This is a genomic window from Psychrobacter sp. NPDC064578, assembly GCF_044901245.1.
Lineage (GTDB): Bacteria > Pseudomonadota > Gammaproteobacteria > Pseudomonadales > Moraxellaceae > Psychrobacter > Psychrobacter cibarius_C.
The window spans coordinates 230,687-409,404 of record NZ_JBJDPI010000003.1; the positions used below are offsets into that span (position 1 = coordinate 230,687).

Here is a 178,718-nt window from a genome sequence, read left to right on the forward strand (position 1 = left end):
CTAGACTGAGCGTGGCAATGTTAGACCAATCTAACAGCGTCACAAACTCTAAAGCCGCATCATCAATATTTTTTTCATATAATTATTGATATTAAACATGGCTTTTATAGATTTTAAGATATGGTAATTTTTCATTTTATTATCATAAGCGGGTCAGGATAATACGACCAAAGATACTTATGAAACGCTCAAATGACAGCTAACGATATTAGTAGAATACCCAATCTGAATACAAAGGTTGAGTACCGAGTTCGCTATATGTGCTATTTACAAGCTTTCTAACATTGCTAAATTAATAAAGGTTTTAGAAGGCATTGCGTGTGTCTTTGTTATTAAACCGTTAATTAAGTAGTGTATTTGAAAGCTTGGAGTCTACAATTCGCTAACTATACGTACGAGCTACAACCAAAATATAATTAAATGCAAAGTTTATTAGTAGCTATGTACGGGTTATGTATCAAAGTACAGTTAAACGAGGTTAACGCAATTATTTGTAAAAAACAAGGATTAAAATCTATCAGTACCAATTGGCAACGAAGTGTTTTAATGAGAGGAGATATGAGGATATTTTTAATTATTTCAATTAAATCAATGGCTTGTATTTATTATTAAAAGTAGATAGGAGGATTTTTATGGCAAGTTATAGGACTTGCCATAAAATGATGAAACAATAAAATTTGTTAGAAACCCTTAATTTGTTATTGATTTATATTTATTTCCAACCATTTTGCATGTAACAACATTCTAAATGAAGGCTTTAATTGGCTGATTTATTCGCCTTACAACTTTTATATAACGCGTATTTTTTGATTTTTAACATGAATAGCATTAAGGTAAAGTTTGAATGTTCATTAGAGAATCACTGGTAACTGTGCATCAACTGGGCTTGTGAGTGTGAATGGACATAAGTAGTCCAAATCCTGCCATCAAAGTGACGATCGCAGTACCGCCATAGCTAATGAATGGCAGAGGAACGCCAACGACGGGTAAAATACCACCAACCATACCCACATTAACGAACACATAAACAAAGAAAGACATGGCAATTGCACCCGCTAGTAATCTACTGTATACATCAGGATGGGTAAAAGCGATGTATAAGGCGCGCAGGAGTAAACAGGAATAAATGAACATTAATAAAATCACGCCCAACAAGCCAAACTCTTCTGAAAAAGCCGCGATAATAAAATCAGTATGACCTTCTGGTAAAAAATGTAAATGCGACTGCGTGCCTTCTAAATAGCCCTTACCAGTGAGCCCACCCGCACCGATAGCGGTTTTTGACTGAATGATATTCCACCCAGCACCTTGTACATCGGCTTCAGGATTGAGCAGTGTTAAGACACGGGTACGCTGATAATCATGTAATAGAAAGTTCCAAGCAATCGCAATAAGCGGTATCGCTAATATGGCGGCAGCTGAAATCAATCGCCAAGACAACCCTGCCAGAAAAAGCACAAAAATACCACTGGCTGCCACCAATAGCGACGTCCCAAGATCAGGCTCTTTTGCAATTAATAATACAGGGACGATGATTAAGGCTAAGGTAATGACGATGCTAGATAGAGAGGGCGGTAGATCACGCTTGGATAAAAACCAAGCACACATCATTGGCATCCCAAGTTTCATAAATTCTGAAGGTTGCACACTGCCAAACCCTGGTAAATTAATCCAGCGCTGAGCACCCATACGTACTTCACCGATGATATCGACCAATACCAATAAAATTAATCCCATTACATAAAAGATAGGTGTAAAAGTGCGATAAAGGCTAGGCGGTATCTGTGCCATGATAAACATAACCGTAAAGGCCACACCATAGCTGACCATTTGACGTAATACCATACCGACATCTTGACCGGCAGCACTATATAAAATTGTCAAACCAATGCAGCAAACCGTCAATAAGAGAAGGGTCAACCATGGATCGATATGTATACGCTGCCATAACGATGGTGCATGGCCTTGGCCTAAATGATGGCTCTGACGTGAAAAACGGTATTGCGGATTAGAAGACATAGGCAAAGTGTGTCTGGCAATTGGGGTAAGAGGGAATTTTCAAATCAGATCAACATTTAAAGGTAATCGCACCGTATCTATATCTATGCAAGTAAAATATCGTAGATAAAGTAACACATAAGAAATAAAGTCACATAATTATAAAAATTATAAGGATAAGTGTTAATTACTAATAACACGCCTCTGATTAGAGGCGATAGTTTAGCTTGCTTGCTGAAAATTTGATAGTATCGATAAAACGTTTTTAGCGGTAGCTTGTTGCAATGAACAATACAAAAAAATATCCTTATAGGCAGATTCACAAGCCTATGCTTGCACTACTCATGTGTGCCAGTAGCATCTCTGTTCATGCCGCTATTATCAGCGACAATAGTGAACGCCGTATCCAAGTACGTCAGGGTAGTAGCAGTAATGCTCACATCAGACCTTCGACGAATACTACAAGCTATAATTCTGGCGTTACCATGCTGAGTGGCGATAGCATGCAAGGATTGATTGCTCAAAAGCAGCGTGATTTTGATTTCGATGACAGTCTGTCTATTGAAGAAAATAAGCGCATGAATGTCAATCGGCGCGCGCCTGCTTATAATACAACTTACAGTAGTAACAGCTACAGCACTGCGAACAATACTTACAATAGTACTTATACTGATTCTATGAGTATGGATTTTAACGCGTGGTTGAATAGCAATAGCTACCGTGCTAGGCAAGTAGCAGATTTTCAACGCTATCTAAATTCGCGGGTAGGCGCACACAATGTACCGCCTATGTCGCAGTTGCTCACAACAGCGCGAAGCTGGAGCAAATGTGGTTATGAGCCTTATCAGTTGCCACCGCAAGAGTTATGGGCAAATATCGTCCCGACATTACGTTTATATGGCGAATTGAAGCATCAAGGAATTCTACCCATCAGTAGTGAAATACGCTCAGTATATCGCAGTCCTGGCCTTAATGGCTGTGCAGGTGGCGCCGATAGTAGCAAGCATATGAATGCCAGTGCTATCGACATCTGGGTACCAGAGTATGAAGATAACTTATGGCGGCTCAGTACGATGCAAGATGGCTTATGCCAGTTTTGGCAATATCAGGGGCAATCTCATAATTTCGGTTTAGGCCTATATGCTACGGGTGCGATACATCTAGACACGGATGGTTATCGTAAATGGGGCTTTAATCATGCCAGCAGCTCATCTTCATGCCGCTATTAAGTCATTTATGATCTATCAAAAAATCAAATAAATATAAGCCAGAGGTAATTAAGTTAGAGTAAAAGCGCTATAATAATACTGATGAAAGGCAGCGCTAAATGATAAATAGTTTAGCATTAAAAAACTATGGTTAATGATCATTTAGTTTATGAAATCACATAGCGTCTATTGTAAGTAGGATTTATGAAGAAGCGGTATTCAATGATGGTGAAAACACATAAGTCTGATAAGCCAAAAAAAGCGTTTTTGCAATCAAATAACACATATATGGCTTTGTTTGGTTCAATCTTGCTATCTCTTTTATTGATCAGTGCTTGTAGCCCAGAAACGTTTTCTGAACAAGGCTCTCTAACGGCAGAAGATTCCGCTACTGATCCTGACAGAAACTTACAGGACGTTGAAGATATTGAAGATAATATTAAGAACTCTTATGCTCGGCTGGCTTCAAAGCGCTCAGATATCTGTCCAAAACTTATACAAGAAGAGATAGGTAGTCAGGTCGTTGAGCGTACTGCAGAAGTGATGGTGAATAATCATTGTGATTATTTCTTATACCCACGCAGTGGTCAGCAGATCTCGGTTAGCATTAACGACAGTCAAATTGAAGCGCTACTGATAGTGCCAGCCCTGCATGACTTCGCCAATGGTGATTATAAAGTAGACTCTTATGACAAGCACGTGATTCGATTGACCTATAATGGTGCAACTTATAAGCCTGAAAATTTCATGTATGACGTGGCAGTGACTATTTCTGGTTAAGAGCATTATTTTTTGTATGGACAACCCACTATCTACTTTTATTACCACTCATAAACAGTGCTACTCATAATTTATTACCACTCATAAAGAGTGCCAATCTATAAAGAAATGCTGGGCAATACTAAATAGTGTTGCCCAGCATTTCTTTGTACGGCTATTTATTGGTCTTTTTATCTTTCCAAGGATCCTCTTGTCCAACGGTGACAATCAGGAAATCATCAGGCTTAAGGGTATCTTGCATGGTTTGATTGACTTCTGATAGCTTTACTTGATCCACACGTTTGACATAATCAGTCAGATAGCTGTTTGGTAATTGATAAAAATTCATCATCCCAAGTAAGCCATTAATTCCCGCATTGCTCGCAAAACCCATCGGAAAGCTGTTTTTAAGATTGTCCGTCGTTAAGCGCATCTCAGTGCTGGTGATACCTTTTTCTAAAGTGTCATTGATAACGGCTAAGCTGGTATCAATGGCCGCGCGCGCCTTGTCATTACGCGTTGAAAAACCGATTTGGTACGGTCCTCGTGCCAGCATGGGATTCATAGAGCCTGATATGCCATAAGTGTAGCCCAAGTTTTGTCTAATCTCAGTCATGAGTCGCGCATTAAAATCACCGCCCGCAAGTACTTCATTACCAACCGCAAAGTTGGTTTGCTTCTGCTGAGACTGGGGATCGGTGGCGCGCTTATCTCCCAATTGTCCCATAAGTACGGTGGTTTGAGTACTTGGAAAAGGGATATGAATGTGCTTGGCTTGGCTCAGTGGTTTTGGTTCAGGCAGCTCAGTTGCAGGCTGACCCTTCGGTAATTTGCTAGTGATATCTTCCGCAAGTTTTTTTGCTTGCTCTAAGGTTAGATTACCAGTGATGGCAACAGAGGCATTTGCTGCGACTAAGTAGCGGTTTTTGAAATCTATTAGCTGTTGCTTTTCGATAGTAGGAACGCTTTCAAGCGTACCCGCTGATGGATGGGCGTAAGGATGCTCGCCATACAATGCTTCGCTAAATGCGATGCTAGCAAGGCTGTTGGGATCTTGTTTTTGCTGCTGTAAGCCAACCAATAATCGTGCTTTATTACGTGCTAGGATGCTGTCGTCAAAAGCGGGTTCGCTGAGCATCTGAGTCATTAAATCAACGGCTGGAAGTAGATGCTTATCATCAGATAAGCTACGTAGCGAGACAATAAACATGTCTTTATAAGCACTACTGTTTAGATTGATGCCCAAGGTTTCGACAGCGCGAGTAAATTCATTTTCGTCTAAGCGTTTAGAGCCTTGCGTCAACATAGTGGCAGTCATATTAGCAATACCAAAACCTGTGTTACTAATACTGCCATCACGGGCGCTACCAGCGTTAAAACGCAAGTCGATATCGACAATCGGTAAGGCTGTTGTTTGTACAAAACGTACGGGAACGCCTGCCTTGGTTTTGAACTGCTGAATCGTTGGGATGGTAACGGTTAACGGTTTATCATCGTCAAGGCTAGTTAGCTTTGATAGTGCGGCAATCGGTGCGCTGGTATCCACTGCCGAAGAGCCACGATATTCTTCAGCACCTGTTGTGTTTGCTTGTGCTGTCATCGTCAACGTTGTTAGACCTAGCAAGATGCCAACACTAAGATGCGACAGTTTTTGCATGGTGGCGGTTGCTGATGGTATTGAGCTGCACGCTTTTTTTCTATTTTGCAACAAATCACTATTTTGAGTCATGGTTTTCTTCTTATAAATAAGGTCTTTATGATTGGCGCTTGTATCGAATAAAGAGCTAACACGGCGCGATTATTTCTCTGTGGCTGTTTGGTTTTTAGGTGGGATGACATGCATCACTGTTAAATTCTCCTTTACCAAATACTTTTTGCTAGCAGCTTGTATGTCAGCAATCGTCACGCTATCGAGTTTGGTGGGCAATTTGGCAAGCAGCGTATCGTCAAGACCGATAGACTGTAACGAGCCAATCATCTGCGCCTGACCTTCCATACTGTCTTGCGCATAGACGAGCCCTGTGACCGTATTGGTTTTGGCACGCTCGATTTCATCGGCGGCGATGGGATCGGTTTTGAGCTTTTCTATTTCAGCCATAATGGCTTGTTGTGCTTGCTCTAAGCTGACACCTTCACGTGGAGTCGCTTGTATCAAAAACAGTCCATCGCCACGATCTAGCAAGTCATATGAAGTGCCCACTGTGGTAAGTAGACCTTGCTCGCGTATCAATCGACTTTCAAGGCGGGCAGAGAGACCACCGTCTAATACATCTTGAGCCAGTGAGAGCGCATAAGCTTGTTTTTCATTAGCTGCACCAGCAGTGACGAGACTGGGTACGTTATAACCCATTAATAATACTGGCACTTGTACGGCTTGCTCGGAGTCGACTTTCTGATAGCCACGGAAGCCTTTTTGACTGACGGCAGGACGTTTAGGTAGATCGCTTGGTGTTAGCTCACCAAAGTAACGTTTGACTTGAGCCAACACCTCTTGCGGTTTAACGTCGCCAACGATGACTAACGTTGCATTGTTTGGTGCGTACCATGTTTTATACCAGTCTTTTAAATCTGTAAGGGTAATGGATTCAAGCTCATCCATCGGACCAATCACGGATTCGCCTTTTGGACTATTCGGGAGCGCCAATAAGCGAAATGACTCATAAGCCTTGGCAAGTGGATTATCATCAGTGCGTTGGCGGCGCTCCTCCATGACCACTTGGTGCTCTTTGGTAAATTCCTGCTCATTAAACAGTAGGTTTTTCATACGATCCGCTTCTAGCTCTAGTGCTAAAGGAAAGCGGTTGGCAGGGAATAGCTCGTAATAGCCCGTATAGTCGTAGCTGGTAAACGCATTATTGACGCCGCCAAATTTAGCAATCAAGCGCTCATAGTCATCGCTCGAAACGTTAGTAGTGCCTTTAAACATCATATGCTCAAGCAAATGCGAGATGCCCCCTTTATCCAGTGGCTCATCTGCTGACCCAACTCGATACCAGATTTGAGTCATTACCACAGGTGCGCGATGGTCTTCTTTTACCACTACCTTTAGACCGTTTTCTAATTGATATTCGTGTCGACCTGACATATCCATGGTCAATGCTGATGAGGGCTGAAAGTCTTGACCTGATTTAGCGGTATTTAGCTCATCTTTACCCAAGGTATTTTGAATGACTGGCTTCTGAGCAGTCGACAATGTGTTGGCGCTGATAGTACTGGTTTGGCAAGCAGCAAGAGTCGTTGCTATTGCTAAGACACAGGCAAGACGTAGAGAGGCGGTAGGTAAGGGCGACGGTGATAAAGGCAGTGGCATGGTATATTCTACTTATATAAAATGGCAACTTGTAAATTGATCAGTGGTTAGATCACTCTCAATACTAGCGATAGATAGCAGGTTTTATAAAGATTTATGTGCCCCAACCATCACACTGGCTGTTGGCTTAAATTCTTGGGTGGTATTACAGCCTGTCGCAGATAGTACAAGTGTCGCTACTAATAAAGCTGCGCTGATGCTGATTGCTTTTTTACCGTACGTTTTGTCAGTATTAGATAGTGATGGCATAGATAATTCCTAAAAATGAGGGTTGAGTGAGCGATAGTGAAGTAATTGGTAAGTTTTGGAATAAGGCTTGTTCTACAATAAACTCTGGTAGAGTAGGCGAAGTTTAGCATGTGTAAGGTCAGATTTTTGTTGCCAAATCTTAAGCGAAACCTTCTAAAGGGATGGTATGACTTGCCAGATTTGCAAAAATTGACGATAGGCTATGATGGTAAGGTCTGAGCACAACTCGAATTATGATAAACTAGGCTAAAAATTGACTGTCGTGGGTCATGATCCATGACAAAAACATGACGATATACCAACCCATTTAAAATAATCAAATAACTGACCGTGATAACTTTTAGGGCAAGCTTATGAATAACTCCAATAATAGCAGTCGTGTAATCATTAATCTCGATGGCAATCTTGATGACCTAGATGACGATGATATTACCTTACCCAGTCTGCCTTCGCAATCTGTGCCCATTATCGATGAGAAAGAAGATGCAGGCTCTATCCAAGCGCCCAATGATCAAAGCATCGAAGATCAGCAAAAAGACAGCACGATAAACAAAGATGTCTCAAGTGCTGATGCGGCACAAAACATTGCTTTGGGTGCGCCAATTGTGAGGACAGAAGAGCAAAGCACGTCTAAAAACGCCTCTGAGAGCTTTATAAGCGCTTCCTCAACTGATAACGATAATAATAAAAATATTAATACTAAGCTTAGCACTATTTCTACTGCCCCAACCATGCCATTACAAGAGCAACTTGGGGATAGCCCAAATGTCAGTCCTGCGAGTAGTGCGGTACAAGCGACCACTCAAGCAGAAATCGAATCTACAGAGCTGCAAGAAAACAAGAAAAAAGGCAGCTGGTTTAACCGCATGAAAACGGGGCTAAGTAAGTCGCGTAAAAATCTTGCCGAAGGTATGGTCAGTATTTTGATCGGTGGCAAAGAGATTGATGATGAGCTATTAGAAGAAGTCGAAGATCAGTTATTGGTCGCCGATATCGGTGTCAACGCGACCAATCGTATTATCAAAAGTCTGACCGAGCAGACAGACCGTGGTGATTTGATTTATGCGCATTCATTATATAAAGCGTTGCAAACTGAATTGGTTGATATTTTAACGCCAAAAGTCGCACCACTCATTATTGATACCAGCAAAAAACCTTTTGTGATTTTAGTCGTGGGTGTTAACGGTGTGGGTAAAACCACGACGATTGGTAAACTTGCCAAGCGCTTACAAGGCGAAGGCAAATCCGTCATGTTGGCGGCTGGTGATACGTTCCGCGCTGCCGCGACTGAACAGCTACAAATTTGGGGTGAGCGTAATAACATTCCAGTCGTCGCCCAAGGTCATGGCTCTGACAGCGCCTCTGTTATCTTTGATGCCATGCAGTCTGCCAAAGCAAAAAATATCGATGTATTAATCGCTGATACTGCTGGACGCTTGCAGAATAAAACCCACCTGATGGCAGAGCTTGAAAAAGTGGTACGCGTCATGCGTAAAGCTGATCCAAGCGCACCGCACGAAGGTATGATTGTGCTTGATGCCGGCACCGGTCAAAATGCGATTAATCAAGTAGAACTCTTTAACAAAGTTGTACCATTAACCGGTATTACCATTACCAAATTAGACGGTACGGCGAAGGGTGGTGTGGTGTTCAATATTGCCGAAACGACGGATGTTCCTATTCGTTATATTGGTGTCGGTGAGTCGATTGATGATTTACGTGCCTTTAGTCCAAAACAATTTGTCGCCGCATTATTTGAGACCGATGATAAAGAGTAGCGCTCGATAGGTTGTCTTAGTCGATGAACGATTTTTGAAAATATTATCATTTGAAAGGAAGTATCATGATAGTCACCACAGCCGCTTTTGGGGCACACCAGCTAACGTTAGTTGCGAGTGTCAATGAGCATAGTCGTCCTAAGCTTGTAGAAGTCAATTGGCTGATAGCAGGTGACTCTTGGCATAGCTCAAAATCTATTCCCAAACTTAAGAAGCACTATGGGCTTGTCGATCAGAGCTTTACGTTTATCAATGAGGATAGCCTAAGCGAAAATGAGCCTGCCCAAGCGCTACTCATAGAGACTATAGCGCAATTAAAATCGTATTTTAAAGGTGATCGTCAGGCATTCGATTTGCCATTAGATATCAGCTTAGGAACCAAGTTTCAGCAACGAGTTTGGCAAGCGTTACAAGATATTGGCTATGGCGAAACTATAAGCTATGCGACACTGGCACAAAATGTCGCTAGTCCCAAAGGGTTTCGCGCGGTTGCTAATGCTAACAGTAAAAACCCTTTTAGCATTATCGTTCCGTGTCATCGTGTCATTGCTAGCGATGGTAAGCTGGGAGGGTATACAGGCGGGCTAGATAAAAAAGAGTACCTGCTAGCGCTCGAAGGTGTCACTTGCAAAACCTAGTAGGAGCGAAGCGTTCGTCAGATATTACTAAACAAAAAAAGCCAAACATTTAAAACGTTTGGCTTTTTGATGTGTGAGACATAAAGGGTTGCTGGATAAAACTATTGCTCAAGTTGGGTCATTACGTCAGCAGAAAAGTTCACATTACTATAAACCTCTTGCACATCATCGATATCTTCTAACATATCAATCATTTTCATGACTTTTAGCGCATCATCGACATTGTCTATTTCAGCACTGGTAGACGGTGCCATGGTCACTTCAGCATTGTCGGAGACCAAACCTGCAGCATTAAGCGCATCTTTAACATGACCGAAATTTTCCCATTCAGTGATGACGAGCAAGCTTTCACCATCATTCTCGATATCAAGCGCGCCTGCATCTAATGCCACTAGCATGACTTCATCTTCTAGGCTTGTGTCATTAAAGATGATTTCACCGCGCTTATTAAATAGGTAAGCCACCGAGCCAGTAGTACCCAGATTGCCTTCATTTTTGGTAAAGGCGTGGCGTACTTCACTGACTGTTCGGTTAAGATTGTCAGTCAAAGTTTCGACAAGTACTGCGACGCCGCCGATGCCATAGCCTTCATAGCTTACTTCGTCCATATTGTCATTGTCATCACCGCCTGTACCACGAGCTACTGCACGGTTGATGGTGTCTCGCGTCATGTTGACAGATAGGGCTTTTTCAATGACAGCACGTAGGCGCGGATTCTTGTTAGGGTCAGGATCACCTTGCTTGGCAGCAGAGACAATTTCACGAATAATTTTAGTGAATACTTTACCTTTTACCGCATCCTGACGGGCTTTACGGTGTTTAATATTTGCCCATTTTGAATGGCCTGCCATATAACATCCTTAAGTTTTGCGTATTATTTATTGTGCTTAAAACAGGTTTTAATAACAATCTTTTACTATGAGTGTGTCATGAATGAGCGTATTTATACATTTTAAGATTTTTCAATCTGCATGATGACACACATCAGATCACCTGTTTCTATGATATAGCTTACGCTATCTCTTTGAAGTAACAGAGCTACCGACACGTTAACGATTTGTATTTTGTTGAGAGTGCTTTTTTGCTACACTGTGGCAACTTAGTGATTGTATTCACACGTGACCTGTGAGCAATATTATAAACCAATTTTATCTATTTTGACTAACTTGGCCTTATCCAGCGTATTTTAAATCATTGGTTGCCATCAAGCCATTAATTTTATATCGCTACTGACTCGATACTACTGACTATATGAAGCAACCGACGGCTGAAGCCATTACCCACCTGCGTAATCGCATTCATATTATTATTGAAGGCACAGATACCCGTTTGGGTAAACTTTTTGATATTGTATTATTGATTGCGATTTTGACCAGTGTGGCTGTGGTCATGCTGGACAGTGTGCTATACATGCGCCTGCAATATGGCACTATATTCTTCTATGCTGAATGGTTTTTTACCATTTTATTCACGATAGAGTATGCGCTCAGGTTGTTTTCAGCACCCAACCGCGTGCGTTACGTCTTTAGTTTTTTTGGGGTAGTCGATTTATTGTCTGTGCTGCCAAGTTACCTAAGCCTCATGTTTGTAGGGGTACAGTATCTATTAGTGATACGGGTTTTGCGTATTTTACGTGTGTTTCGCGTACTCAAGCTCAAAGCTTATATGCAGCAAGCGGGATTTTTGGCCTCGGCGCTTAAAACCAGTCAGCAAAAAATCACGGTATTCTTTTTGTCGCTGGTATTATTGGTCACGATTTTCGGCTCGATTATTTACGTGGTAGAAGGCCCTGAAAATGGCTTTACCAGTATTCCGCTGTCTATCTACTGGGCAGTCGTCACCATGACCACGGTCGGTTACGGTGATATGTCACCTAAAACGCCGTTAGGTCAGGCGATTGCGAGCATGGTCATGATTACGGGTTATTCGATCATTGCAGTGCCAACGGGGATTTTTACTTCTGAGCTGGCACGTAATATGCGTCCGCAACTCAATCCCGTCACCTGTCCTAATTGTGGCAAATTCGGTCATGCCATTGCAGCAGAATTCTGTGATCGTTGTGGACACGCTTTGCATATTTAGTAGTGTTTGTGCGTTGTCTGCTTTCTTAACACTCTATATTTTATATCGTTATACATCAATGTATTCACTAACGAGTGGTGATAAGTCAATATCAACACCGAGGTTGACCAAGTTCCAGTATTGTCCTGACACTGTGCGATCTAGCATCATGGTGGTTGCAGAAGGTTGGAATTGACCAAAGTACTTCAATGACGTCCGCATTTGAGCAATGACTTCGTGGTGAACCTGACTTTGAGCAAAATCAAAATCGCCTTGTTGATAAGGTTGAATAGACAGAGGCTTTAGCCCAATGGATAGCCATTTCTCATAAAACTCTCCGGGGATATTTTTATCGTCATCACGGCGAATATCAAGAGCGATGAGGTCCTGCTCAAGGGCAGTCACATCTCCTTTAATGGCATGCTTAGCAAAACGGCGGAACAATTGAACTTCGCTGTCACTATAGCTACGAATGCCGCCAAAATCATAAGCCACCACACTGCCGTCTTTGCGAAAGGCAAAGTTGCCGGGATGTGGGTCACAGTGCATACGGTATAAGCCAAATAGTTGTCCTGCGGTAAAGTGGAACAGGCGCTTGGCTATGTGTTGTTTGATGTCATTGTCCCAAGTCGCCGCGATGGTTAGGGTTTCTCCCATCTCTTCTGTTAGGGTTAAAACCCGTTTAGAAGAGTGGCTGCTAATGACTTTAGGAATAATAAGACCTTTGTCTTCTGCATGAAATGCGCCAAACACTCGTAAGTTATGCGCTTCTTTAATATAGTCCAATTCATCATGTAAACTTTGGCGAATCTCGTTGAATAGTTGCTCTTGCAATTGTTTGCTCATATTGAGCACACCCGCGATTTTCAGTGCCATGCGTACTTGTTTGAGGTCACTGTCACAGTTTTCATCGACATCAGGATATTGAACTTTAACCACCACTTTTTGACCAGATGGCAAAACGGCTTTATGCACTTGACCGATGGAAGCCGCCGCAAACGGTGTTTCTTCAAATTCGCTAAATAATTCTGCCACAGGCGCTTTAAGCTCGCGCTCGATTTGTGCACGTATCTGCGCATACGGCATGGGCGGCGCATCTTTTTGCAGCTTTTCTAACGCTGTCGCAACTTCTGGTGGGAACACGTCTTTATATTGCGAGGCAATTTGCCCGACTTTCATCACCGCGCCTTTCATTTCACCCAACGTTTCGGCTATCTGAATGCCCACATCTTGCATCAGCTCTGAGCGTGCTTGCAAACGTTTTTCTTCGTCACTTGAGAGGTGCTTAAATGAGTTTTTAGCTGCTTTGCCGGCAATGCTTGCTGTCATGCCAGCCAATTTCATAAAGCGCTTTCCAGACGATTTTGCCATTCATATCACCATATAGTGGGTTGTTTGCTCAGCCATAATTTTAGTATTTTAGTCAAACAATTGCTGTTTAACTCGTGTGCTATTGATAAAGTATAGTTATACAATTCATGATTTTTGGTTATCAAAATTGAGCATTAATCGCTGATTGTGACAGAGTAGAGGCTATCAAGCCAGTAGGACAATGCCATTTGATAACCCAGATGCCCCAAACCACAAATAACACCGACGGCGACATCGCTTAGATAAGAATGATGGCGAAAAGGCTCGCGCGCATGCACATTGGATAAGTGTACCTCTATAAACGGTTTTTGTGTGGCCAAGAGCGCATCACGTAACGCAACCGAGGTATGAGTAAAGGCGGCGGGGTTAATGATAATGGCATCTACTTGCAGGGCGGTATCCGCTAAAAGTCCATGATATTGGATGTCATCTATCAGTTTACCTTCATGATTGGATTGTATACATATCAATTCAATACCGTGCTGAGCTGCACGTGCGATCAGAGGTTCCTCGATATCTGCTAGTGTCGTATGACCATAAATCTCAGGTTCGCGCTTACCCAGTAAATTCAAATTGACCCCATTAACGAGCAATAACTTATGAGTGAGTGTTTTATCGGCATTTTGCTTCGAAGGCGTGACGGTTGGTATAGACTGAGAAGGAGAGGTCATAATGGTCTCTATAACGATGAAACGAGGTTGAGGATTTATTATTTGTTATAAGATTTAGATACTGTATAAGCATGAAATGGCATAAGCGTAAAATTGCACAGTTTAATCAAACCTTTCTCTTTATGATAACAGCTTGATGACGAGGTTATAAAAAAATTACATGAAAAATAAAGCTAAAGCCAAAAAATCATGTTAAAAGTCTTTATGTTGCTAAAAACCCGTGCTATGATATTTTTTATGCAATAATTATTGCAAGTTTGTTGCTACTGCCGAAGTAGAGCAATCAGTAAGACGGTCGTTATGTTTGTAAATACTCACTATGTTGCCACATACCGTTATTTGCTATAGATGCGATATGTAGATAACAGAAGTGAGGATAGTACTCTTAAGTTTTTGATTTCATCATCTTAGATCCCGTTTATATGCAATGTTGCAAAGGAATTTGGGGCTAAGCGGACTTTTTTAGGAAGCAATATTATGTCAGCTCGTGAGCAAGGTATCGTTAAGTGGTTTAATGACTCAAAAGGCTTTGGCTTCATTCAACGTGACAGCGGAGAAGATATTTTTGTCCATTTCCGCGCGATTCAAGGTGATGGCTATCGTTCTCTAAAAGATGGCGAAAAGGTCGAATTCAGTGTGGTAGAAGGTGATAAAGGTCTTCAAGCTGAAGAAGTCAGAAAAGTAGAAGAGTAATCTATCCAGTCATTAGAGCGGTTTAGCTATAATGTCTGTAGACACTACTGATATACTACTGAGTCAAGCCCGTTTTATCTTACCCATGTTGAGTCAAAATTAGCATGTTTGGTGGGATTAGGCGTTAGGCTTGGCTTTTTTTATGCCCGTATCTCAGTCAGATATATATATATTTCATATTGTTGTTGCTGCTTAATTTAGATAGCAATATAACGGGTTATCATGAGCCTACTTATTATTAGTAATGAACAAGTGATTAATTTAAAAGGATATTTTTTTGAGTAATTTTACCACGTTTACTGATTTGCCACTTTCAGCACCGACCTTACGTGCCGTAAGCGATCTAGGTTTTACTTCATTGACGCCCATTCAAGCACAAATATTACCGCATACGTTGGCAAATCAAGATGCTATTGGACAGGCGCAGACGGGTACTGGCAAGACGGCAACCTTTCTATTGACCATTATGGAAGCCTTGCTTAAACGTCCTTTTACCAATGATGAAGAGCGTTATTTGGGTGAGCCACGTGCCGTTGTTATGGCGCCCACTCGCGAGCTTGCTCAGCAAATATTTGATGATTGTATCGCTTTGACCAAATATACTTCGCTACACAGTGTTTGTATCATGGGCGGCACCAATTATGAGACTCAGCAGCATGAGCTTGAGCGTCAATATGTCGATATTTTAGTAGCGACACCTGGTCGTCTAATTGATCTTGCCAATAAAGGCATGGTCTATTTAGATCGAGTGGAAGTACTGGTGTTAGATGAAGCAGATCGCATGCTAGATATGGGTTTTATCCCTGACATCAAGCGTTTGGTCGGTCGGATGCCAGCCAATACAGACCGTCAAAGCTTACTGTTTTCTGCCACCTTTAATCAGGATGTGATGAATCTAGCCTATCGCTGGTTGCATGAGCCGCAGTTTGTTGAAATCGAGCCAGAACATAAAACCAGTGAGTTGGTCGATCAGCACTTTTACTTACTGACAGAAGATCAAAAATTAGAAGCGTTGCAGCGTATCATCAGTGATACGGGAGTGGATAAAGTGATTGTCTTTGCCAATCGTAAAGACCAAGTCAAGCGTCTCTATCATAAGCTGCGTCAAGCGCATAAAATTGTGATGTTGTCAGGCGATGTCATTCAACAAAAACGCGAAAAGTATTTACAGCGTTTTAAAGATGGTCATGCTTCTATCTTGGTGGCAACTGATGTCGCAGGACGCGGTATCCATGTCGATGATGTTAGCCACGTGGTTAATTATACCTTACCTGATCAGCCAGATGATTACGTGCATCGTATTGGCCGTACGGGTCGTGCTGGACAAACAGGCATCAGCATTAGTTTTGTGAGTGAAGATGATGCTTTTAATATACCAGCGCTAGAGAAGCATCTAGATACTAAGTTTACCCTTGAGCAGTGGCAAGAGTAGTGATTTATAAGCCGTCAGTTCTACTATAGTGTACAGCTGTCGGAATCATAAAAGCCCTCAACGTCATGATTGATGTTAAGGGCTTTTTTATATGGCAGATTTCGATGTTAAATGATTTTATATTTTAACAATATCTATTATCGATGATTCTATTGAGCTTGTTCCATCATTTCAGAATGTTCATCGTGGTTCGTGTTGATCGCGCCGTCACTCATATCATGCATACTATGATCCATAACTTGGGGAGTTGTGCTGTTATCAGTTGGCATCATATGATGGCTGCTGTGATCCATATTTGTATCCACCGGCATATCCATCATTTCTGAATCGCTCATTTGCATATGATCGCCTTGCATATTGGACATATCATGCCCACCATGCATGCTAGACATTGCTATAGGGACAAACACAACGGCTAAGCCAGATAATACCATGACAGCGCCATTAAGCTGTCTCAAGCGAAAACGTCCAATCTTGTCACGTAACCAACCAACGGTTTCGTGCGTGGCGACTAGCATCGGTACGGTTCCTAAGCCAAACACAAACATGAGTGCAGCACCGCTTAGTGGATTGTGAGCGACCACTGCAAGTAATAATGCACCATAAACTAATCCGCAAGGCAAAAATCCCCAAAGCAGTCCAGCCGTTAATGCTCGCGGAAAGGTATTGAGTGGAAATACTTTTTGACGAAGTGGGCTGAGATATTGCCAAAATCGCATACCAAAACGCTCAAGATTTTTTAAAAATGGTGCGCCAAGCATGGTCACGCCAACGAATACTAACACCAAGCCTAGCAAGATACGTGGCGTACTGTTACCTTTCATTAAGGGCTCTAGTACAGTGGTGCCAATCAATCCTGCTATCAAACCCAAAAATGCGTAACTGGTCAAACGACCTAAATGGTAAGTTGCCACAAGAGCACGGCGTTTGGTAGGGCTGACGTCTTTCATCGATAGCCCAAATGCTGTCACCAGACCGCCACACATGCCTAAGCAATGCGGTGAACCAAAAAATCCCATCAGTAGTGCCGCAACAAGTAAAGCGGTGGTCATGGAGCGATTCTCCTAAAACATGAAAAGCAAACCTACGCATACAATCGGCATTTAACCAACACTTAACAGTAGGTTGCGCAGATAGTACAAGCCTTGATAAGTGGTTATGGCGTCCACCTCGTTCAATGTACTAAGTCGTACTATTTGCGCTCGGTTGCCATATATTCACACTTTCAATAGCTTCTACTATAGATAAGGTGGCTCAATGCTAGATTTTTGGATGTTTATCAAGGTCAGCATGATCAATTGACTCTATATCAGGATGGCTCACCTTATCATCAGCGATTATGTTAGTCGCTGTGGTATCGTCATTTTGCGAAATAGGCGCTGAGTAATCATGAGCCTGTATGGTTTGCCGTCGCTCTTGGCGATCATCCAATATGATGCGCTGTGATGCATTGTCCAAATCTTCAAACTGGTTTGATTTGACAGCATAGCGTACTGCCCAAATGGCAACCACAAACAGCATGAGACTTAATGGAATTAACAAAAATATACTGAGCATGGTAACTCTCTTAAATAGCATTTTCTTTTATTATTATACACTCATCACAAGTATAGTGGATGATCGGTAGTGATTAGGATGAGTTATCAAAAGATATTGAACTGGCTACCTGCTTGTATTGAACTTTATTCGTCAGGGTTTTTTGCTGCGTTACCTCTAGGGGTTAACAGCTGCTGTGAGGTCACGTCGTTGGCATGACGACAATTCATTTGAGGACGTATCACATCGCGTAAATAAGCGGCAACTTCATAAACAGCGCGTCGAGAATGACTTAAGTTTTGCGCAGGTTTCATCCAGTCACGACTCACTGGTAAAGGGGCACTAAGTGGTGTGCTATTGATACCGTTTAAGGCAAACTGTCTACGAGCACGTGCCATATGGTAGCTGTCAGTAATGAGATACACATGACGCAGTGGAATACGTTTGGCGGTAAAACGCGCATTTTCGCAGGTATTCATACTGGCATTTTCACTTATCAGCCCATCAATACCATGCTCAATGAGCCATTGACCGAGCCACGGCGCTTCAGCACCGCTTAGTACAATAGGTAGGGGTAAGTCGTGATAAGCGCTGGCAGCGGTACGGGCACGGTTGAGGCTGTAGCTATTAAGAATAATCTGATTGTCATGATCATTGGTTAGTCCGCCGCCTAAAACCACATAAGCGGTAGGCGGTGAACTCAAGGCAGCAGAGGATAGGCTAGGCAATGGCAAAAGCGTAAATAGATAAACAATCGCTTGGGAGAACAGCGGCGTGAATAGGCTGATGAGTACTAAAATAACAGTCGTTGAACCAAGTAAAAAGGTAATATTAATAATACGAAATAGCTTTATCATACGCTCAGCTGAACGCAGGTAATAACGCCATAGTCGCTTAGATAATAGCCGCTTAGACCACATGCTCATCATACCCAATAGAGCCGTCAGTATTTACCCAAACTGGCTCACGCGCTAACTGAATCGCAAATTTTTCATAAACCGTATCGACGATATGTCGTTGGGCATCTGCTACATCATCTTGAGTGGCGTGATAAGGGGCATGATTGGTCAGCACCAAGGCTTGCTGCTGATGGGTGACAATCGGTGCAATACCACCACCTTTCAAGCCTGTCTGTTCAATCAACCAGCCTGCCGCAACCTTTACCATGGCATCAGGCATAGCGTAGCCGACGATAGTAGGGTAGGTCGATTGTAAAGCAATAAAGTGCGATTGAGGAATAATGGGGTTTTGAAAAAAGCTACCACAATTTGGTAGTTGCTTGGGATTAGGGAGTTTCTGTTGGCGAATATCAATAATTGCTTGCATGATATCCGCAGGCACTGGCTGCGTACGATCGTCTTGCTCGGCATAGCGTTGTGCAACGGTTTGCACATCACCATAGCTGGCTAGGATTTTGGTTGCATCGGTATGTAATCTGAATCCAACACAGCTGATTAACCAAGTATTAGGCGCACGTTTAAAAATGCTGTCACGATAGCCAAACTCGCAGTCGGCGGCTGTGAGATGATGCCAAGTTTGAGTGGGTAAGTGATAGGCTCGTACATACTGTAAGCAGTCTTCTAGTTGGACGCCATAGGCACCGATATTTTGTACGGGTGCAGCGCCAGTTAGCCCTGGGATTAGTGCCAGATTTTCTAGCCCATACCACCCTTGACTGACCGTATATACCACCAAGTCATGCCAGTTTTCACCTGCCATTACTGCGATATCGACGTGGCTATCTGTCTGAGCGGTTAGGCTGATACCGCGCATTTGGGGCTGCAATACGATAGCATTCAGATGCGCTGGCAATAACACATTACTACCGCCAGACAACACAAATAATGGCTTGTTTTGTGCTATGTCTTTTGTATAATTTGCCATAAAATCGTCAAGCTGTGCTTCAGCCGTCAGTGTCACGACAGTATCCGCAACACAGGCTAAGGCCATGGTATTACCATGTGACAAATCGACTAATTCACGGGTCAATAAGCTCGCTGGCAAATCAGTGGTCATGGCAAATTGAGTGCTAGAATCCAAGCGTGAAACTGAGGTCATAACATAGCCCATGTGGCAGATAGATAATGAATTACACAGTGTTTATTATAAAGGATGAAAGACACAAAGGTGGCAGAAAATTAGCTTTATCGTTAGCAAGCTTTCCAGCTTTCAATCCACGCTTGTGCGCTTGACTCAATACGCTCAATTACCTCTTCAAAGACGTCACCATCGCCTTTATAAGGATCTGGCACATCGTCGCCGCCATAAGTAGGATCTTCCTCACTAAATAAAGCCAATTTGGCCAAATTGTCTTCTGTCTCTATCAAGCTGTCTTTGATGGCTTGTAAATCAGCTAAATTCTGTGTATCCATCGCTAGAATTAAATCAAAATTACGAAAGTCATCGGCACTGACTTGGCGGGCGACCAGTTTATTGATTTTATAACCATGCGCTTTTGCATGGCGTTGCGAGCGAGTGTCGGGCGCATGACCAATATGCGAGTCACTCGTTCCTGCTGAATCTACTTTGATTGACAATCCAGCAATCGCTGCTTGCTGACGAAAGACTTCTTCAGCCGTTGGCGATCGGCAAATATTTCCCAAACAAACCAATAATACAGAAGACGGAGTACAGGTTTTCATCAGCATAATATGACCTTGTATAACAAAAAAACATGCTATAAGAGACCGGCATGTTAGTGCGGCTTTTATTAGCATGCAATTAATTAAGTAAATCGGCTGTCAGCGTAACGGTTAATGCCTTGAATGGCAAGAGTAGAAGCTAAACAATACGGTCATCTGTTCACGAATTTTCAATGATATTATTTATGATCTAAGGTCGTACTTTGACCAGCTTACTCTTGTTTGTGCTTAAAGCGTTGAAGGTCACGGCGCTCTTTTTTGTTGGGTTTATTATCAGGCCGTGCAAGATTGGCAAGTTTGCGCTGCTCAGCATGATAAGCGCGGCGCTCTTCGCTTTCTTCAGTCTCTGAATACAAGACTTCAGCGGCGAGCGCATTACCACGTTGCGCCGTTAGTGCTTCAACGACGACGGTCTTTTCAGTCATGGCAGTGGCTGAGCCTTGACGAATCTGTAGTTCATCGCCAATCATAATCTCTTTACTGGTCTTTACGCGGCTACCCGCATAATGTACCCGTCCGCTTTCGATGGCTTCTTTGGCGAGATTACGTGTCCGATAAAATCGTGCTGCCCACAACCACTTATCGAGGCGCATACGCACGACATCAGGTTTGCTATGGCTAGGCTGATTGTGGTTTTTGTTGTGTTTACTCATCAAAACCTCATCGATATCCATAAAGTAAGATAATATTAATGGTGCTTTTTTTGCAAATTGAAAGAGCCCTGCGCTATCAAAATGTTTAAAAATAGATTTTTATGGTAAAGAGAGAAAGTCTCGTCTTAGCCATTATTCTGATTGGCAACTTTCATCGCCATTTCTGCCGCATCATTTGTCTTTAACTGCGCTAAACCATTAATCACACCTGTGATATTTTCTACGGTTTTATTTTGGCTTAATTTAAATTGGGCTTGTATAGAATCGATGGGCAGCTTAAAGCCAATAATCCCTCGGCACATAGCATCGATATAAGTAGCAGGTGCCTCATCTAATGACCAAGGATGGTCGGATAGCACCTCTTGCCGTGCAGTCATGGTTGCTAATATCCATTTCAACGTATCGGCGTCTTCAAGCAACTCAATTTTGGATTGAATATGGACGCTTTGATAGTTCCAAGTGGGCACTTCTTTATGGGTTTTCGCTTTGCTAGGATACCAGTTGGGGCTGATATAATGTCCAGAATCTTGAAAAATAATTAACCACGAAGTATCTGGTAAGGTGTTCTGATAAATAGGGTTTTTACGACCGAAATGACCGTAAAGATAGCCGTGCTGAGCACTAGAGTTAATATCAGAACCAACACCAACACTAGAATCAGACATAAAGTTATCGTTATGCCAGAAGAGCGGTATATGGCAGGCTTCGATGCCATCTTTGGTTTGAGCAACCAAGGTCGCTAAGGGATTGGCTGCGATAAATCCAATGATATTTTCTAGGTTTTCTTCGGCAAAAATAGCAGGAGTATGCATGCTGTTCTCAGTTTATATTTGATATAAAATCAGCGACACCACTGCTGCTCACATGGGATACCATCATTATTACCATCCATTTTGGTATTCGGGCAGTGTTGTACAAAGTAAGTGGCTTCCGCGCATGACGTCATCTGAGAGCAATGCTTTCTGCCATCACAGGTAAAGCTTGATGCTGATGCTGACGACGTGAGTACTGGTTTTACTGCCGAGACTGATGTTGACGTTGCATCTGAGTCGACGTACGTTGGCGGTACATCATCCAGATCAGTTGAGGTAAAAGCAGCGTCAACTGGAGTATCAGTCGCAACGTTAGCAATAGGGTTACTGGTCGTGTTGTCAGGTTGCAGCATCTTATAACCTAAAAGTGCTAAAACCAGTAATAATACAAAGATCAATATCTTTTGAGTCATGGTTTACCACCTCATCATGGTCGCTATGAATTAATGAAAGCTACCAATGCATAATCACTGTTCATTCATCAATGGCGGCTTTTTGGTGATTAACAAACAGCCATTGATGGATTGATAGTCTATTTTTATTTCAAAAATAATTGATAACCGATATTGTCATTGAGCATGGTGCAGTCATAGCCGATATCGAGTAACGCGTCTTGTAATTGACGAGAATTACCTTCAGACGCTTGCAAACCGACCAATACGCGACCTTCGGCGGCACCATGATTGCGATAATGAAACAAAGTGATATTAAAGTCATCACCCAGTTTTTCTAGAAACTTCAGCAATGCCCCTGGACGTTCAGGGAAAACCACACTTAATAATTGCTCGTTTGCAACATGTGCATGACCACCAATCAAATGGCGGATATGCGATTTGGCAATATCATCATCGGTCAGATCATGAGCCGTGTAGCCATCAGCTGCCAATTGGGTGCGAATGGTTTTGCGCTCTTTGTCGCCTTCTTTTAGTGCGATACCGACAAATATTGATGCAGGTTCCATAGAGTCAGGTGATTTTTTACTATCGGCGCGATAATTAAACTCAGTGATATTGCGTCCATGTAAGCTACGACAGAAATTTAAGAAAGCGCCTGTCTGCTCAGGAATCGTCACACCAAAGATGGCTTCTTTTTTCTCACCAATCTCAGTACGCTCAGCGATATAGCGTAGGCGGTCAAAGTTCATATTGGCACCGCAAATAATACCGACGCAGTTTTTACCTTGTAGATTATGGGCTTCGATATATTTTTTCATACCAGCAACGGGTAACGCGCCCGCAGGCTCAACGATACTGCGATTTTCTTCAAAAATGTCTTTAACCGCCGCGCATACTTCATCATTGGTACAAGTCACCACTTCAGGCTCGACTAAAGGACCTGATTTATCACTCTTTTGCATGCGGACAATTTCAAATGGCAATTCGCCGATTTGAGCAACTGCCACGCCGTCGACGAACAGTCCAACTTGCTCAAGCTTAACGCGCTCATTGGCTTCAAGCGCCGCTTTAAGAGAAGCTGATTGCTCTGCTTCTACCGCAATCACTTTGACATGCGGGGCAACTTCACCCAAAAATGCGGCGACACCTGAGATGAGACCACCACCGCCAACCGCGACAAACACATAATCCATATTGCGCCATTGCTGGGTGAGCTCAAGACCAATGGTACCTTGTCCGGCAATCACCAATTCATCATCGTAAGGTGGGATAAAAGTCAGACCTTCTGTTTCAGCGCGATTGATTGCATAACGGTTGGCTTCATCGAAGCTATCACCATACAAATCGACGTTGCCGCCCAGTGCTTTAACGGCATCTACTTTAATGTCAGGTGTAGTGGTCGGCATCACGATGATATTGTTTAGGGCAAGTTTACGGGCAGAATAAGCAACCCCTTGGGCATGATTACCTGCTGAGGCGCAAATGACGCCGCGTACTTTTTGCTCATCACTTAATTGACTAATTCGATTATAGGCACCACGCAATTTAAAGGATTTGACCGGTTGCAAGTCTTCACGTTTAAAACGAATGTCATTAGCAAAACGTTGGGTCAGCTTGGGCGCCGCTTCAAGTGGTGTTTGAATTGCCACGTCATAGACGGTGGCTTGCAAGATGGCTCGTACCCAATGTGACAGCATAATGTTCCCTAATAAAAAGTATGGATGAATAGAAAAATTAAATAGATTAGCCTATGCTGATTTTAACGGTCTTGCAAGACCCTATTGCAGTTTTTGCAGCGATTTTAAGTTTTGATGAAAGATAGGGTTGGTTTTATCTCAATATTATTTTAAATAAAATATTGAATTATTTCCATATGTCTGTATTATTGGACATATGGAAATAACTAATGCTATCGCAAGCTTTGCTGCGCTCTCTCAAGATACTCGTCTAAAGGCTTTTAGGTTGCTTGTCAGCCAAGAGCCCGTTGGTCTGCCAGCAGGTGAAATTGCTCGTCAACTGTCTGTGCCACATAACACGATGTCAGCACATTTATCGGTGCTGGCTCGTGCAGGGTGGGTGGTGTCTCAACGGCACAGTCGGCAGATAATTTATCGCGCCTCACTGTCACATATGGAGGAGGTTATTCAGTTTCTATTGCAAGATTGTTGTGCAGGACATCCAGAATTGTGTGCGTCTCTTATGGACAGTCTGAGCGGATGTGAGCGGTGAGCGTGCTAAACCTGCTGATGCAGACAGTCTTTCAAACCATCAGTAAGCCCATAACTGATTTAACAAACCTCTTTATTACTAGGGCGTGTCCTCATTTTTAGCTCATTTAGTCAATTTTTTTAAAATTGAGGACATACCCTAAGCATATTCATAAATATAGGTAAAATTACTATGACATCACTAATTTTTCACAATCCAAAATGCGGTACGTCTCGCAATACATTGGCCATCATGAAAGCATCAGGCGAAAATCCAGAAGTAATTGAATATCTTAAGACCCCACCAAGCCGTGATTATTTAGTTGAGCTATTGGCAAAAATGCAAATTTCACCAAGAGAGCTGTTACGAAGCAAAGAGCCTGTCAATGATGAGTTAGGATTAGACAATCCTGAACTGTCTGACGATCAAATCATTGATGCGATGATTGCCCATCCCATTTTAATCAATCGCCCTATCGTGGTCACCAATAAAGGCGCAGCATTATGCCGACCGTCTGAGCGCGTATTTGAGTTGTTAGAGAATCCCGTGAGCAGCTTTACTAAAGAAGATGGGGAAGTGATTTATCATGGCAAATAAAACAGCAGATTTAGATGTGATCGATTTGTGTGATTTGCCCAATATTGATGCAGACAGTATACAGCCTATCGATATTGAGTCTTTAATTGGTACACATGACCCGCGCCATGCGCCTAAAATATTGGTGCTATATGGCTCTCTACGCCAGCGCTCATTCTCTAAACTGGCCAGTGAAGAAGCGAGCCGTCTATTGCGTTGGTATGGTTGTGAGGTTCGAACCTTTGATCCGACGGGTTTACCATTGCCTGATGCTGTTGATGCCGATCATCCAAAAGTACAAGAGCTACGAGAGTTGGCGCAGTGGTCAGAAGGTATGCTGTGGGTGAGCCCAGAGCGTCATGGAAGTATGACCAGTATTATGAAAGCACAAATTGACTGGATTCCATTATCATTAGGTGGTGTACGTCCAACCCAAGGCAAAACTTTGGCAGTGATGCAAGTCAGCGGTGGCAGCCAAAGCTTCAATACGGTCAACCAATTGCGCATTCTAGGGCGTTGGATGCGGATGATTACCATACCCAATCAGTCCTCTATTCCTAAAGCTTTTTTAGAATTTAACGACGATAATCGTATGGATAAGTCTCCTTTATATTTGCGTCTCGTGGATGTTTGTGAGGAGTTGGTGAAATTCACTTGGCTGACTCGTGGACGCTCAGCCTATCTGACTGATCGTTACTCTGAACGAGTAGAAAGCGCAGAGGAGCTGTCGCAGCGCGTCAATCAAAAATCACTCTAATGTATCCTCTCATCATTCATTTTCTAATACTTGCTCTTACATAATTGTTCTTATAATAATTAAGCCTAAAAAGGTTACTCAATGATCGCATTGATTATATTTATCGTGACTTTGGTTTTGGTGGTATGGCAGCCCAAAGGGCTGGGTATTGGCTGGAGTGCAATGGGCGGTGCATTGGTCGCCTTGGCTTTTGGCGTGGTAAAGCTCTCCGATATTGGTATTGTGTGGGACATCGTTTGGGATGCAACTTTTACCTTTGTGGCGCTTATCATTATCTCGCTTATCTTAGATAAAGCAGGATTTTTTGGGTGGGCAGCACTGCATGTGGCTAGGCTTGGCAATGGGCAAGGACGTTTGCTATTTCCTATGATTGTGATTTTAGGCGCGTTTATCTCGGCATTGTTTGCCAATGATGGAGCAGCATTGCTACTGACACCGATTGTCATCGCTATCTTACTACGTCTTAAATTCTTACCACCATCCGCTTTGGCATTTATCATTGCGACTGGCTTCATTGCTGATACGGCAAGCCTGCCGTTAGTCACTTCTAATCTGGTCAATATTGTTAGTGCCAATTATTTTGACATTGGATTTGGTCGTTATGCTGCGGTTATGGTACCGGTCAATATTGTTTCTGTATTGGCGACGCTCGCCGTATTATGGGTGGTCTATGCGCGGCACATTCCAAAACACTACTCCATTGCTGATTTGAGTGCACCAAAGTCTGCGATTGAAGATCCGCTGGTCTTTAAAGCGGCCTTTCCACTGCTTGCGTTGCTACTTATTGCCTACTTTACGACTGAGTCATTGGGCATTGCTATCTCCTTGGTGACAGGAGTGGCGGCGTTACTGTTAATGGCAATTGCAGGTCGCTGGTGGCAAGGGGGTCGTGATGCCGTTGTTTCTGTATCCGATGTTTTGAAAAAAGCGCCTTGGCAAATAGTATTATTTTCCATCGGTATGTACTTGGTGGTTTATGGCTTGGGCAATGCAGGATTGACTGCCTATGGTGCTCAAGTATTGAATTGGTTGGGGCAGCAGGGTACGGTCATCGCAACAGTAGGAACTGGATTCCTCTCTGCTATTGTAGCCTCTGTCATGAATAATATGCCGTCTACTTTAGTAGGTGCACTGGCGATTGATAGTGCGCAAGTACCTGCTGCTACTCGTGAGCTTATGATTTATGCCAACGTGATTGGTAATGATTTGGGGCCGAAATTCACACCTATCGGTAGTTTGGCGACTTTATTATGGCTCCATGTATTGGCAGAAAAAGACTATAAAATCAGTTGGGGGCAGTATATGAAAATTGGACTGCTTATTACCCCGCCCGTACTATTGGTCACGCTACTGGCTTTGGTTGTTTGGTTGCCTTATCTGTCTACATTTTAAAATTTGAGTGAATGTCTTGCGATTAGCGTGGCTATTACGCTGACATCCATTAAGCTCATCGGGTATAATGGCGGCGCATTTTACCTTTTTACCCTTTACTTTTTTTAAAGCGATACGTTTATTTTTCCAAGGATTTATGATGAGTGATCAGCAAGCACAAAAGCAAGCCGCAGCCAAAGCGGCTCTAAGTTATATCGAAGATGACATGATACTTGGAGTAGGTACAGGCAGTACGGTCAACTGTTTGATTGAATTATTGCCAACTGTAAAGCTTGCTGGCGCGGTGGCTAGCTCACAGGTCACTGAAGACAAACTTCGTGCCCTTGGTATTGAAATCGTTGATTTGAATTTTGCTGGTACGCTTGATATTTATATCGATGGGGCAGATGAGGTCAATGAGCATTTGCAATTGATAAAAGGCGGCGGCGGCGCGCTCACTCGTGAAAAAATCGTGGCAGCGGCTTCTAACAAATTTATATGTATGGTTGATGAGAGCAAAAGCGTTGAGGTGCTAGGTCGCGAGTTTCCTGTTCCGATTGAGGTACTGCCGCAAGCACGTTCTTATGTTGCACGGCAATTAGCCCGTATGGGCGGTGAGCCAGTTTACCGCGAAGATTTTGTGACTGATTATGGTAATGTTATCTTAGATACTTATGATTTGGATGTGAGTAATCCAATAGAGCTTGAAAAAGAGCTGAATAATATCGTGGGTGTGGTGTGTAATGGTATATTTGCAGCCAATCAAGCTGATGTATTGCTTAAAGCAGGTAGTAATGGTGTGACGACACTTATTCGTTAAAAAATACTTACTCGTTAAAAATCGGTTAAGCAATGGCTTGTTATTAATCAGAAACGAAAAAGGCAGACCACATTTAGTGTGGTCTGCCTTTTTCGTACTTACTCTTCCATAAATAGGTTATGGCTATATTGTTTAAAGTTTGATTTTGTCTTTTAACAAAAATTCCATCAAGGCTTTTTGCGCATGTAAGCGGTTCTCTGCTTCATCCCATACCACTGAGCGTGGGTCGTCAAGCATATCATGAGAGATCTCCTCACCACGATGCGCGGGCAGACAGTGCATAAATATCACTTCAGGATCGGCTTTGTCCAATAGCGATGGCGTTACTTGATAAGCGGCAAAACGGCGCGCACGAGTGTTTTGTTCAGACTCTTGTCCCATGCTTGCCCATACATCGGTGACAATTAAGTTTGAATCTTTCGCGGCTTCTTGTACGTTTTCGACAATACTGACGCAATGCGAGAAGCGTTTCATCAGCTCAGGGTCAGGCTCAAACCCATAAGGCGCAGCAACGCGTAGCTCAAAGCCAAACTGATGGGCTGCTTGCATATACGATGCACACATATTATTGCCATCACCAACCCAAGTAACGATTTTATTTTCGATACTTCCACGGTGCTCATAATAGGTTTGCATATCAGCCAGTAGCTGGCAAGGATGAAATTCGTCAGTTAAAGCATTGATAATGGGCACACTTGAGTATTCAGCAAAGGTCTCAACTTTTTCGTGACCAAAGGTACGAATCATGATGATATCGACCATGCTCGATATGACACGAGCGGAGTCTTCTAGCGGCTCACCACGCCCAAGCTGGGTATCATTTGGCGACAAAAAGATAGCACTACCACCAAACTGACCCATACCCGTCTCAAATGAGATGCGTGTACGGGTTGAGGATTTTTCAAATATCATGCCAAGCGTACGACCAACAAACGGCTGATATATCTCGCCTGCGTGTTGCATCTTGCGCAATTCGCTAGCGCGTTTTATAAGGTTTTCTAGTTCTTGTTTGGTTAAATCAGATAAGGTCAAAAAATGGCGCAAACTCATAGTAATCCTAGCAGTCGATCGCAGTCAGTGAAACGTCATCAGTCTTTAATAGCATCGCGTCAGTGCGTATACTGGGGTGACAACAAACTTTTAGTATAGCGCAATTAGGCTTAATGTAAATGTCCAATTTGCCGTGATTTATAAGTCTGGCAAACAGACATTACATGAACAGTGACGAGGTCAGCATAATTATACTTGTATGCGATTTGGGCGAATGCTTAGGCGGCATAGTAGCTCATAGCTAATCGTACCTGCATGTGCGGCGACTTCATCGACGTGCGGGGCATCGCCCCACAGTATTACTTTGCTGTCTAACGCAATGTCTTTTGGCGCGGTACTGACATCAATGACAATCATATCCATTGCCACGCGTCCAATGACTGCGCATCGGTAGCTTTGATCGTTGGCAGTATCTATAACAGTGACATAGGCTTCATCGCTGATGACACGAGGGTAACCATCACCGTAGCCGACACTCACCAGCGCTGTTCTAGTGTCTTTCTGCGCTGTCCAACGACTGCCATAGCCAATAGCATTGTCTGCCTGAACTGTTTGCAGAGCGATAATTTGTGCGCTGAAATCCATCGCTGGCTGTAAGTCTAACTCATGCGCGCTTTTATCAATGACAGGGGCGCTACCATATAAAATAATGCCGGGACGTACCCAATCATAATGATGCTCTGGAAAATTGACGATACCGGATGAATTGCATAATGAGCCTTTGATATCGTTGCTAACAGTCTCTTGCAAAGTGCTTAATACATCTGAAAAACGTTGAATTTGCATTGAGTTTAATGGATGAGTGTTGTCATCGGCATTAGCAAAATGCGTGGTTAGTATCAGCTGATATCCCGCTTCATGCAGACGCTTAGCCGCTGCCATAACACCTTCAGCGTTGAAGCCTAGACGGTTCATACCAGTATTATATTTAAGCCAAACCACTCTGGTCGCACTATTAGCTGGTGGAATATTGTCGAGTGCCCACTGCAATTGCGGCGCATGGTGAATCACGCAGCTAATATCATGCTCAATGGCTTGCTGCCACTCATTATCGGTAAATGCCCCTTCAATCAAACCAATCGTTTTGTCCCAGCCTAACTGCCGAGCTTCTAACGCCTCAGTCAAGGTCGCAACACCAACACCGTCTGCTTGTTGCAATGCAGGCAATACCGCTGCCACGCCATGACCATAAGCATTGGACTTGACCATGGCCAGGACTTTAGAGTTTGGTGCCATTTTCTTAACTTGGTTTAAGTTGTGAGTAATGGCTTGTGGTTTGATTGTGATAGTACGCATAATTGGCTTCTTTATAAGTAGAATTATGAAATTATAAAGCCAGTACTGCATCAATTGGGCTAATGCAGCACTGGCTATTTTATTAAAAACTATTTGTTCGCTTATGATTAAGCTTTAGTCTTTATCAGGCTCAGCTTTATTAGGCTAAAATTTTATAAGATTGATTACTCGTCGTTCTCGAAACTAACGTTTTGATAGTATTCTGGTGTTAGGTTAATAAAGCGGGTAAATTGCCCTTCAAAGCCCAAACGTATGGTGCCGATAGGGCCGTTACGCTGCTTACCAATAATGATTTCAGCCACGCCTTTGTGGTCTGTATTCTCATTATAAACCTCATCACGATAGATGAACATAATCAAATCGGCATCCTGCTCAATCGCACCCGATTCCCGCAAATCCGACATGATAGGACGCTTGTTAGGGCGGTTTTCTAGACTACGGTTAAGCTGCGACAAAGCGATAACAGGGCATTCAAGCTCACGTGCTAAGGCTTTTAAACTACGAGAAATCTCAGAGATTTCCCCAACACGGTTGCCATCTAGGTTTGGTACTTTCATCAACTGCAGATAATCGACGACGATAGCGCCAAGCTTGCCATCATGATTTTTAGCGATACGGCGGCAGCGTGAACGCATCTCAGATGGTGGCAAAGCAGTACTATCATCAATATAGAGATGTTTAGATTGTAAGTGCTGAATGGCGTTCATCATTTTTGCCCATTCATCTTCATTCATTTGCCCAGAACGCAGATGCGTCTGATTAATCGCGCCCCATGAGGACAGCAAACGCATGACGATAGACTCAGCAGGCATCTCCATCGAAAACACCACAACAGGCAGATCTTCGTTAAATAAAATCCCTTCTGCCAAGTTCATGGCAAAGGTGGTTTTACCCATAGAAGGACGGGCAGCCACGATGATTAAGTCACCTGCCTGCAATCCTTGGGTTTTATTATTCAACTCAGCAAACGGCGTCTGTAAACCAATCATGCCATCGGGATTGGATTTTAGCTCTTGAATCTTATCAATAACGTTGGTCAAAACAGCCGTAATGCCCACAGGTCCACGCTGTTCAGCGCGTTTGTTGTGCTGCTCATTGATGCTAAATATCTTACCCTCAACACTGTCTAAAATATCACTGACGGTCTGGTCTTTAGGATTATAGGCGAGCGTAAGCATCTCATTACCAGTCGTAATCAATTGGCGTAGAGTAGATAGTTCACGGACGCGCTGAGCATAGGCGGTCAGGTTAAACAAGGTCGCAGGGCTTTGGCTCAAAATATCTGCCAAGTAGCTATCGCCGCCTGCACTTTTAAGGAGTTTTTGTGCTTCTAGCCAGTCGTGTACCATGACCGTATCATAGGGTTCATTGACTGCCGCTAAATGAGCAATAGCATCAAAAATATACTGATGTCGCCCTGCATAAAAATCATCTTTGGTAACGATATCAGCAATCTTGTCGTACGCCTCTTCGATACTCATTAAGGACGCGAGCAATGCCTTTTCAATATCGATATTGTGCGGCGGTGTCTGATTGAGTAAGTCGTCGGTTTTTTCGTTGTCTGCCATGATTGCCTAATGTGTCAAAAGTCGATATAAAAGAGGGTATAAATGGGTATGTGATATCAGGGTTTCATTGGGTGCTGATACAGCAAATAAAACGCCACGTGCCACTATAATTGAAGTACCAAAACCTGATCTCGGTGTTGACTGGTAAATGCTATAATGAAAAGCGAAAGTTTAACACATAATAGGCTTTTTTCGGCACCGATAGACAACTATCTATTCTAGATGACGGTTGTAATAAGTAAAAAATCATCTATACAATATAAGTGTCAGTACTTATTTTTACCATAAAAAATACAATAAAATTCACGACTCAATATAAATATAAAGGCGTAGTTATGATGCAAGATATACAAAAAAAATTGCCATTATTAATCACAACTGGTGAGCCTGCTGGTATTGGGATGGATATCGTGCTGCTATTAGCGGCTGAGGGTAAATTGCAAGATTTTGAACGCCCAATTTGGGTCACCGCCGATAGCACCGCTATGACAAAGCGTGCAGATGAGTTGGTTACAGCTGATGTATTGAAAAATCCTCCCATCTGGCAAACTATTGATATCGATGCCGATGACTTTAGTTTTAACGTTGTAGAGCAGATGTCGCAGCCAGATACTGACGTGGATAGTTCTTTTATTCTGCTTAATATATCTTGTGCTGAGCCAGTTGTCTGCGGACAAATTAACACGCACAATTCGGCAATGGTTGCTAAGCAGTTAGACGTTGCCCATCAGTTGGCAACCAATAAAACAGTGGCCGCTATCATCACTGGACCATTGCAAAAGTCTGCACTGATAGAAGCCGATATTAAACTATTAGATGGCACGATGTTTAGTGGTCATACAGAGTTTTTTATGCAGCAAAGTGGCTGTGATAAAGTCGTGATGATGCTCGCCAATCAAGCCATGAAAGTCGCGCTTGTCACCACTCATTTAGCGTTGAAAGATATCCCTGCTGCAATCACGTCTGACAATGTACGCCAAACCGTACAAATTGTCATCGATGAGATGAAAGCAAAATTTGGCTTAACGCAACCACGTATCTTAGTTTGTGGGCTTAATCCACATGCAGGCGAGGGTGGTCATTTAGGTGTTGAGGAGATTGAGATTATCAATCCAGTGCTACAAGAATTTATCGAGGCAGGCGTCGATATATCAGAGGCGATGCCAGCGGATACCTTATTTACACCCAGACATCTAGCCAACTGTGATGCGGTGATTGCTATGTATCATGATCAGGGGTTGCCGGTGCTTAAATCACATGGTTTTGGTGATACCGTCAATCTTACTTTAGGACTGCCGTATATCCGTACCTCGGTTGATCATGGGACTGCGCTTGATTTAGCGGGGCGCGGCAATGCTAGTGCCACTAGCTTGTATCAAGCATTAAAAATGGCAAACGAGATGGCAGATAAATCGCTTATTAAATAGACCTCTTGCATAAGCCGGCACCTTAGCGACATTTATCACGCAGTATTGGGTAACTTTAGTGTGAGTAATGGCTATTTATGAATTATCAAACAGGGTTTAATATAATTGGTGCCACCATAGCAGTCTGTTATAAGTGGTCTATTAATAGATTTAGAGGGCTGAAATAGCTGGTTCTGCTAGGGTACATCCTAAAAGATCCATTCTATGATACTAAATCGCTAAGATTGTCGGGGATTCAGCATTCTGAGATAATGTAAGATGGCATATCTGAACTGAAAGCAAAGCGCTATTTGCATGCTCACTAAATTATCAGTACATCTATCAGAATAAATGAGAAGCCCTAGAATGAAACAATCTTTTCAGACCCTGTTAAATCAAGTGGGACTTACCGCTTTAGTGACAGCATCATTACTATCTGGAACAGTACAAGCAGCAGATAACAATGACCATCTAAAGAGCACCGTTGATCAACAAGCCAAATTACTAATGAATGAGCATGATATTTCAGGGATGTCTTTTGGCGTCATCATCGATGGCAAATCACATTTTTATCATTATGGTTTGGCTGATAAGAAAGCCAAAATACCTGTCTCAGAAAACACTATTTTTGAGCTAGGCTCAATCAGTAAGACGTTTGCTGCTACCTTAGCCAGTTATTCAGAATTAAATGGCACACTTACATTAGAAGATACTGCTGATAAATATATTCCCTACCTAAAAAACAGCACCATTGGCAACACCAAGCTTATAAACTTAGTTACCTATTCAGCTGGTGGTCTGCCGTTACAAGTACCTGATGAAGTCAAAAACAATAAAGAGTTGCTTAGTTATTATAAATCTTGGCAGCCAGTCTTTTCTGTCAACTCAAAGCGTTTATATTCCAATGCCAGCATAGGATTGTTTGGTTATATATCGGCATTGAGCATGGATGCTGATTACACACAATTGATGGAAGAAAAAATACTGCCGTCACTCAATATGCCCAACACCTTTATCAATGTGCCTAATGACAAAATGGCGGATTATGCGTTTGGTTATAATGCTGTTGGCGGTGCTATCCGAGTCAATCCTGGCATGTTAGACGCTGAAGCCTATGGCATTAAATCCACCATTAAAGATATGACGCAGTTTATGGCGGCGAATATGGGGCTGGTGCCGCTGGATAAAGATATTCAGCAAGCGTTAGACAATAATAGAAAGGGTTACTATCAGGCGAGTACTTTTACCCAAGGGTTAGGATGGGAGATGTACTCTTATCCTACTCAGCTAAATACCTTACTCGAAGGTAACTCAATGGATGTGGTGCTAAAGCCTCAAGCCATTAAAATAGACAATCATCCAACGTCTATTTTAAACAACGTCTGGGTCAATAAAACAGGCGCTACTAATGGGTTTGGTGGCTATATCGCTTATATTCCTGCCGAAAAATCAGGCATTGTCATTCTGGCAAATAAAAACTATCCCAATGCAGATAGGGTCAAAGCAGCGTATACGATTTTAGAGAGTGTGATAACTCATTGATTAAGCATGAGTCACAAAGCAACCTTATAAAAACGACCTTCCACTAATAACCCAGCTAGATGCTGGGTTTTTTACGTTCAACTTTTAAGAGCAACCTTCCACCAAATAAATCGCTTCTGGTATACCAATATCTATGCTTTCTACCTCACCTTTTAATAGGTTTTTATGCTCTGCTGTCCACTCAGTCGCCTTAATCATAGAATCACTCAGCTTTTGACCACCCTTGACATGATATTCAATTTGTAGGGGTAACTTATCCTGTTTATTATTAAGCTCGATATTGTCATCTTTTAAGAATTCTCCAAGTGGGCTTTCTTTTATTACCTTGAAATTGACATTAGCAATCAGGTTATAGTAGTCACCATCAACCGCATATTTATCGATCTCGTAGCTAAGCTCGTCATTATGTGCTTTCATAACGTCTGTAGCGGAATTGCCAACGTTGATGTCTTTATAAAACGGGATACTTGGATCCTGAATATTAATCAGGGCAACCTTGTTGTCTATGATTTGATACAGCACAGAAGCACGTTTACCGTACTTTTTATCGATATAGCTCAGCTCTGGATTACTGACGTAATAGCATTTTTCGTTATCGCTCTTGGCTTTGGTCATTCCTAGGCTGCTTAGTAGTTCAGGAGTAATAACCTGACCAAAGCTTAGTTTCTGATACCCTGACGGGCTGACGATTTGTTCATCAGCTATATCTGTCGCTTTGTTAGTTTGGGCTTCATCTATAGCACTTGTATCTGTAGGTGCTGGATTGACAGGCATCTCATCATTCTCGATCATATCTTTGTCTATATTATTCGTTTGTGTAGTGTCATCGTTATTTGTAGATGAGGGCTGTAAGTCACAGCCTGTCATCAGTTGTACAGCAGCGATTAATAAAGTAGAAGCCATTGCCGTTCTAATTATCGGCAATGATGATTTTGAATGAAAAGTTAACATGGCTCAATTCCTGAATTCAGATCATTGATATTAATATATACCTCAATGAACCTTGTATAAACTGTTTTTCTTATGCTCAATTTCATTTAAGATAACGTCTAATCGGTGCGTCTATAGCGCACTAAAGACGAATAGAATATGTATGGTAAGCACACCATAAAGTACACCGTGAGTATTTCAGTGAGTTAAAACATTGATATCACTAGCCTACAGCAAAAGCTTCAAGTCCTCACTAGGGAACCATGCTTACTCTCATAATAGTCTTATAATAAACGATTTTAGAACAAAATAAGGCACTGTGTCGATTGCGCTAAGGTATGAGCGGTTTATCAATAAAATGTCTCAAAAATACAGCAAATTTACGAGCTGTGGTATAATTCGTATTACAAAACGAGCCAATAAAAGCGCATATAAAACCAGCACATTGCTGCCATAGCGCTATAGCCCATTTATCTTTTACCCATTAAGACTTTTTTATGTCCAAAATTTCGTTTGATGCTCAGTCTATTACCAACAGCCTACGCGCTGCCAAACACCAACCGCGTAAGCGCTTTGGTCAAAATTTCTTGCATGATGGCAGCGTCATTCGCGAAATCGTTGAAAGTATTCGTCTCGAGCGCGATGACAATCTAATTGAGATTGGGCCGGGAATGGGTGCGTTGACTGAACCACTATTGGCAGAAGTTGATGCTATGACAGTCGTAGAGCTGGATCGTGATTTGGCAGACAGCTTGCGTATTCGTATTGGTGCCAACAGTCATCCGAATTTTGAGATTATCAAAGACAACGCGATGCATGTGGATTATCGCGAGCTGTATAGTCCTGAGCGCGGCAAGCTACGTGTGGTCGGTAACCTGCCATATAACATCTCTACCCCGATACTTTTTCATCTACTCAGCTATGCCGATGTGATTCAAGACATGCATTTTATGTTGCAAAAAGAAGTGGTCGAGCGTATCACTGCTGATGTTGGTAGCAAAACTTATGGTCGCTTATCAGTTATTATGCAATATCACTGTGGTACAGATTATCTATTGACCGTACCACGTGGCGCTTTTAATCCGCCACCAAAAGTAACCAGTGCTGTATTTCGTTTGACTCCGCATATTACTAAACCAGTCGTGGCAGAAGACGAAGAGTATTTCGCGCTTGTGGTACGTGAAACCTTTAACCATCGTCGTAAGACGCTACGTGCCATCTTTAAAAAATCAACGTTGCTACCGACATTGAGCGAAGAAGATTTTGCAGCGTGTAGCATCGATCCACAAGCACGTCCTGAAGTCTTAAGTGTGAAGGATTTTGTGAATTTGAGTAATCAAGCGCGTAAAGTAGAGGTTTGAATCGAGTTACTGCTGATTCGTCGTCAAAGACATTTATATGGAAATGACGATATAAAATTTTCACATAAAACTATCACGTAAAAACACTGAGGATTTATGAGCTTTCGCCATCAGTATGTCATCGGTGACCTGCAAGGTTGCTATGCGGCGTACCTTCATTTACTTGAAATATTGGATTTTGATCCTGCACAAGATAAGCTATGGTTTGCAGGGGACTTGGTGGCACGTGGTGAAGACTCGTTAAATACCTTGCGTCATGTCAAAGCACTTTGCGAGCAAGGGGCTGCCGCGACAGTACTCGGCAATCATGATATCAATTTGATCGCTGTCTGGCGCGGTGCGGCAAAGGTGAAAAAAAAGGATCAGACAGCGCCTATTTTTGCTGCCGATGATTGTGATGAACTGCTTGAATGGTTACGTCATCAGCCAGTATTGGCTTTTCCTGATGAGCAGACGGTATTAGTTCATGCTGGCATTCCACCGCATTGGACGATTGAGGCGGCAGCAAATTACGCGCAGCATTTAGAGTCACAATTGCAAAGTAGTTTAAAACAGCTGGATCGTCTATTGCCGAATTTATATAGCAAGACTGCTGATGACTGGCATTCAGATATTAATGGCTTTACCAAAATGCGTGCAATTGCCAATTATTTCACTCGTATGCGGCTGTGCAAACCAGATGGCACGTTAGAATTTAGCTTTGCAGCAGGGTTAGAAGCGTCTATGCCAGAGGGGTTTTTGCCTTGGTTTGAATGGCAAGTACCGCGGACTCGCAAGGTATTATTTGGGCATTGGGCAGCGCTGAAAGGTGAGGTAGACTTACCGTATGCGCGTGCACTTGACGGCGGCTGCGTTTGGGGTAATGATCTATTGGCTTATCGCTTGAGTGATGAAAAAATCATCAGGTCAAGTGCGCACTGCTTACAGACAGGAATATAATATTAGGGTATGGACTCATTTCTATCTCCGTTTTAAAATGAGGTCACGCCCCAACTATTTTACTTATCCAAACGATTTATTAAACCACCAAAACCTTCCCATTAGCTGGGTAGGTTTGGTGGTTTTTTGGGTTTAGGTAGTGAGGTTTTAGCATCGCCCGTGGCCTTGTTTTCAGGGTTGCTGTTATCGCTTTCAGGATGGGCAGTCGTTTCATTACCCTCAGTAAAGGCATTATGCGCTTTATCATATTGAATATCACTACTATAAGGAACGCTATTGAGCTCCTCATCTATCAGCCCATCATCGAGTTCAATGGTTTTTTTGGTACTGATATGATTGGTGGTGCTGTGTGTTTCTCGGCTTTTTAGCGCAGCGTCAGTGTCAGCATTTGAGATGTTATTATCGTAATCTATGTCTGTGATAGCCTGTTCATTTTGCATGCTTTTTTGCTTGGATTTAGGTAGGATTTTTACGTCAGACAAACGGCGCACTACATAATTATTGGGAATAGTTTGTCCCCCTTTATGAGCGCTGGTATCGTCAAAAATCATATGTCCTTGGCTGTCGATACGAGCATATTTCATTGGCTTATCACGTGGCCAGAAAAAGTCTGAAGGATGGGTAAGCATATGGCTGAAAAGCTGCTTGGTTAAACGACTCCACTCCATGAATTTGACTTCTTTAGAGCGCAGTGCCACAAATAAGGCGAGCGAAAAGCTGACCATGAGGTTCACCATGCCGATAAGGGCAACGCCTAAAATAGAAATAAACACAATCTGCCAATCCCACTGGTTGGCAGATATATTAAACAGTCCATGCGCCAAATTCGCCGAGGCAAACGCAATGTGGCGAATATCAATCGGTAAGCCAAATAAATAGCCAATTGTTGCAGTGCTACCTAAGAACACCCCGAACAAGAAATTGCCCATAATGGCGCCGAGGTTGGCTTCTATAAAACCGCCTAAACGCTGTAACCAAGTTTTTGGTAGTAGGTATTGAAGTAGTTTGTGGCGCTGAATACGGGCACCGATTTGGTTGTAGACCGCCAAGTTATCGTAGTAACCAGCAATAAGACCCGATAAAAATAAATAGACGCCAGCAATGGCCGCGTGGGGTAATGCCAGTGAGTGAAAGGGGTCAAGATCATGCAGTAAGTGTGCAGCCTTGTCGGTATTGATCATCGGCGCACCAGTATATTGTAGCCATGCAAAAGAGATAATCAGAGCGACTGGTATCGCTAGCATAATATTACCCATAATCGCCACAAACTGGGTACGTAAAATATCGACCACCAATTCTGATAGCTTATTTAACTGGTGTGACTTTTTGCCAGAACCGTCCGATATAGTAGAGGCAATTGCCGCCGCCGTCATAGCAGGCTGTTTGGTAGCAACCGTACCATGAACGATATGGATAAAAACAAAACCCAATCCATAAATCATACTATTTACAAAGGCGCGTCCCATCGGTGCGAGGGCTAGGTTATAGGCTAATATCTTAAGCGTTGCCATAAAGGCAATAATAAAACCACCGATAGAGGCTTTCTTGAACATTTTTTGGTAGCCCGATTTATCGGTACTAATATAATGTTCACCCACGCGGCTGGCGTTTTCAGTGACTTTGCGTGACAGCAGCTTGGTATTATTATCAATTAAGTATCCAATACTATAACGGCGGCTCGCAGTGGTAATCAGTGCTTGAATCAACTCAATGAGCGCCTGATCACGCTTATCATAATTATCTGCTACCAGTTCAGTTAAGATGCGCATACGCTGCAAGCTTTGATCTAAACGCAGCATCATGTTGGTCAGGCGAATAGAGATTCCCGTTTTATAGATGCGCTTGCGTATGGTGGCAACGATATCTTCGCATTGTTCAATCATGACCAATAACGGCGCAGGATCTACTGCTTTTTCGGGCGTAATATCCGTTAAAGTATCAAGCTCATGCGCTTCTCTGTACTGATTGACGTATAAGACCGCCTCTTGATTTTGTGCCACAAATGACGCTGAATAATTCAGCATTTGCGGATAAAATTCCATCAAATCTGGATGCAAGCCAATACCGCTGATACGGTATGACAAAATGATAATCGCGTTCAAAATGCTGTTTTTTGCTGTCGCAACTAAGTTTAAATGCTGCTCCTCGACTTTGAGTAGCTCAACCAGTTCATCCCATTTGTCTTTTTTAATATTGGCAAGCCAGCGCTCGTCAGAGCGTTTATCAAATAAATAACCGACCAATTCTACGACAGAATCTTCTTGTGGCAGTAGCGGTAAAAAACGGTGTCCGATAAGGCGACGTAGACTATTAAAAAAGCCCTGATCCGACATGATGCCGGTATCGGTATATAAAGCAATTTGGCGATATTCAATAATCAGTTTTAAGACGAAACTTGACAGTCCATCTGCATATTCTGGATGTTGACGTAAAATATCAATCAGCTCTTGAATGTTTTGATTGGCTAACGTGGGCTCTTTATCACTCACTCGTAGCTCATCGATTAAGCGCTTGAGTACCGCAGGATCTGGCACATCACTTAAGGCTGTAATCTGTTGTAAAATGTGTTTTATTTCTGACACATTGCATCCCTTGTGGTGGTTATTTCAGTCATTGTTATTATTGAGTATGAGCAAAGATATAAGTGTTTTGAATGGCTATATTGGCTATCAATGTCGCGATATCTAGCACTATTGATGATTAGGTTTCTAATTTACAGCTCACTAATTTGGAAGTTATTGGTTCAGAGCTTATTGGTTTAGGCGTTAAAGATATTTGTACCAATCTTAATGTTGTGACTTTGCGTTATTTTAATCGTAACAATGCCTGAGCGGTTAATTATTTTGTTAGCAGTTATTTTGTGGCGCTCATTATATCGATTGTGGAAACCATCGCTGTGATGATATTTTTGGCAAAAAAAGGGACAGTAGCGTGAGTGTGTTTTTTGATAATGCCTGATATAACCTGATAACTATAAAGCCTTTATTCTGCATGGCTTTGGTGCTAATATGTCATTTGTGATAACGTTAGAACTAATGTGAAAACGGCTACCAAATGGCTACCAAAACACAGGTAATAAAACGATGGCTAAAATAGACTTAACAACCGACACGCAAATCAAGAAAGCAATCAAAGACACTATCAAGATAGCTAAAACGATTAGCTACCCTATAGCTGGCTACAAAGGCTTAGAGATACGTATTAGACCACAAAAAGATAGCCAAGACGTTACAGCCGACTTTAGACACCGTTATACACACCCTGTCACTGGCAAACGTCCCTATATGACGTTAGGACAATATCCAGCGTTAAGCCTTGCCGAAGCCCGTCAATACCACAGCGACAATATGCAACTGTTAGCTAAAGATATAGACCCAATAGAGCATAGGGACAGCTTAAAGCAAAAAGACATAACAGACCGTCAAAATACTTTAAATTACTTTATTAATGAATGGCTGGAAATACAAAACAGCAAGAGCTTATCGCAATCGACTATCAAGAGCAATAAAATAATTATTAAGGTTATTCAGCAAAAGTTAGGACATATGAAAGTTACGGACATTAGCCCTAGCATTGTTATTAAGTTTATTAAGGACATACAGAAAAAACACCCGTACAAAGGCTTAACGGTAAAAACCATATTAAAGAGCATTCTACAAATTGCTAAAGCTCATATGGTCATTGAGTACAATCCAGCCAGCGACTTAGGCGGAACGCTCATTAAGCATAAAGTAAAGCACCGCCCATCATTAACACAGCCTAAAGAGTTTGCCGAACTGCTAAAAGATATTGACCAGCTAGACGATACAAGCCAACTTTATAACAAAAGTATATTACAGCTACTAGCACTTACGTTTGTTCGCATTGGTGACGTTTGCGCTATGAGATGGGCAGATATTGACCTAAACGCCAGACAATGGATATTAGAGCCACAGAAAGGGCAGGGACGGGGCGATATGGTGGACAGTGTAGTGATACCACTAGCACCGCAAGCCATAGCCATATTAGAGAAAATAAAGCCATTAACGGGCGATTATGATTATGTATTCTATAACTCTAGACGTAAAAAAGCCCAGTATCATCATGTCCAAGAAATTAACAAGCTACTGAACAGTCCAGTTATGAATAACGGCAAAGGCTACAAAGACATTCACAGCCCCCACGGTTTTAGAGCAAGTGCAAAAACTATGCTGATGGAACGACTGGGCTATGATGAGCTGATAACCGAAATACAGTTAGGTCATGCAATGCTTAACAAGTACGGCAAAGCATATAGCCGTTTTGATTTTTCGGATAATAGAACTCACATGATGAACGACTGGGCGAACTACCTAGACAATATCAAGGCTGGCAAGTTTGATAATGTTATTCATGCTGATTTTAAGAATAAAAAAGAACAACAAGCCTAAAACAGCACTGCCATAACTGACAAAACCCCCATATTAGACAGTTTTTAACCAGTTTTGACGGCTCAAGGGCTGTCATACCACTTGTGAGGCTAGGTAGTCATGAACCGAACGACAGCGATTTACACCCTTATGCTGTCAGCGCCTCACTCCTACTTTTTTTAAGGGTGTAGGGTGTAAACATGAGTGATTTAATTAAAGAGTTAGAGGCTAGAAAGGACGATTATTTTCTAGTGGCAGACGTTATAAATGCAATGGCAAATGCGACCAATAGCGCACCTGATGAGGTGGTCAAATATCTAATGGGTTTTGATATTGACGAACACCTAACAATTTTTTATATGGACGAATATTATTCTTTTGAGCCTTACTGCAGTTGGCTAGAACAGGTAGGCAATGACGCAAATATAACTTACTTTAAAAAAGCTGATGTAATGGCGTTTGAACCAATCACCAAGCACGGTATCTTTAAAGATGACAGTCTTTACTACATCAACCCCTTGCAAAAAAACCTTGATGATGACTACCTAACAATGGATGAGGTAGTAACTACCTTAAATAGTAAAGTCGATATGTCTTGTGATTATGACAAGATAAGGGACTTGGCAAGAAAGAGAAAGATAACGCCATGCTTTTATTTTAGTGGCTATGTTTGCCCGTTATTAAAAGACGCACAGGGCGAACTATTTATTAGTAGCAGCACCAGCTCAAACTCACAGTTTAAAATGATGACAGGCTATTTCACTTATAGGTTACTGGTTGAGAAAATTAGCAGCTATGGCGAATATATAACTTTGCCTGATTGCGAAGTTGGCAACGAGATATTAATTTATAGGTTGCTTGAGAGGCAGGATGATACAAATATAAGTTATAGCAATGGCTTGGCTTTGTTTGAGAGCAAACCCCATCCTTTTGTTAGTGATAACAATAGAGATAAATTTAGCTGCATTGGCTTTGATGAAATCAGGTTTTCAAAGCGAGAACTGGACGGCTATATAGCCTCAACTCAAACTACTAGCGACAATCATTTTATTGAGCATGTAAAATTAGTTGAAGGCGACAAGGCTAAACAATTAGAAAGCTTAAAAACTGAAAATGACAAACTTAACGCTAGATTGAACAAAGCCAGTGAAATTTACAGGCAGAACCAAAGCGAGATAAAAGAACTCAAGGCACAGCTTGAGAAAGCAGCCGCTGATATTACAGAACTCAAAGAGCAGCTAAGCAATAAGATAGACGCGCCTGATAGTATTGATGAATTAAAGGGAATTGCTAAGCTAAATATTGAAAAACCTATTTTCATAAGTAGCGCCAAAGCAATAGCTCGTTATCTTTGGTCATTGGATAAAAGCGAGGCTATTAGAACGGGCGACATGGTGCAGCAAGTCAAAGCAATTATGATTAAGGTTAATTATGACTTACTACCTAGTGAGGACGAAACTATAAGAACGTGGCTAGCAGAAGTTGCGCCGCCTCATGCTAAAAAATCAGGTAGAACCCCAAAGAATGCACCCAGCGAAATCACCCTAACCATGAAAAAATAATACCCTTAAACACTGCCAGACCCCGTTAACCCCCGTAACCACTAGGTTTAGGGGGTTTTTGTTATCTAAAAATAAATCTAATCTGTTAACTCCAGACCACGCCAATCAATGGCAGACAATAGGAGTTACAGCGTGACCCAAGCGACAAACAACCCCCAAGCCCCAGCAATCCACCCAGACGGGCAAATGCGTATTAAGCAAGCCGCCGCCTTAATTGGTGTAAGTCCACTTACTTTGCGTAGATGGTGGCAAGCCGAACCGCCCAAGTTTATCAAGCCGTCAAACGTCAATGGCATTTTGCTATTCAAGAACAGCGACATTCTGGCATTTATCGACAGCCAACACGCAAACAGTGAGGTATAACCGATGACCACTACAGCAACCGCGCCCGTTAATAACGAGCAAGCACCAAAGACCCAAATCGACACAGTAAGAGCGCACTTAATGACAGGCTCATCAATAACCACTTGGGACGCTTACAGGCTTTATCGCATTACCTCACTTGCCCAGCGCATACATGAGCTTAGAAAATCGGGGCTAGTCATTCAAAGCGAAATGGTAACGCACAATGACAAGCGTTTTAGCCTGTATTGGCTCGATGAGGCAGCCTTGTTAGAGATTGAGCACAACCACAGCAACGACAGCAAAGGAGCAGCACATGCCCCAGTCTAATGACGTATTAGAACCGCGCCTAGTGCCAGTTGATAGTTATTACTTGTCTGTCATTGATGACCGCATACAAGACCTATCAAACGATAGCGAGCACCTAGCAATGGCACTTCATGCTATCCATACCGATGATGACGCAAGCCGCGGCGTTATTGTGGCTGTAAGGTCTGCCTTACTTGCTAATAGTGAGCTGGCAAGTATCGTTAGCGAGATGTTGAGTGGGCTTATCCTACTACCTGAAATCAAGGTGAATAATGATGAGTAATAGCGACTTAGTAAACGAAGTTATAGACAGGTTAAAAGATGAAGGTTTTTTGATGATAACTGATGACTTTATCGACCAGTTAATCATTACCTTACACGCCAATGTGAGCGCCATTAATAGCCTGATAGAGATAGTAGAAGTAGAAAATCAATTACTAGCTATACGCCGTGAGTTACCGACAGGTAGTAGGCAAGTAAATTCACTTAAAGAGCTATCCACACGCATAGCAGAAATCGCTTTTAACGTTGAGGGGGTAAGAGATGAGCAAAGATAACAAAACCAATCTAAAAGCCGACCACGGGCAGCACAGTGGCAACCAGCCACCTAAACAAAGTAAGCATAGCTTTATCGGTTTTATGTCAATCATGGCTTGCTTGTTAATGCTGCTACTAATCGCCTCATGCCAGCCCGTCAACGTCCAAACACTCACAAAAATAAAGGTAACTAATTATGCATAACTTAAACAATACCGCCCACGCCAGCCAAGTTAAAACAATCAACATGACCACCGCCGATGATGACGAAGTGATTTTAATGCCGTCTATCATGCTGTCCGATATTGCATGTGACATTAGCGGCGCTATTACCGTCCTAAATGATGTTGGCGCACTCTTAAGCCTTATCTATAAACAAGGCATTACACCCAGCCAAGCGGCAAGTATGGCACGCCTAACACACGATGCCGCCGATACATGGGCAAACCTACTTTGCAGCTCGCTAAACACCCTCAACGAACCATTAGCCCAAAGTGATTTTGGCGAGGTGGTAGCTTATGACGACTGATAAGGACAACCCTAAAACCTTTATGGACGCTCAACTTGCCTTTGCTAAATCAAAGCAGGGCAAGGAGCAAAAAAGAAAGGACACGCAAGGCAGCCGCTATTATCAAATCATGCAAGCAGCCAAACGTGCACAGGCTCAAGACGACATCGACAAGGAGGGCGAACAATGAGGCATTACCCACAGCCCAAACAAAGCCGCAAGTATGCAAAGCGCAAAAGCTACTACAAGAAGTATCGAGCCACACGCCAGCCGAAACAGACGCAAGCAAGGGGTAAAAGATGACCACTACACAGCAAAAAACCCATGCGACCAACACGGGCTTAACCACTGTTTTGGGCGACCACAGCCCAGCGACAGAACAGACATTACAAGGTGACAAACTGCTAACAGATATTTATCACCTGTTAGAACCCAATAGTTTGTTAGACATTCAACATGAAATCGCACCGACCATAGGCGAACATGCAGGGGTAAGGCAGCAAACTACAGGCACAGTAGGAGCAATATTACATAATAGAGTTATAGAGGCAATAAGTATTGTTTGCTTTACACCCAATGATAGCGGCTTGCCCTTTGTCACTGACACAAGCCAATCATGTGCGCTATTGCTTGGCACACCTCAAAGCGATTATGAGCTTGTCATAGTCGATAATTACAAAGACGGGGTAACGCTCGCTAAACACTTTGCACATGAGAAAATCATAGTAGCAGTGAGTCCAACGCCCTACCTGTTCCTTGATACGGTAAAGCATTTTGCACACGATACCCAAGTAACGATATTGCCCAGCATTGAGCACAAGGACAAGGTTAAAAAGCAGTTTGCAGGGTGTAACGTCAAAGTAGTTATCGCCCCATTGGGTGTGATGACTCATCTTGAATGTGGCAAAAGTTATACTGAAATCCTATCTTTTGATGATACCCAGATAATAGATTTACAGTTAGCAGACTGGGCAACGCCAAAAGCAATCAATCACACCTTGCCGCCCGTGACCAGCATAACCAAAAACATGCTACCAGAACCGCTTTACAACTACTCAATGAACAGCGCCGAACGGCTTAACGTACCGCTTGAATTTGTAGCAGTGCCTTTGCTTGTGGCATTGGGCAGCGTCATAGGTACAAAGGTGGCTATCATGCCTAAGCGCCTTGATGACTGGGACATAGTGCCAAATCTGTGGGGTGCAATCATTGGGCAGCCCTCAAGTAAGAAAAGCCCGTCAATAGCCGCCGCAATGAAACCGATTGATAACCTTGCGAGCCAAGCAAGGGCAGCTCATGAACTCGCTAAACAAGAACATGAAACGCAAAAGCTCATCAATGACAGCAAGGCAAAGGCAGACGATGACGCACTCAAGAAAATGGCTAAGCAGCTCGCTACCCAGACCGATGACACGGACGATCCTATAACCAGTGAGGACTTGCACAAAAAGGCAGCCGCCATAGCTGAAAGCAAGGCTCAAGATAACAACGTGCCTATTCCACGCCGGCACATGGTAGGTAATATTACTATGGAGAAACTAGGCGAAATTGAGAACCAAAACAATAACGGCGTTCTACAGTTTCGTGATGAGCTGTCAGGCTTTTTAGCCAGTCTTGATAAGGACAGCGAACAAGAACAAAGGGCGTTTTATCTGTCAGGCTTTAACGGTACGGGCAGCGAAATGGTGGACAGAATAGGGCGCGGCTCGCTATTCATTGAAAATCATTGTTTGTCTGTCATGGGTGGCTTGCAGCCTGATAAGTTAGAGATGTACTTAGAAAAGACCATGAAAGGGTTAGGCAATGACGGACTGATGCAACGTTTTCAAATGATGGTTTACCCAGACCCAATAGCACGGGTTAAGCGAAACGATATAGCAGTCGATAAGGACAGCCGTAACGCCGTTTATGCCTTGTTTGAGGCAATGGACAACCTTTACACCGACAGCCTAGTCAGTTACGGGGCACATGAGCCAAACGAGTATTACAAGCGCCCTTATTTTCGTTTTGATAGTAATGCCTATCCTGTTTTTATGGACTGGGACGACAATTTACAGAACAAAGCTGATGAGGCAGAACATGACGTAATAACTCAGCACTTACTTAAGTATGGCAGACTTGTCCCAGCGTTAGCCCTCATCTTTCATCTGGTGGACTGTGTAGAGATAGGCAGACGGTTAGGAGGGGTTAGCCTTGACGCACTACAAGCGGCGATTGCATGGGGCGATATGTTAGAAACTCACATGCTTAGGGTGTATAGCTGCATTACTGATAATTCACACCTCAAAGCGTCTTTGCTGTCCAAGAAAATATTAGAAATGCTTAAGAAACCAAGTGACAAAACCGACAAAACTAACTGGGTAAGTCATGGCTTTACAGCTCGAAGTCTTAAGCGCAAAAGCTGGAAAGGCTTAACTGATGATGAGGCAGTGCAGACCGCGCTTGATGTGCTGATAGAATATGACTGGCTCAACTACAAGCAAGTGGAAAGCACGGGGCAAGGTGGCAGACCGACAGAGCGTTACTTTATCAATCCAAACCTCAAAGCCTTTATATAGTTTCGTCAGTTTTGGCAGTGCAATATCTGGGCGTTATTAATAAATAGCGTCCTTTTTTGTGCCTGTTTGGGGGTTATGTCAGTTTTGACAGTGCAAAGTTGGAGGCAATAGCAATAATTTAATGATTAATTGAGGCATGAGCGTCTTTTTATAATGTAAAGATACCTAAGGAAACCCTAAGGTTTTAGATGAGCAGACACCGCGCCGCATGTTGTCATTTGTTTACATTAGTAGCACTCACAACATGAGGAAACCCCTAGTTTTTAGATAAGCCCAGTTTTGCGCCTATCTCATGCAAAGGGTAGTTTCTTAACAAGTACGAGCATGAGAACAACGGTAAGGTTACGGTTAGTTTTCGGACACGTTAGAACCTAGCAAAACCCAACATTCAAAACCTGATAAAACCTTACATTCAAAATCAATTTACACCGCCGCGCATGTTGTGAAATGTTGTTATTGGCAGCACTCACTACCCCAAGATAACCACAAGGTTAGAACCTGATAAAACATGAGGTTTTAGCACCGCCGCCGACTTAACAAAACTTGACATTCAAACGTGAATTAATCAATGCCAGAACATGACAAAACATGACATTTAGACGCTCAACAGCTCATGACTGCCATTATTGCAAAGCTATACAGCATAAGGGGTTAGCTAGTTTCTGTACAAGTATCGCGCGCGCACGCGAGGCAAGCACCAATTACAGGGGTTTTTGAGGAATATAAAAAAGGAGTTTTCGGAGTCCATAAAGGGGTAGTTTTTCGGACTGTTTTAAAAAGGACTTGGGCAGGTTTTTGGACATCGTGCAGGGTAGTTTTTGGAGTCCATAAAAAGGGTTGGTTTTCGGACATCTTAAGGGTAGTTTATGGAACAGTACGCGCACAGGGTAGGTTTTGCTCATGCTGGATATTTTCAAGACAAGTAACATGAGGCAGCATAAGGGACTTTTGCGACAAGCAACGAGGCAGACAAGTGGACATTGAGTTACTAACCAATGATATGAGCCTTAACACGTTATCTGTACCGCCTCATTTAGCCGCTACAGCGTTTTAGCCTCGATATGGTACAAAGTTAGCTAAGCTAAGTTAGAGCCTATGAGCTTGTTATCAATTGTTATGGTTTTAACTTGCTGGCATGTTGAGGAATGTTGAAACTTAAACGACTATTTTTAAGGCTTAGCCTGTTAAGTATTGTTAAGGTTATAACTACCAATAGCCAAAAAATAAAGCTAATGGCTACCAAATATGCAAAGGTTTATATAATTGCTTTTAAAAACAATATGTTATACGTAAAAAAGGGACAGTAGCGTGACTGTCCCCTTATCGTAGTGCGGTATGGCTTACTTTATTATAAAAGTAAGAAATTAGCTAGCAGGTACATCAAAGTAACTAAGATCAAAGTTCATCATTGGATCACTACCAGCTTGAACCATTTGTGCATGAGCATCAATGCGTGGCAAAATACGACCGACGAAATAATCGGCAAGCTTGGCTTTATTGGTATAAAACTCACCTTCTTTACCGTTAGCGGCTTCTACCATCAACGCAAACATATACGAATAAGCGAGGTAACCAAAGGCATGCATGTAGTCAACGGCACAGCCATTGACTTCGTTTTTACGCTCGCTAATGTTACTAAGAACGGTGTTGGTCAATGCTTCAATCGTGTCGGCAGCATCTAGCGTTGCTTGCTTGATACCATGATCTGCTTGCATGTTATTGACGAAATCACGAATTTCACCTAAGAAGTGGGTGACGTATTTGCCGTTATTTTTTGCCACTTTACGACCTAGTAAGTCAAGTGCTTGAATACCGTTGGTGCCTTCATAAATCTGTGCAATACGGGTATCACGGACGATTTGCTCCATACCCCATTCGCGGATATAGCCGTGACCGCCAAATACTTGCTGGCAATCAATGGTCGCTTCTAATGCTTTGTCGGTCAAGAAAGCTTTGGCAACTGGCGTTAGTAGCGCAACGCGTGCTGCTGCTGCTTGAGCGGCTTCAGGGTCGGTGCTAAATTTCTCTTCATCAAGATTTTTAGCCACGTACATCGCAAAGCAACGTGAGGCTTCGGTATTGGCTTTGGCATTTAATAGCATACGGCGCACATCGGCATGATGAATGATGGCATCCGCTGGTTTTTCTGGACTTTGCAGTTGGGTATCGCTACGACCTTGACCACGGTCATTGGCATATAGCGCTGCGTTTTGGTAAGCAAGCTCAGAACCACCAAGGCCTTGCAGACCCATGGTGACACGCTCATAGTTCATCATGATAAACATTGATGACAGACCCGTGTTTTCGGCACCAACCATCCAGCCTTTAGCGCTGTCAAAGTTCATGACACAAGTGGCTGAGGCTTTTATGCCCATTTTATGCTCGATAGAGCCGACTGCTAGGGTATTACGCTCGCCTAAGCTGCCATCTGCATTGACCAAGAATTTCGGTACGACAAATAGCGAAATACCTTTTGAGCCTTCTGGCGCGTTAGGAGTTTTTGCGAGTACCAAATGAATGATATTTTCGGTTAAGTCATGCTCACCGCCAGTGATAAAGATTTTGGTACCAGAGATATCATAGCTACCGTCATCATTAGGAACGGCTTTGGTCTTAATAATACCTAAGTCAGTACCAGCATGCGGCTCTGTCAAGCACATGGTGCCCGCCCACTCGCCGTTGTACATTTTTTCTAAGTAAGTTTGCTTTTGTTCTTCAGAAGCCGCTGCGTTTAGGCACAGTGTTGCACCAACGGTTAGGTTAGGGTAGAGGGCAAATGATTGGTTGGCAGTGAATACCATCTCTTCAGTCAGCATGGTCACCATTTTTGGGAAACCTTGACCACCGTATTCAGCGTTACCGCTTAAGCCAACCCAGCCTGATTCAGCATACTGTTTATACGCTTCTTTAAATCCAGTAGGAGTCGTGACGACGCCATTACCTTCAAAGGTTGCGCCTTCTTCATCGCCGCTGCGGTTGATTGGCAAAAGAATGTTTTTTGACAGTTTTGCCATTTCTTCCAAAATCATATCGACGGTTTCCATATCGACATGAGCTAAGTTTTCGTTATTTTGCCAAAATTTAGGCGCGTTAAATACATCATTTAAGATAAAGCGCATGTCATTCAGAGGGGCATTATAAACAGCCATAAACATTCCTTTGGTTCAAATAAATAAAATTAAAGTTGTTAAAGATATCAATTGTTCTTTTGGTCTAACCTTAGCGGTTAATAATCAAAGTTTAGCAAATAAGCTTGCGCACGGGTGTGTTTCTTCGTGAATTGTGCGTACACCAAAAGTATTGATAAAGGATAGCCTTTATAAAAATAGGGATAGATTTTTACAAAAGGTTAGGTTTTTTGAAAGTGTTAACTCTACTCGTTATTAATTTTAATAGCGCTAAGAAAATCGGCAACACACCTGAGTATGTTGCCGATAAAAATACAGTATTAGCAGTATTTAACGTCTAATTAAAAAGCGAACTGATCAACGTCCATGCTCATGTATGGTTCAACACCAGTGCTGATACGCTGTACGTGAGTGGTGGTACGTGGCAATAGCTTAGCAAAGTAGAACTGCGCGGTTTTTACTTTCGCGTCGTAGAAGGCTTGTTCGCTAGTACCGTTAACAAGTTCAGTTTGTGCCACTAATGCCATGCGTGCCCATAAATAGGCTAGCGTCACATAACCGCTGAAATACATATAATCAACCGCAGCGCCGCCAACTGCATCTGGGTTTTCAGTGGCTTGCATGCCGATGCGTGCAGTCAAATCACCCCATTCTTTAAGGTGTTTGGCAAGTGGGCGAATAAACTGACCCATCTCATCGTTTTCTTTGTTTTCTTCACAGAATGTCTGGATGATTTTTACAAAGTTTGCAAGCAGTTTGCCTTGTGAGCCCAATACTTTACGACCTAGTAGATCGAGTGCCTGGATTTCAGTAGTACCTTCGTATAAGCAAGCAATACGCGTATCACGCACGTTTTGCTCCATGCCCCATTCGCTGATAAAGCCATGACCACCATAAACCTGTACGCCATGGTTAGCCGCTTCTAGACCCGTTTCAGTCAAGAACGCTTTAGCAATCGGTGTCAATAGTGACAGCATTTGATCAGCAAATTTAAGCGCATCGCCTTCGCCTTTTGCAACAGTATCGGCAAAATGTGAGAGGTAATAGACTAAAGCACGACCACCTTCAGCAAAGGCTTTTTCAGTCAACAGCATGTTACGAACCGCTGGATGAACGATGATAGGGTCAGCTGCTTTTTCAGGGGCTTTAACACCAGATAATGAACGCATTGCTAAGCGATCTTTGGCATAAGTCAATGAGCCTTGGAACGCATATTCTGCTGCTGTTAAACCTTGCACTGCGGTACCAATACGCGCCACGTTCATAAAGGTAAACATGCACTGTAGACCACGGTTTTCTGGGCCAATCAAATAACCGGTCGCGCCATCGAAGTTCATCACACAAGTGGCTGAGGCTTTGATACCCATTTTGTGTTCGATAGAGCCACAAAAAACCTTGTTGTTTTCGCCTAGGCTGTTGTCTTCATTAACCATGACTTTAGGTACGATAAATAATGAGATGCCTTTTGTACCAGCAGGCGCGCCTGGTAGACGAGCCAATACAATGTGAATGATATTGTCAGTTAAGTCATGTTCACCCGCTGAGATAAAGATTTTTTGACCAGTGATGCTATAACTGCCGTCATCATTAGGTTCAGCTTTAGTGCGGATGATACCCAAATCAGAGCCCGCATGTGCTTCTGTCAAACACATGGTACCTGACCATTCGCCGGTGACCATTTTTTCTAAATAAGTTTGTTTTTGCTCATTTGTACCATGATGCTCGATAGTTTGGATAGCGCCATGCGATAGTCCAGGATACATAGAGAATGACCAGTTCGCAGTGCCCATCATCTCATTGATGACTGTCGATAATGAGAACGGCATGTTTTGACCACCAAAGGCTTCTTCCGCAGACAAGGCTGGGAAGCCAAGCTCACAATACGCTTTGTATGCTTCTTTAAAGCCTTTTGGCGTGGTCACTTGACCATTATCAAATTTACAGCCTTCAGCGTCACCACTTTGATTCAATGGTGATAGCTCATTTTCAGCAAAGCTTGCCGCCATCTCAAACAGGCTGTCCATTAGCTCGCGATCGGCTTCTTGGAATGCTGGCAGGGTTTTATAATGGCTTTCGCTGTCGAGTAACTCATGCATCACGAATTGAATGTCACGTAAGGGCGCTTTGTATTGCATAACTTCCTGTCCTTTTGAGAATATAACCAATCATCATCAAGGGTAGGCACATGACTGCACTGTTATTTAATGCACAAGTCCAGCCCATATTAATCTAACGAGCCCAAATAAATGCTAGGCAATAATGCAGATTGACGATGTTGTCGGCTATATAAAATAGTATTGAAAAGAATGGCGATGGTCAGAGTAAGCTTGAAACTTAATAAGCTCTAACAAATTCACTATAAAAGATAGGCTTTCAGAGGGGATTATACAAGTTTGGTGACAGCACTGATAAGTCATGAACCTATCTTGCATCGGTTATACAATCGACGTTAGGCGTTAAGAGGAAACGCGAATAACCATATGAAAATACTCATGATACTGGATGAATAAACATTCGTTAAAGGGGGTTTATTTGGCGGCGTACTGCTGAATCAACATCTCAGTCGCAGCCTCTGCTGGCACTGGTTTGCCAAACCAATAGCCTTGTCCCTGTTGACAGCCCATTTTTAGCAACACATCTCGCTGTTGTTCAGTTTCGATACCTTCGGCGACTACCTGCATATCAAGTGCCATTGCCAAGTCTAAAATAGCTTTTACAATGGCATGTTGGGTACGATCGGTGTCGATGTTGGATATAAAACTTTTGTCAATTTTAATAAAATCAAACGGATATTCTTGTAAGTAACTCAAAGAAGCATAACCGGTGCCAAAGTCATCCAACGCCAGACAAATTCCCAGCTCTTTGAGCAGAGTAAGCTGTTTTTTGACATTTGCATGACGCTGAATTAACGATGATTCAGTGACTTCAATATGTAGCTGATGCGCAGAAATACGGTGTTGCACCAGTAAATTGCTCACCATCTCAGAAAACTCAGGGTGGCTAAATTCGGCGGCATCTGCATTGATACAGATATGCTGACAAAATCCTTGCTGTTGCCAAGTCGATAACTGCTTAGCTATTTGAACCGCCATGTGCGAGAACAGCTCAAACGACAGTTTATGAGTGATAATGGCATTGATAAAATGTATCGGCTTTAGCAGTCCGCGAGTCGGGTGTTGCCAACGTACCAGCGCTTCAAAACCAATAATGATGCCAGTAGCCAACTCAAACTTTGGTTGATAATAAGGAACAAACTGATTTTCAGTGGTGGCGGCTCTAAGTTCCGCCTCTAACTGCAAGCTACCCGCAGTGGCTTCGTCAATGGCCGTATCATACCAGCAAATGTCATCACCGCCTTGCTGCTTGACATAATGCAGGGCTTTTTCAGCCTTGGTCAATAATCCTGTCACTTCGTCGTCGTTAGTGGGAAAGTAACTGACCCCGACGGAAATATGACAATAAATCTTGGCATCTGTCGCAGTATTTTCATCTAAGGAGAAGGGGCGTTCACACATTTGCATCAAGCTATCTAGCTGATGACGTACCATGTTAGCGTCATTGGATTCGAATAATAACGCAAAATCATCGCCGCCAAAATGGGAAAAACACTGTAAATTATCGAGCTTGAGGTTCTTCAGGCGTGTGACAAAGTTTTTTACCAAAGTGTTGATGCCATCAGGGCCAAGTAAGCTTGCTAGATTGCGATAACGGTCAATATTAAAGCGCACAATCACGACTTCTTGATAGCTGTCCAACAATAGGTCGCTGGTCTGACTCAAGAAAACCTTACGGTTTGGTAACCCAGTCAATTGATCATAATTGAGCAAATGCGCCACTTGCTTTTGATCCTTGACGACCGAGGACATATCACGCACCATACCGATATAGTAAGTCTTATGATTGACACAGATTTTGCGATAAGTCATGTGACAGTCAAGTATTTGTCCATAACGGTTCGGCATCGAAAAGTCGTTTTCATAAAAACCATTGCAGTCTAGATGGTTAGTAATATCTGCTAAAACGGCTCTTTCTTCATCTGATAAAAACTCTGCCGCATAAACACCAAGTGGTCTGCCAAGCAAAAATGACTCACTGTAGCCAATGATAATCTCATAACTGGCATTGACCGATAGATAGCGTAAATGGACATCCAAGATGAATATTGCATCATCAAGCTGCTCACATAACTCGGCCAGCAGTTGCTGTTTGTCTGCGATGGAAATAGGGGGGAAAGCAGTCATAGTTGGACTCATCACGTCGAAATGGAACAGCAATTAGGATTACGCATATGGTATTTACTCATAATAGCTCAAAGCATGCAGAGTCGCCAACGCCACCACGGGTGCGGTCTCGGTGCGTAAGACTCTTGAGCCAATTTGCCAAGGTTCAAAACCAGCCTTCGCTGCTTGCTGGCATTCATCAACACTCAGACCGCCTTCAGGGCCTATTAGCAGCTCAATATAAGGAGACTGTTGCGTTAAGACTGTTGGTAGCGACCTAGGCATTGCTGGTTGTCCTGCAGCTGGTACGCTCAGTTGCAGACGCAAATCTGCTGGTTGTTGTAATATTTGATAATAAGGGTCTTGGCTAAGGGTTGTGACAATAGTACTGGTAGTAGGAGGGCGAACATCCATTTGTGAATCGGCAGAGTGAGTCACTGACTTTTGTAACCAGTCATTTATGGACACAGGCGCAATAATAAGAGGTGGACGGTTAAGACCGCATTGTTCACACGCGGCAATGGCAACTTGCTGCCAATGTGCCAGTTTTTTTTCTACTTGGGCAGGCTTTAGATTGACCTCGCCATGATGGCTACTTAGCAATTGAATGGCAGTGACACCAAGCTCGGTGGATTTTTGAATCGCATAGTCCATGCGTTCACCGCGGCTCATCACTAGACCGATTTTAGTGAAGACAGCGGCACTTCGGTCAGTATCTACATGTGCTAATAATGTCACAGTGGCGTGTTTTTTACTGATGACCTGTAGCTGCACCTGATACTCGCCGCCAAAGCCATCGAATAATATGCCTTGATCGCCAATATTGGCACGTAATACACGGCACCAATGATGGACGATACTCTCTGTTAATTCGGCACTATCCCCAATAGCCAAGGTGCTAAGTTGAGGATGGAGTGAGCTTCTTTCATCACTGATGTCATTGCTGGTGTCATAAAAAAAACGTCGCACAGTTGCTTAGTCCTATTGTTTGAATAATATATTTCAAATATCTTAGCAGAATATCGTTTGAGAGGGTAAAGGGATTATCTTTAGTAGAATTTGCATTAGTGCAATTCTTATACCAAAAAGACTGGCGCTCCTAGGAACGCCAGTCTTTAAAAAATACATTCGATAAATATGATGAGTAATTAAGCTAAGCCGAGTGCTTCAACCAAGCGCTTGTTTGGCTCAACCTTATTCATGCTATAAAAATGCATGGCAGGTACGCCCTCAGCAATTAAGCGCTCGCATAAACGATAGACGACATCAAAACCAAATTCACGAATGGCTTTGCGGTCATCGCCAAAGTCAGACAACTGCTTACGTACATAACGCGGAATATCAGCGCCACAGCTATCGGCAAAGCGTACCAAATTACTTGAGTTAGTAATTGGCATGATACCAGCGATTAAAGGCTGAGCAACCGTATCGATACCACGCTTCTCTAAGGTATCTCGCAAATATAAGTAACTATCAGCGTTATAGAAAAACTGGGTAATCGATGCATTAGCACCCGCTTGGTATTTATTGACCAAGCTGTCAATATCAAACGCAAAGCTACGCGCTTGTGGATGCATTTCAGGATACGCTGCGACCTCGATATGGAAATGATCGCCTGAATGTTCACGGATAAACTTAACCAAGTCTAACGCAAATGGTAGCTCGCCCATACCAACCTGACCTGATGGTAAATCACCACGCAACGCGACTAAGCGCTTGATGCCCAAACCTTTATACAGATCGAGCAATTCAGCGATTTCCGCCTTATCATCACCGATACAAGATATATGCGGCGCAATGTCAGTCTCACCGCGTGCGCACAGGGCTTGAACGATATCTAAAGTGCGATTTCGGGTTGAACCACCAGCACCGTAGGTCACCGAAAAATACGCAGGTGATAGCTTATTCAGCTCATCATAAGTACTGAGTAGTTTTTCATGACCTAGCTCGGTTTTAGCAGGAAAAAACTCAAAGGAGAAAGCAGGCTTAGTCACAGTCTGGCTCCTTTTAGTATTTGTAAGCGTCAGGCTTAAATGGACCTTCGACAGGCACACCCAAATACTCTGCTTGTTTTTCAGTCAGCTTAGTCAACGTACCGTTAAAGCCAGAAACCATCGCCGCAGCGACTTCTTCGTCGAGCTTCTTAGGCAGTACTTTTACATATAAATTGTCAGTACGTGCGTCGGCTGGCAAGTCAGCAAACTTTTCTTCGAACAGATACATTTGTGCCAATACTTGGTTGGCAAATGAGCCGTCCATCACGCGCGATGGGTGACCAGTGGCATTACCAAGGTTAACCAAACGACCTTCAGCAAGCAAAATCAAATAATCATTTTCGTCGTCCGAGCGGAAAATTTGATGCACTTGTGGCTTAATCTCAACCCAGCGCCAGTTATCACGCATGAATTGGGTGTCGATCTCAGTATCAAAGTGACCGATGTTACAAACAACCGCACCAGGCTTAAGGGCTGCTAGCATATGTCTGTCACAAACATGGTAGTTACCAGTAGTAGTAACAATCATGTCAGTGTCTTCAAGCAGACGGGTGTTGATGTTTTCTGCGCCGCCAGTGTTATCACCATTGATGTAAGGTGACAATACTTCAAAACCGTCCATACATGCCTGCATGGCACAGATAGGATCAACTTCTGAGACACGTACGATCATGCCTTCTTGACGTAAGCTTTGTGTAGAGCCTTTACCCACATCGCCATAACCGATGACCAAAGCGCGACGACCAGCAAGGAACATGTCAGTTGCACGTTTGATAGCATCATTTAAACTATGACGGCAGCCGTATTTGTTGTCGTTTTTAGACTTAGTAACCGCATCGTTAACGTTGATAGCGGGAACTTTAAGTGTGCCTTTATTTAGCATTTCGACTAAGCGATGGACGCCAGTAGTGGTTTCTTCTGAGATACCATGGATGCTGTCAAGAAGCTCGGCATAATCATTATGAATCAATGCAGTTAAATCACCGCCATCATCTAAGATTAAGTTGGCATCCCAAAGCTGACCTGACTCTTCGCCGCCAACGTGGATTTGTTGACGTAAGCACCATTCGTACTCTTCTTCAGTTTCGCCTTTCCAAGCATAAACAGAGATGCCAGCAGCAGCAATAGCCGCAGCAGCATGGTCTTGGGTTGAGAAGATATTACATGAGGTCCAACGTACTTCAGCACCTAGCGCGACTAGTGTCTCGATAAGGACGGCAGTCTGAATCGTCATGTGGATACAGCCAGCGATTTTTGCGCCTTTAAGCGGCTGATCGGCTTCGTAGCGACGACGCAAACCCATTAGGGCAGGCATTTCAGCTTCGGCAAGGGTAATTTCACGGCGACCGTAGTCAGCAAGGCTGATGTCGGCGACTTTATAGTCAGTGAAAGAGGGGTCGATCGTATGGGCAGATGGGGTGTTAGACACTGCGTCCATAATATGCTCCTATCAGTGGTTAAGGTATGATAAAAAGAATAAAAACGCAGGTGCCGTTGTTTGCGCTGTGAGCGACCAAAATAGGGCGATCGACAGTTAACCGAGCCTAACATAATGATTGATTAACATGGCTTTGAAGCCTAGATGCAATAATCAATTATTATGGCGCAACACCTCTCGGAGGGTGTCATTGTAATAGATGACAGATAAAATGTCACCCATAAAAAAAGACCATCAATAGATGGTCTCTTTTAATAACAGAACGAATAACTCTAGTACCAGTTATAAGTTAATGAGGTGAAGAAGTTAGTGCCGTCAGTATTATAACTAGGGGCTGTTACATATTTTTCATTGAACACGTTATTTAAACGTGCAGTCATAGATAGGTTGTCAGTCAGTTTGTAATTACTACTAATATTTACTAAATTATAACTCTCAACTTTCGTATCATTAGTAGCGTCATAATAATAATCATCCACGTACTGGTATTCAGCACGGATATCTAGATCTGATAATTGATAGCCGACATAGACCAAGCCTTTATGTTCAGGACGAATAGCTAGTAAGTTACCATCATTACCAAGTCCACTATCATTTTCGGCTTTCTGGTAATCATAGCTTAAGCCAAATAAGTAATTATCAATATTCCAGTCAGTGCTTAAAGTAGCACCTCTTATTTTTGCTGATTCAATATTTTCATTTTGTGAACCAGACCAAGAGATAAGGTCATCAACTGTATTATGATAGCCTGTCAAGCGCGTAGATTGAAGCAAAGTATCATACTCAATAAAAGCTTCATAGTTGTCACTGGTTTCAGGCTTTAAGTTTGGATTACTTCCCCAACTAGCTGGACCAAATAATTGGGTAAAAGATGGTACGCGATAACCTTTAGCATAATTCGCTCCGACACGTAATTCAGGAGTGAAGTGATAAGCGGCGCCTAAGTTATAGGTGGTTTCACTATCAAAATCAGAATAATCATCATGTCTAACATTAGCCTGAGCGTCTATATTATCTTTAGATAGAATATATCCTAGATAACCACCAGTAACTTTACGGTCATCAGCTTCATAAACACTAGAGTCTAACTCTTGTTTTAGGTGCTCAATACCATAAACAGCAGTACCAATAGGTAACTTATAATCACCTGTTAAGGTGATCTGCTGTTGAGTGGTATCATATTTATCTGGATTGCCCACTTTGGATTCATATTCATAGGTAGAAGAGTCGGCAACACTGTATCCATAAGCTAGCTTAGCTGTTTTTTCAGCATCTTTGTACTGGATATAGGCGCTAGCAACCCCGTTTTTTTGATTGACATAAGCGTCATGTAGAGCTGTTTCTAGCTTTTCATAGGGAGATTCCCAGTTATACTGATCTGCTGAATCAATATCTGTGGTTGAGTCAGTATATAAGCCACTAATACCTACCGTGACCGCTTCATTCACCTTTTGGTTAAGATTCAAACTATAGTTATTGCTCTTAAATCCATCATCGTCTTTATTATAACCATAGCCATCGGGAGCAACGGCGCTAAAACCCTTGGTTTCATTACGGCTAGCAGAGAGACTTAGGCTCGTACCTTGATCGTTTCTGAACTGTGCAGTAGCACCATATAGGTAATGGTCGTGAGAGCCTGCTCCTGCAGTTACAGAAAATTGATTTTTTTCAATATTAGAGCCTTTTGTGAATATTTGAATCACGCCACCCATGGCATCAGCACCATACATACTTGAGCCTGAAGCACCGTATAATATTTCGATACGTTCAATTTGCTCAGCAGGCAATAAACTTAATGCTGCACCGCCATCATCAACAGAGCTATAACGTATCCCATCAACTAAAACTAAAATCTGTCTTTTGTCATAACCACGAATGTAGAAGTTGCCAGTAGTTCCCATGCCACCGTTAGAAAAGTTACTAAAACCTGGTTGCCGAGAGATTATATCTTGCACGGTTTGACCTTGATAACGCTGTAATTCTTCGCTATCAATAACCCTTGTTTGGGCAATGGTATTGCTGATTTTGGTAGGGGTGCGGGTAGCTGTTACAACGATTTCATCGAGTTCAACTTGTGGTAGCTCGCTATCGCTAATAGTAGCAACGTCAGGTGTCACTGCCATTGCTGTGTTAACCGCAAGTAAACCTAGTGCGCTTAAGATACTCAAACGAAGGTAGGTACGTGAAGATGAACGTGATAAAGACATAGTCAATTCCAAAATAATCATATTAAAAAATGCAGCGAAAAAGCAACCATATTGACGTTAATATGGCTAAAAATTACAAAAAACAGTGGACAAGCAAAACTGCGTTCATTATCTACAAAACAGACCGCTTTATAAACCACTTTAACCTAATGTTTATTCACGATAAGCTGAGGAGTTTTCATGATAGATTGCGGTTTACTCATTTAACGATTATCACTCTCATTCATAGTAGGCATTGAGAAGGAGTATCGTGAAAGGTGATAAAAAATCAGAAGCCATAAGCAAAGGTGAGAGCAGATAACTCACATAGATGACCATAAAAACGTGTAATCAAAAGCACTGCTGTTATAAATAATTGCTATTATGGGGAAGTGCTCATTTGTTCTTCGTTGTACCATTCATAATGCTAAGAGGTTTGTTTTGTCTATTAAGTATCGCCTGATTCCTATGATTACCAGTCCCGAGTTGTCTTCACCATACTCAATCATCAAAATGCCACTAATGGCAATTTTGTTTTTGCTTGTGATGCTGTTGAGTGCGTTGTTACCAAATAATGCATTTGCTGCTGAAGCTAGCGCACTGGGGATGGGTGGCAGTACCAGTGAGGAGTCGGCGAGTACGCCGATACCAGATTCATTCGGACGCGATACACCGCGCCATACCGTACAGGGCTTCATCAGTGCGTTAGGTGAAAATGACTATCTGCTGGCGAGTAATTATTTAAACTTATCAAAGTCTGACAATCCAACCACAATCGTTCGTCAATTCAAGCAAGCGCTGGATGCAGGCGGGCGTTTTCAGCCTGATTTGCAGATTAATAATACGTCTGAGGGCAATCTAACTGATCAGCTACCGCCAAGCCAAGAAAACGTCGGTGCGATTAATGTGGGTGAAAAAAGTGTGCCACTGATACTTGAAAGAGTGGTGTCTAAGCAAGGAGAGCAGTACTGGCAGTTTTCTACGGATACGCTTAGCTCAGTACCAGAAGTCATAGAAAATACCGAACCAACGTTAGTGTCTCGCTATACTTTTGATTCATTAGAAGGCAAAAAGCTGTTTGGCTATCAAGTGGCGGATTTAGCCGCAGCGTTAATGATGACTGTCGGCAGCTTTGTATTTACTTATATCATGGTATGGCTGCTGTACCATCTATTACGAATCGTCTATCCTCGTGTACGCGGCGTACCATTGCCATTACCTGATAAGGTCGTATTGCCGCTGGCTGTGGTCATTATGGCGCTGATATTGTCAGAAGTGATGGTATATGCGGGCGTGTCAGTGACGCTGCGAGAACCGGTCAATCGCTTTACTGAGATTGCATCTTGGCTTGCATTAACTTGGTTGCTGCTACGAGTCATCGATGCCATATTCACTCGTGCGGTAAATTTAAGTTATAAGAAAAACTATACTGAACGGGTCTCTATCTTGGGGCTGCTACGCAAAGTCGTCAAAGCGTTGCTGCTGATTTTTGCTGTGATTGTTATCTTCGGTAATTTGGGTTTTGATTTGACCACGGGTATTGCCGCCTTGGGTGTGGGTGGTTTGGCATTAGCACTGGGTGCGCAAAAAACCATCGAAAACCTTGTTGGTAGTGTCGTGGTCGTGGCGGATTCGCCCGTACGTATTGGTGATTATTGTAAGTTTGGCACTTATGAAGGCACAGTCATTGATATTGGTATTCGCTCATCACGTGTGCGCACCTTGACGCGCACTGTTGTGACTGTACCAAATGGTGATTTCTCATCGATGCAGATTGAAAACTTTACGTCCCGCGATATGTTTCGCTTCTTCCATCAGTTATATATTAAACGCACTGCTGATATTGATGTAGTCTTTAAGATGGTCAAGGACTTGGATGAGTTTATAGATGAGCATTATTTGACCAACCAAGAATGGAATCAGGTCAATATTTTAGAGCTACGTCAAGACTGCTACATCATTCAATTACAGGCGTATGTTAATGCTAATGGCGTGACTGAGTTCTATGACAAACAGAACGTTTTGTTTGTTGATTTATTGAACCAAGTGGCGAAATATGATGTCGAGCATGCCTTGCCAACACAGCAGCTTATTGTCAATCAAACTGAGCTTGAGCATCACATAGAAAACGAAATTGAAGATAACAATAAGGAAGGTAACGTCGCCGAAACGACAAAAGACATGTCAAACGATGGCCATGCTGATGATGCTGCTGATGATGCTGCTGATGACGATGCTAGCGACAATAAGGATAACAGCAACGATGATAAGCATGCCGTGGACTTGAGTAAAGATAATGTCAAGGTAGATGAAAAAGGCAGTCAGCGAACCTCTAAATCAGTCGAGAGTAAAAAAGACAATGCGTTTAAGGCATTGAGAAATAAAAGCCGTATGATAAAGAAAATCAAGTTCAAGTACGCAAAAAGAAAATCTGGCTTTTCTATATGGAATCAGCCATAAAATTATGGATTAAAAACGTTATAAGATAAGCACTTGAGGCAAGTATCAAGCGTTTATCTTATACCATCCACAAAAATTAGAGCAGCAAAGAAAACGAGTGCTAGACTAAGCTTAAGCTAAGCGAGTTTGACATAGTGAATCGTACTTTGATGTTTGGCCTTATAAAGGGACAGCGGTTTGATTACGTAATAAGCCGTAGTATGACCATAGCAACAGACTGGCAGCGCTGCGATGTGGTGACCAATCTTGAGTTAGATTCTTTAACTGTTTCGGCGTTGGGCGTTCCGTTAAGCCTAATAACGCCATCGCCGCTACTTTAATTGCTAGATCATCGACCGCAAGTACGTCTGCACGTTTCAGAGAGAATAATAAATACATCTCAGCCGTCCAGCGACCAATACCAGTAACGGCTGTCAGCACTTCTATTGCTTCTTCATCAGGCATAATTTCTAACGCAGCAAAGTCTATATCATGATCGACTAATGAGCGAATATAACGGGTTTTTTGTTTAGATAACCCTTGCGCTCTTAAGTCTTCATCTGTTGCTTTGATAATCGCCTGTGGATTCGTTAAGGCGGCATCAAGTAGTCTTTGCCAAATACTGGCTGCTGCTGTCACAGACAGCTGTTGACCAACCATTGCTCGCATCAACTGCTCAAACCCACCGATATTATGCCGTAGACTGGGCATACCAACTTGCTCATAAACAAGAGCGAATCTTGGTTCGATGGCAATCAAGGCGATGATATGCTCTTCTAGTGCTTCAGTGTTTTCAATAGTCTGTAGGCTCATAAATGTCTTATCCTAAGTGAGTACCCTGCCGCTGAAGTTGGACGCTGCAAATGATGTATAGTCAAAACACCCTAGAAACGCTACGGCACTATTGATGTCAATTTTTTGTAGCCTCTGTCTGCACAGGCACAGCAAGCAAGAAAAATTGATATCAATAGTGCATGATGTATCGATATTACTTTTCACTGACTATAAACAGTTTTTTTTGATAATGAACATAACAAAAAGGACTGCCAATAAGCAGTCCTTTTTATGTTTAACGATGCAGCTTATTCGCCATCAGTTTTAGGCTTTTTAAGCAGTACTAGTACCGCGCCGTTTCCACCATCTTTTGGCGGTGCAGAGCAAAATGCCAGTACTTCTGGCAATTGACGCAGCCAACCGTTGACGCAGGTTTTTAAAATGGCCTCAGAGCCTTTACCATGAACGATTTTTACCATAGTCTCGTTTTTCTGTTTTGCTTGACTTAGGAGTTGAGTCATTGCCACGCGCGCTTCTTCGATGGTACAACCATGAATATCTACGGCGTCATACCAACGTAGCTTGCCTTTTTTAAGCTGATCAAAGATTTTATTCTGCAAAGTCGGCTGTTTGTAAGATAAATAGGCTTCAGCAGCGACAGGGTTGAGTAGTGCTTGCATATCTGACAAGCCAGCTCCCAAATCACTCGCTTCACTACCTTGCGCGGCAGCACGTTTAGACAAGGTGGTCGCATCAGGTTTGCCCGCTTTGCTAGCATTGGCAGGTGAGCGTACGTTTTTGTCTTCAAGCTGATTGACGCCATGCATTGCTTGCATAAACAGCACTTTATCATCGTCAATATGCTCGCTAGCCATTTGCTTGACAGTCTTGTTTACTTGCTTTTGCGTAGGCAATGATACAGGCTCAGTAGGCTTTTGGTTTTCATCTTCAGGCGAATTGGTATCGCGACCTTTGCTAAGTTGGCCTTTTAGCTCTTTGAGCTGGTCTTGCATTTCTTTTGAAAATAGAGAGTTTGACATAGAATTTAACGTATCGTTGGTTGATGAATGATGGATTGATTTAAACTGTTTAGTAGACTTAAGCCACTTTACCCGTCTGCTGCGACGCCCGCAAGTAAGGATTGTAACGCTTGTCCAGGATGATTAGTCTTCATGAACTGTTCACCGATTAAAAAATGCTGAATGTCATTATCTAACATCAAACGAATATCAGCGCTATTATGAATGCCACTTTCGGTGACGATAAGCGGTTTAAGCGTGCTATCCACATCAGCTGCCAGTGCGTCGATTAAAATATTTTTTAGATCTAGCGTGGTTTGCAAGTCGACATCGAAAGTATTCAAATCACGATTATTAATACCGTAAATATTATGCGCTGAGCGCGGTAGCTGTAGCGCACGTTCAAGTTCGAATTGGGTATGGACTTCTATCAATACATCCATACCCAATTCGATACTTAGCGTATGCAGCTCTTGTACTTGGGTGTCGTCAAGGCAGGCCATAATGAGTAAAACACAGTCAGCGCCCATCAGATAAGATTGATAGATCTGGTACACATCTATCATAAAATCTTTGCGCAGTATCGGCAGGCTTGAGGTATTAGTTGCTTGAATAAGGTAGCTATCATCGCCCTGAAAATAATCGCGATCAGTTAGTACTGACAAACAACTGGCACCAGCTTGCTCGTACTGCTGAGCAAATAGCGCGGGTGCGAAGTTATGATTGATAACGCCTTTAGAGGGAGAGGCTTTTTTAATTTCAGCAATGATACCGATACCGCTCTCTTCAGTACTGATAGCTCGCAATGCCTGAGCAAAACCTCGACGCGGTTTATTATCAGCTGCGACCTTGGCTTGTAAATTTTCAAGAGATAGTACCTCTTGAGCCTTTTTTACTTCTTCTATTTTAGTGGCGACAATGCGTTGCAGTACGGAAGGAATATCTGTCTTAATTTCTGTATGAGTCATGCGGGTATCCGAATATCGTTGAATGTAAATAGACAAAATAGCTAGAGTGCACAGTAATGGTGCTTAGCCGTTAAGCATGAGTCACCAGTTGCTGCGTGTATGTGGCGAGAGACTCGAGCTTGAGTAGGGCATCACCATTCTGAATGACTTTTTGTGCCCGACTAACACCATTAGCATAGTTGCTGGCAAGCCCTGCGGTATATATGGCTGCACCTGCATTTAGTGCAATCATATCACGTGCTTTAAGTACAGCACGGTCTTGAGAGTTTTCTCCTGATAGAGCCGCGCGAATCAGCTCAAGACTTTGCGCTGGGGAATTTACATCGAGACCGATAAGGGTTTGTGACTCAATACCTGCATCTTCTGGCATCATCTCATAAACGGATATCTCACCGTTTTTTAATTCAGCGACAGTGGTAGAAGTGGCAAGGCTAATTTCATCTAAGCCATCTTTTGCACCAACCACCATGACATGACGTGCGCCTAGGTTTTTCATGACCTTGGCGATAGGCTCGCACAGCTGAGCGGTAAAGACACCGATTACCAAATTGGGTGTGCCAGCAGGGTTGGTTAATGGTCCTAAAATATTAAAGATGGTGCGCGCTTTGAGCTCGCGGCGTACTGGATTGGCATAACGCATCGCACTGTGATGATTGGGCGCAAACAAAAAGCCGATACCTTGGTTTTCGATACATTCTTTAGATTGCTCAGGGGTAAGTGCCAGACTGATACCTGCTTGCTCAAGCAAATCTGAGCTACCAGAGTTGGTAGAGACGCCGCGGTTACCATGTTTGGCCACTTGCGCACCAGCAGCGGCAGCAACCAAGGCTGATGCAGTAGAAACGTTGAATAAATTGGCACCATCACCGCCAGTTCCGACGATATCGACTAAGTAATCACAGCCCCGTGGTTCGATATTGGCTGCTAACGCACGCATTGCACTGGCAGAGGCAGTAATCTCATCGATGGACTCACCTTTCATACGTAGACCAGTCAAAATAGCACCCATCATGGCGTCGCTGCATCTGCCTTGCATGATAATCAGCATCACCTGATACATCTCATCAAAGGTTAAATCAATGTGCTGAAAAATTCGCCCCAAAGCTGTCGTCAGTAGCGTATGTGTCTCTTCATCAGACAGTTGAGCAATATTAGTTGGAGTAGGGCTTTCATTTGTTTTTGTCGTACTCATTGTGATCTCTCTTAATATTTTTATCCGTTAATCTTAAATTATCAATAGAATAGTTTTGATTTTAATTTTGTTATTAACGCCTTTTTTAGAACATACTTTAATAAACTATTAGCCGACTTGTGGTAGTTCATCTGAGGTTAGGACTGACAAATGATGCGTTTGCAAAAAATTGTTGAGCAGCTGATAGCCTGCTTCGCTTAAGATAGACTCAGGATGGAATTGTACCCCTTCTATCGCAAACGTTTTATGACGGATACCCATGATTTCTTCAATACTGCCATCACTGTTTTGTGTCCATGCGGTCAGCTCAAGACAGTCGGGCAGGCTGGTTTTATCAATGACAAGCGAATGATAGCGCGTGACTTGTACGGGATTAGGCAAGCCTTCAAAGACACCTTGGTCAGTATGATAAACGGCGGATAAGCGACCGTGCATGACTTCGCCAGCCTTGACGACTTGTCCACCAAATGCCTGTCCAATGGCCTGATGTCCTAGACAAATACCTAGTATCGGTATCACGCCCTGAAAAGTCTTGATAGCTTCTAGAGAGATACCAGCCTGATCAGGATCGCAGGGACCGGGGCCAATGACGATCGCATCTGGCGCAAGGGTTCTAATATTTTCAATCGTGGTTTGATCGTTACGCCAGACGGTGATGTCCTGCTGTAATTCACCGAAGTACTGTACAATATTGTACGTAAAGCTGTCGTAATTATCGATCATCAGAATCATTAGCGTTCTACTTATTGAGTTCTACTTATGGAGATGGTTATATAACGCCGTTATCTTACCACTATTTTGTAGACTATCAAATGTAGGGTGCAGGCGACCCAAATAAGTGGTGAATAACAATCTATTTTTCTTATTGGATGACATTCGTTAACATCTCAAACGCACTAAAAAAGTACACAATTTTTATTTATATATTCAATATGCACTAATTTAGTGCAGTCATGCGTTATTAATGACTTTGGATAAATAATTTGTATGACACCACTGACGATAAATCTACGGCTGAAATAGTTTCAAAGATATTATAAGTTGCTGTAATTATTATTAATAACTATCCTTTTATCCTCTATATTTTCATCGTTATAAAAAACTGGCATAGCCTTTGCAGTATTACTGTTATGATTATCTTTGGTGATAAAGTGGTTCAATAATTATTATTAACGAGTGCCTGAAGAGTTCAGCATAATGAGTGATATGTTGTTAGAATAATATCGAACCAAAACACTGGCGGGTCTTATTAAGCGCATAACTCAGGTGACTATCTTGACTAATAATATTGACAGTGCTGAGAATAAGCATAATATTAAACAGGATATTTAGCTCTAAACGCAGCGCTGACTGTTATCAAACCAGAGATTTTTAACCAACAGATTGTACCTATAATTTTAAATCGCAATAACCTAATCAACACAACGGAGACTATTTATGTCGAACAAACTACTAGATCTTATCCAATCCTCTAATGCTAAATGGGTTGATTTTCGCTTCACTGATACACGCGGTAAAGAGCAACATATCAGCTTTCCAGCGCATAGCGTTGACGAAGAAGTGATGGAAGATGGCAAGATGTTTGATGGCTCATCTATTGCTGGTTGGAAAGGTATCGAAGCGTCAGATATGATCTTGCGTCCTGATCCAGAGACGGCTTTTCTTGACCCGTTCTTTGATTCACTTACCGTAGTTGTTACTTGCGATATCATCGAGCCATCAACGCTACAAGGTTATGATCGTGACCCACGTTCTATTGCGCGCCGCGCCGAAGAGTACTTGAAGTCAACAGGCATTGGTGATACTGCTTATTTTGGTCCTGAGCCTGAGTTTTTTATATTTGATGATGTGAAATGGTCAATTGATATGTCTGGCGTTAGTCACAAGATCACAGCCGAAGAAGCGGCATGGTCGACTAACAATGACTATGAGTGGGGCAACATGGGACATCGTCCACGTGTTAAAGGCGCTTACTTCCCAGTACCACCAATCGATAGCTCGCAAGACATGCGCTCTGTTATGTGTGAGCGTTTAGAAGAAATCATCGGCGAAGGCTGTGTCGAAGTTCATCACCATGAAGTTGCGCCTTGCCAGTCAGAAATTGGTGTCGCTTTCAATACGCTAGTCAAAAAAGCCGATGAAGTACAGCAATTAAAATACGTTGTGCATAATGTTGCGCATCAGTTTGGTAAAACGGCTACCTTTATGCCAAAACCAATCGTTGGTGACAACGGTTCAGGCATGCACGTGCATATGTCAATCTCTAAAGATGGTGTCAATACTTTCTCAGGTGATGAATACGCTGGTTTGTCTGAATCTGCACTGTATTTCATCGGTGGTATTATCAAGCATGCGCGTGCGTTGAATGCGATTACCAACCCATCGACTAATAGCTATAAGCGCCTAGTACCGCATTATGAAGCGCCTATCAAACTTGCGTACTCAGCGTCTAACCGCTCAGCATCTATCCGTATTCCACATGTTAGCAGCCCAAAAGCGGTACGTGTTGAAGCACGTTTCCCTGATCCAGCGGCCAACCCATACTTAACGTTTGCAGCGTTACTAATGGCAGGTCTTGATGGTATTCAAAATAAAATACATCCGGGTGAAGCTGCTGACAAAAACTTGTATGACTTACCACCAGAAGAAGAAGCACTCATCCCAACCGTTGCGGAGAGCTTAGAAGTTGCATTACAAGCCCTGCGTGATGATCATGAGTTCTTGTTAAAAGGTGATGTATTCACTGAAGACATGCTAGAGGCATTCATTGCCTTGAAAGAAGAAGAAGTGCAACGTGTCAATGTAACCGTACATCCAGTTGAGTTTGACTTATACTACAGCTGCTAATTTATAGCTAAAACACTCAGTTATTTTAAGTCATAAAAACCAGCTAAGTTAATCTTAGCTGGTTTTTTTACGTCTCAATAATAATTTGCTAAATCAACGGATCTGTCCTCTTTGAAATTATTACTGATTTAACGCCCAAAGTATCGCATAATAGATATTCATAATATTAGGTACTCATTAGGTTGACTGACTATGACTTCATTATCAAAACCGGTTTTTTCAAACAGTAAGTTAGGGTTGGCACTGATTGCTGCTACGATGATTGGTATGGCAACTCTCTATGTCCCTTTAGCAAATGCTGCGCCTATTTATAAAGTTATTGACGAAAAAACAGGTCAAGTCACCTTTACCGATCGCCCGCAAAATTATGAGCAGCAAGCAGGTAAACAAATCAGCCAAACGGGTGTCACGACGAAAGAAAGTCGCGTCAGCTCAAGTAACAGTGATAACACGACTAGTCAACCTCCTTCTAGTAATGTTAATACGACTACGCAAAATACGGCTGCTAAAAATAGCCCTGTCGCCAAACCAGCCGTCAATTACCAGCTTGCTATTGCTGAACCAAACGCAGAGCGTGCATATCGTCGTCCAGCACAAAATATCGTTGTAAATGTGCAAGTGACGCCGGACTTACAAGCAGGTGATAGTGTTAGTATTTATTTGGATGGTAATGAAGTCGCGCAAGGTCTCAGTGCATCGATTGCAACGGTAGATGTTTTGCCAGGATCGCACAAGATAAAAGCCGTGTTAAAAAATGAGAAAGGTCAAACACTCAAACAATTAGAGCGTACGGTTTATGTGATTCAAAACAATACAACATTGCAGAATAATAAGAAAATCGCGCAACAGCTTTTAGCTTATCAAAATCTACCTTGGTATCAAAAAGTGCTGTTAAAAATGCGTCAAGAGGGCAAACAACCGAATATGCAATCATTTACTAAGCCTATAGTGGATAAACCCATGACGCTTGAGCAACCAGTGACAAATTAACTTGTAGGCAATGTGTCAATCATGGATAAGTATAAGAGTTCATACAAAGTAGAGTAACTTTATAAGTTAATTTCTTCTATACAAACATAAAGGCAAGCGCTGATTGCAGCGCTTGCCTTTATGTTTATCAGGATATTTATTAATTCTATGTATTTATAGCTTATTTAGTCAATTCAATCGTACCATTAGCGGTCACAGAGATAGTACTATTGCCAGATTCAAAACTTTGGCTAGGTACTGATTCGTCTGCTGCGCCTGCTTTCATATTCATAGCACTATACATCGGACGTGGGTAGTTGCTACCTGTATTTAAATTCACATTGACCACACGATAGCCACGAGCATCCCAAGCGCGTGTTAGGTTTTTAGCTTGTTGCTGAAAGGCACGAGACGCATTGGTCATCAGCTTTTGCTCAAGCGCATCCTTTTTGGTATCTGAGACACCAAAGTTCAGATTGTCCATCACCAACGTTTCTTGTAGGTCAGCGATGAGTTGGCTGGTTGCTGCAAAGTCGGTGCTCTTTAAATCGATGTTTGCTTGTCCTGTCCAGCCAATGATTTTGTCATTTTTATCATAGCGAGGGTAGGTGCGCTGTTGTCCAGTGCTCACGGTAACCGTTGGATAACGCTTAGCAATTTTCATGGCATTATTAATTGAGGTGTTGAGCGTTGCCGCTAGAGTTTTAGAATCCGTTGCCTGCGCTTTTTTATATAAGCTGGCTCGTACTTCATCATTCTGGATTTCTTCTTTTACTTCTGTCTGAAAAGTAAGCTGATCGTAGCCTGTTGGTTCTGCATGTGCGCTACCCATCATGGCTGTGAGTAGAAATGCAGTACCAGTCGTTAGAGCGGCTTTATTAAGTAAAGTGGTTTTCACAATGATCTCCTGAGTGAGTTATATCAATAGTATTTAGGTGAGCCATACCATAGGTAAGACTCGCCTTTATATGAGAAGCTGTCCATTTTAGTTATTAGTTGATACCGAGTATGCTCAGCTCCCTCAACTAAAATAGCAAAATTTAACAGGCTTGCTGTGAGAATTTTGTCACCTAAGTTACAGGGCGTTTTGAGGTCATAGAAAGAGTTTTACGATAGGGGTTGTAATATTTAAAAATTCTTGTATAATTTGCAACTGGTGGCTCCATTGGTAGCCTCGCAACATTGTTCTATGAACCCCGCCAGGACCGGAAGGTAGCAACGGTAATAGTCACAGTGTGTGCCGAGGATTTGCTTTTGGAGTCGCTTTTTTTTGCCTAAAATTTGATACCTGTTTTGATATTTAATCAGAAATGCTCGTTTGATCTATTAAGCCCTTCATTGTAAAGGGCTTTTTTTCGACCTTTTTTTGTCCGATTTTGACCTTTGATTGATTAAGATGGGTTAAAATACAATGTATTAACTTTTATTAACATTCTGGACACTTTAGGGTTTTCTTATGAAGATGTTTGTTTGGTTGTTCATTGCCTTCGTGCTACTAGTGGTTGTGTTTGGCGTATCTATATTTAATAAATTGGTACGCGCTCGCAACCAAGCGAAAAATGGTTTTGCTCAAATCGATGTGCAACTGAAGCGCCGTCATGATTTGATTCCAAATTTAGTTGAAACCGCTAAACGTTATCTAACGCATGAAGAAGAGACGCTGACCCGTGTGATTAGTGCACGTAATCATGCCCAGAGCTTGCAAGACTCCAATACACATCAGCCAGACTCGCTTGAGCATATGGCGCTATTTGCCAAAGCTGAGAGTATGCTGTCTAAAGCGTTAGGGCAGTTTTCAGCGGTTGTGGAAGCTTACCCTGAGCTAAAGGCGGACAGCATGATCAAAGAGTTGATGGATGAGCTGACCAATACTGAGAACCGCATTGGCTTCGCCCGTCAGCACTATAATGACAGCGTGATGTTCTACAACAATGACCGCGAGGTATTTCCCAACAATCTTATTAGCACGACTTTTGGCTTTCGCCCGTTAAGCCCGCTAGTTTTTGAAGACAGAAAGATGATCGCTCAAGCACCTGTCGTCAATATGGGCTGATATTGAATTATATTCATATGTTCAGATGCGTTTAGCTATTTTTAAGTCAGGCAACTAGATGGATTTTTTTGGTGAACAGCGCACCCGTACCCAGCGCAGTCTGTTGCTCTATGGGCTATTTTTTCTCATTGTCTTTGCCCATCTGGCAGTAGCGCTGGGTATCATGGCGCTGCTACTAACGATATTTACTGGTGGCATTTATCATTGGGTGTTGATACTGGTTGCTATCTGGACAATCGGTAGCTTTGTGATCGGTAGTTTTTTAGAGTACAGACGTTTAGAAGCGGGTGGTCGCGCTATTGCTCAGCGTGTGGGCGGGGTTCGGCTGTTTATCGACCACAGCCAAGATGCGTGGGAGCATAGTCAAGGGGTTGCCCATCAGCATGAGCCTATACCAAAGGTTCGTTTCAGCGCCCACCATATCGCCGTACGTGATGAGCGAGATTTCCCGCCTGTCTACCGTCGTTACTATGAGATTGCCCAGCAGCTAGCCATTGCTTCGGGTGTACGTATGCCGATTTTGTATGTACTGCCTGATGAGCAAGGTATTAACGGCTTCGTTGCGGGTCGTCATAGTCAAGATATGGTATTGGTCGTCACTCAAGGCGCGCTTGATAAGCTGTCCGATGAGGGGCTGTATGGGCTAATAGGGCATGAATATGGTCATATATTGCATGGTGATGCCACTTTTAACTTACAGCTCATGGTCGTGCTGGCAGGCTTGCAATTACTCTATGACTGGAGTGATTCTATTAATAATTTTGGCGCTGGTAATCAACGCAATCATCAGAATAGCCATCACAATTATTTTGATGATGCGGTCAATCGACGCAATCTCTTGTCACAAAGAGCCGTCGATAGCCATGCGCGTAGCACTGAATCTCAAACAGCAAGCTTTACCACCCATAGTGAATGGGTAAGCTATTGGCAAAGTCAATCACAAAGCCAGCAGTCGTCAGCTAGGAGCCAGTCACGATGGCTACAAAATAATAATAAGTTCGATAGTCAAGCACCGCGCAATATTTGGACGTTGTTGATACATGGATTGAGTTTTTCGAGTATGGCCAGTGCGCAACTGATTAAACACAGCTTTAATCGCCAGCGTGAATTGCTTGCTGATGCCACCAGTGTGCAGCTGACACGCTCGCCGGCCATTATGGCAACACTGAAAGCCATTCATCAAGATTCGCTTGGTTCGCGCTTAACCAGTATCGCCGATATCAATGGCCTTAGTCACTTCTTCTTTGCCAGTAGTGGTGCTGATTTGGGTGACGTCTCTTGGTTTGCCACCCATCCTAGCTTGGCTGAGCGAATGAGTGCCATTAATGCCAACGCTTATCACGATTTTGCGGTAAAAGTGGCTAAAGAAAAGCGCATAAATCAACAGAAAATAAAAGAGATATATGAGCAGCGGCGATTAGGGGATTGGGGCGTCATAAAAGCAAATAGCCTAAGCAAAAATAAACAAGAAAAAAATACTCAATCATCGTTAAATAACAATGAAAGCGATAACGATAAAAGCCTTACTAATAACAGCAATGATGTTATAGACAAAGAAATTACTGCTTTTCCTGCAAATGAAATAAAGAATGAGTTGGACGAAGATAAGGGGCTAGAGTTTGTTATCGAGAAAGATGTCGTTGTTGAAGGACGTTTACAGGTTCAAGCGCAAAATACCGGTATTCATCAGTTGCTCAAGCCATGGCAAGCAAAACCTGATAGCGATTTGCCATCGGATACATTAATTGGTATCGATGATAGACAAAAAGTTTCACTGCCGCAGTATATACTCAATCACAGTTATCACTCGCTTGGGGCGCAAGCTTTGATTGAAGCAGTTATGTTGTGCCATCAAGGTCGTATATTAGCAACGACTGAGAGTTATGACTTGAGTGATATCTGGCTTGGACTTGCTAACGATAAAACGTCTGCTGCTGAAATCGATAATAATGCTAGCGCTAATATTAGCAGCCACCCCCAATTTTTAGCGCATACGATAGATCATAAATTATTAGCGGCAGTGGCACATCTTGATAGGCGTTTAGACAACGCATTAATTGCATTGGCAATAAAGCAACTGAGTCAGCATGACCTGTCAGAAACTGCTATCAATGAATTACACTTCAGATATGAAGCGAGTCATAGCAATCAAGATCATCAACATTATGTGCAGCAAAAAAAGTGTCGTACAATGCTGATGCGCTATCAACAGGGTATCATTGAGCTATTTGAACACTACCTAACGGCGGATTTAAGTCAAAATATCGCCGATAATATAGATAATGATGATTCTATTGATAAGCCTCAATTATTATCAAATCCTTTAGAAAATACCAACTCTCGGTTGCCATCGATTTTATCATTATGGCAAGCGCTACAGTTGCAGCAATTATTACCTATATTGTCTACTGTATTGAACGAGAAATACGTGCATGCTCAGCCTCAGCTATTATGGTTATGGCAGCAAACATTGCAAGCGGGTAGAGATGATATTTATGACCAGCTTGACCCTTCAGGACAGGTATTTGATGGTCTCGATGTTGCCGCGAAAGCAATGCTTATTTTATTGGCTTATCGCCTATCAAAAGATGTCAAGGGTCAGGTCGTATCAGCACTAGATAACTCAGTACACGTTTCAGCACCTATTTTAGCACTCGGCTATAATAATGACAGTGTTGCTCACTATATCGTGGATTTGCGGCGTCATGCACGTTTGATTGATATTGACTTAGCCGCCGTTAGTGACGCAAATTTGCAATGGCTACTATTGACTGTGCAAAATATAAATAGTATCCAATTATTGGCAGTGATAGAAACGGTGCCTATTTTTATCGCGCCTGCCAGTCAGTCGCCTGCATCAGAAGCCAAACGTAATGATAATTATAGACAGAGGCAACAGGGCGGCGATCAAATAGATTATAATGTGATTAATAATAAGCCTTATGATTACAATGATTACCGGCAATGGCTGAGCACATTGCATACGGTGATGTTACACGATACGATAGTCAGTCAAGATGAATATGATTGCTTGTCCATGTTAGCCAATCATTGGTTAGGCGTTCGGCAGATTTTTTGAGCCATGTCATTGAAGTCATCTGAGTAAGTATTTTGCTAGGAAGGAACTTTATATTGAAGGAAATGTATTTTCTTAATCCTTTTTTAATATGTTTATTTTTCTTGCCATTAAAAGTCAGTAAATCCATTTTAGATAAGTAGGATAGTAAATAAGCATGAGTGATATCCAAGAGCCGCTAGTTGTATTACAGCATCGTATGCAGCAGCGCCAGATTTTAGCGATGATGGGTATCACTCAGTGGGTGCAGCCGAGCTCTGAAACCCTGAGTATCGCAGATATTTCCGCGCCTACTCTGTCTACCACTAACTCGACTATCGTTAATACCAGCACCACCTCTATTCCTGCTGCTGCGACCCTTGAACAGCCAAGTGTTAGGTCTCTCAATGGTGATGATATAAGCGTTGGGATGTCGCATTCAGCATCTGCTGATTCGCTATCAGGTATAGTGGGTGATGAGTCTATTAATCATTATTATGATGATGCTAATGAGATAGCTTTACACCATTCTGACCAGCAAAGCCCTGTTACTTATAGTTTTGACTCGACTGCTCCTAATGCCCTTAATATGTCTAAGCCAGCCGTTACCTCCTTTGTAGATACTGTTGTACAGCAAACTTCTATTGCTGATATAAATGACGCTTCGAGCTTTGAAGATGGTAGTTTTAAAGAAGAGGGCTTTCAAGAGGAAAGTTTTACAAAGGTAGCACCCTTTGATTTGCAAGGTGGTCGCTATGGCGATTGGGTGATTTTGGTGGACATCCAAGCCCTTAATCATGACAGCCAAAAACTGTGGCAAAATATCACGCAAGCCTTATCCATCAGTTGTGAGACGACATCGTTCCCTATTTGTGAAGGTATGGATACGGCTGAGCTTGCCAATGCCAGTCTTGCTGGATATGTCTTTAAAATCGGCCGTAGCGAAGAGATAAAAATTGCCGCATTGACAGTGTTGCCTGACGGTCTTGAGCATCCTAGCGTAACTACTGTGCCCACACTCGATGAAATGCTTACTGATAGTAGCCTTAAACGTCAGCTTTGGGAGCAGTTATCGAGTCAGAGTTAAAGGCTTATCACTTACTATGACAGAGATTAAAAAATAACGATAAAATTCACCTTCAACCTTTAATAACCACGATGACTTCATCATATTTAGGATATTGATTATGACCAATAAAGCCGCTCCTAACCGCGTACCCAATTTTTCAGCGGGACCTGCTACTATACCGACGGCCGTATTATCACGCGCTCAAGAAGAGTTGCTTGATTGGCAGGGACGCGGTATGTCGGTCATGGAAGTGAGTCACCGTAGTAAAGAATACATCGCCATTACCGAAAAAGCCGAAGCCAAATTGCGCTCATTGATGGACATTCCAGATAACTATAAAGTGCTGTTTTTACAAGGTGGTGCTAGCTTACAGTTTTCAGCGATTCCATTAAACTTGCTAAATGGTGGGCGCGCAGACTATCTAACGACGGGTGCATGGTCTGGTAAAGCGGTCAAAGAAGCACAGCGCTATGCCAAACTAGGTCTTGGTGAAGTGAATCAGGTCGCAACGGGTAAAGACAGTAGCTTTACTGATGTACCAGCCGAGAGCGAGTGGACTATTAGCAAAGATGCCGCCTATTTTCATTACTGTGCCAACGAAACCATTCATGGTTTGCAAATATTTGAGCCGCCACAAGTCGATGCGCCAATTGTCGCCGATATGTCTTCTTGCATTTTGTCACAGCCAATCGACGTCTCTAAATTTGGCGTGATTTACGCGGGTGCGCAAAAAAATATCGGGCCAGCAGGTCTGATTATCGTCATTATCCGTGAAGATTTATTGGGCAAAGCGAGTGAATGGTGTCCACTGCTGATGAACTATGAGCACCAAGCTGAAAAAGAATCCATGTCAAACACACCAGCGACGTATTCTTGGTATTTGGCAGGGCTGGTGTTTGATTGGCTAGAGGAGCAGGGCGGCGTCGCTGCTATCGGCAAAATCAACCAACAAAAAGCCGATTTACTCTATAAAACAATTGATGATAGCAGCTTTTATAGCAATCCAGTTGATCCCAAATATCGCTCTATCATGAATGTGCCTTTTACCTTAGCCGACAGCAGCCTTGATAAAGTATTCTTAGAAGAGTCGGAAGCGGCAGGCCTCATGAATCTAAAAGGTCACCGCGATGTGGGCGGTATGCGTGCCAGCATTTACAATGCAGTGTCATTAGATTGGGTGCAGCAGTTGGTTGACTTTATGATTGCGTTTGAGAAAAAACACGCATAAATTATGCATAGACTTTAAAATAAAAGACGCAGCTTATAAAAGTTGCGTCTTTTTTTATACGCGTTAGTATTCTTTTAAGATAAATGATGCATCATGTAGCAACTCTAACGCTGCAAATCATTAGGTTAAAAAACCTAAGTTTGTTATGATAAAATTCTGCAGCACTCACTCTTTTCAATTATGTGGTATCACTTAAGTAAAATTTCATCATATTCATTGGGTTAGCACAAGGGTTTGTTATAACTTTATTATGATAAAAAACACCATGCTAAAAACCGTCTTGTTAGCTGCGGGATTAGGGGCAGCAATCGGCTGGATACCTGTTAGTATCGCAGCGCCAATCACCACGACTGCGCTTGGGCATAATAGTACCACTGAGTATATTGACGTGCCCTTTATGCCTTATGCCAATCCAAAGGCACCGACAGGCGGTACATTATCACTTGAGGCGCGTGGTACTTTTAACGCGGCCAATAAATGGATGACCACAGGTGTGGCGATGGTTGGCACCGATTATCTCTATGACACCTTGATGACAGGCTCATTAAATGAAGCCTTTACCATGTATCCGCAGCTGGCAACCAAAGTAACTTATGATCCCGACGATACTAGTTGGATTATTTACCATATTAATCCTGCTGCGCGCTTTTGGGATGGCACGCCGGTCACCAGCAGTGATGTCAAAGCGACTTATGATGCACTGTTAAATAAAGGTCCGATGTATATTCGCAGCTATTTGGGTGATATTAAAGACATTCAGATTATTAATGACCAACAAGTGAAGTTTATCTTTGCTTCTGATGACAATAAAGAAATCTTATTAACTGTCGGACAGTTTCCTATTTTTGCTAAGTCTTCTATCGATACTAATTTTGAAAAAATAACCTTGACGCCATTGATGGGTAGTGGGCCTTATAAGTTAGGGCGTGTTGATGCAGGGCGCTCGGTCAGCTATCTACGTGATCCCAATTATTGGGGTCGTGATTTGATGGTCAATCGCGGTCGTTATAATTTTGATATGATTAAGTTTGTTTATTATCAAAGCGATGAGATTGCCTTCGAAGGTTTTAAGTCTGGTCAATATCGTTTTCGCCCTGAGAATAAAGCCTCGAACTGGGCAACGGGTTATAACTTCCCTGCAGTCAAGGCAGGGATGATTAATAAAGAAACGATTAGCAGCGAAAACCCAGTACCGATGCAAGGTCTGGTCATGAATATGCGACGTCCCATCTTTCAAGATATTCGCGTTCGCCAAGCACTGAGCAAGGCTTACGACTTTGAGTGGATGAATAAGACCTTGTTTCATGGGCAGTATGAACGCTTACAGAGTTTCTTTCATGGCTCTGAGCTTGCCGCAACAGGGATGCCGTCTGCTGAAGAGATGCAGGTGCTTACGCCTTTATTACCTAAGCTTGAACCGCTGCAACGTCAAGCCGTATTAATGGAGTGGCAATTGCCGACCAGTGACGGTAGTGGCTTTAACCGTAAAGAGTTACTAGAAGCACGGCAGCTGTTGCTAGATGCTGGATTTTATTATAACGATATGAAGCTATATCAGCCCAATGGACAACTTGCTCAGATTGAGGTTTTAATGATGGGCGATACTATGGGTCGGGTGCTGCTGCCATATATTCGAAATCTAAAGCGCTTGGGATTTGATGCCACGTTACGTCAAGTCGACGGACCACAATATTATGAGCGGGTACGCCGTTTTGACTACGACATGATAGTTGATAAATTTGCTCAGAGTTTATCCCCTGGTGCAGAACAAGTTGGCTTTTGGGGTAGCTCAGCGGCTGACCAAGCGGGTAATAGAAATACTATCGGCATCAAAAACCCAGAGATTGACGCGGTGATAGAGCAGCTTGGTAATGCTAAAACTCGCGACGATACTATATTATATACTCAGGTGCTCGATCGCCTACTACGTGCTGGTCATTATTTAGTGCCTTTATACGGCAAATCAGCGACCAATGTCGCCTATTGGGATCAATATCGTCATACTGAAAAACTGCCCTCTAATGCCATCGGTATTGACTACTGGTGGACGGACAAAGAAGCAGAAGCACGTGTTAACCAATACTTGAAGCAATGATTTAGAACAATAAAGGAAATAACGCTGCATCTTAAAATTTTATTTCGTTTAAAAAAATCAATAAAAGACATCAGCAATAAAGATAACTACTGGTAAGGATTTAATATGACCATCCGCATTCACCCAATCAAAGCGTTCAATGATAATTATATTTGGACATTGATTAATGAAAATAATAAACAGGCGATCGTTATTGATCCTGGTCAAGCTGAGCCTGTCATGAGTTATTTGGAAGAAAATAAATTAGAGCTGACGTCTATCTGGACGACTCATCATCATCATGACCATATCGGCGGTGTCGCAGAACTGCAAGAGTCTTATCCGATGACGCATCTGGTTGCGCATACTGAGCATAATGTCGATGAAGATCAAACCATCAAAGATGGCAGTACCGTCAGTGCTTGGGGCTGTGCAGCGCAAGTATGGGATGTGTCCGGTCATACCGCAAGCCATGTAGCTTATATTTTGGATATTGACGGGCTTAAACATTGCTTTTGTGGCGATACTTTATTTAGTGCTGGATGCGGACGGGTCTTTACCGGCACGATTGAGCAATTACACAACAGCTTTAAGCGTTTAAATGGTTTGCCAGCTGACACGCTGCTATATCCTGCGCATGAATACACTGCCAGTAATCTGCGCTTTGGACTATCTATTGAACCTACTAATGAAGCAATGCAGCAAGCACTGATTCAAGCAGAAGAAAAAACCACCCAAGGTATTCCGACGTTGCCAGTCACTCTAGAACATGAGCGCGCAGTCAATGTGTTTTTACGGACGCAAGAGCCGAGTGTGATAGCAGGGGTGAAGTCTAAAGCAACTATCGATGATGATAAATCTTTGGCTGTATTTGCTGCGTTACGTGAGCTTAAAAATAACTTTTAAACCATGACGGGCGCTTCGACTGACGTTTTTATAGTTATTAGCTGCGTATTCTTTCTGTCGTCATATTTATTATCTTAGGAAGCCGTCGTTATGGGTCGTTATATCTTGAAAAGGTTACTGCTGATATTACCGACGCTTTTTTTGATATTGTTGGCGAATTTTGTCATTGTACAAGCAGCGCCTGGTGGTCCTGTCGAGCAGCAGCTGGCGCTTATCGAGCAAGGGGCAAAAGACAATGCGCTTGGCGGTAATATTGGCGCAGGTAGTGCGGGAAATAACAGTACCTATCAAGGTACGCGTGGCTTATCTGAGGAAATGGTTGCAGCGATTAATGCCCAATACGGCTTTGATAAATCGGCACCTGAGCGCTTTTGGCTCATGTTAAAGAATTACGCTCAGCTAGATTTTGGCGAGTCTTTTTTTAAAGGGCAGTCGGTAACAGATTTGATTATCGAGAAATTACCCGTTTCTATCTCGCTTGGGCTCTGGAGCACGCTGCTGATTTATATGATAGCGATTCCACTAGGTATCTATAAAGCCATGCATCATGGCTCGGGGATTGATAAAGTTACTGCTATGCTGCTTGCTATCGGGCATGCAATACCTGTTTTCGTATTTGCCGTTATATTACTGGTATTTTTTGCTGGTGGTAGCTACTGGAATATTTTTCCACTGCAAGGCTTGACCTCTGAGAACTTCGATCAATTAAGCACGCTGGGCAAAATCAAAGATTACTTTTGGCATTTGGCGCTACCACTGCTAGCAAGTACGGTTGGTGGTTTCGCTGGCTTGACTTATTTGACCAAGTTTAGCTTTTTGGAAGAGCTCGGCAAGCAATATGTGCTTACTGCTCGTGCTAAAGGTTTGGCTGAGCGTCAAGTGCTATACGAACATGTGTTTCGTAATGCCATGCTGATTATTATTGCAGGTATTCCAGCGGCTATCGTTGGCATTTTCTTTGCCGGAAACTTCTTAATCGAGATTATTTTTAAGCTTGATGGTTTGGGGTTGTTAGGTTTTGAAGCCATTCAGCAGCGCGATTATCCGGTGATATTTGGTACATTGTTTATTTTTACCTTGGTCGGGCTATTATTACAGTTAATCAGTGATTTAAGTTATCACTTAATTGATCCCCGTATTGATTTTGAGGGGCGCTAATGTCAAGTCATCCATTATCTTCAGTGCCCTCAAGCACATCTTCTATTGCCCTAGAAAAAAAACGCCGCCTAAATCCTATCTGGCAGGCGCGTCTAAACCGTTTTCGTCATAATCGCCTTGGTATCATATCGCTATTTATATTTACGCTGATATTCGTCATTTGTATGGCAGCCAATGTGATTGCCAATGACAAGCCGCTACTGGTGAAGTATCAAGGCGATTATTACTTTCCTGTCCTAAAAGCCTATCCTGAAACGGCTTTTGGTGGGGTGTTTGAGACTGAAGCCAATTATAAAGACCCTGCGGTGCAAACGCTGATTAATGAGCAGGGTTTTTACATTATGCCGCCGATTCCATTTGCCGATCAGACACCAAACGTTGAGCTGGGTATTCCATATCCAGCAGCGCCCAATAGCCAGAATTGGCTTGGTACTGATGACTTAGGCCGTGATGTGTTGGCACGGATACTTTATGGCATGCGCGTGTCATTATTGTTTGGTTTAGCATTAACACTTGCTGGGGCAGTGATTGGCATCATCGTCGGTGCGATACAAGGCTATTACGGTGGTTGGGTAGATTTAGCAGGACAGCGCTTCATGGAAGTATGGGGCGGTATGCCGCAGCTGTTTATGATTATTATTTTGGTCAGCTTATTCAGCCCTAGTATCTTCATGCTATTTGCTATGATGTTATTATTTGGTTGGATGGGACTGGTTGGTTTGGTACGGGCAGAGTTTTTGCGCGCGCGTAACTTTGACTATGTGCGTGCGGCGCGTAATCTTGGCGTTTCGGACAGTCAAATCATGCTAAGGCATATCTTGCCCAATGCCCTAGCGTCAAGCTTGTCACAGCTGCCATTTATATTGACAGCTAATATTATCGCTTTAACCGCACTAGACTTTTTAGGTTATGGCTTGCCGCATGGGTCACCGTCTCTCGGCGAACTGATGGTACAAGGGAAAAATAACCTAGATGCCCCTTGGCTCGCGCTATCAGGGTTCTTTAGTTTAACCTTTATTTTATCACTGCTAATATTCGTTGGCGAAGCGCTGCGTGATGCGTTTGACCCGAGGCGCTCCTGATATGACAACTGATAATGTGATTACTGATAGTTTGACAACTACTAATATGACGATTGCTACTGAGCAAAATGCCCATTTACATGATAGTCATAGCAATAACCAAAATAAGCTGATGCTGACCGTGGATAAGCTGAGTATTGTTACCAATACTGGCGTAACGTTAGTTGATAATCTGTCTTATGCGCTGCGGCAAGGACGAACCCTTGCTATCGTTGGTGAATCAGGCTCTGGCAAATCTATTGCAAGTCTCGCGCTATTAGGATTATTGCCAAACAGTTTGACTGTTAGCGGTGAGGTGAAGCTGGCAGGGTCAGCAGGGTTGACTGTGCTACCTATAGCCAATGCCAATGTTAGTGTTAGTGCTAAGGCACGTAACGCTGCGCTGCGCTCTATTCGTGGGCAGCGCATCGGCATGGTGTTTCAAGAACCGATGACGGCGCTCAATCCACTACATACAGTTGCCAAACAAATTGCTGAATCACTACGTCTAGTTGATGTGCCCAAGAAACAATGGCAAAGTCAAACAATCGATTTACTAAATGATGTCAATATTACCAATCCGATTGATAAGCTGAACCGCTATCCACATGAGCTATCAGGTGGTCAGCGTCAGCGCGTTATGATTGCCATGGCATTAGCACAGCAGCCTGATATTTTAATCGCTGATGAGCCGACCACCGCGCTTGATGTGACTCTCCAACATGAGATTCTCGCTCTATTAGATGATCTCAAACGTCAGCATAATATGGCGATGGTGCTTATTAGCCATGACCTCAATCTGGTCAGGCGCTACAGTGATGAAGTAATCGTCATGCACCAAGGTAAAACGATTGAGCAGGGGCAAACCATAAGTGTGTTCAATCAGCCTAAAGCCGAATATACCCGCTCGCTAATCAAACAAGACTTTGGCCAAGCACTGAACTTCTCTAATGATGATAAAATTCAGCAATCAAGCGTATTGCAAGTCAGCAATTTACAAGTACAGTTTCCCATTGAAAAAAGTCTGTTTGGTGGTACTAAGCGCTGGTTTGATGCGGTAAAAAATGTTGATATGACGCTACAGAAAGGGTGGGCGTTAGGCATTGTAGGTGAGTCAGGCTCTGGAAAAACCACGATAGCACTTGCGTTAAGTCAATTACTTAGTAATCAAGCGCGTGTGGGTGGCGAAATAATAGTCAATGGACAAGATATTTCAGTATTGTCCAAGGGTGAGCTACGTCAGTTTCGCTCGCAAATTCAAATGGTATTTCAAGACCCCTTTGCCAGTATCAATCCACGTATGACGGTGATGCAAATCATTGAAGAAGGATTGCTCGTACAAGGCGTTGATAAGGCAGCACGGCAGCAGGCGGTGATGGATAGCCTTACTACCGTGCATCTGCCAGCTGAGTTTTCGCATCGCTATCCGCATGAGCTATCAGGTGGTCAACGTCAACGGGTAGCACTTGCTCGCGCACTCATTATGCAGCCGAGTCTATTGATATTAGATGAGCCGACGTCCGCGCTTGATAGTACCACGCAGGTCACTGTAGTTAGCTTGCTGCGTGAAATTCAGGAAAAATTGCAAATCAGTTATGTGTTTATTAGTCATGACTTAAAAGTGGTGCGCGCCTTATGTCAGCAAATTATGGTGCTTAAAGATGGCATATGTATTGAGTCTGGACGTACTGAAGATGTTTTTAATAGCCCACAGCATCCCTATGCGCAGCAGTTGCTGCAGGCGAGTATGATTTAGCTTAGCCAAAAAGAGTTAAGCAGATAGAGCCAAATAAGCAGAACATGGCAGTTCATACTAATTACGATATCCTAAAAATAGCAGTGATACAATAAGTTAAACAGACGTTCACTTTAGTTAGATGCTTAAATTTGTTTAATTTTTAGTTAAAGAGCCGTTTAAATCGCTGCTTTAAAGGATTGTTATCGCTATTATTACTATCATTAAAAAGGATTTTTACTTATGAAAAAGCAAAACAGTATTGCTAAATTAGCAAATAACAAGTTAGTAAATACCAATGGATTGCAGAATGTCGGTTATTTAGCCGTTGCTAAAACACGCGCTAAAGTCTTAAAAGCGTTCGCTTATGTTGTTCCAATTAGAAGACCAATGCTATTTGTTGGTGAGACCTCTTGTGAAGAGCTATGTGATATGGCCATCAACGAAGGCAGCACCAATGTATTTATCGTCACTGATGCCGTGCTTAATAAGCTTGGCATTCCAGCCAAAGTGACTGATTATCTAGATAGCAAAAATATCAGCTATACCGTTTATGACGGCATTACCCCAGATCCTACTTTTAAAGTTGTCGAAGAGGGACTGCGAAAATCTGTCGATGCTAAATGCGACTCGATTATTGCCATCGGTGGCGGCTCTGTGATTGATGCGGCTAAGATGATTGCGATGTCACAAGGCAATAGCTGCAAGCCGCAACAGCTTATCGGCATTCTTAAAGCCAGAAAGCCTTCTATGCCGCTTTATTGTATTCCTACCACAGCTGGCACAGGTTCAGAAGCAACCCTTGGTGCAGTAGTATCAGACGATAAAACGCATCAAAAAGCGCTGTCTATTGACCCAAGAATGGTGCCATTAGCAGCGGCTATTGACCCTGTTATTATGAAAGGCCTGCCGGCTCATATCACAGCGGATACAGGTATCGATGTTTTAACGCACGCGCTTGAAGCTTGGATGAGTGCTAATGCGAGCGTAGAGACCGATTATTATGCGGCTTCTGCGGTCAAATCTGTGATGCAAAACCTACCGCTGGTTTATAAAGACGGCGGCAATCTTAAAGCCAGAGAAGCAATGGGTATTGCCGCTCATTACGGTGGTATCGCCTTTAATAAAGCGGGTCTTGGTTACGTTCATGCTATCGCTCACCAGTTAGGCGCGCACTATAGTATTCCTCACGGTCGTGCCAATGCCATCGTGCTGCCGTATGTGCTTGATGTCAATCGTCAAGGAAGTAAAAAAAGATTGGCAGAGTTGGCTCGCAAGACCGGTATGGTAAAATCAGGACAAGCTGGCAAGAGTGATGCTGAGATTGCCGACCATCTCATCGCGCAAGTACGTGAACTGATTGCCGCCTTGAATATCGATCCAACGGTGAAAGGCATGCAAAGCAGTGATTTTGATAAAATTGCCAAAGCAGCAGCAAAGGAAGTCAGTGATACTTATGCCGTACCGACTTATCTATCAGCGTCTGAAATCAAGGCTATTTTAACCAAGATTCAGCGAGCCAGTGATGAGCGATCTACTGAAAAATAAAAGAGTAACTACGCTACATAAGTTGCCTAAGATATATTGATATAATATGAAAGAGCACACTACGCTATCCGTAATGTGCTCTTTTTTAATAATCATACTTTGTAGCAAACTTATCTTATTAAGAGATTGTGTATAATTCAGGATTATACTGTTTAATTATATTAAATAATATCTAATAACTATTAAATTTTTATAACAATATAGGTATAGTTTAGTGAGGTCAAAGAGTTACCATGGATATATTATATTACTTTTAGGAGGTATCGATGAATCATAAATTAAAGACGGGCGCTATTGCGATGGCTGTAGCAGCCATCAGTATGGTTTTCGTTGGCTGTGCTGCCACCGAAAATACGCCCGCTGTGAAAAATACTGCCATCGATAATCCTTATGCGCCAACGGATCCAAATCTCGCAGTCGCTACGGTCGCTGGCGGTTGTTTTTGGTGCGTGGAAGCGGGTTATGAAAAAATACCTGGAGTGGTAGAGGTGGTCTCCGGCTATACTGGCGGTCAATCGACCAATCCAACGTATAGTACGGTGTCAGCAGGTGGTACGGGACATACTGAAGCCGCACAAGTGTATTATGATCCAACGAAAATTACCTATAACGGTATTGTCCAAGCACTATGGCGAATTGCGGATCCTAGCGATGATAAAGGTCAGTTTGTAGACCGCGGTACTCAGTATCGTCCCGCTATTTTTTATAGTAATGCACAAGAAAAGCAGATAGCAGAAGCTGCTAAGCAATCACTGCAAGACTCTGGTATCTATAGCAAACCAGTTGTGATTGAAATTGTTGCTGCTAGCAAGTTTTACCCTGCTGAAGAGTATCATCAAGATTATTATAAGAAAAATCCAATCCGCTATAAGGCCTATACTTTTAATTCTGGGCGCTATCAGTTTATCGAAAGTGTCTATGGTAAAGACTATGAGCTGGATTTTAGCCAGTTTAAACCTACGGCGGCAGATAGCGTACAGGCAACATCAAACAATGCGTCAGCTATTAAAGCTAGTACAGGGTTCAATCCTGATACCTTTGTGAAGCCTGCACAGGATGAGCTAAAGCAGTCACTCAGTGACATTCAATATAAAGTCACTCAAAAAGACGGCACCGAACGCGCTTTTGATAATGAATATTGGGATAATAAAGCGCCTGGGCTGTATGTCGATGTGATATCGGGAGAGCCACTATATTCCTCTCGTGATCAATACAAATCTGGCACTGGCTGGCCAAGCTTTACCCGTCCATTGAGCACAGCTATGGTCGTTGAGAAGGAAGACCGAGGCATATTTGGCACCCGTACCGAAATTCGTAGCCGCTATGCAGACTCACACGTCGGTCATGTATTTGACGATGGTCCAGCACCGACAGGCAAGCGCTACTGTATGAATTCAGCGGCAATGCGTTTTATTCCACTGGCGCAGATGGAAGCAGAAGGTTATGGCAATTGGATTGATGACGTAAGCTAGGTTAGTTAAGCTTCCTTATATTGCAATCAAGGATTGATTGCTAATTATTAATGATAGCTATATTGAAAGGTACGCATTAAAAAAGGATACTTAAGTATCCTTTTTTTATTATCTATTATTACTTGAAGCGTTAGAATGCAGGCTGACGTCTAGGGATCGCACTCAAAAACTCATTGCGCGCTTGATTGTCATGTACGTACTCACCCAACATCGATGTTGTACGTGTGGTGGAGTGCTGCTTATTTACGCCGCGCATCATCATGCACATATGCGCTGCATCCATCACTACTGCTACGCCGCGACAGCCAGTGACATCCATGATAGTTTGTGCCACTTGCTCGCTTAAATTTTCTTGAACTTGTAAACGGCGGGCGAACATATCGACGATACGGGCAAATTTTGATAAGCCCAGTACTTGACCATTGGGTAAATAGCCTACATGAGCGATACCATGAAAAGGCAGCATATGATGTTCGCACAATGAATAAAATTCAATATTTTGTACCAATACCAGCTCGCGATTGCTCGATGGAAACAGGGCGTCGTTGACGACTTCATCCAAGCTTTGATGATAACCTTGGGTTAAATGTGCAAAAGCTTTCGCGGCACGCATCGGCGTTTCTTCAAGACCGGGACGCTGTAAGTCCTCGCCAGTTGAGAGAATCAGTTGACGATAAGACTCAACGCTTTCTTGGTAATTTGATGCTATTGTTGGGGTGTTACTCATAAGTTTGGCAGCCATCCAAAATGTGGGTGTAGCTTAACGCTAAATCCCTAATTACGAACAGTCACAAATAACTGTGGTAAAGGATTTTTATAAAAATTGTGCAAGCTGGGAAGGGCTGTGATTATACTTGAAATCTACTTAACTTCATACTGCTGTGGCGAGCAGTTGGGCGTTTAATCAATATTAGACGCCATTATAAGGGAATACAGTTTACGACTGTTTACTTAAATTAATTCGTGTATAATGACTTATTTTATAATTTATGCTTTTTACGCTGTGATATTCATCGTATCTAATCACTCTAAATAACCTAATATGATTAAATAATTTTGATCGACCCAAAAGGAAATATTATGCTACTACAAGGACAACGATTTGTCGTGACAGGCATTGCGAGCAAACTGTCTATCGCTTGGGCTATCGCTGAGGCACTGCACCGTGAGGGTGCCTCATTAATTCTCACTTATCCTAATGATAAGATCAAAAAGCGTGTCGATATGGCAGCGGAGAAATTCGAAGCAGATTTGGTACTTGAGTGTGATGTGGCGTCTGATGAGTCTATCGCTGCCTGCTTTGAGCAAATCACTGCCCATTGGGGTGATGGAATCGATGGTGTGGTACATGCGATTGGCTTTGCGCCGATGGATCAGCTTGATGGCGATTTTGTTAAGGCAACGACCCGTGAAGGTAGTCAAATTGCCCATGATATCTCAAGCTATAGTTTTGTGGCATTAGCCAAAGAAGCCCGTGCTTTATTGGCCATGCGTCACGGTTCGATGCTGACATTGACATATGAAGGTAGTATCTCGGTATTGCCAAACTACAACGTCATGGGTATGGCAAAGGCCAGCCTCGAAGCCAGTGTTCGCTATCTTGCTACCTCTATGGGCGGTGAAGGCATTCGTGTCAATGCGATCTCAGCAGGTCCTATTCGCACGCTTGCTGCCAGTGGCATCAAATCATTCCGTAAAATGCTCGATATCAGCGAAAAAATCGCGCCGCTACAACGTAATATCACACAAACCGAAGTCGGTAATGCGGCGCTTTTCTTGCTATCACCTTGGGCATCTGGTATTACCGGCGAGATCATGTTTGTTGACGCAGGTTTTAATACTGTGGCTATCAGTGAGCAACTAATGATGCTTGATGAGCCGAAATAATCCACTTCAATAGTCGGTTATAGGGTTCTATAGATCAGGAAGGCAGCCAATAGGTTGCCTTTTTTGGTTATAATAGATGCTTTTTGGTGATAAGCCATTAGGCGGCGAATATGATAACCAAATTACCAAAGTGGATATTGTGGGGCGGGGCAGTACTGGCATTCAGTGCTGGCTGTGTTAACACTGCTGCGTTAATGGGGTTTACCAATCTATCGGTTTCTCACGTCACTGGCAACGTAAGCTTATTTGCAGCGGCTATTGCTTACTTGGATGTGCGTAGTATCTTGTATATCGGTGCGCTGCTATTGTCTTTTTTGGCAGGTGCGATACTGAGCGGTTATGTGATTGGGCAGACATCATTAAAGTTAGGTAGGCGCTATGGTAGTGCACTATATATCGAGGCGGCACTGTTAATGGTCAGCTACTGGTTGTATCAGCAGCATGATTATTTAGGACAGTTGGCAGCGGCAATGGCATGCGGATTACAGAATGCCATGGTAGCGACTTATAGCGGTGCGGTTATTCGTACCACCCATTTGACAGGTTTGACATCAGATATGGGCGCAGCGATTGGCAACTGGTTGGCGGGTCGATCGATTAGCAAACCGACATTAGGGTTTCAAGCCATTATTTGGTATTGCTTTTGTGGTGGCAGCGCCGTTGGAGCATTTTTATTCGCCAAGGTTGGCTATGAAGCGCTATTTGTACCCATTGCTATCGTCTTGACGGCAGCATTTATATATAACTATGTCTCAGATCGCCTGCCAGAAAAAAGAGAGCCAAAACACGAAAGGCGCTCATCATAATGATAAGCACCTTTCGTGTTTTGGCTTGGGTAATCATAAAACGTTGGTTTACTTCTCACCTTCATGGTCTTCATGTTCATGCATGCCCTGCATCATATCGAGTGCAGAGTCATCGGTACGCTGCTGATCTTTTTTAGCCAAACCGTCTTGATTGATATCTCTTGGTGCCATTTTAGTGGTTGAGTCAGTTTTATTTGCATCTGTCATAAAGTGCTCCTATTTATTGTTATTCATTTTCCGATATAAATACTAATAAAAAATAGTTGTTAAGCTATTACTGGTATTAGAAATTTATTTTGACTTATTTAGTATGAGATAGCACCATACGCTTGTACATACTAAGTGTACGCTTGTTTAGTGACGATGTGTAACTGCAACTCACAAGGCTTGCTGTTTAATGAGAAGTGATTACTTAGTTATAAGTTGCTCTCACTCACTCTCGGCATTCGGTTCAAAAATTAAAAACTCATGAGATAAATGTCATCTCTATAAAGTACCGTTTTAAAGTACCTTTCCTAAAACGCATTAAAGTAATTCTTTACCTGTGAAATAACCATATTTATTGCAAATTTTATAAGGGCTTTTTTATAAAGGCTTTGTTGCATCAGCTTTTTGTTATATATCTGTTATGATAACGGCGTATTTTTTGTGGTTGCTGGTTGAATAGCCGTCAATCGCTAACATGCGTTTTTATTTTAGCGTCTTTTTACACTGTCTTTGGGAAAATAAGGACATTTTATGTCAGAGCAAAAACTAGATAGCCATCTTCCTGATGATGGCAATGAGTATTTATTTACCGATACCTTTCCAAAGGGTACTGGTAAAGGGTTGATAGTGGTCACTATTGCGGCAGTTATCAGTATGATTATTTATAATGTATTGCCATTCGATATCAATGCCAATAAGGGTCTTGCCTTATTGTTCTTCATCGGCGTATTGTGGCTAACGGAAGCGTTGCACGTCACGATTACGGCACTATTGGTAGTCGTGGTTGGTGCCCTAGTGGGTATACCAGAATTCGATGCCGAAATAGGCTTACAAAGCTTTGCCAATCCGACCATTTATTTGTTTTTTGGTGGTTTTGCTTTAGCGGCAGCCTTGCATGTACAGCAATTGGATAAAAAAATTGCCCTGAAGATTTTATCGATGTCAGGTGGCAAATTAAGCACAGCGGTATTTTTGATATTTGGCGTGACCGCATTTTTGTCGATGTGGATATCGAATACTGCGACGGCGGCGATGATGTTGCCATTAGCGCTGGGTATTTTAACGCAAGTTGACCGTGAAAAAGACCGAGGCACTTTTGTATTTGTACTATTAGGTATCGCTTACTCAGCAAGCCTTGGTGGTTTAGGTACGATCGTTGGTTCGCCGCCAAATGCTATCGCTGCAAAGGCGCTCAATATTGCCTTTGTGGACTGGATGAAGTTTGGTGTGCCGATGATGCTGGTATTATTGCCGCTATTGTTAGGCGCGATGTATGTGTTTTTGAAGCCCAACCTGAATCGTAAAATTGTACTGGTTGAAGATGAGCCTATTGTATGGAATAAACCTCGCGTAGTGACGATTATCGTCTTTATTGTCACTGCATTGAGCTGGATTTTCTCCAAAAAGATCGGTGCCGCGCTTGATATTACGGATACTGATGCAGTTATTGCCTTATCAGCCGCTGCCGCTGTGGTGAGCTTAGGTTTGGTATCTTGGAAGCAAGTGTCTGATAATACGGATTGGGGTGTGCTCATGCTGTTCGGTGGCGGTATCGCCCTATCGACGATTTTGAAGGTATCAGGTGCGTCCTTGGTTCTAGGGGAGACGGTCGCTAATGCCTTGTCTTCTGCACCGCTTATCGTGGTGATGATTGCGGTATCAGCATTTATTATTTTCTTGACGGAGTTTGCTTCTAATACCGCCTCTGCCGCCCTGCTGGTTCCCGTATTTGCTGCCATTGCAGAGCAGATGGGTTTACCGCACGAAGTGTTGGTATTGGTCATCGGTATTGGTGCATCTTGTGCCTTTATGCTACCCGTTGCGACACCGCCAAATGCGATTGTCTTTGGTACGGGATTGATTAAACAGAGCGAAATGATCCGTACGGGTGTCATTCTTAATATCATTGCTACCTTTGTCGTCGGATTGTGGGCTTATTTCTTCTTAATATAGTTTAGCAATCACATTAATCATAATTTATGAAACCCGATGTCTCAATAATTACGAGCCATTGGGTTTTTTTGTTTCTCTTTTCTATTCCTTTTTACAATTAGTCGATGTATAACATAGTGATTTGTTAGGAAAATAAATAGGATGGTGCACTCTAACTCCAACTCTAATAACAAGCAATTAAATACTATCGCGGCTATTTCCGACATTCATAGTAATGTCTTCGCGCTTGAAGCCGTGCTGACTGATATTAAACAGCGCGATATTGATCAAATTGTTAATCTGGGCGATATTCTATACGGACCGATTGCCCCTAAAGATACCTATGCGCTCTTAATGGCACAGCAGAACCATATCATTACTATTCGAGGTAATCAGGATAGACAGATTTATGAAGCGACAACGGCGGAGATTGGCAACAACGCAACCATGGCTTTTATCATAGAGGACTTACCCAAAGCAGCGGTTAATTGGCTGCAGAATTTGCCGTTTGATTGTCATTTGAGTGAAGATGTTTATCTGTGCCATGGGTCACCAACCGATGACATGGTCTATTTGTTAGAAAATATCGAGACGGGTCAGCCGACCTTACGTGATAATCTAGACATTTTGGCACAGCTTAACGGTATTGGCAGTTCAGTGATCATATGTGGTCATACTCATATTCCACGTACAGTCACGCTATCGACAGGTCAGATAATCATCAATACAGGTAGCGTGGGTTACCCTGCTTATAAAGATGATTTGCCTATCGCTCATAAGATGCAAACCTATTCGCCCCATGCCAGTTACGCGATTATTAAATGTGTTGATACTGAACAGGGTAAATGCTGGCAAGTTGAGCATATCAAGGTGCCTTATGATTATGAAGCTGCGGCTAAACTGGCTTCAATGAACGGTCGCGAAGATTGGGCGTTTGCACTGAGAACAGGGCGAGTATTGCCTTGATGAGCAATTAAATATATAAGTATCAGGATTTTACCTATTTTTAGCATGATTTACTAAGTTGCAAGCTATTATATGCATCAATATCTCTATGACCACACCAAACCTCTTTCAATGCGGGTAGCGCTTGAATATCTATTTGCCTAGAAAAACCGTCTACATTAAGCTGTCGATAATTCGCTCCTCGCTCCATTAGTTGATTAGAAAATAAAGAAAAGCTTGCAACTGGCGTCTCAGAATGGCTATAGATATGAATACTAATAACATTAGCTCCCTCTTTGCCGCCTAGACCTTTACGCCAAAAACCATGGCTTTGGCTGTTTATCTCATCGACTATGGCTTGCATTTTTTCAGGCTGATGCTTTGCGTCGTAAGATAGTAGAATAGGGTTTGAATAAGGGTTTTCAATTTCAACTTTGCTGATGTCATGATAAGTAGCTCTTGATGTTGAGCTTGATTCTTTATTTGTACAGGAAGTTAAACACAACACTATCGGTAAAAATATAGTCGCTATAAACGTCAGCTTAATAGCTATCAAAATGCCCATATTGATCCTTTTTATATGATTCATCTAACATCACACATTTTACTCAGAAGTTATTAACGTACAAGGTAATTCTTTATGCCAACACTCTTTATGGTGCAGCTTGGTGGTCGCCCCAAAGGTCGTTTGATTGAGCAGCACGATATTTTCTTCGGTGTAGCCAATCAGGTAAGCGAGCTAATAGACGATATCAATAATCATTGGCCGGAAGTCAACAATAAATGGCATATTGATTCATACAGAGCGATTACCAAAGTGGGAAACCATACTGTTAAATTGATTGAGTCAGATAACCAAGCCGCGAATGATAACGGTTTAAAACTGTTCTTTATTAATTTAGGCGGCTATCAGCGGGGGAGTTTTGAAGAGTTTCATCATAAGCTACTTATCGTCGCTGCTACTCAAGCAGAGGCTATTAAACAAGCAAAGCAAAGTACATTTTATAAAGAATCTACTTTTAAAGATAAAGACACACCTTTTAATGCCGCATCGCACATTGATGATAAATTCGAGGTAGATATTGATGATATATACAACGTGAACGACCTTGTCTCAAACATACAGATTTTAATTGAGCCTAGGATTCATAATAGTCACGAACTTGCAAATGCTGATGAAGATAAAGAGTATGTTGGTTATCTGAGCATCAAGAATTTAAGGAAGTTACTCTAGGATTTTTTTCAATTGACGAAGCTAGGATTTAATAGACTAAAAGCAGTTACATCTCCGTCATTATTTGCAAGTTTTTAGACAATATATTTACATTTTCTGCTAAATCTCCTTTGACTGACAAGAATTTATTTCATTTTTAGTTTCATCATTTAATTAAGGACACACCCTAATATGGCTTTAAATATGTACTATAAAAATGGAATGATTCGCAAATCGCGTTGCCAACTCTCTGATGAGCTATTACCGACCCTTTATCAGATTCATGATAATGCTAAGTTTCCAAAACTCACTTGGTTGATTGATAATGTATATGAAAATCCGCAGATTCAACCTGATGTCGCACAAGCATTAGCTGATGAAATGGTAGCGTTTGAGAGGTTAATACTTTCGCTGCATCTGCCTTTTCCTAGGCTGCCATTGCAAAAGTTGCAGAATTTCTTTACGGGGGCTGCCATTCGTCAACAGATTATTTATACAAGTAGCGTTTGAGCTTACAAATAATTTATTCACAGAAATAAAATAGGGCTGGCAGGTTTGAAAAATTTTATAAGAGGATTTGTTCAGTGGGTTATCGCAGGTATTGGTCTTGGGATAGGACTTTTTATTGTCCTAGTGGCTATAACACTTTGGGATAAAAAGGATAAAAAAGACACATCGGACGACACTACAGCTGTACTGAGTGATGCCGCTGAAAAAGCTAAAAAAGAAAATAATGAGTCGTTAAACCTCCAGTTTACGGTCGAAGATCAAGACGTACCAGCAGGGTATAAGTTGACTGAGGATGGAAGCCTCATGTTGGATGCGCCTATTATGGGAATGGAGTGGGAGAGTATAGTGGACGAGAATGTCACTACTGAACCACGAATTTATGAACCTTTTATGATCTATCAATGCATCACAGAAGAGGGTGAGCATTTACGTTTGGATGTGATCAATAGCGATATTGGTTATATGCTCAAGTATTATTTCGCCACCCAAGGTAATCCTTTAAGGTTAGAGGCGCAGCAAGCTACTGAGAATACCTATTATACGACTCTTTCTAATGGTACTAATCTCGTTATGCGGGATCCGAATAATTACTATGAGCTGACACAGTTTGAAGATAGCGATACCTCTTTTTATATTATTAGTGCCATCACTGGTCAGGAGATGAATTATTTTTCTTGTGAGGATAACTCAATTGAAAAGGATCAGTATGCTTTGATTGCTCAAATGGAGCCAGAGCATTTTAAATTTAAGCCTATGACTAGGGCGTGTCTTCAATTCACTCGATAGTCCTCTAAATGGGCTAAAAATGGCTAAATCTTGCCAAACATCGTCAAATAGCTGGTTAATATCCCGATATTATCTGCGCTATTTTCCTTGTTTGACGGCAATTTATCTCATTTTTATCACCATTTTTGAAATGAAGACACGTCCTAATGAGCTTAGAAATATTTTGACTGAGCGTTTTGAAAATAGATAATAGTCTGCATAGTTGCCAAGCAAACACTATAACCACCTTGAATCACGCCCAAATTACCCTCATAATCTAACCACTTCCAAACAATAAATAGCCTAAGTAAATATGCCGAATACTTCTAAAAACACCTCAAATATGCCGACTGGAAACAATACCAATGGGCTTAAATCCGATGAATTAAGTAGATTAGCAAACCCAAGTGGCGATAATTTGAATATTACGGCAAACAGTAATGAAGCGTCTTCACAACCTGATATGGTTGTTGATTTACCAGTACTCGCTAAAGACAGTTATTATTTAAGCCGTCTCGAGCGTGAGCTGGCAAGGGCTGCTGTAGCTAAAAAGAAAAAAGATTCTGACGATAAAGCGGATGATCGGCTAGCTAAAAAACGTGCGCAGTATGAAAAAATCAAGACCCGCTCACAGCAAGCAGTGCAGGCACGTATGGATAGTATTCCAGAAAAACTGACAGAAAAACTGAATCTTGATTTGCCTGTCAGTCAACGTGCAGAAGATTTAGTACAGGCAATTATCGATCACCAAGTCATTATTGTTGCAGGGGAGACAGGTTCTGGTAAGACGACGCAATTGCCGAAGCTGGCAATGCTCGCAGGTCGCGGTATCACTGGGCAGATAGGGCATACCCAGCCTCGACGATTGGCCGCGCGCAGTGTGGCAAACCGTATCGCTGAAGAATTGGGCGAGCAGCTCGGTAATACTGTCAGCTTCAAGATTCGCTTTAATGAGCAGGGTACGGCGCAATCTGTTGTTAAGCTGATGACCGATGGTATCTTGCTGGCTGAATTGGGTCACGATAGATTCTTGAGTAAATACGATACCATCATTATTGATGAGGCGCATGAGCGTAGCTTAAACATTGATTTCATTATGGGTTATCTGAAAAAGCTACTGCCCAAACGTCCTGATTTAAAAGTGATTATTACCTCAGCAACACTTGATACCAAACGCTTTAGTGAATACTTTAGCTGCTATGATAATAAGCTAAAACGCAACGTACCTGCGCCTATTTTTAATGTCGAAGGTCGTAGTTTTCCAGTGGAAGTTCGTTACCGTCCCCTCACTGATGAGCCAGTGAACAGCTCGGATGATGATAGCTACGATGACTTTGAAGAAAATCTGCCACGTGCGGTCGTTGCCGCCGTCGAAGAATGCTTTGGCGATGCACAAAATAAAGGTCATGCTGACCAAGCAGACATCTTGATATTTGCCGCCACAGAAGCAGAAATTCGTGAGCTACAAGAGGTGCTTGAGCGTCATGGACCCAAGCACACCGAAGTGCTGCCACTATTTGCACGGCAGACTTATGAAGAGCAGCAGCGCATCTTCCAACCGTCAGGTCGTGGCAGGCGTATCGTTATCGCGACCAACGTTGCCGAGACTGCATTGACCGTACCGGGTATCCGCTATGTGATTGATTTGGGTTTTGCGCGGATTTCTCGTTATTCGTATCGCTCACGCGTACAGCGTCTACCCATTGAGGCGATCTCGCAAGCGGCTGCCAATCAGCGTAAAGGTCGTTGTGGTCGTGTCGCACCAGGGGTTTGTATTCGTCTGTATAGTGAAGAGGACTTTACCGGTCGTCCAGAATTTACCGAACCTGAGATTTTACGGACCAATCTTGCATCCGTTATTTTACAAATGGCCAATCTGCGTTTAGGTAGCGTTGATGATTTTGCCTTTATTGAGCCGCCTGACAGTCGCTTGGTTACTGATGGTCATAAATTACTCGATGAATTGGGTGCCATTACCTCGAAAAGCGAAGCAACTGCTGCTCATCAAACCAATAAGCCAAAACCAAAAAAAGGTCTCGATCACTTAAGCCTGACGCCCACTGGGCAAAAAATGGCGCGTATGCCAATCGATCCAAGGCTGGCACGTATGTTGGTTGCCGGCAGTGATTTTGATTGTATCCGTGAGATGCTGATTGTAGTAGCGGCTCTTGCTGTACAGGATCCACGCGAGCGTCCTGCCAATAAACGCCAGCAAGCCGACCAAAAGCATGCGGAATTTCGTCAAGATGATTCTGACTTTTTATTCTATCTGAGTCTGTGGAAAGCGCTATTTGAAAAAGATGAAGATGGCAATAAGCTGTCTGGCAATCAGCGTAAGAATTTTACCAAGAAAAACTATCTGAGCTTCCCGCGTGTACGTGAGTGGAATCAAACCCATCGTCAGTTAGTACAAATGGTCACAGACCTCAAGCTGACGGATGTTAAAGAGGCAAAAGCTTCCGATAAAGGAACCGATAAAAATGCTTCGTTAGAAAACATGACCAGCGACCCTACCGCGATAGAAGATGAAGAACTCAAAGCGGTTAAATATGCCAATTTACACCGCGCATTATTGACAGGTCTATTGTCTACAATTGCGCATAAAACCGAAAATCGCGGTGAATATCTAGCAGCGCGCCAGCAAAAAGCCAAAATCTTCCCCGCGAGTACGGTATTTAAACAAGTACCACCTTGGGTCATGGCTTTTGAAGTGGTCGAAACCTCGCAAGTCTTTATGCGCACTGTTGCCAAAATTGAACCAGAATGGATTATCTCAGCCGCAGGTGACTTATTAAAGTATCACTACTTTGAGCCGCATTGGTCGAAGAAGACTGGACGAGTGAAAGCTTACGCGCAGATTAGCTTATTTGGGCTGATTATTATTAGTAAACAGCTGACCAATTATGAGCAAGTGAACTTGGCTGAGTCACGAGAAATCTTCATTCGTGATGGTCTGGTGACTGGTAATTTGGGGCGTCAAGCGCCATTTTTACAGCATAATATGGATAAAATTGCTGATATTGAACGTATTGAAGATAAGTTACGCCGCCGTGATCTGTTGGTTGACGAAGAAGCACTGTATCAGTTTTATGATAAAAAAATACCTGAGCATATTGCCAGCCGCAAAGCCTTTGAAGATTGGCGTGCCGAGGTCGAAAAAACCGATGCCAAATATCTATTTTTTACCGATGATGACGTGCTTAATAGCCAAGCACCGACCACAGGCGATTTCCCAGAAGTGTGGAAATTGGGTGATCTAAAACTACCGCTACGTTATGTCTTTGATCCGTCCAGCGATGATGATGGCGTGACCATTCGTGTGCCACTTGCCGCGCTACCGCAGCTTGATGCGATCGAACTATTGTGGGGCGTACCCGGTTGGCGTTATGAGCTAGTATTGCAATTGCTTAAGTCACTACCAAAGGATATCCGCCGTCAAATTGTACCGATTCCTGATACAGCTGATAGCTTGTTTGATGAACTGCAACCTGCTGGTGGACAAGGATTGCTTAAGCAGCTTTGCCAAGCGCTCAATCGTCGCGGCGTTATGTCAGTGACGCCTGATAGCTTTAATCCCTCGAGCATTGATCGCTATTTACAGCCACAAATCTGTGTGGTCGATGACAAAAACCGAATTATCGAAAAGGGTCGCGACCTGCAAACCCTACAGATTCGTCATGCTCAAGAGACCCGCCAAGCGGTGAATGAGCAGCAAGGTACGCATACTGAATTCCCTGAGCATTTTGCCTTTAGCAAAAATCATCATAGTGCAGGGGTGGTGATGAAACAGTTTGCTGCGCTCGTAGCAGATGCGTCAGGTGAAGCGGTATCGATTCACCAATATACCGATGTCAATGCAGCGTTACAGGCACACCGTATCGGAGTTTTGACCTTGATAAAAGGTAAGCTTGGTGCGAAGAAAAAACAGCTGACCAGCCAAATTGATAAGATATTTAAATTGGCATTCGCGCCACTTGGTGATATGGAGAAGCTAAAAACCATCGTCATCGACGCGGCATTGGACGCGTCGCTTGAAGAGCATTATGTGTTATTTGATCACAGTGCTGATTTGCCTGAAAGTGCTGATGATACTGCCGTAGCGCTTGCTGAAGAATTGCCCTTTACACCAGAAGAGTACGAGAAAACCTTGGAAGTGGTGTCGGGTAACTTTCTATTGACGGGGCAAAACGTTATAAAAATCCTTAAAAATGTATATACTCGCTGGCAGCGTATTCGCCAAAGCTTACTCATGCTCGATCGAGAGGTATTTGGTGAGTCTATCGAAGATATCGAAGACCAGTTAGAAGATTTGCACTTGGCTGATTTTGTTTATCGTATGGATTATAGCCATTGGCAGCAGTATCCGCGCTATCTAGAGGCGCTTGAAATTCGTATCGAACGGCTTGAGCACAATCTCGAATCCGATCTCGAAGGGGTATACGCGCTTGATGTACATATGGAGCGGTTGGCAAATCGTGCCAATGATAAAGCCATTAGTGAGTACCGCTGGATGGTCGAGGAGTATCGTATTCAGCTATTCGCGCAACCGATGAAAACCCGCATGGCAGTGTCACCGAAGCGCCTAAGCAAGATGTGGGATAAAATGAGTTAGGATAGCGTTAGATTTTTAAAACTTGATAATTGACAAAATATGACAATTGTCTTGTATAGCTCTTTGATTTAGTCGATAATATTTGATTAAATGAAAGAGCTATTATTTTTTATACCAGAGTTTTTTGGTCGTTACTTAATATATTGATGTAGGTTTTTGAGCAGGATAAAAAATAATGATTAAAGGTAGATTGATAATATTAGGATTTGCATCAACTATATTTATGAGTACGGGCTGTGATCAAACACAAGCCAGTAATAATAAAAATTTGAAGGTATTTGCGCCAACAAGCGTAGAAAAAGAAGTGCAGTTACGCGGCAGTTTTAAAAGAAGCTTTGAGATTCATGAGTTCGTTTCTGATAACATTATTTACTATGTGTCAGACCCAAAGCAATTATTAATTAAAGATTCAAAAAGTCTCAATCAAAAAGGCTATTACAAATATTTCGAAACTTGCGTCATTGGTAACATTAGCCCCATCGGTCAATATGGGCCTCTAGGCAAATATCAAAATCAAATAACTATTCGTGAGATTTGCGCGTAGCTTTGATAGCGTAGGTTATCGAATGGATACCCTACTGATTTTAAGTAACCAACCTTCACTCACCATCGACAAAAAGGCTGGGTTAGCAATTGCTAACCCAGCCTTTTGTTTAAGTATCATTGTTTTTTTGCGACGGATAAATCTTTTATGAAGCAAAAAAGCAAAGGTAGCGTCATGGAACCTTTGCTCTAAAATTTAGCATCTGAGTAAAATTAGTGGCTGATCTTTTCTGTCAGCACACCCATACTATAAAGCACGAATGCTATAACGGTCAGTGCTACAATAAATGGCGTGAGTATCCAAATCACCACGTTGATCAATAATGAGGGCAATAATCCATTAAATAATACCGTGTTTGGTGTAAAAAAGTCCGTCATAACATCGACTGAACGCTTAGCTACGGGGAATAACAAGGTGCTTAGTGCCAGCATATAAATATACTTGCTAAAACCAGGGTCGCTCATGACCACCATAAAATAAAACACCAAAAAATAAGTGACACCCAATGCCCAGCATTTGAGAGTATAGCTTAAACGAATCATGTTAGTGCCTCCCGAAGTATTCTGACGATCACACGTAGAAAAATTATTATAATAGTTGCAAAATTATGAATATATTATATATGTTATAATATGAATATATAGATCAAGTCAACTGTTTTTTTTCTTGAGTAAGATATTTCGTCGTTTGTTCGGCTGGAAAGAGGGAGGGTGTAGGCATCTGCTAAACAGATAATTACATTGTGTACGCAGTTAATTATGAAGCTGTCAAGGCGCAGAGGAATTGCCCTAGTCAGAAACCATTATAGTAGGCGCCTCATTCTAGATATTTAACTCACTGCTTGGGCTTACTCCAAATAGCCGCTTATATTCACGGCTAAATTGGCTGGGACTTTCATAGCCTACTTGCATGGCGATTTGCGATACTTGTGCCTCGCCGAGTTGAATCAGCTGCCGCGCTTTCATCAATCGTAGGCTTTTTTGATATTGAAGCGGGCTTAGTTGAGTGATTTCTTTAAAATGTTGATGAAATCCCGACACACTCATACCGCATCGACTGGCCAAATCTTCTATGATGACGGGCTCTTCTAAATGCGCTTTTAGCCAATCGGTAGCTTGGGCAATACGGTGGGTGTGACTGCCGTTGACCACCAGTTGCCGAAGCTTATGACCTTGCTGTGCTGAGAGTAGCCGATAATAAATCTCTTGCTGAATTAAAGGTGATAAAAACTCTATGTCACTTGGATAATTAAGCAAGTCTATCAGCCGCTCGAATGCGGTTAATATGGTGTCTTCTAACGGCCATTTTATCCCTTGATGCTCATAATCGGCATTTTTCTGAGGTGGTATTTGTGCCATGACCTCACGAATGAGCGCCAGATTTAATTTCATAGACAATACGATGACAGGCTTCTCTACAGTGGCGTGTTTGATATGCATGCTTATAGGAATATTGACAGGGCAGAACATCAGACTACTGTCATCAAATTTCTGGCAATCTGTACCTAAGTAAATTTCACGCGTGCCTTGTAAGACGATACATATGCTAGGTTCTTGGATATAGCTGATAGTCTTTCTTGGTCTGTCGGCACAATAAAAAAACAAGCCTGAAATGTCTGATTCGATGGTTTGGTTTTTGGGTAATATACTAAGTAGCTGCTCTACCGTTTTTGTTTTCATGATTTATGCTTACTTTATAATTTGCCTAATGATATAAATATTTATAGTATTAGGCAAGAATTCTGGAGTAATGCTCTACCAGATTAGCCTGCTCACTTCTATAATGATGGCATCAAAACACAGCAAGATTGATTTGCAGCGTTTTGCACAATACCAATAACATGCCAATCCATAAGGAGTATATGATGAAGATTTTCTATAAAACGCGAGCAACGGCAACGGGTGGTCGTTCTGGTCATACAGGTCTTGACGATGGTTCGCTAGGTTTTGATCTGGTCTCTTTTCAAGAAACAGACAAGGAAGGTGTCAATCCAGAGCAGCTTTTTGCAATGGGTTATGCGGCTTGTTTTGATAGTGCTTTAAATCTGACCGCCCAGCAAATGAAACTGCCAATCACTGCCTCAAAAACCTCGACCCAAGTGGGTATTGGTATGAAAGCCGATAGTAGCTATAACCTAGATATAGATTTGTATGTTGAAATGTCGGGCATTGATGAGGCTCAAGCGCAAATACTGGTCGAAACAGCTCACCAAGTTTGCCCATACTCTAATGCTACTCGCGGTAATGTCGATGTACGTTTGCATGTGACCGTGGTTTAACGGTCAGCAGTAGTTAATACCTAACGACTGATTCAACAGCTGCTCTAATAACTATAAACAAATATAAAAACGATATGACTTTCAACTGCTTGGGTACATAAAGTATTCAGGCAGTTTTTTATTGAGTGATTCAACGTTGATCATTAAGATTAAATTATCAGGCATGAAAAGTTAAGCACAAAAAAGAGCCAGTAGTTTGACTACTGGCTCTTTCGTTTTCAATAGATTCGAATAAAAACATAGGTTTTATTCAAATAACCACCACGTATTATTTACGCTTGTTTCTAGGGTTATTATAGTTGGCAGTTCACTTGGTATTGTTGACCATTGTCTGATGTGATGGTCATGATGCCGTAATCCGCTTTGGTGTGCCAATCGTAAGTGGTTTTAGGGTTAACATTATTGACATAACGAGCGCCAGAACCTGATACCGCTTGCTCCATGGTGATTTTTGCATTGGTTAAGCCAACTTTAGGCAAGGTCACGTTTAGGTTAGCAGTCTGACCGTTAGCAGTGTAGGCAGCAGTGAGTTGACCGTTGTCTTCACAAGTGAATGATTGGACGACTGGCTGAGTATTGGTCTCTGGGGTCGTAGTAATTGGTGCATTAGTGGCGCAGGCAGACAATAATAGAGCAAAAGGTGCTACGGCTAATAATTTTTTCATAATATGCCTCAAAAGTATCGGTAAAAGTAGGTTGTTACTTCAAGCAACATGATACCGTAGAGAATGTAACTTCATGTTGTTTTTGAGAGCTATGGTAGTAATCTTATCTGTCTTTTTTATCACTAAGCCTCTATTAGCCTATTAGTTTTAAATAACGAATGAGGATATTTCACGTAGGGGCTTTTTCTCTATTTAAAATAAATACCAATACTGCACCCAAGATAACCGAGCTTGCTATAATGAATGGCATGGTCAATTGCTCAGATAAAAACACCACGCCTAATATCGCAGCGAGTATAGGGACACACAATTGTACAACTGCTGCTTGGGTGTTTTTTAACAAAGGCATGGCCATATACCAGATGCTATAGCCTATACCAGATGCGATCGCTCCTGATGCACAGGCCAAAAGTACTCCCTTGATAGTAATGTCACCTAAATTGATGTTTTCCAAGCCTATATTGTCTAGATAAGTCATGCTTATCATTAACAGTATGGGCGCTGCTATCAGACTCCGAATGAAATTAAAACCTGTGGCTCGCAGCGGCGACACGCATGATTTGCCGCGTATGCTATATATGCCCCAAGCGGCACCACTGATTGCCATAAGCACCGCCGCTAGTAACGAAGGCACCGCTGCTGACGGTAGCATCAAATAGACAAACCCTGCTACCGCTACGATAAATGCCAGCCATTGTAAGCCGCTCAATTGCTCTTTTTTATAGATGCCCCAACCAATCATCGTCAGCTGAACCGCTGAAAATAGAATCAGCGCTCCTGTACCAGTATCCAACTCTACATAAGCAATCGAAAAGCATAGCGCATAAATCACTAAGCTCACGCTACTTAACCAGCTACCTTTATCGTTTAAAATAGCAGCGTGAGCAATACTGTCAGACTCTCGCGCGTGCTGTCGTAACCGATAAGCATGAATGGTCATGATAATACCTAGGCAGACAGCAGCGCTCAGCAGGCGCAAAATGGTAAAGCTCCAAGCATCTATATGACCCTCTGCTAACGCCATCCGGCAAAAGAGAGAGTTTGCAGCAAAGGCGATTAATGCAATAACAGTGTACAAGGTGGCTTTCAAAAATAATTCCTACAATAAAGAAGCTGGTTTTTTAATAAAATAGGCAAATTCGACTTTTAGGGATGTTGTTAACACTGTTTTACCAGCAAAAATAATGGCAAAAGTGACAAAAATTAGTTGCTAGTTGGAAAGTGTCTTACAACAGAGCATATTTTATTGCACTCGCAGGCGAAAGTGTTTTTTAAATTGGACTGATGATAGTTGAATTAACAATAAAGGCCGACTACAAAAGTGGTGTGATGTGGATCAAGCGCATACTCAGAACGATTGCTGAAGTTAATCGTCATAAATCAAATAAAAACAATAGATAGGAAAAAGTAATATGGATTGGGCAAGTATTTTTATTCATGACACCACTTGGGCATTTGCGCTTGAGATATTGGTGCGTGTCAGCGTCATGTTTGTGCTGATTATCTCGTTTTTGCGTTTGACGGGCAAACGCGGCGTCCGTCAGCTGTCAATCTTTGAGTTGACCATTATTTTATCATTGGGCTCTATCGCAGGTGACCCTATGTTTAACGAGGATTTGCCGATTATTCAGGCAGTACTGGTCATGAGCATCGTTATCGTGCTTTATCGATTATGCACGTGGATCATGATGGAATTCCAACCTTTTGAAGATTTATTAGAAGGGAAGTCGCTCTATATTGTAGAAGATGGGATGCTGGTACTCGATAAGATTAAAAAGGGTAAAATGTCTCATGATGAGTTTTTTACTGAAATGCGCCAACAAGGGGTTGAGCATTTGGGTCAAGTGCGTACAGGCTTGCTAGAGACGGACGGTAATTTTAGTATATTGTTATATCCGCCTGAAAACACCGGCTATGGTATGCCGCTTTTCCCTAAGCAGTATCAACCTGTCGAAGAGATAGAGTCAGAAACATATTACGCATGTATGCATTGCGGCTATGTCGATCATATATCTGACCCAAATCAGCTCTGTGAACGCTGTGAGAATGGATGTCGAGACTGGGCAAAGGCCTTGAATAGTGAGATCATTAGATGATAATAAATGAGATGATAGCTATATGAATTATCTATGAGTAGATCGAGCGGTCTTATGTTGGCAGACTTAATAATAGCCAATTATACCAACGTAAGACAGCCCTAGACTAAACGTTTTTAACATACCTTAATTGAGTTAGGCAATTTTATACCAATCAATTTTACGGGTCATGACCATCACGCAAGCGAGCAGCACAAAACAGAAGACAGCACCAAGCAATAAATTCATATCTTCGGTGGTTAATATGCCGAAAAACGCCGCATAAAATCCTGCCAATGTGACAGTGAAAATCGCTGCTCGCTTGACGCCGCCCAGTACATAATAAGTATACCAACCAATGAGTCCAACACAGGCGCTGGCAGCAATGGCATACGCTTTCCAAAAGACAATTTGCTCAGCAAGTGGTAATAGTAAGACATAAAACACAAACAGCGCGCAACCGACCAACAGATATTGAATAGGGTGAATACGGCTGGATTTGATCACTTCAAATAAAAAGAAAGTGCCGAATGATACTAAGATTAATAATAAGGCATATTTCATCGTTCGTTCAGTTTGTAAATACACATCATTAGGCTCAGCAAAACTCACACCAAAGCTGTTCAGGCGCACGTTTCGATAGCTATCAGGTATGGTGGTAGCTTCTGCTGTAGCAGCACCTTCCATTGCTATAAGCGCATCACCAGAAGCCATTGACTGGCTGTTGTTATCAAGAGTGGCTTGACTGGTGACGACACATCGGTTGTTGGCGATGCTGACACATTGCGACAAATCTTGATTGTTGGCTATTGTTAAATACTGATTTTGCCAACTGGCTTCAAAACCTTTAGCGGTAAGTTTCTTGGCATTGGGGAGCGCCTTACCAATAAAGTTTGGCGCATGCCAATTACTGCGCATCGTTAAGTTAAAGTTTTGTCCCGTCGGTACAGTGTTTACATTGCTAATACCAGCTAACGGTAAATCAATGACGATTTCTGTACTGGTCAATGACTCGCTAGTACCGTTCGTAGCAAGGGCGTTATTGCCATTCTGTTGGCTCGTTATATTTTTTACTGAATGCTGTAATATATCTTGCGGAATAGCTACTTCTACATAGGTTAGATTTTTCAGCAGCGCTGTCTGAGGGTAGGTCGCTTTTATCGGATTTTTATCAATGGTCACCGTTGGTAGCGTCGCCACGCCGCGCAGATCTGATACTGGAATAATCAATTTTGCTGCATTCCAGTGGATGATGGTTTTTTCGGACTGGGTGTTATTTTTATTGGTGGGTGTACTGACAGAACCTTGTGCGTCACTAGCTGTGCTCGTAGTGTCATATAAGCTGCTGATGGCTTGATCAAATGTATAGCGTTGGTCAAATGTCAACGCACCATCATAACTGGTCGCATGATAGATGCCACGTTTATAGGTATCAGTGCTGACTTCAAGATCTTGTATGGCTTGGGTCTGACTGGCAAAGACAATTTCATTTTTTGAATAGGATGGTGCACATTTGCTGGTTGTTTCAGGTGCTGTAATCTGACATTCAGGCGTAATCGTGGTAGGGATGATGATAAATGGGGTGATGATTTCTTGCGGATTGACGTGCTGCTGGGCAATTTCTTTAACCACCGACGCGGCATAATTTTGTCGTTCGTAGATGACTGAGCCAATCATACCGAGACCGATGGCAAAAATAATACAAAGCCCGGCGATGATGGACAATTTCGTCAATAGTGTTTTTTGCATGAAAGCTCCTCATATGAATCTTTAGTCCAAAACTGTGCATATAACAGTCAGTAGGTTCAAAGAAGATCATAGAGGAGAGATGAAGAAAAAATATGTAAGAACGATGGAGAGTATGTGGAAAAATAAGCCTTAGTGTTTTCTGGCATCAGTGTTTTTTAGTATCACCAACCACTTTATCCATAATAGCAAATAATAAACCAGACAACACAAAAGTCATATGAATGATGACTTTCCACATGAGTTTGTCCGCTTCACCCTCACTCAATTCATTAGGAATATCCATAAATGATTTTAATAGATCAATGGCGGAAATAGCGACGATGGCACCGATGACTTTTAGTTTTAGACCAGAAAAATCTACTTTGCCCATCCAACTAGGTCGATCAACGTGATCACCAGTATCAATTTTTGAGACAAATATTTCATAACCACTAAATATGATGATTAATAATAAACTGGCTACTAAAGAGAGGTCGACCAACACTAATATATTAACAATGACATCTGATACAGAAGCACTAAATACAGTATTGAACATCATGACTGTTTTTTGAATGAATTTTATAAATAATAAAATAATCCCTAAGACCAGCCCTAAATAAAAAGGCGCTAATATCCAGCGGCTGTTAAAGATGGTTTTTTCTAGGTATCGTTCAATGTTTTTTAGCATGGACATCTCTTAATGCTCTTAAAGGTAAGGTTGTAGGTCATTTACTTATAACGTGGTATAGGATGGGTTTAAGAAAGCCATTCGAGCACTTGTTGTACCCGCTCATATCTATCACCACCTATGCGATGAAATGGCTTTTGGTGATGGGTCAGCTGACTTTCAAAATAAGCACTGATTTCATCACGCTGATGTGGGCTATCTCTTAGGTCATCGGCGACCCACGGGATATCAACTTCGGTTAATAAAATCAAGTCATAATGATGCGTTAACGCCGCATTGGTAAGTGCTTTAGGGCAATCACCATAATACCAATTAGAATAAACCATTAGCTCAAACAGACTGGTGTCACAAAATAAATAATGGTTGTGATCGCTTTGAGCCGCTTGTGCGGCGAGCTTATTTTCTAACTCAATTTGACCTTGTGCAATAGGGAGTAAATCCTCCCAAGTGCAAGTGAGGTGTTCCTTATCCCATTTCGCTTGTAGATAGGTGCGCATGTATTCTGGTACCCAAGGGCAGCCAAAATGTGCTGCCAAGTCGCGACATAGCGTGGTCTTTCCAGTGCTCTCTGCCCCTAGGATAGCGACATTGATGACCGATTTAGGCGTATGCTGCTTTAGGTTGCAAGCGGTAACGTCGTTGCCATTCATAGTAAGCCCAAATTGCGATAAGAGTGAAGACTACGTATTGTAGCGCAGTAAAAGTGAGACCTTTATAAAAGTATAGCGGGACTGAAATAGCATCGGCGATTATCCAGAGTATCCAATGCTCAATTTTGCGCCGCGCCATCAGCCACATCGCCATCAAAAACAGCGCGGTAGTCAACATATCGGTGTAATCGACCCACGTAAATAAATGCAATCCTAATACCGCGCCATCAAAACTAAAGTTATTATTGATGACTGGTCTGAAGTAATACACCAACGCGACAAAGGCAATAGTCGCCGAGGCTAGTAAGGCGAGTATTGGCAAATCTTTTTTATCGAGATGTTCTACTTGAATAGCGTTCTGGGCGTTAATGCTTGCTAACGACTCATTTTGCTGCTGACCAGTAGGGTTGATATAATCTTGCTGTTTTTTTATGGCTGTGTTTTTCTTACTCTGTGTCCAATTGATCCAGCCATATAGACTCATCACCGTATAGTAGGCATTGATAAACATATCGCCAAATAACTGCCATTTCCACAATAGATAGACAAATATAGCGGTGCTGACGAGACCTATCGGAAATACCAAAATATTGGTTCTGCTGGCGAGTAAGACACTTGCTACCCCAAATATGACAGCAATTAATTCGAGAGCAATAAAGACAGTGGGATAGTCAGCGTATTGTCCAAATAACCAGTTAAAAATTTCTACCATGAGTATTCCCAAATATGAGCGGGTTTTATGTCTCGCAGTTTTATGCGTTCGAACTGTGAACGTGTCGCTAGCAAAGTGCGCCAATTATAACGTAGCTGCTCCAAAATGAAGTCAGGACTTTGCTTATTTTTCGCAACAAACAGATTATTTGTAACAAAGTATTAGAAAAATAATTATATTCAGGCATAATAAAGGCTCTGATTTTAAGTTTACAGTTATTCACTGAAATCAAACGACTGTTATTTTTCCACTTTTATGCTTATCCCAAGCCCTATAGTAGTAGACAAGGAAGCTTATCATGACGACTTGTATCACAGGCACTGGCCTGTATATTCCGCCTTATAGCATCAGTAATGAAGAGCTAGTAGATTCATTTAATAAGTATGTTGAGAATTATAATGCAAAGCATGCTGACGAGATAGCAGCAGGAACTTTGACTGCCCTAGAGCCTTCTTCAGCGGCCTTTATCGAAAAAGTATCTGGTATCAAATCACGTTATGTGATGGAAAAGGATGGTATTTTAGATCCTGAAATCATGGCACCAGTGATTCCTTATCGTCATTTAGGTGAAGAGCTGTCTATTATGGCAGAAATGGGTACTGCAGCTTTGAAAGACGCGCTAGCAGATGCGGGACTTGAAGCCAATGACCTAGATGGTATCATTCTTGCCTGTTCAAACTTTCAGCGTACTTATCCTGCGGTCGCTATCGAGATTCAAAATGCAATCGGTATGATTGGCGGTTTTGCTTATGATATGAACGTCGCTTGTAGCGCCGCGACTTTTGGTCTATCGCAAGCACACGGCTCTATCGTTTCTGGTCTGGCTAAGCGCATCGCTGTGGTCAACGTTGAGATTACTTCAGCGCATCTGAACTGGCGTAACCGTGACAGCCACTTTATCTTTGGTGATGTCGCAACAGCATCTATCGTCGAAGAGCTAGACACGCCAAAAGGTTATGAGATTCTTAACTCTAAGCTATTTACCCAGTTTTCGACCAATATCAAAAACGAATACGGCTTTATGGATCGCTCAGAATTCTTAGCGGCACAGACTGAGATGTATCCAGACATCAAAGAGCCAGTCACCGACAAGCTATTCTTACAAAATGGTCGAAAAGTGTTCCGTGAAGTCTGTCCAAAGGTTTCAGAGGTCATCACTGAGCATTTGCAAGAGAACGATATTGCAACGTCTGATGTTAAAATGATGTGGCTGCACCAAGCCAACGCCAATATGTTGGATTTAATCCTACGTACTGTGATTGGTAAAGAAGCAGATAAAGCGATTGTGCCAAGTGTCATTGCTGAATTTGCTAACACCAGTTCAGCCAGTCCGATGATTGTTTTCCATCGCTATAAAGATGAGCTGGCATCAGGCGATTTGGGTGTGATTTGCTCATTTGGTGCGGGTTACTCTATCGGTTCAGTGTTGGTGCGTAAGGTTTAATTTTTAAAGTAAGACCTGTGACTAGAGGGTGTCCTCAATTTTATCAGCACTTTCAAAATGAGGACACGCCCTAATAAAAAATAGCTAAGAGCAACCTTAGCTATTTTTTTTGTCTGTTATTTTTGTTATGAGCATTTAATCACATTATTTAAGCAATATATTATTCAAGAATGAGGCGCTATTTGAGAATATAACGGGAAGAATGCTTAGAATATCGACAAGAATGCTTAGAGGTTTTAATTTACCCCGAAAAATTTGCTATAATCACGGTCTTATTCCTCTCATCCAATTAAAAGTCCTTTTATGAAAGAATCCTTACGCCTGCGTTTAGACCAGATGGTAGACCGTTATGAAGAGGTCACCGCCTTATTATCAGATCCTAGTATCATCAGCGATAATAATAAATTCCGTGAATTGTCTGTCGAGCACAGCGACTTGATGGATATCACCACTTTATGGCAGAACTATGTGCGTGCAGAAACGGATCAGGCTGATGCAGAGGCTATGCTGGCTGATGCATCAGATCCTGACATGAAAGAGATGATGATCGATGAGATTGATAACGCCCGCGAGACCATCGTAGAGATGGAAGAGGCGCTCAATGTCATGATGCTACCAAAAGATCCGAATGATAAAGTGCCTGCTTTCTTGGAAATTCGTGCGGGTACAGGTGGTGATGAAGCCGCGATTTTCTCTGGTGACTTGTTCCGTATGTACCAAAAATACGCGCAGACACAAGGCTGGACAGTGGAAGTATTGTCGGCAAGTGAAGGCGAGCATGGCGGTTATAAAGAAATTATCACTCGCGTATCAGGTAACAGCGTGTATGGGCGCTTAAAGTTTGAATCAGGCGTACACCGTGTGCAGCGTGTGCCTGAAACCGAAAGCCAAGGTCGCGTGCATACGTCAGCTTGTACCGTGGCGGTGATGCCTGAAGTTGAGATTGATGATACAGTAGATCTAAATCCAGCCGATATCCGCTTTGATACCTTCCGTTCAAGCGGTGCGGGTGGTCAGCATGTTAACACCACTGACTCAGCCGTACGTTTGACCCACATTCCAACGGGTACCGTGGTAGAGTGTCAGCAAGAGCGTAGCCAGCACAAAAACCGTGCGCAAGCGATGAAAATGCTGATTTCAAAGATTCAGCAAGTCAAAGTACAGGCGCAAGTTGATGCAGCAGATACCATACGCCGTGATTTGGTGGGTAGTGGCGATCGTTCAGAACGCATTCGCACTTATAATTTCCCACAAGGTCGCATGACCGATCACCGTATCAACCTGACGTTATACAAGCTTGATGCCATTATGGAAGGCGACTTGGATGAGATTCTTGATGCACTGTTGCGTGAGCATCAGGCTGATTTGATGGCCAGTATCGGCGGTGGTGATTAGTAACCATCAGGATATTAATGACTAGAGGCTCAATAGCTGGTCGTGAATCATTAATTCATAAAAGCGTGACACTGTTTAGATGACAGTGTCTGTTTGTTTATAGCTGTTTTTTTACGGCTATCGACCATGATAATAAGTATAGATTTAATTTTGCAGTTTTCGTTTATTTCATTTAATTACCTAACAATATTGAGAGTGTTATGTCAAAGCACAACAATCAGAATCAAGAGCAAGCCCCAGAAGACGCTAACGAGCTAATTGCTCAGCTGCAAGCTAAGCTAGACGATATCACTGCTTCAGGCAAACAGCCGTATCCAAATACATTTAAACGTACTGATTATGCGCAAGATTTGCAAACTGCCTTTGACGGCGTCTCAAAACAAGAAATTGAAGAAAAAGCGGCGAATGGCGAAAAAACACAGGTCAACGTGGCAGGTCGCGTCATGCTGAACCGTGGTGCCTTTATTGTTATTCAAGACATGACGGGTCGCATTCAGTTATATGTTGCACGCAAAGAGTTGGATCCAGAGACGTTAGCGACCATTAAATCATTAGATTTGGGTGATATTGTTGGCGTATCAGGCTATATCGGTCGCTCAGGCAAGGGCGATTTATATGTGCATATCGAAGAGTTTCAGTTATTGACTAAAGCGTTACGTCCAATGCCAAACAAGTTCCATGGTTTAGCTGATGTCGAAGCTCGCTATCGTAATCGTCATCTTGATTTGATGACCAATGAGACGACTCGTGATACCTTTATGATTCGCAGTCAAGTCATTAGCGGCATTCGCAAGTTTATGTTAAATGAGCGTTTTATGGAAGTTGAGACGCCGATGATGCATCCTATCCCAGGTGGTGCGGTGGCGCGTCCGTTTGTGACGCATCATAACGCTCTAGATATGCCTTTATATCTGCGTATCGCGCCTGAGCTTTACTTGAAGCGCTTAGTCGTTGGTGGTTTTGAAAGAGTGTTCGAGATTAACCGCAGCTTCCGTAACGAAGGTGTATCAACTCGCCATAATCCTGAATTTACCATGATTGAATTTTATCAAGCGTATGCTGATTATCATGACTTGATGGATTTGACCGAACGCTTATTTAATGAATTGGCGATGGATATTTTGGGCACGACTGAGATTACTTATCAAGAAGAAGCCATCAGTCTAAAAGCGCCATTTATACGTTTATCTATGTCTGATGCAATTGCAAAATATGCTGAAAACTTCGATATGGCACGTATCAATGACCGTGAATATCTGGCAGAGTACGCCTCGACAACGCTTAAACAGCAAGTGAAAGAGGTGTTTGGTGTGGGCAAACTACAGACCATTATCTTTGAAGAAACCGCTGAACATCAATTGCGTCAGCCAACGTTCATCACTGAATATCCAGCGGAAACGTCACCACTGGCACGCCGTAGTGATGACAATCCTGAAATCACCGATCGTTTTGAGCTATTCATTGGTGGTCGTGAACTGGCCAATGGCTTTAGCGAGCTTAATGATCCTGCTGATCAGGCAGAACGCTTCCGTGGACAAGTCGCTGAAAAAGACGCTGGTGATGATGAAGCGATGCATTTTGATGAAGAATACATCGAAGCGCTGTCTTATGGCTTACCACCAACCGCAGGCGAAGGTATCGGCATTGACCGTTTAGTGATGTTGTTTACCGATTCTGCCAGTATTCGTGATGTGATTTTATTTCCGCATATGCGTCGCAAATTAGAAAGCTAGAACTGGTCTACTTGCCATAAATCCATGCTGGGACTAAACTGAACATAAGAAAGCTCTTTTACTTTCAATGGAATGGTCCCAGATTCTTTATGAGACCTCATTTATAGGGATATCATGGATACTCAGCACGCGTCACCCTCACTTTGGCAACAAATGATTCAACAAAGTTTCTTATCTTTGTATGAGTTACCAGCAGATAAAACAACCAATCCTGAGCAGTTTCAAGGTTATGATTTCGTTTTTGAGTTTTCTGGCGCTATCATTTATTTGATCGTCAATGATGTGGTGATGCAAGCGAGTAGGCAAAAAGTAGACAGCGCTCAAGTTCGTGAGTGGAGAAAAGAAGTCGTCAACCAACTAATCAAGCGTCACGCTCAGCTTTATCTAAAAAACGATAAGTCGATGGCAGAAAGTAATACCTCGGCAGCTGGTAAGGATGTTTATTTCATTGGTTTGACGTCACTGTCTGTTACACATCAAGATGATAAACCACAAGCATCCTCGCATACGGTTGATTATGAATATGGTAGTCAGTTTTTTGCTGAAGACTGTGTTTTAGATCTGGATGATGAGCAGAGTGTTTTACAGGTATTTAGCCATCAAAACTTTGTCGATATCATCAGCCAATTGGTTACGCCAAGCGATTTATCCGCATTTTTAGACTTTCATCGCAGCCAGCTGACAGGGTTTGAGTCATTCCAAAACGAATCGACATTACTTACCCAGTTTTTACAGTCGCCTGACTTTCATCAAAGAGCGATTAGGGTGCAAGAGCAATTGATTGATAATCAGTTGATCGATCAGATTGAGCAACGCTTGCTCAAAGCTACAGAACCAGATCAGGCAGTCTTTGCCAAAGCACTCATGGCTGAGATTCAGAAAAATACTCGGATGTGGTACAAGCTGTTTAATAGTTTGATCAAAAATTATTATGAGGCAGGTCAACCACTACCAAAAGAGCCAGTCGATATTTTGGTCGATGAGTCAATGTATACTTACGCTTGTTTGGTTGAAAAAATCTTAGCTTACAAAACGATGGATCAAGACTCTCGCTGGAATGGTTATGTTTGTCATGAGCACTCTTATCACGTGTTTGGACGCCATTATCTAATGGTTTTCTATGCGCAAGATGATAATAGTTCGCTGAGTGCTGATAAGGTTCGCACGTCTCAACAAGACTTGTTATTGGAGCTCAATGCTCAAATGCAGGATCCAGTGATGGATGATTTGTTTTTGATTGGCGTAGAGTTTAGACCTTGTGATGATAGCGTCAATACAGAGGTGTACTTGGATGCCTTTTATCAAAAAGGTTCAGTGATTGACGCCAATACTCAGCGCTTATACGAACGTTTAGCACAACTTCAAGCGCAGTTATAATCTAAACCTAATACAGCCTACTGGTTTGACACCCCATCTATATTTGTATTATTCACATTGGCATTTATTATGACGCAGCAATATCAAGTTTTAGCGCGCAAATACCGTCCCAAAAACTTTCACGAGTTGATTGGGCAAACGCATGTTTCTCAAGCATTGATTAATGCGATTGATTATAACCGTTTGCATCATGCTTACCTCTTTACGGGCACACGCGGTGTGGGTAAGACCACGATTGCGCGTATCCTATCTAAATGTTTGAACTGCGATACGGGTATTACTAGTACGCCTTGCGGTGTGTGTGATAACTGCGTGGCCATCGATCAAGGGCGATTCATCGATCTTATCGAGATTGATGCGGCATCCCGTACCAAAGTAGAAGACACCCGCGAGTTGCTGGATAATGTGCCGTATGCGCCAAGTCAGGGGCGTTATAAAGTATACCTGATTGATGAAGTACATATGTTGTCCACACACAGTTTTAATGCGCTTCTTAAAACTTTGGAAGAACCCCCTGAGCATGTAAAATTCTTACTTGCCACGACTGATCCGCAAAAATTGCCGATTACCATTATTTCGCGCTGTTTGCAGTTTGTACTACGTCCGCTACCGCAAACGTTACTCAGCGAGCATTTGGCAAATGTTCTTACCCAAGAGCAGGTAGGTTATACGCAGCCTGCGCTCTGGCAATTGGCCAGCGCTGCGAAAGGCTCTGTACGTGATGCGTTGTCATTGACCGATCAGGCCATTGCTTTTGGTCAAGGTGCGCTCGACGATGTCACTGTAAACGCTATGCTTGGCTTAATTGATGCGGCTGATCTGGTCAGTTTAATTACCGATATCTATAACCATGACAAATCTGCTGTCGCGGCTCACATAGAACAAATGCGCGCGCAAATGGTTGATGCGACGAGTATGTTTGATGGTCTTACTGAATTACTGCATCAATTGGCGTTGACTCAGCTGTTGCCTGAAGTGGCATTAAATGTAAATGAGGCACAGGCGCAAGATATTAACACGCTTGCGCAGCATATGAGTCCAGACGTTCTGCAACTGTATTATGAGATTGTTGTGCAAGCACGTGAAGGTGTTAAGCTTGCGAGCACACCAATGCAAGCGCTGGAAATGTGCATTTTACGTCTGCTAGCATTTCGTCCGTTGCCAGTCGATGAGATATTAAATCATACTTATGCTGGCTCTGTATTACCTGAAGTACCAGCTATAGAAGATGGGACATCTACACCTTCTACACAGTCATCGAATAAGTCGTCAAATAGCCACTCGGCTTCTGCACCGCCATTACAGTCTTATGGCGTTGATTATCAAGCACGAGATAATGATCATTTGCAAGTCGAAACCTATGACAATATTGAATCAAGTTTGGCTCAAAATGATGAGAAAAATCATGATGTATTAGTTACTAACCCTGAACCCGTTGTTGAGTCTGAACCCGTTGTTGAGCCTGAACCCGTTGTTGAGCCTGAACCCGTTGTTGAGCCTGAACCCGTTGTTGAGCCTGAACCCGTTGTTGAGCCTGAACCCGTTGTTGAGCCTGATGCAAATAATTCTCAGTTAACAACGCAACTGGATGATCCTCGTACTTTGCTGCGTTGCTCACCGCAAGAACTGCTAGGCGAGTGGACACCAGAAAAATGGGATTATTGGCTACAAACGGCTCGTGAAGCGGAGATATTGGCTCAAGACGAATTGGCACTTGCGCGTCAAGGTATGATGACGGGCTTATGCGATGGCAAGGCAATGTTTATAACCAGTGTAGATAGTCGGCATTTACAAACCACTTTTCAGCAATTAGCGGCTAAACTGCAACAGCAGTTCACCCAAGCAGAAATTGACTTGCAAATCGATGGCAGCGTCATGCAAGCAGAGGATAAGACGCCTGAGCGTCGCCAACAAAAGCGCTTGGTGCAAGCCAAGACGGTTGCAGAAGCAAGACTGCTTGCTACGCCTGTGATGCAGTATTTGAATGAACGCGGTGAAGGAAAAATGGGTAAGGTTCAGTTGTATTAAACAGTCAGAAAAACTGTTGTTAAAATTATTTAAAAGTCTATATAGTTATTAAATACAACTTTCATATAAAATATCAAGGCGATGTTGTACTATCGCCTTGATATTTTTGTTTTTATTGCAGATTAAATGGGCTTTTTTAAACAAGAGAGAAATATTTAATAACGATAAGATAAATTAAGATTCGTTATAATGGTTAAGTTATATTAAAAACTGAAATGAAGTTTAGGTGAGAATATGTTGGATAATTTACGCGGTATGGCTGTGTTCGCCAGTGTGGTTGGACATGGCTCTTTTAGTGGCTCTGCTCGTGAGCTTGGCATTACAACCAGTGCAGTCAGTCAGCAAATCCGCTCATTAGAAAATGAGCTGGGCGTCGTGCTATTACACCGCTCAACTCGTAAGCTGAGCTTAACAGAAGCTGGCGAGAGCTTTTATGAAGCCGCAAAGGATGTGGTAAGTGCTGCTGAGCAAGGGCGGATTAAGGTCAATCAGTTGCGTGATGAGTTGGCAGGCAGCTTACGAGTGGCGACAACACCGGAGCTTGGCGTTAATCATATTTTGCCGGCACTTTCTACGTGGATGGCGGCACATGATGATCTTAGTATTACCTATCTGGCAGACAACCACTATATTGACATGATTGATGAGCGGATCGATATTGCGATTCGTATGAGTCCATCGATTAATGATTCGAGCCTCAGCAGTCATCCATTGACCGATGTGCGCCAAATGTTGGTTGCTTCACCGCAGTACCTACGCCAACATACCAAACTGCAAACACCTAAAGATTTGGCTGATCATCAGCTGATTTGTATTGAAATCATGAAAGATGCCAATCAAATTGATCTCATCCAGACAGAAACGGGTAAAAAGACGCGCACGAAAATGAATTCACGCATTTATACCAATAATGTCTTTATGGCGACCACCTTGGCAAAAGAAGGTCATGGTTTGGTTAGAATGATGGAAATGGACATCAAAAAAGAGCTTGAAAATGGTGACTTGGTCGAAGTGTTGACCGGTTATCAATTACCAAGTTTTGTACTATATGCCGTCACCCTAAATCGTGATCAACAGCCAGCCAAAATCACTCGCTGTTTAGAGGTGTTAAAAAAGTACTTCCATGCCAATTAGGTGACGTTTGAATAATGCACCGTAGAGAGTAGTTTAAAGCCTCCAAAAGCAAAAAGCCTATAGACATATTATCTATAGGCTTTTTTAGTATTAGCGTTTAATGTAACCAATCATTTAAAATGATGGTTTTAGCAAGTCAATCAGACGCTCAGCCACTTGTGTGCTCTCATCGCGGCTCATATTAAGCGGCGGTAGCAAGCGCACAACATGCCCACCAGTGACATTGATGATGAGCTTTTGTTCATCACGCGCACGATCAACCAACTGACTACAGTCCATGTCTTCAGGCAAAGCGATACCAATCATCATACCTGCACCACGACTGCTGACGCCATATTGTCCTAGTGTATCGACCAGCGTCTCTCGAATAAACAGCCCTTCGGTTACGGCATTGGTCATGATATCACTGTTAGCCAATACGTCATACACGCTATGTACCACACGACTGGCTAGCGGCGTGCCGCCATAAGTAGAACCATGGCTACCAGCACCAAACAGGCCATTAGCGCGGCCACGTACCATACACGCGCCTACTGGAAAACCGTTACCCAAGCCCTTAGCCGTCGTCAATACATCAGGACGCGCATTACTATGTTGATAAGCGAAGTATTTTCCCGTACGGCCATTACCTGTTTGCACTTCATCTAGCATAAATAACCAGTTATGGGCTTCACACTCTGCTTGTAGTTCTTCAAGATACGTAAATCCGTTGGCAGCAGTATTTAAACCCCCTTCACCTTGAATAGGCTCTACAAAGATGGCGCAAATTTCATCATGATCTTGCGCGGCTTGCTTAATCGCGGCAATATCGCCAAAGGGTACACGGATAAAGTCATCATCTAATGTGTAAAACCCTTCACGGGCTTTTGGGTTGGCGGTGGCTGACAATGATAATAAGGTACGACCATGGAATGACTGCTCCATAACGATGACTTTTGGGCGTTTAAAACCTTGCTGATAGGCATATAGACGCGCCAATTTAAGCGCCGCCTCGTTCGCTTCAGCACCACTATTGGCAAAGAACACACTGTCCATTTGGGCGGCTGTACATAGTACTTCACCCGCACGCTCTTGCCAGTCGATACCGAATAAATTACTGGTATGTACTAAAGTCGCTGCTTGCTGCTGAATGGCGTCAGTCACTTGCGGGTGGCAATGCCCTAAACCGCATACGGCAATACCAGTCAGCGCATCTAAATAAGGCGTGTCATCTTTGGTATATAGCCAGCTGCCTGAACCGCGTGTAAAGCTGATTGGCTGGCGGTTATAAGTGGGCATCAGATAAGTAGCAGACATATAAAACATCCTTAAGATGATAAATTAGTTAAAAGAGAAGGTGTTGATTATAGCTCGTTAGAAAAAGGCGTGGTTTCTGCAGGTAAGGTATAGTCTTCATTTGCCCATGCACCTAAGTCGATAAGTTTGCATTGCCTGCTACAAAAGGGCTTGTATTCATTGTCTTGCCATGCTGTTTTGGTACCACAACGTGGGCAAGGATAGGTTTTAGGGGAGGTTTGGGGGGTAGATTCAGTCATGATAAGGGTGGGAGTATCCTCGATTTATTTGTATGATGAACGTCATTAGCGAGCGGCAGTCGGTAATTGCATCTATTTTTATCTCGTATGCGCTTGATAGACTACGATAGCGCGTTACTCGCTGTCGCTATATTACTATTGAAGTAGATTGGCTATATAATAGCATGCGCCCGAATAATGGCAAAAGACAAATACTTTAAGGATAGTAGATGACCGACAATATTGAGCTTACACATCAGCAACAGCGAGCATTTCAACCAGAAAAGCTTTCAGCACCACGTAATTTTATTATGCCAAATATCATTCACGACAATAAAAGCACTGTCCCTTTAATATTAGAAATTGGTGCAGGGAAGGGTAAGCATGCGCTTGGTTTCGCCGCAAAAAATACCGATAAGTACCTGATTGCGATCGAACGTACGCGTAATAAATTTGACGCTTTTGCCAAACTGGCAGTGCTACAAGACTCGCCGAATTTAACTGCCATTCATGCTGATGCGATCGCATGGATTGTGCATGCCATTAAACCCAATAGTGTCAGTAAAATCTTCATACTGTACCCCAATCCTGAACAGCATAATCCCAACCAGCAATGGCTAAACATGCCTTTCTTCGAGTTTCTATTGTCACGCTTGCAAGTAGGTGGAGAGGTGGTACTAGTAACCAACATCGAAGCCTATATCAATAATGCAGAGCAGCAAGCAACGGAGATATGGTCGTTGCCTAATGAGCGCTATCAAGTCGCTGATGACAGTGAGCGCACGCATTTTGAAATAAAATATTTAGCCCGTGGAGAGGTATGCTGGGAGCTTAATATGTGTAAGCCGGAAGGTTATAAAACTAGGTTTGATGAGTGGAAGGCCGACACTGTGAATCAAGTTAAATAGCCTAAGTAATAAATCAAGACCAATATTGCCAATAATAAGTACTAATTTGTAATATGTGAAATAGCCTAAGCAAATAAAATATTGAAAAATAAAACCGCCACAAGAGGGCGGTTCAAAAATTACTTACTCTTCAATTAAGACTATAAATAAGGTTTTACTAAGGTATCAGAATCAGTATAAGCGTCAAGCACCGTCAAAAAGGTGTAAGCACCAATAAATTTTCGACTAATAAACATAAATTCTTTTGGTGGTAAGTTAAACTCAAAGGACTGCATCGCTTTTGTGGCTTGTGTTGAGAGGCGAGAGTGGAGTTTGCTGTTCGCCCAAATATAACGGTCGTCCTTATCTAAACAATCGCTAGGAATATCAGGATTGGTCGCTGAATCACTAAACGGTTCGGTTGCCAATAAAAATAGTGACGCCATATCAGAGCGTACTTTATCACTCATACTATCAAAGAAGTCATAACCCGTCATCGCAAGCATCATCGCCTGATGGTCATGGCGGTAACCAGCTTTTAGTAAGCCATGCGCAATGGTCAAAAGGTTGTTATCAAATTGACGAATAGCACCAAAATCTAACAATACTAATTTATCAATATCACCTTCATTTTCACTGACACGAACCAAATAATTACCAAAGTTGGGGTCTGTCTGCATTTCACCCCACACAAAAATCTCTTGCATCATGATTTCGATGGCTGCTTGACCAATAGCGTTACGACGCTCATGAGGTAATAATTGTAATGCCTCAGAAACTACGGTAATACCTGGCTCATAAGACATGCAGAGTAGGCGCTTTTTGGAATAAGTGCGATTAATCTTGGGAACTATGTAACGCGGATCATTACTCAAACGGTCATAAAACCGTTCTGTCGTCGCGGCTTCAGCTTCATAGTCCACTTCATGATGGAGTAGGTCACGTATCTCTTCGAACCAAGCATCGAGCGAACGGGTCTGCGGAACGATATTACTTACTCTTAATAGTTGCTTAAATAAAGCAAGATCCGAGTTGATCGCATCAGCAACACCCGGATACTGAATTTTTAATACAACTTGCTCGCCAGTTGCAATCACGGTGGCTCGATGAACTTGAGCGAGCGAGGCAGTACCTATAGGAACCGTATCGACATCTAATTCATGTAGTTTTTCACCCAATAATTGCTGCAGGGTTTGTTGCATGGTTGGCCATGATAACGTAGCGGTATCGTCATTGAGCGTTTGCAAGGCACGGGTGATTTCTGGTGGCAAAATATGTTCGCCATAAATCGCTAGCATTTGACCAATTTTGACGACCGAACCTTTTAGCTTACCTAGCTCTTCTGCGAGGTAGTTTGCTTGGGCTTCCATAAATACTTGGTTACGTGCTGTGCGAGCTTCTTTATTTAAGAACATGCCAGACACACTATTACCCGCCCAGCGGCGACCAATATTTAAGGAAGTTTTAGCAATCGACATTCTTCTATCAAACCCTGAGGTTTTTAAGTTGTCGATGGATTGCTTGGTGCTAGAAGGTTTAGACGTATCATTTGCCATAAATATAATCATTCATCCAGTTGGTATTGATTTGTGGGTTCAAAACCTACAATACAAGGGAGATGCGATGTACGGGTACAAAATTGTATCATATAAAGCACATTTGGTTGATGAGCCTAAGCTTGCCAATAGCAGTTACTTTGTAAGCCGCAGTATATATTTGCAGATTATAACTTCGTAAAAAATAATATCAAAAAATAAGACCTAGCATGATGCTAGGTCGAATCATAAAAGCTAAGAGTAATTTGGTGTATCAGACTAAAACTGCTAACAGTTCTCACCTGAGTAATATTGATTTTTAACTGTTTTCACGAGCAATGGCATGATGACCAATATCACGGCGATACTGTGCACCATCGAAACTAATCGCACCTGTTACCGCAAGTGCGGCTTGCTGAGCATCTGAAATACTATCTGCAAGAGCAGTCACGCATAATACACGTCCGCCATTCGTCACCACTTCTTTTTCACGGTCTATGGCATCGCTGTCAGAAAAAGCAGTGCCAGCATGAAAGACTTTGACAGCGTTGTCATTATTGTTATCTAGTTCCGGCAAGCCAGCAATTACATCACCTTTTGATGACGTTTCAGGATAGCCTTTTGAAGCAATGACGATACCGAGGGCAGGGCGGCTATCCCATTGAGCATCACTAGGCAACTGTCCTGCTAGACCTTGTGCCACCAAATCTACCATTGATGATTGTAAACGCATTAAGATAGGCTGAGTTTCTGGATCACCAAAACGGCAGTTAAATTCGATCACATAAGGGTCACCTGCCTCATCAATCATAAGACCTGCATATAAAAATCCCGTATAAGGGTGACCCGCATTATTCATTGCATCAACCACTGGCTGAATGACTTGGGTCATGACTTTTTCATGGACATCTTGAGTGACCACTGGCGCAGGAGAGTATGCTCCCATACCGCCTGTGTTCGGACCTGTATCGCCTTCAAAAGCCCGTTTATGGTCTTGGCTCGTTGCCATTGGCAAGATATTTTTACCATCAATCATGCAGATAAAGCTGGCTTCTTCACCTTGCAAAAATTGCTCAATCACCACGCGGCTGCCTGCATCACCAAACTTATTGTCCGCAAGCATATCATCGATGGCCTCATATGCCTGTTCGATAGTTTCTGCGACGATGACCCCTTTACCAGCGGCAAGGCCATCGGCTTTGATAACGATGGGTGCGCCTTGTTCATCGATATAAGCTTTGGCAGCTACCGCTTCGGTGAAGCCTTTATAGGCTGCAGTAGGGATATTGTTTTGTTCCATAAATTCTTTGGCGAAGGTTTTGGAGCCTTCTAACTGCGCACAGTATGCTGTTGGTCCCCACGCTTGAATCCCAGCATCGCGGCAAGCATCAACGATACCAGTGACCAAAGGCGCTTCTGGTCCAACAATGACCATATCAATGGCATTGTTTTGGCAAAAATCGATGATTGCACTATGCTCACTAGCGTTCTCGTCTGCCGATACTAGGACAACGTTTTGGCATTTAGGTTCAAGCGCTGTACCAGCATTACCAGGCGCGACGTAGACATTATTGACCTTATCGTCTTTTGCACATTGCCATGCTAGCGCGTGTTCGCGACCACCTGAACCAATCACCAAAATATTCATCATACGTCTTGCCCTTAGCATTAAAGTTAATTATGAGTTAGCCACACACTCTCAAATATACTGGCATATTCTAACAAAAAAGTCGTACCGATTGCCATGAGTATCCACTTGCCAGCAATTAATCATCAATAAACGTAAAAACCTGTCTCATGAGTAAATGTTATCGACATGTTGCTGATTCATGAAATGATGTTGTACGCTTTAGCTGGCGCGCTATGTACGTTACACTTCACTAAATTAATGGCATTAAATCCCAATTGCGACATATTCCTAAAAATAAGGGTGGAAAAAGGAGAGAAACTTAAAATATCAAGAAAAAACAGAATAAATTGCGTAAATGGATATACTGCTCCGCAGCACCAATAATGTTTCATATATTTATGCGCTGCCATTAGTTAGTACAAATTAATAAACTTAAATAAATGATAAATTAAATCTATAAAAAAGGATGAAGGACATGCCAAACTCCCTCAGTATCGCAAAAGAGCGCATCAGCCAGATAAGCGATATTGCTACCAGTTATGTACAAAAAGACAAATCATTATTTGATCATTTTATTCATAGCTATTATCAGCCATTGCACGCAGAGGCAGCTGAGACTATCAGTAACGCTGACCTAGCGGGCATGGCATTACATCATTTTACGTTGCTCCAAGCCTATGATGGTAGCAAGCCACAACTGAAGGTGCTGAACCCCAAAGCAGAAGAGCAGCATTTTCATAGCTCACATACGGTTATTCAAATTGTTGCCTATGACCGACCGTTTTTAGTCGATACGATTTTGATGAGTCTTGAGTCTGAAGGTATCGATGTTCATCGTACTTATAACATCATTGTCAGTGTTGCACGTGATGATAATGGTCATATTACTCATGTCGAAGGCGCACATGAAAGCGCGACTTCTCATTTGTCTTTGATTCATTGTGAAATTGCCTATCAAGATGATGAAGATCTGGCTGCATTACAGCAAATGTTATTGGCAAAAATTGATACGCTAGATACAGTCGTTGGCGATTGGAAGCAGATGCGTGCGCAGTTGACGGATATTAAAGCTGAGCTATCAAACAAACCACTGCCAGAAGTTTTTTACTCGCAGCAAGAAATACAAGCATTTTTAGATTGGATATTAGACGATCATTTTATATTCTTGGGTTATCGTGAATACCGTTTGGAAGGCGGGCAGGCTGTCGAAGTGAATGCTGAACCTGCTGATTTAGATTTATTCGCCATTGGTAATAGCGGTCTTGGTCTATTACGCGGTGCTGAAGAAGATAAACTGTCCGAAAGTTTTAGCCAATTGCCAAAAGTATTAAAGCAACTATTGACTGAACCACGAGTGTTGATGTTATCCAAATCAAGCCGTGTATCGCCTGTGCATCGTCCTGTATATATGGATTTTTTGGGTATTCATAAGTTTGATGATAGTGGTAAGCTGGTTGGTGAATATCGATTTATTGGTTTATTGACCTCACAAGCGTATCAACTAACGGTACAGCAAATTCCGCTATTACGTGACAAAGCCAATAAGATTATGGCGATGGCAGAACTGCCGCGTGACGGTCATGCACACCATAAAATGATGCATGTGATTAACACCTTACCGCGTGACGACCTCTTTCAAGCCAGCGTCGAAGAGCTATATCCTATCGTTTCTGGTATCAGCCAGTTGCAAGATAAAAAGAGCCTGCGCCTATTCAGCCGTGTGGATCATTATCAGCGTTTTGTCTCATGCTTGGTCTATATCCCGCGCGACAAGTTCAACACCGAGCTACGTATCAAAGTACAGAACGTCCTAAAAGAAGCCTACGGTGGCACATCATCAGGCTTTACCACAGAATTCAATGAATCAGCTCACGCACGTGTGCATGTCCATGTGCGTACGGTGCCAGGTCAAGTGAAAGACGTCGATACTGCTGCACTTGAAGCCAAACTATCTGCTTTAATGCAATCATGGAGCGACAGCTATCAAAAGATGCTGCTGGATAATGTGGGTGAGCAACAAGCCAATGCTTTAAACCGTCGCTTCTTAAATTATATCCCTGCCGCTTATCAAGAGCGTTTTGATGCCCGTACTGCGGTTGAAGACACCAAGCGTTTGGCTGTATTGACAGCAGAACAGCCGATGATTTGGCATTTATACCAGTCAACGGGCGATGCAAGCAATCAATTACACCTAAAACTGTATGGTCGTGAACAGCCTGTTATTTTGTCTAAGGTCCTGCCAATCCTTGAAAACTTTGGTGTGTCTGTCATTTCAGCGCAAACCTATGAGTTTGATTTGCCAGAGCAGCCCATTTGGATGCAAGAGTATGAACTGACACTAGAGCATGTCGATACTGTCAACATGCAAGTGGTTCGTGGTCAGTTTGAAGACAGTCTCAAACAGATTTGGGCGGGACATGTTGAGAGTGACTCCTTTAACGAATTGGTATTAACGACCAATTTAGACACTTATGATGTGGTGGTGCTACGAGCATTGTCACGCTATATGATGCAAGCAAAAGCACCATTCTCTAGTACGTATATTCAGCAAACGGTAGTAAAAAATAGCGACATTAGCGTGGCGCTCGGTAGTTTGTTTGATGCCCGTATGAACCCTAAATACAGTGAAGGTGAACGCACAGAAAAAACCGCGCAGATTCAACAGAAAATCACGGCGGCATTGGCAGGTGTGGATAGCTTGGATGAAGACCGTATCTTGCGTTGGTATTTAGATTTAATTAACGCCATGGTACGCACTAACTTCTATCAAACCGATAGCGATGGTCAGCGTAAAGATCGTTTATCGTTTAAGTTTTTGGCAGCAGATATTCCTAATCTACCAAAACCAAAACCGATGTTTGAGATATTCGTGTATTCGCCGCGTGTTGAAGCCGTGCATTTGCGCGGTGGTAAAGTGGCTCGTGGTGGTCTGCGTTGGTCAGATCGTATGGAAGATTTCCGCACCGAAGTGCTTGGTTTGGTCAAAGCACAGATGGTCAAAAACGCGGTGATTGTTCCTGTTGGTTCAAAAGGCGGTTTTATCGTCAAAACCAAAACCATGGCAGATGGTCGCGATGCATTCCAAGCCGAAGGCATTGCTTGTTATCAAGCATTCCTACGCGGCATGCTTGATGTGACGGATAATATCGTTGATGGAAAAATTGTCCCGCCAGCCAACACCGTGCGTCATGATGAAGATGATCCGTACTTAGTGGTCGCGGCTGATAAAGGAACCGCCAGCTTCTCTGATATTGCGAATGCCTTGTCTGCTGAATATGACTTCTGGCTCGACGATGCCTTTGCCTCAGGTGGCTCGGTTGGTTACGATCACAAAGCCATGGGTATCACTGCACGCGGTGGTTGGGAGTCGGTCAAACGTCACTTCCGTATGCGCGGCATGGACATTCAAAACCGTGATAACTTTACCGTGGTTGGTATTGGCGATATGAGTGGTGACGTATTCGGCAATGGCATGCTGCTATCAACCCATACCCAGCTGGTCGCTGCATTTAACCATCTACATATCTTTATTGATCCGAATCCAGACGCTGCTGCTTCACACGCAGAACGTGCCCGCTTATTTGACATGCCGCGTTCGACGTGGGATGACTATGAAAAGTCACTTATTAGCCAAGGAGGTGGCGTTTTCTCCCGCCAAGATAAGAGCATCACGCTCAGTGCTGAGATGAAACAGCGTTTTGATATCGCTGAAGACAGCATGGCACCCAATGAGTTAATCAGTGCGTTGTTAAAATCGCCTGTTGATCTTATTTGGAATGGCGGTATCGGTACTTATGTGAAAAGCGTGAATGAGAACCATGCTGATGTCGGCGACCGTGCCAATAACGCAGTACGGGTCAACGGCAATGAGCTACGTACGGCTATCGTTGGTGAAGGTGGTAACTTAGGCTTTACCCAGCAAGGGCGTATCGAATATGCACAAACAGGCGGTCGCATTTATACCGACGCTATCGATAACTCAGGCGGCGTAAACTGCTCAGATCATGAAGTGAATATCAAAATCTTACTTGGCAAAGTGGTCGAGCAAGGCGACATGACCTTAAAGCAGCGTAATGAATTGCTTGAGAGCATGACCGATAGCGTGGCAGAGCTGGTATTGCGTCAAAACTACCTTCAGCCACAAGCGATCGAGCTTAGCCACATTCGTGCGGCGGCTAACTTAAGCGATCATCAACGTTTTATTCAGATGTTAGAAGGTGAAGGGCGTCTTGATCGGGCGATTGAATATCTGCCATCAGATGAAGAAATTGCCAAACGTCAAAAAGCAGATACTGGCTTGACCAACCCTGAGCTGGCAGTTGTCATGGCTTATGGCAAAATGTGGGTGTATGACAACTTATTATCATCAGACTTGCCAGATGATGCGTATTTTATCAATGAGCTGCGCAAGTATTTCCCTGATGAGCTGGCGACGCGGTTCTTTGATGAGATGACTGAACATCGCTTACATCGTGAGATTATCAGCACCTATTTGACCAATAGTGTGGTCAATCGTTTGGGTATTGAAGCACTGTTCCGTCTTTATGAGGAAACAGACCAATCGCTGGCGACCATCGTGCGTGGTTATGCGATTAGCCGTGATGTCTTCAATGTGTCAAAAGCTTGGAACACGCTTGAAGCACTGGACAATCAAGTCGATGCTACATTACTGCTAACTCTTGAGCTGCGTCTACGTGACGCGCTTGAGCAAGGTGTTGTTTGGTTTATAAATGCCTTTGGTCAAGAATTGCAAGTCGCTGACATGATCAGTCGCTTTAGTGATAGTGTTGAGAAATTAACCAAATCAGGCGGCTTTATTGAGCAACAATTTGCAGAATACTTGCAAGAAGATACCACTAGCCTGATGCAGAATGATCTGTCTAATAATGATGCCGCGCTGTTTGCGATGCTGCCTTATCATGTTGATGCACTTGATGCCGCACTGCTCGCTGAGCAATATGAGCGTCCTGTTGATGAGATTGCAACGTTGTACTTTGATGCCTATCACGTCTTGCAGTTAGATTGGATGATGGACAACATCGCCACGTTACCACAGCAAGACTACTGGGATCGCCGCGCGCGCCATGCGTTGATGAACGAGCTGTCACGTAGTCTACGTCTACTGATGGATGCCATATTATCTAAACCAGATGCGAAGCAAGCATTTGGTGAATGGCGTTCACGTCACTTAGATCATTTGGAGTCAGTCACCACAGAGATGAGCAAGTTAGATAATCTGCATAGCAATGATGAAAATGGTCAAATTGGTCTTTCAACGTTGTCAGTATTGATGAGTGAGCTAAGCGGTTTAGTAACTAAGTAATTAGTTATTAAGTAATTACTATTAAGTACTAGTGACTAAGTAAAACGCCTAAATAAATCAATGGTCTTTGACATAAAACCCCACCGTTATAAGCTAACGGTGGGGTTTTTTATTGATTAATACTATCGATCGTATCTACAAAGTACCAAAATTAGATATTTACTCTACTGTTATCAGGGTATTTAAACGTACCAATTTTCCATTGTTCTCAAACCATACTTTATCCGCGTCATCGCGATAACTGTCAAATTTGGGTGTTAGTATCACGTCACCTTTATCGAGGAAAAAGTCAGCTTACCATTAGCAGCAACAATGTCGGCACTAATAATATACTCTTGGATATCTTCACTCATAGCAGTCGCTATGTCATCAGTAATCTCATGAGATAAGCTGCTGCGCAAAAATAGTAGTGGATTGGCGTTATTATTAAAGGACTCTATATGCTAATTGGCTGCAAATGGAATGATGACGTCATTATTTTGGTCAATCAGTGCGGTCTCACCTTGCAAACTTACTTGCAGATATAAAGGCTGACCCGTACAAGCGTTAAGCGGATTAATGGCTTCGTACTGCGGCATCACCGCCCAGTAGCCTTTATCATCAAGTAGTCCTGTCAGACTTTTATGATTGCTCGCTGCATTATCCGTTACTAAAAAATAATCTTGGTCATAATCAGGATCATAGTGCGCATGCTGGATATGAGCGTTTGCTAACGGATAAACCCACTCGCCATGACGATTGATAATACCTTGTTTGGTATTGCCCTCTGATGACTTAACGCTGACAATAAAGCTGGTCGTTATATCAGGTTCAGTTTGAATATCGTCATACTCAAAAGGCACAATTATCTTGCCAGCTGCGTTTACGACACCATATTTTCCGTTTTTCTGAGCCAATAAATACTTATCCATCAATATATAGCCGTCTGTCAATCCATCGAGAATAACGGTGCCATTTAAATCTTGTAGCTGCTGCGACCCATCTGTTAATTCGACTAACTTGCCAGCAAAGGGTACGTTAGTTTCAATACGCTCAAAATAGCTATTCGGTAAATAACCAGCGCAGCTGATGGTTGCCTGAGCGGTGCCAGTCGCGATAACCAAGACTCCAACTAAAACAACGGGCAGGGCGTTAGCAATCTTTGCGTTACCCACACTCTGTATAACTCTACTTAGCATCATAATAATATCATCATAGTCCTTTCATCTCTTTCACACTTTAAACAGCATCTTTAGTGGTGACTCTACTACAGCCTTGACCACTTATTTCACTATAACCACCTGAGAGCTTCTTCACGTGAATTTGGGTAAAAATGCGTGCTTTCAGCGCTTGCACATGAGAGATGATACCAATGATTTTACCTTCTTGTTGCAAGTTGGTTAAGGTGTCGAGGGCAATATCTAATGACTCCTCATCAAGCGTGCCAAAACCTTCATCCAAAAACAGTGAATCGACCCGCGTATTTTGGCTGGCCATTTGTGATAAGCCAAGCGCTAGAGCGAGACTGATAATAAAACCTTCGCCACCTGATAGGTTCTTGGTACTACGAATATCACCGCCTTGATAATTATCAATAACGTTGAGCTCTAGCGGATTATTAATATCGGGTGTTAGCAAATAGCGGTCACTCATTTTCTTCAATTGAATATTGGCATGGTCAATCATAATTTTAAAGGTTAAACCTTGTGCAAAATTGCGATATTTTTTACCATCTGCTGAACCGATAAGCTCATACAGCTGCTGCCACACTTGTAAGGCTTCTTTTTGAGCATTTATGGCAATATTTTGCGTTGTTTGCGCCACTTTTTGTTGTTCATTGTCTATTAGTCGCTGCTTAATTGCCCCAATTGCGCCCAATCGCTGCTCATTCTCTAACTTGAGTTCAGTATGCTTACTGGCAAGACTGTCTCGATTCTCATCTGTCAGCTCAGTTAATGCCAAAGATACCTTTTCATCGAATGCATGCTGCGTCTGTTTTAATTGCATGTTGGCATGATTTAAAGCCTGTTCAATAGAGGCGTATTGCTGTTGGAGCGTATCACGTGTCGCTTTCGGCAGACGAGCGTTAAAAAAATCAGTTTCAGTATCGAACTGCGATTGTATTAACACGCTTGAAAACTCACTTTCCTGTGTGCTAAGCGTGATAGAAATCTTACTAAGATCAGTTGATAGTTGTTGGGCACGATTCTGTAGTTGCAACAGCAACTGCTCGTTATTATCTCGTTGCCTTTGTGCTTCTACCTTTTTGGACTTCGCGTTATCAAGTGCTGTATGCAAACGATTGCTTTCTTCATCAGGATCTTTATCAGTGAATTTCTGTGTTCTATCGTCTTGTAATTGCTTAAGCGCTGTTGTTTGTTCTTCGATACTGTTGTTAAGCTTATTAAGCTCAGTATTTTCATTATCCAACTGTACTTGCTTGGCCTCAATTAGAGTGGTTAATTTACTACTTTCCGTTTGTAAGGTTTGGGCGCTGTCTTTTTGAGCATGAAAGTACTGTTTCAGCTGTTTTAAACCCAAACTTAGCTGGCGCAAATGACCAATATATGTATCACTATCCTGTTGATTAACAACTATTTTATCTTGAATGCTATTGTTTAATATTGATAAAGTATTTTTTATTGCAGTAGAATCTGTTATTACACTATGGGTTGAATCATTATCAGATATCTTGCTTAAATGATTTTGATATTGATCAGCCGGATAGGTTTCTACCACAGTCGCTACCGCAGCTATTACTGTGGTCAGCTCCACAAAACTTGCCTGTAGCACGCGATCTATGTCGTCTATTCGTTGAGTGTTGAGCCTAATATCAGTGGTTATCTTATGATTATCATTATGATAGTGCTGCTGTTGTTTTTGAGTATTATCAAGCGCTTCGGTCGTCTCAGACAGTGTTTGAGTGAAGCTGTCATATTGGTTAAGCGTACTTTTGATCCTTTCTTTTTCTTGGCTCAGTGCTGCTTTAACATCGTTGACGGTAGATAATAAATGGCTAAGCAACTGTGGGTCTGTGCTTATACTGTCGGCAGCATCGCCAGCTAAATACTGAGTAACTGACAGTATTTTATTATTCATATCACTTATAGGCTGAACAATAGTGTTGATAGCAGTGTCAGTGTCAGTGTCAGAATTGATATTATTTTCGATATAGCTATTGATATCGCTACAAAGCGTTTGCGCTTGCATGCGTAATGTGGCGAGTTGATTGCTTTCATTTTGCAGCTGGTTTTGTTTGCCAGCATATTGACTTTGACAATCTGATAATTCGTGCGTCATATTATCTATACGCATATCAATATTAATAATCTGTTGCCGTGTTTGTTCCGTTAATGAGGTCTCATGTTGGCTATTATGACTTTCTAATAGTGGGTGCTGCTGTCCGTAGGGGTGTTCAAGCGCTCCGCATAATGGACATGGCATGCCATCCTGTAACTCGATAATATAATTCTCAAGATTAGCAACTTTCTGTAGTGCTTCAAGATAGTCTTGCTTGTCTTGGCGTTGAGTTTTTTCGCCTTTAATAGCTGATTCATGATTAGTTATTATATCTCTAAGCGTATTCAATGCTTGTTGGATATCTGGCACAGCTGCGCTAACAATAGTTATTCTTTCTGAAACGTCAGCCAGTTGCTGGAGTCCAAGGCGTATTTGTTCACTGTGCTGAGTAAGCGTGTCTATATAATCAATATCAGCACGTAGCTCATTTGGTGACTTATCTTCTAATAATGCCGTTTGCTGCTGTTGTAATTCTTTAAGTACTTGTTGTTTTTGCTCAATAAGCTTGTTATCTGCTTCTTGTTGCTGATTGAGAGTCGAAAGTTGTTGTTGCAACTGGCTATTTGAGTGTTGATACGCCTGTTTATTGTCACTTGATTGAATATTGCTCTGTAGCAATGATTTCATACGAGTGCAATTATTATTAAAGGTAATAATATCGCTATCAATATTATTTAGCGCACTACGCTCGCCTAGATAGCTTGCGATACGAGTCAGCTCACTCTTAATATCTTGCTCTGCTGTTTGATGTATCATTATTTCTTGTGATAAGCGCTGGATACTCGATGATAAGATGTTTTTGCGCTGATTATCAGCGGCTAACGCATGTGTGTGCTGCTGTATTTTGGTATCGATTTTTCGCACGCTATCGATGATGGGCTGGGTATCGCGTAGCTCATTTTCCAGTTGGGATTCAGAGGTATTGGCAACGTTAAAAGTCGTGGTCGCTTGCTCTAATAATGTTGTTTGAGTAGGGATTTTATCAAGTAAATCCTGTTGTTCATTGCTGAGTTGTTTGCTTATATCACGACTGTGCGTCAGTGCTTGAAAAGCGCCTTCAATCTCAAGCGCCTTATTGGCCGCATTTAGACGCAAAGCATTGGGAACAAAGTCTTGCTCATCTTGTGTGGCGTTGGTCAGTGCGGTGAGATTTTGCGCTAAGCTTTGCTTTAATTTCGCAACGTCATCTAGCCAGCCCAGTTGCTTAGTGATGGTATCAAAGTCTTGCTGCTGCGTTGTTTGTAAGCTTTGCTGCGTTTGTAGTTCTGTTATCAGTTGTGCTTCGTTTTCAGCACTCAATAAGGGTAAGCTATCCACACCAGCTTGCAATTTAGCAAGCTCATGCTCCTTATCCCGTTTTTTCTCAAAGACATTTTTAGATATTTGCGCATAAATATCAGTGCCAGTTATTTTCTCTAAAATAGCGGCTCTTTCCCATGTATCTGATTTTAAAAAAGCAGCAAAACCACCTTGCGCCAACATAATTGAGCGCGTAAATTGGCTAAAATCCATGCCAATGAGTTCTTTGATAAACGGCGCTGTTTTAGACTTAGCATCCTCTAAGATATCACCTGTTTCAACGTCACTGATCTCATGGATAATAGAGGCAAGCTTGCCTTTGGGTTTTTTATGCGCGCGATGCTGATACCAAAAGCAGCGATAATGCTTACCGCCAATTTCTATAACCACTTCAGCTGAACACTCGCCAGTACCTTGGGTCATCATCTCATTAGATGCACCTGTGATATCACCCAGTCTCGGAGTCTGACTGTATAGCGCTAAGCAAATCGCATCCAAAATGGTAGTCTTGCCAGCGCCAGTATGTCCGGTAATGGCAAAAATACCTTCGCTAATAAAAGCGGGGTCGGTGAAGTCAATAAGCCACTCGCCTTTGAGCGAGTTTAGGTTTTTTAGGCGTAATTCTATTAGGCGCATGGCAGGGTCTTATAAAATTTGGTAGTAAAATTAGGGTGTTTTATTTTTTGTCATCATTATTAAGCAGGGATTCGCTTAAAAGGCTTGATAAAAAAACGGAAAATAAAATTACTTATAGATTTGAATATAGAGGGTTTGTAGTCATCCAAGATGACAATAAGGCTGGGTAACTGAATTAATTTTTGAAAGCTTTTAGGTAGCACTTTAATATTATTGTGTTCAAAATTAAGTACACTGAGGTTAGTTAGCTGGCCAATACTATCTGGAAACTCATTAAGTTGATTGTTGTCTAGTGTCAGTTGCTCTAACTCTATTAAATCACCAATGCTATCTGGAAGTTCAGTGAGTTGATTGTTGTCTAGTAAAAGAACTGCTAATTGATGGAGACAGCCTATATTACTAGGCAATGTGGTTATTTGATTGTTTTCGAGTGCTAGAACAGTCAACGTCGATATATTGCCAATACTGTCAGGTAATATGGATATTTTATTACCACTAAGTGTTAATAGACCTACTTGAATGTCATTTGGAAACTCAGTGATTTTATTATTATTCAACGACAATCCGTATAACTCAGAAAAATCCCTAAAACTATTGGGTAATCGCTCAATTTGGTTGTTATTTACGCTAAGCAGTGTTACTTGTGTGCATCTTGGAAGTTCAGTGAGCTGATTAAAATCCAGATTAAGCGTGTGTAATTGTGTCAAATTAGAGATATTAGATGTGATACTTGATATCTGATTATTAGGCAGATGAATATTTACTAGTGAAGGAACATTATACAAAGCTTCAGGAAATTGAGTAAGATTGTTATCGCTAGCATTAATGATAGATAGCTCGGTAAGCTTACTAATATCATTAGGTATGTGAGACAGGTTGTTTTCAGAGATTTCAAGATGCTCTAATAGATAAAGCTCAGTAATGATTTCAGGGAATTGACTGAAGCTGTTGTTACCAATACTCAGTAGTGAAAGCTGGGTTAATTTGTTCATACTATCTGGTAATTCTTTGAGTTTATTGTCAGATAGCATCAGCTCGTCCAGCGCGGTGAGATCACCAATGCTATCAGGCAGAGAGGAGAGGTTATTTTCATGTACACTTAGTGTTTTTAGTTGCTGTAGTGCACCAATCCAGCTTGGTAGTTCAAGTAATCCACAATCAGAAGCTTCAAGAACTTCTAGTTTAGTAAGGTTGTAAATACAACTGGGTAAGTGTGTTAACGTATTATTTGCAAAAGCTAACTGAGTTAGTTGTGTCAGGCTAGCTATACTATCAGGCAGATTCTTCAAACTATTAAAATTCAGGTTAAGCTTAGTGAGATTAATAAGGTTGCTAAAATTATCAGGTAAGGTCGTTAAGTTGTTAAGGCTCACATCAAGCGTAGTAAGGTTAATAAGATTGCCAAAACTATCGGGCAGATCATTTATTTGCTTGGACGCCATATTTATTTCTGTGACTTGATCCAATTGTCTGACGCTTCTTGGAATAATGTCTTCTGAAATATTATTTTTAATAGCCCAATCAATAATCGGTTTTAATTTTTCGTACTTTGTATCCCAATTTTGTTCGGTCATTATTCTGCTCTACTGTCTGTATGATGAATGGCATGCAGTATTTGCTCATAAGCGTCGCGTAGGCTCAGCTTCTGCGCGTCTGTTACCTCATTAAGCGTCAGACAGCGTTCAAATACTTCTAACTCATTTAAATCTTGTAAGGTTTCAGAGGCTGACTCTTGATTGAGCACCTTATCATAAGTGGAAAGGTTTTTGATTTTCAGTACCTCACATGGCAAGCCGTCTACTATAGCTTCTATTTGTTCACGCAGATTGGCAACAATGTCATCGCCAGTATAAATAACTTCAAGCCAAGTTGACTCTAACGATGAGCACGACTGCGTCAGCGTATGAATGGTTGTCTCAATGGTTTGCATATCACCTGAGACTTGCGCTAATGACTGAAAACAAGGAATGGGGACAGAGAGGACTTGCATGTCACGGTCAGTGTCGTGATGCAGCAATGTCGAATCTTTACTAGGGTTTTTATCTCTCGTAAGTTGAGGTAATAACTGGTGATTACTACTTAGAGGGTCGTTACTTTCTGATTCTGATAACGATATAACTTCCTCTTTAGAAGTATCTTCAAAGCCAAATAAGTCATCCATAAAGTCGTTATTGCTCTTAGTACTGCTCAAGGTTTTCTTATTTTCCGCAGGAGTAACTTCCGTTTGTAGGTCTGAGCTATTAATAACACTATCATTCATGAATTTTTCATTACCAAACCGTACCAATAATACCTGTTTTTGCTGGCGAGCTTCGCCAAAACCCATGGCAATAGGCGAGCCTGAATAGCGAATATGCTCACGTCCTCCAACGCGCTGCGGCACATGCAAGTGTCCAAGCGCCACATAATCAAAGCACTCATCAAACATATCGGCAGATATTTTACCTAAGTTACCGACATATAAGTCACGTACGCCATCATCTGCTGTTGTACTGCCACCAGCCGCAAATAAATGCCCTGTAGCAATAATAGGAACATTATGAACATGGTGCTCAATAGTCTCAGTAAGCTCATATTGCTTGGCTTTGGCAATGCTAGCCACTTCATCGTAATGAGCACGAATGCCTTTGATGACATTGGCATCTTTGCTATCAGCCGACTCGCCAGCACCACTACTTCTAACATCACGGTCACGTAAATAGGGGACGGCAGTCACGATACAATACGGAATATCGTGCTCGTCATTTAGAACCAACACTTCATCATTTAAGTCTTCACAAGCCATACCAATGACATGTACGTTTAAAAACTTTAATACTTGATTGGGCGCATCTAAAAATGTAGGTGAATCGTGGTTACCTGCCACAACAACGATATGTTGACAGCATGATTTTGAAACTTTTCCTAAAAATTCATAATATAGCGCTTGAGCTCTATTGCTTGGGGTCATGGTGTCAAAGATATCACCAGCAACAATTAATATATCCACTTTTTGCAGGCTAATGGTGTCTTGCAACCAATCTAAAAACGATTCAAATTCGTCATAACGCATTCGTCCATAAAGCCTGCGCCCCAAATGCCAGTCGGAAGTATGAAGGATAGTGAGAGGTTTGGTAGTAGATACAGGCATAATTGAGTTTCATGATGGATAAAAGACATCGATTATTCTAGCAAGAATTGGTGCGATTTGCTTTGCTATAAACTTACCAGTAAAGCAAAGTAGATAAGAATGAGTAGTGACATTTAGCCGTAAATGAAACGATGATTATTAAAAATAATGGCTATTTAAAAAAGCTGATTAACAAAGCGGATTTTTAATAGTATTAAGTAACAAATGAATGGTACTAGAAAAGGTCCATATTTAGTAACATCCAAGCCATTATTAATAAGGGTATGTTATGTCATTTATCAGATTATGCACATTGGCTTTAATTGCCACTTCCTCTTTGGCTGCTTGTAGCAGTTATGAGCAAGCAAATATGAATAATAAAACCAGTGTGAGTCAAATAAAAGATAGCACCGCGTTTGTCCATTCGATCAAACCGAGTCATTCTGACGCAATCATTGGTCAAGTGACTGAGGTCATCTCGCAAGACAGAGAGCAGCAAAAAGTCACTATCGTCGCTCAGGATGGACAGACGTATACCGCAGAAATCAGTAAAGCCAACTTTGCTCAGAAAAACGCCCATCAAATGCAGAAATTAACCATAGGCGATTATGTTGGAGTGATGGGAGAGCAATCGACATTACAATCAGAGATAGATAGTAAGCGCCACATTACTGTCCATGCGATGCCTTATGTTTTACGTAAAATCATCATCGCTGACCATCAAGTAGACTGTGTCGGTGTTGCGCCGCAATCATGTTTACTGACTAAGCCTGCTGAACAAGCTAACGCCGACTGGGAGTATCGATATAGTGGTATAGAAGGTTTTGATTTTGAACCTAATTATGAATACACTTTGCTCATCAAGAATACACCTATTAGCAATCCGCCTGCTGATGCATCATCAATTCATAGCACGCTAATAAAAGTCATTGAGAAACGAAAGACCAAATCTTAATTGTTAAAAACGAATAGCTCATAAAAGATCAATAGCGTTATACTCAAAAGCCCTGCTAATCTACTGGCAGGGCTTTTTGGAAATTTAAAATCATACTTCAACCAATCACTAACTGCTCCAAACCATCATCAGCCGTTGCCAAATTAGCCACCATAGATAATGCATGGGCTTGCTGGCTGGTATGATCTGCCTTTGGTGTAGCCGCTGTGCCACCACGTAGCCAGTTACTAGCTGTAGTGTCACTATTGTTGTTTTTCTGCTGATTTTGCAAATTATACCAAGCCAAATCATGATGGAGTGCGACCACGTCTCCCATAATGAGCAAGGCTGGCGTGGGTAGCTGATTTTTTTCTTGCAACTCAACGATGTCGGCAAGCGTTCCCGTTAATACCTGCTGATTGGGCATACTGGCATTGGAGACGATGGCGATTGGGGTGTCGCTACTGCGCCCTGCATCAATCAAGCCTGTCGTCAAACGCGCCAGCGAATGCAACCCCATATAAAAGACGACTGTTTCATCCGTATTCAAAAAGCTCTTAAAATTGCTATTGGGTGCGCCAGCCTTTAAAAATCCAGTGACAAAACGTACCGACTGCGAATGGTCACGGTGAGTCAATGGAATGCCAGCATAGCTTGCGGCGGCATTGGCAGCGGTAATACCAGGTACGACTTGATAAGGGATACTGTGCGCACGCAAACTCTCAATTTCTTCGCCGCCACGTCCAAAGATGAAGGGATCACCGCCTTTTAGGCGCACCACACGGCGACCCTCTTTTGCGCTATTGACCAACAACTCATTGATGCCCAATTGCGCCACAGCATGATTGCTACGTTTTTTGCCAACAAACACTTTATCAGCATCACGGCGGCATAGGTCTAATACTTGTGGTGAGACGAGCGCATCATAGTAGACGATATCCGCTTGTTGCATCAAACGCAGCGCTTTAAAAGTGAGCAGCTCTGGGTCACCTGGGCCTGCACCAACGATATAGACTTCGCCTATAGCGTTTTCTGTTTCTATTGGCGCATCTGATATCACGGGAGCAGAGGTTGAAGCGGATTCCGCAACAGTGCTAAGCGCATTATCATCTGCGGTATTTTTTGCAGTGATTGCCGCAGTGGTGCTATCTAGATCTAACTTTAATTGCGCAGCTGCTTCCTTTTCATTACCGGCAAACATCAGCTGACTGACTTGACCCTCAAAGGCACGCTCCCAAAACTGTCGACGTCCCGTCAATGTTGGAATTTTGGCTTTGACTTCACTTCGAAACTCGCCAGCCAGCTTTGCCAATTTACCATAACCTTGCGGAATCAAGGTTTCGAGGCGTGCTCGCAATAGACGTGCCAGCACTGGCGCTTTGCCGTTTGACGATATGCCAATCACGATTGGATTGCGATCAACAATCGCGGGGAAGATAAAATCGCACAAATGGGGCGTATCGACTACATTAACTGGAATGTTTAGCTCGGTGGCATCGGCATGAATTTGATGATTCAGCGCTTCGTCATCCGTGCCAGCGATAATGACGCGCGAGTCTGTCATATAGGTTTTATTATAGTTTTTATAAATCAATTCGTGCTTGCTATCACTTAACAAGGCTTGTATTTCGTGGCTAATGCTTGGTGCAAGGACAATAATACACGCGCCAGCACGGCTGAGCAAATCCGCTTTACGTAGCGCCACATCGCCGCCGCCGACGATAAGTACTTTGCGACCTTCTAATTTAAAAAATAATGGAAAGGTGTTCATAGGATTACCTGTAATTCATTCAATGTAAGGTATGTCGCTATTATGATGTATCACAGGCATACGCTCACGTAGCGAATTGGCATTAGCATATTCGTTTTTGTCATGTTGGTGAGGGTTTTTGGTGTAAAAGGGAATAGATTAGAATGTGCAATCTTAGTCAATATAAGACATAATTTCAGTCTTGAAATTTAAATAGTGAAGATAAGAACCATGATTCTGAACAATAATCGCAGAAAACCAATAACATATTCTTTTGCTATATTTGGATTATCCTTTGGTTTGATGCTAAATGGTCAAGCCGCAACCAATTTAGAGTCTAAATTAGAGAAAGACGATACAAAGGAAATGGTTTATGAGAGCGATAATGATTTTTATGAAGGGATGGCAAGAATAGAGCAAGATGATAAATATGGTTTTATTGATAAGAATAATAAGATAGTCATTCCAGTTAAGTATGACGATGCCAATGCTTTTTTTAAAGGATTATCGCGAGTCAGCCTGAATGGTAAGTGGGGCTTAATTAACAAAATGAATGAACAAATAATCCCCATAGAATATGATGAAGTGAGTCCCAGCTTTGAATTTAATCTAATAGCCGTCAGTAAAGGTGGGAAATGGGGTTACGTCAATAAAAAAAATAAAGTCGTTATTCCTATAATATATGATGAAGTAGGTGGGTTTTCAGAGGGATTGGTTAGCGTACAAAAGGATGATAAGTGGGGCTTTATGAATGATAAAGGCAAGCTAGTCATACCGATAGAATACGATAATGTAAATTATTTAATAGAAGGTTTGGTTGCTGTTGCTAAAGATGACAAGTGGGGTTTCTTTAACAATAAGGGTGAGCAAATTATTTCTTTACAATATGATTACGCCAGTAGCTTTCAAGAAGGTCTAGCGCCAGTCAAGCTTCACAAAAAATACGGATATATCAATAAACTAGGTGAAGGAATTATTGACTTTTCTTATGATTCCGCTGGTAAGTTTTCTGACGGCTTAGCATTGGTTAATAATGCTTATAAAACAACGTACGAGGTCGGTACAGTCGAAAGATATAAAATGGGATTTATTGATAAAAAAGGCAATATCGTCATTCCTTTAATTTATAATTTGAGTGACAAGTTCTCTGAAGGTCTGGTTGCAGTTCATAAAAATGGTAAAGGTGGTTATCTAAATAAAGCAGGACAGACAGTCATTCCCTTTGATTATGATCAAGTTGACTCCTTCCTTGACGGCAAAGCTTATGTTTATAAAGATGGCGAAGGCTACTATATCGATAAACGAGGACAGCGACTGCATTGATTTAGCTCTTATAACTATTTATTTACAGAAAAATTTGGAGCTAAGCTAAAGTCTGATCTTGTGATGAACTTGACCTATCACGTAAGGCATTTGATTTACGTGATAGGCGTAAGAATATCAAACATCTTTAACCGGATGCCAAAACCTATTCAAACTCACTCAGCATCTTAGTCATACGGGCATCTTTTTGTTGCCAGATATCCTCTAACCAGTCAAACATCATTTTTTTGGTGGTTTCATCACGGTCATAGCCGCCGTCCATGATGGCAGCAAATAATTCGTCTGGTATCTTTAAGCGAGTCACATCGACGCCCAAACGGCGAATATTGCCTTTCCATAAATCATCATAGTCAGGCGCGCCGTCTGGGTAGACAATGGTCACGTCTAAGATAGAATCCAACTCAGTGCCTAACGCATTAATTGCTAATGACAAACCGCCAGCCCGTGGTTTTAACAAATGCTGATAAGGGGATTTTTGTTGGTCATGTTTTTCTTTAGTAAAGCGCGTCCCTTCCAAATAGTTTAATAGCGCGAAAGGTTTGTCCTTTAATTGACGACAAGCACGCTTAGCCTCAAGCAGGTTTTGTTTTTTAAGCTCTGGATTCTTGGCCATCGCTTTGGCAGAAAAGCGCTTCATCATCGGAAAGTCTAAGAAATAAAAGGCTTGACCGATGACAGGAATATAAATCAGATTAAACTTGGTAAAAAACCGTGTCAGAGGCAGGGTGTCTTGGCTGATATATTGCACAATGCTGGTATCAACCCACGATTGATGGTTGCTTACCAATAGATACTGCTTGTCTTCGCTCAGATCGTCAGGCAAGTTAATGCGCCAGTCTTTGTGAGGTAGCGCATGATCAATGACGGCGTTGTTACTATTAATCCAGTATTTGGTAATCGCAATCAGCGCATCATCCGCAGCTTTTGCTCCTGTCAATACTTTTGCCGCTCCCAAAGTCCAGATGGGCAGACCCACCATCGCACTATTGACCGTGAGAACACTCGTACCAGTTAAAAAAGAGGCGGTCTTGCCTACCGCTGGTAGCTTATCGTGCAGTTTTTCATAGAGTGAATCGATTTTTTTTATAAAAGACATAATAAATATCCATATTGATGAGCGCGAGTGCCTATAAGGAAATAAAAAAGGATGAGTAACTTTGTCCATGATACGGCTTTATAGCGTCGGTTTAATGCCGAGCAGCCACTGAGGCAAGCCATAGAATACCGCAATGTTAGACAATAAAACGTTCAAGAAACGTTAATTATTCAAATGCTGACTTCTTTATACAGATAGAGATATTCAAAAACTATAGAAAATTGTCTATTAAGCGGACTATTTGCTATAGTTTGGCGGCCTCTAATGAATACTTTATATAATAAGCTATTGTGAGGAAGAGGAGGATGTATGTCATGGTTCACCATAGCGTATTAAGCGAGCTGTTAAAGCAATAAACGGTAGTCAATATGATTGTAGTGCTAATCTAAGGTGTTGAACATTATTCCGCGTGGCGCCGCGCTGAGTTTAGCGTCTGCTTTGTTTGGCATACTTTTATTATTGGCTTTTGTACTGACTCATCAAATAAGCTGGTCGGTTCTTGGCATCTATCGCTACGATCTCTTGTTGGGATACGCTTTAATTATTCAAGTCTTTTTGGTTTATTTCAAATTAGAAACGCCGCGTGAGGTATGGGTCATTGCTATTTTTCATATCATGGCCATGGCAATGGAGCTGTTTTTAACCCATCCCAAAATTGGTTCTTGGTACTATCCTGAACCATCCATTTTTAGAATTGCCACTGTGCCACTTTTTGCCGGTTTTATGTATTCGGCCGTAGGTAGTTTTTTAGCGCGTGGCTTAAGATTGTTTAATGCCTCTTTTACCGACTTGCCACGTTTACTATGGGTGAGTGTATTGGTTATTTTTTCTTATGCCAACTTCTTCACTAAGTTTTTTGTCCCTGATATTCGCAATATATTGTTCATCGCTTCGATAATTTTATTTTGGAAAACCAGAGTGTTTTTTCAAATCCATCACAAAAATAATCTTCAACTGCATGATACCAAGCAATATCAATGTCCATTTTTACCATTACTGTTGTTCCTCGCTTTTTTGGTTTGGTTGGCAGAAAATATTGCTACTTTTACCAATATTTGGCGTTATCCCTCACAAGCAAATGTATGGCATATGGTAGGTTGGGGTAAGCTGGGCTCTTGGTACTTATTACTTATGTTAAGTCTAGTGTTGGTTTTGGCAGTCATGGGCAAAAGGGATGAGAAAGGCGGCTGGCAGTTAGTTCGATAATTTTGATACTTGCGTGTGTCCTCATTATTTTGGCAGTAGCGCTTGAATGATATATTCAAATTTTGTGGGACTGAATATTGAATCGACTATGACAATAAAAAACACCTCTTATATCTAAGAAGTGTTTTTATCGTAAAACTACGAAATACCTAAAGCTGAGTATGCAAGCCACACTCACGGCTTTCTTCTACTTTCGTTGGATCAAAGTAGTCATGCTCGTTTGGCAAGTTGTGCTCATCTAAGTACACGTCTAGATCAGCATCTGTTTTTTCAAACAATGGCGCTACCTTTAGTACGCCGTCTTTTGATAAGCTAAGTACATCAAGCCCTTGACGGAATTCTGTTTGGTCTTTACGAATCGCGTTAAACCATACGTCAGGCTTTAGCTCAGCAAGGGCGCGGCGGAATGGCTCAAGTTTCACTTGTTCAGTGAACTCGCCATGTTGCGGGTTGTCAATGCCTGGGATGCCATTCATGGTGGCGTCACGATGGGCAGCGGTTTGTTTTGGAATATACGTCACGACGTTGAGATCAAGATCACGAATCAATTTGTTGGCAAACTGATAGGTCGCATCGGTGTTATAGCCTGAATCTACCCACAATACCGTGATGTCAGGGCGCTGCTTGGCAACCAAATGCAAGATCGCTGACTCATAAGGACGGAAGTTGGTGGTGATGATTGGGTTTTTGGCTTGCGTCAATGCCCACTCAACGATTTGCTCAGGTGATTTACCTTGCAAATCTTGGTTTGCTTGGTCGATATCTAGGTTTGGGTGTAATTGGCTCATAATACATTCCTTAATAATTGTTAATATAAAAATAGCGATTTGATAGTGAATAATAAAATCAGTTTTTTGAGAACATCGGTAATGCTGAAGCGTCTCGACCATCATAGCTACTGGCTAGGGCAGTGAAGGCTTGGCTAATATCAGATTTAGCATCATGCTCATTGAGTACAAAGCTGGTCGCACCAGCGCGCAGCAAATAAGCGATTTGATCACGACCAAACGCGCCTGCCATGCGAATATCACCTTCATAACCAAGCTGACGCAGGGTCTGTGCAAAACTAAAACCGCGACCGTCTACAAAACTTGGGACATGAATGACGATCAAGTCTTGCGTCAATAAAAATTCTTTTACATCAGGCAGATCATCAGCATCGGTGTTGGATGTGATCCACACACCCAATCGGCTGCTGTGCTGCTTGAGGATATCCAATACTTGCGCGAGCAAACCGTTTGCCAGTTTGCCATCAGCATTTAATAAATCTGCTAGTGGGACAAGTACATCAACTTTTTCTTGTTTGTGTAACAGCTCAAGTAAGGTCAGGTTTGATAACGCGATACCGTCAGGCAGCTGCGCTGTCGCTAGCGCTTGCCAAGTATCTTCGCCACTGATGTCTGCGCCATGGCTATCAAGCACATGATGATTAGCCATAGACCTTCTCCTTAAAGGGGGCGATACCAACGCGGTCAATCACGTCACCAAAACCCTCAACATCTTGTTCGTTAGTGCCGCGTATATCGAGATACACATCTAAAATGGTTTGTAGCGTGCTGGCCACATCATCCGCTGGCACCGCTTTTCCTAAGATTTTGCCCAATTTGGCGTCATTACTAGAGTTACCGCCAAGGCTAATCTGATACCAGTGCTCGCCTTTTTTATCCACACCCAAGATGCCGATATCACCTGTGTGATGATGGGCGCAAGCATTCATGCAGCCTGACATGTTTAGGCGAATATCACCAAGATCATACAAGTAATCTAAATCATCAAACTGCTTTTCGATTTGCTCAGCGATATTGTGCGTCGTTGCATTGGCCAGTGAGCAATAATCCCAACCTGGGCAGACAATCATGTCGGTTAAGGTGTTGATATTGGCGCGTGCTAAATGCAAATCTGATAGCTGCTGCCACAATTCATAAAGCTCATTGGTTTGCACATCAGCGAATACCAGATTTTGCTGATACGTACCGCGCAATTCACCAAAGCTATAACGATCAGACAAATCGGCAAGCGCATCCATTTGCGCATCACTCAAGTCACCTGATGGCACATAACGACCGTCCACCAGTCCGGCTTTTAAAGAGATCACTACCGCACGGTAACCGTCCACCTTATGTGCCACGGTGTTTTGCTTATACCAATCAGCGAAATCTTTATTGTCTGCCAATTGTGCTTGCAACTCTGATTGTACTGCGAGCGCATCAAATGACTGATAATCAGGCATGCTAAAGCTGCTAGCAGCGGTGTCAAAATTCTCTTCAGTCAAGGTAAGCGGGCCATCTTTAGTATGTGCTTCCCACTCAGCCTCCACCAATTTGCCAAACTGATTGCCACCTAAGCTATCAACCAAAATTTTAATACGGGCTTTGTACTTGTTATCACGGCGACCATGCAAGTTATAAACGCGCAAAACGGCATCCAGATAGCTGAGTAAATGCTCACGAGGTAAAAACTTGCGAATCGTTTTGCCGATAATAGGGGTACGCCCGAGGCCACCACCAACGATCACTTCAAAGCCAAGCTCGCCTGCGTCATTGGTAACGACATGCAGACCCACATCATGGACTTGCGTCGCAGCTCGATCCGCTTCGGTACCGATGACTGCAATTTTAAATTTACGTGGTAAAAAGGCAAACTCAGGGTGGAAGGTTGACCACTGACGGATAATCTCACAATAGGGACGTGGATCAGCGATTTCTTCTTTATGAATACCAGCATATGGATCGGTGGTTGTGTTACGAATACAGTTGCCCGAGGTTTGGATCGAGTGCATCTGTACTGATGCCAGCTCTGCCAAAATATCTGGCACGTCTTCTAGCTTTGGCCAATTCAGCTGAATATTGGTACGGGTAGTGAAGTGTCCATAACCTCTATCATATTTACGGGTAATCTCAGCCAATTTTCGCAATTGGTAGCTGGCAAGTAGCCCGTAAGGAATAGCGATACGCAACATCGGTGCATAACGCTGAATATAAAGGCCGTTTTGTAATCGCAGCGGCAAAAACTGCTCTTCTGGCAGCTCACCTGCCAAAAACCGCTCGGTTTGGTCGCGAAATTGGGCAACTCGTTCCTCTACCAAAGTCTGGTCAGCGTAATTATATTGATACATGACGTAATCTCAGTTTTGTTTTTAATCTTAAAATCAGCGACGAAAATGATTTGCGTGTGTAATAGGTTTTATTGCCGTTCGCAATGTAAATAATTCAGCTATACATCATATAAGCTTGTACCCAGAAACATAAATTCCTTTCAGACATATCCATATCCAAACACAGCATAAATTTTCATAACGAAAGTTAGGTAGCCTATGCGTATCAAATTTAATGCCCAGTCGCTAGTACGCTACTTATTATCTAGCGACGGCTTTCTTCTCAGTTTTGTACATTTAATCGCTTTTGCATTTTTGCCCATCTCTTCCAACCATTCTTTTTATAAGAGGTTTTAATAACTATATGTCTCAAACTCAAAGCCAAACCCAATCACAATTCAAATCAAAGCTGGTTCCACCACATGGTAGTGCAGAGCTTAAACCACTGTTGTTAGAAGGCGAAGCACGCGATCAAGCATTAGAGCTTGCCAGCACATTGCCGACCATCACCTTAAGCTCACGTGAGCGTGGCGATTTAATCATGTTCGGTATTGGTGGTTTCACTCCGTTAAATGGTTTTATGAATCAAGCGGACTGGCAGGGCGTGGTAGACAACATGCGTCTGCAAAGCGGTGAAAACGCAGGTTTGTTTTGGCCAATTCCTATCACTTTGTCTGCGCCAAAAGAGACTGCGGATAATTTGAGTCAAGGCGACAAAGTAGCCTTGGTCGCTCAAGATGGCGAAGTCATGGGTATCTTGACGGTAGAAGAGACTTATACCATCGATAAAGAGCATGAGTGTCAGCAAGTATTTACGACCACGGATTCAGAGCATCCAGGCGTACAACAAGTATTGAACCAAGAAGCCGTCAATATTGCCGGTAGTGTTGAAGTGCTGAGCGAAGGTGAGTTCCCAACGTTATATCCAGAAATCTACAAAACGCCAGCAGAAACGCGCGCAATTTTAGATGCTAAAGGCTGGAAAACAGTGGCTGCATTCCAAACGCGTAATCCAATGCACCGCTCACATGAGTATTTGGCCAAGATTGCGATTGAGATCTGTGATGGTGTGTTGATTCATTCATTATTAGGGGCATTGAAACCTGGCGACATCCCAGCAGAAGTTCGTCAAGAAGCCATCAAAACCTTGATCGACAACTACTTTAGACAAGATACCGTTATCCAAGCAGGCTATCCGTTGGATATGCGCTATGCTGGCCCACGTGAGGCATTATTACATGCGCTATTCCGTCAAAACTATGGCTGTAGCCATCTGATTGTCGGTCGTGACCATGCGGGTGTCGGCGATTACTACGGTGCGTTTGATGCGCAAACTATTTTTGAACACGTTGGTAAAGACGACCTTATCACCCAACCGCTCAAAATTGGCTGGACGTTCTGGTGTAACGCTTGTAACGCGATGGCATCAGACAAAACTTGCCCGCATGACGCCTCTGAGCACGTTAAAGTGTCAGGTACTAAGCTGCGTAAAGCGCTATCAGAAGACGAAGATGTACCAGATAACTTTAGCCGTCCAGAAATACTACAAATTTTGCGTGACTACTATGCCGGCATTGCAAAAGAAGAGCGTGCTGAAGTTAAATTAACGGGTGCATCTGCGGTATAAGGGCAGATCATCAGTATAAATAACCCGTACTAAGCCAGTCATAAAAAAGGTGTCAGACTTATTGTCTGGCACCTTTTTGTTTTTATCACTACTTTTGAAATGAAAAACACGTCCTAACACATGCTAGCGATGACTATTAAATCTCCAAACCTACTGCCAGCTTTTTATATTCTCCAGCAAGCGAGCCTCCACCTGAGCAAAAATAGTTCAGTGCATACTTGTCTGGGCTGTCGATGATGAGGGTGTCATCCTTAAATTGAAAAAAAGCCGTGCTGTCATTTACCTTTGACTGAAAAATCATACCATGAGCAGTATCTTGCCCCATGAATGTCGCTTTACCATCGAAGTGACAAGTAGGTTTTTTGATATCGCTGCGTGAGCGAACTCTAATGTCAATCTGTCGATCACCATCTGCTCGTACCATCACGCCAACCCAATCATAGCCTTGCGCGCGCTTTTCATAACCTTCATCAGCATAATCTCCAACGACTGCTTGCACAGCTGGCATGACATCGGTTATCGGTTGTTTTATAGCTTGGTGATTCACGCTAGGTGTCACGTTATTACAGCCACTTAAGGCAAACAGAGCCGCCGATGTGGTGAAAAATACTGAAAAAAAGCGTGAGTGACGAGGTGGAGACATGATCATTTAAGTACCTTTGATAAAGGAGTGATTAAGAGGAATGGTCGTTATCTAAACGCAACGCCTAACAGCATGGCTGTAAGGATATTAGTTGACCACTACAAGAGATAGTATCGTTTACATAAAGGCTCGTCTATATAGTAAGCAATACCATTACTTACTCAAAAGTGTCTGCTCATCACTATAGCGCAAAATACTTAGAAAAAATAAGCCTTGTGAAATAATTAATAAAATGACTTATGCCAAGTTAATCACTCGATAAGCGCATTTGTCACTAAGCATTTGACTCACATGCTGTTAGCATATTTCTCATTATCCATAGAACCGCATCCAAAGAATTATGCGCATTAATAAGATTGTTAATGCTGTGGAAAACGCTTCTATCAACATTATCGAGAGCACCCATGCAACCAGATAACAAAAGTATTCAGCAAATATCTCAAAAGCGTCATTTTGCTAACCTGCATATCCTTATTGAGGATAAAAAGACGCCAACGCCGCTCGCCAATATCAGTGTTAAATTTGGTAGCGTACTGGCGTTTGCCATGTTAATGACAGGCTGTAATCCTACCGAAGCCATTCAACAAGACGGCTCGAACGCAACGGGTGATGCAAAAAATATCAGTTTATTAAATGTCTCTTATGATGTATCACGCGATTTTTATAAAGATTATAACGCTTTATTTAGCGCAGATTATCAGCAAAAGCATTCAGACAGTCAGGTAAATATCAACCAATCACATGGTGGCTCAAGCAAACAAGCGCTGTCGGTTGCCAATGGTCTGCAAGCAGATGTAGTGACCTTAAACCAAGAAAGTGATATGAATCTGTTGGTTAAAAAAGGCTTGGTTGCCTCTGATTGGCAGCAAGCGTTCCCGAACAATGCGGTGCCTTATACCAGTACCATGGTGTTATTGGTGCGCGATGGTAACCCCAAAAACATCAAAGACTGGTCGGACTTGGCGCGTAACGATATCGACGTGGTGATACCAAACCCGAAAACCAGTGGTACTGCGCGTTATGCGTTTTTGGGTGCCTATGGTTACGGATTACATCAATTTAAAGAAACAGTGCAAAGTCCTGCCAAAACGGATGATTTTATCAAAAAACTGCTGGCAAATGTGGTCACTTATGACAATGGTGCGCGTGCAGCAACGACCAGCTTTACTCAGCGCGGGCTAGGGGATGTACTTATTACGACCGAAAATGAAGCACATTTAGCCGCCCAGCAATTTGCAAAGGGTAAAGTTGACATTGTCTACCCAAGCTACTCTATTGTGATTGCTAACCCAGTAGCGGTTGTAACGGTAGTGACTGACAAAGGTGGCAAGACGGAAGCGGCGAATGCTTATCTAAAAGGGTTATGGGACACCCCAGCACAAGAACTTATGGCACAGATGTATATGCGTCCAAGTAATCCACAAGTGCTGGCAGCTCACAAAGGAACCTTACCTGATATTGAGACTTTTGAGCCGGTAGCAGTATTTGGTTCTTGGGAGCAGATCATGAGCACTTTCTTTGTCGATGGTGGGCGTTTTGATCAGCTGGCAAGAGTGAAGTAGGGAGCCGTTTATCAAGAGATTGTCAATGGCCTGATACATACTCAAAGTGCTCAATTTGTATGAGCCAGAGCGGGTAGTTAGTAGTGTGTCAGCGTTATGTATTAACGATACTATTTAAGTGATTGATAACCTTGTATTTATCCCTTTGTTATTCCATTTTGGCAATAACATACGCATATTCATCATTAAACATAATAAGATGGCACTGTTAGCATACTTGCATTACTTAACAGATACCTTTGAGGGATTTATGACATACGCTTTGCACTATCAACAAAAAAGTAAAAAACGTAACGTCTTGAGCATTGCAGGCGTTGCATTAACCTTGGGGCTGGCTGGCTGTAGCAATAGCGAGACAGAGACGACTGCTAATGCAGATGGCACCGCTGCCACAGAAGGTCAAAATATTGAGCTACTGAACGTCTCATATGATGTGGCACGTGACTTTTATAAAGACTACAACCCATTATTCGTTGAGCATTATAAAGCGGAAAATCCAAACAGCAATATTCTAATCAAGCAGTCACATGGTGGCTCAAGCAAACAAGCGCTGTCGGTTGCCAATGGTCTGCAAGCAGATGTCGCTACCATGAACCAAGGCTCTGATATTGAGTTACTTGAGAAAAAGGGTTTGGTTGAGTCAGATTGGGAAAGTAAATTCCCAGACAATGCCGTTCCTTTTACCAGCACCATCGTATTCCTAGTCCGTAAAGACAATCCAAAAGGTATCAATGACTGGGAAGATTTGACCAAAGAAGGCGTTGAGATCGTCATGGCAAATCCAAAAGTGACCGGTAATGGTCGTTATGCGTTCTTGGGCGCTTATGGTTATGGCTTACATGCTTTTGATAAAAACGAGACCAATGCCAAAAACTACGTGAAAGACATGCTCAAAAACGTCAAAGTTTATGAAAATGGCGGGCGCGCCGCGACCACCACTTTCGTTCAACGTGGTATTGGTGATGTCCTAGTGACTTTTGAAAATGAAGCCAACCTTGCCGCCACTGATTTCGGTGCGGGTAAAGTAGATATCGTTTATCCTAAATACTCTATTAAATCAGAAAGCCCTGTTGCGATTGTCAAGTCAGTGACAGATAAAAAAGGCACAACGGATGCCGCAAAAGCTTATCTTGACTACTTATGGAGCGAGCCTGCCCAGCAGCTAGCAGCCAATCTATACTTGCGTCCTAGCGTCAAAAGCGTCCTTGATAAAAATGGTGATAAATTACCACCAATCGAAACCTTCCGTCCAAATGATGCCTTTGGCACGTGGGATGAAATCATGGGTACCTACTTCAGCGATGGCGGTGTATTCGACCAGCTCGCCATTAACGCACCGCAGTAATCACTTGCTAAGTGCATAAGAGAAGCTACTGCGCTAGCAAATGCAGTCAGTCACACCGTTAGTCATGCAGAACCTTATAAAGGACATGGTCATATACGCTATGTCCTTTATACCGTAAGCACACTAATAACTACCTGATAGCATGGTTTTATGGACGACATCATCGTTAAATGCTTTCTGTTAAGTGCTCTTTTTAAGTATCAATAGTGAAAACCCACGTGAAGCAATAACAATAAATAGTAATCATCGCTAAGTACGATTGGTTAGGCAATAGGACATCATTATGAGTGCAAAAACATCTCCTGCCAGCGAAGCCCCTGCAAAAAAAGGGTGGTTAACACGTTTGCGCCAACGCAATGTGCTGCCAGGGTTCGGCCTGAGCATGGGTATCACGGTCTTTAGCTTGTCGCTACTGGTGGTATTACCGTTTGCCATGATGGCCTACACCACGACTCAGATGGGTTGGACTGGATTCTGGGAGACGATTAGTCAGCCGCAAGTCACTGCTGCTATCAAGCTAAGCTTATGGATGTCATTTTTGGCGATGCTGACCAACATGGTGTTTGGCACATTGGTCGCTTGGGTACTCGTACGCTACGAGTTCTGGGGTAAGTCGTTGATTAATGCGCTAGTTGATTTACCATTTGCATTACCAACGGCGGTCACGGGCATTTCGCTTGCGACCCTTTATGCCCCTAATGGTTTGATTGGTCAGTGGTTTGATAAATTTGGCATTCAGGTCGCCTTTACACCTATAGGTATTTGGCTCGCCTTGGTTGTGGTCAGTTTCCCCTTTATTGTCCGTGCGGTACAGCCTGTACTCGCTGAGCTATCGGTCGAATTTGAAGAGGCAGCCGCGGTATTGGGCGCCAATCGTTTTACGACGTTTCGCAAAGTAATTTTGCCAGAGCTTTTGCCCGCTTTACTCATGGGTGCAGGCATGATGTTTGCTCGTGCCACTGGCGAGTACGGTTCGGTTATCTTTATCGCTGGCAATATTCCCATGCAATCAGAGATTTTACCGCTCATTATCATTAGTAAACTAGAGCAGTTTGATGTTCAAGGGGCTTCTGCAGTTGCATTATTTATGCTACTGATCTCATTTGTGATCTTATTGACCATTAACATTATGCAGTGGAAACTGTCGCGCCGTGTAGGAGCTCGCTAATGCAAATATCTAATAGCTACGACTACCAGAGCAACGCAGCGACTAAAGATACGCCATGGATACGTCTTACCTTTATCGTCATCGCAGTGCTATTTATGGTCATCATGTTGGTCATTCCTTTACTGGCTGTGTTCTATGAAGCCTTTAAAGGTGGCTGGCAGTTGTATATTGCCTCGCTGGTTGATCCAGAAGCCCTGCAAGCCATTAAACTGACGTTAATTACCGCGGCTATCGTCTTGCCGATTAATATGGTAATGGGTATCGCCATTGCATGGTTAGTGACGCGCTATCAGTTTAAAGGTAAGCAGCTGGTCACCACCTTGCTTGATCTGCCATTTTCAGTATCACCCGTCGTTGCAGGTTTGATGTTTGTTTTACTATTCGGACTCAATTCCACCATTGGCGGCTGGCTTGAAAGCATGGGTTTCCAAGTCATTTATGCGGTTCCAGGTATTGTATTGGCAACGCTGTTTGTTACTTTCCCTTTTGTAGCACGTGAGCTGATACCGCTGATGCAGACGCAAGGCGACTCTGAAGAGCAAGCGGCATTGACCTTGGGCGCAACTGGTTGGCAGACGTTTTGGCATGTGACATTACCCAATATCAAATGGGCACTACTTTATGGTTTGATTTTGACCAATGCGCGGGCAATGGGTGAGTTTGGGGCGGTGAGTGTGGTATCTGGTCATATTCGCGGCGAGACCAACACCATGCCACTACTGGTTGAGATTGCTTACAATGATTATAACTTTACCGCCGCTTTTGCCTTATCAAGTCTACTAGCTGCATTGGCATTGGTGACGTTGCTTATTCAACAAGTCATGACTAAGCTACAAGAGCGCAAATTTGCCAAGTCCGAACGGCTGGCAAGTGTGCCTGAGTTACTGGTAAGTGCCAACGCTACTAAGGCTACCAATACTACTGATGCAACAACCACTGAAATTTCAGATAAATGATAAGCAAAATTATCTACACTTGGTCTGCACAAGTGCTGGCATTTAATTTAATAATGTAAATGCGGTAACCAAAAAATCTGCCACGATACCAAAGATATAATAAGAGAACCCATTATGAGCATCGAGATTCGCAACGTTAATAAAAAATTCGGTCAGTTTACCGCCTTAGATAATATCAATATCACGGTGCCGACTGGCAAGCTGACCACTTTGCTGGGACCATCAGGCTGTGGCAAAACGACGTTGTTACGCATTATCGCCGGTTTAGAGTATGCTGACTCAGGGCAGATATTGTTTGATGAGATGGATGTGACCAATACGCCAGTACAAAAGCGCCATATTGGCTTTATGTTTCAGCATTACGCATTGTTTCGTCATAAAAATATCGCCGATAATGTTGCCTTTGGACTGACCTTGTTACCAAAGAATGAGCGACCCAGTAAAGCAGAGATCAATAAGCGCGTTGCCGAGCTATTAGACTTGGTGCAGCTGCCACAAGTGGCCAATGCTTATCCGCATCAATTATCAGGCGGTCAGCGTCAACGGATTGCGCTGGCACGCGCCTTAGCAGTGAAGCCAAAATTATTGTTGCTCGATGAGCCTTTTGGCGCACTCGATGCCAAGGTACGTAAAGAGCTGCGCACGTGGTTAAAGAACATTCACCATGAGCTTGGTATTACCAGTATCATGGTCACTCACGATCAAGAAGAGGCCCGCGCCGTCTCAGATGAGATCGTGGTCATGAATCAAGGGCGGGTAGAGCAGGTAGGCACATCGGAGGAGCTGATACACGAACCAGCCAATGCGTTTATCAGTGATTTTTTAGACTTAGCATAGTGAAATTTGGTGCAGTTTTTCTATTATAACCCATAAAAAAAGACCTATTTATTGTAGGTCTTTTTTTATGGGTTATATCTCAGCAGGCTTGGACATATCGAGGTCTTTGCTAGATATTTGCTTATAAGTAATATCCAAAATCTCTTGGCACCATTCTGGCAAGTCGTCAGCGACTTCATACCACATCCACGTACCGTCGCGAACACAGCTTAAAATACCGAGTTTCTTTAAATGGTTCAAATGACGCGATATCGTTGGCTGTGGTTGATCTAGTATTTCTACCAACTCACCAACACAGCGCGATTCTTTGTTAAATAGAATTTGAAATATTTTTAAGCGCGTCGGGTCAGATAAGACTTTAAATAACTCGATAGGTCGTATCGTAAAATTATTATCAGACATAGAACAATTCCAATTGGGCTTTGTTAATAGGGGTTCAATATAACAGCAGTTATCTACAAAATCGATTAAAAAATGGGCTAAATTACAGTTCGTCGTTAATTTACTACCTTTCATCATATTCGGTTACACGCACGCTTATATTCACTTACATCAATTAACTGCGTGCAATATAACTCTACTTTCATGACTGTACTTTTATACCAATAATATATCAAATGCTATTGCAAATGATAATAGTTATCGTTATTATACATCAAGCCATAACAATGACCGTGAATATCAAATCAAACACTGTATTCATCATTTTTATCATCAATGCACTAAATTTATGAGCAATAAAAGCAGTTACCGAATAGCGGTATTCAGAGGAGCCAGACCATGTACGTATGCATCTGTAATGACGTAAAAGAAAAGCAAATCAAAGCAGCCATTGCTTCAGGTATCGATACCCTTGACGGTCTAAAAGATACCCTCGATGTTGCTACTTGCTGTGGCTGCTGCGAACCGATGGTTAACGATTACCTAGATGAGCATCATGCTAGACTCGATGTCTTGGCTTACGCTGTTTAAACGTTATCAAACCAGAGATTTACTACCCAGCTGTTCATCACCTCATTACACCAATATAACTAGTACGCCTCGATACCACATACATTCAATATTCCGCACTTATCCTTTGGTCATTATACATAAAGGGTAAGTTGCGAGCGTCCGTATAACTTTACTCATACACCTACTACAATGATATTGAGCATCATTAGCAGCCATTGTTGCGATAAACCAGTGATTACTAAAGCTAGCTAATTATGATTCTCAATTAGCATCTTATTCTTAGTTCATAACATTACAAGCTGTATAGCGCCTATATGCTACTATATCTGTCTCACGTTGTAAGACGTTTTGTTGATTTTGATCTTTACTGATCAGTTTACCAATAGTACTATCCTTATATGGGTAATTATGAATGTATGGTGATCTGTAAAATATAAACAGGGGAGTATAGGTTATGATAGGTAGCCCAAAAGTCATTGATTATTTGAATTTTTTGTTAGGCGGTGAGCTTGCTGCCCGTGACCAGTATTTTATTCACTCAGAAATGTATGCTGAGTGGCATTATGGCAAATTGTACGACCGTATCCATCATGAGATGGCAGATGAGACGTTACATGCCCAAGCTATTATTCGCCGTATCCTAATGCTGAGTGGCACGCCGAAAATGACGGTCAATGCCATCAATATCGGTGCGACAGTTCCTGAAATGCTGCAACTTGACCTTGAGCTAGAGTATCAAGTACAACAGCACTTAAAAGACGGTATTGCTCTCTGTGAAGCAGAGCGCGATTATGTCACGCGTGAGATGTTGGTAGAACAGCTAAAAGACACTGAAGAAGATCATGCGCATTGGCTTGAGCAACAGTTGCGCTTAATTGATATGATTAGTCTGCCCAATTATCTGCAAAGCCAAATGGCTGAAGTCACTCCCAATCTTGTTTAATGTCACGAAGATATGAACAATAACCATAGTATTTAGTATAAATAACGACATGCAAGGGAGAGAGATAATGAAAGGGGATAAAGAGGTTATTCGCGCTTTAAATAAAGTGCTCGGACAGTCACTGATTGCCATCAACCAGTACTTTTTACATGCGCGCATTGCGCGCCATTGGGGATTAGAAGCCCTTAATGAAAGTTTCTACAAACAATCCATCGCTGAGATGAAATGGTCTGATGAGCTGATTGCTCGGATTTTATTGCTAGGCGGTTTACCAAATTTGCAAGATTATGGCAAGATGTTCATCGGTGAAGATGTGCCAGAAATTATCGAATGCAATTTGCGCCTAGAAAAACAAAAATTCGATATCATTACCGATGCCATTACTCTATGTGAAACAAAGTCTGACTATGTGTCGCGCCAGCTATTGGTGACGCTAAAAGATGGTAATGAAGAGTATCAAGACTGGTTAGAGACTCAAGAAGACTTGATCGAAAGCATTGGGGTTGAGCGCTATATCCAATCACAAATGGATGATGACGCGCCTTAATGGTTCATTATTGATGCAATGAATCGTACTATGCTCTAAAAATGCCAGCGCGTCGTGTGGTTTATAATCATTCACATGCTGGCATTTTTGTGTCTCATATTTGACAATGCGTGCTATCTGCACTGCTGACAAAATCAACGCTTAATCAATATTTTTTCAAACTCTTTATTCAAAATCTAAATATCAGCGGCTCAGTATAAGCCGCGCCCATCTTCGGGCTTGAGTCGTAAGAAGTACAGCCCCGAGAGAATGGTCAAGACCCCAAGTATCCAATAGGTGGTTTGAAACGCTGTCAGCGTATCCATTTGTAGGCGTTCACGTAACAGCGTCAGTACCGCTGCCCCAAAAGCAATACCGAAACTAATTGCTAACTGCTGATTGACCGCCATCAAGCTATTGCCGCTACTGGTTTGAGCACCTTCTAAATCACCGATAGTAATCGTATTCATCGCGCTGAATTGCATAGAATTACAAGCGCCCATTATGGTCAAAATAGGGATAAACCATAACCACTGTGAGGCATCGGTAAACTGTGCCAACACAATGATGAGCGTGCCCATCAAAAACGTGTTGAAGACCAGCACTTTGCGATAAGTATAACGCTGAATAATTTTACTGACCCAGGGTTTAATCCCGATAGCACCGACTGCGATGGGCGCAAGGAGCCAACCTGCCTGCGATGGTGAGTATTCAAACACCACTTGCAGCAACAGCGGCAGCAAAAACGGTACGGCGCTGATGCCTAATCTGGTAAATAAGTTACCAGTGATGCCAATACGAAAGGTGCGAATGTCAAACAAACTCAAGGGGAACAACGGTGCTTGACGACGCTTGGCGTGCCAGATATAAGCGCCTATCAATAAACTGGCCACCAAACTAAGCAACAACCCATAAAACCCTCGACCAGTCTGTGAGCCGAACTCTACAGCAAGCGTAAACCCACAAGCCGCTGCCGCAAACAATAAAAATCCTGTCCAATCAAGCCGCTTGGTATCCTCAAATAGTGCGGGAACCAGTTTTTTGCCCATGATAAAACCAAAAATGCCCATCGGTATATTGATCAAAAATATCCAATGCCAACTGGTATATTGTACGATATAGCCACCTAAGACCGGTCCTACTAGCGGTGCTACCAAAGCAGGGATTACCGCAAAGTTCATAACGGTCAGCAGCTTATTGCGTGGGTAGGATTTGACCAATATTAAGCGAGCCACAGGCGTCATCATCGCCCCGCCAATACCTTGTATAACCCGTGAACCAATCAAAAAATCCAACGTTGGTGACGCAGCACATAGTAGTGAGCCAATACAAAAGATAATAATCGCTGCCAAAAATACTCGGCGCGTGCCGTATTTATCCGCCAAAAAACCACTGATGGGAATAAATATGGCCAAAGTTAGCGCATAACTGATCACCGCCCACTGCATTTTTAATGGAGACTCACCCAGCGCCTGTGCCATTTGTGGCAATGAGGTATTTAATATAGTGGCATCCAAAATTTGCATAAATAGCGCCACCGCTAGCACATAGGGCAAGTATTTATCTTGTGTCGGGGTTAGCGTTACCATGTAAATCTCATTAGATATCCCATCATAAAATGAACAAAATAGTCTATTGACGACTAATTCGCTATACCAACCGAGTAGTATAAGAAAGACTCAATCATAATAAAAGGGAATCAAAGTAACGGCTGGCGGTTGAGGTTATAGAATTCTGTGTTTAGAGATAATAATATTAACACTGCTTACAAGAGAGGGCTTTAATATCAGGGTTGGTTATCGTTATAGTAAACCCTCGCTAACGACTTAAGCCAACAGATATGCAGTATAGTTAATTTCATCTCAATCATATGAGATTGGATTGACTACCGACGATATAAGTAGAAGCATCAACAATACGATAAAGATAAATTGAGGATATATTATGAGTCAGGAAAATAACAAAGCTTGCAATCATACCGATGGGCAAAACGATAAATATGTACCACCAAAGGTTTGGACGCAGGACAAAGAAAACGGTGGTAAGTTTGCTAGTATCAATCGCCCAACAGCGGGTGCGCGCTATGAGAAAGCGCTGCCAGTAGGCGCTGCGCCATTACAGCTGTACTCGTTGAATACGCCAAATGGCGTCAAGGTTAATATCCTGTTAGAAGAGCTTGCCGAGTTCGGTGTTAAAGGTGCTGAATATGATGCCTATAAAATTGATATCTCTCAAGGAGAGCAGTTTGGTTCTGGCTTTGTAGCCATAAACCCTAACTCAAAAATTCCAGCCTTGGTTGATCATTCTGCTGATATAGCGGGCGAGCCGATAGCACTTTTTGAGTCTGGTGCTATCATGATGTATCTGGCAGAAAAATTTGACCAATTTATGCCTTTATCACTTGGCAAAGCACGGGCAGAGTGTTTGTCTTGGGTCATGTGGCAGATGGGTAGTGCGCCTTTCTTAGGTGGCGGCTTCGGACATTTTTATGCTTATGCGCCTGAACCGCTAGAGTACCCGATCAACCGCTATACCATGGAAACCAAACGCCAGCTCGATGTGCTGGATAACCATCTAAAAGACAGCACATATATGTGTGGCGACAACGAAGCCGATTATAATATTGCGGATATGATTATTTGGGCATGGTATGGACAATTGGTGCTTGGAAAGCTCTATGATGCCGCCGAGTTCCTGCAAGTTAATGACTACAAGCATGTGAAGCGCTGGGCACAGGCAATTGCTGAACGTCCAGCCGTTAAGCGTGCCGTAGACCTGTCATTAAAGCCTATTGACTAAACCTATCGATAACAGACGCATTGATAAAAACAACAAGGCTGATAGGCTATTTGCTTATCAGCCTTGATTTTATCCGACATCTTGCTATTCTATATTCATATATGGTTATATTAAAATAGAGATATACTTACCTGTTTACACAATGATACATTAGTACAACAGATAGAAACCTTAGTACGTTAAGATAGCTTGAGTACCTCAAGCAGATAACACCTTAATAAGCGGGTATTTGTACTGCTTCTTTGATCGGTTTAATATTGTTGGGATACCAGCAAGGCAAATAGAGCCACTTATTATAGACTGAGTAAGTCACACAGAATATTTGATTGAAATAAGATTGACTATATTGATGGATAATGATTATGAAGGATGATAACCGTAAACGGATCAACTTCTCACGACAGATAGATGCTGATCGATACTCAATATTGCAATACAAAGCCAACTTAACCACCCATCCTAAAAAAATAAAAAAGATACTCTTATTGATGATAAAAAATAAAATACGATTACCTATGTTTGCTGCTATCAGCGCAGCTTTATTTAGTACAGCGACGATGGCCAGCAATGGCGTTGAATTTACCAATCAAGACTGGCAGGTAGTCTGCGACAATACCCGTACGTGCCGGCTGGCAGGCTATCAAGCAGAAAACAATAGCGAATTTCCTATATCGGTATTGCTCATACGCCGTGCAGGCGCAAATGCTGGTGTGGATGGCAAAGTAAAGTTGGGCGGTGCTAAAGAAAGCTCATCTAAAGCCTTGATGCAACTTGGCAATCGTCATCGTATATCATTGTTCATCAATGGTAGAGACTATGGCGAAACCAAGCCGTTTTCAACTGCAGCAGGTAATGCTGATCTGACCCCAACACAAGTTACAGCGCTACTAGAGGCACTGACTAAGTCAAGCAAAATTGAGCTAGTGCTACGTAACTCACGCTGGCAACTGTCTGATAAAGGGGCTAGCGCCGTTATGCTCAAAGCAGATGAAGCCCAAGGTCGAGTAGGGACGTCATCTGCCTTTATCAACACTGATGGTGCCGCCAAATCAAATAGCACTGTATTGCCACCTAAACCTGCACCAAAACTTCGCTTTGTGGCGCCCAATCCGAAAGCCGTCGCTAGCGACAATAAAAAGTTTGTGATGAAATCGTCGCAGCTAGCGGCGCTGATGAAAAGTACGATGAAAGATGCAGATAGTGACTGTCCCAATCTATCAGATAAATCACCATGGCGTGTGAGCCGACTGAATGGCTCACAGCTGTTGGCACAACACGATTGCTGGACAGGTGCTTATAATACTGGTGCAGGCATCTGGGTCATCAATGACAGTAAACCTTATAAGCCAACATTGGTAACCACCAACGCCACTGGTTATGATAAGGGTAAAATCACTTCCGTACAAAAAGGTCGCGGCATCGGTGATTGTTTAACCAAGACTGATTGGGTATGGACAGGTAAGGCATTTGAAAAAAGCCATGAAAGTACCACAGGGCTTTGCCGTATGATTGAGGCGGGCGGTGCGTGGCAGCTGCCGACGTATGTCACCGAAGTTAAAATGGTGCGATAGCCGCCAATAATACTGCTGATTGCCTTATTACTCAGCATATTGAACGCGTACATCTACAAGCAAATTTGCTTTATTTACCGAGAAATTTAATAAATAGCTACATATAATATTTTATTGTGCTATACTGCGTCGCCACGTTAGCTTAGGCTTTCGTGAATTATGAGATTGATAACATCGCCTGCGATTTTGGGTCTAGGATGACCATAAGTAATTGTTGCCGATGATTTTGTGTACTTGAATAACCTGTCATGAAAATAGCAGTTATTTTTGACTCATATCTTATCTACCGAACCATAAATGTGGTTTAAATTGGTTGTTATTCGCGATTATTTGCTTTGGACAAAGCATTAATAATACGCTTATATCAAACAAGGATGAGACACTCGGCACTACCACCAAAATACGTCAGACAGCACGAACGCATTTATTGTAGAAGCTCTAAGCTTTATTGGCTTGGCTTCTGATTATCGACACTTACATGTGGTCCGGTAATTCTTTAATAAAGGCAGCGTGGTGAACGGTTATCAGTGGTATGCATCAAGCTTGCTGAATTTACAGCAACTTATACTTACCAAGGATTCTCATGACTGATATTTTATCTGCAATCGCCGCTGAAAACGGCATCATCGAAAACACTGACACTCCAAATACTGATACTAATAATCAAACGGCTACTACTGACGCGACTGATGAAGATCAAATTACCTTTGCTGAACTAGACATTGCCAAGCCGATTTTGACCGCGCTTGATCGCAGTGGTTATACCAATCCAACACCTATTCAAGCACAAGCCATTCCTTTTGCACTAGCAGGTCGCGACTTACTATTGTCTGCGCAAACCGGTAGTGGTAAAACGGCGGCATTCGTTATCCCTGTACTTGACCGTTTAAGCCGTGCCACTAGCTTTGATAAACTAACTAAAGCTCTTATCTTAACGCCAACGCGTGAACTTGCTCAGCAAGTACATGATAGCGTACGTACTTATTCTAAAGATATGCGTGGTCTATTCTGCGTACCTTTAGTTGGCGGCGCACCATACAATGGTCAGATCACTGCGTTGAAAAAAGGCGTTCAAGTTATCGTTGCGACCCCAGGTCGTTTACTTGACCATATCAATGCCGGTCGTGTTGACTTATCAAGTCTAGAAATTTTGGTACTTGATGAAGCTGACCGTATGCTAGACATGGGCTTTGCTGATGACATCAGTGACATCCTTCGTGCTGCACCAATTGATCGTCAAACGATTATGTGTTCTGCAACTTGGGACGGCCCAGTAGGTAAAATCGCTGCCAGCTTCACTAAGAACCCTGAGCGTGTATCAATCAAAGTAGAATCTGCACACATCGAAGAAAAAGTGTACTACTGTGATGATTTCGATCACAAAAACCGCTTACTTGACAAAATCGTTTGCCAGCAAGATATGGAACAGATCATTATCTTTGCTGCTACCAAACGTAGCACTGAAAAACTGGCCAAACAGCTACAAGAAGCGGGTCATAAAGCCAGCTTCCTACATGGTGATTTGCCACAAAGCAAGCGTAACCGTATCGTTCAAGACTTGCGTAATGGTAAAGTCAAAATCCTAGTAGCGACTGACGTTGCTGCTCGTGGTCTAGATATCCCAGCTATCTCGCACGTTATTAACTATGACTTGCCACGCCAAACTGAAGATTACGTCCATCGTATCGGTCGTTGTGGTCGTGCTGGTCGTACTGGTATCGCTATCAGCTTATGTAGCATGGATGATCGTCCACAGCTAAACGCTATCAATCGTTACTTAGATCGCAAAATGGAAGTATGTATCATCGAAGGCATGGAGCCTAAGAAGACTTATGTACCTAGCGAAAATAAAGGTAATGGTCGTGGTCGCGGTCGTGGTCGTTCAAACGGCGGCGGTGGTAATGGTCAAGGCCGTGGTCGCGCGGGTGGTGGTTATCAAGGCAATCCTGCTAATGCTCGTGGTCGCTCAAGCGACAGCGCATCAACTGGTCAACGCGCTAGCAATGACAGCGGTTATCAAGGTAAGCCACGTGACGCGTCAGGCAAACCAAACGAGCGTTCAGGTGGCAAGCCGTATCAAGGCAAGCGCACTGGTGCTCCTAGCCGCGGCGATAGCACTGGCGTTCCACGTGGTGAGCGTGCTGCAACAGGTCGTGGTCGTCCAAGTGGCAGCCAAGGTCGCCCAGCAGGTCGTTCTGACAGCCGTGGTCAAGGTCGTCCAAACGGCGGCAACCGTGGTAACAACTCGTAATACTGTTATATTTGGTGATTAAAGTTATTAATTGCTTGATCGCCTAAAGATAGCACTAAAAAAGCCAGATACTTGTTATCTGGCTTTTTTGTGTTTATTCGATCGCTGCTTGCGCGTTTTTTTCACCTTGTCTATACTAACAAGCTTTTATTCATCGTGTGCTGCGGAGTTATTTGATGCCCGATATTTCTCATTTAACTATTGATAGCCTGCCATTGGCCTTTGGCATCATTATGGCTATTATCGGTTTGGTTTTTTATACCCAAGGATTACCCGGTAAATTCTGGCAGCGCTTTTATGCGGTATTGCCCGGTATCGTGCTGTGCTGCTTTATACCTGCAACGCTTAATAGTTTAGGCGTCTTCGCTGACGGTATCGGCTCACAGATTTATGGCTTTACTGCCATGTATCTGTTGCCAGCAAGTTTGCTGTTAATGACCTTGTCGATGGATGTGCCAAAGATATTGGGGCTAGGCTGGAAAGCCATCGCCATGTTTTTCGCCGCCAGTATCGCGATTATTATTAGTGGACCAATCAGCTTGGGTGTCGCTAAATGGATATCGCCTGAGATGTTTACTGATGACACGCTATGGCGTGGGTTTTCGGCGGTGGCGGGTAGTTGGATCGGTGGCGCGGCAAACCAAGCGGCGATGAAGGAGCTATTTGGCGTCAGTGATGATTTATTTGGGATGATGATTTTGGTCGATACCACCAATGCTTCATTATGGCTATTGGCTATCTTGGTATTGGCGAAGCATAGCGATAAGATAGATCGGCTATTGAGGGCAGACACCAGTAGTATTGATAAAGTGATTAAGGCGGTTGAGAATTATGAGCGTGACAATGCTCGCCCAGCAACTTTAAATGACTTGATGGTGATGTTTGGCTTATGCTTTGCTATGGTGGGTGTCGCACACTTTATCGGTGGTCAAATTGCAGGGTTTTTTGCGCCCTATAGCTGGGCAGTACAATATAGCTTTGCCAGCTCGTTCTTTTGGATGGTTGTGATTATAACCTTGATAGGGGTAATTTTTTCCTTTACCAAGATACGTCGCCTTGATCATGTGGGCGCTTCCAAAATTGGTACGGTATTTATCTTTATCTTGATTGCTGCTATTGGTATGCAAATCAATCTTGCGGGTATCGTCTCGCAGTGGCGACTGCTCCTTATTGGTTTATTATGGATGAGCATTCACGTTGTCATTATCTTTGCTGTGGCTAGGATAATTCGAGCACCATTTTTCTTTTTAGCAGTCGGCTCCAATGCCAATACTGGCGGTGCATCATCGGCACCCATTGTCGCAACGGCGTTTCATCCATCACTAGCGCCAGTTGGGGTGTTTTTGGGCATTCTGGGCTATGCGGTAGGTACTTTTGGTGGCTATATTAGTACCCAATTGATGCGCTTGGTAGTAGGGTGAGCGCGAATATAATACTCAGCATTGGTAACGGCAAGCACTTCTGTAATAACGCTAACTAGCCTGCGCTGTTAATCGCCATCATATTCATATTCATATGAGTCGGACTGGTTAGTATTGGTTGATAAACAACTATGTTGACCAATCATATATCTACAGAGAGAAAAACTTTCAATTTATACCAAGTTAATAACAAAAAGCCGACTTCACCGTCGGCTTTTTACTTGTAGTATCAATACATACCAAATTGAGCAAACACTCAAATTTGATATTAAATATTTTAACCTAAAACTATAAGGATAAAACAATGCAAGCAAACTACAACCCAAAAATCATTGCTGGTGCAACATTCCCCAATATCGAAGTACCCACTTATAATGGTGACATGACGCTATTAGGCAAGCCCGAAAATGGTCATGACTGGAAAATGGTGGTTGTTTACCGAGGTCAACACTGTCCCATTTGCACCAAATACCTCAATCAGTTAGAAACATTAAAATCAGCATTTAATGAAACGGGTGTCGACGTCATCGCTGTTTCAGGTGACAGCAAAGAGCAGGTAGCAAGTCATTTGGAAAAAACAAATGTAAGCTTTCCTATCGCCTATGATCTGACCGTTGAACAAATGAAAATGCTGGGTCTTTATATCTCCAACCCACGTTCAGAGAAAGAAACCGATCATCCATTTGCAGAGCCCGGCTTGTTTGTTATCAATACAGAAGGGGAGATTCAGATTGTAGATATCTCCAACGCTCCTTTTACTAGACCTGAGCTGGAAGCCTTGGCAAATGGTCTAGCCTTTATCAGAAATCCAGAAAACAACTATCCTATTCGTGGTACACACGATTATGCTTAAGACTGTATTATTGACGACGGCATTTTTTCTTGATGTCAGACATTTAATACGCTTAAGTGTGGCTGTAAACTTAAAACTAAACTAATAAATAGTCAAAGACGTAAATTCATAGGGCAGTGCATCATAACCGATGCATTGTCTTTTTTATTGCAAACGCTCTTTATTGTTAACATTCTCTCCAAAAGCTGAAATCACAAACCTTATTTATACAGGTGTGCACTCACAGTCAAAAACTCTGCACTGTCAGCCAATTAATTTACCAAAAACCTCGCTATAGTAAAAAAAGCTTCGTCATTAGGATGGATGACAGCCATATAAAGAATGAGTGTAATTGTTAAGTATTGACGGCCACATTGGGCGCTATATTTTACAGAGCCACTCATATCTTCTGATATAAATTTCTAGACAAGGAGTCTCACATGAGCAAAGCTCACACTTCAATTGATCCTATTACCTTGTCCGTCGTACGTGGTGCCTTAGAAACGGCGCAGCGCGAGATGACGACAACCTTAGAAAAAACCGCACGCTCTAGTGTCTTTAACTTAGCTCACGATTATAGTAATGCCTTATTTGATCATTTGCCTGAGATGATTTTGCAGGGTCAGGATATTCCTATTCATTTAGGCTCACTCATGCCAGCCATGAAAGCTGTTGCTGAATATTATGGTGATGATATTCATGAAGGAGACGTTATTTATCACAACGATCCCGTGATGATGGGCAGTCATATCCTAGATTGCTGTATGTATAAGCCAGTGTTTTATAAAGGCGAGTTGGTATTTTGGACGGTGTGCAAAGGTCACGTCACTGATATCGGTGGTCCAGTACCGGCAGGATATAATCCAGACGCTAAAGAGATATACGCCGAAGGGTTGCGCATTCCGCCTATCAAAATATGGGAAAAAGGCGTTAGACGTCGTGATGTCATTAATTTAATTCATAGTAATATGCGCTCTCGTCGTAACCAAGAAGGCGACCTTAATGCTCAGTATGGTGCTTGTGCGGTTGGTGAGCGCAACATGATTGCGTTGCTAGACAAGTATGGCGTAGAGACCGTCCGTGCGGCGATCGAAGAGCTAAAGAATATGGCTGATACCCATATGCGCTCATTAATTTCATCTATTCCAGATGGCCAGTATCATGGCGAAGCAGTATTAGAAGATTCAGGTCACGGTTTAGGTGATTTGACCATTAGCGCTGATATTGAGATTAAAGACAGTGATGTGCATATCAAGATTACCAGCCCGCCGCAAGTCCCTTACTTCATTAACTCCTATGCAGGCAACTCGATGTCTGGTGTACTACTTGGACTGATGATGTTTGCCCAAGTAGACCCACCGTACAACGAAGGTTTATACCGCTGTGTCACGGTAGACTTGGGCGAGCATGGCACGCTATGTAATGCCAAAGAACCTGCCCCTCATGTGAATTGTACTACCACACCGATGGAAACCTTAACAGATGCTGTGCGTATGGCTTTTGAAGATGCAGCGCCAGATCGTGTGATTGCCTCTTGGGGTCATGCTTCTGGTATCAACATCTCAGGTATTGACCCAAAAACGGGTGAGCAATACGTCACTATGATTTTGGCCTCGATTATCTCTGGTGCTGGCGCGACTCAGCAGATGGACGGCTGGCATGCTTGCGGTCCATTATGTTGCTTCGGCGCGCTAAGCTCTGGTGATATTGAATTGTTAGAGTATCAGTATCCTATCTTAATTCATAAGTATGGCTTGGCAGAAGACAGTGGCGGCGCTGGTGAGTATCGAGGCGGTTGCGGCACCGTATGGGAAGTTGAGCCGTTAGATCATGAGATGACGGTAGTGGCGTTTGGGGAAGGTCGTGAGCATCCAACGATGGGGGCTGCAGGAGCGGAGCAAATATCACCTGAGCTGAAATTAGGGCGCTTAGAGATTATCCATAAAGATGGCGTCACTGATTTGCACAAGCAAAATATAATGACTGAAATTCAACCGGGTGACCGTGCGCGTAATACCAATCCTGGCGGTGGCGGCTATGGCAGCTCGTTTGCACGGTCGGTACCCGCAGTATTAAAAGATGTAGAAGAAAGAATCATATCAGTGGCAGCGGCTAAGACTGAGTATGGTGTGGTTATTGACCCACAAACGCTGGCGGTCAATGAAGCAGAGACAAATGCTTTACGTCGTAAGCTGACGGCATAAAACCCAAAACTAACTAATGATATTAAATAATTTGAGTTAAGGATAACTTATGAAAAATGATTTCCGTATTGGAGTCGATGCTGGCGGGACGTTTACTGACTTTGTACTGGCAGAAAGAAGTGGCCATGTACATCTGTTTAAAGCACCTTCTACTCCCGAAGATGGCACCTTAGCTATTGCTAATGGTTTACAGCAAATCGCCACGCAGTTTAACCGTCCTATTGAAGAGATTATCCAAGCATGCGACCTATGTATTAATGGTACGACTGTTGCGCTAAACGCCCTTATTCAGATGACTGGTGTGAAAGTCGGGCTATTATGTACTAAGGGCCACGAGGACAGTATCGAGATACGCTTAGGGCATAAAGAAGAAGGGCATCGCTATGATGCTAGCTATCCGCCAGCACCGCAAATTGCTACCCGTGATCGTCGCTTCCCTATCCGTGGTCGTATCTTAGCTGATGGCACTGAACACAAGCCGCTAAATGAGCAAGATATCCTCGATGCGATTAAAGTGTTAAAGCAGCAAGACGTTCAGGCTGTTGCTATCTCCTTCGTCTGGTCTATTCGTAATACTCAGCATGAGCAGCGCGCCAAAGAGCTTGTTGAGCAGCATATGCCAGGGGTGTTCGTCTGCTGTGGTAGTGACGTATATCCACAGATTAAGGAATACACCCGTACCTCAACGACCCTAGTAAATGCTTATTTAAGCCCAGTTATGGCATCTTATGTCCATAAGATTGACGACTATTTTAAGGCGTTAGGCGCTGAGCAGCCCGTACGTTATTTCCAGTCTAATGGCGGGCTTGCAGTTGGTAGTATCATGCGAGAGCGTGCGGTAAATGCCATTAACTCGGGGCCAGCATCTGCACCACAAGCGGGTCTGTATATTGCCAGCCCTTTTGGAATTGACGATATTATCACGGTCGACATGGGCGGTACTTCTTTTGACATCACCATGGCGAAGGCAGGCAGAACCAGCCTCAACCGCGATATTGATTTCTTACGTAATCGTATTGGCGTGCCTATGATTCATGTAGAGACATTAGGGGCGGGCGGTGGCTCTATTGGGCATGTTAATACCTTTGGTATGCTAGAGGTTGGCCCTCAGAGTGCTGGCGCGACTCCTGGACCGGCATGTTATGGTAAAGGTGGTAACCTGCCAACCGTCACAGACGCAAACTTAGTACTTGGTTATTTACAGCCGAATGCGGTGTTAGGTGGTAGTGTGACTTTAGACAAAGACAAAGCGGTACAAGCGGTGCAAACACACATCGCTGATCCGCTAAACATCGAGTTAGATCATGCCGCATTTGGTATCAGTGCTATCGTTAACCAAAACATGTCTAATGCCATTCGTCGTATTACTATCGAAAAAGGCTATGACCCTCGGGACTTTGCGCTAGTCTGCGCAGGCGGCGCGGCTGGCATGCATATTATTGCTTTGGCTGAGGAGATGGGCATTGGGACGGTTTTAATACCAAAAATCGCATCCTGTCTCTGCGCCTTTGGTCAGATTATCTCTGATATTAAGTATAACTACTTGGCGACACAAATGATGATCCTTGCACCAGAGGCAGAGTTGCAAGCACTAAATGCCAAGCTACAAGAGCTTGAAGAACAGGGTGTACAAAAACTGCTAGAAGATGGCTTTACAGATGAAGATATCACCATCGAACGTACCATGGAGATGCGCTATGTTGGTCAGGTGCATGAATGTAACGTGCTGATACCGAATGGCAAGCTTGATGCTGAAAGTGTCAACACCATCTTAGAATTGTTCCATCATCGCCATCGTGAGCTTTATACTTATGATGAACGTGATAGTCACGTCGAGCTGGTCAATATTGAAGTATCGGTAATTGGTAAAATCAGTAAGCCAAAACTACCGAGTCTAGTAGCACAGCAAGGGGATATCATTAATGCTAAGACGGGTAGCCGCGATATGCTGTTTGATCAATCCTACAACTGGATTGATACACCTATCTATGACGGTGAGAAATTCGGTGCTGGTGCTGTTGTCACAGGTCCTGCGCTCATTCAAGAGCCAACCACTACCGTGGTTATTAAAAATGGCTGGCAAGCAGAGCTGCATGAGACGGGCACTTATAAGCTGACGCGAGCAGCATAAAGGCAGGTTTTTAAGCAAAGCCAACTAGAGGTTTTACTAACTAAAGGCTTCAGGCATTAAATACTTTTTAATGCCTGAAGCCTTTTTTATTTTATGATATAAAAGAGGATTATTGATCAATAACTGATAGGATATCAGTACAGTTGTATACCATATATTGAGTGTTCAAGGATGAATGCAAATCAAAAGACAAATCGTTATCAAAATAGCTCTAATCAAACTTTGCCAGCAGATCAGACAAAAGACATCACTGCACATGATTCACCAATTAATAAAAATCTTCTAAGCCCCTCAGGGTTAGAGATGCCAGCAACGGATCGCATGCAAACCTTAGGTGCCTTTGACTGGAAACATACCATCAATGAGACTTACTTTGATCTTGATGTCAGTTTCAGGCAACCGAATAAGTTTTCTGGTTTTTTGCAACATGCTAAGCTTCTAGAGATAGGTGTTTCGCACTATCATGCTAATACTGTGCACTATAATCGCGGCAGACAGAGTTCCGGCTATATTGATGACAGTATTTTAATTACTTTTCCTATGACAGGCGACGTTCGTTTTGCCCAAAAAGGACGACAGCTGACCTCTAAACCCGGTCAATTCTTTATTGAACTGTCCAGCTTACCTTATGAGTTTTATCATCTGCATGAAGCATCATTGTATGTGATTAAGGTACCATTGGCATTACTCACTGCACAAATGGGCACTATAGAGCGACAGTTCGCACGCAGCTTAACTATTGATGAAGGTGCTGGCAGGTTACTAGTATTTCAAATTGGTCAAATACTGGCGCTTATTCATAACAATCAGCTGGGTGATTTAGAGATAAAAATATTAGAGCAGCAGCTGCTTAACCTTATTGTATTGACATTGATCGCCCCGAAAGAGGTGATGATGAGTACCAGCTCGTCCATACAATCGGTGCACTTAAAGCGGATAGAACACTATGTAAGTCTAAACTTAGCAAGCTCTGACCTTAATCCTAAGACCGTCGCTGCTGCTTGTCATATCTCTGTCAGATACTTGCATAAACTGTTTGCTGGGTTGCCCTATAGTTTTTCAGAATGGGTCAAGGAATTGCGTTTAAAGAAAGCCAATCATATTTTGAAGAGCAAAAGCTACGTGACTATAGATGAGGTCGCTCATAGGGTAGGCTATGCCGATCAAGGTTATTTTTCACGCATTTATAAGCAGCATTTTGGTTATTCGCCGCGAGATACACCAGGCACAGTATAGTCATTGTTATGTACTCTGTCATGCAGTCGCCGTATAATTTATGAATTGAGCATAAGTGCGTATATTAAGTTAAGGAAAAACCAAGATGACTGATACTACAAATCATAAAACAGCAAAAGTAGAGATATATGAAAGCGCTGATGGAAAAGCGCAGGTAGACGTACGTTTTGTACAGGATACGGTCTGGCTGTCACAATCACAAATGACTGAGTTGTTTGGTCGTGACCAATCAGTGATTTCGCGTCATATTGCCAATGCCATAAACGATGAAGAGATCGCTGAGAAAAGCAATATGCAAAAAATGCATATTGCAAATTCTGACCGCCCTGTGACTTTTTATGACTTAGATGTGGTTATCTCAGTAGGTTATCGCATCAAATCTCCCCAAGGTGTGCAGTTTAGACGCTGGGCAACGCAGCGCTTACGTGAATACTTGGTTCAAGGCTATACGCTCAATCAAGAGCGCTTTGATAAAAACTCGAGCGAACTACAACAAGCATTAAATTTAATTCGAAAAACCGCGCAAAGCCCTGAGCTGAATACCGATGAAGGTCGCGGCTTGGTTGAAATTATCAGCCGTTATACACAGACATTCTTATGGTTACAGCGTTATGATGAAGGCTTGCTTGATAATCCTTCAGGGGAGGATGGCGGTATCTTACCCAGTCCGACTGAGGCGATGGCAGCGCTGACGGATTTAAAAGCGCAGCTTATAAATAGAGGTGAAGCGACCGAGCTATTTGCTAAGCCTCGCGGTGATGGTTTGGACAGCGTATTGGGTAATTTACAGCAAACCGTCTTTGGTGAGCCTGCATACCCGACCATCGAGAGTAAAGCGGCGCATCTGCTGTACTTTATGGTCAAAAATCATCCTTTTACCGATGGTAATAAACGCAGCGGCGCTTTTTTGTTTGTAGATTTTTTGCATCGTAATAATCGACTGCTCAATGATAAAGGTGAGATGGTCATCAACAATACAGGGCTTGCCGCATTAACCTTGTTGGTCGCTGAATCTGACCCCAACCAAAAAGAAACCTTGATTAAGTTGATTATGAATATGCTGGCATTAGAGGGTTGATAAACAGGCTTATTGTCAGCATTATTTAACATCATAAAACGCATAACGCTAATAATAAAAAGCACAGTCCAACGCCAAAAACTAAAGGAAGTTCAATATGTTTAGCATGATAAAAGACTGGCGCGAGCAGCGCATATTGGACAACAGTGAGTTTACCCATGCTGACTGGCTGCAAGCTGCCAAGCGTATTGTTATACTTGAGAGGCTAAACGAGGATGAGCTAACACGCTTGTTTGAGCTGGCGACGTTGTTTTTGGCGGATAAGTCGATTACTGGGGCGCAGGGTTTCGAGATTACCGATGCGGTCAAGCAGTCTATCGCCTTGCAAGCTTGCTTGCCTATCTTAAACCTTAGCCTTGAGTGGTATGCTGGCTGGTCGGCCATTATCATTTATCCTGGTTCCTATAAGAGTGAAACTACCACTGTCGATGAGCTGGGCATTGTCCATGAAGGTAGTCAGCACCGTAGCGGCGAAGCATGGCTGCGCGGCCCCGTTATTCTGTCGTGGAAGGATGCCAAACACTCAGGGGAGCGCGATGGTCACAACGTCGTCATTCATGAGTTTGTGCATAAGCTTGATATGTTAAATGGTCGTGCCAACGGCTTTCCACCGCTACAAGCGGATATGAATCCTGCGCGCTGGACTGAAATTATGACACGAGATTTTGAGGATTTTCAAAGCCATCATAAATCAGGTCTTGATCGTTATGGCGCGACTAACCCAGCGGAGTTTTTTGCAGTGCTCAGTGAGGTATTTTTTGAGACGCCGCAAAAGCTGGTCGATGCTTACCCTGATATTTACGACATAATGGTGAAGTTTTTTCACCAAACACCACTTTAATCAAAATCATTAATAGTCACTATTAATGTTCGATAATGAATATATAGGCATGAAAAAGCAATGAAAAAGGGCAGTGCATGGGTTTCATGACACTGCCCTTTTTTTGGCTTATTTTTCCTTTAAGTCTATGTTTTTATAGATAAAAAATATTTAAGTTGTCCATTGCTCATTCACAATAGCGACCAAATAGCGTTTACCTTCATACTCTTCAAACACTAAACGCATGATGCGCCAATCCATACCAGCGTATTCCTCCGAGCCTTTATGATAAAACTCGACAACCTCTGAATTGGGATAAATTTTCTTCAGGTTATTAATCATATTCCCACTGTGTTGGAACTCATTAATACTGATACTGGCATTGTTAAATTTGCTAGCATCAATCCACGTGTCTAAATATGTAGGTAGTGGCGTGACAAGTAGATCGCCCGTACCGTCTTTTTCACCCCAAGTAAAACGAATTTTGGACTGTTGCAAATATTGGGCGAATTGTTCACGGTTAAAGACTTTATCTGTCTCAGGACGCACATAGGCATACATCGAAAAACGGACGCCACGGGTTGGATGAATATCATTGGTGATGCGAGAAAAATCTTTATTTGCAAGCGCGCGCTGAATACGTAAGGCTTGCTGCTTAAGGGTTTGCTGACTGATATCGGAGACAACGGGCGTTGATGAATGGCCGTTAGATTGATTTGGAGTGGCTATATTGGATTCAGCAGAAGATTGACAGCCAGTTGCTGCTAGCGCCAAAGCCAATGCGCCGCCAACGGTTAATTTAGATGAACGGTCTTTGAAAGTAGATAATAGGGTCATAAATCATCCTTATCGCAGTGGTTAGCGAAATATACGTTACTGTGAATATAATTGGGCAAATTTCACAAGATTACTGAGCAAAAAGTTATTATTTAAAATTTATTAAGTAATAGATCGTTCTTAGTAGATAAACCGGAATGATACGATAATACAGCAGAGTCATAATATGGTTATGATGTAATGGTTTATAACACTTATATCATTGAAGCTCGTAGAGAACGCCATGCCAACATATTATTCACTGACGCTGCTAGCTATGGGACTGATAGCAACCAATTCTGCTATAGCTGATATAGCAGAGTCAACTCAGACTTATGCAGCCATAAAAATAGCGACCATTAGCAACATGTATCAGCAAGACGTCAGCAATCAAGGCATGGATAATCCGGTCGTATTGCAACAGTATGCCGACCCAGATCTACAAGCCGCGATGCAGATTGAGCAAGACTATTTTGATAGAGAGCAAATATCTTGTCATGTTGATTATGATGTATTGTGGGATTCGCAAGATCCTGATTATGCCCAAGACAAACAGTTTTCGATGACTGACCAAGGATTGGTGCAAGTGAGTTTGGCACATGGCAGCAATGTTTATTACGAGTTGTCATGTAATGGTACCGATGACGATGCTAATTGCCGAGTGGCAGATGTGATTTTAGATGAAGATGGCAAGTCTTTGCGCAAGCATTTACTAGAAACCTGTCGCTAGCCAATGCTGAGCATTATTTTTATTAATACCTAAATATAAAAAGCTATAAACCCTCAATAAAAATCACAGAGACAATCATGAGAGCTTATAAATGGCACTGTATAAAACTATGAGCCTAACTTCTAAAGCCATTGGTTTGTTTTCGCATAATGTATATTATGTTAAATGAAGTCTATATGCTATTAAATTCATAGTACAGGCTGGGATCCTTATATATCAAGTACATAAGAATTAAATAAACTAAAGCTATCTTATCATTATGTTTATGAGATATTATCTTCATAATATATAGTGTCTATGAGAGATTAAGTTCATGTTCGTGTTATCGCCTATTGTTACGCCAGATGGCTCAAAGACAAAGATACTTTTTGATGTAAAGACTACGCTGCCTCTTCTATACCCATTACGATACTCTATAGACCATCTCAACAATAGATCCTCTTCTAGTCAGGATGCATCTCTACAAGCAATCAAATACTTTTATGAGTATTGGTTGGAAAAGCATGGCAAGACATTCTGCTACAACTTTTTTGAGTCGGATCATAATCCATCTATAGCTATAGACGAGCTAGATAATTTTTTTCAGTATCTTGTTGACGGGTACTCATACACTCCTAAAATAATTAAGTTCAATCCTACTCCCAGTGGAAGTATTTATACTCATGCTGAACGTACACGCGCTGTAGCACGTTTCATTAAATATTTAATAAGTAAGTATGTAACTGCTCAATATTATGATGATGAACCAAAAGAAATCATAAGGTATTCAGACAGAATGCTGAAGACTTTAAAGATAAAAACTGAAGGATATAGCTCTTTACTTGTACGTAGAAAAGTAGATGAATCTAATGTAAGTCAGGGGTATAAAAGTTTAACCATAGAAATGGTAGCTGCCATATATGAAATTATCACTCCAAGCTCTAATAAAAAAAGGAATGAGTTAAATCCTTTTTCCACAATACCATTACAGTGGCGTAACTACCTTATCGTTAGAATTCTTTTGAATTATGGGTTGAGGGTTGGTGAGCTCATGTTGCTCGAGTTGGAATCTATCAAAACTAATATAAGAGGGAACAAATATAGCTTGATAATAGCCAATATATCAGATGATAATCATGATTCAAGAGCACGACTACCCTCTTTAAAGACTGATAATGCTCATAGAGTTATTGATATCGAACAACACGATTATGAGTTTTTACAGTTCTACATAAATAGAATTAGACCTAAAGCTAAACACCGCTTTGTATTTACAGCATTAAAAGCACCATTTAGCCCACTTTCTTACCCTGCAATTTACCTCTTATTCAAAAAGTTAGATGATGCTTTTACAAAGAACCATCCAACTTTTAAAAATACTAAATATTCTGATTCTATTGACAAGATAACTCCCCATGTAGCAAGACATACGTGGGCATACCTTACGTTAGAGAGAATATATGAGAAAAAATACAAGGAAGTATAGTCTAATCCAAATAAAACCGATACAACCCTATTAACAATTGCATTTAATGAAGTAAACGATGACTTATTCAATAGACTATCGCAAACAGGT

At 42.5% G+C, this 178,718-nt stretch carries 143 protein-coding genes, 1 other RNA gene and 2 pseudogenes; 84 read left to right on the plus strand and 62 right to left on the minus strand.

The genetic code is table 11. The features are described 5' to 3' along the window. Positions 1-876: 876 nt before the first annotated feature. Positions 877-2,019 (minus strand): rod shape-determining protein RodA, encoded by a 1,143-nt coding sequence (gene rodA / locus ACI2JM_RS04655; RefSeq protein ID WP_055124925.1) that lies wholly within the window; start codon positions 2,017-2,019, stop codon positions 877-879. 263 nt (positions 2,020-2,282) lie between these two features. Between rodA and ACI2JM_RS04660 the strand changes: the two genes are divergently transcribed. Both ACI2JM_RS04660 and ACI2JM_RS04665 read left to right on the plus strand, forming a co-directional pair. Further along, positions 2,283-3,227 (plus strand): D-Ala-D-Ala carboxypeptidase family metallohydrolase, encoded by a 945-nt coding sequence (locus ACI2JM_RS04660; RefSeq protein ID WP_404642473.1) that lies wholly within the window; start codon positions 2,283-2,285, stop codon positions 3,225-3,227. Positions 3,228-3,410: 183 nt separating this feature from the next. Next, positions 3,411-3,986, plus strand: a complete 576-nt coding sequence (locus ACI2JM_RS04665; protein ID WP_404642475.1) for a hypothetical protein — start codon at positions 3,411-3,413, stop codon at positions 3,984-3,986. A 154-nt stretch (positions 3,987-4,140) separates the two neighbouring features. On the opposite strand, the gene ACI2JM_RS04670 is transcribed toward ACI2JM_RS04665, so the two are convergent. The 3 genes from ACI2JM_RS04670 to ACI2JM_RS04680 form a co-directional block, all read right to left on the minus strand. Continuing rightward, positions 4,141-5,694, minus strand: coding sequence for a M16 family metallopeptidase (locus ACI2JM_RS04670; RefSeq protein ID WP_404642477.1), 1,554 nt, complete (start codon positions 5,692-5,694; stop codon positions 4,141-4,143). A 69-nt stretch (positions 5,695-5,763) separates the two neighbouring features. Beyond that, positions 5,764-7,275, minus strand: coding sequence for a M16 family metallopeptidase (locus ACI2JM_RS04675; RefSeq protein ID WP_404642479.1), 1,512 nt, complete (start codon positions 7,273-7,275; stop codon positions 5,764-5,766). An 84-nt stretch (positions 7,276-7,359) separates the two neighbouring features. Continuing rightward, entirely contained in the window at positions 7,360-7,524 is a 165-nt protein-coding gene (locus tag ACI2JM_RS04680) for a hypothetical protein (protein ID WP_157908393.1), read from the minus strand. A gap of 866 nt (positions 7,525-8,390) precedes the next feature. Between ACI2JM_RS04680 and ftsY the strand changes: the two genes are divergently transcribed. Both ftsY and ACI2JM_RS04690 read left to right on the plus strand, forming a co-directional pair. Further along, the gene (gene ftsY, locus ACI2JM_RS04685) at positions 8,391-9,302 is read left to right on the plus strand and encodes a signal recognition particle-docking protein FtsY (protein ID WP_226914676.1); all 912 of its coding nucleotides are present in this window, start codon (positions 8,391-8,393) and stop codon (positions 9,300-9,302) included. 65 nt (positions 9,303-9,367) lie between these two features. Next, a complete protein-coding gene (locus tag ACI2JM_RS04690; RefSeq protein WP_404642481.1) occupies positions 9,368-9,940 on the plus strand; it encodes a methylated-DNA--[protein]-cysteine S-methyltransferase in 573 nt (190 codons plus the stop codon). Between the two features lie 101 nt (positions 9,941-10,041). Here the strand turns inward: ACI2JM_RS04690 and ACI2JM_RS04695 are convergent, their stop codons facing one another. Then, positions 10,042-10,791, minus strand: coding sequence for a YebC/PmpR family DNA-binding transcriptional regulator (locus tag ACI2JM_RS04695; RefSeq protein WP_045446423.1), 750 nt, complete (start codon positions 10,789-10,791; stop codon positions 10,042-10,044). A gap of 400 nt (positions 10,792-11,191) precedes the next feature. Here ACI2JM_RS04695 and ACI2JM_RS04700 point away from each other — a divergent pair, with 400 nt between their 5' ends. After that, positions 11,192-12,022 carry an ion transporter gene (locus ACI2JM_RS04700; RefSeq protein WP_045446426.1) on the plus strand — a complete coding sequence of 277 codons (831 nt, stop codon included), beginning with the start codon at positions 11,192-11,194 and terminating at the stop codon, positions 12,020-12,022. A 48-nt stretch (positions 12,023-12,070) separates the two neighbouring features. Here the strand turns inward: ACI2JM_RS04700 and ACI2JM_RS04705 are convergent, their stop codons facing one another. Together ACI2JM_RS04705 and aroQ are read right to left on the minus strand one after the other, a co-directional pair. Beyond that, positions 12,071-13,372 (minus strand): ABC1 kinase family protein, encoded by a 1,302-nt coding sequence (locus tag ACI2JM_RS04705; protein WP_404642484.1) that lies wholly within the window; start codon positions 13,370-13,372, stop codon positions 12,071-12,073. Between the two features lie 134 nt (positions 13,373-13,506). Further along, a complete protein-coding gene (gene aroQ / locus ACI2JM_RS04710) occupies positions 13,507-14,043 on the minus strand; it encodes a type II 3-dehydroquinate dehydratase (RefSeq protein ID WP_404642486.1) in 537 nt (178 codons plus the stop codon). A 477-nt stretch (positions 14,044-14,520) separates the two neighbouring features. Between aroQ and ACI2JM_RS04715 the strand changes: the two genes are divergently transcribed. Next, entirely contained in the window at positions 14,521-14,736 is a 216-nt protein-coding gene (locus ACI2JM_RS04715) for a cold-shock protein (RefSeq protein ID WP_011513806.1), read from the plus strand. A 277-nt stretch (positions 14,737-15,013) separates the two neighbouring features. Further along, positions 15,014-16,168 carry a DEAD/DEAH box helicase gene (locus tag ACI2JM_RS04720; protein WP_404642488.1) on the plus strand — a complete coding sequence of 385 codons (1,155 nt, stop codon included), beginning with the start codon at positions 15,014-15,016 and terminating at the stop codon, positions 16,166-16,168. Positions 16,169-16,317: 149 nt separating this feature from the next. On the opposite strand, the gene ACI2JM_RS04725 is transcribed toward ACI2JM_RS04720, so the two are convergent. The 9 genes and pseudogenes from ACI2JM_RS04725 to ilvA form a co-directional block, all read right to left on the minus strand. After that, positions 16,318-17,220 carry a sulfite exporter TauE/SafE family protein gene (locus tag ACI2JM_RS04725; protein WP_404642490.1) on the minus strand — a complete coding sequence of 301 codons (903 nt, stop codon included), beginning with the start codon at positions 17,218-17,220 and terminating at the stop codon, positions 16,318-16,320. Between the two features lie 208 nt (positions 17,221-17,428). Next, positions 17,429-17,725 carry a cbb3-type cytochrome oxidase assembly protein CcoS gene (gene ccoS / locus ACI2JM_RS04730; RefSeq protein ID WP_404642492.1) on the minus strand — a complete coding sequence of 99 codons (297 nt, stop codon included), beginning with the start codon at positions 17,723-17,725 and terminating at the stop codon, positions 17,429-17,431. 125 nt (positions 17,726-17,850) lie between these two features. Further along, positions 17,851-18,624, minus strand: a complete 774-nt coding sequence (locus ACI2JM_RS04735; protein WP_404642494.1) for a YdcF family protein — start codon at positions 18,622-18,624, stop codon at positions 17,851-17,853. Further along, the gene (gene murB / locus ACI2JM_RS04740; RefSeq protein WP_404642647.1) at positions 18,614-19,720 is read right to left on the minus strand and encodes a UDP-N-acetylmuramate dehydrogenase; all 1,107 of its coding nucleotides are present in this window, start codon (positions 19,718-19,720) and stop codon (positions 18,614-18,616) included. Before murB ends, ACI2JM_RS04735 begins: the two co-directional genes overlap by 11 nt. A gap of 134 nt (positions 19,721-19,854) precedes the next feature. Further along, a complete protein-coding gene (locus tag ACI2JM_RS04745; RefSeq protein WP_404642496.1) occupies positions 19,855-20,352 on the minus strand; it encodes a low molecular weight protein-tyrosine-phosphatase in 498 nt (165 codons plus the stop codon). A gap of 206 nt (positions 20,353-20,558) precedes the next feature. Next, entirely contained in the window at positions 20,559-20,999 is a 441-nt protein-coding gene (locus ACI2JM_RS04750) for an RNA-binding S4 domain-containing protein (protein ID WP_404642497.1), read from the minus strand. Positions 21,000-21,124: 125 nt separating this feature from the next. Beyond that, on the minus strand, positions 21,125-21,811 hold the full coding sequence (locus ACI2JM_RS04755) for an FMN-binding negative transcriptional regulator (RefSeq protein WP_404642499.1): 687 nt from the start codon (positions 21,809-21,811) through the stop codon (positions 21,125-21,127). Positions 21,812-21,840: 29 nt separating this feature from the next. Then, positions 21,841-22,002 (minus strand): annotated as a pseudogene (locus tag ACI2JM_RS04760) (excalibur calcium-binding domain-containing protein); the annotation flags it as partial. A gap of 347 nt (positions 22,003-22,349) precedes the next feature. Next, complete coding sequence (ilvA, locus tag ACI2JM_RS04765; RefSeq protein WP_045446449.1) at positions 22,350-23,903, minus strand: threonine ammonia-lyase, biosynthetic; 1,554 nt, start codon at positions 23,901-23,903, stop codon at positions 22,350-22,352. A gap of 196 nt (positions 23,904-24,099) precedes the next feature. Here ilvA and ACI2JM_RS04770 point away from each other — a divergent pair, with 196 nt between their 5' ends. From ACI2JM_RS04770 to rpiA, 5 genes are all read left to right on the plus strand, one after another. After that, positions 24,100-24,435, plus strand: coding sequence for an ArsR/SmtB family transcription factor (locus ACI2JM_RS04770; RefSeq protein ID WP_404642501.1), 336 nt, complete (start codon positions 24,100-24,102; stop codon positions 24,433-24,435). 171 nt (positions 24,436-24,606) lie between these two features. Beyond that, positions 24,607-25,011, plus strand: a complete 405-nt coding sequence (arsC, locus tag ACI2JM_RS04775) for an arsenate reductase (glutaredoxin) (protein WP_404642503.1) — start codon at positions 24,607-24,609, stop codon at positions 25,009-25,011. After that, entirely contained in the window at positions 25,001-25,747 is a 747-nt protein-coding gene (gene arsH, locus ACI2JM_RS04780) for an arsenical resistance protein ArsH (protein ID WP_404642505.1), read from the plus strand. Before arsC ends, arsH begins: the two co-directional genes overlap by 11 nt. 81 nt (positions 25,748-25,828) lie before the next feature. Then, the gene (locus tag ACI2JM_RS04785) at positions 25,829-27,139 is read left to right on the plus strand and encodes an arsenic transporter (protein ID WP_404642507.1); all 1,311 of its coding nucleotides are present in this window, start codon (positions 25,829-25,831) and stop codon (positions 27,137-27,139) included. A gap of 139 nt (positions 27,140-27,278) precedes the next feature. Next, entirely contained in the window at positions 27,279-27,938 is a 660-nt protein-coding gene (rpiA, locus tag ACI2JM_RS04790; protein WP_198329851.1) for a ribose-5-phosphate isomerase RpiA, read from the plus strand. 132 nt (positions 27,939-28,070) lie between these two features. Here rpiA and argF read toward each other — a convergent pair whose 3' ends face one another. From argF to dnaB, 3 genes are all read right to left on the minus strand, one after another. After that, the gene (gene argF / locus ACI2JM_RS04795; RefSeq protein ID WP_404642509.1) at positions 28,071-28,988 is read right to left on the minus strand and encodes an ornithine carbamoyltransferase; all 918 of its coding nucleotides are present in this window, start codon (positions 28,986-28,988) and stop codon (positions 28,071-28,073) included. Positions 28,989-29,177: 189 nt separating this feature from the next. Next, the gene (gene alr / locus ACI2JM_RS04800; RefSeq protein WP_198329852.1) at positions 29,178-30,284 is read right to left on the minus strand and encodes an alanine racemase; all 1,107 of its coding nucleotides are present in this window, start codon (positions 30,282-30,284) and stop codon (positions 29,178-29,180) included. A gap of 164 nt (positions 30,285-30,448) precedes the next feature. Then, a complete protein-coding gene (dnaB, locus tag ACI2JM_RS04805; protein WP_055124901.1) occupies positions 30,449-31,852 on the minus strand; it encodes a replicative DNA helicase in 1,404 nt (467 codons plus the stop codon). A 335-nt stretch (positions 31,853-32,187) separates the two neighbouring features. Here dnaB and pdxA point away from each other — a divergent pair, with 335 nt between their 5' ends. Together pdxA and ampC are read left to right on the plus strand one after the other, a co-directional pair. After that, positions 32,188-33,279, plus strand: a complete 1,092-nt coding sequence (gene pdxA / locus ACI2JM_RS04810) for a 4-hydroxythreonine-4-phosphate dehydrogenase PdxA (RefSeq protein WP_404642512.1) — start codon at positions 32,188-32,190, stop codon at positions 33,277-33,279. Positions 33,280-33,624: 345 nt separating this feature from the next. Continuing rightward, positions 33,625-34,800 carry a class C beta-lactamase gene (gene ampC / locus ACI2JM_RS04815; protein ID WP_404642514.1) on the plus strand — a complete coding sequence of 392 codons (1,176 nt, stop codon included), beginning with the start codon at positions 33,625-33,627 and terminating at the stop codon, positions 34,798-34,800. A gap of 84 nt (positions 34,801-34,884) precedes the next feature. Here the strand turns inward: ampC and ACI2JM_RS04820 are convergent, their stop codons facing one another. Continuing rightward, complete coding sequence (locus ACI2JM_RS04820; protein WP_404642516.1) at positions 34,885-35,751, minus strand: hypothetical protein; 867 nt, start codon at positions 35,749-35,751, stop codon at positions 34,885-34,887. Positions 35,752-36,227: 476 nt separating this feature from the next. On the opposite strand from ACI2JM_RS04820, the gene rsmA reads away from it, so the two are divergent. Both rsmA and ACI2JM_RS04830 read left to right on the plus strand, forming a co-directional pair. After that, entirely contained in the window at positions 36,228-37,091 is an 864-nt protein-coding gene (rsmA, locus tag ACI2JM_RS04825; RefSeq protein WP_404642518.1) for a 16S rRNA (adenine(1518)-N(6)/adenine(1519)-N(6))-dimethyltransferase RsmA, read from the plus strand. Between the two features lie 96 nt (positions 37,092-37,187). After that, positions 37,188-38,030 carry a symmetrical bis(5'-nucleosyl)-tetraphosphatase gene (locus tag ACI2JM_RS04830; protein WP_404642520.1) on the plus strand — a complete coding sequence of 281 codons (843 nt, stop codon included), beginning with the start codon at positions 37,188-37,190 and terminating at the stop codon, positions 38,028-38,030. Between the two features lie 101 nt (positions 38,031-38,131). Here the strand turns inward: ACI2JM_RS04830 and ACI2JM_RS04835 are convergent, their stop codons facing one another. Next, positions 38,132-40,612 (minus strand): site-specific recombinase, encoded by a 2,481-nt coding sequence (locus tag ACI2JM_RS04835; RefSeq protein ID WP_404642522.1) that lies wholly within the window; start codon positions 40,610-40,612, stop codon positions 38,132-38,134. Positions 40,613-41,113: 501 nt separating this feature from the next. Between ACI2JM_RS04835 and ACI2JM_RS04840 the strand changes: the two genes are divergently transcribed. The 10 genes from ACI2JM_RS04840 to ACI2JM_RS04885 all read left to right on the plus strand — a co-directional run bounded on the left by ACI2JM_RS04840 (position 41,114) and on the right by ACI2JM_RS04885 (position 48,234). Further along, positions 41,114-42,439: a tyrosine-type recombinase/integrase gene (locus tag ACI2JM_RS04840; RefSeq protein WP_404642524.1), complete on the plus strand. Its 1,326-nt coding sequence runs from the start codon at positions 41,114-41,116 to the stop codon at positions 42,437-42,439. 179 nt (positions 42,440-42,618) lie between these two features. Further along, positions 42,619-43,980, plus strand: coding sequence for a coiled-coil domain-containing protein (locus ACI2JM_RS04845; protein WP_404642526.1), 1,362 nt, complete (start codon positions 42,619-42,621; stop codon positions 43,978-43,980). A 132-nt stretch (positions 43,981-44,112) separates the two neighbouring features. Next, positions 44,113-44,343: a helix-turn-helix transcriptional regulator gene (locus ACI2JM_RS04850; RefSeq protein WP_372829160.1), complete on the plus strand. Its 231-nt coding sequence runs from the start codon at positions 44,113-44,115 to the stop codon at positions 44,341-44,343. A gap of 3 nt (positions 44,344-44,346) precedes the next feature. Continuing rightward, a complete protein-coding gene (locus ACI2JM_RS04855) occupies positions 44,347-44,652 on the plus strand; it encodes a helix-turn-helix domain-containing protein (protein WP_296172887.1) in 306 nt (101 codons plus the stop codon). Further along, positions 44,639-44,914 (plus strand): hypothetical protein, encoded by a 276-nt coding sequence (locus ACI2JM_RS04860; protein ID WP_404642528.1) that lies wholly within the window; start codon positions 44,639-44,641, stop codon positions 44,912-44,914. The genes ACI2JM_RS04855 and ACI2JM_RS04860 overlap by 14 nt, the downstream gene beginning before the upstream one ends. After that, positions 44,907-45,188, plus strand: coding sequence for a hypothetical protein (locus ACI2JM_RS04865; RefSeq protein WP_404642530.1), 282 nt, complete (start codon positions 44,907-44,909; stop codon positions 45,186-45,188). The genes ACI2JM_RS04860 and ACI2JM_RS04865 overlap by 8 nt, the downstream gene beginning before the upstream one ends. Beyond that, positions 45,175-45,372 (plus strand): hypothetical protein, encoded by a 198-nt coding sequence (locus tag ACI2JM_RS04870; protein ID WP_372829164.1) that lies wholly within the window; start codon positions 45,175-45,177, stop codon positions 45,370-45,372. Before ACI2JM_RS04865 ends, ACI2JM_RS04870 begins: the two co-directional genes overlap by 14 nt. Continuing rightward, positions 45,365-45,697: a hypothetical protein gene (locus ACI2JM_RS04875; protein ID WP_404642532.1), complete on the plus strand. Its 333-nt coding sequence runs from the start codon at positions 45,365-45,367 to the stop codon at positions 45,695-45,697. The genes ACI2JM_RS04870 and ACI2JM_RS04875 overlap by 8 nt, the downstream gene beginning before the upstream one ends. Next, positions 45,687-45,866 carry a hypothetical protein gene (locus ACI2JM_RS04880; protein WP_372829166.1) on the plus strand — a complete coding sequence of 60 codons (180 nt, stop codon included), beginning with the start codon at positions 45,687-45,689 and terminating at the stop codon, positions 45,864-45,866. Before ACI2JM_RS04875 ends, ACI2JM_RS04880 begins: the two co-directional genes overlap by 11 nt. A 109-nt stretch (positions 45,867-45,975) precedes the next feature. Further along, positions 45,976-48,234: a YfjI family protein gene (locus ACI2JM_RS04885; protein ID WP_404642534.1), complete on the plus strand. Its 2,259-nt coding sequence runs from the start codon at positions 45,976-45,978 to the stop codon at positions 48,232-48,234. Positions 48,235-49,598: 1,364 nt separating this feature from the next. Here the strand turns inward: ACI2JM_RS04885 and ACI2JM_RS04890 are convergent. The 7 genes from ACI2JM_RS04890 to ACI2JM_RS04920 form a co-directional block, all read right to left on the minus strand. Beyond that, positions 49,599-51,383, minus strand: a complete 1,785-nt coding sequence (locus tag ACI2JM_RS04890; RefSeq protein ID WP_404642536.1) for an acyl-CoA dehydrogenase C-terminal domain-containing protein — start codon at positions 51,381-51,383, stop codon at positions 49,599-49,601. Positions 51,384-51,703: 320 nt separating this feature from the next. Then, the gene (locus ACI2JM_RS04895) at positions 51,704-53,497 is read right to left on the minus strand and encodes an acyl-CoA dehydrogenase C-terminal domain-containing protein (protein ID WP_404642538.1); all 1,794 of its coding nucleotides are present in this window, start codon (positions 53,495-53,497) and stop codon (positions 51,704-51,706) included. 393 nt (positions 53,498-53,890) lie between these two features. Then, complete coding sequence (locus ACI2JM_RS04900; protein WP_404642540.1) at positions 53,891-55,603, minus strand: putative bifunctional diguanylate cyclase/phosphodiesterase; 1,713 nt, start codon at positions 55,601-55,603, stop codon at positions 53,891-53,893. A gap of 54 nt (positions 55,604-55,657) precedes the next feature. Further along, the gene (locus ACI2JM_RS04905; protein ID WP_201560240.1) at positions 55,658-56,551 is read right to left on the minus strand and encodes a 16S rRNA (uracil(1498)-N(3))-methyltransferase; all 894 of its coding nucleotides are present in this window, start codon (positions 56,549-56,551) and stop codon (positions 55,658-55,660) included. Between the two features lie 179 nt (positions 56,552-56,730). Then, positions 56,731-57,576, minus strand: a complete 846-nt coding sequence (locus tag ACI2JM_RS04910) for a methylenetetrahydrofolate reductase (RefSeq protein WP_404642542.1) — start codon at positions 57,574-57,576, stop codon at positions 56,731-56,733. A 13-nt stretch (positions 57,577-57,589) separates the two neighbouring features. Then, entirely contained in the window at positions 57,590-59,014 is a 1,425-nt protein-coding gene (ahcY, locus tag ACI2JM_RS04915; RefSeq protein ID WP_201560242.1) for an adenosylhomocysteinase, read from the minus strand. Positions 59,015-59,286: 272 nt separating this feature from the next. Next, positions 59,287-61,221 carry a TonB-dependent receptor plug domain-containing protein gene (locus ACI2JM_RS04920; protein ID WP_404642544.1) on the minus strand — a complete coding sequence of 645 codons (1,935 nt, stop codon included), beginning with the start codon at positions 61,219-61,221 and terminating at the stop codon, positions 59,287-59,289. A gap of 447 nt (positions 61,222-61,668) precedes the next feature. Between ACI2JM_RS04920 and ACI2JM_RS04925 the strand changes: the two genes are divergently transcribed. Further along, positions 61,669-63,660, plus strand: coding sequence for a mechanosensitive ion channel family protein (locus tag ACI2JM_RS04925; protein ID WP_404642649.1), 1,992 nt, complete (start codon positions 61,669-61,671; stop codon positions 63,658-63,660). Between the two features lie 159 nt (positions 63,661-63,819). On the opposite strand, the gene ACI2JM_RS04930 is transcribed toward ACI2JM_RS04925, so the two are convergent. From ACI2JM_RS04930 to ACI2JM_RS04950, 5 genes are all read right to left on the minus strand, one after another. Continuing rightward, positions 63,820-64,452 carry a DNA-3-methyladenine glycosylase family protein gene (locus ACI2JM_RS04930; protein WP_404642546.1) on the minus strand — a complete coding sequence of 211 codons (633 nt, stop codon included), beginning with the start codon at positions 64,450-64,452 and terminating at the stop codon, positions 63,820-63,822. A gap of 269 nt (positions 64,453-64,721) precedes the next feature. Next, positions 64,722-65,453 (minus strand): Smr/MutS family protein, encoded by a 732-nt coding sequence (locus tag ACI2JM_RS04935; protein ID WP_404642548.1) that lies wholly within the window; start codon positions 65,451-65,453, stop codon positions 64,722-64,724. Positions 65,454-65,521: 68 nt separating this feature from the next. Continuing rightward, on the minus strand, positions 65,522-66,400 hold the full coding sequence (trpC, locus tag ACI2JM_RS04940) for an indole-3-glycerol phosphate synthase TrpC (RefSeq protein WP_404642550.1): 879 nt from the start codon (positions 66,398-66,400) through the stop codon (positions 65,522-65,524). Between the two features lie 70 nt (positions 66,401-66,470). Continuing rightward, the gene (gene trpD, locus ACI2JM_RS04945; protein ID WP_404642552.1) at positions 66,471-67,592 is read right to left on the minus strand and encodes an anthranilate phosphoribosyltransferase; all 1,122 of its coding nucleotides are present in this window, start codon (positions 67,590-67,592) and stop codon (positions 66,471-66,473) included. Positions 67,593-67,700: 108 nt separating this feature from the next. Continuing rightward, entirely contained in the window at positions 67,701-68,324 is a 624-nt protein-coding gene (locus ACI2JM_RS04950; RefSeq protein WP_055124884.1) for an aminodeoxychorismate/anthranilate synthase component II, read from the minus strand. A 705-nt stretch (positions 68,325-69,029) separates the two neighbouring features. Here ACI2JM_RS04950 and glnA point away from each other — a divergent pair. Together glnA and ACI2JM_RS04960 are read left to right on the plus strand one after the other, a co-directional pair. Next, positions 69,030-70,439, plus strand: coding sequence for a type I glutamate--ammonia ligase (gene glnA, locus ACI2JM_RS04955; RefSeq protein ID WP_055124883.1), 1,410 nt, complete (start codon positions 69,030-69,032; stop codon positions 70,437-70,439). Between the two features lie 192 nt (positions 70,440-70,631). Next, a complete protein-coding gene (locus tag ACI2JM_RS04960; RefSeq protein ID WP_404642555.1) occupies positions 70,632-71,429 on the plus strand; it encodes a DUF4124 domain-containing protein in 798 nt (265 codons plus the stop codon). Positions 71,430-71,589: 160 nt separating this feature from the next. On the opposite strand, the gene ACI2JM_RS04965 is transcribed toward ACI2JM_RS04960, so the two are convergent. Beyond that, positions 71,590-72,243 carry an SIMPL domain-containing protein gene (locus ACI2JM_RS04965; RefSeq protein WP_404642651.1) on the minus strand — a complete coding sequence of 218 codons (654 nt, stop codon included), beginning with the start codon at positions 72,241-72,243 and terminating at the stop codon, positions 71,590-71,592. A 328-nt stretch (positions 72,244-72,571) separates the two neighbouring features. On the opposite strand from ACI2JM_RS04965, the gene ffs reads away from it, so the two are divergent. From ffs to msrB, 12 genes are all read left to right on the plus strand, one after another. Next, an RNA gene (gene ffs, locus ACI2JM_RS04970) (signal recognition particle sRNA small type) lies at positions 72,572-72,668 on the plus strand. Positions 72,669-72,864: 196 nt separating this feature from the next. Then, a complete protein-coding gene (locus ACI2JM_RS04975) occupies positions 72,865-73,461 on the plus strand; it encodes a LemA family protein (RefSeq protein ID WP_404642557.1) in 597 nt (198 codons plus the stop codon). A 58-nt stretch (positions 73,462-73,519) separates the two neighbouring features. After that, entirely contained in the window at positions 73,520-76,540 is a 3,021-nt protein-coding gene (locus ACI2JM_RS04980; RefSeq protein WP_404642559.1) for a M48 family metalloprotease, read from the plus strand. A 154-nt stretch (positions 76,541-76,694) separates the two neighbouring features. Next, positions 76,695-77,603: a hypothetical protein gene (locus ACI2JM_RS04985; protein WP_404642561.1), complete on the plus strand. Its 909-nt coding sequence runs from the start codon at positions 76,695-76,697 to the stop codon at positions 77,601-77,603. Positions 77,604-77,703: 100 nt separating this feature from the next. Next, positions 77,704-78,813 (plus strand): 3-phosphoserine/phosphohydroxythreonine transaminase, encoded by a 1,110-nt coding sequence (serC, locus tag ACI2JM_RS04990; RefSeq protein WP_404642563.1) that lies wholly within the window; start codon positions 77,704-77,706, stop codon positions 78,811-78,813. 250 nt (positions 78,814-79,063) lie between these two features. Next, the gene (locus ACI2JM_RS04995; RefSeq protein WP_404642565.1) at positions 79,064-80,908 is read left to right on the plus strand and encodes an extracellular solute-binding protein; all 1,845 of its coding nucleotides are present in this window, start codon (positions 79,064-79,066) and stop codon (positions 80,906-80,908) included. A gap of 105 nt (positions 80,909-81,013) precedes the next feature. Further along, on the plus strand, positions 81,014-81,793 hold the full coding sequence (gene gloB / locus ACI2JM_RS05000; RefSeq protein ID WP_238048473.1) for a hydroxyacylglutathione hydrolase: 780 nt from the start codon (positions 81,014-81,016) through the stop codon (positions 81,791-81,793). Positions 81,794-81,883: 90 nt separating this feature from the next. Further along, positions 81,884-82,951, plus strand: coding sequence for a microcin C ABC transporter permease YejB (locus ACI2JM_RS05005; RefSeq protein ID WP_404642567.1), 1,068 nt, complete (start codon positions 81,884-81,886; stop codon positions 82,949-82,951). Continuing rightward, positions 82,951-84,033: an ABC transporter permease gene (locus tag ACI2JM_RS05010; RefSeq protein WP_404642569.1), complete on the plus strand. Its 1,083-nt coding sequence runs from the start codon at positions 82,951-82,953 to the stop codon at positions 84,031-84,033. The genes ACI2JM_RS05005 and ACI2JM_RS05010 overlap by 1 nt, the downstream gene beginning before the upstream one ends. Positions 84,034-84,079: 46 nt before the next feature. Beyond that, entirely contained in the window at positions 84,080-85,768 is a 1,689-nt protein-coding gene (locus tag ACI2JM_RS05015) for an ABC transporter ATP-binding protein (RefSeq protein WP_404642653.1), read from the plus strand. Between the two features lie 222 nt (positions 85,769-85,990). Continuing rightward, the gene (locus ACI2JM_RS05020; RefSeq protein WP_404642571.1) at positions 85,991-87,295 is read left to right on the plus strand and encodes an iron-containing alcohol dehydrogenase; all 1,305 of its coding nucleotides are present in this window, start codon (positions 85,991-85,993) and stop codon (positions 87,293-87,295) included. A gap of 266 nt (positions 87,296-87,561) precedes the next feature. Continuing rightward, positions 87,562-88,767, plus strand: coding sequence for a peptide-methionine (R)-S-oxide reductase MsrB (gene msrB / locus ACI2JM_RS05025; RefSeq protein ID WP_404642573.1), 1,206 nt, complete (start codon positions 87,562-87,564; stop codon positions 88,765-88,767). Positions 88,768-88,897: 130 nt separating this feature from the next. On the opposite strand, the gene folE is transcribed toward msrB, so the two are convergent. Beyond that, positions 88,898-89,494, minus strand: a complete 597-nt coding sequence (gene folE / locus ACI2JM_RS05030; RefSeq protein ID WP_193008042.1) for a GTP cyclohydrolase I FolE — start codon at positions 89,492-89,494, stop codon at positions 88,898-88,900. Between the two features lie 353 nt (positions 89,495-89,847). Between folE and ACI2JM_RS05035 the strand changes: the two genes are divergently transcribed. Together ACI2JM_RS05035 and ACI2JM_RS05040 are read left to right on the plus strand one after the other, a co-directional pair. After that, the gene (locus tag ACI2JM_RS05035) at positions 89,848-90,654 is read left to right on the plus strand and encodes an enoyl-ACP reductase (RefSeq protein ID WP_045447404.1); all 807 of its coding nucleotides are present in this window, start codon (positions 89,848-89,850) and stop codon (positions 90,652-90,654) included. A 110-nt stretch (positions 90,655-90,764) separates the two neighbouring features. Continuing rightward, complete coding sequence (locus tag ACI2JM_RS05040) at positions 90,765-91,460, plus strand: YoaK family protein (RefSeq protein ID WP_055124872.1); 696 nt, start codon at positions 90,765-90,767, stop codon at positions 91,458-91,460. A gap of 48 nt (positions 91,461-91,508) precedes the next feature. On the opposite strand, the gene ACI2JM_RS05045 is transcribed toward ACI2JM_RS05040, so the two are convergent. Further along, a complete protein-coding gene (locus ACI2JM_RS05045) occupies positions 91,509-91,667 on the minus strand; it encodes a hypothetical protein (protein ID WP_167541670.1) in 159 nt (52 codons plus the stop codon). A 531-nt stretch (positions 91,668-92,198) separates the two neighbouring features. On the opposite strand from ACI2JM_RS05045, the gene ACI2JM_RS05050 reads away from it, so the two are divergent. Together ACI2JM_RS05050 and ACI2JM_RS05055 are read left to right on the plus strand one after the other, a co-directional pair. After that, the gene (locus ACI2JM_RS05050; protein WP_055124871.1) at positions 92,199-93,620 is read left to right on the plus strand and encodes a DASS family sodium-coupled anion symporter; all 1,422 of its coding nucleotides are present in this window, start codon (positions 92,199-92,201) and stop codon (positions 93,618-93,620) included. 141 nt (positions 93,621-93,761) lie between these two features. Beyond that, positions 93,762-94,565: a metallophosphoesterase family protein gene (locus ACI2JM_RS05055; RefSeq protein ID WP_404642577.1), complete on the plus strand. Its 804-nt coding sequence runs from the start codon at positions 93,762-93,764 to the stop codon at positions 94,563-94,565. Positions 94,566-94,605: 40 nt separating this feature from the next. Here the strand turns inward: ACI2JM_RS05055 and ACI2JM_RS05060 are convergent, their stop codons facing one another. Continuing rightward, complete coding sequence (locus ACI2JM_RS05060) at positions 94,606-95,109, minus strand: hypothetical protein (protein ID WP_404642579.1); 504 nt, start codon at positions 95,107-95,109, stop codon at positions 94,606-94,608. A gap of 75 nt (positions 95,110-95,184) precedes the next feature. Here ACI2JM_RS05060 and ACI2JM_RS05065 point away from each other — a divergent pair, with 75 nt between their 5' ends. The 5 genes from ACI2JM_RS05065 (at position 95,185) to ACI2JM_RS05085 (ending at position 102,188) form a co-directional block, all read left to right on the plus strand. Next, positions 95,185-95,778 (plus strand): DUF1543 domain-containing protein, encoded by a 594-nt coding sequence (locus ACI2JM_RS05065; protein ID WP_404642581.1) that lies wholly within the window; start codon positions 95,185-95,187, stop codon positions 95,776-95,778. Positions 95,779-95,949: 171 nt separating this feature from the next. Beyond that, positions 95,950-96,267, plus strand: coding sequence for a hypothetical protein (locus ACI2JM_RS05070; RefSeq protein ID WP_060491072.1), 318 nt, complete (start codon positions 95,950-95,952; stop codon positions 96,265-96,267). A gap of 45 nt (positions 96,268-96,312) precedes the next feature. Next, positions 96,313-97,053 carry a hypothetical protein gene (locus ACI2JM_RS05075; RefSeq protein ID WP_404642583.1) on the plus strand — a complete coding sequence of 247 codons (741 nt, stop codon included), beginning with the start codon at positions 96,313-96,315 and terminating at the stop codon, positions 97,051-97,053. Positions 97,054-97,495: 442 nt separating this feature from the next. After that, positions 97,496-101,644, plus strand: a complete 4,149-nt coding sequence (gene hrpA / locus ACI2JM_RS05080) for an ATP-dependent RNA helicase HrpA (RefSeq protein WP_404642655.1) — start codon at positions 97,496-97,498, stop codon at positions 101,642-101,644. Positions 101,645-101,819: 175 nt separating this feature from the next. Continuing rightward, positions 101,820-102,188 (plus strand): hypothetical protein, encoded by a 369-nt coding sequence (locus ACI2JM_RS05085; RefSeq protein WP_060491074.1) that lies wholly within the window; start codon positions 101,820-101,822, stop codon positions 102,186-102,188. Between the two features lie 212 nt (positions 102,189-102,400). Here ACI2JM_RS05085 and ACI2JM_RS05090 read toward each other — a convergent pair whose 3' ends face one another. Together ACI2JM_RS05090 and ACI2JM_RS05095 are read right to left on the minus strand one after the other, a co-directional pair. Beyond that, the gene (locus ACI2JM_RS05090; RefSeq protein ID WP_045447417.1) at positions 102,401-102,730 is read right to left on the minus strand and encodes a hypothetical protein; all 330 of its coding nucleotides are present in this window, start codon (positions 102,728-102,730) and stop codon (positions 102,401-102,403) included. Between the two features lie 279 nt (positions 102,731-103,009). Then, the gene (locus ACI2JM_RS05095; protein ID WP_060491075.1) at positions 103,010-103,867 is read right to left on the minus strand and encodes an AraC family transcriptional regulator; all 858 of its coding nucleotides are present in this window, start codon (positions 103,865-103,867) and stop codon (positions 103,010-103,012) included. Positions 103,868-104,052: 185 nt separating this feature from the next. Between ACI2JM_RS05095 and ACI2JM_RS05100 the strand changes: the two genes are divergently transcribed. Beyond that, on the plus strand, positions 104,053-104,466 hold the full coding sequence (locus ACI2JM_RS05100) for an organic hydroperoxide resistance protein (RefSeq protein WP_404642657.1): 414 nt from the start codon (positions 104,053-104,055) through the stop codon (positions 104,464-104,466). Positions 104,467-104,759: 293 nt separating this feature from the next. Here ACI2JM_RS05100 and ACI2JM_RS05105 read toward each other — a convergent pair whose 3' ends face one another. Together ACI2JM_RS05105 and ACI2JM_RS05110 are read right to left on the minus strand one after the other, a co-directional pair. Continuing rightward, positions 104,760-105,131: an MliC family protein gene (locus tag ACI2JM_RS05105; protein WP_060491077.1), complete on the minus strand. Its 372-nt coding sequence runs from the start codon at positions 105,129-105,131 to the stop codon at positions 104,760-104,762. A gap of 169 nt (positions 105,132-105,300) precedes the next feature. Beyond that, positions 105,301-106,221 carry a DMT family transporter gene (locus tag ACI2JM_RS05110; RefSeq protein WP_060491078.1) on the minus strand — a complete coding sequence of 307 codons (921 nt, stop codon included), beginning with the start codon at positions 106,219-106,221 and terminating at the stop codon, positions 105,301-105,303. Positions 106,222-106,543: 322 nt separating this feature from the next. Between ACI2JM_RS05110 and ACI2JM_RS05115 the strand changes: the two genes are divergently transcribed. Then, the gene (locus ACI2JM_RS05115) at positions 106,544-107,227 is read left to right on the plus strand and encodes a DUF421 domain-containing protein (RefSeq protein WP_198329890.1); all 684 of its coding nucleotides are present in this window, start codon (positions 106,544-106,546) and stop codon (positions 107,225-107,227) included. A gap of 135 nt (positions 107,228-107,362) precedes the next feature. Here the strand turns inward: ACI2JM_RS05115 and creD are convergent, their stop codons facing one another. The 4 genes from creD to pnuC form a co-directional block, all read right to left on the minus strand. Next, positions 107,363-108,955, minus strand: coding sequence for a cell envelope integrity protein CreD (creD, locus tag ACI2JM_RS05120; RefSeq protein WP_404642587.1), 1,593 nt, complete (start codon positions 108,953-108,955; stop codon positions 107,363-107,365). A 145-nt stretch (positions 108,956-109,100) separates the two neighbouring features. Continuing rightward, positions 109,101-109,625 (minus strand): TIGR00645 family protein, encoded by a 525-nt coding sequence (locus ACI2JM_RS05125; RefSeq protein ID WP_045447433.1) that lies wholly within the window; start codon positions 109,623-109,625, stop codon positions 109,101-109,103. 68 nt (positions 109,626-109,693) lie between these two features. Then, positions 109,694-110,275 (minus strand): AAA family ATPase, encoded by a 582-nt coding sequence (locus tag ACI2JM_RS05130; protein ID WP_404642589.1) that lies wholly within the window; start codon positions 110,273-110,275, stop codon positions 109,694-109,696. Then, entirely contained in the window at positions 110,226-110,987 is a 762-nt protein-coding gene (pnuC, locus tag ACI2JM_RS05135; RefSeq protein WP_060491082.1) for a nicotinamide riboside transporter PnuC, read from the minus strand. Before pnuC ends, ACI2JM_RS05130 begins: the two co-directional genes overlap by 50 nt. Before the next feature lie 298 nt (positions 110,988-111,285). On the opposite strand from pnuC, the gene ACI2JM_RS05140 reads away from it, so the two are divergent. From ACI2JM_RS05140 to ACI2JM_RS05165, 6 genes are all read left to right on the plus strand, one after another. Continuing rightward, entirely contained in the window at positions 111,286-112,431 is a 1,146-nt protein-coding gene (locus tag ACI2JM_RS05140) for a beta-ketoacyl-ACP synthase III (protein WP_060491083.1), read from the plus strand. 303 nt (positions 112,432-112,734) lie between these two features. Beyond that, entirely contained in the window at positions 112,735-113,826 is a 1,092-nt protein-coding gene (gene prfA / locus ACI2JM_RS05145; protein ID WP_060491084.1) for a peptide chain release factor 1, read from the plus strand. Between the two features lie 200 nt (positions 113,827-114,026). After that, positions 114,027-115,559: a lysine--tRNA ligase gene (gene lysS, locus ACI2JM_RS05150; protein ID WP_404642592.1), complete on the plus strand. Its 1,533-nt coding sequence runs from the start codon at positions 114,027-114,029 to the stop codon at positions 115,557-115,559. Between the two features lie 114 nt (positions 115,560-115,673). Beyond that, positions 115,674-116,936, plus strand: a complete 1,263-nt coding sequence (locus tag ACI2JM_RS05155) for a hypothetical protein (RefSeq protein WP_060491085.1) — start codon at positions 115,674-115,676, stop codon at positions 116,934-116,936. Between the two features lie 69 nt (positions 116,937-117,005). After that, positions 117,006-118,964, plus strand: coding sequence for a DNA polymerase III subunit gamma/tau (dnaX, locus tag ACI2JM_RS05160; protein ID WP_404642594.1), 1,959 nt, complete (start codon positions 117,006-117,008; stop codon positions 118,962-118,964). 234 nt (positions 118,965-119,198) lie between these two features. Continuing rightward, on the plus strand, positions 119,199-120,098 hold the full coding sequence (locus ACI2JM_RS05165) for a LysR family transcriptional regulator (RefSeq protein WP_045448120.1): 900 nt from the start codon (positions 119,199-119,201) through the stop codon (positions 120,096-120,098). Positions 120,099-120,212: 114 nt separating this feature from the next. Here the strand turns inward: ACI2JM_RS05165 and ACI2JM_RS05170 are convergent, their stop codons facing one another. Then, on the minus strand, positions 120,213-121,394 hold the full coding sequence (locus ACI2JM_RS05170) for an aspartate aminotransferase family protein (protein ID WP_201560880.1): 1,182 nt from the start codon (positions 121,392-121,394) through the stop codon (positions 120,213-120,215). Between the two features lie 47 nt (positions 121,395-121,441). Further along, positions 121,442-121,633 carry a DNA gyrase inhibitor YacG gene (locus ACI2JM_RS05175; RefSeq protein WP_060491088.1) on the minus strand — a complete coding sequence of 64 codons (192 nt, stop codon included), beginning with the start codon at positions 121,631-121,633 and terminating at the stop codon, positions 121,442-121,444. 209 nt (positions 121,634-121,842) lie between these two features. Between ACI2JM_RS05175 and ACI2JM_RS05180 the strand changes: the two genes are divergently transcribed. Next, complete coding sequence (locus tag ACI2JM_RS05180) at positions 121,843-122,520, plus strand: SAM-dependent methyltransferase (RefSeq protein WP_060491089.1); 678 nt, start codon at positions 121,843-121,845, stop codon at positions 122,518-122,520. A gap of 140 nt (positions 122,521-122,660) precedes the next feature. On the opposite strand, the gene ACI2JM_RS05185 is transcribed toward ACI2JM_RS05180, so the two are convergent. Together ACI2JM_RS05185 and purD are read right to left on the minus strand one after the other, a co-directional pair. Then, positions 122,661-124,055, minus strand: coding sequence for an ABC1 kinase family protein (locus ACI2JM_RS05185; protein ID WP_404642597.1), 1,395 nt, complete (start codon positions 124,053-124,055; stop codon positions 122,661-122,663). Positions 124,056-124,353: 298 nt separating this feature from the next. Further along, entirely contained in the window at positions 124,354-125,682 is a 1,329-nt protein-coding gene (purD, locus tag ACI2JM_RS05190; protein ID WP_060492214.1) for a phosphoribosylamine--glycine ligase, read from the minus strand. Positions 125,683-126,139: 457 nt separating this feature from the next. Between purD and ACI2JM_RS05195 the strand changes: the two genes are divergently transcribed. Beyond that, positions 126,140-130,987: an NAD-glutamate dehydrogenase gene (locus ACI2JM_RS05195; RefSeq protein ID WP_404642599.1), complete on the plus strand. Its 4,848-nt coding sequence runs from the start codon at positions 126,140-126,142 to the stop codon at positions 130,985-130,987. A gap of 443 nt (positions 130,988-131,430) precedes the next feature. Here the strand turns inward: ACI2JM_RS05195 and ACI2JM_RS05200 are convergent, their stop codons facing one another. The 4 genes from ACI2JM_RS05200 to ACI2JM_RS05215 are packed head-to-tail and all read right to left on the minus strand — an operon-like array spanning position 131,431 to position 139,331. After that, positions 131,431-132,168: a WG repeat-containing protein gene (locus ACI2JM_RS05200; protein WP_193216808.1), complete on the minus strand. Its 738-nt coding sequence runs from the start codon at positions 132,166-132,168 to the stop codon at positions 131,431-131,433. A 37-nt stretch (positions 132,169-132,205) separates the two neighbouring features. Beyond that, positions 132,206-136,201 (minus strand): AAA family ATPase, encoded by a 3,996-nt coding sequence (locus ACI2JM_RS05205; protein ID WP_404642602.1) that lies wholly within the window; start codon positions 136,199-136,201, stop codon positions 132,206-132,208. A gap of 59 nt (positions 136,202-136,260) precedes the next feature. Further along, the gene (locus ACI2JM_RS05210) at positions 136,261-137,775 is read right to left on the minus strand and encodes a leucine-rich repeat domain-containing protein (RefSeq protein WP_193216806.1); all 1,515 of its coding nucleotides are present in this window, start codon (positions 137,773-137,775) and stop codon (positions 136,261-136,263) included. Beyond that, positions 137,775-139,331: an exonuclease SbcCD subunit D C-terminal domain-containing protein gene (locus ACI2JM_RS05215; protein WP_201560874.1), complete on the minus strand. Its 1,557-nt coding sequence runs from the start codon at positions 139,329-139,331 to the stop codon at positions 137,775-137,777. The genes ACI2JM_RS05210 and ACI2JM_RS05215 overlap by 1 nt, the downstream gene beginning before the upstream one ends. Before the next feature lie 268 nt (positions 139,332-139,599). On the opposite strand from ACI2JM_RS05215, the gene ACI2JM_RS05220 reads away from it, so the two are divergent. Next, positions 139,600-140,265, plus strand: a complete 666-nt coding sequence (locus ACI2JM_RS05220; RefSeq protein WP_404642604.1) for a DUF4377 domain-containing protein — start codon at positions 139,600-139,602, stop codon at positions 140,263-140,265. A gap of 97 nt (positions 140,266-140,362) precedes the next feature. Here the strand turns inward: ACI2JM_RS05220 and cysG are convergent, their stop codons facing one another. Next, on the minus strand, positions 140,363-142,015 hold the full coding sequence (gene cysG / locus ACI2JM_RS05225) for a siroheme synthase CysG (protein ID WP_404642606.1): 1,653 nt from the start codon (positions 142,013-142,015) through the stop codon (positions 140,363-140,365). Between the two features lie 210 nt (positions 142,016-142,225). On the opposite strand from cysG, the gene ACI2JM_RS05230 reads away from it, so the two are divergent. Beyond that, positions 142,226-143,317, plus strand: a complete 1,092-nt coding sequence (locus ACI2JM_RS05230) for a WG repeat-containing protein (RefSeq protein WP_193007374.1) — start codon at positions 142,226-142,228, stop codon at positions 143,315-143,317. A 145-nt stretch (positions 143,318-143,462) separates the two neighbouring features. On the opposite strand, the gene ACI2JM_RS05235 is transcribed toward ACI2JM_RS05230, so the two are convergent. Further along, the gene (locus tag ACI2JM_RS05235; RefSeq protein WP_404642608.1) at positions 143,463-144,413 is read right to left on the minus strand and encodes an acetyltransferase; all 951 of its coding nucleotides are present in this window, start codon (positions 144,411-144,413) and stop codon (positions 143,463-143,465) included. A gap of 390 nt (positions 144,414-144,803) precedes the next feature. Here ACI2JM_RS05235 and ACI2JM_RS05240 point away from each other — a divergent pair, with 390 nt between their 5' ends. Further along, entirely contained in the window at positions 144,804-145,619 is an 816-nt protein-coding gene (locus ACI2JM_RS05240) for a DUF817 family protein (protein ID WP_404642610.1), read from the plus strand. A 149-nt stretch (positions 145,620-145,768) separates the two neighbouring features. On the opposite strand, the gene ACI2JM_RS05245 is transcribed toward ACI2JM_RS05240, so the two are convergent. From ACI2JM_RS05245 to ACI2JM_RS05255, 3 genes are read right to left on the minus strand one after another with little or no spacing between them, the layout of a single operon-like run. After that, positions 145,769-146,407 carry a phosphoadenosine phosphosulfate reductase family protein gene (locus tag ACI2JM_RS05245; RefSeq protein ID WP_101205909.1) on the minus strand — a complete coding sequence of 213 codons (639 nt, stop codon included), beginning with the start codon at positions 146,405-146,407 and terminating at the stop codon, positions 145,769-145,771. Positions 146,408-146,465: 58 nt separating this feature from the next. Continuing rightward, positions 146,466-147,056 carry a DUF934 domain-containing protein gene (locus ACI2JM_RS05250; protein WP_201560870.1) on the minus strand — a complete coding sequence of 197 codons (591 nt, stop codon included), beginning with the start codon at positions 147,054-147,056 and terminating at the stop codon, positions 146,466-146,468. Next, entirely contained in the window at positions 147,049-148,734 is a 1,686-nt protein-coding gene (locus ACI2JM_RS05255; protein ID WP_404642613.1) for a nitrite/sulfite reductase, read from the minus strand. The genes ACI2JM_RS05250 and ACI2JM_RS05255 overlap by 8 nt, the downstream gene beginning before the upstream one ends. A 343-nt stretch (positions 148,735-149,077) precedes the next feature. Between ACI2JM_RS05255 and sat the strand changes: the two genes are divergently transcribed. Continuing rightward, entirely contained in the window at positions 149,078-150,340 is a 1,263-nt protein-coding gene (gene sat, locus ACI2JM_RS05260; RefSeq protein WP_404642615.1) for a sulfate adenylyltransferase, read from the plus strand. A gap of 136 nt (positions 150,341-150,476) precedes the next feature. On the opposite strand, the gene ACI2JM_RS05265 is transcribed toward sat, so the two are convergent. Beyond that, positions 150,477-150,983: a hypothetical protein gene (locus ACI2JM_RS05265; RefSeq protein WP_227676055.1), complete on the minus strand. Its 507-nt coding sequence runs from the start codon at positions 150,981-150,983 to the stop codon at positions 150,477-150,479. A 404-nt stretch (positions 150,984-151,387) separates the two neighbouring features. Here ACI2JM_RS05265 and ACI2JM_RS05270 point away from each other — a divergent pair, with 404 nt between their 5' ends. The 5 genes and pseudogenes from ACI2JM_RS05270 to ACI2JM_RS05290 all read left to right on the plus strand — a co-directional run. Beyond that, positions 151,388-152,545, plus strand: coding sequence for a sulfate ABC transporter substrate-binding protein (locus tag ACI2JM_RS05270; protein WP_404642617.1), 1,158 nt, complete (start codon positions 151,388-151,390; stop codon positions 152,543-152,545). A gap of 250 nt (positions 152,546-152,795) precedes the next feature. Then, a complete protein-coding gene (locus ACI2JM_RS05275; protein WP_201560866.1) occupies positions 152,796-153,890 on the plus strand; it encodes a sulfate ABC transporter substrate-binding protein in 1,095 nt (364 codons plus the stop codon). Between the two features lie 283 nt (positions 153,891-154,173). Continuing rightward, positions 154,174-155,058, plus strand: coding sequence for a sulfate ABC transporter permease subunit CysT (gene cysT / locus ACI2JM_RS05280; RefSeq protein ID WP_404642618.1), 885 nt, complete (start codon positions 154,174-154,176; stop codon positions 155,056-155,058). Next, positions 155,058-156,014 carry a sulfate ABC transporter permease subunit CysW gene (cysW, locus tag ACI2JM_RS05285; protein ID WP_404642619.1) on the plus strand — a complete coding sequence of 319 codons (957 nt, stop codon included), beginning with the start codon at positions 155,058-155,060 and terminating at the stop codon, positions 156,012-156,014. Before cysT ends, cysW begins: the two co-directional genes overlap by 1 nt. 114 nt (positions 156,015-156,128) lie before the next feature. Next, positions 156,129-156,848: pseudogene (locus ACI2JM_RS05290) on the plus strand (sulfate/molybdate ABC transporter ATP-binding protein); the annotation flags it as partial. Between the two features lie 75 nt (positions 156,849-156,923). Here the strand turns inward: ACI2JM_RS05290 and ACI2JM_RS05295 are convergent. Further along, positions 156,924-157,253, minus strand: a complete 330-nt coding sequence (locus ACI2JM_RS05295) for a helix-turn-helix transcriptional regulator (RefSeq protein ID WP_045447327.1) — start codon at positions 157,251-157,253, stop codon at positions 156,924-156,926. Between the two features lie 378 nt (positions 157,254-157,631). Between ACI2JM_RS05295 and ACI2JM_RS05300 the strand changes: the two genes are divergently transcribed. The 3 genes from ACI2JM_RS05300 to bfr (ACI2JM_RS05310) all read left to right on the plus strand — a co-directional run bounded on the left by ACI2JM_RS05300 (position 157,632) and on the right by bfr (ACI2JM_RS05310) (position 159,295). Continuing rightward, positions 157,632-157,823, plus strand: a complete 192-nt coding sequence (locus tag ACI2JM_RS05300) for a bacterioferritin-associated ferredoxin (protein WP_045447323.1) — start codon at positions 157,632-157,634, stop codon at positions 157,821-157,823. A 436-nt stretch (positions 157,824-158,259) separates the two neighbouring features. Beyond that, positions 158,260-158,748, plus strand: a complete 489-nt coding sequence (bfr, locus tag ACI2JM_RS05305; RefSeq protein ID WP_201604189.1) for a bacterioferritin — start codon at positions 158,260-158,262, stop codon at positions 158,746-158,748. Between the two features lie 67 nt (positions 158,749-158,815). Next, positions 158,816-159,295: a bacterioferritin gene (bfr, locus tag ACI2JM_RS05310; RefSeq protein ID WP_296239912.1), complete on the plus strand. Its 480-nt coding sequence runs from the start codon at positions 158,816-158,818 to the stop codon at positions 159,293-159,295. Positions 159,296-159,486: 191 nt separating this feature from the next. On the opposite strand, the gene ACI2JM_RS05315 is transcribed toward bfr (ACI2JM_RS05310), so the two are convergent. Beyond that, complete coding sequence (locus tag ACI2JM_RS05315) at positions 159,487-160,863, minus strand: DHA2 family efflux MFS transporter permease subunit (protein WP_198329923.1); 1,377 nt, start codon at positions 160,861-160,863, stop codon at positions 159,487-159,489. Between the two features lie 355 nt (positions 160,864-161,218). On the opposite strand from ACI2JM_RS05315, the gene yghU reads away from it, so the two are divergent. From yghU to ACI2JM_RS05365, 10 genes are all read left to right on the plus strand, one after another. Beyond that, positions 161,219-162,073 (plus strand): glutathione-dependent disulfide-bond oxidoreductase, encoded by an 855-nt coding sequence (gene yghU / locus ACI2JM_RS05320; RefSeq protein WP_404642620.1) that lies wholly within the window; start codon positions 161,219-161,221, stop codon positions 162,071-162,073. 362 nt (positions 162,074-162,435) lie between these two features. Continuing rightward, the gene (locus ACI2JM_RS05325; protein WP_404642621.1) at positions 162,436-163,644 is read left to right on the plus strand and encodes a DUF1176 domain-containing protein; all 1,209 of its coding nucleotides are present in this window, start codon (positions 162,436-162,438) and stop codon (positions 163,642-163,644) included. Positions 163,645-164,227: 583 nt separating this feature from the next. After that, positions 164,228-165,895 carry a DEAD/DEAH box helicase gene (locus ACI2JM_RS05330; protein WP_404642622.1) on the plus strand — a complete coding sequence of 556 codons (1,668 nt, stop codon included), beginning with the start codon at positions 164,228-164,230 and terminating at the stop codon, positions 165,893-165,895. 176 nt (positions 165,896-166,071) lie between these two features. After that, positions 166,072-167,316 (plus strand): DUF819 domain-containing protein, encoded by a 1,245-nt coding sequence (locus ACI2JM_RS05335; protein WP_404642623.1) that lies wholly within the window; start codon positions 166,072-166,074, stop codon positions 167,314-167,316. A 304-nt stretch (positions 167,317-167,620) separates the two neighbouring features. Beyond that, entirely contained in the window at positions 167,621-168,169 is a 549-nt protein-coding gene (locus ACI2JM_RS05340; RefSeq protein WP_404642624.1) for a peroxiredoxin-like family protein, read from the plus strand. Between the two features lie 419 nt (positions 168,170-168,588). Further along, positions 168,589-170,352 (plus strand): hydantoinase B/oxoprolinase family protein, encoded by a 1,764-nt coding sequence (locus tag ACI2JM_RS05345; protein WP_404642625.1) that lies wholly within the window; start codon positions 168,589-168,591, stop codon positions 170,350-170,352. Positions 170,353-170,401: 49 nt separating this feature from the next. Next, a complete protein-coding gene (locus ACI2JM_RS05350; protein WP_404642626.1) occupies positions 170,402-172,483 on the plus strand; it encodes a hydantoinase/oxoprolinase family protein in 2,082 nt (693 codons plus the stop codon). Between the two features lie 171 nt (positions 172,484-172,654). After that, complete coding sequence (locus tag ACI2JM_RS05355; RefSeq protein WP_404642627.1) at positions 172,655-173,719, plus strand: AraC family transcriptional regulator; 1,065 nt, start codon at positions 172,655-172,657, stop codon at positions 173,717-173,719. Positions 173,720-173,804: 85 nt separating this feature from the next. Then, a complete protein-coding gene (rhuM, locus tag ACI2JM_RS05360; protein WP_404642628.1) occupies positions 173,805-174,797 on the plus strand; it encodes a RhuM family protein in 993 nt (330 codons plus the stop codon). Positions 174,798-174,894: 97 nt separating this feature from the next. After that, positions 174,895-175,638, plus strand: coding sequence for a zinc-dependent peptidase (locus tag ACI2JM_RS05365; protein WP_404642629.1), 744 nt, complete (start codon positions 174,895-174,897; stop codon positions 175,636-175,638). A 150-nt stretch (positions 175,639-175,788) separates the two neighbouring features. Here the strand turns inward: ACI2JM_RS05365 and ACI2JM_RS05370 are convergent, their stop codons facing one another. Then, a complete protein-coding gene (locus ACI2JM_RS05370; RefSeq protein WP_404642630.1) occupies positions 175,789-176,454 on the minus strand; it encodes a hypothetical protein in 666 nt (221 codons plus the stop codon). A gap of 223 nt (positions 176,455-176,677) precedes the next feature. Here ACI2JM_RS05370 and ACI2JM_RS05375 point away from each other — a divergent pair, with 223 nt between their 5' ends. Both ACI2JM_RS05375 and ACI2JM_RS05380 read left to right on the plus strand, forming a co-directional pair. Then, positions 176,678-177,163 (plus strand): hypothetical protein, encoded by a 486-nt coding sequence (locus ACI2JM_RS05375; protein ID WP_404642631.1) that lies wholly within the window; start codon positions 176,678-176,680, stop codon positions 177,161-177,163. 493 nt (positions 177,164-177,656) lie between these two features. Continuing rightward, entirely contained in the window at positions 177,657-178,628 is a 972-nt protein-coding gene (locus tag ACI2JM_RS05380) for a site-specific integrase (RefSeq protein ID WP_404642632.1), read from the plus strand. Positions 178,629-178,718 lie beyond the last annotated feature (90 nt).

Bases quoted from the DNA above. Each gene is read 5' to 3' on its own strand.
- rodA (WP_055124925.1), bottom strand. From the start codon at position 2,019: ATGTCTTCTAATCCGCAATACCGTTTTTCACGTCAGAGCCATCATTTA.
- ACI2JM_RS04660 (WP_404642473.1), top strand. From the start codon at position 2,283: ATGAACAATACAAAAAAATATCCTTATAGGCAGATTCACAAGCCTATG.
- ACI2JM_RS04665 (WP_404642475.1), top strand. From the start codon at position 3,411: ATGAAGAAGCGGTATTCAATGATGGTGAAAACACATAAGTCTGATAAG.
- ACI2JM_RS04670 (WP_404642477.1), bottom strand. From the start codon at position 5,694: ATGACTCAAAATAGTGATTTGTTGCAAAATAGAAAAAAAGCGTGCAGC.
- ACI2JM_RS04675 (WP_404642479.1), bottom strand. From the start codon at position 7,275: ATGCCACTGCCTTTATCACCGTCGCCCTTACCTACCGCCTCTCTACGT.
- ACI2JM_RS04680 (WP_157908393.1), bottom strand. From the start codon at position 7,524: ATGCCATCACTATCTAATACTGACAAAACGTACGGTAAAAAAGCAATC.
- ftsY (WP_226914676.1), top strand. From the start codon at position 8,391: ATGAAAACGGGGCTAAGTAAGTCGCGTAAAAATCTTGCCGAAGGTATG.
- ACI2JM_RS04690 (WP_404642481.1), top strand. From the start codon at position 9,368: ATGATAGTCACCACAGCCGCTTTTGGGGCACACCAGCTAACGTTAGTT.
- ACI2JM_RS04695 (WP_045446423.1), bottom strand. From the start codon at position 10,791: ATGGCAGGCCATTCAAAATGGGCAAATATTAAACACCGTAAAGCCCGT.
- ACI2JM_RS04700 (WP_045446426.1), top strand. From the start codon at position 11,192: ATGAAGCAACCGACGGCTGAAGCCATTACCCACCTGCGTAATCGCATT.
- ACI2JM_RS04705 (WP_404642484.1), bottom strand. From the start codon at position 13,372: ATGGCAAAATCGTCTGGAAAGCGCTTTATGAAATTGGCTGGCATGACA.
- aroQ (WP_404642486.1), bottom strand. From the start codon at position 14,043: ATGACCTCTCCTTCTCAGTCTATACCAACCGTCACGCCTTCGAAGCAA.
- ACI2JM_RS04715 (WP_011513806.1), top strand. From the start codon at position 14,521: ATGTCAGCTCGTGAGCAAGGTATCGTTAAGTGGTTTAATGACTCAAAA.
- ACI2JM_RS04725 (WP_404642490.1), bottom strand. From the start codon at position 17,220: ATGACCACCGCTTTACTTGTTGCGGCACTACTGATGGGATTTTTTGGT.
- ccoS (WP_404642492.1), bottom strand. From the start codon at position 17,725: ATGCTCAGTATATTTTTGTTAATTCCATTAAGTCTCATGCTGTTTGTG.
- ACI2JM_RS04735 (WP_404642494.1), bottom strand. From the start codon at position 18,624: ATGTGGTCTAAGCGGCTATTATCTAAGCGACTATGGCGTTATTACCTG.
- murB (WP_404642647.1), bottom strand. From the start codon at position 19,720: ATGACCACTGATTTGCCAGCGAGCTTATTGACCCGTGAATTAGTCGAT.
- ACI2JM_RS04745 (WP_404642496.1), bottom strand. From the start codon at position 20,352: ATGCTGATGAAAACCTGTACTCCGTCTTCTGTATTATTGGTTTGTTTG.
- ACI2JM_RS04750 (WP_404642497.1), bottom strand. From the start codon at position 20,999: ATGAGTAAACACAACAAAAACCACAATCAGCCTAGCCATAGCAAACCT.
- ACI2JM_RS04755 (WP_404642499.1), bottom strand. From the start codon at position 21,811: ATGCATACTCCTGCTATTTTTGCCGAAGAAAACCTAGAAAATATCATT.
- ilvA (WP_045446449.1), bottom strand. From the start codon at position 23,903: ATGCTGTCACATTGGGTACGAGCCATCTTGCAAGCCACCGTCTATGAC.
- ACI2JM_RS04770 (WP_404642501.1), top strand. From the start codon at position 24,100: ATGGAAATAACTAATGCTATCGCAAGCTTTGCTGCGCTCTCTCAAGAT.
- arsC (WP_404642503.1), top strand. From the start codon at position 24,607: ATGACATCACTAATTTTTCACAATCCAAAATGCGGTACGTCTCGCAAT.
- arsH (WP_404642505.1), top strand. From the start codon at position 25,001: ATGGCAAATAAAACAGCAGATTTAGATGTGATCGATTTGTGTGATTTG.
- ACI2JM_RS04785 (WP_404642507.1), top strand. From the start codon at position 25,829: ATGATCGCATTGATTATATTTATCGTGACTTTGGTTTTGGTGGTATGG.
- rpiA (WP_198329851.1), top strand. From the start codon at position 27,279: ATGAGTGATCAGCAAGCACAAAAGCAAGCCGCAGCCAAAGCGGCTCTA.
- argF (WP_404642509.1), bottom strand. From the start codon at position 28,988: ATGAGTTTGCGCCATTTTTTGACCTTATCTGATTTAACCAAACAAGAA.
- alr (WP_198329852.1), bottom strand. From the start codon at position 30,284: ATGCGTACTATCACAATCAAACCACAAGCCATTACTCACAACTTAAAC.
- dnaB (WP_055124901.1), bottom strand. From the start codon at position 31,852: ATGGCAGACAACGAAAAAACCGACGACTTACTCAATCAGACACCGCCG.
- pdxA (WP_404642512.1), top strand. From the start codon at position 32,188: ATGATGCAAGATATACAAAAAAAATTGCCATTATTAATCACAACTGGT.
- ampC (WP_404642514.1), top strand. From the start codon at position 33,625: ATGAAACAATCTTTTCAGACCCTGTTAAATCAAGTGGGACTTACCGCT.
- ACI2JM_RS04820 (WP_404642516.1), bottom strand. From the start codon at position 35,751: ATGTTAACTTTTCATTCAAAATCATCATTGCCGATAATTAGAACGGCA.
- rsmA (WP_404642518.1), top strand. From the start codon at position 36,228: ATGTCCAAAATTTCGTTTGATGCTCAGTCTATTACCAACAGCCTACGC.
- ACI2JM_RS04830 (WP_404642520.1), top strand. From the start codon at position 37,188: ATGAGCTTTCGCCATCAGTATGTCATCGGTGACCTGCAAGGTTGCTAT.
- ACI2JM_RS04840 (WP_404642524.1), top strand. From the start codon at position 41,114: ATGGCTAAAATAGACTTAACAACCGACACGCAAATCAAGAAAGCAATC.
- ACI2JM_RS04845 (WP_404642526.1), top strand. From the start codon at position 42,619: ATGAGTGATTTAATTAAAGAGTTAGAGGCTAGAAAGGACGATTATTTT.
- ACI2JM_RS04855 (WP_296172887.1), top strand. From the start codon at position 44,347: ATGACCACTACAGCAACCGCGCCCGTTAATAACGAGCAAGCACCAAAG.
- ACI2JM_RS04860 (WP_404642528.1), top strand. From the start codon at position 44,639: ATGCCCCAGTCTAATGACGTATTAGAACCGCGCCTAGTGCCAGTTGAT.
- ACI2JM_RS04865 (WP_404642530.1), top strand. From the start codon at position 44,907: ATGAGTAATAGCGACTTAGTAAACGAAGTTATAGACAGGTTAAAAGAT.
- ACI2JM_RS04870 (WP_372829164.1), top strand. From the start codon at position 45,175: ATGAGCAAAGATAACAAAACCAATCTAAAAGCCGACCACGGGCAGCAC.
- ACI2JM_RS04875 (WP_404642532.1), top strand. From the start codon at position 45,365: ATGCATAACTTAAACAATACCGCCCACGCCAGCCAAGTTAAAACAATC.
- ACI2JM_RS04880 (WP_372829166.1), top strand. From the start codon at position 45,687: ATGACGACTGATAAGGACAACCCTAAAACCTTTATGGACGCTCAACTT.
- ACI2JM_RS04885 (WP_404642534.1), top strand. From the start codon at position 45,976: ATGACCACTACACAGCAAAAAACCCATGCGACCAACACGGGCTTAACC.
- ACI2JM_RS04890 (WP_404642536.1), bottom strand. From the start codon at position 51,383: ATGGCTGTTTATAATGCCCCTCTGAATGACATGCGCTTTATCTTAAAT.
- ACI2JM_RS04895 (WP_404642538.1), bottom strand. From the start codon at position 53,497: ATGCAATACAAAGCGCCCTTACGTGACATTCAATTCGTGATGCATGAG.
- ACI2JM_RS04900 (WP_404642540.1), bottom strand. From the start codon at position 55,603: ATGACTGCTTTCCCCCCTATTTCCATCGCAGACAAACAGCAACTGCTG.
- ahcY (WP_201560242.1), bottom strand. From the start codon at position 59,014: ATGGACGCAGTGTCTAACACCCCATCTGCCCATACGATCGACCCCTCT.
- ACI2JM_RS04920 (WP_404642544.1), bottom strand. From the start codon at position 61,221: ATGTCTTTATCACGTTCATCTTCACGTACCTACCTTCGTTTGAGTATC.
- ACI2JM_RS04925 (WP_404642649.1), top strand. From the start codon at position 61,669: ATGATTACCAGTCCCGAGTTGTCTTCACCATACTCAATCATCAAAATG.
- ACI2JM_RS04930 (WP_404642546.1), bottom strand. From the start codon at position 64,452: ATGAGCCTACAGACTATTGAAAACACTGAAGCACTAGAAGAGCATATC.
- ACI2JM_RS04935 (WP_404642548.1), bottom strand. From the start codon at position 65,453: ATGTCAAACTCTCTATTTTCAAAAGAAATGCAAGACCAGCTCAAAGAG.
- trpC (WP_404642550.1), bottom strand. From the start codon at position 66,400: ATGACTCATACAGAAATTAAGACAGATATTCCTTCCGTACTGCAACGC.
- trpD (WP_404642552.1), bottom strand. From the start codon at position 67,592: ATGAGTACGACAAAAACAAATGAAAGCCCTACTCCAACTAATATTGCT.
- ACI2JM_RS04950 (WP_055124884.1), bottom strand. From the start codon at position 68,324: ATGATTCTGATGATCGATAATTACGACAGCTTTACGTACAATATTGTA.
- glnA (WP_055124883.1), top strand. From the start codon at position 69,030: ATGTCGAACAAACTACTAGATCTTATCCAATCCTCTAATGCTAAATGG.
- ACI2JM_RS04960 (WP_404642555.1), top strand. From the start codon at position 70,632: ATGACTTCATTATCAAAACCGGTTTTTTCAAACAGTAAGTTAGGGTTG.
- ACI2JM_RS04965 (WP_404642651.1), bottom strand. From the start codon at position 72,243: ATGATGGGTAGCGCACATGCAGAACCAACAGGCTACGATCAGCTTACT.
- ACI2JM_RS04975 (WP_404642557.1), top strand. From the start codon at position 72,865: ATGAAGATGTTTGTTTGGTTGTTCATTGCCTTCGTGCTACTAGTGGTT.
- ACI2JM_RS04980 (WP_404642559.1), top strand. From the start codon at position 73,520: ATGGATTTTTTTGGTGAACAGCGCACCCGTACCCAGCGCAGTCTGTTG.
- ACI2JM_RS04985 (WP_404642561.1), top strand. From the start codon at position 76,695: ATGAGTGATATCCAAGAGCCGCTAGTTGTATTACAGCATCGTATGCAG.
- serC (WP_404642563.1), top strand. From the start codon at position 77,704: ATGACCAATAAAGCCGCTCCTAACCGCGTACCCAATTTTTCAGCGGGA.
- ACI2JM_RS04995 (WP_404642565.1), top strand. From the start codon at position 79,064: ATGATAAAAAACACCATGCTAAAAACCGTCTTGTTAGCTGCGGGATTA.
- gloB (WP_238048473.1), top strand. From the start codon at position 81,014: ATGACCATCCGCATTCACCCAATCAAAGCGTTCAATGATAATTATATT.
- ACI2JM_RS05005 (WP_404642567.1), top strand. From the start codon at position 81,884: ATGGGTCGTTATATCTTGAAAAGGTTACTGCTGATATTACCGACGCTT.
- ACI2JM_RS05010 (WP_404642569.1), top strand. From the start codon at position 82,951: ATGTCAAGTCATCCATTATCTTCAGTGCCCTCAAGCACATCTTCTATT.
- ACI2JM_RS05015 (WP_404642653.1), top strand. From the start codon at position 84,080: ATGACGATTGCTACTGAGCAAAATGCCCATTTACATGATAGTCATAGC.
- ACI2JM_RS05020 (WP_404642571.1), top strand. From the start codon at position 85,991: ATGAAAAAGCAAAACAGTATTGCTAAATTAGCAAATAACAAGTTAGTA.
- msrB (WP_404642573.1), top strand. From the start codon at position 87,562: ATGAATCATAAATTAAAGACGGGCGCTATTGCGATGGCTGTAGCAGCC.
- folE (WP_193008042.1), bottom strand. From the start codon at position 89,494: ATGAGTAACACCCCAACAATAGCATCAAATTACCAAGAAAGCGTTGAG.
- ACI2JM_RS05035 (WP_045447404.1), top strand. From the start codon at position 89,848: ATGCTACTACAAGGACAACGATTTGTCGTGACAGGCATTGCGAGCAAA.
- ACI2JM_RS05040 (WP_055124872.1), top strand. From the start codon at position 90,765: ATGATAACCAAATTACCAAAGTGGATATTGTGGGGCGGGGCAGTACTG.
- ACI2JM_RS05045 (WP_167541670.1), bottom strand. From the start codon at position 91,667: ATGACAGATGCAAATAAAACTGACTCAACCACTAAAATGGCACCAAGA.
- ACI2JM_RS05050 (WP_055124871.1), top strand. From the start codon at position 92,199: ATGTCAGAGCAAAAACTAGATAGCCATCTTCCTGATGATGGCAATGAG.
- ACI2JM_RS05055 (WP_404642577.1), top strand. From the start codon at position 93,762: ATGGTGCACTCTAACTCCAACTCTAATAACAAGCAATTAAATACTATC.
- ACI2JM_RS05060 (WP_404642579.1), bottom strand. From the start codon at position 95,109: ATGGGCATTTTGATAGCTATTAAGCTGACGTTTATAGCGACTATATTT.
- ACI2JM_RS05065 (WP_404642581.1), top strand. From the start codon at position 95,185: ATGCCAACACTCTTTATGGTGCAGCTTGGTGGTCGCCCCAAAGGTCGT.
- ACI2JM_RS05070 (WP_060491072.1), top strand. From the start codon at position 95,950: ATGGCTTTAAATATGTACTATAAAAATGGAATGATTCGCAAATCGCGT.
- hrpA (WP_404642655.1), top strand. From the start codon at position 97,496: ATGGTTGTTGATTTACCAGTACTCGCTAAAGACAGTTATTATTTAAGC.
- ACI2JM_RS05085 (WP_060491074.1), top strand. From the start codon at position 101,820: ATGATTAAAGGTAGATTGATAATATTAGGATTTGCATCAACTATATTT.
- ACI2JM_RS05090 (WP_045447417.1), bottom strand. From the start codon at position 102,730: ATGATTCGTTTAAGCTATACTCTCAAATGCTGGGCATTGGGTGTCACT.
- ACI2JM_RS05095 (WP_060491075.1), bottom strand. From the start codon at position 103,867: ATGAAAACAAAAACGGTAGAGCAGCTACTTAGTATATTACCCAAAAAC.
- ACI2JM_RS05100 (WP_404642657.1), top strand. From the start codon at position 104,053: ATGAAGATTTTCTATAAAACGCGAGCAACGGCAACGGGTGGTCGTTCT.
- ACI2JM_RS05105 (WP_060491077.1), bottom strand. From the start codon at position 105,131: ATGAAAAAATTATTAGCCGTAGCACCTTTTGCTCTATTATTGTCTGCC.
- ACI2JM_RS05115 (WP_198329890.1), top strand. From the start codon at position 106,544: ATGGATTGGGCAAGTATTTTTATTCATGACACCACTTGGGCATTTGCG.
- creD (WP_404642587.1), bottom strand. From the start codon at position 108,955: ATGCAAAAAACACTATTGACGAAATTGTCCATCATCGCCGGGCTTTGT.
- ACI2JM_RS05125 (WP_045447433.1), bottom strand. From the start codon at position 109,625: ATGCTAAAAAACATTGAACGATACCTAGAAAAAACCATCTTTAACAGC.
- ACI2JM_RS05130 (WP_404642589.1), bottom strand. From the start codon at position 110,275: ATGAATGGCAACGACGTTACCGCTTGCAACCTAAAGCAGCATACGCCT.
- pnuC (WP_060491082.1), bottom strand. From the start codon at position 110,987: ATGGTAGAAATTTTTAACTGGTTATTTGGACAATACGCTGACTATCCC.
- ACI2JM_RS05140 (WP_060491083.1), top strand. From the start codon at position 111,286: ATGACGACTTGTATCACAGGCACTGGCCTGTATATTCCGCCTTATAGC.
- prfA (WP_060491084.1), top strand. From the start codon at position 112,735: ATGAAAGAATCCTTACGCCTGCGTTTAGACCAGATGGTAGACCGTTAT.
- lysS (WP_404642592.1), top strand. From the start codon at position 114,027: ATGTCAAAGCACAACAATCAGAATCAAGAGCAAGCCCCAGAAGACGCT.
- ACI2JM_RS05155 (WP_060491085.1), top strand. From the start codon at position 115,674: ATGGATACTCAGCACGCGTCACCCTCACTTTGGCAACAAATGATTCAA.
- dnaX (WP_404642594.1), top strand. From the start codon at position 117,006: ATGACGCAGCAATATCAAGTTTTAGCGCGCAAATACCGTCCCAAAAAC.
- ACI2JM_RS05165 (WP_045448120.1), top strand. From the start codon at position 119,199: ATGTTGGATAATTTACGCGGTATGGCTGTGTTCGCCAGTGTGGTTGGA.
- ACI2JM_RS05170 (WP_201560880.1), bottom strand. From the start codon at position 121,394: ATGTCTGCTACTTATCTGATGCCCACTTATAACCGCCAGCCAATCAGC.
- ACI2JM_RS05175 (WP_060491088.1), bottom strand. From the start codon at position 121,633: ATGACTGAATCTACCCCCCAAACCTCCCCTAAAACCTATCCTTGCCCA.
- ACI2JM_RS05180 (WP_060491089.1), top strand. From the start codon at position 121,843: ATGACCGACAATATTGAGCTTACACATCAGCAACAGCGAGCATTTCAA.
- ACI2JM_RS05185 (WP_404642597.1), bottom strand. From the start codon at position 124,055: ATGGCAAATGATACGTCTAAACCTTCTAGCACCAAGCAATCCATCGAC.
- purD (WP_060492214.1), bottom strand. From the start codon at position 125,682: ATGAATATTTTGGTGATTGGTTCAGGTGGTCGCGAACACGCGCTAGCA.
- ACI2JM_RS05195 (WP_404642599.1), top strand. From the start codon at position 126,140: ATGCCAAACTCCCTCAGTATCGCAAAAGAGCGCATCAGCCAGATAAGC.
- ACI2JM_RS05200 (WP_193216808.1), bottom strand. From the start codon at position 132,168: ATGATGCTAAGTAGAGTTATACAGAGTGTGGGTAACGCAAAGATTGCT.
- ACI2JM_RS05205 (WP_404642602.1), bottom strand. From the start codon at position 136,201: ATGCGCCTAATAGAATTACGCCTAAAAAACCTAAACTCGCTCAAAGGC.
- ACI2JM_RS05210 (WP_193216806.1), bottom strand. From the start codon at position 137,775: ATGACCGAACAAAATTGGGATACAAAGTACGAAAAATTAAAACCGATT.
- ACI2JM_RS05215 (WP_201560874.1), bottom strand. From the start codon at position 139,331: ATGCCTGTATCTACTACCAAACCTCTCACTATCCTTCATACTTCCGAC.
- ACI2JM_RS05220 (WP_404642604.1), top strand. From the start codon at position 139,600: ATGTCATTTATCAGATTATGCACATTGGCTTTAATTGCCACTTCCTCT.
- cysG (WP_404642606.1), bottom strand. From the start codon at position 142,015: ATGAACACCTTTCCATTATTTTTTAAATTAGAAGGTCGCAAAGTACTT.
- ACI2JM_RS05230 (WP_193007374.1), top strand. From the start codon at position 142,226: ATGATTCTGAACAATAATCGCAGAAAACCAATAACATATTCTTTTGCT.
- ACI2JM_RS05235 (WP_404642608.1), bottom strand. From the start codon at position 144,413: ATGTCTTTTATAAAAAAAATCGATTCACTCTATGAAAAACTGCACGAT.
- ACI2JM_RS05245 (WP_101205909.1), bottom strand. From the start codon at position 146,407: ATGAGCCAATTACACCCAAACCTAGATATCGACCAAGCAAACCAAGAT.
- ACI2JM_RS05250 (WP_201560870.1), bottom strand. From the start codon at position 147,056: ATGGCTAATCATCATGTGCTTGATAGCCATGGCGCAGACATCAGTGGC.
- ACI2JM_RS05255 (WP_404642613.1), bottom strand. From the start codon at position 148,734: ATGTATCAATATAATTACGCTGACCAGACTTTGGTAGAGGAACGAGTT.
- sat (WP_404642615.1), top strand. From the start codon at position 149,078: ATGTCTCAAACTCAAAGCCAAACCCAATCACAATTCAAATCAAAGCTG.
- ACI2JM_RS05265 (WP_227676055.1), bottom strand. From the start codon at position 150,983: ATGTCTCCACCTCGTCACTCACGCTTTTTTTCAGTATTTTTCACCACA.
- ACI2JM_RS05270 (WP_404642617.1), top strand. From the start codon at position 151,388: ATGCAACCAGATAACAAAAGTATTCAGCAAATATCTCAAAAGCGTCAT.
- ACI2JM_RS05275 (WP_201560866.1), top strand. From the start codon at position 152,796: ATGACATACGCTTTGCACTATCAACAAAAAAGTAAAAAACGTAACGTC.
- cysT (WP_404642618.1), top strand. From the start codon at position 154,174: ATGAGTGCAAAAACATCTCCTGCCAGCGAAGCCCCTGCAAAAAAAGGG.
- cysW (WP_404642619.1), top strand. From the start codon at position 155,058: ATGCAAATATCTAATAGCTACGACTACCAGAGCAACGCAGCGACTAAA.
- ACI2JM_RS05295 (WP_045447327.1), bottom strand. From the start codon at position 157,253: ATGTCTGATAATAATTTTACGATACGACCTATCGAGTTATTTAAAGTC.
- ACI2JM_RS05300 (WP_045447323.1), top strand. From the start codon at position 157,632: ATGTACGTATGCATCTGTAATGACGTAAAAGAAAAGCAAATCAAAGCA.
- bfr (WP_201604189.1), top strand. From the start codon at position 158,260: ATGATAGGTAGCCCAAAAGTCATTGATTATTTGAATTTTTTGTTAGGC.
- bfr (WP_296239912.1), top strand. From the start codon at position 158,816: ATGAAAGGGGATAAAGAGGTTATTCGCGCTTTAAATAAAGTGCTCGGA.
- ACI2JM_RS05315 (WP_198329923.1), bottom strand. From the start codon at position 160,863: ATGGTAACGCTAACCCCGACACAAGATAAATACTTGCCCTATGTGCTA.
- yghU (WP_404642620.1), top strand. From the start codon at position 161,219: ATGAGTCAGGAAAATAACAAAGCTTGCAATCATACCGATGGGCAAAAC.
- ACI2JM_RS05325 (WP_404642621.1), top strand. From the start codon at position 162,436: ATGAAGGATGATAACCGTAAACGGATCAACTTCTCACGACAGATAGAT.
- ACI2JM_RS05330 (WP_404642622.1), top strand. From the start codon at position 164,228: ATGACTGATATTTTATCTGCAATCGCCGCTGAAAACGGCATCATCGAA.
- ACI2JM_RS05335 (WP_404642623.1), top strand. From the start codon at position 166,072: ATGCCCGATATTTCTCATTTAACTATTGATAGCCTGCCATTGGCCTTT.
- ACI2JM_RS05340 (WP_404642624.1), top strand. From the start codon at position 167,621: ATGCAAGCAAACTACAACCCAAAAATCATTGCTGGTGCAACATTCCCC.
- ACI2JM_RS05345 (WP_404642625.1), top strand. From the start codon at position 168,589: ATGAGCAAAGCTCACACTTCAATTGATCCTATTACCTTGTCCGTCGTA.
- ACI2JM_RS05350 (WP_404642626.1), top strand. From the start codon at position 170,402: ATGAAAAATGATTTCCGTATTGGAGTCGATGCTGGCGGGACGTTTACT.
- ACI2JM_RS05355 (WP_404642627.1), top strand. From the start codon at position 172,655: ATGAATGCAAATCAAAAGACAAATCGTTATCAAAATAGCTCTAATCAA.
- rhuM (WP_404642628.1), top strand. From the start codon at position 173,805: ATGACTGATACTACAAATCATAAAACAGCAAAAGTAGAGATATATGAA.
- ACI2JM_RS05365 (WP_404642629.1), top strand. From the start codon at position 174,895: ATGTTTAGCATGATAAAAGACTGGCGCGAGCAGCGCATATTGGACAAC.
- ACI2JM_RS05370 (WP_404642630.1), bottom strand. From the start codon at position 176,454: ATGACCCTATTATCTACTTTCAAAGACCGTTCATCTAAATTAACCGTT.
- ACI2JM_RS05375 (WP_404642631.1), top strand. From the start codon at position 176,678: ATGCCAACATATTATTCACTGACGCTGCTAGCTATGGGACTGATAGCA.